Origin of the sequence: uncultured Ruegeria sp., assembly GCF_947497005.1 — a bacterium.
Lineage (GTDB): Bacteria > Pseudomonadota > Alphaproteobacteria > Rhodobacterales > Rhodobacteraceae > Ruegeria.
This window is the reverse complement of sequence record NZ_CANMFF010000001.1, coordinates 1-227,475: the sequence shown is the minus strand read 5'-3', so window position 1 is coordinate 227,475 and position 227,475 is coordinate 1. Positions and strand designations below refer to the sequence as shown.

Sequence of the window (227,475 nt, the reverse complement as noted above, 5' to 3'; positions counted from 1 at the left end):
AAGAATTGGCGGGTCTTCTGGAAACGCTGTGTCCTATGTTCTTGTTGGTGGATCAAAAAGGGTGCATCGGGCAAGCTGGCTCGACCCTGCAAAAACTGCGCCCGGAGCTGCCATTGGTGGGGCAGGGGTTTCTGGATGTGTTTGAGCTGATCCGTCCCAGAACGGTTACGACCGTTCCTGCATTGATGTCGATGGCCGGGGCTAAACTGCATCTGAAATTTCGTGACGAACCGCGCACAACCCTCAAGGGGTTGGTCGCCCCATTGCAGCAATCGGGAGGCGCAGTCATCAACCTGTCTTTCGGGATTTCCATACTGGACGCGGTGCGGGATTACGCGCTGACAAGCGCCGATTTCTCGGGCACCGATCTGGCCATCGAGCTTTTGTATCTGGTTGAAGCCAAGTCCGCCGCGATGGAGGCGTCGCGCTCACTTAACCTTAGACTTCAGGGGGCTATGCTTGCTGCTGAAGAGCAGGCTTATACCGACACGCTGACCGGGTTGAAGAACCGAAGAGCTATGGATCATGTGTTGGGGCACCTGATCTTGACCAATTCCGCATTTGCCCTGATGCATCTGGATCTGGATTTCTTCAAATCAGTGAATGACAGGCTGGGACACGCTGCCGGTGACTATGTCCTGCAACAAGCGGCGCGCATCATGCTGGAGGAAACACGCAGCGCCGATACAGTTGCCCGAGTCGGAGGAGATGAATTTGTTATTATTTTTAAGGGTTTGACACAAGAAGGAACGCTGGCATCCATTGCAGACCGTCTGATCGCGCGCTTGAATGAACCGATGATGTTCCAGACCCAGCCATGTAGTATTTCAGCCAGTATTGGCACTGCGTTATCAACTCAACTTCAGGTGCTCAAGGCTGCCGATATTCTGCACGCGGCGGATTTGGCTCTGTATCAGGCAAAGCGGGATGGCCGGTCCTGCCATCGCCTGTATTCGACGCTGACCAACGTGCAATCCTGAGCTTGTGAATCCAATGGGTCAGGCGGATTCGAAGGCCTCTGTCACCTTTTTTGCAATCTGGCACCGGATCGGCACGAGTTCTCCGACAACAGGCATCACGACACCGGCGAAATTGGCCCGGTCCAGTTCCTCGGGCACATCCTCCAGAACATGTCCTCCGTTACAGGCAAAGAACGGCAGACACAGAGCCTGATCCGAAGCGCCTAGCGCGGCCTCGGCAATCGCAGGTTGTTCTTCGACAAAGCCAACGCGGACGGATCGGAATGCCACCTGTTTTCCAAGCTGTACTGCGAATTCCTTCGTCACAACCGATGGGTTCCGACTGCGACCCGACCCGTGCGCGGCGATCACAAGGTCGGTCGATTGTGCGGCCCATTTCTGTTCTGACAATTTTTCCTGAAGCGCGCGCGCTGTCAGGGTTGGCAACTCGGGATCAATGCCCAACGGATCCAAAATCCGTATAGCGTGGTCACCAATGCGCTTTGGCAAGGCACTGGTGACGAACCACCCTTTTGCCATGAAAAGAGGATAGATAACCGAGTTTTCGGGTACATTGTTCAGCATTGCTTCTAACGCGCCCGGCGCAGCCAAAGTTGCCGAATGCACCGATACCGTCCCGGTCAGCGCGTCGACCTTTGCGGCGAATGCGGCAAGTGCAGCTTCGGCCGGTTCAGGGTCGGACGGTTGGCCATGGGCGACGATGACGGCATGTGACATTCGGATCTCCTGCTGCGGTCTGCGATAGGTGTTTCGGCACGACCTGAAGTCAACACCACAGTTAGCCCAGAAGGGTCAACCACATCCAGACCGTCAGGATTGACGTTGCCGTTCCAATCAGAACAGCCGAAGCTGCGACCCGCTTGGCGCGACCATACATGTTGGCGAAGATATAGGCGTTGAAGCCGGGGGCCATGGCGGCGTTCAAAACACCCGAGCGGAAAAGATCCTGTGTCAGGCCGGTGGATTTGCCGAATATCCACACAAGGCTGGGGTGCAGCATCAATGAGATACAACAGACAAAAGCGATGGTGCGCAGATCGCCTTCGGGCTTGTACTTGACCAATACTCCACCAAGGGCAAACAGCGCACCGGGTAAAGCTGCGCGCGTGATCAACCCAAGGGCTTCATCGACCACCGCCGGGATAGCAAGACCGGAAAGGTTTACCAGGAACCCCAGCGCTATGCCAAGGATCAGGGCGTTCTGGAACATCGCGGACAAAACAGAGCGCGCCATCCGCACTCCTCCATGACCGCGATTGCGTACGACCTCCATCACCGTGATCCCGACGCCGTAACAAAATGGAGAATGGAAGGCGATGATCGCGTAGTTGCCCGTCAGGTTCTCGGGGCCATATGCGCGTTCAGTTATCGGCAGACCCAAAAGGACAGAGTTTGAGAACAGGCAGCAGAACCCGATAGCGACACAGTCTTCCCAATCGCGCCCGAAAATGATGCGCGCACCGAACAGACCGGCAGTGAAACACAACGCGGCGGCGGAATAGAAACTGGCCAGCAGCCGGGGGTCGAAACTGGCGCTGAGGTCCAGATGCGCGATGGCCAGAAACAACAGGCAGGGGATCGCAAACCCTTGAGTGAACTTCATCAACCCATCGACATGCGCTTCTTTGAAATATCCTGTCCGGGTCGCAGTGTATCCGGCACCAATCACAAGAAAGACCGGAAGAATGACGTCGATCAGGCTTTGCAGCATGCGGCCCCCGTGTGGCAGGCAAGCTGCGTTATCTGAGGGGCGCGGGGCAGGAGCCTACTGCGCCTGATTTATCACCATCCCGTCAAAAGCGGGGGTGATATGGTCCGGAGTTTCTGCATCGACGGTCGCGTAGTCGAGATCGATATGCATGTTGGTCAAAACTGCGCGTTTCGGTTGCAGTTTTTCGATCCACCCGAGCGTCTTTTCCAGATGGGCATGCGTGGGATGAGGTGAGCGACGCAGGGCGTCGATGATAAGACAGTCCAACTCTTCCATCTCGGGCCATGCATCATCGTAGATCTCGGCGACATCCGGCAAATAAGCGAGTTGCCCCATGCGAAACCCAAGGGAATCGATCGAACCGTGGTTTACTTTGAACGGGCGAAACGGAATTGGGCCGCCGGGGCCGTCGATTTCAAATGGGCCGTCGATAGACTTGAGTTCGAGGATCGGCGGATAGGGAGAGCCTTCGGGTTGAATGAATGCATATCCAAACCGTCCCAACAGGGCGTTTTGAGTGTCGCCGTCAGCCCAAACAGGAACACGGGTTTTCATGTTGAACACGATCATGCGCAGGTCGTCGATTCCGTGCATGTGATCCGCATGGGAGTGGGTATAGACCACTGCGTCCAACCGCCCGGTACTTGTGTCCAGCAGCTGGCTGCGCATGTCCGGTGTTGTATCGATCAGGACCGAGGTCGTCCCATCCGGGCCGTCGCGTTCGACAAGCATCGAACACCGGCGTCGGATGTTTTTAGGGTTCGACGGATCGCAATCACCCCAGTGACCACCCAGCCGGGGCACGCCGCCCGAGGAACCGCATCCCAAAATTGTAAATCGCAGCCCGGTCATGCAGCGGCCTTGTACAAGGCAGCTTTGGTGAAAAGTCGATCAAAGTTTGCCTGCGTCTGCGCGGCAAAATCCATGTAGTCCATACCAAACACCTCAGCTCCCTTGCCGGCTGTGTGTGCGGTATAGGCTGGTTCGTTGCGTTTGCCGCGATAGGGCGGCGGAGCCAGATAGGGCGCGTCGGTTTCCACCAGAATGCGATCCACGGGGGCAATTGTGAATATGTCACGCAGCTCCTGGCTTTTTGGGAAGGCTGCGATGCCGGACATGGATAAATAGAACCCCAGCTCCAGCGCGGCTTTGGCCAATTCCGCGGAGGATGAGAAACAGTGCATCACGCAGGTATAGGGTGCGTTGCGATACTCTTCCGTCAGAATACGGGCCATATCGTCATCCGCTGCACGGGCATGAATGATCAGAGGCAGCCCAGTACGTTGAGCCGCTTCGATATGGACGCGCAAGGACTGTTTCTGAACCTCTGCACTGTCAGCGGTATAGTGGTAGTCTAGGCCGGTTTCGCCGATGCCAACAAATTTCGGATGCTGTGCCAAAGCGACCAGATCATTGACCGAGATCATTGGCTCGTCCGCAACGCTCATCGGATGCGTGCCGGCGGCATAGAAAATCGGCGCATGGGCCTCGGCAATCGCTCGCACACTGGGTTCATTGCGAAGCTTGGTGCAAATCGTCACCATCCGGGTCACGCCAGCCTCCGCGGCGCGCGTGATGATGTCGTTCAACTGGCCATCAAAATCCGGGAAGTCCAGATGGCAATGGCTGTCAGTAATTTGGGGAGTGTCGCTCATCTGTTCTGACCGGCGGTTTCCTGTATCTTGAATACCGTATCTAGGACCAGAGCGGCAGGGTCAAGGTTCACCGCCTGACCATGCCGCGCGCGGGCAGTGATCGTCGCGGAGACTTCGGCCCAGCGGCGGGCTTGATCCGGAGAAGCTGACAGGCGCGCCAGCGTTTCACTTTCGTTTGGGGCCGCTTCGGGGACGGGGGGGGTGCCGGTCGCCCCGGTCAGGGCCAGTCGGGACAAAGCGACATCAATCAGCGTCAACAACAGCTCGAACCGCTCGGCGGCACCGCGCTGGGCGGCGGCCTCGGCAAGCGCCAGTGCGCGCTGCCGGTCCATACGGGGCAGGGTGCCCAGAATGCCAATCAATTCGGCATAGATTTCAAAACCACCAAGATTGATCAGACGCACTGCATCACCCACCGAGCCAGCGGCCAATGCGGCGAGATACTCGTTCTGGTCAGGTATGTTTGTGCTGGTTTGTGACAGCGCGGCCTGCATGTCGTCTGCGCCCAGCGGTCCAAGGCGCAAGGACCGGCAGCGAGAGCGAATCGTGGGCAGCAAGCGCGAGGATTGGTGCGACACCAACAGCAAGGTGGTACGCGCAGGCGGTTCTTCCAACATTTTCAGCAGTGCATTGGCGGCACTGACATTCATTTCGTCTGCCGAATCCACAATCACGACACGACGTCCACCATCGGCAGAAGACAGTCCAAAGAACTTCCCGAGCTTGCGGATATCGTCCACGACAATCTCACCGCGCAGCCGCCCCTGATCATTCAGCGACCGGGTTATTGCCGCCAGACCCGGTTCCGCCCCCGCTTGAATGCGATGCGCGACGGGGTGGTCGGGATCAATGTCGAGCGTTGCAGGCGGAGGTGGCGCGCCAAACAGCCCTTCGTTATCTGCCAGAGGGGTCGCGAGCAGAAACTGCGCGATCCGCCAAGCCAGTGTTGCTTTGCCGACGCCGCGCGGCCCGGTCAGCAACCACCCGTGATGCAGCCTGTCGGAATTGTAGGCAGTCAGAAAAGCATCTTCAGCCGCGTCCTGACCAAAAAGCCGCGCTGTCTCACGCGGGTGCGGCGCACCCGGCACCTGATCCGGAGAAGGGGTATCGTCGCTCATCTTCTACCGCAAAGCTGCCTGGACGACTTCTGTCACATTCCGCGCAACGCTGTCCATGTCCCTGTTGCCATCCACAATACGAAACCGGCCCGAGAATTCATCGGCCAGCGCCAGAAAGCCTGCGCGCATTTTCGTTTGCAATTCCGGACCGAAATCTTCGAACCTTTCTTCCGTGCCCTGCCGGCCCTTGGCGCGCGAGAGGCCCGTTTCTGGGTCCATGTCGATCAGCAGCGTCATGTCCGGTTCGCGTCCGATCATCAGGCTGTGCAATTGATCCACCAGACTTCGCAGGTCACCGCGTGACAGGCCCTGATACATGCGTGTGCTGTCTGCAAAACGGTCACAGATCACAACTTTGCCTGCGGCGAGCGCGGGCTCTATCGTACGTTCCAGATGGTCGCGGCGGGCGGCGGTGAACAGCAGAATCTCGGTTTCGGCGGACCAACGTTCCGGGTCACCTTCCAAAACGAGGCTGCGAATTTCCTCGGCACCCGGAGAGCCGCCGGGTTCACGCGTCAACACGACCTCATGACCCTGCGCGCGCAGACGATCAGCCAGTATCCGCGCTTGGGTCGACTTGCCTGATCCGTCAATGCCTTCGAAGGTCAGAAATAACCCCGCTTTCGTCACATCGACTCCAGCGGGTTGTTGATTACGTCTTTCAGAACAATTCCGCCTACGGTCAGCATACGCACAACAAACCCGCCAAGCGCCACGTCTTCTGCCGCCACCAGCGAGCGTCGGATTTCCGGCAACCCTTCAGGTTTGATCACCAGTTCCGCCAGTTGTTGGCCTTTCTTCACAGGCGCGTTGATGGGGCCATCATAGACAACCTCGGCCTCGACATTTTGTGTGCCCAGAACAGGGAACAGCAAATTCAGATCGCCTTGGGGGACAAGCCCCACGGTCTTCTTCTCACCCATCCATAGCTTGGCTTCGGCTATCGGCGTTTCCGCATTGGCAATTGTCCTCTCGACAAAATTTCGAAACGACCAGTTAACCACGGCCTCAGCCTCCTCTGCCCGCTGGCCGGTGCTGTCGAGACCCGACAGCACAAAGATCACACGCCTGTCACCCTGTTTGGCCGACCCGACGAGACCATAACCAGCCTCTTGCGTGTGGCCGGTTTTCAAGCCATCCGCGCCGATATCGAGCCGCAGCAACGGGTTGCGGTTTCGGGCGTTTGATGGTGCACGGCCATCGAACTCGAAAACTTCTTCGGCGAAAAGAGGATAGTATTCAGGGAAGTCCGAAATCAGGCGATCGGCAAGAACGGCCAGATCATGAACCGACATCATATGCCCGGCGGCAGGCCAGCCGTTTGAATTCGCGAAATTCGAGTTGTTCATGCCCATCTGCTTGGAGCGCTGGGTCATGTAACGGGCAAACCCCGCCTCGGTCCCGTCCGGGCTGAGTGCTTCGGCAATGACCACACAGGCGTCATTGCCCGACAAAACGATAATGCCGCGCAGCAGATCCTCGACGCGAACGCGATCTTGCGTGTTCAGGAACATGGTAGAGCCGCCATAGCTCATTGCGTGTTCTGATACAGGCAGAGTCTCGTCCAACGTCAAACGTCCGTCCCGCAGTGCTTCAAACGCGACATAGAGCGTCATGAGCTTCGACATCGACGCGGGCGGCAAGGGCTGATCCGCGTCTTTCGATAGCAGCACGGTGCCGGTGGTTTGATCAATCACATAAGCCGCTCGGGCCGATGTATCAAAAGCCTGGGCAGGTATCGCCAGAACGGCAAGCCCAAGCGCCAGAACAGATATTCGCAATGAGGATAGCATGTTACGCCTCCCTGAATTAGTCGGTTACCGTGAACGCGTCTTTGAAGCCAAGGTCTTTTACGTCCTTCTGAATGGCTTTGCGTTCGGCCCGGGTTGCGGCGGGGCCAACCAGCACCCGCCAGACGGTATTATTTGCAGTTTTCAGTTCGCGAACAACCGCAGACATACCATTTCGGCGCACCTTCTGGGCGGCAGAATTCGCGTTTGCCTCGATACTGAAAGTTCCGATCTGAACAAACGGTTTGCTTAGAGGTGTCGCCGCTGTTGTGGCAACCGCTGCAGCAGCAGGAGTAGCCTCAGTTGCATCAATAGCAGCAGCGGCGCCTTCGATGGGATCCAGCGGAGTTTCGGTAATCGCAGCGGGGTCTTTCTTTTGCCACCATTTCCGCTTGGCGGGTTTTTCAGCGGGCGCTTCGACCGGTGCATCCGATAATCCCGGAGATTCCACTGCCGCGGCAGCTTCCGCAGCTGTTTCGGCACTGTCAGCGGCGGCATCTGCCGCTGCTACCGCCGCTCCTGTCGCCGCAGCAGCGGGTGCTTTCTTCTGCCACCATTTCCGTTTGGTCGGTTTTTCCTCGGATGCCGCGGCCTGATCATTCGCTGGCGCTGTGGTCTCGGCGGGCTCGCTGGAGGCCTCAACGCTTTCAGCCGTATCGTCGTCAGAGTCCGCGGCACCCACGGCAACCACAGCCGCGCCAGCCGCGATGGCTGGTTCTTTTTTCTGCCACCATTTCCGTTTGGCGGGCTTTTCAGGATCAGTTGCAGCTTGAGCGTCGGAAGCTCCATCAGCGGATGCGGTTGTGGTTTCTTCTGTCGCGTCTTCAGCCTCTGACGTGTCCCCTGAAGGCTGTTCTTCCGGCTTTTCACGGCGCAGGGCGACGACACTGACCTTTGTTGGGGCACCCGCGAGCAACCCAAGCTCTTTTGCGGCAGCGGACGAGACCTGTAGTGCGGGCCCAGGCAAATCGCGTTCGCGCCGGAACAGGGCGCCTGTCACGGATTTGTTGTTGGCGGTGTTTCTGATCACAACACGCTCAGGCTGGGACACATCCGGATGTGCAACCCAAACCCCTCCAAGGGAGGGCCGTCCATCCCAAAGCCCAGCTTCGGTTACTTTAAATACATCGGGGGCTTCGACATCGCGCTGTGAACCGCTGGATATCTCCGGCAGAAGTTCTGTTTTCCCTGAATTGTCTTCAGGTTTCTCAGCCGATTCAGGTGTCAAAAAGGCCTCTTCGCACCCGGCCAGTATTGTCAAAGTCAACGCCAGATACGCCAGCCGTTTTGGCCCCGGGCGTGTCTCGATCGCTCGCTTCATCTGCTTATCCCTTGCCTGAAGGGGTTTCGTTCTCCGAACCCCGCTGCCGGTCTGCTGGTTCTGTATGCCAGCATATTGCGGTCTTTCCTGCGGATCATAACGTGGCTGGAGTGTCATGGAAAGACCGCTGCACGGGCTTCGGCAAGATTTCCCGATTTCGACTTGCCTCTGCTCAAACTTCGCCTTAGACCCTGCTTTCGACGGGGAGGTGGCAGAGTGGTCGAATGCGGCGGTCTTGAAAACCGTTGAACGTGAGAGCGTTCCCAGGGTTCGAATCCCTGTCTCCCCGCCACTCATACCTGTCTCACTTCAGTTGTATTTTCTGATCCGGAATTGTGCCGCAATTCCCGCGAGTTGACGCATGCGCTTTCAATCAGAGACGGAGCAGACTGTACATTCAGAAGACAATTCAGGCGCCAGTCTCAGTGTCGCATTTTAGCGGGGTCGCTTTGGGCCAGATTTTCCTGATACCCCTCAATTTACAAGGATTTTTCGCAAACCGGGACTGATTTCCGTCATTTCCCCTATCAGAACTGTATGTTTTTTAGAGGTTTTTGCTGCAAATTCCCTAAATCGTGGAGCAGGGAATTTTCTCGTCGGAACAGGGAATTGTGCCGACGGATCAGGTAGGGCGAACCCTGTATCAGGGACGCAGGATCCGGAGGCGTCAGAAGTCGAACTGGCGCTCCTGTTCGGACCAATCAAGTGGGTGGGTCATGCTGACCAGACGTTTGAGTGTGAGTTCGGGCGGCTGGGTGCCGTCGAGAATCGCGGCTTGAATCTTCGGGGAGAGAAAGGCGAGCTGGGCGCGGGTTCGGATAAAGGCGCCGGGGACGCTTTCGCGGCGTGCAATTTCCATCAGTTGAACTCCGGCTTTCAGATCACTGGCCCAGCCATGGGCGCGGATCAGCATTGACCGGAGATGGGGATCGGGTTGGGGTCCCATGTCCCTGGCGATGACCTTGGCCTCAATGCCGCGGCGGCGCAGATCGAAGGATGCGGTGATGTGTGTGAGATCCGGGTGCAGATGGTCCGGAGCAATGCCAAGTGTGCTTGCCAAAGTTTTGGGGTTCAATTCGAGGTCGATTTGTCCTCGTGCAATTCCACCGCTGGCTAGAATATCCGCGCCGACCTGACCGCCCTGGCCTTGAAGCCGGGTCACCAGATCCGCAACTGAAGCCTGAACAGCCTTGGCTGACCCGGCCTCCGGCTGCGCCAGTACCCGGTGCGCGGCGGCGGAGTCTTTCAGATGCCCGACGATGACATCAATGACCGCGTTTTCCAGCGCAGGGCTCGGCAATCGCCAACCCGAGATATCCTTGCCGTCCGAGGTTAGTCGATTGGAGACGTAATAGCGCAACCGTCAGCCTTTGCGTGTGGTGTGGGTCGGCGTCAACCGATCACCAGTTTCGTCCTGCAGCAGACCGGTGAGCCAGGCACCGGGGTCATTGGAGTGTTGGCGCGTATCGGAGCCGCCGCGTGCCCGCGAGCGGTTGGAGGCCTGTCGCATTTTTTCCTGCACCCGGTCCCAAACGCCTTGGTCGATGATCGACGGGTGTTGTCCGTCCCAGATCTTATCCTTGTAGCGGATTTTTCCGAGAAAAACCGGGTTGCGCAGCAGGTAATAGATTTGACCCCGTGACAGCGGACAATTCCCCTTCACGCTTCAATCCGCCCGAACAAACCGTTTTGACCGCAGCCCTTTTGCCGTTGCTCGTTGTTCTACTTTGCGCAGGCAACCCAGCTCGTCATAAAGCCCAAAGAGATGCCGGACCGTTCTGGCCTCCTCTTCATTTGCCACCAGGGTTCTTGCCTTCGGATCGAGGTGGCGGTCATAGCCTAGGAGCAGGTTACTACCCATCCAAAGTCCCTTCTTCTTCGACGCTGCAATCTTGTCCCGAATACGTTCGGCGGTGACTTCCCGTTCAAACTGAGCAAAGGACAACAGCACATTCAGGGTCAATCGACCCATGGATGAGGAGGTGTTGAATGCTTGTGTGACGGACACAAAAGAACAGCTTGCCTGTTCCAGCCGTTCGACTAACTTGGAGAAGTCGTCGAGCGATCGGGTCAGCCGGTTGATCTTGTAGACCACAACCATGTCGATACGCCCTGCATCGATCTCTTCAAGAAGGCGCTGAAGGGCAGGGCGCTCTAGGGTGCCGCCCGACAAGCCACCGTCATCGTAGCGCCCGGACAGCAGGGTCCGGCCTTCGTGTCGCTGGCTGGCGACATAGGCCGCGCAGGCTTCATATTGCGCATCCAGTGAATTGAAGTCCTGGTCCAGCCCATCCTCGGACGACTTGCGCGTATAGATGGCGCATCGGATTTTACGGCGCGGGCTCATTTAGCCCCCTTGCCGGTGAGCCAAAGAAACGCGGCCCCGACCAATGCGCGCCCGTAATCTTTCGGGCGATGGCCGAGAGCGAGCGAAAGGACCGACTGTTCCAAGTAAAGCCGTCCTCTGTCACATCGACAATATGGGTCACGCCATTCCACTCGCGCAGCAGGCGCCCGCCGGGTTTTAGGGCAGGGCATGTAGGACCGGGCTTCCTCTCAGAGCCCTTTTCGAGCGTGGCTTTGACCTGCCGGGGTAGCCCGCCATGACAGCGGGACTGCATCTCAAAGGCGATAAAACGGCGCAGGAAGGGTTGGCTGAGCATGGCGGGTGCGGGTTGATCAAACAGTTGCTGCCAAAGTGTGACCAGATCCGATCGACCCATGGCGGCCAGATCGGCGACATCGCTAATCTTTGTCATGACTCGCCACCCTTATTTGCCGTCAGGAGATATGTGGAAAAACCATGTGACCCGTCGGATTCGCGCCGTTCAGTTGTGACGCCTTTGTTCCGCAACCCGCTTAGAGCTGCTCGGACCGAATGAGGCTGCCACCCTGTTGCTTTGCAGAGCTCCTCAAGGCTGGCGCCGCTGGGGCGACGCAACAAAGCTTGTACCTTATCAATTTTGGTTTGTTTGGATTTGGACAAGTATCGTCTCCTCTGATCTGGGACTGGCGGAATGCCGAACCCCGGTACCGAGGAGCGCCCGAATGGCTCGGGCGTGGGCTCAGTGATGCGTGGTTCACAGCAACAGTCCAGCTTTTTCTGGGGCAATCCCAAGAGGGGTGTGTATTGTAGGGCGTTGCTGCTGTACCCCCCATTATTCGTCAACAATCTTAATTGGTTACTTTCGATCTGAGGGTTGCAATTGCAAAACCCTGTGCATAAGTTCTAGCCAGCCCTGCAAGGGACAAGGTCCCACGGGGAGGTGAATACATCTCCGAGGCAGCATTCGGCGCCGCATTCTTTGAAGCGGATAAGACCGAGAGCATTCGAAGGGGCAACGAACCGGATCGATTGGTCCGGAGAGTTGCTGATCGTGCTCTCTCCGAATTCCCAACAAGATCCTTTCTTATCGACGATAAAGAGTGTCAAATGAAAGGAGGCGGCTATGCCTGCCAAGAAAACACACAACGACGTCTAGGCGTCCAAAACGCCGATCTGGATGGCGGACAAAGTCATCCAATCCCAGATCAGCCAGATCAAGCCTTACGCCAACAACAACCGCGCGCACGCGGCCAAGAACATTGACAAGCTGAAAGCGTCGGTGGCCCAGTTTGGCTTTGTCACTCCGATCCTTTTGGATGGTTCACGCCGTTTGTTTTTACGGACCACCGCGATACCAAATGCTACCTTCTGGCCCCTTGCGGGGTGTCGCCGCACCATCAGGGTACAGGTGTCGGGAAAGAATTGATGGAGACCAGCATCGAGCACCTAAAATCTATCGGAACTGAAGCCGTGTTCGTGTTGGGTGTCCCGACCTTCTATCCCCGCTACGGGTTTGTCCCAACCGACAAACATACGCCCTACCCGGACCTGTTGACCGCCCCCGAGGCATGGATGTCGCTTGAGTTGACTGAAGGCACCGTAGGGAATTTGAGCGGTAAATCGCAGGCGATCCCGCAGTTCATGGAAGCGCATTGGTGGGATACGTCGCAGCACGGCTGATCGAATAGCGTATACTCAACACAAAAAACTGAACCAGACATTCGCCTCGAATTGGAGAATGTCTGGTTTGGTCCGCAGAGCAGAAATAGTCGTTTTGCGACACAAAGTCTGGTTTCGTTCTTTAGCGGACATCCAGGAAAACTGCTCAAGACAGAGAGTATTTGGTCTCCATCGAGCCACCCCGCTGAAACATAGTCAACTTTTGTTCTTCAAAACTTTCAACTTCTCATCATCTGTCTGTGACCGGATAGCTTACCCTGAACTGGCCGCGGAGCACGCGAAAGATGAACTTGGACTTGCGACTTATAGTGAGAGGTTCATTCGAAATTCTATGATTTTTCCACTTGCTGGATCAAGTTGATCGCCAGGTGTTCAGCGTAGCTGCGCCAACACATCTTCCGCGGCCCTTAATCCTTCTAGGTGGGCTCCGCTGACCGAGCATTGTTGGCTAGGGTGCGTCGCTTCACCGGCGAAGTGCACCCACTCAGCATGAGACTGGCGTAAGACAGCGCGTTTGTCGTGGCCTCCTGGTCTGGCTCCAGCGTAAGAACCACGCACATAAGGTTCATTTCGCCAAGCGGTGGCATGGCCTTTGATGAAGGCTTTTCTGACTGTCGTGCCAAAGAAGCCAACCAATGTTTCGAGCGCGTGTTCTATGGCGCTTTCAGATCCCGCGTCCTGCAAGTGTCTGGAAAAGCTTCCAGAGCTTTCAAAGCTGGTTAGGCCGGTGCTTGAGATGTTGCAAAGAAAACCGCCTCCGCGGGCCACCCAGTTGGCGTCGGGTTCTAAGTGGTATGTCAGCCAAGTATCGGGTTGCACTGGCAAAGCTCCGGGGCGGAAAAGGAGGCCTGCGTGATTGTAATCCCCCATGGTGATAAGCTCGAGTGCCGCGCGTCGATCGGATTCTAGCGGGGGATCAAAGTGGATGATGTCTTCGGCTAGGACGCCGACGGAAACTGTAACAACTACGGTTCGAGCTTTGACCTTGCCAGTGGTCGTAGTAATCTGCACGCCTTCAGTGAGAGATTTTATTTGTGTGACTGGAGTGGCCAATTTAATTGGCAGCCCCTTTGCGGTGCATGCAATTAGGTGTCCGAAGCCTTCGCGGCAAAACCAATCGTCTCCGCCCTCCCAGGCACTGATGTCTCGCAGAGATGTATCCGGCAAATCTCTGGCAATCGACAACGCAAATGTCATCGCTGCCGTGAACGACCAATGCCCTTTGTTCTGCCAAATGTCTGCCAAGGACCGGTCTGTTTGAATTCCGGTACTTGCTTCAATTTCGGCATCGATGCGCGCCGCTTCATTGATCGCGCTATGAAGCTCGTCGACTTCGTCCCACAGAACAGCGTCATCCTCCAAGCCAAATGTCACCGCGTTGTCTGGGGCTGCATAGAGATCAAGGCCGAGTGCGAGACCTGGAGCTTTCAGAGCGTTTACATGTTCGGTGTGCATCCAATGCGCACCCATGTCGAACGGGACACCAAAGATCTCCCTATCCGTGTGTGTGCGCCCCCCGACGCGGTTGGATGCCTCGAGGCAGACAACTGATAGTCCTGCCGCCTTGAGAGCACGAGTAGCTGCAATTCCTGCTGCTCCGGCGCCAACGACAATGACGTCAAAGTCATGAGCTCTCAACGATTTCGCTCCAACAAATAAAGTGACCTGAGAGACAATTTCCGGAGTGAGCTTTCGCTTTTTCGGCTTCGTGAGACCTTACAGGGTTCTGAATTGTCCAAGAATTTTGTAATTTGTGCAGAAGCAGTCATGCGTCGGCGTTTGAGCTTAAATCGCAAACAAATTCTGGAATTGAAACGCCCTCGTATCTAGCAAGATCGAGCGGATCATCCGTGTCAAACTTGCTGCATCTCCGGTATATTTCCAACATTTCAGCAGAAAGCTTGCCGTTCTTAAAAAAATACATCGCTGCGGCATACCTTGTGGCGCCAGAACCAGGCGTTCCGATCGTCGTTGTCAGGAACTGCGTTTGAGTTTTTGCTTCCGACATTTTGAAAATACCTTTAGTCACGATTACGGCTCAGTTGACAATGCGTCATTCAACGAGGCAACTTCATCCTCTCCGGGCGTTACTTCAGAGTTATAGATGGGTAGAATTTTCCTCAAATGGTCGTGATGGGAGCGCACGCCGTACTCCAGATCAGAAAGATAGAAGCCCTCAAAAGCCTCTGAAGCCATGGCTTCGTTGGACCATATCGTCAGCTGAATATCTTCTTCCACTGTTTCTCGATCAATCCGACCGGCAAGGTACCGTGCCGCTTTTTGTTGGCGGTCTTCGTTTGGGTTTCGGTATGTTGCGCTTCGAAGGATGGACTTTTCTGTCGTAACGGGAAATTCTTGATAAAACAGGGTTGTCTCAGGCGTGAACGCTATTACCGCATTTGGAAAAATGCCGTAATAAAGCCAAGTTTTGTGCAAGTACTCAGGCAGGTGAGGCTGTGGCTTTGTGAATTTCTTGTAGTTGCGAACGGCCCACCTACGACCCTTCGTCGGAGTAAATTTTCCATCGGAGCGTGAGATGCCATCGACATATGGTTCGTCTGCGTAAGTCGAGCCATATAAGTCCTGAAGGGCAGGGTGCGCGAGAGGGACATGATATCCTTCGTTGTCGACATCTCTGATTGATTTCCAGTTTACCGGAGTCTCCTCCGTCCATATCCCGTCCGTCGGAACATGTTCGGCCATTTTGTAGGCAGAGATTTCCTGTTCAATCGGGGCAAGAAGTTCCGCTACCGATGGCTGGGGGCCGGGTTTGAATCGGACAAAGACAAAACCTTGCCAGATTTCCATTTCGATTTCTTTCAGGCCAAACTCGTGCTTGTCGAGATCGGGGAAGGACTCGGGGCGGGCGGCGCCACGCAACGTTCCATCAAGATTGTAAACCCAGCCGTGAAATGGGCAGACCAGAGCGTTTGCACATTTTCCTTGCTCTTTAGAAACCAGCCGAGAGCCGCGGTGACGACAAACGTTTAGAAATGCGCGAATGTCCGAGTTACTGTCCTGCAAGATCAAGGCACGTTCACCGCACATGTCGAAACAAAAAAAGCTACCGGGTTCCGGAAGATCCGAAACATGGCAGGCGATTTGCCAATGAGTTTTGAAGAGTTCGCTCTTCTCGAGCTCAAGAAGAGCGGCGCTGTGGTAGCACCACCCGGGCAGCCCGCGCCGGTCCCAATTGGCGGGAATTTCGGTATTTCTGGCTTCGTCGCGCATCTGTGCAATCCGCTTAATTTTGACTTGGTCAGTCAATGTTTCAACTGGGTAGGCGAGTTCAAGCATACAATCTTGAATGCTCAACTTGGTTAGCCACCCTTCAAGTAACTGTAGGTTTCGCTCAGTTTGGGTTGAGCGTCAACATTTTCTGACTGAATGATCATTCAGAAAAAGATTCGAAATAATTCTCGAAGACGATTTAGCATAGTGATTTTCACTGTATTTGCATAAGTTTTGTTCAAATTTAACAGTTTGCGGGGATTTGATCAAAATCTTTCCGGCTGAGCTTGACAGCGAAGAATTCATCAGACTACCGTTCTGAATGACCAGTCAGATAAAAATATGACGGCTGGAGGGGGATGGGGTGCATAATGATCGCGCCCGCGACGCAGGGCGCGATCATTCGAAATAGTGTCTAGCAGACAAGGCAAGCGAAATTGCTGCAGCCACCACTCAGGGAGAGGAAGCGAAATCATGAGCTCAATCAGGAAAGTTGCCGGGATTACAGTTTTAGCAGTAACGGCTACTGCAATGTCGGGATCGGCATTCGCGCAAGAGCGTGTGTTGAAGGTTACGAATTGGGGAGAGTACATCGCTGAAGACACTATTGAGAATTTCGAAAAAGAATACGGCATCAAAGTTATTTATGATCCGTATGACTCTGCCGAAGCAATTGATGCCAAGCTGCTGGCAGGAAACAGCGGATATGACGTGGTTAGTCATGCCGGCAGTGATACGGCTCGGCTGATTAAGGCGGGAATCGTCGCTCCACTTGATATGTCGAAGCTCGATAACATTAAGCACATTGATCCGGCCATTTTGGAACAGCTGGCCAGCGAGTGGGATCCAGGCAACCAGCACTTCATTCCGTATATGTGGGGAACGCACGGGGTCACATACAACGAAGAATTGGTGAAAGAGACGTATCCTGACGCCCCCATCGGATCGATGGATATGGTGTTCGACCCTGTGCACATGAAAGAGCTGTCCAAGTGTGGCGTTTCGTTCTTGGATTCTCCGGGCGACATCATTCCAATGGCTTTGGCGCATATGGGTTTGGATGCAAACTCCACAAACAAGGAAGACTATGAGAAAGTTGGGGAGATGCTGGCGGAAATTAGGCCGTACATCAAAACCTTCGATAACTATGCATATCAGCGGATGCCTCAGAAAGAGTTCTGTGTCTCAACCACTTGGGGCCCGGATGGCCTTCTTGCGATGTCCGGTGCAGCTGAAGCCGATACTGGTGTCGTGCTAGACTTCTTTTTGCCCGAAGGTGATCGCACAGCACAGCTATGGATTGATGGCTGGCTGATCCCGCAAGACGCTGCCAACAAGGAAGACGCACATCTTTTCCTCAATTACATGATGCGACCTGAGGTTGGAGCCAATGATAGTAACTTCACTTGGTATGCGACTGCCAACCTGACAGCCAAACCAATGGTTGATGAAGCCGTCACGTCTAGCCCGGCCGCTTTCCCGACATCAGATCAGGTTGCCAAGATGTATACGACTGCGGTTCTTCCTCCCAAGGTCGAGCGTTTGCAGACGCGCACCTGGACTGACTTCAAGGCCGGTAACTGATCCACTCACACTGGCAAGTGCAGTAGCGGTTCCCATCGGATCGCTACTGCACCCTCCAATCCATACTGGCAGACTGCGAGGCCCAAATTGACTGTTTCCACAACTGTCAGTGCAGCACCTTGGCTCGAGCAAAAAGAGCAGCAACCCTTGGTCCAAATCAGAGGTGTAACCAAGAAATACGGTGAAGTGACTGCGGTCGATAACGTCGATCTTGATATCTACAAAGGAGAGTTATTCTGCCTTCTGGGTGGATCAGGATGCGGAAAGTCGACACTGCTCAGAATGCTTGCAGGGTTTGAGGATTTGAACGCAGGCACAATTACGATCGACGGTGTCGATATGGCCGATGTGCCCGCCTACGAACGTCCAACCAACATGATGTTCCAAAGCTATGCGTTGTTCCCGCATATGACCGTCGAAAAAAATGTGGCCTTCGGGTTGGAGCAAGACCATATCCCCAAGTTCGACTTAGCGGACAGGGTTCACGACATCCTTAAGCTCGTTGAGCTGGAAGATTTCAAAAAGAGAAAACCCAAGCAATTATCTGGCGGACAACGTCAGCGCGTTGCTTTGGCACGGGCCTTAGTCAAACGTCCCAAGTTGCTGCTCTTGGATGAACCTTTGGCTGCGCTTGACAAGAAACTGCGTAAGCAAACGCAGTTTGAACTCGCAAACATTCAGGACAAGGTCGGTGTCACGTTTATCGTTGTGACCCACGATCAGGAAGAAGCAATGACCTTGTCCTCGAGAATGGCTGTCATGGACGCGGGTCGTTTCAAGCAGATTGGCACGCCAACAGAGATCTATGAGTTCCCTGAATCCCGCTTTGTCGCTGACTTCATTGGGTCAGCAAATATTTTTGAGGGCAGGGTAACCGAGGACGGGGCGGACCATGTTCGGGTTGAGACCGAGTTCTGCGAGGTTTTTATCGATCACGGTCATTCGGTAAAGGTTGGCAGCAAAATTTGGGTCGCGTTGAGGCCAGAAAAAATTCGTCTTGAGAAATCGGATGAGGCCGCTGAAGGCTCTAATCAGACATCGGCAGTCATCGACGACGTTGGGTATTTGGGAGAGACATCAATCTACAAGGTAAGGCTTCCCAACGGCGAAGTCTTCGACGTCACTCGACCTAATCAGTCTCGCCCGACGCAGGCTACACAGCGAATAACTTGGGAAGACAAAGTGAATATTAGCTGGGATCCGTCTAGCGCCATGTTGCTCCACTCATGACGGATTTCACGGAGGATATGTCCGAACCGCTTCCGGTTGAACGACAGCCAATACTCCGTTTGGCAATGCGGCGTATACAAAGCAGGTGGCGTCAGATCGTTACCGTCTTGCCGTTCTTCTGGCTGCTCGTTTTCTTTCTAGCGCCGTTCTTTATCGTTACCAAAATAAGCTTGGCCGAGCTAGCGATTGCAAGCCCTCCATTCACCAGTTTGATTGAGTGGACGGGCGACGGGATCGTGACGATCCGTCTAGTATTCGACAATTTTATCTACATCTGGGAAGACAGCCTGTACTTTGATACTTACGTCAATTCTATCAAAATTTCAGCGACTTCCACGTTGTTTTGCCTCTTGTTTGGTTACCCAATTGCCTATGCAATCGTGCGATCAGGGCCGGTCGCGAAGCCGCTATTGTTGTTTGCTATAATTCTTCCGTTTTGGACGTCTTTCTTATTGCGGGTCTATTCATGGATGGGCCTGCTTGCGGATCAAGGCACGATCAACAATCTTCTGATAGCGCTGGGTATAATCGACGAGCCGATCCGCATGCTGTACACGGAATTCGCCGTTTATATCGGGATCGTCTATACTTATATGCCGTTCATGATCCTGCCGCTCTACGCGAATATGGAGAAGTTGGACAACAGTCTGAACGAAGCGGCAGCCGATCTTGGGTCCCGGCCAACGAACACGTTTTTCAAAATTACTTTGCCGCTGACGATGCCCGGTATTGTCGCTGGTTCGTTGTTAGTCTTCATCCCTGCGACCGGGGAGTACGTTATCCCCGACCTGTTGGGGGGCGGGAACGTGCAGATGATTGGCCGGGTTCTCTACAATGAGTTCTCTAGAAACAGTGATTGGCCGGTCGCTGCGGCGGTGGCGATTGTTCTGCTTATCATTCTGGTACTGCCCATCATGGTGTTCCAGCACTACCAGGGCAAAGCATCGGAGGAGCAATAAATGTACGCTAAACGCTCCCGCTTTTTGACCATCATGCTGACCTTGGGATTGGCATTCTTTTACATCCCGATGATCCTTTTGGTCATTTACTCGTTCAACTACTCCAAACTCGTACCTGTTTGGGGAGGATGGTCCCTGCGTTGGTACAAGGAGCTCTTCCAATCTGCCGAAGTCTGGAGTGCTGTTGCACTCAGTCTTCAGATTGCTGTTGTGAACGCTACTTTTGCGACAGCGCTCGGAACCTTGGCAGGACTGGCTATGGTGCGCTTTGGGCGGTTCAAAGGGCGGACGTTGTTTGGTGGTATGTTGGTCGCCCCTTTGGTGATGCCCGAGGTGATAACCGGATTGTCCTTGTTGGTTTTCTTTATTTCCCTGAACCAGTTGATCGGATGGCCGGCGGAACGTGGTTTTGCGACGATTACGATCGCGCATATAACCTTTTCAATGGCTTACGTGGCGGTGACAATTCAGGCACGTTTGACCGGCGTGGGGCAAACTTTGGAAGAAGCGGCTGCCGATCTTGGAGCAAAACCTTTCAAAGTTCTGACTGCCATCACGATCCCACAGCTGACACCAGCCCTTATTTCCGGCTGGCTATTGGCGTTTACTCTGTCTCTCGATGACCTGGTCATAGCAAGTTTTGTTACTGGACCAGGTGCAAATACCTTGCCAATTTTGATCTTTTCGCGCATTCGACTAGGCCTCAGGCCGGATATTAATGCGCTGGCGACCATCATGATCCTTGTGATTGCCATTTGTGTCGCTATCGCAGCTATAGTTATGTTCCGGCAACAGAGAGCGGATTTGCTGGACAGGCAAATGGCCGAACGAGAGGAGAGTTAAAATGGAGACGCATGAGCTTCAGAAAAAACGACGCACCGAACCTCCTGAAGTTCGTCGCTTGCAGTTGATTATGGCGGCCATCGACTCGATCTCGAAACGCGGGTTTTCTGACACGACGCTTAAACATGTGACCGAAACTGCCAATCTGTCTCACGGCGTTGTGAACTATCACTTCGACAGCAAGGAAGCACTGTATGACGCTGCGCTGGGTTTCCTTGCACAAGAACATTATGAGAATTGGCTAAAGTCTTACGACGATGCGGAACCTACAGCCGCACATAGGCTGGCTGCCATCATTCGAGCGGATTTTGACAAAAGCATCTGCACCCACAAGCGCTTGGCTGTCTGGTTTGCTTTCTGGGGTCAAGCAAAGTATCGCCCTAATTATTTGAAAATACACAATAAATACGACAATGAAAGATACGATCGAATTCTGCAACTGTGTGGTGAATTGATTGCCGATGGTGGTTATGACGATCTTGATCCAGAGAAAACAGCCCGTGCTGTAGAGGCGATGTCTGATGGGGCCTGGCTTAGCTTGATGTTGTATCCCAATGTGGCTGATCGTCGGAAATTCAGGGATGTTTGCATGCTTTCGCTGTCGCGGTTTTTCCCAAAACACTTTCCTGTCTGAGCTAAAAGCCTCGAACAGTAGTACTTCAACACTTTACCTTTTGCATGACGGGGTCATAAAGCGGCCTTAACGAGGCGGTAGCGTCGTATTTCTCGTCGGCAATTTCGACCTGCCATTGCCCCGTTGCGACTACGTCTGCAGTCAACGGTTCGCCAATCTCTGCAAAACCAATACCGACAGCAGCGCCGAGAGTGTGCCCATATCCACCAACTTGAATATATCCGACTTCCTTGCCGTTTAGATAAATCATCTCGTTGCCGTACATGAGAGGCTCTGGGTCTTTGAGCAGGAACTGCAACATTCGGTTCTTGGGCGTGCCTTTTGCTTTGATTGCGGTTAGTGCTTCCCTGCCGATGAAGCCACCGGGTTTGTCCAGTTTGATGGCAAACCCAAGCTCGGCCTCAATTGGGTTGTCTGTGTTGTCCACATCAATTCCGAAGTCACGGTAAGCCTTCTCGAGGCGCAGGGAGTTAAGGGTTTGCATCCCGGCATTGCGAACGCCCAAATCACGACCTTCATCCATAATCAGATCGTAAGACTGTACTGCCTGAGTGGCAGGCACGTGAAGTTCCCAGCCTAGTTCGCCGATAAAGGTCACGCGATAGGCCATAGCTACGGCGTACCCGATGTCGATTTCTCGAGCAGTCATGAAGGGAAAACCTTCGTCGGACAAATCAGCACCAGATATTCTGCTCAAAAGTTCGCGTGACTTTGGACCGTGAATGTTGATTTGGCAGCGCCCTGCGGTGATGTCTGTGATAACAACGTTCTCATCGCCCAGAATGTGCAGTCGCATGCGCATTTCGGTGTGACCCGCCGAGTTTTCACCCACGATGACCCAGTATTTCTGATCGGATAGTCGGGTAACTGTAAGGTCAGCCTCAAACCCACCTCGTTCGTTTGCCCAGGCTGTGTAGACAACGCGACCGGGTTCAACATCGACTTCATTGCAAGAAAGGCGAGAGAGAAGGGCGCAGGCATCCGGGCCTTCGACGCTGAAACACGCCATTGATGTCATGTCCATTACGACGACATCCTCGCGTGCTGCCCTGTGTTCTTCAGCGTGCCATTCAAACCAATTCTGGCGATACCAACTGTATTTCTCGACCTTGGCCTGTTCGGGTGTTGGTGCGAACCAATCAGGTTGTTCCCAACCATTTCCTTCGCCAAAAAAGGCTCCGGCCTGTTTGAGACGGTCATAGAGCACTGAACGCTTAACGTTCCTGGCCGTCTTGTAGTTCTCATTGTGGTAGTGCTGACCAAAGAGCTTTCCCAACAATTCAGGTGTTCTGTCGCGTCGAAAAGCCGGTGTCGCCATTTCACGGGAGAAGCGATTGACGTTGATGCCCGTGACATCGATTGGCGGCAAGCCATCCACCATCCAATGGGCCAAAACCATGCCTGTGCCTGCGCCGTTCAGGATGCCAAGTGAGTTCATCCCACATGCAACCCAGAGATTGCGCAGTTCAGGCGTCGGGCCAACAAGCGGAGCAAGATCAGGTGTAAAGCTTTCCGGTCCGCAGAATAGTTTTTTCACTCCGTAGTTCATGGTGTCAGGTACGCGCGAATAGGCCTTCTCCAGGTCGGGTCCAACACGTTCCCAGTCTGGCTCGATCTCTCCAAATTGCCATTCATCCGGGATGCCATCGAGCTTCCAAGCCGCAGCGCCGGGTTCAAAGAGCCCCAACATCATCCCACCGACTTCTTCGCGGTAATACGTGTACGTAGAAGGGTCTTCCAGAACAGGCAGATCGCGGGGTAGGCCCGGGATACTCTCCGTTATCAGATAGTAGTGTTCAGCCGCCTGGAGGGGTAGATTTACACCGTGTTTTGCACCCAGTTGGCGAGACCACATGCCACCACAGATCACAACATTTTCCGCTGCTATGGTGTGACCACTTGCGGTGCGGACCCCTGTCGCGGTGCCGTTACTGGCCAAAATCTCTTCAACCCGCATGCCTTCGTAGAAACGTGCGCCTCTGTTTTTGGCTCCCTTGGTCAGAGACATTGTCACGTCCACAGGGTTAGCCCGACCGTCCTCGGGAATTAGGAATGCTCCAACGACGTCTGATAGGTCCCCAATAGGGAACATATCCTGCGCTTCTTTTACCGAGACTTCATGGTTATTTATCCCAAAACGCCGCATGAAGGCTGCGACACGGCGCATCTCATGCAGGCGTTCTTCGTTGGTTGCAATTTGCAGATATCCAACGTCGCGGAAACCTGTGGATATACCGGTTTCCTTCTCTAGGTTCGCATAAAGGTCCCGCCCATGCGTGTAGATGGCGCACTCAGCTTCCGACTTGAGAAGGCCGGCTACAATCAGACCTGCGGCGTGCCAAGTGGTTCCTGATGTCAGTTGCCCCTGTTCCAAAACCACAACATCGGTATGGCCGAGCTTAGTAAGGTGGTAGGCCGTGTTCGCGCCGATAGATCCCCCGCCAATGATCACGGTTTGGACATGCGTCGGAAGGATGTCGTCCATGGCAAGAAATTCCTATCTTAGCGTTCTTTTCTCCGAATATCACTCAATACGATTAATGTCTATTGACTGAATAGTCATTCAATTAAAATCATATCACTGACCTGCGATTTCGCAATAAAGCTTGTCTGAGCAGGGGGAAAAGGCTTCACTACAATGATTGACTGACAATCAGCTGCGGGGAAATTCTATGTCAGACGAAATCCTATATGATCGACAGGTGATCAACTTTCTGGAGGAGCTTTGGGGGGAGGGGTTTCTTTCACCGGGAGGCCCTGAAGAAGTCGTTCGAGTTGTTGAGAGGATTGATCTGAGGGATAAGCATATTCTCGATATTGGCTGTGGTTCTGGGGCTATCGCGGTGTTGCTGGCACAGGTACTCGGCGCTGCCAATGTGACCGGCATTGATGTAGAGGCCCCAGTATGCGCAGCTGCGAGAGACCGAGTTAGGCGGGCAGGTCTGGAAGGAAAGATCGAAATCATAGAGGTCACCCCAGGCCCAATGCCATTCGAAGATGGTACTTTTGACGTTGTGTTTTCCAAAGACTCGATCATTCATATCCCCGACAAAGTAGCGATGGCCACGGAAGCGTATCGCGTGCTTAAACCGTGTGGTTATTTCGCGGCTTCTGACTGGTTGACCAATCACGACGGGGAAATGTCACCTGAGATGGCGCACTACGTAAAGATGGAAGCCTTGGAGTTTCAAATGGCGTCGCCCTCTAAGTACCGCGCTGCTATGGAGATGGCTGGCTTTGAGGATGTAGAGTTTGTCAACCGCAACCCTTGGTATGCTCAGGTATCCGCTGCGGAACTTGACGAATTGACCGGACCAAACCGAGCCGACTGGGAAGCCCGGCATGGTGCGGAGTTTATCGAACATCAGATCGAGATTTGGGATGCTATGCAGCCCGTGTTGAAAACCGGAGAGCATTGCCCACATCACATACGTGGTCGGAAACCAGCCTGATCGGACAGGCTTCTTGTCTTAGCGCGTTGACTGTTATGTGTCGTAGCCCTTGCTGACCTGCGCCATACCAGCCTCCATGATGTCGAACATTTCGTCTATCTGCGACGGAGTTATGATCAGGGGCGGCGAGAACACTGCCATGTTTCCAAAGGGGCGCAATAGCAATCCCATCTCCTCGCACGCATCATCCAGTTTCTGCCCAAACTTCACATGCGCTTCGTAACTCTCGACGTTCAGTCCGGGGCGGCATTCTATGCACCCGAGAAACCCATCACCGCGCACATCCCCAACTATCTGAAACTTTTCCTTAATTTGATGTAGGCGGTCCTGGAAATGCGGTGTGACGCGTTGAACGTGTCCTAGAATATCCTCGCGCTCCATGATCTCGATGTTTTTGATTGCAGCCGCGCAACTCACCGGGTGCCCTGAATAGGTATAACCGTTATAGAAAACATCGTCGCCCGGTGCTTCGGAAATGCGTTTCGTTACTGAGTCCGAGATCACGCAGGCGCCTAGTGGCAGGTAACCTGAGGTTAAACCTTTTGCGCATGTAATAATGTCAGGGACGATGCCAAAGACGTCTTCTGAGGCGAACCAATGTCCTAATCTGCCAAAGCCAGTTACGACTTCATCCGAAATGTACAGAATGTCGTTTGCCCGGCAAATTTCGAGCGTGCGCTTGTGGTAGCCCGGAGGCGGAACGATAACACCGCCGGAACACAGGATCGGTTCGGCGATAAAGGCGGCAATACGGTCGGCGCCTACGTCAGCAATCAGGTTCTCAAGGTCGGCGACTTTAGCGTCGCACCAGGCATCAACACTCATCCCTTCTGGCCGGTGGTAAGGGTTCACGTCAGGAAGGAAGCGCACCAGATCCTGAGCTTTTTCAAAGCTTGTTTCGAAACGTTCTTTTCCAGTGACAGTAGCGGCGAGAAAAGTGGAGCCGTGGTAGCCTTTTTCCCGTCCAATCACGATTCTCTTTTCCGGTCGGCCGAGCCGTTTATTCATGAAAAGCGCGGTCCGCAACGCGGTATCAACGGCCGTAGACCCACCGGTAGTGAAGTGCACTGTGTTCAGATCGCCCGGTGTGCGTTCTGCGATCATTCGCGCCAAAACGGCCGCGGGTTCAGTCGTAAACGACCACGGCGACGCGTAAGGCATCTTCATAACCTGTTGGGAAATGGTATCGGCCATCTCTTGTCGCCCGTATCCGATCTGCGTGCACCACATACCGCCGGGGCCATCGATGTACCGCTTCCCGGCGGCATCCCAAAGGTAGATACCATCCGCTGTATTTACCCGCATGTACTCGTCGGACCCAAAGCCGTCAGTTCCGGCCCAAGGATGTAGGTGATGGTCGCGATCCCAAGCGACAAGGTCGCCGTCGTTTGGTGTATTGCCTAGGTTGTTCACGTCTGCTTCTCCTTTAAGTGCGAGCCGGTGGCGTAGCTCGTGCGCGGGGCGGTGTGAAAAAGGCTTTGGTGACAGGAGTGAGGCGCGCCATCCTGGTGCGCCATTTGCCTTCTTGCAGAGTGTAAATCTCGGCCTTTAAGCCGGATGACCGGCTAGCATCCGGCATACGGACATGTGCCAACGCGATGTTGCGCTTGGCGGTTGGCGACCAGATTCCGGACGTTATGTGCCCAACTTCTTTCTTGCGTCGATTGTAGATCAATGACCCTTGTGAGGGTTTGAAACCTTCGACATCGAAACGCATGAGGAGGCTTCTTGGACTCTCTCGCTTGGACAGCAGCTCTCGCCGGCCATTGAAATGACCTTTGTTGAAATCGACTAGCCGACCCAGACCAAGTTCGAAGGGTGTTTGGCCTCGGTGCAACCGTTCGGTCCCATGAACTGGTTGAAAATCCACACCTGCGGTCAGAAACCCCGCTTCGATGCGGGCCAAATTTACAGCTTCGTATCCAATAGCGCGTAGTCCCTGATGTTCGCCGCCTTTCCAAATTCTGTCCCAAAGCGCTTCTGCCTTGTCCCAGTCGCACCAGAGCTCGTAACCTAAATCATAGGTAAAACCCGTCCGCGAGATCATGAGATTGTGGTCAATTTGAGCGAGATCGAACGGCTTTAGCTTACTGACATCAAACCCAGCGGCCTCCAGAATTGCATAAGAGGTCGGCCCTTGCAGCGAAAGTCCAGCAACACTGTGAGTTTCGTCGACGACTGAAACGTCAAAACCCCATGCAGCATCGAGTAGCCATGTCAGCATTTGTTCCTGACAGCAAAGACGCCAATTGTTGTCGCCAAGGTGGAAAACAGTCCCGTCATCGATGACCATACCCTCTTCATCGCACCAGACCACGTACCCCACGCGACCAACGCTGATTTTTCGGACGTCCCGTGTCACGAGGCGATTGAGCATCGCTGTCGTGTCCGGCCCGATCAATCGGTATTTGTGCATTGGTGAGATGTCGAACAAGGATGCCTGATTTCGCAGCGCGAAGTACTCGAACTCGACACTGTCCAGCACACCTGGGGCGGCAAAGCCGGCCCAATCGTACCAATTTTGTGCGCGATTTTGCTCTTCGAGTTTTTTGTGAAACGCCCCGGGTATCAAACCTAGTTTTGGATCGGTAAAGATGCTCATGGCTGAGCCTCCAGTGCTGCCAGCGCCGCATTGCGACCAGCGAGGCCCATGACATCACCACCGGGATGCGTTGCTGCACCGCATTGGAACAGCCCTTTCGGCCCCATGGAGTATCTGGACATCCCGTTCGCAGGCCGAAGTGTCAGGAGCTGGTCCAAAGACATTTCCGCATGGTGCCAGTGCCCCCCCGGCGCTCCGGTTGCGCTTTCGATTTGATCCGGTGTTATGACCTGCTTACCTGCAATTTGATCACCCAAGCCGGGCAGGGCGCGGCTAAGAGTTTCAACTGTAATTTCCGCAAGCTGTTCCTTGGCCGTCTCAGTCCAGCCGCCTTCAAGGTCAGATGGTGCATATTGCACTATGGTTGACAACCAGCTTGCCCCATCCGCTGTCTGCATTTTGAAGGCTTCAATCACAGGTGCTTTCGACATTTGACGATACTTAGCTGGGTTAAACGCGGCTTCGACGTACCCCACAGAAGGGGCATAGATCAGACGTTCGTCTGCTAATTCGTCGGGCAGGCCGGGCAGGGGGGAGCTATCCTTTAGCCGTAGGTTGACCTTAGCCGCTGTTCCACGAGCCCGGATATTTCGAAATTGCCGAGTCGTTTCGATGTCAAAAATAGAGTGTCCGGTCATTAGGCTTGTTAGTTTCGGAGCGAGATTGCTGAGCACAATAGGTGTCGAAATGGTTCGTCCATCGTTAGTTGCCACTCCGGAGACTGTGTCGTCGTCCAACAGAATGCGAAATACCTCAGTTTCCGGCATCAGCACGCACCCCGCCTTTTGTGCGGCTTCAACCATCAAATCGGTCAGCGCGGACATCCCACCTGCTGGTTGTGTGATGTTACCTCCGTGGCCCAGCCGATAAATCAGATTGAACACGGTGCCCGGAGATCGCGGACCGGTGGCTGACCCCCAGATTGCATCAGCAGCAAGCATTCCAGCCACCGATCCTTCCGGCAAGTCATCAAGTACAATGTCGTGGACATTGGACAAAACGACCTGCAAGAAACGCCGCATTTCGGGTTTTCCAAGCTTTTTCAATCCGATGCCCAGTTTTGCCAGGCGCAAAAACTCATTCAGCCCACCCCGCGAAAGGATGGCTTTTTGACCGCCGGGTGGTGGGGCCTCGGCGAGTTGGCGCAAAAGGCCCCCATATGTAATCAACTGCTGTGTCAGATCGGTCCAGGCGTCGGATTCCGGGTGTTTTGCCCCTTCGCTCCAAAAGACGCCTTCGTTCTTGAAGACGATATGCCGCCCATCCTCAGACAAAGAAACCGTGGAGACGGGTTTGCCGGACAGGACAGGGTGTTGAGGATCTATGCCGATGTCACTCAAGACCCGCGGGCTCAGGTTATATAGCGAATGGGCCAGAGTCGGGCCGCCATCCACGGAATAAGACGCCATGCCGCCGAACCTGTTGGATTTCTCAATGATACAGACATTCTTGCCGCGTCTACCAAGGAGTGTTCCGGCAATCAGGCCGTTTACACCCCCGCCAATGATAATCGCATCAAATTGGCTCATGCGGCATACCCTTTCATTCGGCCATGCCGTGTTTCTCTCCTAAGAATAGCGCGGGCAGCGTTCGCACCGGGGGCGCCCATAACCCCTCCGCCCGGATGGGCGGACGAACCGCACAAATAAAGCCCCTTGATGGGTAAATCGTACTGCGACCAACCCGGGACGGGCCGATTGAAGAAAAGCTGATCAAAAGTCAGTTCGCCTTGGAAAATGTTGCCCTCTGTCAGACCGACCTCGCGTTCGATTTCCAATGGTGAACGAACTTCCATATGAACAACACGCTCGCGAATGTCGGGACACGCCACAGACATCTGGTCGAGTACAGTTTCTGCTATCGCGTTGCGCTGCTTTTCGTCCCAATTCTCGGCAGATCTAACGCCGTCGACTTCTATATCATAAGGAGCATATTGGACGAAAACCGTCATCATGTGGGCACCTGTCGGCGCCATAGTCGGATCAATCTGGCTAGGGATGAGCATGTCGATATAAGGCTTTTCCGACCAGCGCCCGACTTTCCAATCATCATAGGCCTTTTCAAGTTCAAGGAGGCTCTGCGATACATGCAAATCACCCCTGAGGAAGCTGGTGTGCTCGGGTGCTGCAGGGAAATTTGGAAAGCGGTCAAGCGCAATATTGAGCTTTGCCGAAGACCCACGAATTTTGAAGTTCCGCACCGCCTTGGTGAATTCATCCGGTAACTCGGCCGCGTCAATATGGTGCAGAACAGTGCGTTTGATATCCATATTGGAGGCAACGACAGGGGCATAATAAACCTTGCCGTCCTCAAGAGCTACGCCTTCAACGCGTCCATCTTTGCTGAGGATTTTCTCAACCCCTGAACCTGTGTGAATCGTACCTCCGTGCTCTTTGAATGAGGCCGCAATCGCATTCGAAATCGCGCCCATCCCGCCGCGCGCGAAACCCCAGGCACCGATGCCGCCATCAATGTCACCCATGTAGTGATGAAGAAGTACGTAGGCCGTTCCGGGCGAGTACACTCCGAGGCCGGTGCCGATAATGCCTGAGCCTGCCAAATGGGCCTTAATCAAATCGTTTTCGAAATGCTCATCCAGAAAGTCACCAATGGACATTGTCCAGAATTTCAGCGTTTCACCAAGCTCCCGACTACCCAGGCCATTTGCTTTTTTTACGAGGTAAGCCAGTTCGCCGAGATCGCGCGGGTGGAGAGAGGCGGGGTCCGGTGCGTCCCGAAGTAGAAAGGGACGGATGAAACGGCATTGCCTCATGATGGATCGCGAGTAACCGCGATAGGCGTCGGCATCTTTTGCGGAATGACGCGCCATTTCACGCTTTAGTGCGTTGTGATCGGAATAGTAGGCGAAGTAATCCCCATCGCGAGTAAAGCTCGCGCCACCCTCATACGGTATAACTTGTAGCCCGTATTTTGGTAGCTCAAGGTCCCTGGCAATCTCACGCCGCAGAAGGGAACAAACGTATGAGCAATTCGAATACGTCCAACCCTCGTGCAGTGACCGGCTGACTGCCGCGCCACCAATCCAGTCGTTCTTTTCGACCACCAAAACACGCATGCCAGCGCGCGCCAAATAGGCTGCTGCGGTCAATCCGTTGTGACCAGCACCGGCCACAATCACGTCGTATCTGTTCTCAACCTTCAAATTATTCCACCCCTTTCTATTCCATTTACAGATCAGGTGTGTGTTCGTAAAGTTTATTTGAGCGCTCAAATAAATTTTAGACTATTGACGCATCTTTTTTGCGCGCTGTACATGGCTGCATTCGTAGGAGGAGCGGCAATTGGTCGAAGCTGAGCGGAAACGTCCTCGCAAAGAGCGGAAGGAGAACGCAGATCGTCGTCGCCGGCAGCTGCTGGACGCGGCTTGCCGCTCTATATTGATGCACGGGTTGGCAAAAACGACGCTTGCAACGGTGGCGTCTGAGGCTGAGCTTTCTCAGGGTGTTGCGGCGTTTTATTTCAAATCAAAGCTAGGTCTTCTGACCGAAACTTTGCGTGACCTGTACCAGCGTTACGAAAAGCACTGGACAGCTTCTTTAGAGCGAGCAGGGGACAAGCCCGCCGAAAAGATAAGGGCTTTAATAAAAGCTGACTTCCACCCTGATGCGTGTGGTCCGGATGTCTTACCCCTTTGGTATGCATTCTGGGGCGAGCTTCGATTTCAATTGCAGTATGATGAAGTTGCCGAGCATTTCGAGACACGTCGAAGAGAGACCTTAAGATTTATCTGGAATGAAATGCTCTCGGCTGACGACGTTGCTTCAGCAGACCAAATGGCTGAATGGATGGAGACATTAACGGATGGCTATTGGCAACGACTGCATCTCGCTCCGCAAGGCCTGAGCCGAAAGCAGGCGGAACAGGCTGCCTGGGGATGCCTTGTTCGCTTGGTTCCAGAATTACTTGGAGATACGGCTTAGTCAATTTCGACTGAAAGGCCCAACAATATGACGCGAGTGCGGATATCGCAGCAGCCTCGGCCATCCTGGGGCGCGATCTTAAAAGAGGCGCGTTACCTTGCGCGGCTTGCTCTCCCGATAGTCATTTCTCTTGCTGCTGCTGCTTTGATTGGTGTCGTTGACACAGTGATGGTGGCCCCATTGGGTACACTTCCTCTGGCGGCGGTCTCAATCACGGCCTCGGTGCTGATCATTTTCTATTCAGCGCTCTACGGCTTTGTGTCCGCAATTGGTGTGCGTATGGCAGAAGCTTTTGGGAAAACAAGTGACCAAGGGCTGGCAGCAGCAAAAAGCGCCGGGATTTTTGTTTCCTTGGTCGTGGGGTCAGTTGGCGCTGTTGCAATGAACTGCCTTAAGCCTGCTCTTTCTTGGATTGGGCAGCCGCCTGAAGTGGTCAGTCTAATAGGCGGGTACTGGATCGCTATGAGCCTTCTTTTGGTGCCCTTTACGATTTTCTATACTCTGAAGGCTCTTTTTGACGCCATGAACCGTCCCTGGATTGGGGTTGGTCTTGCGTTTCTTGCGGTCGGTTTCAACATCCCTTCGAACTATGTTTTGATCCACGGAGTTGGTGGCTGGCCGGGTCTGGGTATTGTTGGCGCCGGGATTGCAAGTCTGTTGTCTCAGATAGTGCCGTTGCTTGCGGCACTTTTGATTTTGCGAGAGTGGAGAAGAAAGAGAGGCCTTCTGAGAGCCGCGAGTTTCGATTGGCCCGAGGTCAAAGCGCAGCTCAAAGAAGGATTCATTATTTCCGTTGGCTATCTGGGGGAGGGGGCCGCTTACGCAGTCGCCGGCCTTATGCTTGGTTGGTTCGGTGCCGCCGCGCTTGCCGCGCATCAAATCGTTTCGGCAGTCAGCGACGTCATTTACATGGTGCCGTTAGGCGTTTCGATTGCGATTTCTATACGCGTAGCTCAGGCAATTGGTGCTGATGAAAAAGAAAGGCTCAAGCCGATTGTGTTGGCTTCGTTGTTTGTTGTTGTTGGTTGGATGACCGTGGTCGTCACTGGAATTTTGTTTGGACGTGCCCCTTTGGCAAACAGCCTTTCAGATGACCCAAAGGTCATTTCTCTCGCGATATCGATGTTCCTTGTGATTGCTGCAATGCAGATTGCAGATGGCGTGCAGGGGACAATGCTGGGCGCTTTTCGGGGCATGATGGACAATCACGTTCCTGTTGCCATTACCCTGATTGCCTATTGGGTTTTTGCATTGCCGCTTGGATATGCGCTGGGCTTTTGGCTTGGGTTCGGCCCCAATGGAGTTTGGATTGGGTACGGCTCAGGTCTCTCTTTGGCCGCTATCGCGTTGACCTATCGCTTCTTCTCCAAAAACCGCTAGTCGGTGTTGCTTGCGAGCTCACTAAAGACCCAACTTGTCTAAGAGTTTAAGGCGTAGGATTTCTACTTCGACAAGAGTTTCTTTTGCGAACGAGAAGGGCAGTGGTCTGAGGGGGGTGACAGGAAATTCCAGATCGTCTGCTTTGGCTCCAGCCGCCCATTTAGCGAGGACGCGCCCCATTGCCGTGGCGATGGCAACGCCGCGCCCATTGTATCCCAAACCTGTCATTATCCCCGGTGTGAGTTCATGCAGGTGTGGATAGTGATCTCTTGTCAGTGCGACAAAGCCGCCCCATTCGTATTCCCACTGAACTTCAGACAATTGGGGGAAAAGTTCGACAGAGATGCGTTTCAAGCGTTCGATTTGTTTGAGGGTGGAGTTGTCGTTGTAGGTACCGCGACCTCCCATTAGAAAGCGACCCTCCGCGTCTTGCCTGAAGTACAGCAGGAGGCGTCGTGCATCTGACAAAGCGTTGCCTTCTGGCAGAATTGTCTGGCGGACATTGTCAGACAGGGGCGACGTAGCAACCTGAACTGAGCGAACGGGCAAAACTGACTGAGCCAACCGCGGATGCAGGTCTCCAGAATAGGCGTTCGTGCAGATCAGCACTTTTTCTGAGATGACAGCTCCTTTGGGAGTTTCAACCCGAAAGCGGCCGGCCTCTGAAGTAATCTGGTTGGCGGGCGTTTCGCCGAAGATTTGCACGCCATTGCGGCGACCTGCTTCGGCTAGCCCAAGCGCATAATTCAATGGGTGCAAAACACCGCCGCGACGATCCAGAACGCCACCGAGGTAAGATGCGGTCCCTGTCAGGCGCTGCATTTCGCTTTGATCAAGCCGCATCATGCCGCCGCCGTGGTTGTCCCAATCTTCGGCTAGTTTGTGTAGTTCACTGAGTGTTTTTTGAGTATGCGCTGCGCGCAGCCAGCCTGGACGATTTGCGTCGCACTCAATCCCGTGCCGAACGATTAAGTCGAACACAAGATCGGTGGCGTCACCGGCCATTCGGATCATTCTGTTTCCCCAGATGTCACCAAATTTGGTTTTGATGCCCGTCGGCCCGTCCTTTAGGCCTACATTGATTTGACCGCCATTGCGTCCAGAAGCTCCCCAGCCCGGATGTTGGGCATCGATCACAACAACATTGACGCCTTGCTCGGCCAGATGAAGTGCTGCCGAGAGTCCGGTGAACCCGGCGCCAATCACGATCACGTCAGAGTTCTGTTCGCCAACGAGTTGCGGGCATTCTGATGAATACCCTGCGGTTGCTGACCACAGGCTGTTTGCGATGGTTGGGTTTTCGTTTCGGATCATCTAGTGGCCTCGCGCTTGCCTTGCAGGGAGAACTACGTAGGTTTGGCTCGTGATACTTGCCGGATAGTATGTGAAGAATGCCAAGACTTTTGAACCAATTCGAATTGAAACCAACCGTCGAGCTCGACGTGTTCGAGCAGGCGTGGAACGCGTTTGTCGAACATTTGATCAAGACAAACCTGGCCGCGGAAGGGACGCCTTTGTGCAGACGCATCCCCGCAAGTGGTTACGATACCGACGAGCTTCGCAACCATACGCTTATGGCTGTTATCGAGTTCAGGGATCAATTGCAGGCTGATGCGGCTTGGGCCGCGATTGAAGACTGCATTGAGCCTTTGGGAGCTTTGCATCGCAGGGTTATTTCTTTGGTGCACGATCCGGTTTTCACTTTTTGGTCGGAACTCTAGATCTACGATTGCGAACGTCCGGGGTGTTTTCAAATCATTCTTCCTTTACCATTGAATGATTGTTCAATCAATGGCATCTATCGCTTAAATGTCAACTGTCCACACGCTGAGTGAGAACGGCTGTTAGGGGCAGGCAAGACCGATGAAGTGCTTTAGCAGATGGGATGCATTTGGGTGAGACAATCGCCAATCGAAAAAACGAACTCTGAGGGACAGCGGCGCACGGAGTCCAAGGAGGTGAGGAGACAACAACTCATCGACGCAACAATTGACTCGATTGCCGAAAACGGAATTGGTGGAACGACTATGTCCACCGTCACCGAGATAGCCGGCTTGTCGCTGGGTATCGTCAACTTCCATTTCAAAAGCAAACAGAACTTGCTGGAAGAAACGCTGTTGTTTCTAGCAAAAGAACATCACGATCAGTGGTTGGAAGCCTTTGAAAATGCAGGGTTGTCAGCACCAGATAAGCTGTTGGCTATCGTCGACGCGCACTTCCACCCGCAGATTTGCACTCCAAAGAAACTAGCCGTTTGGTTTGCGTTTTTCGGAGAGGCAGGACGGCGTGAAGTATATCGCAGCCTGATCAATGATATCGATCAGGAGCGGTACGACATTGCACTGCGACTGTGTTCCGAGATTGCTGAGGGCGGTGGATATAAGGACATACCGCCAAGGCAAGTCGCCAATATTCTGGAAGCTCTTTACGACGGAATCTGGTTGGAACTATTGACCTATCCCGAGAACTTTCAACGTTCCGTTGCCCGGGATCACATCGCCACCTTCCTTTCCAAGGTCTACCCGGATCACTTTCAAATGCCCGCGTTCAACAACGGTGATTGAAACAGAGTGGCTCTCAGACCGGAAATTCCAGACAAGATAAGCCAGCGCATGGCGCAGCCAACCAAGGATCAAAAATGGACAGGGACCCTCGCTACGACATCTTTTTCGAACCGGTTGAAATCGGGCCAGTTACTGCGCCAAACCGGTTTTTTCAGGTGCCGCACTGTACAGGTATGGGGTGGCAATATCCGCGTACTCTTGCCGCTATGCGAAAAGTGAAGGCGCAAGGGGGGTGGGGCGTCATTTGCACGGAATACAACTCAATCCACCCGTCTTCTGACGACCTACCGCATCCTTATGCTTCGCTTTGGGATGACAGTGATGTTCGGGCGCACACACTTATGACCGATGCCGTACACGAATACGGTAGCCTGGCAGGTGCTGAGCTTTGGTACGGAGGCGCCAACTCGAACAACTTGTTTTCCCGGCTACCGAGCATGGACGTCGACAGCCGTCCCAATACGAAAGGGCACCCTTTTCAGACCCGCGCAATGGACAAGCAGGACATCCGGGATCTACGCCGCTGGCATCGAAAGGCCGCGTTGAGGGCGCGAGACGCTGGATTTGACGTTGTCTATGTTTACGCAACGCACGGATACCTGATCTCAAACTTTCTACATCCGCGCGTGAACACACGCGGTGATGAATATGGTGGCAGTTTGGAAAACAGGGTGCGCCTCACCCGCGAGTTGATTCAGGAAACCAAAGACGCGGTTGGGGACCGGTGCGCTGTGGCTGTTCGGTTCTCGGCAGATGAAGAGATCGGCGAGGATGGCCAACCAATCTATGGTGAGCGACGAGAGATGTTTGAGATGCTCTCCGATCTTCCGGATTTGTGGGATATCAACATCGCAGACTACTCGGTCGAGATGGGTGTCTCCCGTTTTACCAAAGAAGCTGCTCTTGAACCCTATATGCATTGGGTCAAGTCCGTGACGGATAAGCCCGTCGTGACCGTTGGTCGCTTCACGTCACCTGATACCATGGTCTCGCAAGTCAGGCGGGGGATTACGGATTTCATTGGGGCTGCACGCCCCTCGATTGCTGATCCTTACCTTCCAAAGAAGATCGAAGAAGGACGCTTGTCCGCGATCCGCGAATGTATTGGATGCAACGTTTGTTACGCCAGCGACTCGATCGGGGTGCCTATTCGATGCACCCAGAACCCAACAATGGGAGAGGAGTGGCGCAAAGGCTGGCATCCAGAAATCATTCGCAAGAAGTCCTCAGATGCGCGTGTTCTGATCGTCGGGGCCGGGGCTGCCGGATTGGAAGCAGCACGGGCACTTGGTGTGCGAGGGTACAATGTCCTGTTGGCAGAAGCTTCTCGTGAGTTGGGTGGCAGGATCTCGCGCGAAGCGGCCCTGCCTGGCATGAGCGAGTACATTCGCGTCAAAGACTATCGCGAGCAGCAATTGATTCAGATGCCCAACGTTGAAATCTACCGTGAAAGTCCGCTGACAATTGACGATATCTTGGCCGTTGAGGCTGATCACGTAGCGATTGCGACCGGCGCGACTTGGCGAAAGGAGTATTTTGACGAAGAGCGTTTTGTCCCGGTCGCAGAAGGAGCCGCCCTAAGTCGCGTTTTTACCCCTGATGACATCATGGATGGAAAGCTTCCCATTGGACCAACGCTCGTTTTTGATGAGGATGGCTACTACATGGCCAGCGTTATTGCTGAGAAGATACGAGCGCAGGGACATGCCGTCACGATGGTCACACCCTCTGACAGTGTTTCTAATTGGGCAGGAAAAACGTCCGAACGTTGGCGCATCCGAACGCATTTGCTTCGCCTAGGTGTCGAGGTCCTGCCGTCAAAGTCGCTTGTACAGTTTGATGGCGAAATCGCGGAGTTAGAGTGTACCTATGGCGGGCCAAGTGTGACCGTACCCGTTGCCAACATTGTTATGGTTACTGCTCGCAAACCAAATGATAGCCTTTACAGGGGGTTGCTCGGCCGGGTCAGTCCTGAGGATTTGCAGTTCAGCCTTTGTCGCATTGGAGATTGTGATGCGCCGGCGATTATAGCAGCAGCGGTTTATGCAGGTCATCGATACGCCCAGGAATTGGGCGAAGCCGTGGATGAGGACATTCCACTTAAACATGATCGAGTAGACGTCGGGCAGCAGCCCATTTGACCGAATTGCGCGATCTCGGTTGTAAGCAATCAAAGAAACGCTGGAGGAATCTTCCATGCCGGAAGGCTTAGTTATCCGTCCCCTCGAATTGAAAGATCACCAAGAGTGGCGCCGCTTATGGACGGCATATTTGGACTTCTACGAGACCTCTGTTTCAGAAGAAGTCTATGAGGTTTCGTTCAACAGGTTGTTGTCAACGGATGCAGGTGAATACAATTGTCTCATCGCTGAGTCAGAAGGGAAACCGGTCGGATTGGCGCACTACCTTTACCATAGGTTCATGTGGTCGGTGGAGGATACGTGTTATCTTATGGATCTTTTCGCTGATCCGCAGGTTAGGGGAAAAGGTGTTGGACGAGCTCTGATCGAATCTGTTTTTCAGATCGCTAAGCAGCACGGTGTTCCAACCACCTACTGGACAACTCAAGAATTTAACTATCCCGGTCGAGTTCTGTACGACAAAGTCGCTAAAAGAACGCCATTTATAGTTTATGAAAAAGATGAATAACTGGTAGTGACTTGCCAGAAAAACTCATCTTAGCGCGGGTCTTGTCAGAAGAACTTGTCTTGAGGCGGGCAGGGCGGTTGCATAGTTTTTTTGCCCATGACTAATCCTGCCTCTTTCAAGTATTGCAAGACCAGCCCCGAGATTATCCGCCTTGCAGTGATGCTGTACATCCGTTTCCCGCTCTCGCTTCGGAATGTCGAAGATCTGCTGCACGAGCGTGGCGTCGAAGTGAGCCATGAAACAGTGCGGTATTGGTGGAACCGTTTCGGCCCGATGTTCGCGTCAGAAATTCGCAGAAAACGGGTCCAGCAATTGCGGACGTATTCAAAATCGATGTGGCATGTCGACGAAGTGTTTGTGAAGATCAATGGTAAGCGGCACTATCTGTGGCGCGCCGTCGATCATGAAGGCGAGGTGCTCGAAGCCGTTGTTTCGAAGCGTCACAACAAGAAAGCGGCAACATACACGTGGTTCAGGTCGATTACCCACAGGATTGGCTCATTGAACAGCAGGATTTCAAACAGGCTGAGTGGCGAACAGATCCTGAACGCTCGGGCGCTGGGGATCAGCCGGTGATATTGGCGCACATGAGTATAACATCGCCTGCTAAATAACCGGGTTGCGGGCAGAAAACCTTGCTGCAGATTTGCAGACTTTCGTGCCGGGCCGTCAGGTCGATGACAACACGCACGTCCTACTTCGTTTCGAAAGTGGAGCGCGCGTGATCACCCGAAATGGCGCTGGCGCAGGTGGCGCAGCCAATTGGTTAAGCAGAGTTTCGCCAGAATACCCGGCGGGCCACTTGGAAGGGGTTGCGAGTATTTACCGAGAAGCTGCCGAAGCAATTCTGACCTTCCGAAAAGGCAAGCTGCATGACGCGTCCGTTGCATTTCCGGCGGTTCACGATGGGCTTGCGGGTGTCAGAATCGTGGCCGCATGTGTGCAAAGCTCCGCAAGGGGTTCGGCTGGGGTCAAGCTTGAAGCTGGGGACCGCTAAATTCAGCTACTATTTCAAGAATGTCGCGGAACACCGGATCACGGTGCAAGAGTATCTCTGGCACGTTGTCGGTCAGTTGCAACGCGGTCTTTTCCGAATCCAGAAACAAATGTTCTAAACAAAAGCTCCTCAGAACACCGATGAACCGTCGCGAAAGCGCCGAAAACAACGCCAGGTTTCGCGTCTCTTCCTATCGGGCCGAACAAATAACCTGTCTGTTCAAAGAAAAAAAATGTCAGGCGGGGTGCCCAATTTCGCGTTGAAAAAATCCTTTCTGCCATTCCGCCAAAAGAACGAAGCAATTGGCGCATCAAACACAATCGGACGTTGTGGAATCCTGTCTCTGTTCAAGCCACTGTCTGTAACAACTTAATCCAAATGTCACGCGGCAGCCGAGGTATTTTTGAGCTGAAAACCTTGGCCGGTTTCGCCAATAGGTGCGATCGTCACATCGCGATTAGACACCCTCACTGTTCATCGATACCGGCTCAAACCTGTCTTGTGGCTGTTCCAGATCATTGACGGAATCACCGGGTAAATATATTGTGAAGACAGACTCCCAAAAGATCTTTGTTCCAGTACCACGACGTTTCAGAGTTGCGATTTAATCGTAAACGGAAGGCTGCTATGAATACGTTTCAGGACGTTCAAGCAGCAGTGCACGATATTGCTGCGCGTTTGAATGTAACACCAGAGCTTGCTCGCGCTGCGCTGATTAACCCCCTTTTGGCGCTTGAGGAACTCGGGTTCGATCTGGATCTTGCAGGTCGGCTTGAGTTAGAGGACAGAGCTCGATTTTCGAAGAAACAAATCGCTGAACGCCAAAGTTTGCGAAAAAAGATTTTCGCGGCGGCAAAGCGTGAATTCGACCCCGGCCAAGAACACGATCTTGCTGAGGTTCTCTTCGACGAATTGAAACTGGACGAGGGTATTTCAAAACGTCCTGACCTGTCACCCTTGCTGGTGCCGGTGCGCGTAGTACATTCTTCAGCTCCCAAAAAGAAAATTGCGAGGGTTAAGGCATCCAAGGTTGCCGGCCAGTTTCCTGTGAAAGCCAAGGGCAAATCCGTCGCGAAGCGGGACCCAAGCCTGATCGGTACTGTGAAGATTTCCGACCCACTGGAAGTTCTGGGCTCGGCCCACAAGATCATCTCTCCTTTGCTTGCCTACAGGCAACTTGATGCTACGGCACCGCGCTTCGCGCCCGCGTCGCTTTATCATGCCGTGCGATCCGGAAAACGTAGGCTTGCCAATATCACGCCCCGCGCCGTTGTCACCGGCACTGCTTGAAGACACCCGGGCGCGATTTCTATCGCGCCGATAGACCGAGGACGTCAGGATGGCAAATACAAGAGGATATGAAGTTGTCGTCGAAGCCTCTGAAGAGGTCCTGCGAAAAGTTATTCGAGGGGCTTGGAAGTCCGCGGAATGCGACGAAGACCCCGGCGATGAAGAAGACCCCGGCGATGAAGGCCGTATTCCCGAATTCATGGATGTTCCTGCAGGCGAAAGTTTTGGTGGCTTCGTTGTAGCGGACGGATCGGTTCAGATCCCCGAAGACCAGTTGGACGCAAGCTTGCGTCCGGACATCACCGGAGCGGAAATACAGCTTGGCGTTCTGATCCAGATCGAGATTGAAAACCCACCGGTTCCATCTGCACAGATGCTGACAATGACAGCCGACCTTGGTGCGGCGGCGCCTATCGGTCTGATTCCGGGGCGCCAGGATGTTGGCTGGTTATTGGATGGTCTGCCGCGCAGCCAGGTTTCCGCCACGCTGACCAGCGGCGACCCGATTGCCGCCAACATCGAGTTGTATGCAACTGAATTCGTGGACAAGGCTTATGAAAACGGCGGTCCCGGCGGTCCGATTGACCCGGTCTTTCCCTCCATACCCCATGTCATCGATGAGACCGAACTGCCATTTGCCTTCGGAGCGTTGACCACTGATGTCCACGCCGAAATCTTCAATGACGACACGGATGTGGCGCATGACATTGTAACGACCGTGTCCGGCGGTAACATAACGATTTCGCTGCCGATCTATCTGCGGATGTTCAACATTATTGTTGGCCCGACGGTCCAATTGTTCTTCGACCCGCAGGATCCGATGGGTATCGAAACGCGGATCAACATTACTGCCCCTTTCAGTCGGGTTGGCTCGGAATTCCGCACAGATTTGAATGCAGCGACCGTTACCGTGGACGCAATCGATCCGGCTGGTCCGGAATATGGACCAGAGGGTGACAATTACATCGACAACCGCGATCAGCTTGCGGCGATCCCACTGGTCGCGATTGACCTCGATGCACAGATTACCGACGAGTTGATGTCGCGTGGACAGGAACTGGCCAGTGGCATAGGCGAGATTGCAATCGCTGCCCCGACAGTAGCCGAAATTGAGGAGTTCATCGGCGACTTCTTTCACCAGGACCTGGAAGCGCGTGACTTCGTCTACATCTGGGGGCCGGAGGCGACAGACGAAGAGTTTCAAGTCGATAGCATCACCGTCGGCGTGACAAATGAGTTTCTGGCTATCGCCTTGAATGACGATGGCAGTGGAGACGTAGGCGGCCTTGCCAATTTCATCCCGGCCGACCGGGATTTTGCAATTGCCATCAGCGCGGCCCAGGTCGAAGCGTCGATTGAAACGGCCCGCGAAGAAGCCGAATTGTCGGATGATGATCTTCCGAAGACCTTTACGCCTGACGGTCGCGAAGTTCGACTGACTGATCTGGACGTCAGCCTCAGGGCAGGGGCGATCCGAATATCCGGCGAAGTGACGGTTGTAGACGCGATCCTTGGCAGCATTGATGTGGATGCCGACTTTTTCAACGATGTCGGTTTACGTTGGCAGCCGAACGGCTCGCTGGGCCCAATCGGCGGGCAGCAAATGGATCACTTTGAAATCGACAGCGATGTTGATCCCGAAGAGTCTGTGTTGCTTTGGGTGCTGACTGCAATCGCTGCGATACTGTCGTTCGGCGCTTTCGGAATTCTGGGCGCGCTGGTCGTTGTAATCGTGGCACTTGTCGTTCGCGGCATAGCCGAGAGCATGGGCAGCGAAATCCTTTCAGATGAAATTACGAATACGGTTACAGGTATCACCGGCTGGCCCGAAAACCTTGCCCGGATCGGACGGGTCGAAGCGGTTTTCTCGGACCCGATCATCATTGATACAGACGGTCTTGAAATTGCCGGAGATTTCACGGTCATAAGCAGTTGTGAAGACACCGATGTCGTTCCGGCGGACTCGGGTGGCGCGCGGTCAGGCGCAGCCGCTTCATCCATGTCGCTGTCGGCTGTGAACGAACATCCTGACGCCGGTTACGAATGGCTGCCGGGTGACGGAACTCCGGCTGCGGTCTTGCCTTCGATCCAACATGTCTATGCAGCCAGCGGTGTTTACACCGCCAAACACGCGCTGATGATCAACCAGCCGGGTGGCGCGCGCAGCCGCAGTTTCTCGCTTGTAACGGTTGAAAACGTACCACCAACCGTGGACGCCGGACCGGATCTTACGGTGCAAGAGGGCGAAGAGGTTACGCTGGTCGCGCGGTTCAGAGATGTCGAATACCCCGACACGCACGAATCCATGTGGTACTTCGGCGATCACCACGCGCCGAAACCGGGTGTGATTTCCGAAGCGAATACACCTCCCGAGGCGATAGGTACCTCTACCGTGACCCACGCTTGGTGTGACAATGGCGAATACACCGTCACAGTGCGAATTCGCGACGTCAATGGTGGCGAGGCGGTCGATACCTTGCATGTCACCGTCACCAATGTCCCGCCCGAAGTCGAAGCAGGCCCGGATCTTTTTGCCTATGTCTGCACACCGATCACGCTTGTCGCTGATTTCCGGGATCCCGGCTGGTGCGATACACATACAGCCAAGTGGGATTTCGGCGATTGCAGCGAACCACGCACTGCCCTGATCGAAGAAACAAACGAACCGCCTGCGGCCGAAGGTACGGCGACCGCCTCGCATATCTATGACAAATGTGGTGACTTCCGGGCCATCTGCTCAGTCATGGATGACGACGGTGACTTTGGTCAGGACGACCTGACCGTCCGTGTCGTACATTTGTTGAACCCGGGCTTCGAAGACGGTTTCCGTTCGCTGCCAGCGGGTAATGTTGGCCGTTTCTGGACACCTTATGCCTGGTTAACCGATTTGGCTGCTTTCCACGCTGGTAAGGGTAACCCCATTCCGCAATTGGCCCCGATTCCCGCCGATGCCTTTGACTGCGAAGGTTGCATCGTCCGAACCGGTGACAGGTCTCAAAGGGTCACTGCGCAACGTGGCCTTCGCGTTGGTGTCTGGCAATCGCTGGGCACAAACCCGGGATGGGATTACGAGTTCTCATGTTGGTTCACAACAGAGGCCCGCAGTGCAGGCGGCTATGCGCTTGGGTTGGACCCGCGCGGTGGTGATGATCCGCGGGCGCCTTGGGTCGAATGGTGGACAGGCGATCTGGATGGTGCCTGGCGACAATTGCGCGGCCGTGTAACGGCTGAAGCCGAGGCCGTAACGGTATTTCTTGAGTTTAGCGGCGATGATCCACGTAGCGATGTGCTTGGATACATCGATGATTGTGCGTTCATTGCCATCCAACCGCATTGCCCGGACGAGCCGAAACCTGATCCGGAAATCCCCCCACGCGAACGCTGCATCGACTTCCGAGGTCAGAAAGGGCCTTCGCGCCATCCGGTTTTGAACGTCGGCGGTGTCCGGTTCTTGCCAGCCAAGGGCAGTGTTCTGCAGATCATTGGCGGTTTTCAGCCGCAAGGCACACCCAAACTGATGCTTCCCATTGCCGGTGTTTTTGCTCATCTGCCAGTCGCCGCTGATTGGGTGCGCCTCAAGGTGAGCTTTGGTGGCGGAAAGCCTATAACGATTTTTGCACTAGATGCGGCTGGCACGGTCCTGACCTCTCAGACGGGAACCCAGCAGCAGGGCGTACAGATCATAGAGATTCAGGCGAACGGTATAGTGACCCTTGTCATGCGGGCGCAGGAAGCAGCATTGATCGAACTTTGCTTCCGGCCGGAACAGCCCCGTAGCACGCCTTCGGCTGAACCTGTACCCGGACCCGGCATTGTCGTGAATCCGCGTTTCGACCGCGCTGTCGCACCGGCTATGTTCACTGCGGGGATGACCGAGGAGGATGGAACCGTGACCGGAACCAACAGCCCTCATCCGTTTGGCCTGTCCGAGACTGCGTGGGGCAAGCTGGACACGCAGCTTCAATCCAAACTGGTGAAAGCCGTACGAGACAGCCATGATCAGGATGCAGTGCAAGTCATCTTGCGTCTGGTGTCAGACACGGGTCGCGATGCGCCTGCTTTCCGGCGTGCCGAAACGAAGGCTCGCGAAGATTACTTCCGTCGACGCACGCAGTCTCTGGTCGAAACGCTTGAAAATCTGGGCGGCACCGGGGTCACTGAACTCTGGCTTATTGACAGCATCGCCGTTGAGCTTTCGCCCGGAGCCATTGCGACAATCGCCAATGACGCCTCTGTCGTGATGATCAGCCATTCCACTATGCGTCAGGCCATTCCTGAAAACCCCATAAAACCATGATCTAAAGGAGCACAAAATGTCCGAATTAAGCCGGGATCACGTTGATCGCTTCGAGAGAGCGGAACGTCGTGAAATCGAGGAGCTTCGCGCTGAGTTTGGCAGTGAGTCCATCTCAAAAATGGATAGCATTATTCTGCGCGACCTTTTGGCCAACAGAAAGGAAACGCGCCTGAACGCTTTGCTTGGCCATACCGAAACCGCCCAGCTTCCCCGGCATCGTGTGCTGGTCTTGCTGCGCAATGGCAGGACATCACCTGATCGAGCACCACGTCCGTTCGACCGGCGTCAGCGCCGTCGTTTGATCATGCAACATCGCCGCAATGGCGAAGACGTGGTGGGAAAGATCGCCAAGAGCTTTGGAGAGCGTGAAATCGAGGTCGAGAAGACGTTTTGGCTGAACCACAGCCTGGTGGTCTGGGCCGATGACCAGCGCCTGACAGATATTGCAGGGCGCGCCGATGTTCTGAAGATAGCTCATTGCAAGGATCAAATCCTGATTGATCTGGATAACAGCCGTCCGCTTATCAATGCCGATGCCGTTGAAGCCAGCGGGATCACCGGTGCCGAAGTGGACGTCGCGGTTCTGGACACAGGCGTGGACCAGACACACCCAGAGCTTGCTGCAAATTTCGGCACACAACAGGATTTTACCGGCGAAGGGTTGGGCGATCTGAACGGGCACGGGACGCATTGCGCGGGCGTTGTCGCGAGCAACGGTGCGACATTCCGAGGCGTCGCCACGGGGGCGGTTATTCACGACTACAAGCTTTTGAATCAATTCGGCAGTGGGAACGCCCCCAACTGCGTGTCGGCAATCCAGCAGGCTGTCGCGGATGGGATGGATGTACTTTCAAACTCCTGGGGCTTCACCCATCGAAACGGAAATTGGGTCGATCCAGACGGAACATGCGTTTTATGTGTCGCTGCTGACGCGGCTTCGACTGCCGGAGTGACCTTTGTGGTGGCCGCTGGCAACGAGGGCAATGACAATTGCGGCACCTATGACACACGCATTCGCTGTCCAGGCATAGCACGGTCCGTGATCACGGTCGGCGCAAGCGACGACAGTGACAACATGGCTGGTTTTTCCAGTCCCGGACCAACGCCGGATGGGCGCGACAAGCCCGATGTGACCGCTCCTGGTGTGGATATCGTTGCGTCACGTTCGGCCACCGGCAATGACATGAACGGAAACGCAACCGTGATCGATCCGCTGCATCTTGAAGCCAGCGGCACCTCTATGGCCTGTCCCCATGTCGCCGGGGTCGCGGCACTGATGCTGCAGCAGAACCCGACGCTGCTGCCTGCTGACATCAAGGCAGTACTGATGGCCACTGCCATCGATATTGGCGCGCCGATCACGCAACAAGGGGCCGGACGTGTGGATGCGCGCGCGTCAGTCGGCTCGGTCTGATTTAGGTAATTTGGAACGGAGGATACGAACGTGGCAGACTATAAACAGCGGATGCAACCGGAAGAAGGTGCCAAGGCGGTCGAAAAACTGGCCGAAGATGCTCTTGCGGGTTTCAAGGCGGATGCCAAAAAGGAATATGCCGAACTGGTCAAACAGTATGACGGGGCCAGAGCGACGGTCGGTGTTTTCGGTATGGGGTCAGTCGAAGTCTCGGTCATGAGCGGCGAAGTTCACATCAACCCGAACCAAAAGAGCAAAGGGAAGGACCGTGGCGTCGGCGCGATCTCTCCGGAAGCTCTTGTTGCAATCTCGGAAGGAAAGATGACCGTAATTGATGCCTTCCACCGAGGTGAAATTGTTGTCCGCGCAGGATCCGAAGCGTTGCACGAGGGCTACGACAGCTTCATCAGGAACTCCGAAGCGGCCCTCAAATCGAAGCGCTTGCACAAGACACTGGCGCAGTTCCGCAAAATTGCGGATGTCTGACTGGTTGAAAGACGAACAGATCCGGGCCACGATACCCCAAGTCGAAGCGTCCATGTTGGATGCTGTCGCTTCGGACCGGCCAGGGTTCGAGGACATAGTCCGCTGGCTTATTGGTGCTGGCGGGAAACGGCTGCGGCCTATTCTGCTGTTGCTTACAGCGCGCGGCCTCGCCGACGAAGAAGGCCGCAAACAGGCAATTCAGGCGGCAGCCGCGGTCGAAATGATCCATGTTGCCTCGCTCTATCATGACGACGTAATGGACCGGGCCGAGCTTCGGCGCGGCACTGAAAGCGTGAACTGCCGCTGGTCTTCGCCTATCGCCAGCTTTGCCGGAACATTCATTCTGGCCCGCGCAGTAACAATGCTGGATTCAATCAGCCCCAAAGCCGCTGAACTGGCGGGCGAACACTGCGCTGCGCTTTGTCTTGGTCAGCTGCGCGAAGCAGAAAATGCCTATAACGCCGACTGGCTCATCGAAGAGCATCTGGAAATGCTGGAAGGCAAGACGGCCGAATTGTTTATTCTCGCCGCATCGCTGGGAGCAATGCTGGGGGACGTAAGTGATCGCGACCGTGACGCATTGATCGCATATTCGAAGAATCTCGGCCTTGCGTTTCAACTGCGCGACGATGTTCTGGACTACATTGCAAGCAGCGCAGAGCTGGGTAAAGGGTCTGCGTCCGATCTGCGCGAAGGGGCCTATACAATGCCTGTGCTCATCTGTCTGGGCCAGAACGGGAAGGCAGCGGACGAATTGCGCGCGAGTTTGACATTGGCCAATATGCAAGACGCCGATATCGCGCGCGCCGTGGACATCGTTCGAACCTCGGGCGCGGTCGAAGCGACCGCGAAGTTGGCACGGGACAAATCCGCAGCAGCCGTAACGGTCATCGCCGGACTTGGCGATCATGTGCTGCGCGACTCGCTTACAAATCTTGCCCGCCTCTCGGTTGAAAGGATGGCCTGACATGGATGGTACGGGCCCCCTTGCCGGTGATCTGCCGCTTGCGACACCGACGGAAGCATCGACTGAAAAGTGGGACGCCATCATTGTCGGCGCGGGCCCTGGCGGCAGCGCTGCGGCCATCGAGCTTGCGCGGCGTGGTCGAAGGGTCATTCTAATCGACCGCGAAGATTTCCCCCGAGACAAAAGCTGTGGAGACGGTATCACCCGTTCAGGCATCACTCAGCTGAAACGTCTCGGCGTTCTGCCCGCGCTTGCCGACCAGCAGGTGGTCGAAGGCGTGCGTGTCCATATGCGCGACAAGGGCCATCGTGACTTTCGATATGAGGGCAAGGACGACTATGGCCTGGTTGTACCCCGTCTGGTGCTGGATGACTGTCTTCTGTGTCAGGCACGGGCAGATGGTGCGGCTTTCCTGCCGAAATGCCGAGCCGAGGACCTGATTCCGGACGAAAATGAGATAGTGACGGGCGTCAGAGCCCGCATGCAGGATGGCACGACCGTTACTTTGAGCGGGTATACGGTCATTGCTGCTGACGGGGCTGCGTCGCGATTGGCAAAAGCCGCAGGATTGCGGGAAATGCCCGAGCAAGGCTATGGTACGGCGCTTCGCGGCTATGTCGAAGGTTGTGGCGATACCCCGCCACTTCTCGAAATCATGCTGCCGCTGACCGATGTCACAGACCGGTATTTGTTGCCGTCCTATGGTTGGGCTTTTCCAACGGGAAAGGGCACTGCGAATGTCGGCGTCGGCCTGTTCTGCCGGGCGTTTGATACCAATGTCAGGGCCCTTTTTGATCAGTTTCTGGAAATGCTCCGCAAAGATTATCCTGAATATTCGGGTATTCAGTTGACTGACACCACCTTGGGGGCGCCCCTGAGGTTCGATTTTGCACCTGAACGCGCCGCTAACCCGGGTTTGTTGCTGGTTGGCGATGCCGCAGGTCTTATTAGCCCGTTTACCGGCGAAGGGATCAGCTTTGCGCTGGAATCTGGTGCCCTTGCAGCGGAAACCACGGATCGGTGTCTCCGCACCGGAGCAAGTCCCAAGGTGGCGGCGGACGATTATGCGCTTTTGCTGGGTGATCGCTTTGCCGGTTATTTCACGCTCGGGAACCGCGCAAGTCGCCGCTACGAGTTCATCTGGCGCGTGTTGGATGACACGTTTGAAAGCGAAAAACCTGTTCATAACATGCTGCGCCGTGCCGTTTTGGTCCCTGAAGGCACGGGCGGAGATGTGGAAAGCGTCATGCTTGACGATGTCTCGCCACTTGTGCGCGTGCCGGAAATGCCGCTGGGTGACGATCTGCGCGATGTGGGCGCGCGTCTCAACCACATTGTTCGAACCGATTGGCCGTTTTTGACGCGCATGTCCTTCGCAGGCAAACGAGCTGACATGGTCGCCTTTCGCCCTTCTCTGCTGCTTTTATTGACGTCCTATCTGGGTGACGTTGATGCAGGAAAACGTCGCGCGGCGGCGACAGCACTGGAACTTGCGTACTTGGGATTTCTTGCCCAGAGCGGCATCCGTGGTATCGAGGCGACCGGAGTAAAAGCCGATGCCAAAGCCAACTGGGGCGACAAGCTGGGGATACTCACAGGCGACTACCTGTTGGCCAAAGCACACGAAGTCGGCGCACGGGATTGTCCGGATCTTGTACCATCGATCCTAGGTGCGATGGCTTCGGCTTGTGAAGGTCGCGTGTCCGAGCTTCAGGCCGCATGGCAACCTGATCTGGCAGTCGAAATCCGTATCGCGCAAATGCGGCAATGTATGGCGTCTTTCTTCCGATTGCCTTGCGAGCTTGGTGCGATCCATTCCGGCAGAAACGATCTTCTGCCCGCCCTTCGCGACTATGGTGAAAACCTTGGTCTGGTTTATCTTTTGACCGAAGAGGAACTTGCTCTGGATCGATCCCCTGGCAGCACGCCTTTTGCATCGGACCTCTCGAGCGGCCTCTTCAGCGTGCCCCTTCTCAAGGCGGCACAAGGGCACAATGGCGGTGCAGCAGCCAGCGCGTTCATCAGCCATAGAGATCCCGCAAGGTTTTTGGCAGAGATTTCCGAGGCCACACATCTTATCAAAAGGCAGGAGTTGCCTGAAAAATACCGCGAACAGGCAAAAACGGCGCTTGGCGTTCTGCCGCGTGGCGGTGTGGCAAAATCACTTTCCGCCCTCGCAGATTATGCGATCAGTCGGTACGTCCCAAAACGGCACACGCTTTAAACGCGACCTCGGAGCGCAGAGGCATCGGGCGTTCTGTTCGAATGTGCATAATCCGCGCACCCTTAAACTCTGATCCTTCCTCGTCGGTCATGTCGTTTGGAGGACGAGATACCCGCAAATTGCGTACACTTCAGAGGAACGGTTCAGATTAACCTCTGATGCCGCAGGGGTTCGATTTACGACGATTTCCAGCCGTGGTTCATTTCGGTTCGATAATGCCGACATAGGGCTTCATAGATGACGGCTTCTTCTGCAACCGTTCCCCAGTGCAGGATTCGGTTGACGGACATATGGGCGAGGCTTCCCAACACATCGGCCAAACAGCTTCCCAGCCTGCCATCTTGTTCTTCTCGTTGAAGGCATCTGAGGTCCGGATGAAGTTTAGCCGCACGTATATTCCAGAGAGCGGGGCGCGATTGGCTGTCCTTGCCGACACCAAGGTCCTTCAGCACAACGCATGCACTCTTCCATTCCTTTGCTGTGGCGCGACGCGCTGTCCGACGCGACGCCGGGCCTCCTCCGTAGTGTTGCGCACATCGCTCAGAGATCGCCAGCCGAACGCCAGTCGGGAGTTCCAAGTCTTCGAACAAGGCATCGATACTTGCGGCTGATGCCATCCAACGTCTGGATCGACTGATTTCCGGATTGTTAAGTACCTGCAGCGCAGCAATTGAATCGGCCCAGAATATCCTCTCGCAAGCGCGGAGCCCCAACTCACCTCCGTACCGCGCCGTCTCAGGCAAATAGTCATCAACCAGGAACCTGTCGACCAATACCCCAGCCGTTTTGCGCAAATGGACAAGCGCCCGGTTTCTCAGAACCTGATCATGATCGTTTCTAAACTTGAGGCGGAGGCGCAGTTCGAGTTCCGGGTTTGCATATCTCACATAGAACCAGTTTTCGATGAGGTCGCTCTGCTGCCATAGTTCCAGTCTTTTCGATTGTAGCCTCAGGAACTGTTCCAGCTTCATCGCATCCCCGAATAGCCGCAGGTATAACCACGAGTTGGCGTCTTCCGCTCTTACCCCCAGCGGTTGCCACGCTGCGGGGTTTGCGTCGTGTTCCACATAGGGCGTAGTGACTGTCTTTGCAGGTGCGTAAACGAGCTCTGCGGCCAGGCGCCCTTGCGAAGAGTCGATCCACCAATCCTCAGGTGTCGGCAGGTACTCGCAGACCGAGAGCGGCCCTTTTTTAAGCGTCTTGAGCAGGTTCGCCGTCGAAAATGAGTTATCCAGATCCCACGGCGTGGCCATGTCGCTGGCCTCATCTGTAGGGGCAATGTACCTCGGTAAATCCAAGTGTCGGCGGGTGGTTTCCAGCCAGTTTTCCACTGTATTCGAATTGATCACGTCTGTTGGGACACACAGCCGCCAACGTTCAGGCGCAAGGACCACATTTCCCGCCGAGACTCTGGGCAGCCGAGTTCGGTTGCTCTGCGATTGCCATGACCAAATCACGGTTGGTTGCCGCATGTGCATGGCAATGTCGATGAGCAGAAGATAGACCGCCGGAGCACCCGGAGGGCTTTGATGGGCGGCGTGCAATTGCGGAACGACCTCGACGCCACGGCTGCCCCAGTAAAGTCGGAACCGATTGCCATCGTGACGGATCCACAGATCGTGAAGTGGAATTTTCTTCTCGGCAGGCAACCCGCTATCGCCAAGGATTTCAATTACATACTGGGAAAGCTCGGCGCGTCGCAGGATGTTCGATGACCGGGGATCGGTGGCGCACAGGATATCTGCATCAACGATTGTCGAATCTTCTTCGCGCTTGGGGCTGTGCAACATCAATTCGTCAGTGATGGACTGATTTGTTCTTGAGAAACGGCCGAATATCGCTTTGGGCCCACCCGAAAAAATACCTTCTGGATATGCCATCCAGATGGGCTTGTGTCCGGATTTGCATCCGACCCTGCTCATAAGAACGCCATCTTGGATGAGGAAAGATTCTTGACCTGCGTTGTGGTCATGCAGGGTCTCGATTTCTTTTGCAGAAAGCTGCCATCTGCGCGCCTCCCAATCTGTTTCTATTGGGAATTCCTTGAGGTTCGGCTCGGGGGAATTGTATGTTGATCCCGTACCAGTGACGAAATCCATTCGTAGCGGCATTCCGAGATATGCAAGCCCGCTTTCGGCATCTACGGCTTGGGCGACCAAAACGGCACGGTCACCGTACCGGTCGAGAAACCGCCGCTCGAACTCCAGAAATCGGGTTGGCCTTGGTGATCGAAAACCGACCTTTTCCAACATACGCCATGCATTGGTCAGTGCTTGCACTGCGTGCCTTGGTATTTCCAGCGGAGCGTCGCAATGGGCATCGACGTGAAGGAAATCGCCCCTCCAACCCGGCGCAAACGTCTCCGCTTTCGAAACGAGGTGCTTCAACGCGTTTAGCGAAGGTCTGTGGCGCGCAGCTTCGAGAGCGGTCCTGAGCTCTTTCATTGATTGCCTTTGCGCGGCAGGGACATTCGTTTGCATCCGATCCAGCGTTCTGTCGGTTGCGTTCTGTCCCAGAAGGATTGGGTCTCTTTCTGGTATCAGAACCTCGGCTCGACGGAGATCGGAGATCGTCGTGGCTGTTTTGATGGGAAGGTCCTGAAGGGCTGCTTCCAGATCGGAAATCGAAACGGACATGACGTCAAAGATGAATCTGGCCAAGCCGGGTTCGGCAGCTGCGATAAGTTGTTCATGGTTCCAGGGGCCATCGAGATCACCGGTGGTCATCCAGTGTAGAACGTCCTGTTCCCACCAGATCGAAGGGTTGCACCGCAGCTTCGTGTTTCGCGTCTCGGTAACTCTGGCAGCAGCGTGAGTTAAAAACCCGCAGTCCAGATCTATGTCCAGGCTGTGATCCGGCAACGTGACGACGTTGTTGTTCGAAACCGTTAATGGTGCGCCCACGCCTACAAATGCGCCGAAGGGCGTGGGGCGAAAACACATTCTGTAAATGAACCGAAACAGAGTGCCGATGACCTCTGGTGCAAGGCGTTTTTCTCTATCCAGGTCACGCAAGACTGCAGAGAAAAACTCAGGTCGTGCGATGAACAACGACAAGGCGAAAGCACGATCACGAAGTAATTCTGTCGCCTGCTTTTCCAGATCTCCTGCATAGGAATTGCTGCTTACCCCACTGAGATCGTGTTGCGGAGAACGCAAGCACACACGAATTCCGAGAAAGGGGCGAGAGCTGTGCTGTTTCGGTTGAGGCTGAAAGTGTTTGCGGTCTTCAATGTCCAACCCCAAAAACGTCAGGTACCTGAGAAAACCAGGGTCCCGCAAAGCAAGCAGTGCAAGCAAGACGCCGCTTGACCCCGTCAGCAGGTCCGTTGACCGAAACGTCTTCCAGCCCGATCCGATCGAAGGAAGCCCTTTGGGGCTCAGCTCACGTCCCACGAGATCCAGAAGCCGTTCGGCATGCCGTTCGATAAGCGGGTCGATGTTGACTTCGGGATAGAGCGACCGAATGGCGAGGGCCATCACCACTATTCCAGCATCGCCATGGCACAGTCCGCCGTCATTGATGCCGGTTTCGCTGAGAGGTCTCGCAATGCATGAATTCAGGACACGCGATGTGATATCCCGTGTTTCGTCTTCCATCCCAATCAACGGCGCCGCCGCGAGCGTTGTGTATAAGATGCCAAGGTCGCCGTAACACCACGCAAGACGTGACGGTACTTCCCATGCGTGACTGAGCGCTGACATGCAGGGAAAGCAGGACGACAAGCCACTGTCTGAAAACTCTCCTTGGTGGGAAAGAAGGAATTGGACCCCATCTTTGAGATCATTGATTCGTCGCGAAGAGAACTGATGCCGCCGACACAAACGGGTCAGAGCCAGAACAGCACCCGGAGACCCATGAGCCAATCCCATGTTGACGAGGTAGTGCGATGTCTTCTCGGGGCCGACCTCGTCTTCCGGAGAGGAATAGGGCTCTGTCCACGCGATGCCTCGACCCGATCGCGCCGAATGTCTCCAAAGTTCGTCTGCCAGACGCAAACAAAGCGACGTTCCTCCGATGCGGGTCGTCCGGGATCGTGGTTCGCACAGGAAAACAGATATGCCCGCCAGCCCGGAGACGTGATCGAAATGACCCATCCACGGAGCTTCGAGAAGGCGTTGCGCAACCGAACGCTGCGCGCGATCAACCGCCAGCAAAGCTTCGGGATCGTTGGGCTTCCAGTCCAATACATGGCAGGCAAGTAATCCTAGACCGGCGCGGCCATCGAGCAACGAAACAGGGGTTCCTCTCAGGTCTCGGTCGCGCGCCCAGATTTTCGCGAGGCGACGAGACGCTGCAGATCGCACCCGATCTTCATTCAGAAATTTGCTTGCCGCCAGCAATGCCAGCGCCTCTCCGGCGACGGCACTACCCAGTCCGATTGCATCCGTTTCGATCGGAGCTGCTACGAGCGTATCTGCAATAGACCTGATGGCCGCATCAATCCTCGCTGATGATATAGACATTGGCTACGATAGCTTTTTCCCCGGTTAACGGGATTACTCGATCAGCAGGCGTTAGGGTGACAACCTTTGCTGCTGGCACGGATACTGCACCAGTTCTTGCAGCAGTTTTTGGCCCAACTGAACGTGCGGCGCGTCGGCGCGCCAACGTTGCCGGCATCTACGAAACCAAAGGCAGGCCCGGTTGAGGTGGGATCAAAGCCAGAGGACTGATCACCTACTTCCCCCAATGCTTCGATAGATGTCAAAAGCGCGTCCACGCGATGCTCGACGGTCTCCAGCCTGTCTTCCGGGCCAGGGGCCATAACGCGCATCAACTGGTCGAGACGTTGCTCGATCGCGGAAAGCCTATCATCGACAGACCCGCATTCCGGTTCCGTCTTTTCGGTGTCAGATTGATCGTATTCTTTACGATTGTCGTTATCGTCTGCGCTCATTTCTCCCTCCAAAATCCGAGGTGGTCGAATTGTCGACTTGGGACCGCCTATGGAAAAACCATTCGTTCAAATCTCAACTCCGATGGAATCGAAGTGTTTTCGTAATGAGAAATTCAACTATAGACGAAATTGAGCATTTTGTCATGAAGCTGCCAGAGCAGAACACTGTTGCCCCAGTGGCCTTGTCGGGGGCAGCTCAGCCGGGGAGAGGCGCGTCCTGGCGCACTCGATCTGGCCGCCTGTTTTGTGCTTCATCCGTTATCCGCTTCCTCCAGCCCTTCGATCTGCAAGTCAAACCCGGCCTGGATATGAGCGGTAAAGGTTTCAAGCGCTTCTGTTACGTCGCCGGTTGCAATCGCGTCGACAAGTGTCAGGTGATTGCCAAGGGATTTGGTGATATCTACATTCTCGATGGCGGAGAACAGGTGGAAGGCCATCGCCTTGCCCCAGATCATGTCGAACATGTCCAGTAGGAATTTGTTTCCGGCTTCGACCATGAAGGCGCGATGAATACGTCGGTTGGCAATGAAATAGTCACGGGTCGAGGGGTTGGTCAGGTTCTCTTCACGGCGAATCAATTCCCGCAGACCGTCCAGAACCACCGGGCTTGCATGGGCCGCGAGAATCCGGGCAGCCTGACCTTCGATGGCGGCGCGCGCCTGATACAGTTGCCGGACTTCGGATTGGTCCATGCGCGCCAGTCGGAACCCGCCGCTTGCGGCAACTTCCAGAACTCCTTCAGTTTCCAGCCGCATCAGGGCCTCGCGCACCGGGGTTCGGCTGATATTCAGCTCTGCAGCCAGCTTTTCCTGAACCAATCGGTCTTCGGCAGAAATTTCGCGGCTCATTATGGCCTCGACCAGTTGATCGTAAACCTCGTCCGCCAGCCGTCTGCGCTGAGTTTTTATCTGTTTCAGAGCCACTCGGAGCCTCTCTTTCCGTGTTTTGTGAATTCTGTATTCAAAAAAGCAACTGGTGCCAAGGCGAATGGGCTTGCTATTGGCCGTGTACTGTATACAGTATACAGGTGTAGTTGAACAGGGAGCTCTTCATGTGTGGAATCGCTGGAAGGATTCTAACCGCGCCCGGACAGGTCGGTGCGGATCTGGTAGACCTGATGCAGGCGCAGGAACACCGTGGCGCAGATAGCACCGGGTTTGCGGTTTATGGGCCGCCAAGAGACACCGGATACGTTTTGCGGGGGATGGGCTTTGACAAGTCGCGGCAGGACGCTGACCTGGACGCGTTTGAGGCGGTGCTGAAAGATCATGGCTCTGGCTTTCTGTCCGACCCGAAGATCGTAACAGATGAGAACCGGCATTACTGCTTCCGGGCGGAAATCTCGGATCCCGCTGACTTGCAGGCCTGGGTGCGGGATGCAGATGAACTGACGGACCGGTTCGAAGTGCAGTCCTGTGGCCGTAGCCTTGAGATCATCAAGGATATCGGCGGCGCCGAGGCGGTGGCAGAAAAACATGCCGTGCGCGACATGATCGGTTCCCATGGTCTGGGCCACGCACGTCTGGCGACGGAAAGCTCGGTTCTGCCCAACGCGTCACACCCGTTCTGGGCGCGGCCCTTTTCGGATGTGGCGATCGTACATAACGGCCAGATCACCGACTATTTCACGTGGCGCGATAGGCTGAGCCGGATGGGCTATCGCTTTCTGACCGAGAACGACAGCGAGTTGATTGCTGTCTGGGTCAGCGACCAGATGAAGGCGGGTCTGACGATGGAGCAGGCGCTGAAAAAATCGATTACGTCCATCGACGGGGTGTTCACCTACATGATCGCAACACCGGATGGGATCGGCTTTGCCAAGGATCGGTTCGCGATGAAGCCGCTTGTGGTGGTCAACCGCAATGGCGATCTGGCCGCCGCGACCGAGGAACAAGCAGTCCGTCGGGTGATGACCGAGGAATGCGACGTGATCAACTACGACGGCCCTTCGCTGACCGGCATCTGGGGTGTCGGCAACCGGAGCCTGGCGGCATGAGTGAGGTGGCAAGACAGATGGATGAAATCGTCATCGAAGTTGGCAAACGTCACATTCGAGAGGTGAACCGGGATATCATGGCCGCATGTATCTTGGGGCAGCCGATCCGGGTTGTCGATACGCTGTCGCGGCACAATCTAGGCGTGGGTCTGCCGGATAATGTGGACATCACTTTTGAAGGCTCAGTTGGATATTACTGCGGAGGCTTGAACACCGGCGCCAACATCATCATCGAACGCAATTGCGGCTGGGCCGTGGGCGAGGGGATGGCCAAGGGCCACATCACCGTCGGCGGTTACGCTGGAATGTCCTGCGGGGCGGCGATGATTGGTGGCACGATCCACGTCAAAGGCGATGCGGGGCCGCGCGTTGGAGTTGCCATGAAGGGCGGCAATATCGTGGTCGAGGGCAAGATCGGCTATCAATCCGGTTTCATGGCGCACGCGGGGCGGATCATTGCGCTGGGCGGGGCAGGAGAATCCTGCGCCGACGCGCTGTGGGAAGGCGAGGTCTGGGTCGCAGGCGAAATCGACAGTATCGGCGTGGATGTCAACGTGATCGAGCCCACCGCCGAAGAGGTGGCCGAAGTTGATGCGATCCTTGATCCTTTGGGGCTGGTCGACAGCTCCCGTAATTGGCGCAAAATGGTGTCCGGCCAGCGCCTTTGGTATTTTGAAAGCAGGGACGCAAGCGCATGGCTCATGATCTGAGTAAACCCTATGATTACCCCTTCGAAGTCGCGTCAGAGGAAGAAATAAGGTTCCGCGATGCGGGTGCGGTCGAAGGTCGGCCGGCCGGTGTGCCTTCGTCCTATGATGAAGGTGGGTCAACCCGCTGGACGCCCGAGGCGATTTCGGAAGTACACGCGTTGGCGCAGCTTGGGCGTTATCAGGTGCGCGGCTACAACACGTTCAACAAGCAAATGCCAACCTTTGACGATCTGACATTTGTCCCGGCGACAATGACCCGCCTGCCATTGGAAGGGTATCGAGAGAGCTGCGACACCACGACCGTATTGGGTGGTGGGCGCGGATTGGTGGAACGTCCGCTGGAACTGAAAATCCCGATCTATATCGCTTCCATGTCTTTCGGTGCACTGTCGGCCTCGGCCAAAGCGTCGCTGGGCTATGGGGCCTCGAAAGTGGGCACCATGACCTGCACGGGCGAAGGCGGGATGCTGGAAGAAGAGCGCGAAGCCTCCCAACGCCTGCTGTATCAGATGTCGCCCGCCCGCTATGGGGTGGATCTGGATCACCTACGCCGTGCCGATGCCTTGGAAATCGTTGTGGGGCAGGGGGCCAAGCCGGGAACCGGAGGCCTTCTGCTGGGTATGAAGGTCAGCCCGCGCGTCAGCGAGATGCGCACTTTGCCCGAAGGGGTAGATCAGCGATCCACCATCCGGCATCCGGATTTTCTTGGGGCGGACGATTTGTCAGTCAAAATCGAGGAATTGCGGATCGCCACGAACTATCAGGTGCCGATCTTCATCAAGATGGGGGCCACGCGGCCCCGGTTCGACGTAGCCGTTGCCGCAAAAGCAGGTGCAGATGTGGTTGTGGTTGATGGGGCCGAAGGCGGCACCGGAGCCTCGCCTGAGCTGCTGCTGAACCACACCGGCATTCCAACTATGAGCGCCATTCGCGCCGCGCGCGAAGCATTGGATGAATGCGGGATGAGCGGTAAAGTCTCGCTTGTCGCAGCGGGCGGTATCCGATCAGGTGTGGACGCGGCCAAATGCCTGGCGCTTGGGGCGGATGCAGTCATGATCGGGAACGCGGCGATGGTCGCGCTGGGCTGCAACACCCCGAGGTATATGGACGACTATCAGGCCTTGGGTACATCGCCGGGGGCTTGCCATCACTGCCATACGGGTCGCTGTCCGGTCGGTATCGCAACGCAGGACCCTGACCTTGAGGCACGCATGAACCCCCACGCAGGTGCAGAGCGTGTGGCCCGGTATCTGACCGCGATGACGATGGAGATCACGGCGCTTGCCAAGGCCTGTGGCAAATCCTCGGTCCACAATCTGGAGACCGAAGATCTGCGCGCGCTCAGCTTTCAGGCGTCGGCCTTTACCGGCGTCAAGATGGCGGGTATCGACAGGGCCTTTGACTGGTGAGGATCGCGCTTCTTGAGCTGACCCTCCATCCGTTGCCATTGCTGGAGGGTCTGCCGCGCACGGCACAGCAGATCCGCGCGTGGCTTGAGCCGCATTTGCCCGAGGCCCGGTTTTCCTCGGTGGATGTGGTCGATGGTGTGCCTTTGCCACGGCTCGAGGATTTCGACGGGGTTGTCGTCGGAGGGTCCGAATTCGGGGTCTATGATGACACGGATTGGATGCAGCCTCTTCGCGGTTTTCTGGAAAGGTGCCGGGAGCATTCCAAGCCCGTCTTCGGTATCTGCTTTGGGCATCAGATTATGGCGGACGTCTATGGGGGCAAAGCAGAGACGGCCAAGGTCGGTAATGTCGTTGGCGCGCGAGGCTTTGACTATGGCGGAGCCAGCGTTGACGCCTATGTCTGGCATCAGGATCAGGTCACACGTATTCCGCCCCTGGCGCAGGTGACGGGGTCGGCGGATCACTGCCCAGTAGGGGCGCTGGACTATGACTTCCCGGCCCGTTCGGTACAATTCCATCCTGAATACCGGGCAAGCCATCTGCGTGAGTTGTTTGTGCGCGGGCGAGACGTGTTTCTTGCAGCGCAAGAGGCGGATGATGGGTTGGCCTCGCTTGAAATGGCGCATGTGCACAAGGATCTGGCCGCCTCGCAAGCGGTTGAATTGTTTCGCAGCACCTACGGTCAGGCGTGAGAACTCAAAACCCGCTTGATCCTGATCAATTCCGGCCCTGGGCATCTATGTATACTGTATACATACTGTGGTGGAGGAGGCCGCGAGATGTCAGGATATAAAGATTTCGTTCAGAAAATAGCGCGGATTGTCAGTACACCCCGAGATGAGAGCCTGAGTGACCGCGAGCTTTCGGACCTTGGGCTATCCCGCGCGGATCTGGCCATGCTACGATCCGGCGCACCGCAGGCACGGGAGCGCATACTAGCTATGGCCGGGCAATTCGGCCTGACTGAAGCGGACTTGAACGCGCACTCGGAACTGGGGTTGGAACTGGCAGAAAAATGCGGGCATTGTTTGCAGGCGGAAACCTGCCGCGACGCCATTCGAGCGGGTGCGGTTCTTCCGCAGAGCAAGTGCCCTAATGCCGGGATATACCGCGCCCTGTCAGACAGCTAGCGCCCGCTTGGGCTTTCCTTCGGACTCAATTTTCTGCGGCCTGCAATCTTAAAGCGATCCGCGGTGCCAAAATCTTTAAGCCCAACACCGGCCGCAAATTCTGCAAACACCGGTGCGTGTTTGAACAAATGGCCCGAGCACCCTCCGGCGAAAAGCACGTTTTCATGCTCGGGGTGCCAGTCGACAATGAAATGCGTGTCGGGGGTCAGGATGATCTGGTTGAATTTGGAATCTACAACTCGTTGCCCTTCCAGGCCGGGAAGGCGGTGGCGGATATAGCTGCGCGTGCGGCCCAGCGTTTCCTGACGGATAAGCCGTTCATCATTGTCCAGATCGATCTTGTCGGGGATAACCACCGCTGCCTTGACCCCGGATCCCTCGGAAGATGGCAGGCCAAATGATCCCTGCCCGTGATCAATCCAACAGGGCATCCGGCTCATATCGAATTCTTCTGATCCATCGGGTGTCGAGGTGTAGAGGACATTGACGCCGACGATGGTGGAGATCGGCTTGATCGTTCGGGGAAACATGTCCGCCATCCACGGGCCTGTTGATACGATTATCAGATCAGCCTCGAGCGGTTTGCCGTCAAGCATCGGACGTTCTGATCCATCTGTGGTGACGCGACCGCGCTGGACTTTGCCTCCTGCTTTTCGGAACAGGTCCAGCCCGGTCAGAACACAGCGGTGTGCCATCAGCATTCCGGCTTCGGGTTCGAACAGCGCGTATTCGATGTCGGCGACCTTGAACTGAGGGAACCGTGATTCGATGTCCTGTTGACTGAATTTGTAATAAGGCACGCCAACCCGGTCGAAAGTTTGTGCGGTCGCGTCTTCCCAGTCGCAATGTCCCTTGGTCGCCAGAATCAGCGCGCCGCATTCATACATCAGGTTCTGTCCGCTCTCTGCCTGTAGCTCCAGCCAGCGCAGACGGCTTTCGCGCGCCCAGCGCGTATAGAACTCGTCCCGCCCAGATATGGCGCGGATTACCCGGTTGTAATCCGTTGAAGATGCACGGGAATGTCCCGGCTCCCACCTGTCGATCAGCGTCACGGTCTCGCCGCGCCGTTGCAGTGTAAGCGCCGTCATGACGCCAACGATGCCACCTCCGACAACGATAACCGAGCTTTTGGGCATGGCGCAGATTTTCCTTGTTTCCTGACTGGCTTTGTGAATACTGTATACAGAATACAGCAATTATAAAACTAAAAACAGGGAGCGCGCGCAAATGAGTTCGGGGTTTGATCTGCCCGAGGGCACACATACCGTCATACTTGGTGTCGGGGACCTCAACGGTATCATGCGCGGCAAGCGCATTCCGGCCAGCCATTGGGATCACGTCTGCAAAAGCGGCAATGCACTGTCGATCGCGCTGATGGCGATCGATATGACCTGCGACGTCTGGGATACGCCATATGTAAATTTCGACAACGGTTATCCTGACATGCACGTCTTCCCGATGACCAAGCCAGTTTCTGTCCCGTGGGAGCCGGGAGTGGCCGTCTGTTTTGGTCGCGCCGAGGGCATGGACCACAATCCGGTACCCATCGATCCGCGTCAGGCATTGGTGCGGCAGGTGGAACGAGCCCGCGAGATGGGGATCGAGGTCAATGTTGGCACCGAGCTGGAATTTTATCTTCTGGACCCTGAAACCGGCCAGCCGCGCGACAGTGGTATTCAGGTTTATGGTCTGGGCCGCGCTGCCCGGATGGAACATATCGTTGGGCCGATCCGCCAGCAGATCAACGAATGCGGCATCCCGATCGAACAGTCGAACCCGGAATATGCAGCAGGTCAAATCGAGGTCAACATTCGATATGGCGAAGCTCTGGCAGCGGCGGATCGTGTTGTTCTGTTTAAATCACTGATCCGCCAGTTAGGTATTGCGCATGGATATCTGGCGACATTCATGCCCAAGCCGTTCTTTGATCAGTCTGGCAACGGGTTCCATACGCATTACTCGTTGTGGAAAGATGGCAAGAACGTCTTTGCTGACAATGGCAAGATCAATGACATTGGCAAATCCTTCATCGCCGGCCTGCAGCAGCGCATGTGCGAGACGGCGATTTGCGGCAGCGGCACGGTCAACGGATATCGCCGTCGGCAGCCCTATACATTCTGTCCGATCAACGCGAGCTGGGGGTATGATAACCGCACTGTCGGCATCCGGGTTATCGAAGGCTCTGACACTGCCGTGCGAGTCGAGAAACGCGATGCAGGGGCGGACGCCAATCCGTATCTGTTGCTTGCGGCCGAGATTGCCGCCGGGCTTGACGGTATCGAACAGGGGTTGAGCCCCTCTGCCCCGACAACTGGAAACGGATATGAGGAAGGCGTGGGCGATCCCATTCCGACCGATTTACCAACCGCTATCGGATTGGCGCGAGGGTCGGACTGGCTGCGTGATGTTCTGGGCGAAATGCTGTGGGAGCTGGTCCTGCAACAAGCCGAGCGCGAGTTGGATTTCTTCAATCAACAAGTCACTCAGGTCGAACTGGACCGCTATCTGAGGACATTCTGATGCATTTGGGCAAGGTCGCCGGAACCGTTACGGCAACAGCCAAGGATGCCAGGCTGGTCGGAACGAAGCTGCTTGTGACGGATCTGGTCGACAGCAAAGGCAGCCTGATCGATCCCGCGCGGGTTGCGGTAGATACCTGCGGCGCCGGGGTTGGGGACATGGTGTTGGTTGTCAGCGGGTCTGCGGCCCGGATGGCGGTGGGATTGTCCACGGTGCCCGTAGACCTAGCCATCATTGCGGTGATCGACCGCGTCTCGACAACCTGAAACACAACACGCGAAACAACTTTTTCGGAGGAACAGAAAATGGCGAAACCACTGGCGGGGCAGATGGCCCTGGGCATGATCGAAACGCGCGGCCTGGTCGGCGCAATTGAGGCGGCGGATGCGATGGTCAAGGCGGCCAGTGTTGCAATCGTCGGCCAAACAAAAGCGGGCGGTGGGCTGGTGACAACACTTGTTCGCGGAGAGGTCGGCGCGGTCAAGGCAGCCACCGACGCAGGCGCAACAGCGGCCAACAAAGTGGGTGAGGTGGTTTCGGTCCACGTGATCGCACGGCCGCATGACGAGCTTGAGGCAATTATCGACGGGCTAGGTGCCGGGTCGTCGGCCTGATCCATCCCTTTGAGGAGATACCATGTCAGCCGGTTTCGAGGATTTCACGCGCGCGGTAACACGCGGCGCGACACGGGATGCACCCATCACCCAAAAGTTTGACCGCATTGCGGTGTTAGGTGGCGGCCCGGATGCCCGTCTTCTGGCAGCGTTATGTCTGGCGGAGGGGGCCGAGGTAACCCTGTTCTCGGCCTATGGGTCGGAATTAACGCTGCTGGCCCAATCCTCGGGAATCGGCCTTCGGGGCGAAGGGCCGGTCGGCACGTATCAGGTGGATCGCGATGGGCCTTCTATTCGAACCACGGCGGAACTGGACGCGGCTGTGCAAGACGCGCAGGCGATCTTTCTGACGGGGCCGATTCACAAACAGCGTACGTATGCCATGGTGCTGGCCGATCACCTGAGCGATGGTCAGGTGCTTGTTCTGGCACCCGGGCGGTCACTCGGCGCGGTCGAAGCCGCCTGGATGCTTCGTATTGGTGGCTGCACGGCTGATGTTACTCTGGTCGAAGCGCAGGGTCTGCCGTACTGGTATCAGGCCGAGGGCGCTGGGCTGGCTTTGACACAAGCCGCACCGATGCCCGCAGCGACACTTCCGCGTGGTCGGACGAACGTTCTTGAGGCGCTGCAACCCTATCTTTCAAACATTCAGCCGGTGGATTCAGTTCTGACCTCAGGATTTGCCGATCTTTCGGCAGCGGTCGAGATTCCAGCGTTGATCCTTGGCGGCGCAGGGTTGGGTTCCGGTGGACCGGACGTGCCGATGGGCGGCGTACCGCTGGAGGGCAATTGGACATTCGCCGCACTCATAGGGCCGGATCAACGTGAGGTGATCCACGGGTTGGCTTACGAAAGGCGGAAGGTAGCTGCGGCCTTTGGCGTTCGGACTTTGCCTGAGACCGAGGACTGGATTGCGACCTTTGCCGGAGCCGAACGGGGATCAGGCGCACGTCCGGTTCCGGACAGGAAGGCAGCACGCCACTTGATGCGCGACGGTGTGTTGGGCTCACTGGTGCCGCTTGTCTCAGCCGCGAAACTCGCAGGTCTGGCTGCACCTCTGACCGAGAGCCTGATCACCATGACAGACCGTATTCTGGGTGCCGACGTGGCGGCCGCCGGGCGCAGATTGGAGACCATCGGAATATCCGTAGGCGATGTCGATCAGGCGCGCCGTATCTTTGACACCATTGCCACCGGAGCCTCGTGATGGACGCTGATTTGAAATCCATCGCCGCCGCACGGCGCGCCGCTGAAACGGCTTTCGAAGCCTATCGCGCCTTTCTCGGCACCGACCCGGCACAAGTGGATGTCATCGTCGATGCCATGGCCCGCGCTATCGAACCCGAGGCGGAGCGATTGGGGCAGTTGGCAGTTGAGGAAACCGGGTATGGCAATGTACCGGACAAACGGGTCAAGAATCTGTTCAATGCGCTGTCTGTTGCGGACTACTTGCGGGATGTGACCACACTGGGCCTGCTGTGGCGGGACGATGCCACCAAGATCGCTGCCTTTGGTGAACCTATGGGTGTGGTCGCGGCCCTTATTCCAGTGACCAATCCGACATCGACGATCATCTATAAAGTACTGTCTGCAGTGAAGGCCGGTAACGCTATTGTCTGCGCTCCGCATCCGCGTGGGGTCAGTTGCGGGATCGAAACCGTCCGTGTCATGGCGCGCGTGGCGGAGCAGATGGGCGCGCCCAAAGGGCTGATCCAATGCTTGGATGCCGTGACCATTCAGGGCACGGCCGAATTGATGAAGCACCGCCGAACTTCGGTTGTCATGGCGACAGGCGGGCCTGCGATGGTCAAGGCAGCTTATTCCAGCGGCAAGCCGACGCTCGCAGTAGGGGCGGGGAACGTGCCTTGTTACGTGCATAAATCCAAAGCCCGCGATCTGGCCGAAGTCGCCGAGATGATTGTGACCTCAAAGAGCTTCGATTACGGCACTGCGTGTGTCAGTGAACAGGCAGTGGTTGTGGATCCTGAAATTGCACGCGATTTACGCCATGAACTGAAACTCAAAGGCGCCTATTTCTGTACCCCGGCCGAAGCCGACCGGTTGGCAAAAGTAATCTTCAAAGGCGCGCAGGCGATGGACCCCGACAGGGTCGGTCAAAGCCCACAGGCTCTGGCTGACGCCGCCGGATTCTCGATCCCGCCACGCACCCGCTGTCTGGTGTCGGAAGAAACAGAGATAGGTTGGCAACGTCCGCTTTCCGCTGAAAAACTGAACCCGGTACTGGCCTTCTACGAAGCAAAGTCCACGGATCACGGAATCGAACTGGCGCAGTCAATTGCGAAATTCGAAGGCTGGGGGCATTCCTCGGTCATCCATTCCGATGACCCCGAGGTGGTGGCGCGTTTCGCGACTGTGCCCACAGGCCGTGTGTTGGTGAACACGCCGGGGATCATGGGCGGCATGGGCTATTCCACCGATCTGGAGCCATCCTTCATGTTGGGCACGGGTACGTGGTCGGGGTCGATCACCTCGGACAACGTCACCGCCCTGCATCTCATCAACATCAAGCGGGTCGCTTATGAAAGCAGACCCTGGCGCGACATTTACGAGGAGTATGGCGCATGAGCGAAATCACGATTCGGGCGCTGATGCAGATCGACAATCTGCAACCCAAATTCGCCGCCTATAACGGCGCGACAGTTCAGGGGTCGGTGCCTTTGTCCGGTGATACGGTTTTGATCGGAGAATTTGCGCCGGGCAACGGAGTGTTTTCGCTGATCGACCGGGCGCTCAAGGCGTCCTCGGTCGAAGCGACAACGCAGATGGTGGAACGCGAGTTTGGCTTCTTCATCCTCCGCTCGCCTTCAAACGCCGAAGTGTCCGCCGCACGGGATGCAATGCTGGCCGAACTTGGGGCCTCGATGTCGGACCGGTTGAAGCCTGCGATCAGTTCTACCCAGATCATCACCAGTGTCGAACCTTATCAGGCGCAGCTTTTGAACAAATGGCGCAAGGGTGCGTTGATCGTGCCGGGGCAGACGCTGGGGATCGTGGAGTGTGCGCCTGCCGCCTATATCTCGATCGCCGCGAATGAGGCCGAGAAAGCCGCAGAAATAGACATCGTCGAAGTGCGTGCAGTTGGGCGGTTCGGCCGTTTGTTCATCTCGGGGTCTGAAAACTCGGTCAAAACCGCCGTCGAAGCCGCCACACGTGCCGTCGAGGCCGTGGATGGGCAGACCGGGTGATGGCCACCCCGCGCGTCATAGGCTCAGATGCGGTCGAGGACGCCCGCCGCCGCGGCAGGATCGTGTTTGAGGTTTTACCGGGTGACATCGTAACGGCCCTCGCGCGCGAAACTGCAGAGCGTGTTGGTATTGCGTTGGTGGACGGGCCGCTGGAACGACCGCAGCCGTCGCGTACGGATGGTGCAGTTTCAATGCGCCGGGTTCTATATCGCCGCTCACCCAAATGGGTCGCACCTTCGCGCGCGCCGCGCAAAGCCCGCAGGCTAGGCAAGCTGGCTTTGATAGGGGCAGGGGGCGTTGGCGGCAATATTGCGCATCTGGCTGCAATGGCAGACTTAGCTGATGAAATCGCACTGATCGACATCACTCCGGGTCTGGCGGCATCAACGGCGCTGGATCTCAATCATACGTCCGGGATCACAGGCGCGCGCGCGCGATGTGTCGGGGGTGAGGCGATGGATCTTGTGGCCGGGGCCGAAGTGGTTGTCGTGACCGCCGGTCGTGCCCGCCGTCCGGGAAAGACCCGTGCTGATCTGATCGACGTGAATGCCCGTGTCATCCGGCAGGCCGCCGAAGCGATCCGTTCAGGCGCACCAAATGCCATCGTGATCGTCGTGACCAATCCGCTGGACGAAATGACGGTCGAGATGTTGCGCGCAACGGAGCTCCCTCGCGAGCAGGTTCTGGGCATGGCGGGTACGCTCGACAGCAGTCGGTTTCGCAACGCGTTGGCGATGGCCGCAGGTGTTACGCCCGCTGATGTCGAGGCATTTACACTTGGCAGCCACGGCGACGAAATGGCGCCGATCCCTAGCCGAGCCAAGATCAAGGGGCGTCCACTGGATGTGTTCCTGTCACCCGAACAGATCGACGCCTGTGTTCAGGATGCGATCACCGGGGGCGGTCAGGTGGTTGCGCTCAAGAAATCGGGCTCGGCGACAATCGCCCCAGCTCATGCTTCGATCGAATTGATCGACCATATCCGCGGTGCGCGAACAGGGCCGGTTCCAGTGTCAGTTATGTTGCAGGGCGAATACGGCATTGACGGTGTGGTGTTGGGTGTACCAGCTCATCTGGGCGCAGGCGGGTTGGTCGAAGTTGAGGAACTGCGGCTGACCGTAACGGAACAGGCCGCGCTGCAAAACGCAGCAGAAGCGATCCGGACGAGGCTGGGCCTGTGACAATACGCATCTGGAAGTCTGGCGGGCGGTTTGAAGAGGTTGCATCCTATTCTCGCGCCAAGCGCATCGGGCCGTTTGTCTGGGTCGCGGGGACAACAGCGATTGAGCCCACAGGCCGTATCCACGCGCCCGGGGATGTTGGTGCGCAGACCCTCTATATCCTGTCGCGCATCGATGAAGCGCTGAAAGAGGTTGGCGCCGAGTTGCGCCATGTGGGCCGAGTGCGCGCCTACCTGACCGATCTGTCCCAAGCGGGCGCGTTCGCGCATGCCCATGGGGAGGTTTTCAAGGGGATCGACCCGGTTCTGACAACCGTACAGGCAGGGCTGACCCAGCCCGGGCTGATGGTGGAAATCGATGTGGATGCGGTGATCCACGACGAAAACGGCGAAATCAGCGGATTCTGAACATGAGTTTTCAAGAAAGGATTTGATCGAACTATCTTCTTGTGTACTGTATACAGAATACAAGAAGGGCATAATGAGACACAGGGAGCTAATGTGATGATCAAGACAGCGCTACTCAGCGGGACGTGTATCGCGCTCATGGCCTCGGCGGCCGGAGCTGAAATCAAGGTTGGATTTATCGGGTCGCTTTCCTCGGATACAGGGTTGTCGACTTTGCGTGGGGCCGAAATCGCGGTTGAAGAACTCAACGCAAATGGTGGTGTGATGGGGGAGCAGATCACGCTTGTTTCAGCCGACACCGGACAAGATCCGACCGAGGGCATCAGGGCCTATGAATACCTCGCGGAAACAGAAGAGGTTGATTTCATCATCTCGGGCTCGATTGACGATGTATCGCTGGGATGGCTGCCCCGAATGCAGGAATACCGCATTCCGACCCTGGACACATGGACATCCTATATCGGGATCATCGACATGGTGGTCGAAGACCCCGATAGCATGGCGCCCTACTTCATGAACATCGCCTCGGACGAGGCACTGGCCACGCTGTACATCAACTTTGGCGCGGATGTTCTGAAGGAAAAGATGGGTTGGGATTCTGTTGTTATCCTTGCCGAAGATACTGCCTTTGGCGAGGCGATAACCGGTCTGGTGACCGAGGCGCTGGCTCCGGTTGCCGGTATCGAGGTCAAGGAAATCATCACATATGACGTTGCCACCGTCGATTTTGCTCCGATCTTCAGCCGTGCGCAGGACACTGGGGCCGATTTCATCTATCAGGTTTCGTCTGTGAATTCGCAGGTTGTGTCGTCGCAATATGTGAAGCTTCAGGTGCCGATGGCGATGACGGGTGTGAACGTAGCCGCACTGGGTATGGAGTATTGGGAAGATACGGGTGGCGCCGGTGGCGGTATCTCGACATTGTCGCCAGTTCCTTCGGTTGGGTTCCGGCTTGATCCGGCCAGTCAGGAATTTGTCGATACCTATCAGGCAAAGTATGACAGCCGTCCGCTGCTGCCTCATTTCAACGGGTTCAATGCCTATCATGGGCTGAAGCAGGCCATGGCCGCAGCCGAAGAGGCCGGTGGTTTTGACAATGTCGAAGGCTGGGCCGAAGCGATGAAGAAACAGGATCTTGTTCTTGAGCTGGATGGTCAGTTGTGGCTGCGCTACGCCTTCTGGGGTGATGACGAGGTCGAACCTGTGACTGGCCGGACCTATCCGCACAATATCCGTTTTGATCTGTCCGAGCCGTTTGACGATGCTGCACCATCAATGGTTGTGGTTCAGTGGTATGAGGACGGCACCGCCGCTGTTGTCTACCCCGAGAAATACGCGACGGGTGAATTCACATTGCCAAGCTGGGTCAAGCAGTAATCTGTCCGTTCGCTTAGCTTGAAACGGGTGCGCGAGGGCGCGCGCCCGCAGCCAGGGATCCTTATATGTTGCAAATACTGATCCAGGGGCTTTTGCTCAGTGGTCTCTACGCGCTTATCGCAATGGGCTTCACGCTGATCTTCAGCATCGGGCGTGTCCTGAATCTGGCCTACGGTGCCTATCTGATGGTCGGCGGGTACATGTATTTCTGGGTGTCCCAGACGCTGGGAATGCCCAAGCTGATGGGTGTTGCCGTGGCCGCACTACTGGGCGTTCTGATGGGCGTTCTGAAATACCGCCTGATCGTTAAGACGCTCAAAGGGGATCACGTAGCAGTCGAAATTTCGACGTTGATCCTTGCGGTGGTTATACAGGCGGGGATCGTTTTGGTTTTTGGGGACAGCAGCAAGATCCTGCTGCCGATTGTACCGGGCGTGATCAACGTAGCGGGGGCATCCGTCACCTATAACATTCTGATCGCAACGCTGATCAGTTGGGCCATTCTGTTGGGGCTGTATGCCTTTGTGCGTCTGACGCATACTGGGCGGGCGATGCAGGCGGTGTCGATGGATGCCAAAGGGGCGGCGATTTCGGGGATCGACCCGGACCGGATAAACCTGATCACATGGGGTATCTCGGGCGCATTGGGTGCGCTGGGCGGTGTTTTTTTTGCCAGCTACACGCAGTTATCGCCATCCATGTGGGTCGCGCCTTTGATTATCTCGGTGGCTGTCGTCATTGTGGGAGGCATCGGATCGATCATCGGTACACTGGTGGTCGCCCATATCGTCGGATTTCTCGAAGTCATCGTGGTGGCAACTCTGGCGCCGGAACTGCGCGGCGTCTTTACCATGCTGCTGATCATCGGAGTGCTGGTGACCCGGCCGCAGGGCCTGTTTGGCCGCGAGGAGTTATAATATGGGCCTGCGCTGGTTTCACTATGTTCTCTGGGGCGGCCTGATCTCCGGTATGTTTCTGCTGCCTCAGGTCGTATCAAACGGCACGCTGCGCACGATGATCTTTGCCAATTACCTGGCCATCTTCGCCATTAGCTGGGACGTGCTGTCGGGCCGGACGGGGTACGTGAGTTTCGGTCATCCCTTCCTGATCGGTATCGGGGCCTATACAACCGCGATCCTGACCAAACGGTTCGACGTGCCGGTCGAAATCTCGATCCCTGTGGCTGTAGTGGTCACCATGATCGCCGGTCTTCTGGTGTTGTTGCCAGCCCTGCGCATTCGCGGCAGTTATTTTGCGTTGGTCACGCTGGCGTTCATGGAGCTGCTCTATCAGCTGGTGCAGGTGATCCGCCCGGATCTCACCGGCGGTACACGTGGTATGTCAGGGATACAAACTCTCACACGTGGCGCGGCCAACGGATATTATTTGTCCACGGCCCTGATGCTAAGCGTTGCAGTCAGCATGTGGCTGCTGATGAAAACCCGGATTGGAACCGCCTTGGCCGCCATTGGAATGAATGAGGAAAGCGTTCGTGGTTCAGGTCTCAGTACTACGCGGCTCAAGGCGTTTGCGTTCCTGACCAGCGCTCTTATCGCTGGGCTGGGTGGGGCGTTTTATGTCCATTATCTGGGCTCACTTGCGCCCCGCGCACTGTTCGATATCAATTTCCTGTTCACCATTATCGTTGCGGCTCTGCTGGGTGGAACGTCGACCATTATCGGTCCGATGATCGGCGCCTTCTTTATGACGTTCCTTCTGGAATACCTGCGCCCGGTACTGCCTGGGGCCGAGAGGTATTTCGTCTACGGTGCCATCGCGCTGCTTCTCTATATGTATCAGCCAAAGGGACTGGTTGAACTTGCGCAACGCGGTTTTCAGCGGCTGCGGAAGGGGGGGTTGGCATGACCGCAGCGCTGCAAGTTTCTGGTCTGGTCAAGCGATTTGGTGGTTTGGTGGCGACGAATGATTTGTCTTTTTCCTTGCAAGAAGGAGAGTCGCTGGGCCTGATCGGACCGAATGGCGCGGGCAAGACAACGGTCTTCAGTCAGATCATGGGTGAACTGCGGCAGAACAGCGGTACAATCGAGTTGTTCGGGCAAGAGATCTCAGGCCTCTCGACACCTCAGCGCATTCGGGCCGGGGTCAGCAGAACCTATCAGATCCCGCGTCCGTTCGGCGACATGAGTGTTGCCGAAAACATCCGGGTGGGCCTTATGCCGGATGATATCTGGCGTATGATCGTTTCGCGCCCGGATACAGACCGGGAAAAAGAGCTTGCGCTGAGCGTCGGGTTTTCAGAAACGGATCTGGGTCGCTCACCTGCTGAACTGGCCATGGGCGATTTGCGTAAATTAGAGATGGCGCGCACAATGGCCACGGCTCCGCGTGTCATGTTGCTGGATGAGGTGTTTGCAGGTTTGACTGTTGGCGAAATCGCGCAGATTTCAGACCTCATTCAATCCATGCGCAAGGACGGGATGACCTTTCTGATTGTCAGTCATGATTTACCAGCGCTGGAACCGCTGATTGACCGCGCCATTGCCATCGAGCGGGGCACCATGATTGCCGAAGGCTCGTTCAGTGACGTGATGAATGACACGGCCGTTCAGGCCTCGTATCTTGGGGGTGTCTGATGTCCTATCTGGAAATCGAGAACCTGTCCGCGTTTTATGGCAAAGCACAGGCCTTGACCGACATTTCGATCACGGTACAGCCCGGCGAGATTGTCGCTGTGGTGGGTCCGAACGGCGCAGGCAAATCCACCCTGCTGGACAGCATCATGGGCCTTGTGAAAACCGAGGGCGATATCCGATTGCGAGGGCACAGCCTTGCCGGTCGAACGCCTTCGGAGATCGTGCGCCATGGGGTTGGCTATGCGCCCGAGCGGTTCAACCTGTTTCCCTATATGTCGGTGCGCGACAACCTGATGGTGGGCGCGTTCACCGCTCGTGACGACATCGAAAACAACCTTGAGATGGTGCACAAGCTGTTCCCGCGTCTGGAAGAACGGGAAGGGCAAGAGACGTCGACCCAATCCGGCGGGGAGAGACAAATGGTGTCCTTTGGGCGGGCCCTGATGACCAGTCCAGAATTGCTGCTTGTTGATGAGCCGACAATCGGCCTTGCCCCGAAAATCTGCCATGAGATTGCCGAAGTCGTCCGTCAGCTGAACAAGGAATACGGCCTGACCGTTGTGATTACCGAACAGAACGCCAATTTCGCGCTGTCGCTTGCCAGCCGCATCTATGTTTTGGAATCCGGGCGCATGCAGACGTCGGGCACTGCCGACGAGTTGCGGAATGACACGCGCCTGTTGGAAGCCTATTTCGGCGGTCATTAAGGCAGAGCGACGGACAATCAGGACTGGTGCCGCAGAATAAGTTCAACGGCCAGTTTTCCTCGAATTCAGGTGAGAGCGGCGAGTACCTCGTTACTCACCTCAATGCCGTCGGCTTCGGCTGCTGCGCGTTTTGCCAGCCGGCCGTCCCCCGGAACACGGGCCTCGCCATTGTCGGAAATCTCGGCGCAGATGCGCGCGATGTATTCGTTGAAGGCCGTGTTGCCGAACCGGGTCGGATCAATTGCAATCAGTGTCGCGCCGCCTTTGATGTTCAGCGCACCGAATGACTCGCGTTCTTCATTGTTCACGGAAAGGGTTCCGCCCGCCAGCGCGGCCCCCAACACCTCAACCATGAAGGCTATTGCGGCCCCTTTATGCTCTCCGAATGGCAATAAGCTGCGAGTTTCAAGGATGGCATTTGGGTCTGTGCTGGGCGCGCCTTGAGGGTCAAGGCCAGCAGGGCGGGGCAGGTCGTGCCCTTCGGCCGCGGCCATACGGATATCCATGAGGGCCACCATCGAAGAGGCCTGATCCCAGACCACGGGTGCGTCGCCTTCACGTGGGCAGGCAAAGGACATCGGGTTGGTGCCAAATACCGGGCGAACCCCTCCTTGCGGCACTACCATCGACAATGAGTTGATCACGGCGAAAGCAACCAGACCGGCTTCGGCCAGCGGTTCGGTGTCAAAACGCAACGCACCCAAATGGTGACAGTTTGCGCAAGTGAAAGCGGCAATGCCGTTTTCCTGTGCCAGCGCGATCAACGCCTCGCGGGCTTCTGCTGCTGCGACCTGATAATACCCGTTATCAGCATCACAACGTAGAACGCCCGGAGCAGATTTTTCTATCTTGGGCTTGGCGTGACCGTTCGCATAGCCCGAAGAAAAGCTTTGGACATAGACCGGCAACATGCGCAGTCCATGGCTGCGTGGGCCGTCCCGTTCAGACCGGGTGACAATATCCGCGAGAACATCGCTTCCGCGTGAGTCCACCCCGGCAGACACAAGAACAGATTTGGCCAGCTCCCGAACCTCGGCAAGAGAAAGCGTTTTGGTCGATTGTTCGGTCATCTGTTCAAATCCAATCTTTGTCTCTTCGCGGTCAGGCGCGCGCACGTGTGCTTGCGGATCAACGGCACATGTATCGATGACCTCGGCGTCGCGCATTTCATTGTGGACCATCACCTGCATCTTCGTGCCGGGTTCAGTCGTGTCTTGTGGTACCAGTGCCATCGCAATGTCGTGGTTGCAATAATAAGAGAACCCGCCCGACGTAACGCGGCCAATCAATTTGCCATGTGCGTAAACACCTTCGTCAAACATTACCGAGGTTTCGCCAAAGGGCAGATTCAACGTGACCAACCGCTGGTGCGTGCCTTCCCCTTTCTGCTTCAGAAGTGCCGTTTTACCGATGAAGTCGCGCCCCTCGGTCACCACAAACCGTTAGAGGCTGGCCTCACACGGTGTCATGTCCTTGCAAATCTCGTGATTGATTGCGCGACAGGATTTCTCAAGGCGCATGGAGTCCAGTGCCTCAAGCCCGAACGGTTTCACTCCGGCCTTCAACATCAGATCGACAAGATGGCGGTTGTACCCGACCGTATGGTGCAGTTCTCATCCCAGCTCACCCGTGTAGGACACGCGAAGCAGATGAACACCCTTGGCATAGCCCACTTCCCCCATTTGCGCAGAAAGCCAGGGGAAGGTTCCATTCGACAGGTCATTGTCAGTCAACGGTTGCAGCATCTCGCGCGCCTTGCGCCCCGCCAGCGCAATCACGCCCAGCTGTTCCGATTTATCGTCGAGGAGGACCGAGTTATCTTTGGGCAGCAGGCGTTGCAATTGATCCCAATTATAGGCGCGCCAGTTCGGGGTCGAGATCAGATAGAAATCATTCTCGGCATAGCGGACAATCGTGTATTCCGCATCCATGCCTCCGTTGGCATTCAACAATAGCGACAGGGTTATTCTGCCGACTTTGGGCAGTCTGTTCGCAATCAATCCATCCAGCCATTCAGCGGCACCCGGTCCACGCACGGTGAATTTAGTCATTGGCGACATCTCGATGAACCCGACCTTTTCACGGGTGGTGCGCACCTCTTCGCGCACCCGTTCCTTGTGGTTGGTGCGACGGAAAGAATGTTCGGGTACAGCTTCCTCGGGTGAATTGGCGAACCAGCGCGGGAACTCATATCCGTTGAAGCTGGCCCAGACGGCACCGTGCGCTGTCAGCAAATCGTAGGACCCCATTGTTTTCATCGGGCGCGCGTCAGGAAAATCTTCACCGGGGATGTGCGCCTTCATGTGAGTACCCCAGGTTTCGCGTACCTTGTCTATGGTCCACCGTTTGGACGCGTAGTCAGAGAACCGACGCGGGTCGAGTTCCGACATATCCATGCCTGGATCGCCATCGACGATCCATCGGGCCAGACGTTCACCGACGGTACCGCCCCACAAAATGCCTCCAGGCATGCCTTCGGCCAGCCACAGGTTGTCATGCCCCGGTGCAGGTCCGGCCAGAGGCAACTCGTCCGGTGTCATCTGGAACGGACCGCGCGTATTGGCTTTGATCCCTACCTCACCAAGTGTCGGCACCCGCTCGATGGCGCGTTCCCACTGCGCCTCTACGGCGTCGAAATCCTCGGGCAGCAGATCTGCGCCAAAATCTGGCGGTACGCGATCTTCGGCGAACAGCTTGAGGTCTTTGGTGAACTCATAGGGGCTGAACTGAATGACGCCCACATCTTCGCGTAGATACGCGCCGTAATCCTCATCCCTCAGGATCGGGAACTCGGGCAAGCCTTGCGCGCGACGTTCCTTGAGCAGCGGAACGGTTTCCGTTGTCCAGTATTGGTGAACGATTGGAATGCAGGGAAGATCCAAACCAACACGGCGCGCGTTCTCGCGGGCATAGTTACCGGTCGCAAAGACCAGATGCTCGCATGTAACCTCGCCTTGAACGGTTGACACTTTCCAATGACCGTTTTCAAGCTTTTCATATGCTTGCGCTTCGATGTTCTGAAAAACCTTGGCACCAGCGTCCCGCGCCAGTTTGGCTATTGCCATGGTGATGTCGGCAGGATTCACATAGCCGTCCTCGGTATGCAGGATGCCACCGTGAATATGCTCTGATTGGTTCAGAAGCGGGTGAACTTCGGCGATTTCCTCTGGCGTCAACAGTTTGCAGGCCCACCAGCAGCCTCGGCAATCGAGATATAGGACTGGAACTCATCCCAACGTTCCTGCGTATTGGCAACGCGCAGCTGGCCCACTTTGCGCAGCCCAACCGACGCGCCCATCCTCTTTTCGACTTCGGAATAGATACGGATGGTTTCCATCGTCATCTTTGACACGTTGTGGGACCGCACAAAGGTTATCAGCAAACCGGCTGCATGCCAGGTGGAACCAGAGGTCAGCGTGGTCCGCTCCAGCATGACTGCATCGGCGCACCCGTGCTGGGTCAATCCATAGAGGATCGAAGCCCCGACGCACCCGCCGCCAACGATAACAACTTTGGCATGTGACTTCATTCGACGAATTCCTTCTTGCGGCTGATTTCATTGCTAGACGGGCCGTCAGTACGAAATCAGCAAATCGAGAACTGCTTGAACTCTTTCCGGGAAATCAGCGTCAGGCAATTGGAAAAATTTTCTGGACCAGCTTAGTTCAGTTAAACCTTGATCGTGTGTTCCTATGTTTCAAAGCGTTCTTTGAAGTTCCTCACAAAATTGGGTGCCATCTCTTGTTTCGTCCTGTTACGTTAGCGCAAACTGTGTTGAGAAGAACTGACATTGGCTCAAAGCGCCTTGTTGCGCCAACGGTCTGTACTGCATACGAGGGGGGAAACACGTGTATCTCGGACTGGATTTGGGGACGTCAGGTCTTCGGGGAATTGTGGTCAGCGAAAAGGGCGACGTCATTGCCGAAGCTGAGGCAGGTGTGGACACATCTACTCCGCATCCCGGCTGGTCAGAGCAAGATCCGTCCGATTGGATAGAGGCCTGTCAAAAAGTCGTTGCCCAATTGCGCGAGTTGAACGGAGCCGCATTCTCGGCGGTGCGCGGAATTGGGCTGAGCGGGCATATGCACGGCGCTACGTTGCTGGATCGGGATGGCAAAGTGCTGCGGCCCTGTATCCTTTGGAACGACATGAGATCCGCAAAGGAAGCTGCGGAACTGGATGGGCTACCTTCAATGCGGTCGATCACCGGGAATATTGTTTTTCCGGGATTCACTGCACCCAAGCTGGAATGGGTGCGCGGGCATGAACCGGACGTGTTTGCAAAGACATGCAAAGTGTTGCTTCCGAAAGACTATCTGCGCTTCTGGCTCACGGGATCATATGTCGGGGACCTGTCCGACAGTGCAGGTACGGCATGGTTGGATGTTGGAAAACGTGAATGGTCGGACACCGCGCTGGACCTGAGCCACATGCGCCGGGACCAGATGCCCGAACTGGTTGAGGGCAGCGCGGCTGGAGGTGAACTGCGACCAAAGATCTTGCAGCAATGGGGCCTGACAGGGCCCATAATAGTTGCGGGAGGGGCAGGGGATAACGCAGCGGCAGCTTGCGGCATCGGAAGCATTAGCGAGGGGAACGGGTTTCTATCATTGGGGACGTCGGGGGTGCTGCTGGTCGCGAAGGAAAGTTATGCGCCCGCGCCGGAAACCGCTGTTCATTGTTTCTGTCACGCGGTGCCGGATCGCTGGATTCAAATGGGTGTGATCCTGTCGGCCACCAACAGCCTCAACTGGCTGTCCCGTAATCTTGGCCAACCAGTCAGCGCACTGGCATCGGCCCTGCCGGATAAGGTGAATGGGCCATCACAGATCACCTTCCTGCCGTACCTGTCCGGGGAACGGACGCCTCATAACGACAGCGCCATACGCGGAGCGTTTCTGGGACTGGATATAGCATCCGAACCCGCGAATTTGACGCAATCCGTGATGGAGGGGGTTTCCTTTGCCATGCGCGATTGTCTTGAAGCGCTCAAGAGCACGGGCACCAAACCCGAAAGTCTGTTGGTTGTCGGTGGCGGCGCGAGGTCGCGCTTTTGGCTGGAAACGCTGGCGACGGTTCTGAACACGCCGCTTGCTCTGCCCAAAGGGAGCGAGTTCGGCGCGGCCATAGGTGCTGCACGTCTTGCCGCCTGCGCGGTACAAGGCGCCAACCCTAAGGATATAATGCTGTCCCCTGAGGTCGCCGAGCGTGTCGAACCACGCGCCGAGTTGTCTAACGCCTATGAGGCCGAATTTCAGCGGTATCGACAGTACTACGACGCTCTGGCCCCCATTGCTGCCCGATGACGGCTGATTACAAATCTATGGTTATCGACCAGGTCTTACTTCAAGACGGCGATATGTCCGTTTCGGTATTGAGCTATGGCGCAATCACGCAGGGTTGGTGGCTTGGCGATACACCTTTGATATTGGGCTATGAAAATCCGCAGGAATATCTGTCGGACCCGTTTTATCTTGGTGCGATTGTGGGGCGCGTGGCCAACCGTATCGGTGGGGCGCAGTTTTCATTGCAGGGGGGCGATCATCATCTGACGGCAAATGAGGGGCCGACCACACTGCACAGCGGTCTGGATGGGCTGTCACACCAACACTGGAGTATCGTGAAATCCGCGCCAAATCAGGCTGTTCTGTCCTTTACCTCACCAGACGGCGAAGGTGGATTTCCCGGAGAGGTCAAGTTTGAGCTGCGTGTCGAACTGGCATATCCGCGCCTGACTTACACGATCACGGCGCGACCGGATCGCCCTACACCGATCAGCATTGCCCAGCACAATTATTACACTCTGGGCTGCCCGCAGGGTATTCTGAGCTGCCGTCTTAAGCTGAAGTCGCACCGGGTGTTGGAGTTGGACGAGCTATCGGTTCCATCCGGAGTGGTGACCGGTGTTGGACGAGGGGTGCCAGATTTCTCGTTGTCACGCACCATGGATGAGGACAGGCATGAACTGGACCATTATTTTGTGTTTGAGGAGGACGTGAACCTAGCCCATCCTGTTGCTGAGGTCGAAACTCCTTTGGGGTTGAGGATGAATGTCTACTCGGACCAACCCGGCGCACAGGTCTATTCTGCGGCTCATCTGTCGGGTCCATTCATGCCGGGTGCGGGGTTTTGCATTGAACCCTCAGGTTATCCGAACGCCGTTAATATCCCTTCGTTCCCGTCCGTAATCCACACGCAGGGCAACCCGTATCAACAAACACTGATATTGGAAATTTCTGAGGATCGATCATGAGGATTCAAGTCGCGACGAGTGCTGTAGGCATCTGCTTGACGCTTTCAGTTGCTCAGGCACAAGACCTTGGTCCGCAACCCGAATTTGTCGAACCGGACCTATCCAGTGTGGAATTGGGACAGCTGCTGTTTTACGATCCGATCCTGTCAGGGAACAAGAACATCAGCTGCGCCACTTGTCATCATCCGAAACTGGGAACGTCAGACGGGCTCTCGCTGGGTGTCGGCGAAGGTGGAGCAGGGCTGGGGGGCAAGCGCAAGCTCGCCCAAGACAACACGCCCGAGCAGCGTATTCCCCGGAACTCTCCCGCGATGTGGAACCTTGGGGCGCTGGAATTTACGACCTTCTTCCATGACGGCCGCCTCGAGGCAGATCCGTCGCAGCCCAATGGCATCAGAACCCCTTTGGGAACGCATATGAGGCCGGGGTTTAAATCGGCTTTGGCGGCACAGGCGATGTTCCCGGTGCTGTCGCCAGACGAAATGGCGGGGCATTATTCCGAAAATGAAGTGAGCAAAGCCGTACGCCTCGGCTTGCTGACACAAGAGGGTGGCGCCTGGGATCTGATCGCAGCGCGCGTGGCCGTGATACCGGAATATGAAAAGCGTTTTGAAGAGATTGCGCCCGGAGAGGACATTACATTTACCGCAATCGCCAATGTCATTGCGGATTTCATTGCGTTCGAGTGGCGAGCTGACAACAGCCTTTTTGATCGTGCGATGCGGGGTGAAGAAAGGATGCCCGAACAAGCGCAACTGGGGATGGAGCTGTTTTACGGAGACGCAGCGTGCAGCACCTGCCATTCCGGGTGGTTCCAGACGGATCACAGCTTCCATTCCATCGCCATGCCTCAGATCGGCCCCGGAAAAGCAGCCCGGTTCGAGAACCATGTTCGGGATGATGGGCGGCTGCGCGTTACGGGTGATGCCAAAGATGCCTTCGCGTTTCGCACGCCGTCGCTGCGCAATGTGACCCTGACAGCGCCATATGGCCACAGCGGAGCCTACACGCGGCTTGAAGATGTCGTGCGCCATCACCTGGACCCTGTTGCCGCTATGCGCAGTTACTCAATCGAAAAGGCAGACTTGCCCGAGTTTTCCGGGGCAGAGGACCAAAAGGCCATGCTGGATCCCCAGCATGTCGAGGCTATCGCAGCGTCAAACGATCTTGCACTGATCAGACTGAACGATGAAGAGGTTGATGCCATCCTGAGTTTCCTGAATACCCTGGAAGACCCGGCAGTGCGGCTGGGTGTGCCTGAAGCGGTTCCCAGCGGACTGCCCGTGGACCGTTGATCACCGGCGGAAACGGATCACCCGGTTGGGGCTAAAGGTCTGCCATGCACCGGTTTCGCCATCTGGCCAGATTACCCTCACTTCTGCGGTTTCGGCATCTCCCAAGCCGAAGTGGTGGAACCCGATAATTCCGCTCGCATGCCCACCGCCGATAGTGATTTCGCGGGTTTGTACGCCTTTGGCCGTTTTGACTTCGATAAAACTGCCAACTGCTGTGTGATTGGGGAGACTCTGACCGAGATCCACCATGATCCAATTGCCAGCTTGTGGTTCGTTCTGAAAAACCTCTAGGTCCGAGCCACGATTGACCACCACCAAATCCAGCCATCCATCCCCGTTGAAATCAGCCAAAGCGCCACCACGGGATTTCTCCATCGAAGCGACACCAGCTTCTGAAGCTGTTTCAGCAAATTGACCGCCCTCGGTCTGCATCAACAGGTTGTTGGGATCGGTTTGTGCCGCATCGGGCATTTGCTCAACATTGCCTTTGGCGACAAATATGTCGTCCAACCCATCGTTATTGACGTCGCCGAACTGGGCGTGCCAGCCGGTTGACGGGCGACCATCCTCACCAACATGCGGTCGGTGCGCTGTTGTGCCCCGTTCATAGGTTGCATCTCGCCATGTCGGCCCGTCCGATGCGGGATCGAATATCTGGAATTTCTGGTCACCCATCGAGGTCAGGTAAACTTCCGGAAATCCGTCGCGGGTCAAATCCCGCGAGGCAATCCCCATGCCCCAGATCGAATAGGGCAGCCATCCGTCTTCTTGCCCGTACAGGCGCGGGGTGTCTTCCATGGCCCACAATTGCTCTTGCCCGCCACGCACATAGTAATGGCGATCATTGCTGACACGCAAATCTGCACGGCCCATGCGCGCCCAGTCGGAAAACAGGATGGACAACGAACAATGACCGGGCTCCAAGTGGATAGGATCGCCATATGTTGTCCCTTCCGGTCGATACAGCAACGTCGGTCCGCAAGCTTCAAAAGGTCCATCCGGATTGCTGCGATCGACATAGGTCCCAAAGGCTAGCGTCGGCAGGGATTGCCCATTTTCCCAAGTCGCGGAAAAGCCAGTGGTCCAATGGTCCTGGGATTGGAATTTCAGCGTTTCGAACGGCTCGAACGCGCAGTCCGGCTTGCCGCGCAGCAAGAGATCTTTGCCCACCCGCAAAACCGCCAGGTCCAGAAATCCATCGCCATCAATGTCCAAGGGGTATGCACCAGTCACACCGGTTAGCGACATCTGGCTTGGCGTGTTTGAATGAAAACTGACCGTCGCTTCGGATGTATTGATAAACAGTTGCGCGGGGTTTGATCCACCCGCAACAAACAGTTCAGGTTGATCGTCGCCATTACAGTCGAAAACGGCGGCACCTCCACCCACGAAATGTTCCCAGCCACCGTCATAGACATGGCTTGGGACATCGACGCTTTGAAAACGTGGGGGCAGAGTGTCTGCTGCAGCGGTCGAAGCTGCGGCAAACAGGATCGCAATCTTAATTTGCATGGGCCGCCAATTCCCTGACTTTAAGGACCGAGACTTGTTCAATCCCATAGGCCGCCGCGCCCTTGGCCCACATTGAATCACCCCAATGGTTCACTTTGATTTCGGGCAACGACGCGTCAACGCTGACAACACCATTTTGGATACGGGCCATCACCGCGTCTGAGTGCAGGTAGTCAAAGCTGCCCCTGGCGCCGGACAGGATAATGCACTCGGGGTCGAAAAGATTGATCAGGTTCGAAATCCCCATACCGAACATCTGGCCAGCGCGGGACAAAACGGAAAGGGACCTGGCGTCTCCGGCCTTTGCCGACGCGTGAATATCGGCAAGAGTGTGGGGATCGGTGGCCTGGCTGGCAATAGTCGCTTCGCGGATCAGAGCGTATTCGCCCACATAGGCCTCAAGGCATCCACGTTGGCCGCACTGACACAAAGCACCATCCAGCTGAACCTTGAGATGCCCGAATTCTGCGCCGCATCCGCGCTCGCCGCGATAAAGCTTGCCATCCAGCACGATGCCCAGACCGATACCGTGTTCGATCGTTACAACTAGAAAGTTCTTCAGCCCCTTGCCCAGCCCGAAAAGCTGTTCTGCCTTTGCCACCAGATTGGCATCGTTTTCGATAAAGGCCGGGCAGGGAAGCACATCGGACAACAGTGGGCTCAGATCCACATTTCGTTCTGTCAGCGAAGATGACCAATGTACAAAATTCTGTTCGGCATCGATAAGACCAGCGATGCCGATACAGACACCTGATACATCTGCAAGGGATCGGTTCGTCGAATCGCAAGCCTGTTCAAGCACTGTGCGGATCTTCTTGGCAAACGCGTCTGGGGCCATGCGGGCCTTATCCAGTGAATGCGTGTACGACGTAATCTCGGTTCCTTCGAAATCCACGAGAATGACTGAAATCTGCTGCCGGGCTACCTTCATACCGGCTATCATATGTGAAGCGCCATGTAGTTTCAGCAGCACACGCGGTCTGCCGCGACGGGCCGACTTCGAAGGTGTTTCGCCGTCTATCTCCTGAATCAGGCCAGCGGAGAGCAGGTCGGCAGTAGCGGATGTGATCGTTGCCGGGCTGGTCTCCAAGGCGCTGGCGATGTCGATTCGCGAAATGGTTCCTGTGGCCCGGATTTGTTCCAATACGCGCAGGCGAGTGATGTTTCTTTGGTCCGTGGCATTTGAAGAAGCTTTGCTTTTCAGCATCTTGCCCTCGCGAATCTGATCCCTGCTTCAACCTAGGCGGTTTTTTCTGTTACCGATAGCATAAATATTTTACCGACTGAAATAAATATGCTACTCAGAATTATCGGGGCCACGAATCATGAATCGATGGCTCAATGAAACCGGGAGGAAATCATGAAACGAATTCTCAGCGCTTCTGCTGTTGCAGTCCTAATGGGGACGGTTGCATTTGCAGAACCAACAGTCGGTGTTAGCTGGTCGAATTTCCAGGAAGAGCGTTGGAAAACTGACGAAGCGGCAATCAAGGCCGCGCTGGAGGCGGGCGGTGCAGAGTACATTTCTTCGGATGCGCAATCATCGTCGTCCAAGCAATTGTCGGATATCGAAAGCCTGATCGCCCAGGGCGTTGATGCGCTTATCATTCTGGCGCAAGATTCTCAGGCCATCGGCCCGGCTGTTCAGGCCGCAGCGGACGAAGGTATTCCGGTCATAGCGTATGACCGTCTGATCGAGGATGACCGTGCCTTCTACCTGACCTTTGATAATGTCGAAGTTGGCCGGATGCAGGCCCGCGCGGTGTTCGACGCCATGCCCAAGGGCAACTATGTAATGATCAAGGGCTCGCCCACCGATCCGAACGCGGATTTTCTGCGCGGTGGTCAGCAAGAGATCATTCAGGCGGCTGTAGACAGCGGCGATGTCGTCATCGTGGGTGAAGCCTATACAGACGGTTGGTTGCCCGCGAACGCGCAGCGCAACATGGAACAGATACTGACCGCCAATGAAAACGCCGTTGACGCGGTTGTGGCCTCGAATGACGGTACCGCAGGTGGTGTTGTTGCTGCGCTGACCGCGCAGGGCATGGAAGGGATTCCGGTCTCGGGCCAGGATGGCGACCATGCCGCACTGAACCGGGTAGCCAAAGGCACGCAAACCGTTTCTGTGTGGAAAGACGCACGTGAGCTGGGCAAAGCTGCCGGTGAAATCGCGGTCGCGCTGAGCAGCGGTACCGCTGCTGCCGATGTCGAGGGCGCGATCAGCTGGACCTCGCCTGGTGGAACAGAGATGAATTCGGTCTTCCTGGCACCGGTACCGATCACCAAGGACAACCTGTCTGTTGTGGTTGATGCTGGCTGGATCCCACTGGCAGATCTGTGTCAGGGCGTCGAAAACGGCCCTGCACCCTGTAACTAACCGACACTCCGAACCATCACGTCTCTGGCCCGGAAGGCCGGGCCAGAGACCATAGCTGAACATGAAAGATCGGATATGACCGAAACTTCGTCTCAGCCGGTACCCAAAAAAACAAAGGCCAACCTGTTCCAGCAACTGGAACTGGATATGCGGCTATTGGGCATGATCGGCGCCTTCATCATCCTGTGTATTGGCTTCAACATCTTTACGGATGGCCGTTTTCTGACGCCCAGAAATCTGTTCAACCTGTCGATACAAACCGTCTCTGTCGCCATTATGGCCTGTGGCATGGTGTTCATCATTGTAATGCGCCACATCGACCTGTCGGTCGGAGCTTTGCTGGCGACAACATCAGCCGTCATGGCGATGACACAGACCGAGCTGTTGCCGAACGTGCTGGGAATGGGTTTGAACAACCCGGCGACCTGGGCAATCACATTGGTTGTCGGTTTGGTCGTTGGGACGTTGATCGGTGCGTTCCACGGTTGGATGGTGGGTTACCTCACCATACCGGCCTTCATCGTGACGCTGGGCGGATTTTTGGTCTGGCGTAACGTTGCCTGGTACATGACGGATGGCCAGACAATTGGCCCCCTGGACAGCACGTTCCTGATGTTTGGCGGCACAAACGGCACGTTGGGCACAATGGCCAGCCTTCTGTTTGGCCTTGCTGCAACTGCGGTTGCAATCTGGGCATTGTGGAGCGGTCGCCGTTCCAAAGCGGCCCATGGGTTTCCTGTGAAACCTTTTTGGGCCGAGACAACGCTGGCCGCGATCATTGGCATTGCCATCATGGGCTATGTCTTCATCGTCAACAGCTATGCGATCCCGACCCGCCGTCTTGAACGGATGTTCGAAGCACGTGGTGAGACCATGCCCGAGGGGCTGGTTGTCGGTTATGGTATCCCGATCTCGGTCCTGATCCTGATCCTTGTTGCGGTAACGCTGACTGTCGTGGCCCGCAAGACCCGATTTGGCCGCTATATCTTTGCAACCGGTGGCAACCCGGACGCGGCTGAATTGTCAGGCATCAACACCCGCATGATGACCGTCAAAATTTTTGCCCTGATGGGGTTCTTGTGCGCACTGTCAGCCGTTGTGGCCTCGGCCCGTCTGGCCAACCATTCGAATGATATTGGCACGCTGGATGAACTGCGCGTGATTGCTGCTGCTGTAATCGGCGGGACAGCGCTGTCCGGCGGCATCGGCACAATCTACGGCGCGATCCTTGGCGCGCTGATCATGCAGGCGTTGCAATCGGGCATGGCCATGGTCGGCGTGGATGCGCCGTTCCAGAATATCGTCGTCGGCACCGTTCTGGTTTTGGCTGTCTATATCGACATCGTCTATCGCAAACGTCTGGGGGCGAAATGATGCAAGCACAAGAAACACAAAACCAAGCGTCCGGCCGCGGGTCGGGCCAGCCGCCCTTGGTGGAAATGCGGGATATCTCGATTTCCTTCGGGGGTATCAAGGCGGTGGACCACGTGTCGGTTGATCTGTACCCGGGCGAGGTCGTGGGCCTTCTGGGCCACAACGGGGCCGGAAAATCCACCCTGATCAAGGTGCTTTCGGGCGCCTATCAAATGGACCATGGAGAGATCCTGATCGAGGGCAACAAGGTTGAGATCCACAATCCCCGCGATGCGCGCGCCAACAATATCGAGACAATCTATCAGACACTGGCGTTGGCGGACAATCTGGATGCAAGCTCGAACCTGTTTCTGGGCCGGGAAATGGTCACACCTTTCGGTCTGGTCAACGATGCCGCGATGGAGGCTGAGTGCCGCAAGATTATGGCACAGCTGAATCCGAACTTTCAGAAGTTCAACGATCCGGTTTCAGCCCTTTCAGGTGGTCAGCGGCAATCGGTGGCCATCGCACGTGCAGTATATTTCAATGCACGTATCCTGATCATGGACGAACCGACCGCCGCGCTTGGCCCGCACGAAACACAGATGGTGGCGGACCTGATTCAAAAGCTCAAGGCGCAAGGGATCGGGATTTTTCTGATCGACCACGACGTGCATGCTGTGATGGAACTGTGCGATCGGGCTTCGGTCATGAAGAACGGGCAGCTGGTCGGAACGGTTGATATCGCCGATGTCACCGATGATGACCTGTTGTCGATGATCATTCTGGGTAAGAAACCCGGCGAAAAAGCAGAATAAGGTGAATGAGATGACGAGCGGATTCTTTCAGGGAATTGAGAAAGTCCAATTCGGTGGCGAAGACAGCACGAACCCGCTCGCGTTTCGCCATTACGACCCTGATGAAATGGTCTTGGGCAAGCGTATGGAGGATCACCTGCGTTTTGCCGCAGCATGGTGGCATTCTTTTGCCTGGGAAGGTGGAGATCCGTTTGGAGGCCCCACATTTGAACGCCCCTGGCACCCGCAGGATGATATGGGCCGCGCCAAGATGAAGGCCGATATCGCGTTTGAAATGTTTCAAATTCTCGGCCAGCCTTACTTCTGCTGGCATGATGCCGATATCCGCCCTGAACAGGGTAACTTCGCGGACAATCTGCGCACGTTGAACGAGATCACCGACTATATCGGTGAAAAGATGCAGGCCGCTGGCACCAAGCTGTTGTGGGGCACGGCCAACATGTTCAGCCATCGCCGCTGGATGGGCGGTGCCAGCACCAACCCTGACCCGGATGTCTTTGCCTTTGCCGCCGCCACTGTGAAGTCTTGCATGGACGCCACCCACAAGCTTGGCGGTGAAAACTATGTACTTTGGGGCGGGCGCGAAGGATATGAGACGCTGCTCAATACCGATATGGGGACCGAGCTGGATCATATGGGCCGGTTCCTGAATATGGTGGTCGAGTACAAGCACAAGATCGGATTCAAAGGCGCGATCCTTGTCGAACCCAAACCTCAGGAGCCGTCAAAGCACCAGTATGATTTCGATGCCGCCACCTGCATCGGTTTCTTGCGTAAATATGGGCTGGAGGATGAGGTTAAGCTGAACCTCGAACAGGGGCACGCGATTCTGGCAGGGCATAGTTTCGAACACGAGATTGCAGTGGCCACGTCTGAAGGGATGCTCGGATCGATCGACATGAACCGCAACGACTATCAATCGGGATGGGATACGGACCAGTTTCCGAACAACACGCCCGAAGTCGCGCTGGCCTATTACCACATTCTGAAAGCGGGCGGGTTTACGACGGGTGGCACCAATTTCGACGCAAAACTTCGCAGGCAGTCAATCTACGCCGAGGACCTGATCGCCGCGCATTTAGGTGGGATGGATATCTGCGCTCGGGGCCTGAAAGCCGCCGCGGCGATGCTCGAGGATGGCGGTTTGGAAAAGGCTCTGGCTGACAGGTACGCGGGCTGGAATGCGCCCGAGGCACAGGCGATGCTGACGTCAGGTCTTGATGAGATTGCGGCACAAGTGCTGGCGGAGGACCTCAATCCACAGCCACGTTCGGGGCGTCAGGAAATCCTGGAGAACTACGTGAACCGCTTTGTCTGATCCCTGTTGGTTCCGTCAGCTTTGAAAAATACGGTGTACAAAGCCTTGGAAACGCGTGAGTTTGCTTAAGCGCTGGTCGGGGCTTGCCCTTGCCGAACACAAAGGCATCAGAGGCCCGTCCGGGTCGAACAGGTGGGGCGACCAGAGTTTTGGCGGATCAATCGGCAAGCAAAGCGGTGTTTCTGAGCGGCAGTCTGATGCTGCACGTGACGCGCATGTCGCTGACCACCAGCATCGGCCTGATGGCTATCTTTGCCGTCGACTTTGTCGATATGATCTTCATCTCGATGCTGGGTAACGACGCGCTGGCAGCAGCAGTAGGCTATGCCGGGACGTTGCTGTTTTTCACCAACGCGATCAATATCGGATTGTCGATTGCCGCCGGAGCGCTGGTTGCGCGCGAACTCGGGGCCGGACGGGCAGAACAAGCAAGGCATTATGCGTCCAGTGTGGCCGTTTTGGGAATGATCGTCGGGCTGATTACTTCGATATTGGTGTTGTTGAATCTCAGCTATCTGTTGTCAGTACTCGGCGCGGAAGGTGAGGTTTTGCGGCTGGCTACGCGTTATGTGTCGATCATCCTTCCAACGATGTGCGTGATGTCGATTGCGATGGTGGCGATGGCAGTTCTGCGCGGCCATGGGGATGCGCGACGGTCGATGATGGCCACGATTTACGGCGGCTTGGTAAATGCTGTTCTGGACCCGATTTTGATCTTTGCCGTCGGGTTGGGGCTGGATGGGGCCGCGATTGCCTCGGTTATGGCCCGGCTGTGCATGTTGGCGGCGGCGCTGTGGCCTGCGTTGCGGGTGCATAAAGGGTTTGCGCGCCCCTCTCTGAAGCAGGTAGCCCGGGATATGGGGCCCGTGCGGGCAATCGCAATTCCTGCCGTCCTGACGAACGTGGCCACTCCGATCGGCAATGCCATTGTGGTGCGGGAAATCGCGCAATATGGAACCGACGCGGTTGCAGGCATGGCCGTGATCGGGCGACTTTTGCCGGTGGCGTTTTCGGTCATATTCGCGTTGTCAGGCGCAATAGGACCAATCATCGGTCAGAATTATGGGGCCGAGAAATTCGACCGTGTGCGTGCAGCATTTCTGGCCGGGATCAAGTTTACGGCTATCTATGTCCTTTGCATGTCGGCCATTCTGTTTTTGCTGCGCGCGCCGATTGCGGATTTGTTTGCAGCACAAGGCGAAACACGGATTCTGATTTATTTGTTCTGCGGCCCGCTGGCTTTGGCTTCGTTCTTCAATGGCGTGATCTTCGTGACAAATGCCAGCTTCAACAATCTGGGCCATCCGGTTTACTCCACATGGATAAACTGGGGTCGCCACACCATTGGGACCTGGGTTTTCGCGACGATTGGTTCACAGGTCGCCGGAGCATCTGGCGTTCTGTTGGGCCAGGCCTTCGGTGGTGTCATCTTTGCTGTAATCGGATGGGTTCTGGTTGCGCGAGTTGTGGCGCGGTTAGAGCGCGCACGAGCGCTTGAGCCATTTGCCGATGAGGGCAGGCTTCATTCACTGTTCGGCCGTCGCGGTTGGTGATCGGGCAGGGTCAATTCCCTTGATTGCGCGCCTCTAGACGTTCCAGATTGACCACGGTCGACAGCATCAGGCGATCATGGCTCCAATCCTGTGTCTGTTGAATCGAAGCAGACCCCAGCGCCAGAAGGGTGGCAAAGGTCAGGGCCATCCCAAGGAACAGCGAGGGCAGGGTGGGCACCGTCGGCTGACCATCGGTCAGAGCGAGCACTCGCTGGCGCAGCACGCGCTTGGCCTTGCCGCCTGTCACAAACGCAACATTCAGAACGCGTGGATTGTTGGCCGAGATCGTACGAGCGCAATAATCCAACAAGCACGCCGTGTATTCACGCGCATCAATCCGTTTGCGGGCAACGACAGACTGATCGCAGGCCAGTTCACGCAACCGGCCAAACTGATACTTGAGCATCAGATAGGCAGGGTTCCAGAACAACAGTGGACGCAGCAGTTCAAAGCCCAGCTCCCACTCCACGTCGTCCGCCCGAACATGCTGAAACTCGTGCGCCAATGCAAAACGCAGCTCACGCGGAGTATCAAGCAGATGGCTTGGAAGAACGACATGGCGACGGCGCAGCCCGCGCACCGCAAACGGTATTGTTATGCGGTCGGAAAGGCGGATATCCACTTTAGCCGATTGACGCCACAGAAAGCTGGATTTGACTGTCTGACGGATCATCACTGCATCCCGTAAGGCACGAGTGGCGAACACTATTGCGACTAAAGCAAGCAGCGCCGCAAATGCGGTAATCACCGGCTGCTGTCCAGACAATGCAAGATCGACCCATCTTGCTCGGGTATTCAACAGGGCCTCGAATTGTGTGGCGGGCATAGCGATGTCGCCGCGCAGATAGGCGGCAACAGCGATGTCACCAAGCGCCACTGCGCTTCCTGGCCATGCATACGCGGCCAGAGACGTTACGCCGAATGCAAGAAATGGGCTTATGAGAACACAAATGCTTAGCGCCTTGAGTGCCCGCAACTGCGCGACATAGCTGTGGCGCAGGCTCGTGTGGGTCAGTGCGGCCCGCGCCGCCAGCCAGATGACGGCCGATAAGGCCAGCACGATGTTCAGTTCAATGAATGCGTCGAGAACCGGTCTAACCGCTGTCATTTTGCAGTCTCCTCTCTACCAGTGCTCGAATTTCCTCTAGGTCGGTTTCGCTCAGCCCCGCATCATCGACAAGTCGCGCCACCAGTGTGGCGGGAGTGTCGTCGAATAGAGTGCGGGACAGGTTTTGCAGCGAACGGGCCTGATACCTGTCCTTTTCCAGAAGCGGCGTATAGATCAGGGTTTTTCCTGACTTGTGACTTTCCACAAAGCCTTTTTCATCCAGAATACGCAGGATCGTGGCACCGGATGTGTAGGCCAGATTGCGTTCTGAAGGCAGCCTGTCCAGGACGTCGCGCACCGAGCCTTGCCCAAGGGCCCAGAGCTCGTTCATGAACTCCAGTTCAACCTCGGTCAGCAGATTTGTCGTCTTTTTCTTTCGCATCGATCTCGGTGTCGCCATGTTTAGTATGCCTGACAGACAAGCATCCTTTCGCAATTTGTCAAAGTCTAAACTTTCCAGAACACAAAAACACCCCAGCCGATAGACAGGAAAAGAGGTGTCCAGACCGGCTGTCCGACAAGCCCCAGCCAGGCGAGGAAGATATAGGCGGACCCCAGAAGGGTGATGAACAGCCGGTCGCCCAATGTGGTCGTCAGCCCCAGCACACCGCGCCGTTCTATACCATCTCGATACTTGAAGCCCTCAAGAACGCCGATCAGAGCGATGGCCGAAAAGATTCCGACGAACACGGCCAGTGTCGCCGGGGTCCAGGCCATCCAGAAATCGGGCCACAGTGGGGCAGTCCAGGAAAAGCCTTTTTCCTCTGGCTGGCCGACGCTGCCCCATCCGGCCTGCTGGGCAAAAGTGGTGGAAGGCAGGAAAAAGAGGGTGAGAAGAAGTTTACGCATATCGAACCTCACACACGTCCCATCGCGAAACCACGCGCGATGTAGTTGCGGACAAACCAGATGACGATGGCGCCGGGGATGATGGTCAGGGTGCCGGCGGCGGCAAGCAGGCCCAATTCGTACCCCGCGCTGGATGCGGTGCGGGTCATCACGGCGGCGATGGGTTTGGCCTCGACCGCAGTCAGGGTCTTGGCCAGTAGCATTTCCACCCACGAGAACATAAAGCAGAAGAAGGCCGCGACGCCGACACCTGCTTTGATGTTGGGCAGGAAAATCGTCACGAAGAAGCGCGGGAAGGAATAGCCGTCGACATAGGCTGTTTCATCCAACTCCTTCGGAATACCGCGCATAAAGCCCTCCAGAATCCAAACCGCCAGCGGCACGTTGAACAGTGTGTGGGCCAGCGCCACTGCCAGATACGTGTCGAACAGACCGATGGAAGAGTAGAGCTGAAAGAATGGCAGCGCAAATACCGCAGCCGGAGCCATCCGGTTGGTCAGCAGCCAGAAAAACAGCTGTTTGTCACCTAGGAACCTGTAGCGAGAGAAAGCATAGGCAGCAGGCAGTGCGACACAAACCGAAAGCACCGTGTTCAGAGTCACATAAGCGATCGAGTTGATGTAGCCCCAGTACCAGGTCGGATCAGTGAAGATTGTGATGTAATTTTCCAGCGTAAATGTCTGGGGGAACAGGGAAAAGCCCGACAGAATCTCGTTCGTGGTCTTGAAGGACATCGCCACCAGCCAATAGATCGGCAGCATCAGGAACGCGATGTACAGGATCGGGATGAGGGAACGCTTTTTCATTCTGCGTCATCCTTTGTCATCAGAGTGTAGAAGAGCCACGACACAAGCAATGTGATGGCGAAATAGATCAGACTCATCGCCGCCGCCGGGCCAAGGTCGAACTGTCCCAACGCGATCTTCACCAGGTCGATCGACAGTAGGGTGGTCGAGTTGCCGGGGCCACCGCCGGTCAGTACGAAAGGCTCGGTATAGATGTTGAAACTGTCCATGAACCGCAAAAGAATTGCGATGGTCAGAACTGTCTTCATCTTGGGCAGTTGGATGTAGCGGAACACCGACCAAGGGCTGGCACCGTCGATCTTGGCCGCCTGATAATAAGCGTCAGGGATCGAGACGAGGCCCGCATAGCACAGCAGCACCACCAGTGACGTCCAGTGCCAGACATCCATGACAACGACGGTAATCCAGGCCGACAAGGGCTGTTGCGTCATGTCATAATTGATGCCCAGAACGTCATTCAGGAAGTATCCCAGCAGACCGATTTTCGGCAGCGTAAAGATGTTCCACATCGAGCCGACAACGTTCCAGGGGATCAGCATCGGCAGAGCCATCAGCACCAGACAGACCGGCACCCAGAAGCCTTTGCGCGGCATGGACAGGGCGACGATGATGCCAAGGGGCACCTCGATCAGCAGGATCAGGAAGGTGAACAGGAATTGCCGTCCCAGTGCGGCCTGAAAACGATCAGAGCGCAGGATTTGCTCGAACCAGCCCAGCCCTTCCCAGAAGAACTGGTTGTTGCCAAAGGTTTCCTGCACCGAGTAATTCACCACCGTCATCATCGGCACCAGTGCGTTGAACGCGACCAGTGCCAGAACGGGAAGGACAAAGAACCACGCCTTTTGGTTTTCGGTTCTCATTGGGTCCGCTCCTCGGTTACGATCCAGCCATCGCGATAGACGCGGGAGTGTTCGGGTTTAAACTTCAGGAACACGTGCGAGCCCGGGTTGGGCGCGTTATGTTCAACCACGGCCTTCAACGGAGTATTGCCGACCATCGCGCTGACCACAAAGTGGCGACCAATGTCCGAAACTTTGGTCACTTGCGCAGGAATGCCGGTTTCGCCAAAGCCCACATATTCGGGGCGGATGCCTAGGTCGGTGCGGCCTCCGTCGCCGTGCGTGGGACCTTCCAGCATGACCTCGTGCCCTTCAAATATGGCGCGGTCACCTTTTGCTTCACATGGCAGCACGTTCATGCCCGGCGAACCAATGAAGTGGCCGACAAACGTGTGCTGCGGACGCTCGAACAGTTCGACCGGCGTGCCGATCTGAACCACTTCGCCGTCTTGCATCACCACCACCTCGTCAGCGAAGGTCAGCGCCTCGGTCTGGTCGTGGGTCACGTAGATCATCGTGGCCTGCACGCGCTGATGCAGTTCTTTCAGCTTCGACCGCAGTTTCCATTTCAGATGGGGGTCGATCACGGTCAGCGGTTCATCGAACATCACTGCGTTCACATCGTCGCGCACCAACCCACGACCCATCGAGATTTTCTGCTTGTTATCCGGGCTCAGGCCCGATGCCTTGGTGCCCAGCATATCCGTGACATCCAGCATCTCAGCGATTTCATCGACACGGCGCTTGATTGTCGCGGCATCAACGCCTCGGTTCTTCAGAGGAAAGGCCAGGTTCTCGCCCACGGTCATCGTGTCGTAGATCACCGGGAACTGGAACACCTGCGCAATGTTGCGCTGATCGGGGGGCAGGGCGGTCACGTCCTGATCATCGAACAGGATACGCCCCTCGGATGGTGTCAGCAGGCCGGAGATGATGTTGAGAAGTGTGGACTTGCCGCAGCCTGACGGCCCCAGCAGTGCATATGCCCCACCATCACGCCATGTTACGTCGATTTCCTTCAGCGCATAGTCTTCCGGGCCCTTTGGCGCGGGCATATAGCTATGTCGAAGGTTTGAAAGCTTGATCTGTGCCATGTCAGGCCACCCTCTTGCCGTCTTGGCTGAAGTACCGGCAATGGGCCGGGTTCAGGTAGAAACTGTGATCCTCACCGACTTGATAGGGGTGAACACCGGCAGCCAGCGATACCCAGGCGTCATCCCCATGCTGAAAATGCGCGCTTGAATCCGAGCCTGAAAGCTCGGTTACGATCACCCGGCCGGTTAGTTCCACGTCCGCGTCAGACGTGCGGAATGGCGTTACGCGGTGAGGGCGCACTGCGACCATATACTCGCCGTCTGTTATGTCGACGACCGGCCAGCCACCACCGCCTTCCAACTGCGCCTGAGCACCTGACACGGTGATATGAGCCACGTTGATCGGCGGGTCCGAGAACACACGCGCAGCGGCGATGTTGTCGGGGTTGCGATAGATGTCTGCGGTCGGACCGAATTGGGTAACCCGGCCATCTTCCATCAAGGCGGTGTAACCGCCCAGCAAAAGGGCCTCTTCGGGTTCTGAAGTGGCATAAACAACAACAGCCCCGCGACCAGCGAACAGGTCGGGCAATTGCTCGCGCAGTTCTTCGCGCAGCTTATAGTCGAGATTCGCCAGCGGCTCGTCGAGGAACACCGCCCGGCTCTCTTTCGCGATGGCACGCGCCAGCGCAGTACGTTGTTGTTGTCCACCCGACAGCTCGTGCGGGCGGCGGTGCAGCATGGGGCGCAGTTGCAGCAGGTCAGCTGCCTCTTCAACCCGTCCCTCGACTTCGGAATTAGCCATTCCAGCCACGCGCAAGGGCGAGGCAATGTTGTCGAAAACTGTCATGTGCGGGTAATTCACGAAGAACTGGTGCACGAGGCTGATCTGTCGCTTTTGCGTATTCAGCCGTGTGACGTCCTGACCATCCATCAGGACCTTGCCCGAGGCAATCGGGTCCAGCCCGGCCATCATCTTGATAAGAGAGGTCTTGCCTGACCCGGTTGCCCCCAGCAGCACATTGAAATGGCCGATTTGCAAAGTCAGGGACGTGGGTTTGATATGGATGACGTTGCCGACCCGTTTGGTCGCGTCTTGAAGTTCGATCATGTCCGTGGGTTCCGATCCCGCAGCGCATCGCGCTGTCTTGGCCTTGGTGTGGGGATGCCGCAAACGGCACCCCCGGTTTCAATGGCTTACTGAGACTGCCAGCGCTGAACCAGTTCGTCATAGTTGACGGTCTGGCCCTGCGGCTTTTCGTTCTCAAGCTTGGCCTTGGGCGAACCGGCTTTTTCCAGCCAGAAGGACGCGTCTTGCGGCTCGTTCAGGCGCGGGCCGCAGCCACCATAGACGTTGGCAGCCTCATCCGCGGCTTGCATACGGCCCATAGTGATGTCCATCTCTTCTGCCAGACGATCCATCGCCTCTTGCGGGGTGAAGGCGCCCGAGTTCACGTCACCGATCTGCTGCCACCAGATCTGGGCCAGCTTCGGATAGTCCGGCACGTTGATACCGGTTGGCGACCATGCCACACGGTCGGGCGAGCGGTAGAACTCGACCAGACCACCCAACTTGGATGCGCGTTCGGTGAACGACTCGTGATTGACCGAGCTGTCGCGGATGAAGGTCAGACCCACATGGGACTTTTTCACATCAACAGTCTTGGATGTCACGAACTGGGCATAAAGCCAGGCTGCCTGGGCACGATCCGAGGGGGTCGATTTGAGGAACGTCCAGGAGCCCACGTCTTGGTAGCCGACCTTCTGGCCTTCTTCCCAGTAAGGGCCATGCGGGCTGGGTGCCATCCGCCACAGCGGCGTGCCTTCGTCATCCACTGTATTGTTGCCTTCGGACTTCGGCTTCACCATGTCGGCGGTAAAGGCGGTGTACCAGAAGATCTGTTGGGCCACATTGCCTTGGCTGAGCGCGGGCAGCGACTGGTAGAAGTCATAAGACGCCGCACCCGGAGGCGCATAGGCCCGCAGCCATTCATCCCACTTGCGGATCGCATAGACCGCGGCAGGACCGTTGGCAGCACCACCGCGCGACACCGAAGCGCCGACCGGGTTACAGGTTCCTGCTTCCATGCGGATGCCCCATTCGTCGACGGGGATACCATTGGGTTCGCCCACATCGCCGGCACCAGCCATCGACAGCCATGCATCCGTCATACGCCAACCCAGGTCAGGCGCGCGCTTGCCGTAATCCATGTGCCCATAGATCGCGACGCCGTCGACTTCTTTCACGTCGTTGGTGAAGAACTCGGCGATGTCTTCATAGGCCGACCAGTTGACCGGAACGCCCAGATCATAGCCGTACTTCTCTTTGAACGCGGCTTTGTTGGCCTCATCATCGAACCAGTCTTTGCGGAACCAGTAGAGGTTTGCAAATTGCTGATCGGGCAGCTGATACAGCTTGCCGTCCGGACCGGTGGTGAACTGAATGCCCATGAAGTCATCCAGATCCAGCGTCGGCGAGGTTGTACCCGCCCAGTCGCCGCCCATCATATCGGTCAGCGGATAGGCCAGTTGCAGACGCGAGTGCGTACCGATCAGGTCACTGTCGTTGACATACCCGTCATACAGGTTCCGACCTGTCTGAAGCTGGGTCTGAACAGCCTGAACCACTTCGCCTTCGCCGAGGATCTGGTGATTGACCTTGATACCGGTGATTTCCTCGAACGCCTTGGTCAGGACCTCGGATTCGTAAGAGTGGGTTGGAATGCCTTCGGACAGGACGTTGATTTCCATGCCAGCAAAAGGCTGTGCAGCCTCGATGAACCACTGCATTTCACCCATCTGTTCGTCTTTCGACAAGGTCGATGGCTGGAACTCGTCGTCGATCCAACGTTGTGCTGCGGCTTCGTCGGCCCAAGCAGGACCGTGCCCCGCAATGACGGCAGCCGCCGCCACTGCGGAAAGTAGATGTCTCCGCATCTGTCTCCTCCCAAAAATTATGGTTCTCCGGCAGAAACCGGATGCCGGACAGCATCAGCGATTTTTTGCGCGCCTGTCAAACTAAAAATTTAGTAATTGACGTTCGGACATTTCGAGAGAGGTGAAATCGAACTCGTTTGCCAATTTGTGAATCCGTTGTAAGCTGGGATTGTTATTACAAAAATTACCGCTGAACCGTGCGGCGAGAATTGCGAAAGACGACTTGGAACAGTGAGGATATGCAATGTCCCGAAGTCTGTTGAAGTACACGCGTGTTCTGGAAATTGTCGGGGACACGATCAAGGTTCGGGTGCCGATAGAGGACAGGGGCGAACCAGCCGTCCGGTTCAACGACCTGGCGGTAATCGAGACGGTGGATGGCCGAAAAACACTGGCACAGGCGATCTTCATCGACCGGGATGTCGTCACGCTGCAGGTGTTTTCCGGTACCAAGGGAATCTCGACCGAGGCAACAGCCACGTTTCTTGGCCACCCGATGCAGACACCTTATTCGGCCAACATTCTGGGGCGGGTTTTTGATGGCGCGGGTGTACCGATTGATGGCGGGCCAGACCTGTCTTCCGAGCCGCGAATCGACATTGGCGGACCGACCGTAAACCCGGCTGAACGCGCGGTGCCAAACAAGATGATCCGCACCGATGTGCCGATGATCGACGTTTTCAACACGCTGGTCGAAAGCCAGAAAATTCCGATTTTCTCAGTCTCTGGCGAGCCGTTCAACGCGTTCCTCAGCCGAATCGGCATTCAGGCCGACGCGGATATCGTGGTCTTCGGTGGACTGGGCCTGATCTTTGACGACTACCACACCTTCCGCACGTCCTTTGAGGATGCGGGTGTGTTCTCGCGCACTGTGATGTTCGTGAATCAGGCGATGGACCCTTTGGTCGAGCGTCTTCTGGTGCCTGACATGGCGCTGGCCGTGGCCGAAAAGTTCGCGGTGGAAGAGGGCAAACGCGTGCTGGTGCTGCTGACCGACATGACCGCCTATGCCGACGCAATGAAAGAGGTCGGAATCAGTCAGGAGCGGGTGCCATCGCAACGTGGCTATATGGGGGACCTCTATTCCCAACTGGCACGCCGATATGAGAAAGCCTGTGACTACGCCAAAGGAGGGTCGGTCACGGTTCTGACCGTCACGACGATGCCCGGCAATGACGTGACCCACCCGGTACCTGACAACACCGGCTATATCACCGAAGGGCAGATCTATCTGCACTCGGGTGTGATTGATCCTTTTGGCAGCTTGTCGCGCCTGAAGCAGAATGTGATCGGCAAGACCACCCGCGAAGATCACGGTCAGATCATGAACACGATGATCCGCTTCTACTCTGAGAGCCGCGACGCCGCGCAGAAACAAGCGATGGCGTTTGATCTGTCAGACTATGACCATCAGTTGCTGAAATTTGGCGCCCTGTTCAGCGCGCGGTTCATGGACATCAACGTCTCGATCCCTCTGGAAGACGCGCTGGATTTGGGCTGGAGAACGCTGGCCGAGTGTTTCGCGCCTGAACAATTGCTGATGAAGCAAACCCTGATCGACAAGTATTTCCCCAAGGATGCCAATGGCGCGGTTGCAGCTGAATAAATCGTCGCTGGCCCGCCAGCAGACACAGCTGAAAAGCTATGAGCGGTTCCTGCCGTCGCTGGATCTGAAGCGTCAGCAGTTGATGGCGGAACGGGTGAAGGCGCGCGCGGATGTCAAACGTCTTCAGGATGAGGTGCAGGCCCTTGCGCAACAGGTGGGTGAAAAGCTTCCGATGCTTGCCCAGCAGGGCATTGATCTGGATGGTTTGGTCAAGCTCAAGGATTACAAGGTCAAAGAGGTCAACGTGGTGGGCGTCAAGATGCCTGATCTTGACCGGATCGAAGTTGTCGTCCGACCATATTCCGTATTAGCCAAACCTCATTGGGTTGATGCTGCCGCACAGTTGCTGCACGACATGATCGAAACGCGGCTGCGGGTCAAAATCGCCGAAGAGCGTGTGCGCATTTTCGACAAGGCGGTGGCCTCGATTACGCAACGGGTCAACCTGTTTGAAAAAGTTCTGATCCCGCGCGCCAAAGCCAATATCAAAAAGATCCGCATCTATCTGAGTGACGAACAGATGCAGGCAGTCGTGCGGTCAAAAATCTCCAAACGCAAACACGCACAGGAGGCTTTGGCATGAGTGTGGCGCGTTTGAAAAAGATGTCTCTGGTAGGTCCGGTAACACATAAGGCGGACACGCTCGAGGCGCTGCAGTACCTCGGATGCATGCACGTTCTTCCGCTGGTGCCGCCACCGAATGAACCGGAAAAGATCAGCGAGCGCAGAGCAAGAGAGGCGTATAAGGCGTTGCGTTTCCTTGCAGAAGTTCAAGATCCGCGCCGCCAGATTCAGCGAGATCCCGATTTTGAAATGGACCGTTTCGTGCATGATGTGACTGACCTCATGCAGCGCACTCGGGATACGATGGATCGGCGGGACTTTCTGGCGCATCGTATTGCTCAGGTGCGGCCGTGGGGCGATCTGGACTTCCCGCCAACGGATGTTTTGGCAGGCAACAGGTTGTGGTTCTATCAACTGCCGTTGAAGCATCGTGAGGCATTGGCCGAGGTCAAACTGCCCTGGGCGATATTGGAAGAAGACCACCGGTTCCTCTACGTCGTTCTGATCTCACTTGACGAACCTGACGACGACATCTTGCCGATCCCGCGCACGCATGTTGGCTCTCTGCCCATACATGAGCTTGAGGCGCAGCTTGAGGAATCCGAAATCGCTCTTGAGGCGCTCGAGGCTGAGCGTGTGGCGCGAACCCGCTACCTGACCCAGATGCGTCAGAACCTGTCCGTCGCCGAAAGCGCTGCCGAACTGGCCCATGCTACGCAAAAAGTACGCGACGAAGAGGCGATGTTTGCTTTGCAGGGGTGGGTTCCTGAAGATCAGGTAGACGCAGTTTTGGATATGACGCGCACCAAAGGGTCTGCGGTTCTGATTGAGGAGCCGGGGCCGGGCGACACACCTCCGACCTTGCTGGAACAGCCTGAAAACCGCAGTGCCGCTGTTGATCTGGCGCTATTCTATCAGGTGCCCGGGTATCAGGATTGGGATCCGAGTGTCATCGTGTCTGTATCCTTCGCGATTTTCTTTGCCATGATCGTTGCTGATGCCGGGTATGGCGCAGTCATTCTGCTTGGGCTGCTGGCCTTCTGGAAAAAGATGGATAGCACAGCCGGTCAAAGGTCCTGGCGAAGGTTTGGCTTGATCATCTCGGGAGCTACGATCGTGTACGGAATCATGGTGGGCAGCTACTTCGGTGCCTCTCCGATTTCTGGCTCGATTTGGGCCAAGCTCAAGGCGCTGGATTTGAACAATTTTAACGCAATGATGATGGTCTCGATTGTCGTTGGTGTCTTGCATCTGGTTCTGGCCAATGCACTGGCGGCCCGTGCCGCGTGGGGGCAACGCAAGGCTATTGCCAATCTGGGGTGGATTGCTGCTCTGATTGGCGGGTTTGTCCTTTGGCTCAGTTACATGAATGGCAAATCGCCAGTTTCGGGTTCGGCGATCTTGATCGTCGGCGTTGTGGCGATTGTTTTGTTTTCCAGCGAGCGGATTATCCAGAAGCCGACAGACTGGATCTGGCGTCTGTTCGAGGGATTTCAAAGTCTCACCGGGGCGATGGGCGCGTTTGGCGATGTGCTAAGTTATATGCGCCTGTTCGCGCTGGGCCTTGCTTCGGCCTCTCTGGCGATCACATTCAACGATTTGGCCGTTTCCGTCATGCATGCGCTCAAAGGGCCGGGCATTCTGTTTGGGTTGCTGATCCTGATCATCGGTCACGTTTTAAATTTTGCCCTCGCCATGATGAGTGGCGTCGTCCACGGCTTACGTCTCAATTACATCGAATTCTTTAAATGGGGTCTACCGGATGAAGGCATCGTCTTTCGTCCGTTTGCTCGCAAGGAGGTTCAGGAATGAATGAGCTTGTTCTCACACTGGGTTGGCTGGGTATTTACGCGCCGATGGCGTTGGGCGCTGCGGCAAGTGCCATTGGCTGTTCGATTGCAGGGATGGCCAGTATCGGAGCCATGACGGAAACTGAAGGCGGCTATGGCCGTTTCGTTGGCGTTTCGGCCTTTCCGTCCACGATGGTGATTTACGGCATCGTCATCATGTTCACCCTGAACCGCGACGTGACACCCGAAAATGCGGGCGGCCTGTTCGGGATCGGCATCCTGTCGGGCATCGCGCTTATGTATTGCGGCATCTGGCAGGGCCGGGCTTGTGCCGCTGCGATCAACGCCACCAAGGAAAAGCCCGAGATCTTTGGCCTCGCACTTGCACCGGCTGCGATCATCGAAGGGTTCGGGGTTTTTGCATTTGTGTTCGCTTTGGTCATAAGTGCGGGGATCAGCTGATGGCACAGAACGGAACGATTTCGCATGGGGTTGACGCCCTGATCGACAAGCTGCGCAATGATGGGGTTGCCGCAGGTCAGGCCGAAGCCGAGAAGCTGCGCGACGATGCCAAGGCCGAGGCTGCGCGTATCCTGGCGGATGCAAAACGCGAAGCCGATGAGTTCAAAAAGAAAGCGCGCACGGAATCCGACAACTACCGGTCTGCGGGTGAAGAAGCGTTGAACACCGCGATGCGGGACGCTGTGCTGACCATGAAGGCGGGTTTGACAGATCGCTTCAAGGCAGATGTTGAACGTCTTGTGACCAAAGAGATGTCTGATCCTGAGCTTCTAAAACAAATGATCCTTGAAGTCGTCGGTCGGGCCGGGGAAGGCGCGAACCTTGATGGCGTGGTTCAGGTCATTTTACCTGCCAAGGTCGCAACGCAGGAAGACATCAAACAGAACGCTGATGACATTCAATCGGGCCAGCTGACGAAATACGTTCTTGGACTGACGGCAAAGATGTTGCGCGAGAATGTTGAATTGCACGTGGCAGACAACACTCAGGAAGGTATTCGCGTTCGGGCGGAAGAGCAGGGAGTCGTTCTGGACCTGTCCGACAAGGCTGTCGCTTCGCTGTTGATGGAACATTTGCAACCCCGGTTCCGTGCTGTGCTGGAAGGGGTCATCCGCTGAGATGTCAGGGCAGGACGCCTATATCGCGTTGATGTGCAGCCTTCCGGGGTCAGAGCGGTTGTTTGTCGCCAAACAGCCGCCGTTGTCGCGCATCCGGTTGGACCGACGATTGACGGCTTTGACACCAGAAGATGCCAAAGCCCTGCACGTGTTAGAGCACGCGCTGAGCTGGAGTGCCTATGATATGGATGTTACCGACGCTCAGGCGATCCAGCGATGCAGGCAATCGCTGCACGACATCCCGCAGCCTAGCTTGCGCAAGCTCTTCATTGAACGCATGGAAATGCGCTCGGCGGTCGCTGCACTGCGCCTGAGAAATCGCGGAGAACCCGTGCCTTCAGGATCGTTCGGCGTAGGACGATGGAGCCGCCATATTCCGGCAAACTGGGGTGATCCCACCTTTCGGCTGGAAAGGCCGATGCCGTGGCTGAAAGAGGCGCACCAACTGCTTGACGATGAAGATCCGCTTGGTCTGGAACGTCTGCTTTTGTCGGTCAGCCATACGCAACTCAAACGTCACGCCGCCCGTCATTTGTTCGATTTCGAGGCGATCGCGATCTACGTCCTGATCTGGAACATTTTCGACCGCTGGGGGCAAAGCAGTGCCGCGGAAGCGGCCAAGAGATTTGAAAAACTGGCGCAACAGGCCATGGCAGACGTTGCCGATATCGATTTTGAGGGAGCAAGTGCATGACGGCCCCAACCTCAGCTAAACAAACATCGACCGCTCGTGTTGTCTCGGTTCAGGAAGGGCTTGTGCAAATACAGGCCAACCCGGATGCAACCGGTCACCCCGGCCAATTGGTCAAAAACGAAGTGGTGTTTATCCTGCCATCGCGGTCCGGCCCTGGTGGGCGTCAGGAACGCCTGAAAGCCGAGGTGCTGCGTGTGCGTGGCGATACCGCAGACGTACAGGTCTATGAGAGCACCGACGGGGTGGCCGTCGGTGATCGGGTTGAACAATCGGGTCAGTTGCTGTCGGTTGAGCTGGGGCCGGGGCTGCTGGGGCAGGTGTTTGATGGGTTGCAATCGCCGTTGCCCAAAGTGGCCGCCGAATTCGGCACCTTCCTGCCGCGAGGAGCAGATGTTGCGCCCTTGGATGAACAAGCGAAATGGTCCTTTTCGCCCTCGGTTAAGGTTGGCGACGCAGTAACTGCAGGTGATAGTATCGGGACGGTGCCCGAGGGTCATTTCAACCACAAGATTATGCTGCCATTTAACTGGTCCGGCGACTACAAGGTGGTTTGGGTACAAAAAGGGGCTGCAACGATCCATGACATTGTGGCTCGTCTTGAAGACGAAACCGGTAGTGAGCATACTCTGACGCTTTCGCAAAAATGGCCGGTTCGGCGGCCGTTGCCGGAAAACGTATTGAAACGAGCGCTGTCCGAGCGCTTGTACCCGACGGAACCGGTTTTGACGTCGCAACGACTGATCGACACGTTTTTTCCGGTTGCACGCGGCGGCACCGCCTGCATTCCCGGACCGTTCGGGGCAGGCAAGACCGTGCTGCAGAACCTGATCGCGCGGAATGCGAAAGTGGATATCGTGATCGTTGTGGCCTGCGGCGAGCGCGCGGGTGAGGTGGTTGAAACCATCTCGGAATTTCCGAAAATGACCGATCCGACCACAGGCGGTAGCCTGATGGATCGGACGATTATCATCTGCAACACGTCATCCATGCCCGTTGCGGCGCGCGAGGCGTCGATCTTCACAGGCATCACTTTGGGTGAATACTATCGCCAGATGGGCTATGACGTCTTGTTGATTGCCGACAGCACCAGTCGGTGGGCGCAAGCCATGCGTGAAACCTCTGGCAAGCTTGAGGAAATTCCGGGCGAGGAAGGGTTCCCGGCTTATCTGGAAAGCTCGATCAAGGGTTTGTACGAGCGTGCCGGGGCGTTAAAAACGAATGACGGCGACCTTGGCAGCCTGACGCTGATCGGGACAGTTTCACCCGCGGGCGGCAACTTTGACGAGCCGGTGACCCAATCTACTCTGTCGACGGTCAAATGTTTTCTCGGATTGTCATCCGAGCGTGCGTATAAGCGTTTTTACCCCGCAGTCGACCCGATGCTCAGTTGGTCTCGTTACTCTGACCAATTGTCGGATTGGTACGACAAAAACGCTGAGCCGGGGTGGACGGCCAAGGTGCGTGATCTGCTTGGCCTGATCGAAAAGGGCGAACAGGTTGATCAGATGATGCAGGTCACCGGGGAAGAAGGTGTCACGATTGACGATTTTGTAACCCAACAAAAAGCCCTGTTTGTTGACATGGTTTATTTGCAGCAGGACGCATTCGACAAGGTCGACGCCACTGTGCCTCTTGAACGGCAAAGGATGACGTTCAAGCTTGTATACGAAGTGACAAAATCCACAGCAGCTTTCGCGGACAAGGCCGAAGCCCGGAAGGTGTTCACCCAGTTAACCGGGCTGATGAAAAACTTTCACTATGCCGCGGAAAACACACCAGAATACAAAGCCACTTGGCAGAAAATCGAAAACATGTGTCGCGAAAAACTTGGGATATGAGGCGGATACCACCGCTTTCATCACTTATCTGGAAACGGGAAAACCTTGCGGAACCTTTGAAGCACTGGCTTGTCGCGCAGGACGTTCCATGCCCTTATAGACTACATCGAGAATTCGGAGCTGGTTGTGAAGAAAAACACCCTTAACACCCATCGTGAACTTGAGTTGCTTGACGCTTTGCGGCGTTTGGGTGGAACGGCGCGAAACTCTGATCTGGCGAATATGATCGGCGTGTCCGAAGAAACGGTACGGCGTACGATCAAGGCTTTGTCGAAGGCGGGTACAGTCGAACGCGTTCATGGCGGTGCGTACCTTGCCGGAGCGCAAGGTGACCCGGGTTTCTTTCGCCGAATCTCGCAGCATTCTGACGAAAAGCGTCTCATAGCGGCGCGTACGGCGAAAATGGTCCGGGATCAGATGACCGTTTTTCTGGATGTCGGCTCAACCACCGCCTTTGTTGCCGAAGAACTACGCCAAACCGAACATCTGACTGTTGTCAGCAATTCCATCGGGATTGTGCAGACATTGGCGGGGATCAGCGGAAACCGCGTGCATCTACTGGGTGGAGAACTGCAATCCGATGAACGGGGTACTTTCGGTCATGTCGCCCAGAAGCAACTGCAACGATATGCATTTGACCTTGTGATCCTCAGCACGGATGCGATCTCGGACACAAAGGGGTTTTTGTATCACAGCCCGGCCGAAGCGGATCTCGCGTCGGCTGTAGCCGGGCAAGCGGATCGTGTCGTCGTGGCTGCCGCACATTTCAAATTCGGTGACATGGCCCCTTATGTCGGCCCGGATCCGCGTTCTGTACATACTTTGGTGACGGATGCCGCGCCAAAAGAGGCTATGGCCAAGGCGTTCGAGCGCTGGGGCATCGACATCAAGATTGCCAAGTCGAGTGAATCTCAGGCAGCATGACATCGATCAGATACCGGAAGAGGCCGAGCAACAGATCAGAGGTTTAAGTGGAATTGGCAAGAAAGTGGTAGCCCGTAGGGGAATCGAACCCCTCTTTCCAGGTTGAAAACCTGGCGTCCTAACCGATAGACGAACGGGCCACATGGAACTGGCGCAAGCAAAAATGGTAGCCCGTAGGGGAATCGAACCCCTCTTTCCAGGTTGAAAACCTGGCGTCCTAACCGATAGACGAACGGGCCACGCTGGCTTGTGGAGGGCCTTTTACGGTTTCACCGTGACCCCCGCAAGCCGAAAAACGCAGGGATGTGAAAGTTTTTTGCCCCATCCAAGTGTTACGTCAACGGGCCTCTGCCGCGTCCTCCAGCCTGAGCTGTACGGATTGACGCCCGCCCCAGGTGTTCACCTCAAGACGGCCTGCGAAATGGAAGCGTGCACCACCGTGATTTGACAGCTTCTCGCCCATCGGCCCGTCAAAGGCGCCAAAGGCAATTGCGTCCAGTCCTCCGCCCATTCCGTCGGCCAGTGACAGCTTCAGATGCGTTTCCCCGACACGCTTGGCAAACCGTATCTGCAGATCCGGCAGTGCGTATCGTGGGGCCGGGGCTCCGGCACCAAAAGGACCGGCCTGTTCGATCTGCTCGATCAACTCCACCGTTGCCGCACCCGGCATAAGGGCACCGTCCAGCTTCATGTCAGCGGGGCCGCCCTGACCGGCCCCTTGTTTGGCCAGCAATTCACTGAGACGGTCCATGGCCGGTTCCAGCTTGTCTCGCATGACAGTAAGGCCGGCCGCCATTTTGTGGCCTCCACCCTTGACCAGCAGTCCTTCGGTCGCGAGCCGTTGGATCGAAGCCCCCAAATCCACACCCGAGACCGAGCGCCCCGAGCCTTTGCCCTCATCCCCGTCAAAACCGATCACGATTGCGGGGCGATTGGCAGTTTCCTTCAGTCGAGAGGCCACAATTCCCACCACACCGGGGTGCCAGCCTTCACCTGCTGCCCAAACCAACGGAGCGTCGAGACCGCGCTCTTCCGCCTGTTCCATCGCAGCGACACGTACTGCATTTTCGATGTCGCGGCGTTCTGTATTCAATGCGTCCAGACGTTCGGACAAGGCTTGTGCTTCATGCAGGGAATCGGTGCTCAGCAGTCGTGCACCCAGATCGGCCTGACCGATCCGACCGCCTGCATTCACGCGGGGACCAAGCAGGAAGCCAAGGTGGTAGCTGTTCGGCGCTGTATCCATACGCGAGACGTCGGATAGGGCAACAAGGCCGGGGCGCTGTCGCTGCGTCATCACTTTCAGGCCTTGTCGAACCAGTGCGCGGTTGGCGTCGATCAGAGGCGCAACGTCAGCCACGGTTGCCAGGGCCACCAGGTCCAGCAGCGACATCAGGTCGGGCCCCTTCGCACCCGCCTCGCGCAATTGGCGCCCAGCTTCGACCAGCATCAGAAACACGACGCCTGCGGCGCAGAAATAGCCCAGATCACCGCTTTCATCTTGCCGGTTCGGGTTCACGACTGCAACGCAGTCGGGCAGGGTCTCGCCGCCGAGGTGGTGATCCAGCACAATCACATCTGCGCCCTTGGCGGCCGCAATCGGTTCATGGCTGAGCGTGCCGCAATCGACGCAAATGATCAGGTCGTGGCTAGCTGCCAGGTCCTGCATTGCCGGGACATTGGGGCCATAACCCTCATCAATCCGATCCGGCACATAAAGTGTCGCTTGCACCCCCATTTGCCGAAGCCAAACCAGCAGCAGCGCGGCAGAACTGCCGCCGTCAACATCATAATCCGCGAACACCGCTATCTTTTGGCGATGGCTTACGGCGCTCAGAAAGCGTGCCGCCGCCGTTTCCATGTCTTTCATGGCGCGTGGATCGGGCAATAGCTCTTTTAGCTTAGGGTCCAGGAAGCTACACGCCTCCGTGACCGGCACGCCGCGTCGGGCCAAGACCTGACACACTGCACGAGGCAGGTCTGTTTGTTGCGCCATCATCTCGGCGGCCCGTTCGATCTCGGCGCCGGGGCCCACCCAACGACGTCCTGTTAACGATTGCTCAACCCCAAGAAAATTCATCTCTCGCCTCTTATGCGCCAAGGCCGGACCCTTGCGGATCCGGCCTCTTCATCTTTTCAGAGATACTCTCGCCGAAGGCAACGGCGCAAGCCGTTATGCCTCGTCGTGTGGCCATGTGGGCGTGCGATAGGACATGCGGCGCACCGATCCGGTTTTCGACCGCATCAGCAAGGTTGTAGTTTCCACCCAGCCCGGCTCTCGCTTGATGCGCGGCAGCAGCGATCCGCCAGTTACACCCGTCGCGGCAAAAATGACATCTGCCGTCACCATCTCGTCGCGCCCATACACACGGTTCAGATCAGTGATTCCGGCCTTGGCGGCACGACCCCGTTCGTCATCATTGCGGAACAACAGGCGGCCAAAAATCTGTCCACCCATACATTTCAGCGCAGCAGCGGCCAGCACTCCTTCGGGCGCGCCACCCTGGCCCATATACATATCGATGCCGGTCACTTCGCTTTCAGCGCAATGCATGACACCGGCAACATCACCATCGGTGATCAGTCGGATCGAGGCTCCGGTTTCGCGCACTTCCGCGATCATCGCCTCGTGACGGGGGCGTTCCAGAATGCAGACGGTGATGTCGGCCGGTTTGCAGCCTTTGGCCTTGGCCAGAGCCTCAACGCGTTCACGGGGGGACATGTCCAGATTGACTACGCCCTCAGGCAGGCCCGGACCAACAGCAAGCTTGTCCATGTAAACGTCTGGTGCATGCAACATCGAGCCGCGAGGACCCATTGCAATTACGGTCAAAGCGTTAGGCATATCCTTGGCGGTCAGCGTGGTGCCTTCCAGCGGGTCCAGCGCGATGTCCACCCCGGGGCCGCTACCGGTGCCGACCTCTTCACCGATGAACAGCATTGGCGCTTCGTCGCGTTCGCCTTCACCGATCACCACGACACCCGCAATGTCCAGCAAGTTCAGCTGTTCGCGCATCGCGTTCACCGCAGCCTGATCGGCCGCTTTTTCGTCACCACGACCCACCAATGAGGCCGAGGCCAGCGCAGCCTGTTCCGCCACCCTTGCCAGCCCCAGAGACAGCAGGCGGTCGTTAAAATCGGTTTTGGCAGCACTCATTGTTCAGTATCCTCTGGTCAGTAAAGCCGTTTCTACCGGCATAGCTTGCGTTTCATGCAGGCCGCAAGGTCAAACCTCTTCAATTCGCAATGCAACAGGGGCGCCTGCAACCACATCTGTTTCGCGGAAACCGTCCAGTGCGACGTCCAGTGCGGCACGGGTGGTTTTGTGCGTGACGATCAGTACAGGCGCTGTGCTTTCAGCGTGGGCATACTGGCGCATTCGGTCGATCGAGACACCTGCATCGCCCAGAATGGCCGCAACCTTTGCCAGTGCGCCGGGTTTGTCCAGCAGCCCTAGTCGCAGGTAATAAGGCGCTGGCAAGCCAGTGACCGCGGGAGCTGCGGTCTCGAGCGATGTGGCAGGTCGGCCAAAAGTCGGGATTTGCAGCCCGCGCGCCAGATCGCAGACGTCGCCCATCACGGCGCTGGCTGTCGGCCCTTCGCCTGCGCCGGGGCCACGCAGAACAACCTGCTCGACCGCGTCACCTTCAATCACCACCATATTGGTGCCGCCTTCCAACTGACCCAAGGGCGAGTCACTGGGCACAAGACAGGGCTGCATACGCTGTTCCAGACCGCGCGCGGTGCGCTGCGCTACGCCCAGAAGCTTGATGCGGAAGCCCATATCTTCTGCTTGATCGATATCGTCGAGGCTGATCTGCTGAATACCTTCGATTTCGATACCGTCGAAATTAGGCTTGGTGCCAAAAGCAATCGAGGCCAGCAAAGCCAGTTTATGCGCGGCGTCGATGCCACCCACATCCAGATTGGGGTCGGCCTCAAGATACCCAAGCTCGGCGCATTCATCGAACAGGGCGTTATAACCCTGACGTTGCGATTGCATTCGGGTGAGAATATAATTGCAGGTGCCGTTCATCACGCCCATGACGCGGGTGATTTCGTTGCCAGCCAACCCTTCGGTCAGGGATTTGATCACCGGGATACCGCCAGCAACTGCGGCCTCAAACCGGATGACACGACCTGCGGCTTCGGCCTGTTCTGCCAGTTCCTGCCCGTGGATGGCCAGCAAAGCCTTGTTGGCGGTGACGACGTCCTTGCCGCTGACCAGCGCAGCTTCGACTGAGGCTTTGGCGGGGCCGTTTTCGCCGCCCATCAGCTCGACATAGACGTCGATGTCGTCGCGTTTCGCCAACGCAACCGGGTCGGTTTCCCAGGCATAATCCGCCAGGTTCACGCCGCGGTCCTTGTTCGGATCCCGCGCGGATACGGCCACGATCTCAATCGATCTGCCCGTGCGTGCCTTCAGCATCTCAGCATGACGTCGGACAATCTTGACGACACCCACGCCGACAGTTCCCAAGCCCGCAATTCCCAGCCGCAGCGCCTGTGTCATTTCGTGGGTTCCTTTCCGCTCGAAATTTACCTGAATTCGGACGCTTGTCCGATCAGCGCTGCATTAGCGGGTTCAGGCCGAGGGTGCAATCCGTCACCGAGGGATTGTGGACTTGAAATTTCACGCTTTAGTTTGTTTGCGCATTTTGCAGCGCTTGCGCTTTTTTTGCCAACGCCTCACTGCGCTGCGTCAGATCTTCTTCCACCACGGCGGCCTGGCTGATTGGGTCTATTGAGGGCCCCAACGTTTCCTGCAGCGGGACAAGGCGCGGGTAGGCTGCCGATCTTACCGAAGCTGGTTCACTTCCTTCAAGTTCGGGAATGTCTGCGCATCCGGCAAACAGAAGAAAAAGAGGCAGAACAGGCAGCAGTTTCATGTTGTACGCTTTTTGATGTCACTCGTCCCATCGTGATGCACCTTTTACCGGTGTCGATCAAGCGGGGTTCTATATGAACGTTTGTTCAGATACGGTGGGTAAATGGCACGAACTCAAGGCTCTCATTCCGACATAACAGGACCTCGCATCCGTAAGGCGGCACTGAACCTGTTTGCCCGCCACGGGTATGCGGCTGTCTCGATGCGACAGATCGCAAAAGAGGTCGGCGTTCAAGCAGGGGCGTTATACAACTACACGCCTGACAAGCAGAGCTTGCTTTACCGATTGATGCGCGAACATATGCAGGACCTGCTTTCAGCGCTTGATGCGTTGGAGCGTTGCGATGACGCGCAAGAGGCATTGCGTAGGTTTGTAGGTTTTCACATCCGTTTCCATTTGCAACGACCTGATGAGGTCTTCATCGCCTATATGGAATTGCGCAACCTTTCACCTGAAAACTTCGCCGAAATCGAAGACCTTCGGCGTCAATACGAAAATGCGCTGGAAAGCATCCTCGACACAGGGCAGCAGGCCGGGCAATTTGCGATTTCGGACACCAAGATCGCGACGCTTGGAGTAATTGCCATGCTTAATGGTGTGATGACCTGGTACCGGTCCGGTGGTCGACTGTCGTTGGACGAGGTCGAGCAGATATATTGGAACATGGTGCATAAGGCAGTGACAGCCTGACAGGATCAGGCCGTCACAGTATCAGTGTGCAGGACGAATGAAGTTCCCGTTGCGCAGGTCCCGATAGGCTTGTTCCAGTTCGGCCTGCGTATTCATAACTATCGGACCGTGCCACGCGACGGGTTCATCGATCGGAGCCCCCGAGATCAGCAGAAACTGCACGCCGTGCGCGCCAGCCTGAACGGTGATTTCGTCCCCCGTGCCAAAACGGACAAGGGTGCGGTCGCCCGACATATCCCGGATATTCATCTCTTGCCCGGCGACCTCTTTTTCCAGCAGCACTCCTGTCGGCTGTGATGCGTCTGCAAAGGCCGCCTGACCTTGAAACACATAGGCAAAGGCGCGGCGGTAGGTGTCGATGCGAAACGTTTTTTTGACACCTGCGGGGACAGTGATATCCAGATATTGCGGGTCTGCCGCAATGCCGTCCACAGGGCCGGATTTACCCCAGAACTCGCCGACAATTACCCGAACTGTCGTGCCATCGTCGTCAGTGATCTCGGGGATATCCTTGCTTTGAACATCCTGATAGCGCGGGGCGGTCATTTTCTGGTCCGAGGGCAGGTTGCCCCACAACTGGAACCCGTGCATCTGACCCGAGGCGTTTCCGTTCGGCATTTCCTGATGCAGGATACCTGATCCGGCGGTCATCCATTGCACATCCCCAACCCCCAAGGTGCCCGTGTTGCCCAGCGAATCCGAATGTTCGACCGATCCGGCCAGAACATAGGTAATCGTCTCGATCCCGCGATGCGGATGCCAGGGAAAACCGGCCTGATAGTCCTGAGGCCGTTCGTTCCGAAAATCGTCGAACAGCAGAAAGGGATCAAGCTCGGACGGGTCCTGAAATCCGAACGCGCGGTGGAGTTTGACGCCAGCCCCTTCCATTGTGGGGACAGCTTTGCGTGTTTCCAGTGTGGGTCTTAGGGACATTACGGCCTCCGGTTCATTCGATCAGCATGTAACCCCTGCATATTTGCAGTCAATTAGCATGATCCCACCGTCCCTGTGCGAAAATGCAGGGAAGTTTAGCCCCTGTTGTTTCTGGTACGGAGCGGTTACATCGAAATGAAACAGACAGGAGGCAACCATGCAGGACGAGGTTCTGGCAACGATACGGGCATCATCCCCCAGACGATGGGCTGGGGTAGGGATGCTGGCGGCGGTCGGGGCTTTGGTCACCTATGTTGCTCTGGTATCGCCACCGGAGCCGGTGTGGCAAGTGTTTTTGTTTGCCGTTGGCGGGGCTTCTCTTTGGCTGGCTCTTAGCGTCTGGCGGGCAACCGAGGATTATATAGAGCTTACGCCAACGGAATTGCGCACTGGGTCAGGTCAGGTCATCGCTGAAACCGCCGACATAGAAGTCGTGGATCGTGGAGTGTTCGCGTTTAAACCGTCAAACGGTTTTTTAGTTCGTACGCGGCACAAAGCGGCGAACCGGTGGGCCCCGGGGCTGTGGTGGCGGGTCGGTTACCGGATCGGCGTGGGCGGCATGACGTCTGCCGCCGAAGCCAAGTTCATGTCCGAGGTTCTATCCAGTATTATCGCAGACGAACGGGGTCATTGCTAAATTACAGGAGATTCTGTTGGTAAAGCGCGGGCGGGTGAAAATGAAGTTCTCAAATGTGATTCCTGTCGCAAAATCCCAACCAGGTCTGAACGTCGGGATGTACTCGTTGGATGTTTCGACCAGAATGAGGGTGTCTGTATTGGGCATCGGCGGCAGGCGATCTTTGATTTCCTGAATATTGTTATTGTTCCATTCATTGTCAAAGCCGCGCACGGTTGACCAACGCACTTCGTGGACATCGTTGTCTTCATCGTATTCGATCAGCGAGACCCGCATTCTCACGTCAGACCGATTGTTGATCATTTTACCCGCCAAGTCGTGCAGCGAGTTGAAGTACACATCAGTGACCTCGTTTGTTTCACGCGAGACTAGGTCACTGATTGTGTAGGCCGCCTTAAGATTGGACGCACTTTGACGAAACCCCTCAAAGGCGGTGAACGTAAACGTGATCGACCACAGCATCAGCGGAAAAATCATGAGGGCCTCAACCGTCAGAATTCCACTTTCGTCGGTCTTAAAAGCATTGATGCGGTTTTTCAAATTTCTGAGTACAGTCATGATCTTAAATCGGCTCCTGTACGAATGCTGTCGTTGCGGTCACTGCATAGTGGCCGGACCCGTCAGGGACGACTTTTGCAATGGCCGACGTTTCGAGAACCGGATCAATGCGCAAGCAGGCACGCAAGATCATCAGCTCATTGGATTGCCCGCTTTTGAAGTCAAGCACGGGCTTTGGATCTTCAGAACTGTCGGTGCAGGGGATCTGGTCCGAGAGTGTAATACCCTGAAATGCGTCCTGTTTGACCATTTGCAGCCGTAAGTTGCCATCACAGTCCTGAATGCCGGAAACATCGCAGATACGGGTTTTGATCTCGTCATGATCCCAGTTGGTACCTGTGCCCAGTCGAATATCCCGTACGATCAGGTCTACGCCACGTTCCAGTGCAGCGTGCTGCATCGTGATGATCGATAGTTCACCACCGGCCACAAGAAGCGCCAGGAACCACGGAACGAGCATGACAAACTCAATCGTCGCGTTCCCGGCCTCGGATCGTTTGAAAGGCCGGAGCTTGGCCAGCGTCTTACGGATCATTGGGTCAGCCTCAGTTTGCGGATCGACGACGCAATGGACTCGAATGCTTTTTCCAGATCCAGACCGTCTACGTCATATACGTGGCTTGGCGAGCTCGCGCAGTTTTTGATGGTGTTCAGGCCGCTGGTCGGGGCTTCGAAGGCGATACCGTAGATGATGACGCCCTTGTCTCTGGCTGCGCCACAGATATTGGCCGTGCGCGAGTTTTTGGTAGACGAACCCACAGAATCCCGCAGGTTATAGTACCATGTATTCTCGTGGTTGCTCTGCCAGTAGAAGTTGTTTTTGGCGTTCCACCACAGTGATGCCAGATTGAAAAGGTCGGGATAGGTCAGGCGAACAGCGGTTCCGATCTCTTCGTTTGCCGGGTTTTCATTATCTGGGTTGCCGAAGGGGTGATCGGACGTGACATAGCTTCCACCGTTGTTTTCGGTGTGCTGCATCCAAACCCAGCGGTCAGGGTTGCGGCTATAGCGAACGCTGTATTCACCCTTTTCTCCGTTACCCCGGTCGTATTCGGGGTTAAACCAGACCTCTGTTTGGCCACTGCGAACCGACGGATCCAGCATGTATTGAGTGGTGTTTTGCCCGTCGGTCATGACGATAACGATTTTCAGCACGTCTGAATCAAAGGCTTCCGGACGTACAGCGAATTTCGCAGGAACCTTACCTTCTGCCGCCAAATCGTTGATAACAGGTTGGAAATTGGGGTCCAAAACGCCGACGCCCCATTTCATACCTAAGTCAATGGACGTGTTACCACTGGCGGTAAGTGCGTCAATGCGTTGATGCAGGTAGTTAACGTCGTCAGTTACGGCTGTGATTTCACTGCCAGCGCGTACCGGGCACACGAAATAGGCAGGGCTCTGTTCACCATCGGTGCGCACACCATTTACAGTTGCGCTATTATATCTCCACGGATCAAAATGCCCGGTACGTTGATAGAAACCTTGCGGGTCAAGCGTCACATTTCCAAATTGCCCGGAAGTGAAGTTTACGCAATGCGAATAATTATGCTCTGACGTGACATTCGTGAATTTGCCCAGGATGTCCTCACCTGCGTTGACCTGAGTCGCGTAGGGGATAATCGACATCGAGATCTTTGTTTCCCCTGTTTTCTCGAGCATCAGTGTGACGAATTCCTTGGCGGCGTCCCTGAGTACTTCGATTTTCGACTTTCCGGACGTCGCAGAAGATCTTGTCATCGAGCCTGACATATCCAGAACAAGCGAGATTTCGACCGAGCCAATAGATTCTTCAGCAGCGCTGCCGGCAACAAGACCCAATTCAGTGACTTTGCCGAATCTCAGATAGCGCGTCGGAACAACTGCATCTGCCGTTGCGGCCACTTTCCTGGAGCCGAACCCCTCAACCACGGTTACGGTCTTTTCAAGATGACCTAGTCCGGCCTTTTCCATATAGGCTTCGACCACTTCCAACGGCGGCAGCTTCTGGTCGAGGTCTGCAGCTGCAAGCACCGCGCGGTCGAGTGTCGACTGCAGGCTTGCGCGGTCGCGTTCATACTTCATGACATCCATAGCCATGCCAGTGATTGCAAGCATCAGGACCAACATGAACAGCACGAAAATAGTAAATGTGCCGTCTTCTTTTTTGGCAAACCGCCGCAACCAGGAAATCTTGCGCTTCGGCTTCGAACCGTCGTAATGAAGCGAGAATTTTATCATTTTGATGACTCCGCTTCGCACATTGAATTCGTGCGACAAAGAAAAGTAATTTGGGTTAAATTTAGTTTTCAAACGTGGCGTGAATTAGGCGAAAAGGGCTTGGTTTTGGCCTTTTTGCGCACTTAAGGGGCATAATTTGCGCCTTTTCCCCTGGTCTGTCGATGAAATGAGGACAATCTCTTAAGTGTTTGACCGGGTTGAGCGACTCATCGGCAGGCGATCATGCTGCTGTGAAGAGGATGATGAAAAAAAGTGCATTGTTTGATTGCAGCTGGCCTTGAGTGGTGCGACAAAACGTCATGACGTTTCGTCATTTAGCGGTACGGAGGATTTTATGACTGGCATCCAAGAACCAAGCTTTCGCGAAAGTGTTGACCTAATGTTCAACAGGGCAGCGGCCCTGATGGAACTGCCGCCGGGGCTGGAGCAGAAAATCCGGGTTTGCAACGCAACCTACACGGTGCGATTTGGCGTGCGGCTACGTGGCGAGATCCATACCTTCACCGGATACAGGTCTGTGCATTCCGAACATATGGAGCCGGTCAAGGGGGGTATTCGTTATGCCACTGCGGTGAACCAGGACGAGGTCGAAGCTCTGGCCGCGCTGATGACTTACAAGTGCGCCCTTGTCGAAACGCCATTTGGCGGGTCGAAAGGCGGGCTTTGCATTGACCCGCGGAAATACGAAGAGCACGAGCTGGAACAAATCACACGACGCTTTGCATATGAGCTTGCCAAACGGGATCTGATCAACCCGTCGCAAAACGTTCCGGCGCCCGACATGGGTACGGGTGAACGCGAAATGGCCTGGATGGCTGACCAATATGCACGAATGAACACCACCGATATCAACGCACGCGCCTGTGTGACGGGTAAACCGCTGAACGCTGGCGGCATCGCAGGGCGGGTCGAGGCAACCGGGCGCGGTATCCAATATGCTCTGCGCGAGTTTTTCCGTCATCCTGAAGATATCCAGAAGGCGGGTTTGTCAGGCAAACTGGACGGCAAACGCGTGGTTGTGCAGGGGCTTGGCAATGTGGGCTATCACGCCGCGAAATTCCTGAGCGAGGAAGATGGCTCGCGCATTGTGGGGATCATCGAATGGGATGGGGCGCTGTATAATCCTGACGGCATTGATGTCGAAGCTGTACGCCAGTGGATCGTCAAGCATGGCGGCGTGAAGGATTATCCCGACGCGACGCACTCGGCAGAAGGCTCAAGTGTGTTGGAGGCCGAATGTGATATCCTGATCCCGGCTGCCTTGGAGGGTGTCATCAACCTGTCCAATGCTGATCGGATCAAGGCGCCGCTGATCATTGAGGCGGCGAATGGCCCGGTCACCGCCGGCGCGGATGAGGTTCTGCGCAAGAAGGGGACCGTTATCATCCCCGACATGTACGCCAATGCAGGCGGTGTGACGGTTTCGTATTTCGAATGGGTCAAGAACCTCAGCCACATTCGTTTCGGTCGGATGCAGCGCCGCCAGGAAGAGGCACGGCATGAATTGATCGTCAGCGAGTTGCAGCGGCTAGACCGGTATCTGGGTGACGCATGGTCGATGTCGCCGGACTTCAAGGCAAAATATCTCAAGGGTGCGGATGAGCTTGAGCTGGTGCGCTCGGGTCTCGACGACACAATGCGCATTGCCTATCAGTCGATGCAAGAGGTGTGGCACAGCCGTGATGATGTCGAAGACCTTCGCACGGCGGCGTATATCGTGGCCATTGACCGCGTAGCCGCAAGCTATCGCGCCAAAGGTCTCTGAAGCGCGCAGGCGGGGCGATCTGTTGGCCCCGCCTGAATTTTCTGCCGCTTGAATGTTTATGGCGGCCGATTAGTTTGGCGGGTAATACAAAACCAAAGTAACGAATCCCGGAGAACTCTATGTTGCGTATCGCCTTTGTCGCGGCTTTTCTGGCCACTCCTTTGGCCGCTCAGGAAACCAAGGAAGAAAGCTGCAAGTATCAGGCTGATGTCGTGGCTGCTGTTCAAAAAGCGCGGCTGGATCGCGTGAAGGAACGCGATGTTGTACAAGCCGTGGCAGACAGCGGCCCAACATGGCCCGAGAACTATAACGCTGCGGTCCCGCTGATCACGCCATGGGTCTACGAGCAAAAGATGCGCGATGTGCGTAAAAAGGATTTGGGTGCGGCATGGCTGGAGCTGTGTCTGCAGCAATAATCCACAGCTGTCGCATTTCCTTGTGGATAAGCGCGTCATCCCCTTGGCGCGCGTATTCATTTCTGGCAGGTTTGACCAATGTCTTTGCCCCCCGGATTTTTGGATGAATTGCGCACCAGGCTGAGCTTGTCTCAGGTCGTCGGGCGTAAGGTCATGTGGGATCAGCGCAAGTCCAATCAGGGCAAGGGTGACATGTGGGCGCCATGCCCCTTCCATCATGAGAAGACAGCCTCGTTCCATGTCGATGACCAAAAGGGGTTTTACTACTGCTTCGGCTGTCAGGCCAAGGGCGATGCAATCAGCTTCGTGAAAGACACCGAGAACGTTTCGTTCCTGGAAGCAGTCGAAATTCTGGCCCGTGAAGCCGGGATGCCGATCCCAGCACGTGATCCGAAGGCACAGGAAAAACAGGATCGCCGCACGCAACTGGCCGACGTAATGGAGCAAGCGGCGCAGTTCTTTCGCTTGCAGCTAAAGACCGGGGCAGGGGCGCTGGCGCGAGATTATCTGACCCGCCGGGGGCTGGACTCGCAAGCGCTGGACCGATGGGAGATCGGTTTTGCCCCCGACGGTTGGCAAGGCTTATGGGATCACCTGCGCGGAAAGAGCGTCGAAGAGGATTTAATCCTTGGGGCCGGGTTAGCCAAGCCCTCGAACAAGGGTAAAAAGCCGTATGACACGTTCCGCAACCGGATCATGTACCCGATCCGCGATACGCGCGGGCGATGCATTGCGTTTGGTGGCCGGGCGATGGATCCGAACGACAATGCGAAATACCTGAACTCGCCCGAGACGGAACTTTTCGACAAAGGGCGCAGTCTTTACAATCAAGGCCCAGCACGTCAGGCGGCCGGCAAGGGGCAGCCGCTGATCGTCGCCGAAGGGTATATGGATGTGATTGCGCTGGCTGAAGCAGGCTTTGGCGCATCGGTCGCGCCTCTGGGAACGGCAATCACCGAGCACCAGTTGCAAATGCTCTGGCGGATCTCGGATGAGCCGATCATCGCACTGGATGGAGATACAGCAGGATTGCGCGCCGCGATGCGTGCTGTCGATTTGGCGTTACCGTTGTTGGAAGCAGGCAAGTCACTGCGATTTGCGCTGATGCCCGAAGGAAAAGACCCCGACGATCTTTTGCGCGCCGAAGGGCCGGGTGCTGTTCAAGCCGTGCTGGAAGGCGCCCTTCCGATGGTCAAGCTGTTATGGCAGCGCGAGACCGAGGGCCGGGTTTTTGACAGCCCTGAACGTAAAGCTGCATTGGACAAGTCCTTGCGGGACAAGATCAAGCTGATCCGCGATCCGTCAATCCGGTCTCACTATGGGCAAGAGATAAAGGATCTGCGTTGGCAACTGTTCCGTCCTCAGCGCCAACAACAAAGCAGGACATGGCAACCGCGTGGCAAGTGGAAATCCCAGCCTCAGCCCGCGACGCCGGGCGCGCGCAGTTCGTTTCTGGCCTCATCCGAAAACGCGGACATCCAACTGCGCGAAGCCGCTATTCTGGCGATATCAATTCTGAATCCCAAGGTTGTTGTTCAGTTCGAACATCAACTGGAAGAAATGGATTGCCACGATCCCTATCACGCAGCATTGCGCGAAGCGATTTTGCGTCACGCGATTGATGACCCGGAAAACCTGAAAGAACACATTATCGCAGCAATGGGTCCCGACGCCCTTGAAAACCTGTTGACCCTTCGCCATGTGGCAGTCATCCCCTGTGTGTTCAAACCGGGCGACGTTGAAAAGGCCGAAATGACACTGGCCGAGGAACTCGCGAAAATCAAAGCGCTCCGGGGGTTGGATGCCGAGATTGCCGAAGCTGCAGAGGAACTGTCCGATCTGGCTGATGAGGCGTTGACGTATCGGCTGGCGCAAGCCGCCGAAGAGCGCAACCGTACAAGCCGCAGCCAGAACGAAGACCGGGCCGTATTCGATGTGGCCGACAACGGCGCGCGAATCAATCGTGACGAGAAAGACGCGTTTGCGGCAATCATGTCAGGTATCAAATTCGAGCGGAAACGTCGATAAGTGGTGTTTTCGTAAGGCACTGGAAAAGAAAAACGGGTAAACGGGTGGTCGAATCACTTCAACGCGCTAATGATTCGGTTCAAACGAATCACCCATCCCTGCAGGAGCATTGAATGGCCGCCAAGGATACGAACGAAGACCGCAAATCCGACGAGCAGGAACAGGAAATCTCGCTGGACATGAGCCAGGCCAACGTCAAGAAGATGATCGCCGAGGCCCGCGAGAAAGGTTATATCACCTACGACCAGCTCAATCAGGTGCTGCCGCCTGATCAAGTCAGCTCGGAACAGATCGAAGACGTTATGTCGATGCTGTCCGAGATGGGCATCAACATCATCGAAGATGAAGAGGCTGAGGAAGAAGAGAGCAAAGGCTCGACCGAACTGGTTGCCGCGGAAAGCAACCGTGAGGTTGCGCTGGCGGGTGCCGGTGCAGAAAAGCTGGATCGTACAGATGACCCCGTCCGCATGTATCTGCGCGAGATGGGCAGCGTCGAACTGCTGAGCCGCGAAGGCGAGATTGCCATCGCCAAGCGGATCGAAGCCGGTCGCAACACGATGATTGCGGGTCTGTGCGAAAGTCCGCTGACCTTCCAGGCGATCACCATCTGGCACGACGAATTGCTGTCCGAAGATATTCTGTTGCGGGATGTCATCGATCTGGAAACCACCTTTGGCAACCAGTTGGATGAAGACGGTGATGTCGAAGAACCTGTTGTGGACGCATCCGCTGTTCAGGCCGCGAAACCTGCCAAGGATACCGGCCCCGAGCTGGATGCCGACGGCAACCCGCTGAGCAATGACGACGATGATGACGAAGACGATCAGGCCAACATGTCCCTTGCTGCTATGGAAGCAGCGCTGAAGGATCAGGTTCTGACCACGTTGGAACGTATTTCGACCGACTTCTCGATGCTGTCAGAAATGCAGGACAGCCGTATATCGGCAACCTTGAACGAAGACGGAACCTTCAGCGAAAAAGACGAGGCAACTTATCAGAAGCTACGGTCCGAGATTGTTGAGCTGGTGAATGGTCTTCATTTGCATAACAACCGTATCGAAGCGTTGATCGACCAGCTTTATGGCATCAACCGCCGCGTTATGTCGCTGGACAGCTCAATGGTGAAGCTGGCGGATCAGGCGCGCATCAACCGCCGTGAGTTCATCGACGCCTATCGTGGCCGCGAACTGGACCCGAACTGGCTGGCCGAGATGGCTGAAAAGCCGGGCCGGGGCTGGCAGATGTTCATCGAACGCTCAACCGCCAAAGTTGAGGAACTGCGCAACGATATGGCTCAGGTTGGCCAGTATGTTGGCTTGGATATCTCTGAATTCCGCCGTATCGTTCAGCAGGTACAAAAGGGCGAGAAAGAGGCGCGGCAGGCCAAGAAAGAAATGGTCGAGGCCAACCTGCGTCTGGTTATTTCGATTGCCAAAAAGTACACGAACCGTGGCTTGCAATTCCTTGATCTTATTCAAGAAGGTAACATCGGCCTGATGAAGGCGGTCGACAAGTTTGAATACCGCCGCGGCTACAAGTTCTCGACCTATGCGACCTGGTGGATTCGTCAGGCGATCACGCGCTCCATCGCGGATCAGGCGCGGACAATCCGTATTCCGGTGCACATGATCGAGACGATCAACAAGCTGGTCCGGACCGGTCGCCAGATGCTGCATGAAATCGGTCGCGAGCCGACGCCGGAAGAACTGGCCGAAAAGCTGCAGATGCCACTGGAAAAGGTTCGCAAGGTGATGAAGATCGCCAAGGAACCGATTTCTCTGGAAACCCCGATTGGCGACGAGGAAGACAGCCAACTGGGCGATTTCATCGAGGACAAGAATGCGGTGCTGCCTTTGGACAGCGCCATTCAGGAAAACCTCAAGGAAACCACGACCCGGGTTCTGGCGTCGCTCACGCCGCGTGAAGAACGTGTTCTGCGGATGCGATTTGGTATCGGCATGAATACCGACCACACTCTGGAAGAGGTCGGTCAACAGTTCAGCGTGACCCGCGAACGTATTCGCCAGATCGAAGCGAAAGCGCTGCGGAAGTTGAAGCATCCCAGTCGGTCACGGAAACTTCGCTCCTTCCTGGATCAATAAGAACAAAGGCGTCTCATCCGAGGCGTCTTTTTTTGTTCCGGCGTCTTCACGTTGGCATGTTCTCTCATCACATTGGCGAGAACGAACAAGGGCCGGGCCGTGTGTCTTTCTATATCTGCCTTGTCCACTCATGGGACGGGCCGGGGTGAGGTTTTTCAGGCTGATGACCCCCGGTCTACTGTCCGAATGGGATGAGTCACGCGGGTCTTGAAGGCGCTGGGTGGCTGACCTGTCCATCGTTTGAAAGCGGTCGAAAAGGCGGCTTGATCTGCGTACCCCAGCGAGAATGAGATTTCAGACAGGGTCATGCCATTTGTGATGAAGGTCTGCGCCAGATCGCACCTTAGATCGTCAACAATATCACGAAAGCTGGTGCCTTCATCTTTCAAACGTCGGCTGAACGTTCTGAGGCTCATCCCCAGATTGGCTGCAACATCTTCGGCTTGCAGGATCGTGCCGGGAAGGGACCGGGTGATCAATCCTTCGGCACGGGCACGGGTCAATTGTTTGGGTGACGGCGTCTCGGCCAGCAGGCGTTCACCGTATTCCAGCAAATGTTCACGCAACTTCGGATCATAGGTCGGCACCGGTAGCTCCAATGCAGACAGAGGCAAAATGATTTCAATTCCTTCGGCCCCAAAGAGCACTGGAAATCCGGCGAGCTTTTCGAAAGTCCGGGCGTGATCTCCGACCTTGTGCTGAAAGCGCATCTCAATCGGGTTAAGGTTCACCTGCGTCAGGTTTCTCATTCTGGCCAGCGCAGCGAACAACAGGAATTCGGTGCGTCTGTGATAGCGGGCAAAGCTGGCGTCCTTCCAATCAACCTCAAGCGCTGCAAAATTTCCAGCGACACGAATATTGAGAGAGATGGCCGGGTCGATGATCCCGTGAAAGCGCGAGAGGTTTTCCATCACTTGCTTCAGATCGCGTGAGTATTTGCTGATATACCCAGTCACGGTCGAAGCCGATGTAACCCCGAGCCCTGCGCGTGCTGCAAATGTAATGTCGCCAATCGCATCGCAGGCGTGTCGGATGAACAGAGCCTCTTTATGCGCGCTGTAGACTGCGGCGGGGGGTGCTATGTCTTGCGGTCGCAGCCCAGTCTGTTTCAATATCCGTTGAGATACCTCGGTGACGCCAGTGTGGCGATCCAGTGCCCGGGTCAAAATATGCAGTCGGCCGATATCTACATCCATCGCGGAACAACACCCTAAGTTCTCAGATATTTTTGCAAGCTATCACAGAATTCACGTTTCATGACCGGTGGTCGTGGCTAGAGGGATTTTGCAATGGCGTTTTCTGAGTTGGCAAGCTCTCGAAAGGTTTTGACTGGAACGAACATGCACCGTTGCGTGGCACATCCCAAATCAGCAGTGTTGCCGGGTCCGTACCTTTATGGGGATGAGGTCAGAGCCTCGGAGAAATCACCAGTCTCCGCTTGGAGCTCCCCGGCACACATTTTTCCTTTCACACGTGTCGCATTGTTCTGCGACGCCGGATTTGTCACCCTGCTTCAAAAGAGTTTCGCCTGTGTCGGGATAATGCGGGATAATGTTGTGAATACAGATGCCTATGTTGGAAACCTGATCGTGTTCGATGGTGAATGCGTACTGTGTTCCGGCTTTTTTCGATTCATGCTCAAACGCGACCTGCGCCAATCTTTTCAGTTTGCGACGGCGCAATCTCCGCTAGGGCAGAAACTGTTTTGCGATCTGGGTCTGCCGACGCAGGGCTTTCAGACAAATCTGGTGATCGTGGAAGGCGCGGTCTATCAGCACCTGGACGCGTTTGCTGCCGCGATGCGTCAACTGCCTGGTTTGTGGCCGCTGCTATCGGTGTGTCGATTTCTGCCCAGTTTCGTCAAAAATCCGGTTTATCATCTGATTGCGCGAAACAGATATTCAGTGTTTGGCAGATTCGCGACCTGTTTGATGCCTGGACCCGATGTGAAGGCTCGCTTTGCGCGGTACGGGTATTGATGATATCTGACCCGTTTTTGCAAACGCTGAGCGAGCTGGAGGATCTGCCACCTTCGATCCGCGCGTTGCACAGCACCGAAGGCCATTATGTGGGCCGATGCGACATCGAGCGTGGGACGGGCGTATTGGTGGCTTTGGTAACGCGTCTGGCGGGGTTTCCGTTTGGAGGAACGGATGTTGCAGTGTCAGTTCAAATACGCGCAGAGGACCAAGTCTGGCATTGGGAACGAGACTTTGCTGGCCACAAGACCCGTTCACTCTTGGTCTACGATGAGAAAAGGAAATGCGTTCGGGAAACGTTCGGAGCGATTTCGATCTGGCTGCAACCCAACTGGCAGAACAGCGCACTGTACATCAAAATCCTCCGCCTAACGATTTTTGGGATTCCAGTGCCATTCTTTGCGCGGCCACGTTCAAAAACAATTGAATGGCAGGATGCGCAGGGCCGATTCAGGTTTGACGTGTCGGCAGAAGCGCCGGGATTAGGCTTATTGATCCGATATCAGGGCTGGCTCACGCCGGATCACGCTATGCGCGGCGCAGGCTGAATTGATCGTGAGGTGCCTGTCCATCGGGCGAAGTTCGCCTAACTTATTTGGAACACACAATCAGGGAAGAATTAACGATGAAACAGTTATACACCTTTGCCGCGCTGGCAACCGTGGCCTTCAGTATTCCCATGACCGCAGATGCTGCTCGGAACGGGTATCGAACGGAACCCATCAATGCGACCGAATTCGAAGTCATCCCGCGAGGCGATCAGCGTGCCGAAGGTTATTGGTGCGCAGCGGCGGATTACGCGCGGCGCACATTGGGCGCAGGCTGGAAGGACCAGATATATGTCGTGCGGGGTTATGGGCCGAGTGTTACGACCGGGCGCAAAACAGCGGTTCAGTTTTCGACCAAGCAACCTGAGAATGTAGGCGCGCAACCCAGCAGTTTTGTGTCTTTCGGTTTTAAGCCCGGTTACAGTATGTCTGTACAAGGCGCGAATGCCAGGTGTAACTATCGACCGTTCTTCAACGACTGATAGCCTGACAGGATTGCCAGAATGCAGACTGAGTTCGTAATGCGCACCCAAGGGCCGGGGCTATACGAATTCACGTCCGATGTTCGGCAATGGCTTGCACAGGTGGCGAAGGATGGGGTTTTGACCCTGTTCGTTCGCCACACGTCCTGTTCATTGCTGATTCAGGAAAACGCGGACCCCGAGGTTCAAACCGATCTTCGGGCTTTTTTCGAACGGCTAGTTCCACCGTCAGACAATCCTGCAATGTCGTATCTGCGGCACACCTATGAAGGCCCGGACGATATGCCAGCACATATCAAGGCCGCGCTTATGCCGGTTTCACTTTCGATCCCTGTGTCTCAGGGGCGACCTGCGCTTGGTACATGGCAAGGGATTTACCTGTTTGAACACCGTACTGCGCCCCACCGAAGACAGGTTGCAGCGCACCTGACCTGACCCTTTATTTAGCGGTTCAATTTTCCGACTACCCAAACCCTAGCGGCTGCCCTATAGTTGTGGATAAGTAAGCCGCAGCGCTTACAAAAAGTGGCCGAACATGGTACGAGGAGACGGCGGATGCGCTGCCCGTTTTGCGGAAATATCGACACTCAGGTGAAAGATTCACGCCCGGCAGAGGACCATGTGGCAATCCGCCGACGCCGGTTCTGCCCGGCCTGTGGCGGGCGTTTCACGACCTATGAGCGTGTGCAACTGCGTGATCTGGTTGTAATAAAGACCAATGGCAAACGCGAAGACTTTGATCGCGACAAACTGGAACGCTCCATCCGTATCTCCATGCAGAAGCGGCCGGTTGATCCTGAACGGATCGATCAGATGATTTCGGGTATCGTGCGGCGACTGGAAAGCATGGGCGACACGGATATCCCGTCCAACAAGATCGGTGAGATCGTTATGGAAGCTCTGGCGCGGATTGATACCGTCGCTTATGTTCGCTTTGCGAGTGTGTACAAGAATTTCCAGGCGGCCGATGACTTCGAGGAGTTCGTCCACGAACTGCGCCCGCCGCAGCCATCGACTGACGAGTGAGCGAAACAGATAAGCGATTTATGGCGCTGGCCCTGTCTTTGGGGCGGCGCGGCCAGGGGACGTGCTGGCCGAACCCCGCCGTGGGCTGTGTCATTGTGCGTGATGACCGGATCATCGGGCGCGGATGGACTCAGCCCGGCGGGCGCCCGCATGCCGAGACCGAGGCGTTGGCGCAGGCTGGACAGCCCGCGCGTGGCGCGACTGCCTATGTAACGCTGGAACCCTGTGCGCATCACGGCAAGACACCGCCCTGCGCCGAAGCCTTGATCGCGTCAGGCGTGTCCCGTGTTGTGGCCGCCGTGGAAGACAGCGACCCGCGTGTGGCGGGGCAGGGTTTTACCATGCTGCGCGAGGCAGGGATTGAGGTTGTAACGGGCGTTCTTGCGGAACAGGCAGAACGGGATTTGGCGGGTTTCTTCCTCAAAACAGAACAGGGCCGACCTTTCGTGACGCTGAAGATGGCCAGCAGTTTTGACGGGCGTATCGCGACCTCGACAGGGCACAGCCAATGGATCACCGGAGCACAGGCGCGTCGTGTGGTCCATGCGGTGCGCGCTCGTCACGACGCGGTGATGATCGGGGCAGGGACCGCACGAGCCGATGATCCCTCGCTGACCGTTCGGGATCTTGGCATTGAACATCAGCCCGTTCGCGTTGTGGTGTCGCGCCATATGGACATATCCCTGATGGGGCAGTTGGCCCGTACAGCATCAAAGATTCCTGTCTGGCTCTGCCATGCGCATCACCCGGATGCCGAGCGTGCGAAAGCCTGGGAAGGGCTGGGCGCCAAGCTGATCCCCTGCGCGTTGAAGGACCACCATATCGATGCGTTGGATCTGCTTCAGCAACTGGGTCAGGTCGGTCTGACCAGCGTGTTCTGCGAAGGTGGGGCTGCGCTTGCGGCCTCGTTGCTGGCCGAGGATTTGGTGGACGAACTGATCGGGTTCACTGCCGGTTTGACCATCGGAGCCGAAGGACTGGCCGCGGTCGGGACACTTGGTCTGGAAACGCTGGAGGCCGCACCGAGGTTCGATTTGATCGAAACGCAGGCGGTCGGCGGGGATGTTTTGCACCGTTGGCGCAGAGCGTCGGAATAACGTCAACGCCAAAGATGAGCGTGCGTCGCGAACGCGCCCTGCAGCTTTGCCAGGAAACGATTGAACGGACCGGACGGTGCCGAATACCCCAGCGCCAAGCGTTCAACAGCCACTTCGACAGGGCAGGGTTGTCTGGTGATCGGATCGAAATAGCGCGGATAGTCAATCAAGGTGGCGTGCACCAAGCCCATCAACGACGGCCGTGCACCTCGCCTGACGGGAACGGTATCGAGATCGGTGGTCAGGCCCCATCCCGCATAGAAGGGCGCGCCCAGAGTCGTGACCTTCACCCCGCGCAACAATGCCTCGAACCCCAACAGCGATGTCATCGTCCACACCTCGTGCACCTGCGGCAGCAGAGAGGCGGGGTCAATATAGGTCACAACAAGGTCCGCAAGTGCCTCTGCGTCTATCTGGCCATCCCGTAGCCCGGCTTCGACATCTGGGTGCGGTTTGTAGATCAGGATCGCATTGGGGTTGGCCTCGCGCGCGGTTTGCAGCAGCGCCAGATTGCTGCGCACTGTGTTGGTGCCCAACAGGATCGAGGCATCATCCTCAACCTGCCCGGGCACAAGAATGCGATGTCCTTCGGGCAGAGGCGGCGAGGGCTGGCCCGTGTTGTATTTACTTAAGCCATCGGCCAGCAACCTCTCAACAAGGCGTTCAGCGCGTAATTCCTGATCCAGACGCAGAGTTTCACGCTGGCTGATCAGATTTTCCAACTGGCTAGGCTTTGTGGGGTCGTAATAGATGCCGATTTCGTCGGTCACCAAGGACAAGGGCGGTACAAGTGCTGCTCCCAACCCGCGCGACCGCAGAAACCCGTCCTCTACCCGAACAGCCCCTTCACTGTCGTGTGCCTGATTGGCCCAGACCATATGAGGGCAATCCGGTGTGCCGGGTTGCGTGGGTGTAAATCGCAGTTTGCCATACTGCCCGAAAATCTGCTGCAAATGCCTGCGTTTCCACAAGCGCATACCCGAGGCAGTCCACCCTTTCCTGTCCTGTCGCCACGCGCGGGTCTGCGCCTCCAACGTGTCCAGAACCGTTTCCAGCTCGCATAACTGATCACGATAAGGGTCGTACCAAGTCGGATATAGCAGCATCGCAGCCGCAAACAGTTGCGCGCGGGTCAGATTGCGCTGGCGGCGCAGGACTGGGAATTCATCCTGCGTCAGGCCCCAACCGGTGTAGAAGGGCTGACCAAATACGCGCGGCTTGTGACCGGCCAGGATCGCCTCGAACCCCAATTGCGAGGACATTGTGTAGACTGCGATGGCCCCGTCAAGCAGGGGCCAGGGACTGATCGGGTCATTAAACCGTAGAATCCGGTCTGACAGGTCCTGATCGGTGAAATGCCCCTGACGATGACCAGCCTGCGTTTCTGGATGTGTCTTGATCAGAATGCGCGCGCCGGGGTTTTCCTCTTGCGCAATCACCAGCATTTCAAGAAACCGGGCACGATCCGCGCCGCTTGCAGTGACCGCTGCATCGCCAACCGTTTGATCGATCACCAGAACATAGCCGGGGTCGGGGGGCGTAAGATCCAGATCGAATGCTGAATACTTGCTGAGATGCAGTTCCTTGACCCGCTCCATCGCAGCGCGCGCGCGGTTCAGCAGCGCGGTGTTGTCCAATGGATCAGTGGTCAACAACTTCTCAAGATCTGACGGTTGGGTTGCATCGAAGTGCGGGCCTGTGCGGTCCAGCAACAGGCCTAACGGAGGCTCACCATCGCGACCCGGGTGCAGAGATCTGAGAAAGGAATCTTCGACCCGCAGAACCGGAGTGCCGTGTTTTTCAGCGACCCGCAGGCCCCGATGTGCCGTAGGGCTGTTGCCCCAAACACCTACGCAGTCGCCTTCTTTGGGTAGACCCAGATGAACGTCATATCCGGTGAGCGACAGGATTCTTCTGAGCCGTTTTTGCGTCAGAAAACCACCATTATAGACAAACAGCCGGGTGCGGTTGGCCCCGGCTGAGCTGTCCGGTTCGGGGATCATCCATCAATTACCGGTTAGCGTGGCAACGTTTGCAATGGGCGTCAGGCCACCTGCGATAAGCGAGATCGACTTGCTCCACTGTGCATAGGGCGCTTCGGTCACGTAGATCGTGTCATCGTCCCGGATCACGAAATCCCGCGCTATGAACAGGCCGTTGGGTGCTGTCAGGTTCAGCAGGTAGATCATACGCTGGTCGCCCTTCAGGTCTGCGCGTCCTGTGATACTGCGGGCAACGTCCTGGCGTTCTTTACGCAGGATAAAAATACCGGTCGGATCAGAGGACAGCGTCAGCAAACCACCGACCTGGGCCAGTGCTTCCAGCGCGGAAAGATCCTGGCTTTCAAAGGCAACGCGCGACTGTCCGCCTGTGGCACCCAGTGCGATATATGATCTGGAGTCTTCTTCTACCAGAATGCGGTCGCCGCCGCGCAATGCAACGTCTAGTTTGGGATTTCGGAACAGATCTTCGTACCAAACGGTGCCTCTCTGCCCGCCTCGGATTAAAGTCACCAGCGCAATATCAGAAGCGACAGAGACCCCGCCCGCCTGAGACAACATGCCAAGCAGCGAGCGTGTCGGTCGCTCGATCGGGTAGATGCCCGGGGTCGCGACGGTTCCTGTCAAGGAGACGGTGGATCCGTCACCCGCAACGCGCCGCACCTCGATCTGTGGATCAGGTGTCTGCTCCTGCAGCTTGCTTGTAATCAATACGCGAAGCTGCTCCGGCGTGTTCCCTGCAGCTCGAATTCGTCCTGCATAAGGGACAAAAATGAACCCGTCGCTATCGACCTGGACCTCATCCAGCGCAGTCGCCGCGCCGGTTTCGCCAGACAGCAACCCGTCGTCGACGTTTTCCCATATGGTCAGTCCCAGCACATCACCGGGACGGACGGTATCAGCCGTCAGTGTCTGGGCACTGCTGAACGAGGATGAAAAGCCGAACTGAGGAACTGCGGACGTAGCGCGTGTCACGCGGTCATCGACCTCGACCACAAACGCATTGCCGCCGTTCTGGACCGCACCGGCCAGAATTTCTGTCTTGTTCGGCCCGGATTTCGGAAGTTGGCAGGCTGCCAGCAAGCCGATTGCGGCCACAAGGGAAACCCCCCGCATCCATCGCTTAGGAGAGAATTGCACTGCCGGATATCCTCAGTCTTTTGTATCAGTCTTTTATAGTTGCGGGCAGATTACCCTGTAAGTCGCTCAACTTCCAGTCACAGAGCACCCGAACTACCGGACGATTTTCAACTGTGGCGTCTGCGCCTCGTTCTTGTGCAGAATAGATTGATAGGGATCGCTGTTGTTCAGCATCATGTCTACGGCGCGGCGCAACAATTGTCTGCGTCCGCGACGGGAATAAAATCCACCGGGCAACTGACTGGTTTCCAGTAGAAACCGCCGATAACAACGATAGGATTCAGTGTCCGGAGCATTGGGATCAGCGAAGAATGCCGCAATTGGTTGCTGCGAGACGAAATCGGCCTTGTCATATACAGAGCGTCCGAAGATGCGTAGTGGAATACCCCGCCACAAAACCTGCTGCCCGGCCGTGGAGTTCACGGTGACGGCTGAATTTGCTTCATCCAGCACTCTCGCCAGTTTGCCGCCAGGGACATAGTGAACCCGGTTCTGGACGCCATGTTTCTTGGCAATCTCAATGGCGCGCTGATGCAAGGGTTCGCGATGGTTCTCCAACGGGTGCTCTTTCACGACCAGCCTGTGGTGTGCTGGTGCGCCTCTCGCAAAACCTGAGATAACGTGTTCAAGAAAGTCACACATTCCTGTGTAATCGGAATGAGCCTGTACGGAGCTGTCATGCCCGAGTTGCAGCAAAACGAGATGATATGGGAATCCGCCCCATCGGACACGTGTCGTCGCGACGCTACGTTGCAGTCGATGAACGGGCATCAACATCAAGCGTCTGAAGTACAATCTGAATTCCTGCGAAACCGGCAGTTCTCGATGTGGCCGGAAATTGCGGTACCGTTTGTTCAGAAACATCACGAACCAATGATAGAGGGCACCATAGAAGATATGTTGCCGCATATCCCCCCAATGTGACGGTGGCGGCGGCGTTTTGCAGTCTGACTGTTCCAAAGCCTGCCGCATCTGGTCGACATCCAGCGACATGAGGCGCGAGTTGCCATTCGATCCGTCCCGCTCATATGTCACCCACCAGGGGCGCAGATAGCCTTCTTCGAAGACGTGGATTGTCACTCCAATAGACTTCGCGATCTCAACTGCACGGGCATGGATCGGCCTAGTGTCGCCATAAAGAACGATATCCGTCACGCCCTTGTCGGCGATCAATCTTTTCAACATTTCAGGCCAATCGTCTGGCTGGTCCAGAAATGGAATGTATCTGGCTTTGTCAAACCAGAATGCCTGATCGCCAGCATTGAACCCGACGCGCCAGACCTGAGCCCCGGTGGCGCGCAACATGCGTCCCAGGGCTGAAAAAAAGGGTCCATGAGGTCCCTGAAGAAACAGGAAGACCCGATCATGAGAGCCTGAGGGCGCGTGCGGCATCTGGACTGCTCTTTTGGCTTTGTTACCGAAACTATGCCCGTTTGGGCCGTGTACGGCAAGGTGGGGCTTGCCCGCACGGCCCGTTGGGCTTACCTCGACAGGGAGGGTCAGGCACAGATTAGGAACTGAGGGTTAACAGAATGTTCACAGGGATCGTCACCGACATGGGCACTGTCACCGAGCTGGAGCAGCAGGGAGATCTGCGAGCCCGGATCACGACAGCTTATGACACGGCCAGCATCGATATCGGAGCCTCGATTGCCAGTGATGGCGTGTGCCTGACAGTGATCGCTCTGGGCGACGATTGGTATGATGTACAGATCAGTGCCGAGACGGTTTCGAAGACCAACCTTGATACATGGACAGTCGGCAAGCGTGTCAATCTGGAGCGAGCGCTGAAAGTTGGTGATGAACTGGGCGGTCACATTGTTTCGGGTCACGTGGATGGCGTGGCCGAAGTGGTCGCAGTTGAGGATGAAGGCGACAGTACCCGTGTTACCTTGCGTGCGCCAAAGGATCTGGCGCGGTTCATTGCCCCCAAAGGGTCGGTTGCACTGAACGGCACATCGCTTACAGTCAATGACGTGAACGATTGCGATTTTGGCATCAATTTCATCCCTCACACCAAAGAAGTCACAACCTGGGGCGATGTGGGCGTGGGTGATCGGGTCAATCTTGAGATCGATACGCTGGCGCGGTACGTGGCGCGTCTGGCCGAGATGTCCTGATACGTCGCGTCGGAAAGCACCTGCGCCGTTTGTGGACTGGTCTTTGCGCCCTCAGTGGTCTATTCCGCCGTGCAAACATGCCATGTGAAAGGCTGCCCCATGAGCTTTGAAACCCCCGGACCGGTCGAGGCCCAGCTACGCGACGCGATCAGCCCGATCGAAGACATCATCGAAGAGGCGCGTGCGGGCCGGATGTATATTCTGGTCGACCACGAAGATCGCGAGAACGAAGGCGATCTGGTGATCGCAGCCGAGTTTGCCGATGCCGGGGCAATCAACTTCATGGCCACCTATGGGCGCGGTCTGATCTGTTTGCCAATGACGGCAGAACGGGTCGATGCGCTGGAATTGCCGATGATGGCCGTCAACAACTCGTCCCGGCATGAGACGGCCTTCACTGTCTCGATTGAGGCGCGTGAAGGTGTCAGCACCGGAATTTCTGCCGCTGACCGTGCGCTGACCGTCGCGACTGCAATCAATGAGCAAAACACGATGGCGCATATCGCCACCCCGGGCCACGTCTTCCCTTTGCGGGCCAAGCGAGGCGGGGTGTTGGTGCGCGCAGGTCATACCGAGGCCGCGGTAGATATCTCGCGCCTTGCGGGACTGAACCCGTCGGGCGTGATCTGCGAGATCATGAAAGCGGACGGAGCCATGGCGCGCCTGCCGGACCTTGTGGAGTTCGCCAAAGAGCACAACATGAAAATCGGCACGATCAGTGATCTGATCAGCTACCGGTCGCGCAACGACAACCTGGTGGTCGAAACCTCGCGTGAAACAGTGACCTCGGAATATGGCGGTGAGTGGGAAATGCGGATTTTCACCGACCAGACCCACGGCATCGAACATGTGGTCATGGTCAAGGGCGACATCACCACGCCAGAGCCCGTTCTGACACGTACCCATGCCCTGCACGAAGCGCCGGATATTCTGGGTCTTGGGCCGAAATCCTCGCGCGAGCTGCCGCGAGCCATGGAAAAGATTGCCGAGGGAGGCCGCGGTGTGGTCTGCCTGTTCCGCCAACCGCGCAACTCGCTTTACGCGGCTGAGGACGAAGGCCCACGCACCATCAAGCAAACCGGTCTGGGTGCGCAGATTCTGTCCAAGATGGGCATTCAGGAACTGGTGTTACTGACCGACTCGCCGGAAACCGTATATCTGGGGCTCGACGCGTTTGGCCTTTCCATCGTCGGCACCCGTTCGATCCTGAAGGAAGACTGATCATGGCTGAACAAGACAAACACGGAATTCTGCCGACACCCAGCTTCGACAAACCGGTGAAGCTGCTGATCGTGGCGGCCCCGTTCTATCGCGCGATTGCCGACAACCTGATCGCCGGCGCCAAGGCCGAGATCGAAGCGGTTGGTGGTACCTGTGACGTCGTCGAGGTCCCCGGCGCGCTGGAAATTCCTACCGCCATCGCAATGGCCGACCGTCAGTGCAATTTCGACGGCTATGTCGCGCTGGGCTGCGTCATTCGTGGCGAGACCACGCACTACGAAACCGTCTGCAACGATTCCAGCCGCGCCATCCAACTGATGGGCCTGCAGGGGCTGTGCATAGGCAATGGTATCCTGACCGTGGAAAATGACGATCAGGCCGAAGTTCGCGCCAACCCGGAAAAGATGAATAAAGGCGGTGGGGCGGCCGCTGCGGCCTTGCATCTGATCGCGCTCAGCCGTAAGTGGGGCTCTTCCAAAAAGGGCGTTGGCTTCAAGCCGCCGTCCGAGTCCATCCTAGTGGCGGGCGACAGCAACGGACCCACAACAGCATGACCCAGACAGACGCGCCGAAACCGGCCAACCAGAAACGCCTGATGAAATCCGCCGCCCGGCTTTATGCCGTGCAGGCGCTGTTCCAGATGGAGCAGTCCGGGCAGACGACCGTGCAGGTTGTGAACGAGTTTCTGGATCACCGTTTTGGCGCTGTCTATGAGGGTGACGAAATGCTGGACGGCAATATCTCGGTCTTCCGGTCGCTCGTTGACGATGCGGTGAACTATCAGGCCCCGATTGACCAGATGACCGACCGTGCGCTGGTGGCCAAATGGCCAATTTCGCGCATCGATCCCACCCTGCGTGCATTGTTCCGGGCCGCCGGTGCCGAACTGACACAAAGCGACACACCGCCCAAGGTTGTCATCACTGAGTTTGTCGATGTCGCGCGGGCGTTTTTCCCAGAGGGTAAAGAGCCGAAATTCGTCAATGCCGTGCTTGACCACATGGCGCGCGAGGCACAGCCCGAAGCGTTCTGAACACAGCAGAGCAGCGATGAAATAAGGCGCGGTGGTTGTGTGACCAATCCGCGCCTAAACTTCTAAAATAACTACTCAAAAACACCGACGATTTTCACCACTCACAGGTTTTATCCACGGTTCAATCAGCTTAGCGCCTCTGACGGATGGGGCTAGCTATCGTTTCCGATAGGGTGTTGGTGAGATCAAGCCCAACTGCATCGCCCGCACCAAGGCGGATTCACGGGTAGGAGCCTGCAGTTTCTGCCGAGCACTTTGCAGATGGGCACGGATTGTGACCTCGGACAGGTTCAGTGTGTCCGCGATCCTCTCGTTGCGAAAACCTTCCGCCAGTAATGTCAGTACTTCGGTTTCCCTTGGCGTCAGTTCTAGCTCTCGGTCGACCAGAGAGGCGATGTCATAAACTCGCCCATGATCGTCGGGGGTCTCAGCCCCAAGATTTGTAGCCAGAATTGTTGCGAGGATACGCATGCTGCGATCCTGCCCGGTCATCACTTCATGCATCTCGGGACGGTCCGAAGCCAGAACGACAAGTTTGGCCTCGTTGTCGGGGCAAGGGACGATAAGCGAGAAAAGGTGAATATAGCCTGCTTCATTTAGCCCGTAATTCAGCCTCACGGTCAGCTCGGAATGACCATCTTCAGCGCGCAGGCTGGCGGCTTGCACATACAGACTTTCGGTGCCGTTATAGACCTGAGCCAGCATCGGATCAGCCTCAGCGTACCCTCCGCGCTCATATTGCTCCAACCAAGGCTTTGTCATCGAACTGCGCACCCAGTGGATCTGCCCGGTCTTAGGGGTGAAACACAGCATGTTCAGGGCGTTGATGCCCAGTTCAGCCAATCGGTTCAGTGTGAATTCCCAACGATCGCCGTCAATCTGAAATGTGGAAAAGTCGTCAACAAGGTCCAGAACGAATTGGTCCAGTTCGTTCATTGCGTCTCCGTTAAATTGCCGCACCCGGTGTGGTTTACTGCACCCAAGCATGCGCTATCCTGTTCACGATAGGCAAGGAGAGATGCGATGCCGAAACTGATCCGCCTGTATATCACTCAAGTTGTCTGGGGTTTTGTCATCTCGGCCGTGTTTGTCGGAGTGCTGCTGGCCCTGAATGTCGCAAACCTGCGCCACCTGATCACTGGCTCCGAGGTGGGTTTGGTCGCGCTGGTGATGATCTGGTTCATGAACGGTATAGTCTTCGCCGGCGTACAGTTCGCTTACAAGATCATGAGCATGGCCGAAAAGCCGCAGGGGCCGCGCGGGGGTACTCCGGTCGTTCACAGCTTTGAACCGGCAACTGTGAAACAGGAAGCCCGCACAGGGCGCTGAGATTTCAAGGAAAGTGCGGCGGGACCACCAGTCAACCGTGCGGTTTGATTCCCGAGGACCTGTATGTACAGGTGGGCGCCAGGTAATCAGGCCAGGACCTGAACAGAGCCAGCCCCCTCGGAATTGCTTAAGGCCACCAGAATGCTACCGGTCACAAGAAGGGCAGAACCCGCCACGCGCTTAAGTAGGGCGTCTGACGGGTTCGCACAAGGGGTCAGGCATCAACAGTTTCGTGCAGTGCCGTGCGCATCTTACCAAAGTGTTCGTCCCAACCCTTGTCCAGTGCCAGAATCAGGCCAAAGGCATCCGCGCCCTGTGGCAGACCTTCATGCAGCAGATCCAGACGCGTTCCGCCGGCCACGGGCTCCAACGTCCACTTTACGGTGCTCACGGCGTCGCCCATGGGTTTCACGGTGAACGTGTATTCCAGATACTTGTGGGGTTTGACAGCGCGAACTTCGCCCCAGATCAACAAGTCACCGCTGGTTGTGCCAAACATCTCAAGTTTCTGACCTTCTGCCAGTGTTCTTTCAGGTTTGTGAAACCATTCTGCCAGGCGATCGGGGTCTGTGAGATAAGCCCAAACGGTTTCCGGTTTTGCCCGAAGGAATATAGATTTCTTCAATACTGCATCAGTCATTTTGTTTCCTTTCAATAGCTTCCTTGAGAGAGTTGAGGCGATCGTCCCAGAACTGGTCGAAATAGCTGAGCCAGTCCAGCACAGGGGCCATACCCAAAGGTTCAAGTCGATTAATGCGTTCCCGACCGCGCACTTCGACCGAGATCAACCCGCCATCCGACAACACCGTCAGGTGTTTCTTGACCGCAGCCCGGGTCATGTCGAACCGGTCGGTCAGTTGCCCGATCGTCATCTCCTGACCAGCCAACAGTTGCACGATGTCCCGGCGAGTGGGATCAGCCAGCGCACGAAACGCGTTTTGAGTTTGGTTTTCCATAAGCAACCTCAGATGAGATACCATTTGGTGTTATATTAATGCGATACCAAAAGGTACCATGTCAAGGCGCAAAGGCGCTTTACTTTTGTTCACTAATTGTTCACATTTTCAGACATGACTTTGGATCTTCAGCCCGGACAGAAACTGGCGCGTGGTGTTGCGCGGCATCTTACAGCGCATGGCTTTGTTTCCGTTGAAGAATTCGTGCCAATACGCGGTCTGCGTGTCGATGTGATGGGTTTGGGCCCCAAGGGTGAGCTTTGGGTGATTGAGTGCAAGTCCAGTCGCGCTGATTATCAGTCGGATGCGAAATGGCAGGGCTATCTGGACTGGTGCGACCGATTCTTCTGGGCCGTCGACACAGAGTTTCCGACCGATCTGTTGCCGGATGAAACGGGCCTGATCATCGCCGACGCCTATGATGCGGAAATTGTGCGTATGGCACCCGAAGACAAACTGGCCCCGGCGCGGCGCAAGAAGATGATCCAGAAATTTGCAACAGATGCCGCGCGCCGTTTGCACGCGCTGCGAGATCCGCGCTTGTAAGAAGATCAGCCTTTGACGGCGAGGGCGGCCTGTATTGCTGCGCGAATTTCGTCGGCAATTTCTTCGGCTTCTTCCGGTTCAAAATCCATCGGAATTTCGATGCCGTCAGCCTCGATGAACAATCGGATCATACCCTGATCGGTCGGTCCGATTTGCAGATTCGCCTGAATGTCGCGTTCGGTATTGATGCCCATCTGTGCCTCCGAGACTGAGCGTTCCTGCTAGCGCGCACGGGGTTGAGAATCAAGTCACCTTTGAGGTCAGATAAGATATGGAAGATGTGGTTCTCAGATCGTTTCGAGCCGAAGATGCCGCTTGGCTGGTCGAACAGCACGGTATGCTTTATGTACGCGACGAGGGGTTTGATGATAGCTTTGCCCCCTTGGTGGCCTGCATCCTCGACGATTTCATTGCCAATAATGATCCCTATCGGGATAGGGGTTGGATTGCTGAACATGCCGGACAACGGCTGGGCAGCATTTTCTGTGTCGGTATTGATGAGAGCACGGCTAAACTGCGTCTGTTTCTGCTCGTCCCCGAGGCACGCGGACTTGGGCTGGGAAAACGGCTGTTGGAAGCCTGCACAGGGTTTGCACGCACGGCCGGTTACCACGAAATGGTTCTGTGGACGCATGAAAGCCATACCGCCGCCTGTGCGCTCTATAAGGCTTTTGGATGGGAATTGATCGACAGCAAACCAGTGCATTCCTTCGGTGTCGATCTTGTCGAACAAAGCTGGAAATTTCGGCTTTAATTCTCTTGCATTCCACGGGCGCGTTCGGTACATCGCCCCTCACGAGTGCCGCCTTAGCTCAGTTGGTTAGAGCGCTGGATTGTGGATCCAGAGGTCCCCTGTTCAAGCCAGGGAGGCGGTACCATCTCTCCTGAAAAGACCGACGCCTTTACACATTGATGTAAGGGTCAGACCTTTGTTTCGATTTTGAATGCTGAGGTTTCAAGCGCGCCGAAAGTCAACGCGCCAGGTTCAATCTGAACCGCATCTTTGTTTGTCTGGCGACGGGAAGGTGCCGATTCAGGCGCTTGTTGATCAGGCCAAAACCAGAGACGATCGCTAGCGTCAGCAGGATGAAATAAAACGCCAGGATCGGATAGGGAACAAACGGATTGAATGTCTTGTCCGCAAAGTAACTGGCGTAATACAGGGCATCTCCGCGTTGCTGCCAGGCCGGGAAGGCCGAAAAGAACACCAGCGTGGTGGCATGGAACAAAAAGATTGCTTCGTTCGTATAGGCGGGCCAGGCAAGTCGCAGCATGGTGGGCCAGACGATCCGTCGGAAACGCGCCCAACCGGACATGCCATAGGCATCTGCGGCCTCAATATCTCCCTTGGGAATGGACCGAAGCGCGCCATAGAATATCTCGCCGGAATATGCGGCGGTATTCAGAAACAGCACGATCAACGCCCCCAGCCAGGCCGAGGTGAACGCGTCGAACATCGGGTAGGATTTCTTCAGCGAAAGAAAGAAGAAATAGGCAAAGAAAAACTGAATGAACAAGGGCGAGCCGCGGAACAGAAAGATGAACCATTCAGAAGGCTTGCGAAACCACTTGTTGCTGGATGCCTTTCCAACAGCCAACGCAGTGGCCAAAAGAAATCCGGTCGCCAACGCCATGATCCCGAAGTAGATGTTCCAGATCATTCCGGAACCGATCAGGGTGAACTGTTCGCACAAGGTAAAGTCGTTCTTGGGCAGAAGGCGTTCCCCTATGCCAACCGAGCGCAGGCCGTAGTCTTGAATGGTCTGAATACAGCTCATGCCGTGGTCTCCTTGCGCAGAAGTTCTCCGCCGGATGTGGCCTGTCCGTGGGACAATCGGCGCATCAGCCTTTCAAGCCCGAGTTCCGAGATACGGGTCATGCCGAGGTAGAAGATCAGCAGGAACAGGAAGTACCACATGCGCCAGTCGCCATGGGGGTATTGGGTGAACTTCGAAGTTTTGGTGCCGCCTAGTTCGCGGGCCCAATACACGATGTCTTCGACGCCAAGCAGGAACAGAAGCGGTGTCGCCTTGATTAGCACCATCCACAGGTTGGAAAGACCGGGCAGGGCATAGACCCACATCTGAGGCACCAGGATTTTCCAAAAGGTCTGGCGGCGATTCATGCCATAGGCTTCGGCGGTTTCAAGTTGCGCATGCGGTACGGCGCGCATGCCGCCGAACAGGACATTGGCAGCAAAGGCGCCAAAAACGATAGAGAATGTGATGACCGCAAGGAAAAAGCCATAGGTTTCATGCACCCACTCCGGTGCGGTCCCCAATGGCAGCTTGGCGGCCTGGCAGACAAGGAAGTCATTGCCCTGGCGGATTGGATCAGTCCAATCCCGGCATAGAACCTTGTGGCGAATCCACTCGAACCCCTGATCCAATGCAATGACGAAGAAGAGAAAGAAGGCGATGTCGGGCACGCCGCGCACAATGGCGATATAGGCCTTACCCAGCCAACTGAGTGGGGGGAAATGCGACCGTGCGGCCATGGCGCCGGCAAATCCGAAGCTAAGCGCTACAGGGGCGGTCACAGCCAGCAAGGCCAGAACCTTGATGAAAGACAGGTAGAACGACCAGTGGACGCCATTGGTCAGGTAGCACGAAAACCAGCGAAACGTGCCCAGCGTGTCAGGATCAGCGCAGTAGGAGAACATGTGGCGTCTTTCGAACGTCTGTTCCGGCTAAGCCGGGATCGGCCCGGCACTGAAGCGCCGGACCGGGGTACATCAGGTATTAGTTGGTGACGACCGAACCGTCAGAACCATATGTTGCGGTGCCTTCGCCGAACCACTTGATCAGCATTTCGTTCAGCGAGCCGTCAGCTTTCATCGAAGTGATGCCTTCGTCGAACTTGCCGCGCAGCTCCCCATCGCTTTCACGCAGACCCATGCCGACGCCACCACCCAGTGGAACCGGGTCACCGATGAATACCAGCTCACCACCCGATTCCTCGACCAGCGGTACCAGATAGTCGCGATCGGCCAGAACGGCATCGGCTTCACCGTTTCGGACGGCTGCGATGGTTTCTTCCGGGGTCGCGAATTCCACCAAGGTTGCGCCGGATTCGGCGACGTGGCCTGCCTGAATCGTGGCAGTTTGTGCTGCAACGACTCCACCTTTTACGTCTGCCGCGTCAGAGGTCGCGACATAGGCCGAAGCGGTCGGCGGGTAGTAGTCTTGGGTAAAGTCGATGACTTCATCGCGTTCGTCGGTGATCGACATGCCCGCAATGATGGTGTCGTAGTTGCCCGAGACCAGGTTCGGAATAATCGAATCCCAGTCGTTCTTGACCCACTCACACTCCAGATTTGCGCGCTTGCACAGCTCGTCGCCGACTTCACGCTCGAAACCATCGATCTCGCCGGCATCATTGATGAAGTTATACGGAGGATAGGCGCCTTCGGTGCCCATACGGACCGTGTCGGCCATGGCGATACCGGCAGTCAGCGCCAGCGCTGCAGTGGACAGAATCAGGTTTTTCATTGGTTACTCCCCAGTTTGGTTCTGTTTTTGTAGTTAAGCCGCCTGAGTGGCGGAGAGAAAGCCCCGAAGCCGTTCGGATTCGGGTGACGTAAAGATATCTTCGGGCGTGCCTTCTTCCTCAATCAGGCCCTGGTGCAGGAACACCACGTGGCTTGAGATGTCGGCCGCCATTTTCATGTCATGAGTCACGATGATCATGGTGCGCCCTTCGGCCGCCAAGTCCTTGATGACCCGAATGACTTCCTGTTCCAGCTCGGGGTCCAGGGCCGATGTAGGCTCGTCGAACAACAGGGCCTCGGGCTCCATACACAGACCTCGGGCAATGGCCGCGCGTTGTTGCTGACCGCCGGACAGTTGCGCCGGGTAGACATCGCATTTGTCGCCGATGCCAACCTTGTCCAGATACTTGCGGGCGCTGTCCTCGACCTCGGCCTTGTCGCGGCCCAGAACGGTCACAGGGGCTTCCATCACATTTTGCAGGATGGTCAAATGCGCCCAAAGATTGAATTGCTGAAACACCATCGACAGGTTGGTACGGATGCGCAGAACCTGCTTGGGATCTGCAGGGCGGCGGCCATGATTTTGCCCGGACCACTTGACCGGTTCGCCTTTGAACAGAATTTCGCCTTGCTGGCTGTCTTCCAACAGGTTGCAACAGCGCAGAAGAGTTGATTTGCCAGACCCGGACGACCCAATCAGGGAAACCACGTCGCCCCGATGGGCCGTTATATCTACCCCCTTCAACACCTCCAGATTACCGAAGCTTTTGTGAAGGTTTTTGATTTCGATGACGGGAGCGGTGTCTGTCACGGGCAGTCCAGTGGTTTGTGGTGTTGGTGCGGTACTAGGACCGAAAAATTAGCTCAATGCAATGCGCAAATCACAGAATCAAGCTGAGAAACAACCAAATTGGTTAAATTCAGTCGACAAATTGGGCAGTCGTTGACCTGTAAATCTTATGGTTCAGGCGGAGAGGGAACGGCCAGATAGGCAGCGACCGGAATTTCAACCAGCCCCCGAATATGCAGCAAGCGTTTATCATCATCGCCAAGTTGGTCAATGGCGGCACGAATGGCGCCTGCGATGGCATTCGGGTTTTGGCCAGTTGCAGTGATGTAGGGCAGGGTCGGGGTGGGGTCTGTCCGGACCAGCTCGTGCAGCCTGTCCCCAAGATCGGTATGCTGGCGGAGCATCAGCCAGGTCAACAAATCCAGAGCGGCAAAATCTGCTTTTCCGTCTACAACCGCCATAGCGGAAAGCGCGTGTCCGCCCGTTTCCAACAGCGCGGCAGGGCGCAGGTTTGACTGAGACATGTGTGTGACCGGGGCCGCCCAGCCGGATTGAGACAGGGCCTCGTTATACGCAAAGATGCCTTCACAAAGACCGCCAATATTGCGAGTGTCGTCGCGGCGCACCACAAAGACCGAGCAATAATGTCCGGGAGAGCAGTCAGGCAAGCCATAGTCCGGCGTGCCCACCAATTGCACCTGACCATGCAATCGTGTCCGGAATGGCATGCCACAGGTCTGAGCAAGAACCAGATTGGGATCCTGCCAGACCTCCCACACATCTCCGTCGCGAGTAAGGCGTTCTGGCCCATACCCAAGATGGGCGCGAATCAAGCTCCAAAACCGATCATTGGCGGCTTGCACCGCAGGCATGTCATACATGCCTAGCATTGCAATCAAGATTTTGCGGCCCTTTGACGTGCCAAAGCGGAATCTACGTCACTGACGCCCAGAAGACTGACAACCAGCCGCAGCAGCGAATCTTCCTCGCCCGTGCGATGCCCATCGGCCAGAGCCACGGACCACAACGCCTGAACGACCGCCAATCGGTCTTCATAGGCAACCGCCTCTTTGATGGCACGAGTGAAGCGGACAGTGTCCGGGGCTTCTGCCTCAAGATCTTCAGCGCGGGCGCGCAGGGCGGCGCTTTCGAATGGGGATAGACCGTAGCGTTCTGCCGAGATTCGGTCGATCCTCGCCATCTCCGTGTCAGAATAGTCATTATCGGAACGTGCCAGACGCACCAGCAGGGCCGTCAGGGCCAGGCGGGCATCATCTTCAACAAGCGGGACGGGCTGAGGCTGTGTAAGCCTGGAAAGAAAATCACTGAACATGCGCTAGATATAGCGAGAGGTTAACTCACATCCAAGCGGCTTTGAACGCGTTCACGTGCAGCCTGGCTGTCATTAAAGCTCAGCCCCATGGCAACGCGGGCCTCTTCGACAATTTTCATCTCGCCTTCGTCAGACGTTCCATCGGCCAGAACGACTTCCCACAGAGCATCCAGTGCAGCCAGACGTTCTTTCAGGTCCGTCGTTTCGCGGATCAGTTTACCGAAGGTATCGGTTTCCGGCGCAGCTGCGTGCAACTTTTCGCAGGTGGCACGAACCTTGGCCGCCTCGATCGCATTATGCTGATAAAGGCGGGCCAGGATTTTGTCGATCAGGCTGATTTCTTCCAGTTTGTAATCCCGGTCGGCCTGCGCCACGCGCACCATAAGTGCGCCCAAGGCAAGCTCGGCATCCGGGTCCGGTAGATGTTCATGCTGAGGCGGTCTGAACGCCTGAAAGAACTTTTTCAACATGGCTGCAGGTTATTCCATATTTTGTGGTGCGCCAAGCGTAGACTACCCGTCATAGCCCCGAATGATCACAAGATCGCCCATCGATACTGGGTCACGCAGGGCCTTGGCATTTTGATAGGCCTCGCTTTCATAACAGGCAAGCGCATCCTCATAGCGCGGAAATTCAATCACAACTGTCCTTGCGCGCGCTGCACCATCTTTCACAACACGTTCACCACCGCGCGTCAGAAATCGTGCGCCGTAAGCCGCAAAAGGTTCTGCATTTGCGGCAATGTAGTGTTTGTATGTTTCCATGTCGTTCACATCGACATGGGCAACCCAATAACCTTTCGCCATATCCGCCTCCTGTTGTGGTTCAAGGGCAAGGTGATGAGAAATGGCAACAATTGCAATCCCACAACCTCAGGAAGATCAGCTGCGATAATGAATGGCAGAGTGTGCCAAGTCTGTCAGCCACGTGATCATCTGGCGATAGGGAACCGGGCCATAACTGACACGAGCGACTCCCAACTGGGCCAGACGCGGTGTGTCCGGCGCGCCGGGCAGGGCGATGATATTGACGGGCAGGTTTGTTGCGTTGCACAGACGGCCGATCATCGCCTCGTCCTTTAGCCCCGGGGCAAAGAACCCGCTGGCCCCGGCCGCCTCATAGGCCGATGCACGTGCAATGGCGTCGTTCAGCATGGCATCATCATGTGTCACTGCCGGTGCCTTCAGGAAAATATCGGTTCGTGCGTTGACATAAGCTGGAATACCCGCGCTTTCGCAGGCCGCACGCATGGCTTCGACTCGCCTGGCCTGAATCGCCGTTTCGTACAACCCGTCACCACCAATGATCTGGTCTTCGAAGTTGAAACCTACGACGCCGCAATCGAGCGCGCGTTTAACGTTTTCAGCGACACTTTGCGGGTCTTCCGCATATGCGCCTTCAAAATCCAGTGTTACCGGAAGATCAACCGCAGCAACGATGCGGCGCGTGTTGTCCAAAGCGGCTTCAAGCGGGATGTTCTGCCCGTCGCCAAATCCCTGTGCCATGGCAACGGGGGCACTGCCAGTGGCAATGGCCTGTGCGCCCGCTTCCCGCACGGCGCCTGCGCTGCCTGCATCCCAGATATTGAACAGAATGACAGGATCACCCTTCTTGTGAAGGCTGGTAAAGGTCTTCGCGTTTTGGGATTGGTCGCTCATCGGGGCTCTCCTGTCGTGGTGTGATCAACAGTTAACCCCATGAGGACAGTCCGAGTAGAGATTTTTTGTATTGAAACGTCACTTTGAAGTGACAGAAACGGCAATCGCTCAGGCCATGATGTGCTGGTCTGAGCGATGTTGTTTGAGTCAGTCGGGCTTAGGCCCGTCAGGCCTCGTTTGCCGCGCCGGACACAAATTTTGCGCTGAACGCGGATTCGCCTAGTCGTTGCAGCAGGCTCAGTTGTGTTTCCAGCCAGGCCTTGTGGCCTTCTTCTTCCAGCAGAATGCGTTCGAACAGGGTTCGTGATCCGACATCTCCGACCTCTGCAGCCTGCAATGCGGCTTTGGTATAGAAATCGACGGCTTCGGTTTCGTCCTTCAGATCCGAGGCAAACATCTCTTCCAATGTGCCCGCTGCAGCCGGGCTTTTCTGAAATGCAAGGTCAGGTGCGCCACCAAGGAACAGGATACGCTCAATAAACGCATCAGAGTGTCCCAGTTCCTCCTGCATCTCGCCGCGCATCTTCTCGGCCAGAATATCCAGCCCCCAATCATCCAGCATATGTGCGTGTAATTGATACTGGTGTGTCGCTGTCAGCTCCATATGCAGTGCTTGCTGGAGGTTGGTGATCGTTGTTGCGTTGCTCATCGGAAATCTCCTGAAACTCTGAACTGCATCTAACGTGCAAAGCAGAAATTCTGCTTCGCCATACAGTTAAGAGATCAGCCCACACAAAACAACGTGAGGGTGACAGTCCGACACAGCACGGGATCATACCAGACGCGATGTGTCTTTCGCGGCGCGCACAAAATCGCGGAACAGGGGATGTGGGTCGAACGGCTTGGACTTCAGTTCCGGATGGTACTGAACGCCGATGAACCACGGATGGTCCGACCATTCGACAATCTCTGGCAAGCGGCCGTCCGGCGACATGCCCGAGAAGTTCAGGCCGGCCTTTTCCAGTTTGTCGCGATATTTGATGTCCACCTCATAACGGTGGCGATGGCGTTCTTCGATAGAAGTGCCGCCATAGACGTCGGCCACTTTCGACCCTTCCGCCAGCACGGCATCATATGCACCCAGACGCATGGTGCCACCTTTGTCGTCGCCTACTTTGCGCTCGACCTTGTGGTTTCCCTGCACCCATTCTTTGAGGTGGTAGACCACTGGTTCAAAACGCTTTTTACCGGCTTCGTGGTCGAATTCTTCCGAGCCTGCTTCTGCGATTCCCGCCACATTCCGAGCGGCTTCGATCACGGCCATCTGCATACCTAAACAGATACCCAGATAAGGAACCTTGTGCTCTCGCGCATACTGAGCGGCCTTAATCTTGCCTTCGGTGCCGCGCTCACCGAACCCGCCGGGTACGAGGATAGCGTGATAACCTTCCAGATGCGGGGCGGCGTCTTCGGTGTCGAACACCTCGGCATCGACCCACTCGATCTTGACCCTCACGCGGTTGGCCATGCCGCCATGAGTCAAAGCCTCGGCAATCGACTTATAGGCGTCTTCCAGCTGGGTGTATTTGCCGACGATGGCCACCTTCACCTGACCTTCGGCGTTGTGGATGCGGTCGCTGACGTCCTCCCACTTGGCCAGATCGGGTTTGGGGGCGGGGCTGATCTGAAACGCATCCAGAACCGCCTGATCCAGACCTTCTTTATGGTATGCCAGCGGGGCATCATAAATGGTGGACAGATCCTGTGCCGCGATCACGCTGTCGGGGCGCACGTTGCAGAACAGGGCCAGCTTTTCACGTTCTTTCTTCGGGATCGGGCCTTCCGAGCGGCAGACCAGAATGTCGGGGGCCAGACCGATCGAGCGCAGCTCTTTCACCGAGTGCTGGGTCGGTTTGGTTTTCAACTCTCCGCTGGCCTTAATGTAAGGCAGCAGGGTCAGGTGCATGAACAGGCACTGACCGCGCGGCTTGTCCTGGCTGAACTGACGGATGGCTTCGAAAAAGGGCAGGCCTTCGATATCGCCCACCGTGCCGCCGATTTCGCAGAGCATGAAATCGACCTCATCCTCGCCAATGGCGATGAAATCCTTGATCTCGTTGGTGACGTGCGGGATCACCTGAATGGTTTTGCCCAGATAATCGCCACGGCGTTCTTTCTCCAGCACGTTGGAGTAAATCCGGCCCGAGCTGACCGAGTCGGTCTTGCGCGCTGCGACACCGGTGAAACGCTCATAGTGGCCCAGATCCAGATCGGTCTCGGCCCCGTCATCGGTGACAAACACTTCGCCATGTTCAAACGGCGACATGGTGCCCGGATCGACGTTCAGATAGGGGTCCAGTTTACGCAGTCGTACCGAATATCCCCGAGCCTGCAAAAGCGACCCCAAAGCTGCCGAAGCCAGTCCTTTGCCCAAGGACGAAACCACACCACCAGTGATGAAAATAAAACGCGCCATAGTTTTTCGGCTGCTCCCGTGAGACGTCAATATCAGCTGCCCGGCGGCTTGAAAAAACCGCAGCACCACGGGACTTCACACATAAAGGATTCGCGCGTGCAGCGCAAGAGAACCGCAAGATGCTGTTGCAGTTCCCTATCAAGTTTCTAGGTTTTGTGGCTTAGTCGCCAGCCTGTGGGATCAGCGGGGCATTGTCGCCCTGTGCAGGCGGCAGAAGATCATCAGCCGCCGGAACCGCCGGTGTGCTTTCTTCGGTCGAGGCCGGAGCCGGAACGCCCAAACGGTCGATCACCGAGCTGCCCGAAGATTTCTGTGCCGCCAGAATGGTCAGCGTGATCGAGGTCACGATAAAGCAGGCCGCCAGGATCCAGGTCACTTTCCCCAAAGCGGTCGCAGCTGCACGGCCTGTCATGGCACCACCGCCGCCGCCACCCATGCCTAGGCCACCGCCTTCGGACCGCTGCATCAGAACAACGGCAATCAGGCCCAGAGCCAAAAGAAGATGGATGATGAGAACGACGTTTTCCATGGTGTTCCTGTACAGCGTGGCGTGTATCGCGTGGTACTTATGCAAGTTTGCCAGCGGGGGCAAGTCAGGAGTTCGCATCACGACGCGTGATGTATCATATCACGGTAAAGGGACTGGACAGAACGCCGATCCGTGACGCAGGCTGCGGCCCATGCCACATGACGATCACGACCACCCGCACGCCCTGTTGCCACCTGAACCCGCACTGCGCGTCAAAGCGCTCGAAACGATTCTGACCCGCAAAGGTTTGATCGATCCGGCGGCACTGGATGAGATTATCGACACCTATCAGAACAAGATCGGTCCGCAAAACGGTGCGCGCGTCGTCGCCAAGGCCTGGAGCGACCCTGCTTTCAAGGCCGCGTTGCTGGAAGACGCCACGCCGGTTGTTGCCGATCTGGGCTACTATGGCCGTCAGGGCGAACACATGGTTGTGGTCGAGAATACTCCGCAACAACACAACATGGTCGTCTGCACATTGTGCAGCTGTTACCCGTGGCCACTGCTAGGTATTCCGCCCGGATGGTACAAATCCGACGCTTACCGCGCCCGAGCTGTGCGGGAGCCGCGCAAGGTGCTGGCCGAGTTTGACGTAACCTTGCCCGAAAGCTCTTCGGTGCGGGTCTGGGATTCGACCGCCGAGATTCGTTACCTTGTCCTGCCAATGCGCCCCGAAGGCACAGACGGGATGAGTGAAGATGAACTCGCTGCGCTGGTGACACGCGACAGCATGATCGGCACAGGCCTGCCTAAGATGCCGTCATGACCCGCGTTCATGACATGGGAGGCCGTTTTGGCGACGGTCCGATAAGTCCCGAGGCAGAGGATGCGCCCGTCTTTGCCGAGGACTGGCACGCGCGGGCGCTGGCCGTGACACTTGCCTCCGGATTTCTGGGGCAGTGGAACATCGACGTATCCCGCCACTCACGCGAAAAGTTGTCGCCGAAGGACTACACGCGTTTTTCGTATTATGAGAAATGGATTTCCGGTCTGGCTGATCTGTTGGTCGATAAAGGTGTTCTCACTCTGGATGATTTGCGGGACGGCGGAGATGACGGGCTGCACCCGCTGGCAGAGAAAAAGCTTAAAGCGGAAGCCGTGCCCGCCGCATTAGCCAAAGGTGGGCCTGCAGACAGACCCTCGAACGTTGTGGCGTGGTATTCTGCCGGGCAAGAGGTTGTCACGACCAGACTCGCGGCAAATCGCCTAGTGGATGGCGGCCATACACGCCTGCCGATTTATGCGTCCGGAGCTAAGGGCCGAATCCTGCGCCTGCACGGAATGCATGTCCTGCCCGATTCCAATGCTCATGGCTTGGGCGAAGCACCTGAACCGATCTATGCGGTAGCAATCCGGGCATCGGAACTTTGGGCCAGCCCTGAAAACCCCGATGACGAAGTGGTGCTGGATCTGTGGCAAAGTTACCTGGAGCCAGCATGAGCGATTGTATTTTCCACGACGCGCCAGAGCCCGTCTTTGCCGAACCCTGGCACGCTCAGGTGTTCGCAGTAACCGTGGCGTTGAATGAGGCTGGACGGTTCCATTGGCCCGATTGGGCGGCGCGTTTCTCGGATACACTGAAGCGCCACGGGTTATCTCGAGCGCTGGATGGCGGCGAAGACTATTTCCACGCGTGGTTGGAAACGCTCGAGGGTTTGCTCGCCGAGCAGGGCGCCGCGCCACCGCAAGATGTGAAAAAGCTGCACCGGGCTTGGGAAGAGGCCTACCTTAAGACACCCCACGGGCAACCTGTGCATCTGTGTTGAGGTCTGAAAGGGGGCTCTGCCCCCGCCGCCCTTGCAGGACGACTCCCCCGGGGTATTTTCTGCCAGATGAAGCAGGGGATCCATTCTTCATCTGGCCAAAAGTACCTCCGCCGGAGGCATCGCGCATTTGCGCGATTTCAATCTGCGGCGAAATATCGGTTTCCCTGCCGTTTGTGCCCCGCTATATGAGCCGGGTTTGATAACTCAGCGCAAAAGGACCGGATATGGCCAATGTGGTTGTTGTCGGCGCCCAGTGGGGTGACGAAGGAAAAGGCAAGATCGTCGACTGGCTCAGCGAACGGGCGGACGTGATCGCGCGTTTTCAGGGCGGGCACAACGCAGGCCACACGCTGGTCATTGACGGAGAAGTCTACAAATTGAACGCTTTGCCTTCGGGCGTCGTGCGCGGTGGAAAGCTGAGCGTCATCGGAAACGGGGTCGTACTGGACCCCTGGCATTTGGTCGGAGAAATCGCATCGATACGCGAGCAGGGTGTCGAAATCACCCCCGAGACGTTGATGATCGCTGAAAACACACCGCTGATTCTGCCCATTCATGGTGAGCTGGACCGCGCCCGAGAAGAAGCTGCGAGCAAAGGGACCAAAATCGGAACCACTGGTCGCGGCATTGGGCCCGCTTACGAAGACAAAGTTGGCCGCCGGTCCGTTCGGGTTGCTGATCTGGCTGACGCAGCGACGCTTGAGGCGCGTGTTGATCGCGCATTGCAGCACCATGATCCGCTGCGCAAGGGACTGGGGATTGAACCTGTCGATCGGGATGGGCTGATCGCTCAGCTGAAAGAGATCGCACAGCAAATCCTACCGTTCGCGGCGCCCGTCTGGAAAGTGCTGAACGAAAAACGCAAGGCTGGCAAACGTATCCTGTTTGAGGGTGCGCAAGGTGCATTGTTGGACATCGACTTCGGAACCTATCCGTTTGTGACATCGTCGAACGTGATTGCCGGGCAGGCGGCGACTGGTGTGGGTATTGGTCCGGGATCAGTGGATTTCGTTCTGGGCATCGTCAAAGCCTACACCACTCGTGTGGGTGAGGGGCCGTTTCCAACCGAACTGGACGACGATGATGGTCTGCGCCTTGGAACCCGTGGGCATGAGTTTGGCACCGTAACGGGCCGCAAGCGCCGCTGCGGCTGGTTTGACGCGTGCCTGGTGCGTCAGACCTGCGCGACCAGTGGCGTAAATGGCATCTCGCTGACCAAACTCGATGTATTGGACGGCTTTGAAACGCTGAAGATTTGCACCAGCTATGAGCTGGACGGCGAACGTCTGGATTATCTGCCCACAGCCGCTGATCAGCAGGCGCGCTGCAAGCCCGTCTACGAAGAAATGCCGGGCTGGAGCGAATCCACTGAAGGTGCGCGCAGCTGGGCTGAACTTCCAGCCAACGCGATCAAGTACGTACGTCGTGTTGAAGAGCTGATCAAATGCCCGGTGGCGCTTTTGTCCACCAGCCCGGAGCGGGACGACACCATTCTGGTGACCGACCCATTCGCAGACTGATGAGTGACGAGCAGAAAACAGGTCTGAGTTACAAGGCGCGCCGGCGCTGGTCGTTGGTGATCCTAGTCGTTGGCCTGCCACTCTATATTGTGGCCGTGGTGACGGTCTTAAACTGGCTGGAGCGCCCACCGATCTGGGTAGAGCTTCTGGTCTATATTGTTTTGGGCATTCTTTGGGCTGTGCCGTTCAAGTTCGTTTTTCGCGGCGTTGGCAAGGAAGACCCGGATCAGTCCTGAGCCTCGTTTGACGCGTGTACATGGTTTGACCAACTGAGCACTGCGCGTGCAAACGCGCGGTACGCGTCTGTGATTTCTTTGGCCGTGCTGAACGGGGTCGGCCACGGAGTGGTCAGGCTCGCCTCGACCTGACCCGGGACAAGAACCAGTTCTGCGTTGTGCTTGGCAGCCAGACGTCGCAATTTTTGATTGGTCGCCAAGCAAAGCATGTGAACTTCTCTGAACCCTCGGTTTTGAGCCACCGTAATGAGGCGTGAGAGCAAAGCATCGCCAATGCCCTGATCCTGCCCGACCTTTTCGACAGTAAAGGCCGCTTCGGCGATGTGGTGTTTTTGATCGGGTATCAGACGCAATTCTCCTACACTACGCAGGCAAGAATCCGGGAAAGCACCCAAAATGAATGCTGCGTCAGCAAACATGTTGGAGATGTAGTTGTGCAGTCCCCGAGGCTGAACAGATAGGCCAAAGCGTGAGAACAACACTTCGTTGTTCAAATTGTTGAAATCGTTAATTATCAATTCCTTATCATATTTTCGAAGTCGACGAATTATGACGTCTTGCGTAGCGCTGCCTTTGTCTGAAAGAGACATCCTGACGAGTTTTCTTTCGCATGATCATACCAGGTTTCTGCGACGCAGCGTTACCTATTGAGCGATTTTTTTCAAAACGATATCCAGCATCGTGCTATTGGGGGAGAAAAAAGAGAAAGGGCCGGGTGTTACCCGGCCCGGACTTTCAATTGGGATGGCAGTTAGCCGACTGCGCGTTCATCATCAGGACGAAAGCCGATCAGATTGGAGGCTGCGAAACGGCCGCCACCGGCTTTTTCGATTTTCCCATCGCGCAACAACTGTCCAAACGAACGCAGGCTTTCTTCGCGATTGAATTCGTCCTGCTTTAAGGAACGGACCTTGTTCATCAGTTGCGGGCGAGAGAATTGCTCCTGACCTTCGACAAAGGACAGATAGGCTGCGGCCGCCTCCAGAAGATCCTGCAGCGACTGCGCGCCCTGATCCTGCGCAAACTGGGCAAAACCGCCTTCTTCCGTTCCGGCTTCTTCGATCTGAGCTGTAACACGACGTGGCATGATCGGGCCCGTGTTCGCGTTTTGATCATCAACACGTTGCTCGGCAACCAGTTTCAGAGGTGCCGGAGCGTCGGCTTCCGGGCGCATGCTGGTCACGTTCACTTCGGGGCGACGCGGGCTGACGACCGATTCCAGGTCGCCGCGATACTCGTCCAGAGGCGAAGCGTCCGAGGTAGCCAGACCATCACGGTCGGCCTCGGTCGCGGCAACTGCGGTGCGCAGGTGTGAATATGTTTCACGCGCATCGTTGCTGGAGGGGTCTTCCATGTGCTCGCCGGTTTTAGCCATCAGGCGCGAAATATCCTGATCGGGATCGGCATCATCGGTCAGTTTTTGGCTCGAGCGGCCGGCCAGATCCGTTTCGATTTCAGAAATCTCGGCCAGCAGGTTCACTTCGTCCGCTGCGGTCAAAACACCCTGTGGCTGATCGTCGTTGGTTTCTTCTGACTTTGCGTCTTCGGATTCAATCGCCACATCTTCAACGTTAAGGATGTTGGGAACATCATCTTCGTCGATTTCCTCTTCGGTATCTTCTTCAAGATCCGAGAACAGGGGCTCGGTAGGAAGTTGCGGTGAATCTTCGATATCTGCGACCGGCAGGTGCTCGGGGGTCAGGGGCACCCGCTGCTCGGAAGTTTCTTCGATAATCGGATCTGCAGTTTCGATATTTTGCGCCTCTGGGGCTTCGGTTGCCAGCAATTCGCCGACCTGCAATTCTTCAGCGTCAATTGCAGGTTCTTCTTTGACTTCTGCCGTCTCTGATTTTGCTGGTTCGGAAAAGTCTTTCGAATTGAGCGCGCCGGCCTCGAAGGCGGCTGCCACGGCGTCCATCGGAGGGGGCGTATCGGCCAGCAGCGAAGATTCCTCGTCTTCGGAATAGGCAGTTGCGGGCACGTCGGAATGGGACACAACGGCCCGGATGCGCTGCAGTTTTGCCGCAATGCTATCGGCAGCCAGAGGAGTGATGTCCGCGACGGGTTCCGCGTCAACGAACTCAGTTTGTGTCGGGCCCGGCTGGGTTTGTTCGTGAGTGGGAGTGTTCATGACATTCACAGGAGCCGTGTTCGGGGCCGGTGCATCAGAAGCGACAGAGGGCGGGGCTTCGGTGCCTTGCGTGGCACGCAGCAACAGGCCGGATTCATTTTGGCTGGCTTCGACACGCTGCGACGCATCACGCCGGGCGATACGCGTCAGCATCTCGGCATCTGGCTGGGGTGGTTCCGAGCCGAAATAACGGTCATCTGCAGCAAGATCGCGGAAATATTCGGCAATGGCTTTCATCGTTTCAAAGGAATCGTCAAATCCTTCCAAAGTGCAGGAGAAGGTTCCATAGGAAACGGTCAATACCTTGTTATTCTGTACCATCAGACGCATGTCCTTTACAAACTACGAGAGCCAACTTACCCGGAATCGGGAGCACACATCGGCTCTGAACTTTATGCATGAACCTATCATTTTGTGGTCTTAATGTGTCCAAATCCGGGAAAAATGGCCAATCTTAAGAAAAATGATCCAATTGTGCGCTCTGCTGATCCAATCGGGCTGTTTGGGGGCGGATTTGTTGGTTCTGAGGACCTGAATTTGGTGCTGAACCGCGTCACTTCGGTCGTCGCAGCGGACGGTGGTGCGTCCGTTCTGACAGAATCAGGTCGTATTCCGGACGCGGTCATTGGAGACTTCGATTCGCTAGACAAAGCGTCGAAAGCAAGAATTCCGACAGACCGACTTTTTGCCATTCGCGAACAGGACAGCACCGATTTCGACAAGGCCCTGCGCAATGTGCAGGCTCCGCTGGTTTTGGGCGCGGGGTTTCTGGGCGGGCGGCTGGATCATCAGCTTGCAGTTTTGAACATTCTGGTGAGACGTCAGGAACAGGCCTGCATTCTGTTGGGCGAGCATGAAGTGGTCTTTCATGCTCCTCCCCAGATCCGACTGCCGGTTGCGCCCGGAGATGTCGTTTCGCTGTTTCCGATGCGCCGCGTAACGGGTCGTAGCACCGGGCTGGAATGGCCAATCGATGGTCTGCGGTTTCAACCGGACATGCAGGTGGGCACATCCAATCGGGCGCTGTCGAATGTTGAATTGCAAATGGATGGGCCCGGCTTATTGGTGATGGTTCCGCGCGCCACGCTGGATCCGCTTATGCGGGTGTTTCTGTCGGGGCAGACCGAGCGTTGGCCCGTTCGCGAAGAATGACGTACAAGCCTGAGCCGATGGTGATCATGATGCCGATTGCCGCCAACCCGTCCGGCAGGTCGCTGAAAATGATCCAACCAATCAGGGTTGCGACGGGGATTTCCAGATATTGCATCGGGGCCAGTGTGGCCGAAGGTGCATAGCGTAGTGACCATGTCATCAGTAGGTGTGCGAGCGTTCCTAGAATCCCAATCGCGATCAACAGCCAGTACAAGTCGGGGGCGGGCAATGTTGCCGATACTTCCCAGATGCCAAGCGGTGTTCCGATCATTAGGACAGGAGCCAGTATCACAGTCGCAAAGACCCCTGATATTGCCTGCAGGGAAACCGGATCCGTTTCCTTGGCGATTTGCCGCGTGACCAGCATGAACAAGGCAAAGACCACGGCGACGATCAAAGGCAGTAATGCAGGTGCGCCGACCTCGGCAAAGCTGGGTTGGATCACCAACAGGGTGCCGGTAAATCCTACGATACAGGCTACAAGTCGGCGGGTGCCGACTTCTTCGCCCAGTACGTATTTGCCCAGCAGCAGCATGATGAACGGCATGACAAAGGCGATGGCGATGGCATCGGCCAAAGGCAGGAACTGCAATGCACTGAACATGGCCGTAATGCCGACAATATGCAGCAGTGTGCGGATGATTGTCAGGCGCAGGATACGCCCGCGCATCCGCCACGGCCGTCCTGTCACCGCCACCAACGGGACAAGAATCAACGCTTGTACCGCGAAGCGGACTGTAACCAGCAAACCTAGTGGCGTCGTCTCGCCCAACAGCTTTGCCATCGCATCGCCCAACGGGGCGAGCACGCAAAAACCAAGCATCAAAAAGATGCCTAAAACGGGGTGATCCTGAGTCATGAGCGCGACGCTAGCGGTTTGGCGACACAGTGGAAAGGTCCGAATTCAGCCGTCGGGCAGGGGTTGAACCTTGGTGTAATCTGGCCCGATGCAAGTGGGCAGACCGTCATCAAGATGCAGCCAGCTCAGCTTTTCCTCATGAGATACGTGCAACGTGGGCTGCAGCGCCTCAGGGGTCTCCAATGTGGCAACGTAAAGGTGCAGCACATCCGACATCTTGGCGGAACGGAACGAGATCGGTGTGCCGCAATGCGGGCAGAAACTACGCTCAACTCCGGGAGAGGAATTGAAGTGTTTCGGCTCTTCTCCGACCCAGCGCCACTGACCGTCACGAACCGCGAAATAGGTGGTCATCGGCGCGGCGCATTGGCGGCGACAGCTGTCGCAATGACAGGAAACGCAGGACAGGGCAGGAGGGTCAATTTCGTACTTGATGCTGTCGCACAGGCAATGTCCACGCATATCAACCCTCTCCTGTTACGATCTCAGCAGTTTGGCACGTTCACGGCCAGCCCGCCAAGTGAGGTTTCCTTGTACCTTTCATGCATGTCATGGCCGGTCTGACGCATGGTTTCGATCACCGCGTCCAGCGGCACGAAATGCTCACCATCCCCGCGCAGGGCCAGCGATGCAGCAGACACTGCTTTGATGGCACCCAGCCCGTTACGTTCGATGCAGGGCACCTGAACCAGACCGGCGACGGGATCGCAGGTCATACCCAGATGATGCTCCAATGCGATTTCGGCGGCATTTTCAACCTGCTCGGGTGTGCCGCCCATAACAGCGCAGAGACCGGCTGCAGCCATGGCAGACGCGCTGCCGACTTCTGCCTGACATCCCGCTTCGGCACCCGAGATTGAGGCGTTGTACTTGACCAGCCCGCCAATCGCGGCGGCAGTCAGCAGGAAGTCCTCGATATGGCTCTCGGAAGCCCCCGGAACGTGGTCCAAATAATAGCGCAGCACAGCAGGCAGGACACCCGCCGCCCCGTTGGTGGGTGCCGTGACGACTTGCCCGCCGGCGGCGTTCTCTTCGTTGACCGCCATCGCATAGACGCTCATCCAGTCGTTGATCGTATGCGGTGCGGTCAGGTTCATGCCGCGCTCGGCGATCAGCGCGTCATAGATACCCTTAGCCCGGCGGCGCACCTTCAGCCCGCCCGGCAGGATGCCATCTGTGGTCAACCCGCGCTCGATACAGTCATTCATCACCTGCCACAGCCGGGCCGAGCCTTTGGCAAAACTATCGACGCAACCGCGCGCGACTTCATTGGCACGCTTCATCTCGGCAATGCTCTTGCCACTGGTTTTGGCCATCTCCAGCATTTCCACGGCAGATTTGAACGGGAATGGCACTGGTCCGCCTTCGTCCGTCGCTTTGCCTTCGGTCAGCTCTTCCTCGGTCAGGACAAAACCGCCACCGATGGAATAGAACACCTGGCGCAGGATCACGTCCCCTTGCGCGTCGGTCGCCATCAGGATCATCCCATTGGCATGTCCAAGCAGGTTGTTGTCGTAGTCGAAAATGAGATCTGTTTTGGGATCGAACTGAAGCGTCGGCAGGCCATCTGGGGTCACCGTATGCGTGCTGGCGATGTCGGCCAGTGCGGCCTCGGCCTTATCGTTGTCGTAGCTGTCTGGAACAAAGCCGGCCAACCCCAGGATAGTCGCCCGGTCTGTCGCGTGGCCGACGCCGGTAAAGGCGAGCGAGCCGTGCAGCGATCCTTTCAGACCCGCAAACTCAAAAGGTGACGCGCGCATCATATCCAGAAAACGTGCTGCAGCCACCATGGGACCCATAGTGTGCGATGACGACGGGCCGATGCCCACTTTGAACATATCGAAGACAGATAGGAACATATCAGGTAGCTGAGCCTTCCGGAGGATTAGCATGAGTAGGAGATGTGAACGGTGTGACCCCCAGCCCCTCAGCTGCAATGGCCGAACGGGTAGCGGGGCACATTTCAAGCTGCATCAGAATGGTCTGAAGGTTCGGTGTGTCGGCCAGTTGATACCAGCTGCGGTCGGTTTTAGCTGGATACAAAGCCATCCAGCGCATCATGCAGGCGACATAATAGGTCAGAACCGACTGCGAATCCGCCCTGAACCAGACGGGCGCGCGTTTTGCCAGAGCGTCCAGTAATTGCAGGTGTTGCCGTAAACGGGGCCGGATGCCTGCACGCAGCATGTCGGCTTGTGACGGATCGATGTATTTCTCGGCGTAAAACAGAATACGCAGATCGGCGTGCAACGTATTGGACGCAAAGAACAGCCATTTCAGAAACTCGGCGCGGTCCGGGTCATCTGCTGGCGGGGCCATTTGCCCATGGCTCTCTGACAGCCACAGAAGGATGGCCGCAGTTTCAAAGATCGGTCCTTGCGGCGTTTCCAGAACGGGGATCAGCCCATTTGGATTCAGTGCCCGATACGCTGCGCTGTCCTGTTCGTTCCGGCGGCGATCCACAAGCACGGCTTCATAGGGCACACCCATTTCTTCCAGCACCAGCCGGATCACCAGCGAGGCGTTGTCAGGAGCATAGTATAGGCGATACGGGGTCATCATGCGGGTAATCTATATGACAAAGATGTGGGTGTAAGACATGATTGCGACGTTTCCGATAGGAAACGCGCAGTCTTGAAACAACTTTACGCTTGCCGGACCGTAAATTGTGGTCGCAGTTGCACAGCGCATTCCCTATAACTTCGGCAGACTAAACTGGGAAAGCTGCCATGTCCGGAGATCTGTCGCCCATCGACACTGCAAAATACGTGGCTGCTTGCCGCGCCGCCGAGATGGTCGAAGACGGAATGCGCGTGGGCCTTGGGACAGGATCCACAGCCTCCTGGCTGGTGCGCCGTCTGGGCGAACGGGTGCGGGATGAAGGCTTGCGGATCAAGGGCGTTCCTACGTCCACCCGCACCGCGCAGCTTGCACGCGAGGTCGGGATCGAGGTCATTTCACTGGATCAGGCCGGGTGGTTGGACATGACCATTGATGGTGCCGATGAGTTTGACGCGGACTTGAACCTGATCAAAGGTGGCGGCGGCGCGCATCTGCAGGAAAAAATCGTGGCCACGGCCAGCGACCAGATGATCGTCATCGCTGATGCAGGGAAAGAGGTTGAAACACTGGGTGCTTTTCCCTTGCCGGTCGAGGTTGTTCCCTTTGGCTGGCAAACCACGCGCACCCTGATTGAAGAAGCACTTGATACGATGGATGTACTTGGAACTTCGTCGGCGCTGCGCATGAACGGTGAGGCCCCATTTGTGACCGACGAAGGCAACCACATCCTCGATCTGCACCTGCAGCGGATCGGTAACCCACGTCAGGTTGCTTTGATCCTCAATCAGGTACCGGGCGTGGTTGAAAATGGTCTGTTTATCGATATCTGCGACAAAGTGGTCCTGGGCCATGGTGACGGGCGGGTCGAACTGCGGGATATCAATGCGGGCACCATCGAGCTGGATCAGCTGTTGGATGAATCCCGGGAGAACCTGTTTTCCGATCAAACGGACTGAGTTTGATGCGATCCAATCGGACAAGCGTCAGTGAAAGATCGAAAATTCCGCGTGCGGGGGTTGGCACCAGAGTTTTCACGCCCAGATATCCAAAGAATTTTTACAAGTTGAACGAAGGAAACCGGCATGAGCTTTGACTATGATCTTTTCGTCATCGGAGGAGGCTCGGGCGGGGTCCGCGCAGCGCGTGTGGCGGCGGGTGAAACAGGTGCCAAGGTCGCCTTGGCCGAAGAAGACCGTTATGGTGGCACTTGTGTGATCCGGGGTTGTGTGCCCAAGAAACTGATGGTCTTTGCCAGCGAATATTCGGACATGGTCGGGGACGCGCAGGCTTATGGCTGGGACGTTCAGCCCGGTGCGTTCAATTGGAATACCTTCCATGACAAGCTGGTGGCTGAGCTTGATCGGTTGGAAGGTATCTATCGTAACATCCTGAAAAACAACGGTGTTGAAAGCTTTGATCAGCGGGCGCGCCTGGTGGATGCCCATACGGTCGAGCTGACCGACGGCACCCGCAAAACAGCCAAACACATCCTGATCGCTACCGGCGGTCGCCCGGTTGTGCCGGATTTCCCGGGTTCGGAGCTGGCGATCACTTCGAACGAGATATTCCATCTGGACAAGCTCCCCAAGAGCATTTTGATCGTTGGTGGAGGGTACATCGCCAGCGAATTCGCCGGGATTATGAACGGACTGGGTGTCAAGACCACGCAATTCTATCGCGGTGCGCAAATTCTGCGTGGCTTTGACGAAGAAGCGCGCGGGCTGATCTGCGAAGAGATGCGCCAGAACGGTATCGACGTTCGTCTGGGCACCAACGTGCTGGAAATGACCAAAGACGGCGACCAGATCCGCGTCAAGGCAACCGACGGCACCGAGGATCGTTTCGACGTGGTTATGTACGCAACCGGTCGCGCGCCGAATGCCGATAACCTCGGGCTGGAGGAACTGGGCGTTGAACGCGGTCGCAAAGGCGAGATCGTCGTGGACGAATACAGCCAGACCGCTGTTCCCTCGATCTATGCCATCGGCGATGTGACGGATCGGGTGAACCTGACGCCTGTTGCCATCCGCGAGGGCATGGCTTTCGTGGAAACCGTTTTCAAAGGCAACCCAACACCAGTGGATCACGACCTGATCCCGACCGCGATCTTCACGCAGCCCGAAATGGGCACGGTTGGTCTTAGCGAAGAGGAGGCCTCGGCTCGGGAACCAATCGAGGTTTATGCCACGTCGTTCAAACCGATGCAGAAATCTTTTGCGGGCGGCACACAACGGGTTTTGATGAAATTGATCGTTTCTCAGGCCACGCGCAAGGTTCTGGGATGCCATATTGTCGCCCCCGGTGCCGGAGAGATGATCCAGCTGGCCGGAATTGCCGTAAAAATGGGCGCGACGAAGGAAGATTTTGATCGCACGGTTGCAGTTCACCCAGTGATGGCCGAAGAACTGGTGACAATGCGGCAACCTGTACGCACGGCTTGATTTGCAAGCGCGCGTACACACGTTACAAGGGAACCCGTGATCACACGGTCCAATACAAGGGAAAAGATACATATGGCGGGCAACAGCGGCGGCCCCTGGGGGGGCGGAGGCTCTTCGGGTGGCGGAGGAAATCGGGGTAACAACGGGGACGGGCGCAAGCCCCCCGAAAGCGATGGCCCGCAGATCCCCGAGATCGATGAGCTGATGAAAAAAGGCCAAGAGCAGCTGCGCGTCCTCATGGGCGGTCGCGGTGGCGGTGGCCGTGGCGGTAGCGGCGGTCAAGGCGGCGGTGGCCCGGCCTTTACCAAAGGCACGGTCGCGATTGGCTTGATGGCAGCTGCTGTCGTGTGGGGGTTAGCCAGCTTCTACACCGTCAAACCCGAAGAACAATCGGTTGAACTGTTTCTGGGTGAGTTCTCGGCCGTCGGAAACCCGGGCCTGAACTTTGCTCCGTGGCCGTTTGTCACCGCAGAGGTTATTCCTGTGACCCGCGAACAGAACGAAGACATGGGCGGTGCCCGTGGCAGCGACGATGGCCTGATGTTGACCGGCGACGAAAATGTGGTCGATATCGACTATCAAGTTGTTTGGAACATCAATGATCCCGCCAAATTCCTTTTCAATCTGCGTGACCCGCGCCAGACGATTCAGGCAGTGTCGGAGTCGGCCATGCGTGAGATTATTGCGCAAAGCGAACTGGCGCCGATTCTGAACCGGGATCGCGGCATTATCGCCGACCGCCTGCAGGAACTGATTCAGGCGACGATGGACAGCTATGATTCTGGCGTGAACATCGTCCGTGTGAACTTTGACAAGGCCGACCCGCCACAGGACGTGATTGCGGCGTTTCGCGATGTTCAGGCGGCCGCGCAAGAGCGTGACCGTCTGCAGAACGTCGCTGACGCCTATGCCAACCGTGTACTCGCCGAAGCGCGAGGTGAAGCCGCACAGATTCTGGAAGAGGCTGAAGGGTATCGTGCCCAACAGATCAACAGCGCTCAGGGTGAGGCCAGCCGTTTTAGCGCGGTTCTGGAAGAGTATTCCAAGGCACCGGACGTGACCCGCAAGCGTTTGTATCTGGAACGGATGGAACAGATTTTGGGTGACGTCGATAAGATCATTCTAGACCCGAGCTCGAGTGGGCAAGGGCAGGGCGTTGTGCCCTATCTGCCGCTCAACGAGCTGCGCCGAAGCCCTGCAGGGGAGAGCAACTGATGCGTAAAACGACATTTATACTGCCGATCGTTTTCATCGCGATAGTCGGCGTGCTGTCCTCGATCTTCATCGTGGACGAGCGCGAGCGTGCTCTGGTTCTGCAATTTGGCCGCGTTGTCGCGGTGAAGGAAGAGCCGGGTCTGGCGTTCAAAATTCCGCTGATTCAGGAAGTGGTGCGCTATGACGACCGCATCTTGTCCATCGACGTGCAGCCGCTGGAGGTCACGCCGCTGGATGATCGTCGCCTCGTGGTCGACGCTTTTGCACGTTACCGAATTTCCGATCTGAACCAGTTCCGTCAAGCGGTTGGTGTTGGCGGTATCCCGGTTGCCGAGGATCGACTGGACCGCATCTTGCGCGCCGAAACCCGTGAAGTTCTGGGTTCGGTATCCTCGCGCGATATCCTGAGTTCCGACCGTGCCGCATTGATGCTGCGTATCCGCAACAGTGCCATTGCCGAAGCGCTGGCGTTGGGTGTTACTGTGATCGACGTTCGTTTGAAGGCGACAGATCTGCCGCAGGCCAACCTTGAGGCGACTTTCGATCGGATGAAGGCCGAGCGGGAACGTGAAGCGACCGACGAACGCGCGCGTGGTAACGAGGCCGCGCAGCGTGTACGTGCGCAGGCCGACCGAACTGTGGTTGAGCTAGTGTCGGACGCGCGTCGTGAAGCTGAAATCACCCGCGGTGAGGCCGACGCCGAACGCAACGCGATCTTTGCTGATGCCTACGGTGCCGATCCGGAGTTCTTTGAGTTTTACCGCTCACTGACGGCCTATGAGAATGCGCTGCAAGGCGGCAACAGCTCGCTGGTGTTGAGCCCGGATTCAGAGTTCTTCAATTACCTTGGTTCTCCGACAGGGCGGACTGTGCCAGCGGCTTCGGCGTCCGAATAATGGGTATGATCCTTCTGGCCTTTGGGCTGGTATTGATTGTCGAGGGGCTGGCCTATGCGCTGGCCCCTTCGCTTATCGAACGGATGCTTGAAGCCTTGCGAGACCTGCCGGAGCAAGCCCGGCGTCTGGCCGGATTGCTGTGTGTGATCAGCGGGCTGATCCTGCTTTGGGGCGCGTATCAGCTGGGCTTTTGACCCAAGGCCTTCACTTGCCGGTGATTTCGCTGCGATGCCGAGTTGCTCGCCGGGTCAAACTGACTACATTGGTTGGTAAGAAAGGCCGTATTCAGGCGGTCTTGGCAAGAATTTCGACAAGGAGAGCTCAAGTGCAGGCGAAAGCGCGCAGTGTATCCGTCCGGTGGGGCGAAGGGAGTGTTTGGATGCGGCTGATGTGGCTGGCTTTTGCCGGTACGCTGATTGTGCTGGCGCAATCGGCCGTGGCGCAGGCCCGGGGCGAAAGCCTGGCGCCGCTGGCCGAAAAAATCAGCCCTGCAGTGGTGAACATCACGACCAGTACCCTGATCGAAGGCCAAACAGGTCCGCAGGGCATTGTACCCGAAGGCTCTCCGTTCGAAGACTTTTTTCGCGAGTTTCAGGACCGAGACGGCGACGATGATGACAATGCACCACGGCGCAGTAACGCACTGGGATCAGGATTTGTGATCTCGGAAGACGGCTTTATCGTGACCAACAATCATGTGATTGCCGAAGCGGATGAAATTCTTGTGGAATTTTTCCCGGGCGATGGCCAACCCAAGAAAGAACTGGTCGCCAAGGTTATCGGAACCGACGAGAAAACTGATATCGCACTGCTCAAGGTCGAAGCATCGGGTCCGTTGAAATACGTGCAGTTTGGCGACAGCGATGTTGCGCGTGTGGGGGACTGGGTCATTGCCATGGGCAATCCGCTGGGTCAGGGATTTTCAGTGTCTGCCGGGATTGTATCAGCACGCAATCGAGCGCTGAGCGGATCCTATGACGATTACATCCAGACAGATGCGGCGATCAACCGGGGCAACTCGGGGGGACCCTTGTTCAACATGGACGGCGAAGTGATCGGTGTGAACACCGCGATCCTGTCGCCCAATGGCGGCTCAATCGGCATTGGTTTTTCGATGGCATCGAATGTGGTCGTTAAAGTTGTCGATCAACTGCGTGAATATGGCGAAACACGCCGCGGTTGGCTGGGTGTTCGCATTCAGGACGTAACCGAGGACATGGCCGAGGCCATGGGGCTGGAAAAGCCCGGTGGCGCGCTGATCAGCGATGTTCCGGAAGGTCCTGCCAAAGAAGCCGGGTTGAAGGCTGGGGACGTGATTCTCAGCTTCAACGGCGTCGATGTTGAAGATACCCGTGGTCTGGTACGTCAGGTTGGTGAAACGGAAGTCGGAAAATCCGTCAGAGTTATCGTGCATCGTGATGGCGGAACGCAGACCGTACTTGTCACATTGGGTCGGCGCGAAGATGCTGAGCGCGCTGAAACTGATGAAGAAGAAACGCCAGAAGCTCCGGTTGATGAAAACGCAGACATTCTTGGCCTGACGATTTCGCCACTTACAGAGACTTTGAGAGGGGATCTAGGGTTGGATGCCGACGCCGAAGGTCTGGTGATTGCAGACGTCGACGAATCCTCTGAGGCTTACGCCAAGGGGTTGCGAGCGGGTGATTTGATCACCGAAGCGGGCCAGCAAAAGGTGGAGACAATCGGCGATCTCGAAGCCCGGATGGAAGAGTCGCGCGAAGCCGGCCGCAAATCCTTGTTGCTGTTGGTGCGCAGGGGCGGCGATCCACGCTTTGTGGCGCTGAGCCTCGAGGAATAACTGAAATGGCCGGGGAAAGCTCCCGGCCAATTTCTTGACTCTGAGCAAAACACAGGGCCAATGTAACTCAAAAAAAATGAGCCATACGCAATAACTGCGTATGGCTCAGATACAGGGAGAGGTCAGTGGACAGATATCGGGGATGATTCTCTGACCTCCTACGGTAACAATCTCACCTTAGGTCAGCGCCGAGACATCGGTATGTGAACCAGATCACACCCGATCAGATAAGATCAGAATCTGCTAGTTCGCGCAGAGCTTCGAAATCCTGAATTAGCAATCCGCCGCGGGAAGCTTCGACCATGTTATCACGTTTCCAGGTTGAAATTGTCTTGGAAACCGCCTCACGTGTGGCTCCGACAAACTCGGCCAGTTCGCTTTGCGACAAGGTGATACGTTTGGTCGGATCGTCCTGCAATCCGGACAGATGTAACAGCTTTCGGGCCAGGCGGATGGGCATGGGCAAAAAGACCTGTTCGTTCAATTGCGATCCCATCCAGCGCATTCTCAACCCGGCCAGACGGATCATATCTACCGCAAGATCAGGCTGTTGCCTGATTTGGTTCATGACATCGTTGCGGCGCACGCGCAGCACGCGGGATGGTTCCGCTGCTAAGATGGTCGCTGTACGCGGACCGTTATCGAACAACGCGATTTCGCCGAAAACTTCGCCGGGGCGCATCAGAGTCAGGGTCAGTTTTCGACCGCTCATGGCCAAAAATGACACTTCAAGCGTGCCTTCAAGGATGGCATAGAGCGCGTCGCCCTCATCATCTTGTTCGAATAGTACTTCGTCCTGAGCCAGAGAAATTTCGGTCGCCTGAGCCGAAAGCATATCTCTAAGCCCGTCGGAGGCTTCGGAAAGGAAGCCGCTGTTAGGGAAGGCGGTCATGTGTGCACCGATCTTGGGCAAGGTGTGAGTGTGGGTGGTGGCACAGCTTCCCATAGCTCGACGCGCAAGCCAAGAATTTTGTTTGTTTTGGCGGGCCTGGCCGTCGTCAGAACAGCTATTATTGCTCCGGATCCTCCATATACCGCTGCAGGATGCTGAATTGCAGCATCAGGAAGGCCATCAACGCAATGGGAAAACCAAAGGTCTCGATTTTGACCCACAGGTCCGTCGACATGGTGCGCCAGACGAACTCATTTGCAGCGGCCAGAACGGCGAAGCAAGCGCAAAGGCGGCGTGTCAGGATCATCCAGCCTTCATGCTTCATCGGCAGCATCTCATCCAGCACGTAGGCCAGATAGGATTTCTTTTGCAGCAAACCGATGCCGAGAATCACGGCGAACAGACCGTAGACAAGTGTGGTCTTCATCTTGAAGAACCGCTCGTCATTGAACCATGCGGTCAGGCCACCGAAAAAGATAACCATGAAGGCTGTAAAGATCTGCATCCGGCTGAGTTTGCCGGTCAGGTACCACAGGATGCCCATCGCCCCAAGCATCAGAGGGACGAAGACAATCGTCGCGACGATAAACCCGGAATACTCGGTGCTGCCAATCTGAAAGCTGTCATCGCGCAGGCGCAGATAGATAAAGAAGAAGGCCAGCGGGGGCCCAAGTTCCAGAACCTGCTTCAGAAACGGGTTGATATCTTTTTTGCCTGTCATCGGTACTTCCTGCTGCTTATCCGCCCATTTCAACTATTACGGCGCCGAGTGCAATCAATGCCATCAAGGCAACGCGCCTGGGACCAACGGTTTCCTTTAGCACAAGCCAGCCGATCAGCGCTGCAAAGACGGTTGAGGTTTCGCGCAGAACAGCGGCTTCACCGACCTTATCCAGCCGTGTGGCCAGCATGATCGACCCAAAAGACAAGGGAGCGATGATTCCGCCGGCAAGACCCCGCAGCACTAGCGGGCCAAGCGTGGGTCTGTCCGCCATCGCGCGCCACCGTAGGAATGCATAAATTGGCATGGCTGCGCCATCAATCATGAAGAACCACGCCAGAAAGGTGAACGGGTCGGCTGTGGAGCGTATGCCATAGGCGTCATACGTAGTGTAGAGGGCCACAAACAGGCCTGTGATGATCGCCAGTGTCAGCGCGATGCCCAATGTGTCCCGGTTGGTTTCGAGGAACCTGAAATTATAGGCGGCCAGCCCGAATATCCCGGCCAGAAGGGTGGCAACGCCCAGCCATTGAACGACCGAGAATGTTTCGCCAAAAAGAAGATAGGCACCGATGACAGTAAACAGCGGACCAGTGCCCCGCACTACCGGGTAGACGACAGTATAGGAGCCTTTGGTGTAGGCCATGGCTTGCAGGGTTTTATAGGCGATGTGGATCAACCAGACGAAGGCGAAGATCGGCCACATATGTGGTTCGGGCCAGGGCACCACGAAGAAGGCGAAAGGGGCGGCCATCAGGCAATAACAGGCGTCAATGGCGCCTCGCGAAAGCCATGGGTCGTGTCGACCTTTCTGCAGCGCTCCGAACACGGCGTGCAGGAACGCGGCCATCAACGCCAAGGCCAGCGCCAGTTGATGTCCAGCTTCGGTGCCTTCAAGAGAAATAAGCCAGTCGCTCAAATACGCGGACCTTTTGCGGGGCGGAGAGGGTGGGGGGCCGTCTGCCCCCCACACCCCCCGAAGGTATTTTGGGCAAGGTGAAGCGGCGGATCAGCCTTTTTCGAGGCCGGTCAGGGCGGCGGCGAATTCTTCGGGGTCGAAAGGGGCGAGGTCATCGATCTGTTCGCCGACGCCAATTGCATGGATGGGCAGGCCAAACTTGTCTGCCAAGGCCACCAGAACACCTCCTTTGGCTGTGCCGTCCAGCTTGGTCATGACGAGGCCCGAAACATCTGCCAGTTTCCGGAACGTCTCCACCTGGCTCAGCGCGTTTTGACCGGTTGTGGCGTCGAGGACCAGCAAGGTGTTGTGCGGAGCGGTGTCATCAACCTTGCGGATAACACGGACGATCTTGGCCAGTTCTTCCATCAGGTCGGCACGGTTTTGCAGCCGACCGGCAGTATCGATCATCAGCAGATCGGCGCCCTCTGCTTGCGCGCGGGTTAGAGCATCGAAAGCCAGACTGGCCGGATCCGAGCCTTCCGGTGCTGTCAGAACCGGAACTCCGGCGCGATCGCCCCAAACCTGCAATTGTTCAACAGCGGCGGCGCGGAAGGTGTCACCGGCAGCGATGACTACCTTTTTGCCAGCTGCTTTGAACTGGCTGGCCAGCTTGCCGATGGTTGTAGTCTTACCCGAACCGTTAACGCCGACGACCAGCACCACCTGCGGCCGTTTGGGGTAGATCGGCAAAGGTTTGGCAACGGGCTCCATCACACGGGCCACCTCTTGCGCCAGCAGTTGTTTGATCTCTGAGGTCGACAGTTTGCGGCCAAAACGCCCCTCGGCCATGTTGGAAGTGACGCGTAGGGCCGTATCGACGCCCATGTCAGAGGCGATCAGCAGCTCTTCGAGCTGTTCCAGCATGTCGTCATCCAGCGTGCGGCGCATTTCAGTTGCGGTGCCGCGGTTGAACAGGCGGTTAAGGATACCTTTGGATTCAGGGATTTCCGGCGGTGGGGCGACCGGCGTGGGGTCGGCCGGGATCGGCGCGGGCGGTTCAACCGGTTGCGGCGCCGGGGCAGGGTCCGGGATTTCGGGGACGGGTTGCGGCTCGGGCTGTGGTTCTGGGATCACCGGGTCCGGAGACGCCGTTTCCTCGCCGCCATCTTCGACGATGGCTTCCAGCCCCTCTTCGAGACGAGATGAGGATTTGAACAGCTTGTCCTTTAGCTTTGAGAAAAACGCCATTTTTGGTCTCCGCAGGTGTTCCCCTCACCTAATGCGGATTTGCGGCAGTTGCAAAGGGTCACGCAAACGCGACGACAAAGCCAAGCTGTGCCCCCCAGTAGAGAGGCCAGACCAGATAGGGTGTCGCCTTGAGGGCAGGATGGTTTGGCGGCAATAGGAATTTTTCGGTCGCTAGAATCAAGTCAGAGGCGATGAAGGCAATGGCGGCAGGAAATGCCCAACGTAAGGAGCCCGCATCCGGCAGAGCCAGAACAGTGACCCCCATCCCAAGTATGATGGGGATATAGGCCAGAACCGGCCCTTTCAGATCTCCGGCGCGGGGCGCAAGCAATGTGGCCATGATGATACCCAGAACGACCAAAGACCATACAATCGCGGGCGCATTCCAGATTTGGTCAACGGAACTGGCTGGATGAGACAGGAACAGAGCAATATAGGCCAGGTGCCCGGCGGCAAAAGCGGCGATGCCAATCATGAATGTGGCATCTGTTTCGCGCGACAACAGAGCGTCACCTGACGCACATAAAACAAGTGCGAGAACCAGCAACCAAGGTCCGCCTAGCAGGAAGGCAATAACTGCCAGTATGGCAACGGAAGCGGTTTTCAGTGCAGTGCGCAAAGAACCGGCGGGTCGAGCGGTGAGAGGAAGATAACTCATAGCGCAGCAAAGGGCGATCCAGAATAGTGCGGTTGTCATGTCATCTCCGTGCGTTTTCAGAATTATCACATCCGGGGTGTAGCGTGAAATCAACCGCTTACGTTGAGTTAAGCATCTTGTGATGACCTTGGTTCAAAGGGTGAATGGCGTGTCCGGAATGCTTCTGACAAAATGGGGGCATGCTCAGGTATTGGATGATTCTCGCAAGCTTTTGTGCGCATTCCGTTGCGGCCCAGTCTCCTTTGTCTGGCTCGGAATTCGACAAGTACACGCAGGGGAAAACACTGTTCTACGGGCTTGAAGGGCAAGTTTATGGTGTTGAGCGGTACCTTCCGAACCGTCGCGTGATCTGGTCTTTTCTTGACGGGAATTGCAAGGAAGGGATCTGGTATCAGCGGGACGATCAGATTTGCTTTGTCTATGAAGACAGGTTGGATCCGCAATGCTGGGTCTTTACACAATCCGGTGGCGGTCTGATCGCGCAGTTTGAAGGCAATTCCCAAGCGACCGAGTTGTACGAGGCGGAAGACCTTGGGGAAGACATGGTGTGCTACGGACCCGATGTTGGCGTTTGATTACCCGGCTCGCAGCTCGTCATAGCTGATCATCACATGGTTTCGGTAAGCTGCCCTGTCTGCCAGCCTTTCGTAATATCGGCGCAGATTAGGCAGCGATGTGCGGGAAATCTCGATGTTGTAGTAGCGATAGAGGATGTGCCCCAGCTGGATATCGGCCAAGGTCAGGCAGGAGCCACATAGGAATGTGTGTTCAGATAGCTGTGCATCGGCAATTGCCAACTTGCTTTCCAAAGCCGTGACGGCATTTTTGACTGCTTGCTGGTCGCGTTCTGCCTGAGATGTCCGCACAACCTGCCAGAACACCGGCACTGTGAACGCCATCGCGATATTGATCTTGGCCCATTCTGCCCATTTGTCCACTTCGGCTTGCTGGATCGGATTGCGAGGCCAAAATTCATCCTCACCGTATGTTTTGGCCAGGTACCGCAGGATCGCGGCTGTCTCCCATAGCGGGGGCAACGTGTCATCCTGTATCACAGGGATCGTGCCGTTTGGGTTCAGTTTGCGAAAGGCATCAGTGTTCAACCCTCCGAACCTGTGCCCCACATCATGACGCTGAAAATCCAGCGCCAGCTCACCGACGCACCACATCAGGGCCTGAACATTCGATGACGTTTTGCGGCCCCAGATGGTCAGCATGGCTTAGAACAGCGATCCCTGATCCGGGGCGTCCGGTTTGGGCTTTTTGGGCGATGTTTTTGCGGCTGCTCCGGTGCTGAGAATGCCATCGGCGAATTCGATTTCCAGTGCAGATTGTTTTGCAGCCTGAACTTTGGTCGTGATCACATCCCCGTCCGCACGGACGACGGCGTATCCGCGTTTCAGTGTGGCTTTGTAGCTGAGAGTTTCACGCAAGCGGTCAGTCGCCTCCAGCTGTTGCTGCAGGCGATCCAGCCTCGTGGTCTGCGCCGTGTTCATCCGGTCGCCAAGCCGGGTGAGGTTTTGCCGCTGCTGGTCGATCTCTCGTTGGATAGGACGCAGGGATAGGCGTGAGGACAGGTTGCGGAGTGATTCCTGCCGTGTTGTTACCAGGCCGCGCAGAGTTGAGGGGCGCAGATGCGCAGACAGTTCCACCACTTGCAGGCGGCGGTTTTGCACTCCACGTGTCAAGGCTGGTGTTAAGCGATCTGCAATTAAATCAAGCCGTTGACGCGGAGTGTTCAACAGGCTGTCCGGACGTGGCAGGGCGCGGGACAGATCGCGCAGCCTTTGCATTCGGCGTTGTACGGCGTCAGATGCAGCGCGCGACAGGCGGGCACGTTGCTCTCCGGTCCAAGCGAGCAGTTCCATCCGGACCGGGACCGCCAGTTCGGCGGCCGCGGTGGGTGTTGGCGCGCGCTGGTCCGAGACGAAATCAATCAGGGTGGTATCGGTTTCGTGCCCAACAGCCGAGATCAGCGGTATGTCCGATGCGGAAGTAGCGCGCGCGACAATCTCTTCGTTAAAACCCCAGAGATCTTCGATGGACCCGCCGCCACGAGCCACGATGATCAGATCAGGCCGCGGCAATGCACCGCCGGGTGTCAACTGGTTGAAACCATTGATGGCGTGGGCAACTTCCGGCGCGCAGTTTGCCCCTTGCACGGCTACAGGCCAGATCAGTACTTTGCGCGGAAATCGGTCCCGCAGACGGTGCAGAATATCGCGGATCACCGCTCCGGAAGGGGACGTGACCACGCCAATGACTTGCGGCAAGTATGGCAATGGCTTCTTACGCTCGGGCGCAAACAGGCCTTCGGATTCCAGTTGCTTCTTGCGCTTTTCCAGCAACGCCATCAGCGCGCCCTGGCCAGCGACAGAGACTTCATCGACATTCAGGTTGTATTTCGATTGCGCGCCAAAAGCGGTAAGGCGACCGGTAACGACAACCTCCAACCCTTCCTCGGGCACAACAGACAAGCCGGAAACTTGTCCTTTCCACGTCGTGCAGGCCAGCACATTCCGGTCATCTTTGATGTCGTAATACAGGTGGCCAGACCGTGCTTTGAACACGCGCCCGACTTCACCACGCACACGGATTCGTCCGAATGAGCCTTCAAGCGTCTGCTTAACCTCGCCCGAGATCTCGGAAACCGTGTATTCAGGGGTATTTTGACCCGGAATCGGGTCATCAAGCAGGTCGGACATTTCAGCGCCTTGTTTCAAATGCTCACCCAGCTTAGAACGCCGCGCAGGCAAGGCCAAGCAGATCGGAGCGCATTCATGAACATCCTCATTCTCGGCAGCGGCGGGCGCGAACACAGCCTGGCCTGGGCGGTACTGCAAAATCCCAAGTGCGACCGCCTGATCGTGGCGCCGGGGAATGCAGGGATCGCTCAGATCGCCGACTGTGCCGCGTTGGATATCGAAAACGGCGGGGCGGTCGTCAGCTTTGCAGAAGAAAACGCGATTGACTTCGTGATCGTCGGACCCGAGGCACCTTTGGCCGCCGGCGTGGCCGATCGTCTGCGCGAGGCCGGGGTGCTGGTTTTTGGGCCATCTGCGGCAGCAGCCCGGCTGGAAGCGTCGAAAAGTTTTACCAAGGAAATCTGCGATGCGGCGAATGCCCCCACCGCAGCCTATGCCCGGTTCACCGAGGCCGAGCCCGCCAAGGCCTATATCCGGGAACAGGGAGCGCCAATTGTGGTCAAGGCTGATGGTCTGGCCGCCGGTAAGGGCGTGATCGTAGCGATGGATGGAGAGACCGCACTGGACGCGATTGACGATATGTTCGGCGGTGCTTTTGGCGGCGCGGGGACCGAGGTTGTCATCGAAGAGTTCATGGATGGCGAGGAAGCGTCTTTGTTCGTTCTGTGCGATGGAGAGGACATCTTGTCCATCGGAACTGCGCAAGATCACAAGCGCGTCGGAGAAGGGGATACAGGCCTGAATACCGGTGGGATGGGTGCGTATTCCCCCGCACCGATCCTGAGTGAAGAGGTTGAAGCCCGTGCGATGGAAGAAATCGTGCGCCCTACGATCGCCGAGATGAAGCGCAGGGACACTCCGTTTCAGGGTGTTCTCTATGCGGGGCTGATGATCAAGGACGGGCAGCCAAGGCTGGTTGAATACAACGTCCGCTTTGGTGACCCGGAATGCCAGGTGTTGATGATGCGTTTGGGTGCGCAGGCGATGGATCTGATGCACGCTGCTGCCGAAGGCAGATTGGGTGATATGCGTGTGAATTGGGCAGATGACCATGCCATCACCGTCGTGATGGCAGCCAATGGCTATCCTGGTTCATATGAGAAAGACACCGCAATCAAAGGGTTGGACGCGCTGCCTGAAGACAGCCGAAACATGGTATTCCACGCGGGAACTAAGGCTGTGGAAGGGCAGGTTGTGGCCTCGGGCGGGCGTGTCCTGAACGTAACCGTGCGCGGAGAAACCCTGCAGAATGCACGGGATCAGGCTTACGCGATGGTCGATGCTATTGACTGGCCGGACGGGTTTTATCGTCGGGATATCGGGTGGCGGGCGCTTTGATCTTTGGGTTGGTAGGGGGCCTTGCCCCCTCGGCCTCGCGGCCTCACCCCCAAGGTATTTTTAGCCAGATGAAGATGGGATCAGCACTTCAGCGCTGATGCGAGATTGTCGCGACGTTTGAGCGGGCCAAGGTCGGTCATGTGCCAGCTATCCTGATAGGAAACACTAATGATCCGTGCCCAGTCGGCGCTGGCGAGGATTAGTTCAGGGGGGCCTTCGCAATCACGTAACCCGCCGGAGATAAAATCCTCACCGATCTTGTGGTTGGTCAAACCGGGCAGTACCGCGATCTCGGTCAGATCACCGTCTTTGAAGCGCCAGATACGCAAGGTTTTGGCCAGGTGAGGGCGGTCGATATAGGCGATTTCTATGTGGCCGTCGCCATCCAGATCGGCAGCTCCGACTGGGGCCAGCCAGCGGAATCGGGTGCCAATATATGGAGTGGCGGCGACAAGGCCTCCACCGTTGTAGATTGCGAGCCTTGCACCTTTGTCGCGATGGCTTTCGACGACCATTGCCTCGTATTTGCCGTTTGCGTCGACATCGACAAGGCGGGGTTTCAGATCTTCAAAGACTCGCTCTTCGGGCAGTTGAATCGTATACTTAGCCCATCCGGGTGCGTATTGAAGCTCAAGAGCGCCGTATTCGATTTGGTCGCCAAGGACCCAGTGTGGGTAGCGGGCGGTAGGTTGAGAGTATTTCGCCGAAATCAGTGGCTCGTATTCCCAAGGTTGTTGAGATTTAGCCGTAATGGGGCAAATGCTGACCGCGATTGCCACCATTGCGACCCGCCCAACTGGCATCAGATTTGTTTTTCCGGCATCTGAACGACCAGACCCTCCAACGCGTCCGTTACCTTGATCTGGCAGGTCAGACGCGAGCGGGCCGGGTCGGGCTCGAAGGCGAAGTCCAGCATGTCTTCTTCCATGTCATCCTTGGCCGGAATCTTCTCGACCCAATCGGGATGAACGTAAACATGGCAGGTCGAGCAGGCGCAGGCGCCGCCGCAATCGGCCTCGATGCCGGGAATGTTGTTGTCACGGGCCCCTTCCATGACGGTTAGTCCGTTGGCGACTTCGACAGTGTGTTCGGTACCGCCGTGCTCGACATAGGTGATCTTTGCCATTGCGTGCGTCTTCCTTTTACGATGTTCGAATTCTTCCTTAGTGAAGGCATTTGGGTCTTTCCAGCCTCATTTGCGACTCCGTGCGCCATGTCTGGACTTTCCTGTTACATGTTCTATTTTTGTTCTCATGATTATTGCTCCTGTTCGCCCTGCGGTTTCAAACCGGGACTGGCCACGACCGCCGTCTTGCCTGCCGTCCAGCCTGCTGAACGCACCGCCCGAGGGCGCGCGATTGGCTGTGGCCGGGCTGGTCATTCTGCGACAGAGGCCGGGGACGGCCAAGGGGGTGATTTTTCTGACGCTTGAAGATGAGACCGGGATCGTGAACGTGGTGGTCTGGCGCAAGATCTACGAGCAATTTCGCCGTGCAGTGATTTCCGGGCGGTTGCTGAAGGTGACAGGTCGGATGCAGCGGGCGCATTCGGTGACCCATGTGATTGCGGAAGAGATCGAAGATATCTCGGGCATGCTGGATGTGCTGGTGCGGGGGCAGGGGTAGATCTGCTTTTCGGGCAACGCAAACCCGCTGCAATAGCGGATGATCGAAGATATCGAATCAATGGCTGGGTGAGTTCACGGAATGCCCACAACCGGTCGATTCGATATCTTGTCGAGTTTATTGGTCGATCACCGGACACCGCGACCGCCGATGACTTGCGCGCCTACCGGCTTTATATGGTGAACACGAAGGTTGCGCCATCGACTTACAACATGTGGCTTATTGGGCTGCGTTTCCATTTCGACCCGCGAGGCAAGCGACCGGAGACGAAGAAATGCCTGCACTTCCGTACAGAACCAAGAAACATCCAGTGACGTTCAACGCCGAAGAGGTGAGCGCACCCGCACATTATACAAATGTCGCGACCAAACTGATCCGAGATGCCGACAGCCCCTATAAATGCTGGCGCAGCTTCAGGGCCGATGGTCAGAGTGGCGGGCACGGCCATTGCTGCTCTTTCATCGCTGCAAGCAACGATTGCCGGTCGAGTACCCCCGCGTGGTCTTTACTCGTCTGGCCAAGATCGCTCGGACTACGCTTTGAAACAAGCGGGCCATCCGTGGCCTGTTATTCAAGGCATCCGCCAAAACAGTGACGATCATCGCTGCCGGTCCCAAACACCACGCCAACGGCGTGCAGTCGAAGGCTCCAGTTAAGGAAACTCAGAGAAGCTCAAACAATGATCCATGGCGGACGCCTTTGCTTTCCCATAGCGCGACACGCGTATCCCGAGATGTCCATCGTGTCAGATTTGTCAACGCAGGCCACACCGACAAGATCAACCTAATCGCCTGGACCGCATCGAAAAATCCTGGACATGACATTGCAGACACTTGCCTGCCGCTATGCCACCGCGAAATCCATGCCAAGGAGCATCAATTTGTTCCACTTGATCCATGTGCGGATCAGAGGCGCTTTTCCGCCACTTTGACGCCGGTTGGTCGACTCTCCGATGACGGGCGGGTACTGGCAAGCATCTTGGCGCGTCGGCCTTCGTCAGAGCTCAGGCTTGATTGCGCACTACTCAACTTCTTCTCAGAGTCAGTCCGGATGCCCGACGTAACACAACATGGATCGCTCGTAAAAACCGAATGGCGGGATGAGAGCCGGATCTCCGATCATCTTGTTGAACTTTCGGAGGTCACGCGCTCACAGGGATATGTACACACCGCCAGAATGATCGAAGAGGCATTGAGTGCATACTCTTTCGAGCGCAGACACCTTGGGATTGCAAAAACATACTTCTCAGAACTGCAGCAGTTGAAAGACAACGAGATGACGCAGTTGGGGACAGAAACGAATCGAAATCAGAACTCGGTTCCGAACTTTCGTTCGGCGCGGTCGGAAAAAACGGATGGGTTGCCTTTCGGCACGGCAGAACGATCCGCCGGAGCGGCTAAGAAAGCAGGAACACGGCAAGGGCAAGCGGCATTTGTCCTGACAGCGCGGATGCGCGTTGATAGCAGGAAATCTGCGGCGCTGCGCAATGGGCACTGGAAAGGCAAGCCGATGCGGTTCCCAGCGGAGCCAGAATTCCAGTTTCGCTAACAGACCTTGTTTTAGTCAAAGAGCCAGCGGCAGATGATCATTGTGGCCTCAGGGCGGCTTTTGAATTGCAATCACCGCTTGAACAACACACCCTGCGCTTGTTTGTCCCTGTGATCTCCCCGTAACTCTGCATGCAACGCACGACCGGCCTGAACGCCGGGGCGAGCGCTAACCGATTCCAACCAGCGGGCAAAGTGGGGTTTGTCTTCCAGCACCTGCTGTTGACCTTCCCAAAGGCTCGCCCAGCCCCAGATCGACATATCCGCGATGGAATAGAAATCGCCTGCGACGTATTCGTTTTCGGCCAGCCTGCGATCCAGCACGCCGTATAGGCGCCCGACCTCAGCCCGGTAGCGGTCTTTGGGGTAGCGCAGGTCTTGCGGCGGGTCCAGTTGCGGGGCGTATTTCAGGAAGTGGTGCGCCTGACCTGCCATCGGCCCAACGCCGCCCATCTGCCACATCAGCCATTCCTCGACCGAGATGCGGTCCCGTTCAGTTTCGCCGTAGAACTGCCCTGTTTTGCGCGCCAGATACATCAGGATCGCGCCGCTTTCGAACACCGAGATCGGCGCATCGTCCGGGCCGTCAGGATCAATAATGGCAGGCATCCGGTTGTTGGGCGCGATGTTCAAAAACTCCGGATCGAACTGGTCGCCCTTGCCGATGTTGATCAGATGGGTGGTGTAGGGCAGTTCCATTTCTTCCAAAGCGATGGATACTTTCCAGCCATTCGGCGTGGGCCAGAAATACAGATCGATTAGGTTGGTCATGTCTCCTCCGTATCTTCGGGATCATGCGACTTTCTGCCGGATCGGCAAGAGGCGGTTACGAAAGCGTGACAGAACCAAGCACGGACTTGACCTGCAGCGGCCCGAGGCGTATGGCAGCGCAGAGCTACGTGGCGATTTGTTACCGGATTGCGGGCCACGCTAAACAACACCGCTAAAAGGTCAGGATGAAAGACCCCTTTCGCTTGGCCGCGTCTGGGGTTTTTTGTTTGCCTCCACCGGAGGCTGAAAGGAATGAGATGAGCGAGAACTGGAACAAACGCACCCAAGCCGTCCACGGCGGTATCCGTCGCAGTCAGTACAACGAGGTCAGCGAGGCAATTTTCCTGACGCAGGGCTTCGTTTACGACAACGCAGAACAGGCCGAAGCCCGGTTTCTGGAATGCGGCCCGGATGAGTTCATCTATGCCCGCTACGGCAACCCGACCGTGTCCATGTTCGAACAGCGTATTGCCGCGCTGGAAGGGGGCGAGGACGCTTTTGCCACAGCATCGGGCATGGCTGCCGTCAACGGTGCGCTGACCTCGATGCTGAAGGCAGGCGACCATATCGTGTCGGCCAAGGCGTTGTTCGGGTCCTGTCTTTACATTGTAGAGAACATCCTGACCCGTTTTGGTGTGGATGTGACCTTTGTGGACGGCACCGATCTGGAGCAATGGAAGGCCGCGCTTCGTCCGGAGACCAAGGCAGTATTCTTCGAATCGATGTCAAACCCGACGCTGGAAGTGATCGATATCGCGTCGGTGGCGGAACTGGCCCATGCTGTTGGTGCCATTGTCGTGGTGGACAACGTGTTCTCGACCCCGGTCTTCTCGCGCGCGATCGAACAGGGCGCGGACGTTGTTGTCTATTCGGCAACCAAGCACATTGACGGACAGGGCCGTGCGCTGGGCGGCGTCATCATAGGCACCAAGGATTTCATCCGAGGAACCGTCGAGCCGTATCTGAAGCACACCGGTGGCGCGCTAAGCCCGTTCAACGCCTGGATCATGCTCAAAGGTCTGGAAACCATGGCGCTGCGCGTCAACGCTCAGGCCGAAAGCGCGCAAAAGATCGCAGAGGCGCTGGAAGGGCACCCGGCGTTGGAACGTACCCTCTACCCTGGTTTGAAGACCCACGCGCAAAACGCCCTTGTTCAATCTCAGCTTGGCGGGAAAGGCGGGACTGTTCTGTCTCTGGATATCAAGGGCGGCAAGGATGCGGCTTTTGCCTTCCTGAATGCGATGACCATTCCCGTGATCTCCAACAATCTGGGCGATGCCAAGTCGATTGCGACGCATCCCGCGACCACGACGCACCAGCGTCTGAGCGACGCGCAAAAAGACGAGTTGGGGATTACTCCGGGCCTGATCCGTTTCTCCGTCGGTCTGGAAGATGCCGGGGATCTGTTGTCCGACATTCAGCAGGCATTAGAGGTCTCGCAGAAGTAATCTCGTGCGCCCCGAACGTCTTGTGGTCGTTCGGGGACTTTGGCCGTTCGCGAGGTACTTGCTCGGCCTTTGCATGTGGCGTTCTTCGGCTGGCTCTCGGGTCTGCCGTCTGGCTTTTCCGCCTATTTAGGGCGCAATTCGTTGCAGAATGACGGTTTTACGCCGGTTTTTTCGATCCGGACTGCTATTGCCCGCGTATCGGGTTAGACTGGTAAAAGACCTGCAGTCGTATATATTCCGACGACCAATCGAGGAACCGCAGCTGATGAACGTTCACCCGCGCGACATTGACGATACCCCGGATCAGGAAAAAGCCGCCGAGGCCCTGAAAGTTCTGCGGCAATGGGCGCAATCGGCGACTGCGTCTGAAATCAGTCAATTGGATCCGGCCATTTCGCGTCTTGTCCCGGGCCCGTCTTTGGTGAATTATCCTTCGCTTTCGCGAGAATACACCGATGATTTTATCGTCGATGCGGAGTACCGCGCGTCTTTGCCGGATTTGCAAAACGGTCCGTCCAGTTTGATCCGTGGGGCAAAGCAGCAGATTCAGCATGTTGGTATTTCGAATTTCCGCCTGCCAATCCGGTTCCATCGGAAGGATGGGGACGATCTGTCGCTTGAGACGTCGATCACCGGCACAGTCAGCCTTGAGGCCGAGAAAAAGGGCATCAATATGTCCCGGATCATGCGGTCGTTTTACAAGCATGCCGAACGTACGTTCAGTTTCGAGGTCATGGAGGCGGCGCTTAACGACTACATGACCGATCTGGACAGCTTTGACGCCCGCATCCAGATGCGGTTTTCCTACCCGGACAAGATCAAAAGCCTGCGGTCGGGGCTGGAAGGTTATCAGTATTACGACATCGCTCTGGAACTTGTTGAACAAGGCGGCGTGCGCCAGAAGATCATGCATCTGGACTACGTCTATTCCTCGACCTGCCCGTGCTCGCTGGAACTGAGTGAACATGCCCGATCCATGCGGGGGCAATTGGCGACACCGCATTCACAACGATCCGTCGCCCGGATTTCTGTAGTTGTGGATTGTGATGCAGACTGTCTTTGGTTTGAAGACCTGATTGCGCTATGCCGACGTGCAGTCCCGACCGAAACGCAGGTCATGGTCAAACGCGAAGACGAACAGGCGTTTGCAGAGTTGAATGCCGCCAATCCGATCTTTGTTGAAGATGCGGCGCGTTTGTTCTGCGCTGAATTGCTGGCAGATCATCATGTCGGTGATTTCCGTGTTGTCGCCAGCCATCAGGAAAGCCTGCACAGCCATGATGCAGTGTCGATTCTAACCGAAGGCCCAACCTTCGCGGCATCCAGTCTGGACCCTCGGTTGTTTACCACCTTGTTTCACGTTGGGTGAAAGAACCCTCTGGTAAGCGCCTGTAATTTAACCAGAGATTTCATGCATCAGCGTTCTTTCGCCGCAATGCAGCATTTCCGCTGCAACTGCGCAGTTTATTGATGTATCGTTAAGCGGAATGCAGCTGCCGCACGCCTGTATTCCAAAAGGTGTGCCGCCCCGAAAGGAAGCCGAGACGTGAGACGCCTTGGACTGCAAGACCTCGAACACCGTCCGAGCAATCGGAACGGGCAGGATAGTTCACCATCAATGTTCGGGCTGCTTCGTTTTTACAGGAGAAACATGTAATGAATCCGATTACCCAACCGCTGGAGTTTCAAGCTGCAGCGTTTCGCATGGCCGGCTACGCTGTGGTCAACCAGATGAAGATCATGCAGATCATGACCCGGTCGGCGCTCGAGCTGCCGATGGTTCCTGTCCATGCGCTGCATCTGGCAGCATCAACTCCGGCGCCTGTCGTTGAAAAGCAGGCTCAGAAACGTGCGGCACAGCCCAAACCAGCCGCGCCGCGGGCCAAACGCGCCGTTGCCCCGGTTTCGGCCAGGAAAAAGTCACCACAAAAAGCTGCGCCAGCAAAGCCAGTAGCCAAATCGGTCGAGTTTACCGCGCAGCCCAGGGCAGTTTCAGCGACACCTGTGAAAGCCAATCCAGCAGCTGTTGCCGAGGCCAAACCCGCCGTTAAGCCGGTAGAACCTGCGACCAAAACCACAAAACCGGTTGCGCGTAAGTCTACCCCGGTGAAAACGGCGTCTACCAAACTATCTCCCGCTAAAGTAGCAACATCCACATCGACACCGACCAAAGCTGCTCCTGCTAAGGCCGTTGCGGGTAATACCAAGGCACCTGCAGTAGCCGAAAAAACGGTAGCTGAACGCGCGAAGCCTACTTCGCGCCGACAGGCTGCCACGGCAAAACCTGCGCCAACTGCAATACCGGCAAAGCCAGCACCGGCCGTCGAACAGCCAAAACCTCAGGCGCGCAAATCTCGCACGCCGTCCAAACCACCCGCGATGCCGGGGGCAGATACCAAAACCGACACGTAAACCGGGATCATCTGCTTGACACGGTCGGGCTGGCGCGCCAACGCTGCGCGTCATGATGGATCTTCGCCCGGTCGGATATGTGATTGGCTTGCTGGTCGCCATTCTTGGGGCGACCATGCTGTTTCCTATGCTCGCAGACCTTGTCGAGGGGCGTGGCGAATGGCATGTGTTCCTGGAAAGCGCAATCATCACGATGCTGACAGGGTCAGTTCTGGCGATGAGCTGTTCCAACGGCGTGGGCGAGGGGCTGACCATTCGGCAGACCTTTTTGCTGACAACTGGCGTCTGGGTCGCGCTGCCCGTTTTCGGGGCAATTCCGTTTCTGTTCGGTGAAACCGAACTGCGCTTTGTCGATGCCTATTTCGAGGCGATGTCAGGGCTTACAACAACAGGCTCGACCGTAATATCCGGGTTAGACACGCTGCCGCGAGGGCTTTTGCTGTGGCGTGGTATCCTGCAATGGCTGGGGGGTATCGGTATCATTGTGGTCGCGATGGTGTTCCTGCCGGAACTGCGGGTCGGCGGCATGCAGATCTTCCGCTCGGAGGGTTTTGAAACCATGGGGAAAATCCTGCCGCGCGCGCAAGAGATCGCAGGACAGATTTCCTTGATCTACGTCTTTCTGACCCTTGTCTGCTTGCTGGTCTATGCCGGATTCGGAATGAACTTTTTTGACGCCATGGTCCACTCGATGACAACAATCGCGACTGGCGGGTTTGCCAATTACGACGCCTCTTTCGCGACCTTTTCCGGCCCGGTGGAATACGCGGCTGCAGTGTTCATGATCCTGGCCGCGCTTCCTTTCGTGCGGTACGTCCAGCTTGCCAATGGCCACACTTCGTCGTTATGGGAGGACAGTCAGATCCGGGGCTTTCTTGCCACCGTTCTGGTGCTGGTTGTAATGATGACCGTCTTTCTGACGTTGGTCTTCCCACATCATTGGGAGCAGGCCTTTCGGGAATCCTTGTTCAACATAACCTCGATCATCTCGGGCACAGGATATGCCAGTGTCGATTACATGGGATGGGGCAGTTTTCCGGTCATGCTGTTTTTCCTGATCGGCCTGATCGGTGGCTGCGCGGGGTCGACGGCCTGCTCGATCAAGATTTTCCGGTACCAGTTGCTGTTTGCATCTATCAAAACCCAGATCAAACGGATCAGGTCTCCGCATGGTGTTTTCATGCCGCTTTACGACGGGCGGCCAGTGGGGCGGGATGTTCTGACATCAGTGATGAGCTTTTTCATGTTCTTCGTTCTGTCGATGGGCGTGTTATCCTGGGCATTGGCCCTAACGGGTCTGGATTTCATCACATCCGTGTCCGGGGCTGCAACAGCACTGGCCAATGTCGGCCCGGGCCTGGGGGATCAAATCGGACCGGCGGGTAATTTCGCGGGTCTCAGCGACACGGCCAAATGGCTGCTGACAATCGGAATGTTGATTGGGCGGCTCGAGCTGTTGGCCGTATACGCAATCTTCACAGTTCAATTCTGGAGAGGCTGATGAAAAGACCCCTTGGCGCGCAAATCTCGCATATGCTCAAGGATCGTGGTGTGGATGTGATTTTCGGCATTCCCGGCGTCCACAATCAGGAAATGTATCGTGGCATCGAAGAGGCGGGAATTACCCATGTTCTGGCGCGGCATGAGCAGGGCGCTGGATTCATGGCCGACGGGTTTGCGCGCGCGACAGGTCAGCCGGGGGTAGCCTATGTGATCACCGGTCCTGGTTTGTGCAACATCATGACTCCGGTGGGTCAGGCCTACAGCGACTCGGTTCCGATGCTGGTGCTGTCATCCTGTCTTGATGAAACGCAGGCCCTACGCGGTCAGTTGCACCAGATGAAAGGTCAGCGCGCAGCGGCCGGAACGGTTGCAGATTGGTCGGCGCAAGCCAATTCCGCCAAGGCCGCGTATGGGCTGGTAGAGCGTGCATTCGAAGAGTTCGAGTTGTCGCGCCCTCGGCCCAAACACATTCAAGTGCCAATCGCGCAGTTGGAGGCCGAGGCTGAGCCCGCTCTGTTCCCTAACCAGCCCGCGTTGCGGACCAAGGCGTTGCCGCCTGACGTGTCATCGGTCGTGTCCATGTTGAACCTTGCGCGCAGGCCGCTGTTCATTCTGGGTGGCGGCTGCAAATCCAACGATTGGCGGCAGATTTTGACTCAGCTTGGGGCTGCCTGTTTTACGACCTACGCCGGGCGCGGGCTGCCGGGGGCGAACTATCCGCTGGACTTCGGGTCCATGTTGCCGCGTCCCGGCAGTACCGAGGTCATAGCCTCGGCCGATCTGGTGATCGCGGTCGGTGCCGAGCTGGGTGAAGTCGATTTGTGGCGGCGGGAATTGGGACATCAGGCGACGTTGATACGCGTCGATCTCGATCCCGAGGTCCTGTCCGATCACCACCGCGCTGCAATCAAGGTGCAAGTTGACAGCCAGAGCTTTGCTCGCGCCTTGTGGCAGGCGACTGAGGACATGAAACCAGCAACCGGATGGTCGCCCGAGGAGGTGGCCGAAGCACGCGCGCGCTGGCGGGCCGAGGTGGATGCAGAACGGCCCGGAATTGTGCCGATTGCTGACGCTTTGCGCGAAGCCATGCCCGCCGACACCATGATCTATTCGGACATGACCCAGATCGCCTATGTCGCGAAAGAGGTGTGGGACATGGCCTTTCCTCATCACTGGCATCATCCGACAGGATTTGGCACCCTAGGGTATGGGTTGCCAGCCGGAATCGGCGGCGCCGTAGCACGGCACGGTAAGCCTACGGCAGTTATCGCCGGAGATTATGGGTTCCAATATACGATGCAGGAACTTGGGGTGGCGGTTGAACTGGGATTGTCTTTGCCGATCATTCTTTGGGACAACGGCAAGCTGAAAGAAATCGAAGACAGTATGGTGCGCAGCCAGATCGCTCCGAATGCAGTCATGGCACATAACCCGGACTTCTGTAAGCTGGCCGAAGCTTTTGGCGCGCTTTCCTCATCACCCTCGAATGTGACAGAGATGCAGAGCGCCGTTCGGGCCGCTTTCGATGCGCCAGTACCGACTTTGATCCACGTCACGCCGGACATTCTGTAAGGAAAAAGCGCCGCAAAATTTTGCGGCGCTTTCTTCTGTGATCTGTTCTTGGCTCAATCCCAGCAGTGAACCAGAACCGTCATGCCGGTCGCGCGCCGGTTCAGTTCGTTTGGTGAGATCTGCGTGGTTTCCTCACTCGACTGACCAGAGACACCGGCTTCTGCCAGAATTTCGGTCAACCGATCGACAGTTGCCGCCAGACTGACCGACGCGGGCAGGGTGCGTCCTTCGGACGGTGCGGGCAACAACATCCCGACCACATTGCCGCTGTCATTGAATACTGGGCCACCGGCATCACCGGGTTGCGCGTTCAGGGCCAAACGTTTGATGCCCGGTTCGCCGTTCAGGCCGCGGACATCAGCGATCTGCCCAAAAGTCAGCGAAGGGCCGCCCAACGCACCTTGATAAGAGAATCCAGACACGGCCACTTCCGACTGGATGCGCGGTTTGGCAGCACTGAATGCAGCAACGCCCATGGGGGCGAGTGTTTGCGCGGGCCGCAGGACCGAGACGCCAAGATCCTGATCCGTCAGGGCCAGTTGAACTTCCTGATCGCCCTCTAGAGTGATCCGGGTGCAGTTGTCCGCGGCCTCGGACACCGTCAGAACCGTTCCGCTCTCATCTGCGAAGAACCCGGAGCGCGACAACCGGGGTTTACGGACCTGAAGGCCTGACACCAGATCAATGCGCTGTTCTGCATCAGCACCGGTGGCAGCATCCAAAACCGCATCCGTCGCGCTGAAGCTGGATGTCATCGCCGCCAGAACACGCAGTCGGCGTGCCTCATCCCCTTCAGGCCAGACCAGAGTGAACCCCTTGATCTTGCCGTCCGTCAAACGCGCCTGAGTAAAGGACACAACGCCGTTACCGCGCCCTTCAAGGGTGAACCGGTCTCTGCCCAACTCACGAGGGCCGTTCAGCGGAACGATCTCAAGTGACTGCATGACCTCAAAAAGAGCGCGCAGCGTGTTTTTATCGCCATCCTGGCTGATCAGAAGTACCTTGGCATTCAAGTCCGAGGTGCTGTTGAAATGCGCGAATGGGGCCTCATACCGGTCAAGGTTTACAGCGCCCAAAGGCATGTCGAGCACTATCCCGGCCTTGTCGTCAGAATACTGCGCCATGCCGACAGAGATCAGCGGCGCGTTATACTCATCAATCAAAGCCTTGCGCTGCAATGTGGTCAGAACGCCCGTGGCCTCGTATCCGTTGAAACGCTGCCAATCGCTCATCGAGCGGCGGGTTCCTTGCCCGAAAGCACCATCAATGGTGGAGTTGTAAAAACCTTCGGCGCGCAATGCCGTTTGCAGGTCCTTGCGTTCCTGTGCGGTCAGCAGGCGTTCGGATTGAAGCGCCTGCGCACGGGATTCACCCGAATTCTGGGGCGTAACGGTCGCCACCGTGTCTTCGGGTTGTGCCTGGGGTTCAATGGGGGCCGCAACGGTGCCTCGGTTCAGGACATTTGCTCCAACGGGCCAGAACTGTTGTCCCATCGCATTGGAAAAGGCGATATAGCTGTCGCGTGGAATCTGCCCTTCGGCCCGGTAAACGCGCAGCACCTGTTCTGCGTCGGTGCGCGCATAGGGACCGATCACGATTGCATACCAGCCGCTGTTAAGCCGGAATCCGTTCACGTCCGGTAGGACGCTGGAATAGGATTGCGCCCGTTCCTGCGCTTCGCGCAGCGAGGGCTGAGCCTCGACCTGAACCCAGACGCCGGGGTCTTGCTGCGCGGTTGCAGCACGCAGGCCGACCAGAAGAAACAATAGGATTGTTGAAAATACGCGTGTCATTGTCTGCCCGTGTTATGCAGTGTTCGTGCTTTGGCGCAGGGTACGCGATTTTGCACACCAAATACCATGCTGCGAATACGGGGAATTTGTGGTGTGGCCGCGCAGTTACAGCCGTAGGGCAAAGCCCCGTTGACGCCCCTTGGCCCCTTGCATAGGAAGGGCAAAACCGACCGGAACCGGGCGCAAGAGTGTCCAGAGGGAATGTCATGACCGATCCGACCAGCGCACTGCGCTCTTTTCAGGAGATCATCCTGCGGCTTCAGACCTATTGGGCGTCAAAAGGCTGCGCGATTCTGCAACCCTATGACATGGAAGTCGGGGCAGGGACGTTCCATCCCGCAACAACTCTGCGCGCGCTGGGATCAAAAGCCTGGGCTGCGGCTTACGTTCAGCCGTCGCGTCGTCCCACGGATGGCCGTTATGGTGAGAACCCGAACCGGTTGCAGCATTATTACCAGTATCAGGTGCTGATCAAACCCAGTCCGCCGGATCTTCAGGAGCTGTATCTGGGCAGCCTCGAAGCGATCGGTGTCGACATGGACCTGCATGATATCCGGTTTGTCGAAGATGACTGGGAAAGCCCGACACTGGGGGCATGGGGCCTGGGATGGGAGGTCTGGTGCGACGGAATGGAAGTCAGCCAGTTCACCTATTTCCAACAGGTTGGGGGCCATGACTGTACCCCGGTTTCAGGCGAGCTGACGTATGGTCTTGAGCGTCTGGCGATGTACGTGCTTGGTATTGACCACGTCATGGATATGCCGTTCAACGATCCGCAGTCACCCAGCCCTTTGACATATGGCGATATCTTCAAGCAAACCGAAGAGGAATACGCCCGCTGGAATTTTGACGTTGCGAACACCGAGGTGCTGCTGCGCCATTTCGAAGAGGCCGAAGCGGAGTGCACCAGCATTCTGGCGCAGGCGCATGAGGATCCAAAGACCGGAAAGCGTATCATTATGGCTCATCCGGCCTATGACCAGTGCATCAAGGCCAGCCATATCTTCAACCTGCTGGATGCACGGGGCGTGATTTCAGTCACCGAGCGGCAGGCCTATATTGGTCGCGTGCGTGCACTGGCCAAGCAATGTGCGGATGCGTTTGTGCAGACCGAGGCCGCCGGGCTTACATCCTGATGGGGCAATCAGGCCAGTCCCGGCAACAGTGCTTTCAGGCCGTCTGCGATCATGCTGACTGCGATGGCCGCAAGGATCATACCCATGAATCGGCTCATGATCACGCGGGCGTTGTCGGACAGGCGTTCAGCCAGCCAGGCGGCGTTCCAGAACGTGACCAGAAGAAGTCCGACCACGGCAAGAAATACTCCCGCATAAACAAAAGCTTCGATTGGCGTCTTGACCTGGTGCGCATACAGGATCAGCGTAGTGATCGTGCCGGGGCCTACCAGAATGGGAAAGGCCAACGGGTAAAAGGCCACTGTGTCGGGTTCGGGGTAAGCTTCTTTTTCCCCCTTCGTTCCGTGGTGAGAGGTGCTTTCGTTTCCGTTCAGCATGTTCAGGCCGATCATCATGACAACAAGGCCACCAGCGACGCGCAAGTGATTAACGCTGATGCCAAAAAGACCAAGGGCCTGACTGCCGACCAAAGCAAAGGCACCGCCAAGGATCAGGCAATAGATCACCGTCTTCACCGCAACCTTGCGCTGATCTGCGGAGGGCAGGTCCTGAGTGACACTCAGAAAAACCGGCAGATTGGTAACCGGGTTCATGATCGCAAACAATGCGCCGAAAAATCCGACGGCAAGAGTGGATTCCATCGTGTTGACCTCGTTTCTGCCTGTGCGTGCATGAAACCTGTCCTATTTTACAAGAACTTGAAAGGGGCGGCCTAAAAGATGACGGGAAAACTTCTGGCAATTGTACTGTTGCTGTCGGCCGTGGTGGCCGGGGTCGGAATGTATTATTTGCAGATCTACGGCTTTTATTATGAGGTCGAGCCGCAGTCCGGCCAGGATGTGGCCCTTATGACAGAAGAGGGCGGTGTGCCTGCCCCGATTGCCTATTCGGGATTTCAGGCGATTGACGCGGACAGCTCTCCGATCCGCTATCGCGGCTGTTTTGAAACTGATCTGAAGCCGGATCAGATGACCGGGTTTGTCCCGGTCGAAAACCCCGAGCCACTGATCGCGCCGGGCTGGTTCGACTGCTACGATGCCGTTACGCTGGCCGACGCGCTGAAATCCGGCCAGGCAAAGGCGTTTCTGGGTGCTAAGAATATCCACTTCGGCGTGGATCGAATTGTGGCGATTACAACGGATGGCAAGGGATATGTCTGGCATGCGTTGAACAATTGCGGTGAAAAGGCCTATGACGGAACTGTCGTGGGCGAAGAATGCCCAACGCGGCCGGATAACTAAAGGAGCATCAAGTGGGCCATGTCATTGAAATCCCGGATTTCCTGACGGCCACGCTGGGCTTTGCGGTCTATCTGATCGGAGCCGAGATCAACGCCCGGGTCGCGGCCCTTCGCAACTTCAATATCCCCGAGCCGGTGACGGGCGGATTGCTGGCTTCGCTGCTTGTTTTGCTGCTGTATCTGTTATTCGACGTTGAACTATCTTTTGGTCTGGCGGCCCGAGATTTTCTGCTGGTTCTGTTCTTCGCCGGTATAGGTTTGAATGCCCGGCTTTCCGACCTCATCGCGGGGGGCAAGCCATTATTTTTGCTCTTGATTTTGACACTGGTGACGATTGTCTTTCAAAACGTGATCGGTGCGGCCGGGGCGGCGATGTTTGGTTATCCGGCACAAGCTGGTGTGCTGTTCGGATCGGCGTCGCTAATTGGCGGGCATGGTACGGCCATTGCCTGGGCTCCGGATGTGGCGGAAGCAACCGGACTTGACGGCGCGACAGAACTGGGTGTGGCCGTCGCCACATTGGGGCTGGTTCTTGCCGCGCTTGTTGGTGGACCAATTGCGCGCCTTTTGGTGGAAGGGCGCGGCCTGACCCCCAGTCGTCCGGAAGAAGAACACAGCGTCGGATTGCCGGACGAAGATGATGGGCATATGGCCCGCATCGATCATCTGACCATCATGCGCGTTTTGCTTTATCTGAACCTGGCCATCATCTCGGGATACATTCTGAGTGAGGCCATATCAGCGGCGGGGTTGAAACTGCCACTGTTCGTACCCTGCCTGATTATGGGCATTGTGATCGCAAATCTGCGTGACGCGGTTTTTCCCGGAGCTCCGAAAGTCTCGCGCACACCGTCGCTGGCTCTGATCTCGGAATTTGCACTGGGCGCGTTTTTAGCGATGTCACTCATGAGCCTGCAGCTCTGGACCATAGCTGAGCTGGGGTTGGCGATCGCCGTGATCATGACCGCACAGACCCTCTTTGCGGTGCTGTTTGTTCTGTGGGTACTGTTTCCGGTCATGGGGTCGAACTACCGCGCTGCTGTGCTGGCTGCCGGATTTGGCGGCTTTGCCTTGGGGGCGACACCCACCGCGATTGCAAATATGACAGCCGTGACCAAGCGATATGGCCCTTCGCCTATTGCCTTTATCGTGCTGCCCCTTGTATCCGCCTTCTTTGTGGATATCGCCAATGCCATCGTCATTCAGACGATCGTCAATTTCTAAGGACCGACAATGCCCGACCTGCTGATCGAACTGTTTTCCGAAGAGATCCCTGCACGGATGCAAGCCCGTGCCGGTGAGGATCTGAAAAAGCGGATTACCGATGGTCTGGTCGAGGCCGGTTTGACCTATGCAAGCGCTGCCGCCCTGACCACGCCCCGCCGTCTGACGCTGGCGATCGAGGGTCTGCTGGCTGAAAGCCCCACGGTCCGAGAAGAGCGTAAAGGGCCAAAGGTTGGTGCGCCGGATAAGGCGATTGAAGGATTCCTGCGGGGCGCAAGTCTGACCCGCGATCAATTGGAGCAGCGTGAGACACCCAAAGGCGCGGTTTATTTCGCCACCATTGAAAAAGCGGGCCGCCCCGCTGCCGAAATCATAGCTGAAGTGCTGGACGCCACCATTCGCAATTTCCCATGGCCGAAATCCATGCGCTGGGGCAGTGGAATCATGCGTTGGGTGCGTCCGCTGCATTCAATCCTCTGCATCCTGACGGATGAAACCGGCGCACAAGTGGTGCCAATGGAAGTCGGCGGCATCTCCTCTGGCGACACGACCGCTGGCCACCGTTTCATGGCCCCCAACAGGTTTTCGGTTACATCGTTCGAGGATTATGCAGCCAAGCTGAAACGCGCTTTCGTGGTGCTGTCGCCCGATGAACGTTCCGAGCATATCTGGAACGACGCTGAGAACATGGCCTTTGCAGCCGGTTTGGAAGTGGTCGACGACAAGGGCCTGTTGGCCGAGGTCGCCGGTCTGGTTGAATGGCCTGTTGTTCTGATGGGCCAGATTGACGAAGAATTCCTCAGCTTGCCGCCTGAGGTTCTCCAGACCTCGATGAAGGAGCATCAGAAGTTTTTCTCGGTCCGTAATCCCAAAACGGGCCGGATTGAACGGTTCATCACGGTTGCCAACCGTGAAACCGCCGATAACGGCGCGACCATTCTGGCAGGCAATCAAAAGGTTTTGTCAGCGCGTCTGGCGGATGCAAAGTTCTTCTGGGAGAACGATCTGCGTATCGTCAAATCCGATGGGTTTGAACCGTGGGTCAATAAGCTGGATGCGGTCACTTTCCACGCGCAACTGGGTTCGCAGGGGGAAAGGGTAAACCGTATTGCAGCGCTGGCGCACGAGCTGGCACCGGCAGTTTCAGCCGATCCGGCATTGGCAATGTTGGCTGCGCAGGGCTGTAAGGCGGATCTGTCGTCAGAGATGGTGTATGAATTCCCGGAACTTCAGGGGCTTATGGGGCGCTATTATGCCAATGCGGCTGATCTGCCTGCTGAGGTAGGCCAAGCCAGTGAACAGCATTATTCGCCTCTGGGTCCGTCCGATGACGTGCCAACCGCGCCGGTTTCGGTAGCCGTGGCGCTGGCTGACAAGCTGGACACGCTAACCGGGTTCTGGGCGATCGACGAAAAGCCAACCGGTTCAAAGGACCCGTATGCGCTGCGACGCGCCGCGCTTGGTGTCATCCGATTGATCCTGACCAATGATCTTCGGTTGCCTCTTAACCAAACATTCGCGACAGCGCTGGGTTCACTGTTGAAACTGCCGGAATGGCAAGCTGCTGTGTTGGAGGCCAAGACAAAGGAGGCGCAGGCTACGGGTGAGGTTGCCGAAGCTGCTGCGAAACGCGTGCATGATCTGGCTCATCAGGTTGAAGCGGCCAATGCGATCATCTCTTCGGCCCCAGCTCACCTGCTTTCGTTCTTCCATGACCGCCTCAAGGTGTTCCTGCGTGATGAAGGTATCCGCCACGACATCATCGACGCGTGCATCGCAATGGAGGGCAATGACGATCTCAACCTGCTGGTCAAACGCGCCCGTGCTCTGAACACGGTGATTGCGACCGAAAACGGCGAGAACCTCGTGCAGGGCTTTAAACGTGCCAACAACATTCTGACTCAGGCCGAAGACAAGGACGGCGTTGAGTACTCTTATGGTGCAGATGTGAAATTTGCCGAGACGGACAGCGAAAAGGCATTGTTCTCGGCATTGGATGCTGCGCAGGCTCAGATCAATCCGGCTTTGAAATCAGAAAACTTCCCGGCAGCCGTGGCCGCGATGGCCGAGCTGCGCGGACCGGTGGATGCGTTTTTCGAGGATGTACAGGTCAACACCGACAACGACATTCTCCGCCGCAATCGCCTGAACCTTCTCAGCCAGATTCGGCAGGTCTGTTCCAGCGTGGCCGATCTTTCCCGGATCGAAGGATAAAACACCGGGCACGCGGCTTTGCGTGTCCACAACGCCCTTGCACGAAGGGCGCAAGCGCTTATGCTGCACTCAAATCAAAAGGTGCTGCAGTGCAGAATAATCCGCATACCACGCTCATTACATCCGACGCGCCTGTCACGGCTCATACGCATGGTGGGCGAGCCAAATGCCTGCAACGTCTGGTCCGCCTGGACTTGCCGGTGCCTCGGACTGTCGCATTGTCGTTTGACGCGGTCCATCAGATTGCGGAAGGCGAAGTTCCAAACCTTGCGGCGATCCTTGAGCAATTCGATCCCGCGTCCTTGCTCTGTGTTCGGCCCAGTTCCGAAGATCCCGATTGGGGTGGGCCCGGCGCAGTTCTGAACATCGGTATGAATGATGCACGTTATGTGGACCTGTCCGATACCATGGGGGCGGAGGCTGCTGCGGCGCTGTATCTAAGGTTCGTTCAAAGTCATGCGATCCACGTGGCACGTCTGGACGCAGATGTGTTCGACGACATTGATATGGATGGCAGCGAAGGGCTGCGCCATTCCCTGCGCGCTTATGAAGATGAAACCGATGAGGCCTTCCCGCAGGACCGGGGTGAGCAGCTGATCGGCGTTTTGCGCTCAATGGCCCGTGCATGGGATGGGACATCTGCACGCCTGTTGCGGCAGGCCAAGGGCGCCCCGGCTGATGCCGGTCTTGGGCTTGTCATTCAGGAGATGATCCCGGGTGTCGGGCAGGGGGAGTGCGGGTCCGGTGTACTGCAACTGGTCGATTCCGCGACTGGAATACCTCAGATCACAGGCCGTTACCTGAGCCAAAGTCAGGGCCGGGACGCGCTGGGCGAAGATGTGGCTGCCCTGTTTCTGGAAAAAGACCCGCGCGGCCCGTCGCTTGAAGAGGTGGCGCCAGATGCATTCGCCGAGGTCAAATCTCAGGCCGCGCTGATGCGCGAAAAACTGCGCGAAGAGATGCAGGTCGAGTTCGTTATTCAGAACGGGAAAGTGCATATTCTGGATGGTGTCCGGGTCCAGCGAACATCGCGCGCGGCGATGCGGATTGCCGTTCGTCTGGCCGAAGACGGGATCATTCCACCGCAAGAAGCAGTGATGAGGGTGGACCCTCACGCGTTGAACGAACTTCTGCACCGGCAGGTCCATCCAGAAGCACGCCGCGATGTTCTGACAACCGCAATCGGCGCAAGCCCGGGCGCGTCTACCGGCAAGATCGTGTTTACGTCAGCTGAGGCTCAGGCCAGTGCCGCGCGGGGCGAAGCCTGTGTCCTTGTCCGCCGCGAAACCTCACCCGAGGACGTGCGCGGGATGCATGCGGCTGTTGCCGTTCTGACTGAAAAAGGTGGAATGACCAGCCATGCGGCCGTGATCGGTCGTGGGCTTGGTTTGCCGTGTATCGTCGGCGCTTCTGAGATGCGTTTTCAGACGAAAAAGAAGATGTTGTCCGCACCGGATGGGCGCGTTTTCAAAACGGGTGACGTTCTGACGATCGATGGCAGCTCGGGGCAGGTTCTGGCTGGCCAGCCCGCTATGCTTGAGGCAGCTCTTGATGATTGCTTCCAGACGCTGATGGGCTGGGCCGACGCCGAGCGTGATATTGACATCCGTGCCAATGCCGACACCCCCGCTGATGCACAGACGGCCCGCAACTTCGAAGCGCAGGGGATCGGTTTGTGCCGGACCGAGCATATGTTCTTTGATCCCGGTCGTCTAATCGTGATGCGGGAAATGATTTTCGCGCAAACGTCTTCGGGCAGGGCAGCCGTGCTTGAGCGGCTGCTGCCGATGCAGCGCGAAGACTTTGTTCAGCTGTTCAGGATCATGGAAGGGAAACCTGTCTGCATCCGCCTGTTTGATCCGCCGTTGCACGAGTTCCTACCGACCACGCGCAGCGGTCAGCGTGAACTGGCCGAGGCGCTGGATTTGCCGGTTTCCGACGTTGAACGTAGGGTTGATGCAATGAGCGAATACAACCCGATGCTGGGTTTGCGTGGTGTTCGTCTGGGCGTCACGGTGCCCGAGATCTATGACATGCAAGCGCGCGCGATCTTTGAAGCCACGCTTGATGCCAGAGAAAATGGCGCCCCGGTTGTGCCCGAAGTGATGATCCCGCTGGTGTCTGCGAAACGAGAAGTTGAACTGGTCAAATCTCGCATCGATACCGTGGCTGCTGCGGTTGCGTCTGAACGGGGGCAGGAATTTGAATATCGGTTGGGCGTCATGGTCGAGACCCCGCGCGCTTGTTTGCGCGCAGAAGAGATTGCACCGCAGACCGCATTCATGAGTTTCGGGACAAATGACCTGACGCAAATGACTTATGGTCTGTCCCGTGACGATGCAGGCCGTTTCATGTCCGCATATGTGCGCCAGGGTGTCTTTGGAGAAGATCCGTTCCATGTTCTTGACCCGGACGGGGTGGGGGAACTGCTGAAGCTTGGAGCTGAGCGTGGTCGTGCCGCGAAACCCGATGTGACCCTGTCGGTTTGTGGTGAACACGGCGGAAACCCCGAATCAATCGCCATTTGTCGAGATCTGGGTTTTGACTATGTGTCATGCTCTCCGTTCCGGGTTCCGGTCGCTCGGCTGGCTGCCGCTCAACTGGCAATTTCGTCCAGACTTGGGGGTTGACAGAGCCGAAAAACCCAAGGATTAGTGGGTTATCAGGTCACTCGTAAGCGAAAAAATCATTCGCTACGGGCGGTTTTCCACTTGCATTTTCCGAGATACTGGACCTTTGCGTAGAACTGGGGTATCAGCCTCGTCGCGCCCGCCGGGGGAGGGTATGGCGCGTGAAGTGCCTGTGCGAGGTTATCTGATGCTACGTTATATTCTGGCTGTTGCCACATTGGCGGCAGCCGTGCTGCCGAGTGCGTCCTTTGCTGAGAGGGAAGCAACTGATACTGCAAAACAAGAACTTGTCGCCCGCAACGAATTGCCGGCGCAAAGCTTTCGTGACTACTTCAAATTGTTCCAGCCCCGAAAGGTGGCTAAACCTGTCGAAGTGTCTTATTCCAAGGACTGGCTTGACCAGCAACCCACTGCAACCGGTGACGAAAACTGGAAGTGCCTGGCCGAAGCGCTGTACTTTGAAGCGCGCGGTGAAAGTGTTCGCGGCCAATTCGCCGTGGCCGAGGTCATCCTGAACCGGGTCAAGAGCGGCCGTTTTCCGAATTCTCTGTGTGGCGTGATCCGTCAAGGCACTGGCAAGAAATATCAGTGCCAGTTTACGTACACATGCGATGGCCAAAAGGAAGTCATCCATGAGAAAAGGGCCTATGAGCGCGTGTCCAAGGTCGCTCGGGCGGCCATTGATGGTGTTGCCAAAGAGCTGACTGAAGGGGCGACGCACTACCACACGACAGCGGTTCGTCCGTCGTGGTCACGTGTCTATAAACAGACTGCGCGGATCGGTGTGCACATTTTTTACCGCCACAACTATCGGACGGCGAGCAACTGATTGACGCACCTGCGCTGGAAGCTTGATGGCGCAGAGCGAATTGCAGTTTATATTGCGGGCCAGGAGGCCCGCAATGAATTTCAACAGGCGACAAATTCTGCAAACTGCTGCGGCTGTTTCGCTGCTGACGTTTCCTGCCCGAGCAAGTGTTCCGTTGCTCGAGGCGCGCGTGTCCAAGCAACTTGTCGCGCCTCAGGGGTTTCCGGAAACAACAGTCTGGAGCTATGGCGGTTCGATCCCCGGAACAGAGTTGCGGGTCAAGCAGGGCGAACGCGTTCAACGCAGGCTGTTGAACGAGCTTCCGCAACCAACTTCGATCCATTGGCACGGTATCCGAATAGACAACGTCATGGATGGGGTGCCCGGTTTGACCCAGGACGCGGTTGAGGCGGGCCAAACCTTCGATTACGACTTTGTTGTTCCGGACGCGGGCACCTATTGGTATCACGCGCACAACCGGTCAATGGAGCAGGTCGCACGCGGTCTCTACGGGCCGTTGATCGTTGAAGAGGCAGCAGCGCCAGATGTCGATCAGGACCTGGTACTGATGCTGGATGACTGGCGACTCGACCCTGAAACCGCTCAGATTACGGATGATTTCGACAATGGCCATGATCTGAGCCATGCAGGCCGCCTTGGGAACATCGTCACCGTAAACGGGGTGTTTGATCCGGTGTTTTCCGTTCGGCGTAACGAACGTTTGCGGCTTCGCCTGATTAACTCTTCCAATGCCCGGATTTACGATTTGGATTTGGATGGTCTTTCGGGGTGGATTGTTGCTTTGGACGGTATGCCGTTGGAGAACCCTCTGGAGCTGTCGGGAACCTTGCCGCTGGCGCCTGCACAGCGTGCCGATCTTCTTGTTGATGTCACAGGTGAAAAAGGTACGGCAAGCTTGGTCAGTGTCGAACGGGATGGTGCATTTGGCCTCGTTCGTTTCGAGATTGGCGGCACCGCCGCGAACACGTCCAGAGTGGACGCTGTAGCATTGCCGTCTAACCCTTTGCCAGAAATTGGGAAGTACCAATCAGTGCCGTTGCACCGAATGGTATTGCAGGGCGGGGCCATGCGGTGGTTGGAGAGTGCCAAGCTTGGAGGGGCTGAACTGACAGGGCGGGAATTGGCGCAGCTGGGTCGGTTCTGGGCGTTGAACGGTTATGCCGAACGTCCCTCTGACCCGTTTCTGGATGCCGAAAAAGGAAGCCTTCACCGGATTGAGTTTGTGAACGAATCCGCCTTCCCGCATGCGATGCACTTGCACGGGCACCATTTCCGCTTGATCCTGAGTGACGGCTCACTTGGCCCCTGGCGAGATACCGTTTTGGTCGAGCGCGGTGAAACCCGACAGATCGCGTTGGTTGCTGATAATCCGGGCGACTGGTTGCTGCATTGCCATATGTTGGGACATGCCGCAGCCGGCATGATGAGCTGGTTTCGGGTTTCCTAACGCCGCAATCGGCGGTTGGAATGGCGTTTGTTAAGATGCTATAGGCCCACGGACTGCCTATAATGGGCAAATATCCCAATGAGCCCAAAAAGGCCTGACCCATGAGTTCTGAAATCCGCCTGGCATTTGCGCACCCGTCCGAACGGTCCGAGGCGACGTCCCCCCGAGGGCCGCTGGATCGCATTTCGCTTCGCGATCATACTGTCGAAGTTGAAATAGGTGCGTTCCAGGCTGAGCGGGGAACGACACAGCGGATTTGTTTCAATATCGTGGTTGAAGTCCGGCCTTTGACTGATCCGATTGACGACGATGTGGATCGCATCCTGTCTTATGACCGGGTGACAGAATCCATCGCCTATGAACTGGCGGCTGAACGTCTGAACCTTCTTGAGACGTTGGCAGCGCGTGTGGCTGAACGTATTTTGCTTGAACCTCAGGCCGTAAGGGTTTTTGTTCGCATTGAAAAACTGGATCGCGGCCCGGGCGCCTTGGGCGTTGAGATCGTGCGTGGAAAAGACTCCGTCCATCATGACGTAATTGAAGAAGAGCGCCCGCACCCCCGATTGGTATTCCTGTCGAACGAAGCCATTGCTTCGGATAATCTGACCGGGTGGATCGACCAGTTGGAAAACCGCCAGCGCCCACTGATCCTGTGTGTCGGTGCGTCGGAACTGACCGCGCCGCAAACTGGCCACGCGATGACGCAGCGCCGGATTAATCTGCTGGCAATCGAACAGAACGCGTGGGTTCTGGCGGCGCGGGATCATCGCTGTGTGGTGGTCTCAACCCGAACCGAGCTGGACTGGGCGATGAAGAATGGTCAGATCTGCGTCTGGGCCCCGTCCAAGATTGTTTTGGATGCTGTTGATGGCCCATCGGCAGCACCGTCAGACGCCGTCGCATTGGCCGCATGGTTTGCGGCAACCTTTGAAGCGAGCGAAATAATGGTGATCGGCGGCGCTTTGCCGAAAGAGCCCAAGACGCCCTTGCGCGCTGTTGCAGTGGATCAGGCTAATCTGTGAGCACCTATTACAGACCGCTGGTTCAGCATGGCCCAACGCGCCCTGCCGGCGCGTTTCCGTTGGCGGGGCAATCCCTGTGGTTCACCCATGTCGAAGTGTTTCGGCATAACGCTGCGCCAGAAGTCGCGGTCGCTTCGGACGTTCCCAAAGCGATGTTGGACCGTTTGACCAGCACACGACCTGCGGTTTCTGGTCTGGATATGAACACCCCCCATATCATGGGCATTCTCAATGCGACGCCGGACAGTTTCTCTGACGGTGGGGTTCACAATTCTGTCGCAGCCGCTCGCGCTTCTGCGGCTGATATGGTGTCCCACGGGGCCACCATTCTGGATATCGGCGGAGAGTCGACGCGTCCGGGCGCTAAGTTCGTGCCAGAGAACGAAGAAATCGCTCGTACTTGCCCCTTGATTGATGCAATTCGGGAAGAAACCGGTGTTCTGATCTCTATCGACACCCGCAAAGCCAGCGTGGCCAAAGCCGCGTGCAAGGCCGGGGCGGGGTTGGTGAATGATGTCTCGGGCTTCACATTCGATCCCGAACTCGCGCCGTTTTGTGCCGCCCAGCGCGCGCCGGTTTGTGTTATGCACATGCAGGGCGATCCGGCAACGATGCAGGACAATCCCCAATACGGCAATGTTCTACTGGATGTTTACGACTTTCTCGAAACCCAGATTGCACTGCTGGAAGGTTTGGGCCTCAGCCGCGATCTGATCGTCGTGGATCCGGGGATCGGGTTCGGCAAGACTGAAGATCACAACCTGACATTGCTGCGCAATCTAAGCTTGTTTCACGGGTTGGGCTGCCCGATCCTGCTGGGCGTATCTCGTAAGGGGTTCATCGGATCAATCGGACAGGAATCTGACAAGACCGCCCGCGCGCCGGGATCAATTGCGGTGGCACTGGCAGGATTGTCTCAGGGCGTGCAGATCATTCGCGCTCATGACGTTGCCGAGACCTCTCAGGCCTTGCGCCTATGGGCTGCTGTCCGGTAATCCGGTCTCACGACAAATCACGGAGTGACACTTATGCGCAAGCTGTTCGGAACCGACGGAGTGCGGGGCACCGCCAATACGCATCCGATGACGGCGGAAATGGCCTTGCGCATCGGGGCTGCCGTCGGGCGGTATTTCCGACGTGACGCAACAGGCGTGCATCGGGTGGTGATCGGTAAGGACACACGCCTGTCTGGATATATGCTGGAAAACGCACTAACGGCGGGTTTGACATCGACGGGAATGAACGTACTGCTTCTGGGGCCTGTTCCTACCCCAGCAGTTGGTCTCATGACGCGGTCCATGCGCGCGGATTTGGGCGTCATGATCTCGGCCAGTCATAACCCTGCGGAAGACAATGGCATCAAGTTTTTCGGACCCGATGGCTATAAACTGTCCGATCAGGCCGAGATTGAGATCGAAAGGCTGATCGACGAAGGTGTTCGGCCTGCGCAGGCACAGAATATCGGTCGGGCGCGCCGGGTCGATGATGCGCGGTTTCGTTATGGCGAGCGGGTTAAATCGTCGTTGCCGCGTGACGTGAGTTTGGATGGTCTGAAAGTGGTCGTCGATTGTGCGAATGGCGCAGCCCACCGCACTGCGCCTGAGGTTTTGTGGGAATTGGGCGCCGATGTTGTTCCGGTGGGAATTGCGCCCAACGGGAAGAACATCAACCTCAATTGCGGATCAACAAAACCGCAACTGGCTGCTGAAACCGTCGTTGCGCATGGCGCGGATGTCGGCATTTGTCTGGATGGCGACGCGGACCGGGTGGTTGTGATCGACGAGTCAGGTCAGGTCGCTGATGGTGATCAGCTTATGGCGCTGTTGGCGACAGCATGGAAGAAATCTGGTCAGCTGAAAGGGGACGCGCTGGTAGCGACCGTTATGTCCAACCTTGGGCTAGAACGCCATCTGACAGCACAAGGACTGCGTCTGGAGCGAACGGCGGTCGGTGACCGATACGTTGTCGAGCGGATGCGTGAAGGCGGCTTCAACCTTGGCGGCGAACAATCCGGTCACATCGTCATGAGCGATTATGCAACCACTGGCGACGGGTTGATGGCGGGGCTGCATTTTCTGGCGGAAATGGTTCTGTCCGGTCGCAAGGCGTCTGATCTGTCCAAGCAGTTCGAAACCGTACCGCAGTTGTTGAAGAATGTCCGCTATTCAAGCGATCAAACTCCGTTGGAGGTTCAAAGTGTTCAGGCGGCCATCGCCGATGCCGAGGCACGGTTGAACGGGCAGGGCCGATTGTTGATCCGAAAATCCGGGACTGAGCCGCTGATCCGTGTCATGGCCGAATGCGAAGACGATGGGCTGTTGTGTCAGGTTGTTGACAGCATCGTGGCTGAAGTTGAAGCCGCTGCTGGTTAGTGCCCGAACAGCGTCTTGCGCAGGCTGAACCACTGGCTGATGGCCATGCCTGTCAGGATCAGGGCAAGGGCGATGTAAAAGCGCAGGGGCAGGGCCTCGGACAGTATCCACGCACCGAACACCATCGACCAGATCGGCACCTGGTAGTTCACCAACGTCAAAAAGACCGACCCGGCGCTGCGGGTGATGGACACGCGCAGCAGGGTTGCAAAGGCTGTAGGCAACAGACCCAAGACAATCAGGGCTAGGGTCGGGCGGGTGCCTTGCCACTTGGGCAAGCCTTCGGTCATCAGCATGATCGGCACCAACAAGGCTGCTCCCACGAGCAGGGTCAACGAAGCAAGCGCTAGCGGATCAACGGGTGGGCAGCGGCGGGTCAGTACAGACGAAGATGCGTAGCAGAAGGCCGCGGTGATGCAGGCCATCTGCGCCAATGGTTCCGTTCCCTGGCCAAGCTGCGCCAGACCGGGGCCGATCAACACCAAAGCGCCCGTGAAGCCCAGGCAAACACCCAGTAGGCGGCGGAGATTAAGTGGTTCGTCAGAAAAGAAATGCGCAAGCGGCAATACCATCAGTGGAACGGCAGCCATCGACAGCCCAGCAAATGCGGAGGGTACGAATTGTTGCCCCCAGCTGAGCAGCATGAAAGGTACTGCAGTGGACAGCACTCCGATCAGAACAATCGAAACTCCCAAGGCGGGTGTCAGAACAGGCATTTTGCGCCCGGTTATCCACATTAACATCAGAAGCGTCACGGCTCCCAAAGTGGTTCTTGAGGTAGCAACGGTGATTGGCCCATAGCCTTCAAGCGCCATGGTAACGACCATGAATGTCGCGCCCCAGATCAGGCCCAGCGTGAAGACGCCGCTCCAATCCTGTTTTGTCGGCTGTTGAACCATTGGTTTGTCCTGTCGGGCAGCGAGAGTTCGCGAAATAGACTAATCTGATCGAGTGTTTATGTGCTGCGCCACTTTTTTGTGCAAACGAAAAAGGGCGACCATGGCGGCCGCCCTTGTGCTGACAGACGTCAGGCTTAGTTCTTTTCTTTGTCGACCATTTTGCCGGCCGAAATCCACGGCATCATGCCGCGCAGTTTGGCGCCAGTTTCTTCGATCTGATGCTCGTCATTGGCACGACGCGACGCTTTGATTGTCGGCTGACCAACGGCGTTTTCCAGCATGAAGTCGCGAACGAATTTACCCTGCTGGATATCGTCCAAGACCGCTTTCATGCGCGCTTTGGTTTCGTCGTATTTCAGAATGCGCGGGCCGGTGACATACTGGCCGTACTCGGCCGTGTTCGAGATCGAGTAATCCATGTTGGCGATGCCGCCTTCGTAGATTAGGTCTACGATCAGCTTCACTTCGTGCAGGCATTCGAAATAGGCCATTTCAGGTGCATAGCCCGCTTCGACCAGAGTTTCGAATCCACAACGGATCAATTCAACCAGTCCGCCGCACAGAACAGCTTGTTCGCCGAACAGGTCGGTTTCGCACTCTTCACGGAAGTTGGTTTCGATGATGCCCGAACGACCGCCACCGATGGCCGAACAATAGGACAGGCCAATTTCCAGCGCTTTGCCGGTTGCGTCGTTGTGAACCGCGACCAGGCAGGGCACGCCGCCGCCCTTGGTGTATTCGCCACGTACGGTGTGGCCGGGGCCTTTGGGGGCCATCATGATAACGTCGACGCCTTCTTTCGGCTCGATCAGGCCGAAATGGACGTTCAGGCCGTGGGCAAACGCAATTGCCGAGCCCGGCTTGATGTTGTCATGGACGTATTTTTTGTAGGTCTCGGCCTGCAATTCGTCGGGCATGGTGAACATGATCAGGTCACACCATGCGGCGGCTTCCGCGATGCCCATGACTTCCAGACCCTCGGCTTCGGCTTTCTTGGCCGATGCGGAGCCTTCGCGCAGCGCGACGACTAGGTTTTTGGCGCCCGAGTCGCGCAGATTCAGCGCATGAGCGTGACCTTGCGAGCCATAGCCCAGGATAGCCACTTTTTTGTCTTTGATCAGGTTGATGTCGCAATCGCGATCGTAATAGACGCGCATTTCGCCGGTCCTTTCTGGTTAGATTGCGGCGGTTGTACCTGCCTGCCCATGCAATGGCGATAGGGTTAGGCTTGAGTATTCCGAAAAAAGATGAAGAATAATTCGCAATAACTGGATAGCACGAAAAAATCATGCTCGATGATGTTGATCGGCGCATTCTGCGTCATTTTCAGGCGGATCCATGCCTGACCACTGCGGAACTGGCCGATCTTTGTCGGATCAGCACGGGTGTCTGCTGGCGCAGGATAGAGAAGATGCAGGCCGCAGGGATCATCGAGGGGCAGGAGGCAGTGATAGATTGGACTGCCATGGGCTACGCAGTCGAAGTCTCGCTTCGCATCACACTGGATAAAACGCAGGCACGCGCCTTTGATGAATTCACGCAGGCGGCGCGTGACGTGGCAGAGGTGATCGAAATTCAGACCTTTCTGGGCCGTGTCGATGTGCGCCTTTCGGTCATTGCAAGGGATATGAAGCATTATCAGCAGCTTTATCGCGACCGGATTCTGACCTTGCCTCATATCGCTGATATTGAGGCCCTGATGCATATCGCGCGGGTCAAGCGGGACGAGGTTCTGCCGGTATGATTGAGCTGGATCAGATCGATCGCCGCCTTCTTCGCGCGCTACAACAGGACGCAACGCAAAGTGCCGGAGCATTGGGGCGTAGGTTCGGGTTGTCTCAACCCGCCACGTGGCGACGCATTCGTCGACTTGAAGAGGCCGGCGTTATCAAGGGCCGGCGACTGCGCCTGAATGCTGAAGCACTTGGGTTTGGTGTGACGGTCTTTCTGGGTATTAAACTCGGGCGCAAGGGCCAGATCAGCCTTGAAGACTTTGAGCGCGCGGTCAGCGCCATACCCGAAGTGCAGACCGTCGAGCATGTCTTGGGGTTGTACGATTATCGACTACGCGTCGTGGCGCGGGATTTGTCCGACTTCGAGCGTGTATTGCGACGTCGGATCATGACGCTCCCGGGCGCGGGCGACGTCGAGGCAAACGTCCTGCTGAGCGAAGAACGTCTTCCCGGACCAATCGGTTAAGTCCATCAGTATTTGGTGCGAATGCAGTATCCTGGGTGGTGTGTCATACGGGCAAAAGTGAGCGGTTTTTCAGACTTCCAGGTCGTGCGTTCCATCTGAATCATCGATGCTCCCGCGGTGGTGCCCATGAATTCTGCCAATCGCGCATCAGCGGAAATGGCGCAGAAAGCAACCTCTGCATCTGTAAACGGGGCCGTGGTCAATAGCCACTCGTGCGGCCCCTGTTCGAGCAGGTCTGCGTCCTCAACATCTGGAACAGCTTCGATGTTGATCCAGCGTTCCTCCATCTGAAATGGGCGATTATCTGCATAGTGCATGCAGATAACGTGCAGAACGCGCACATTCGGTGCCACATTGAGCTGCGACGACAGCCAACCCGGGCTAATTACCACATTCCGCTCCACCAGCGCATAGCGATAGGCTGCATTCTGATTTTCAACAACCTGCCGCGCCAACGAGAATTCGAGTTTTGCATGTTTGCTGGGCTCTTTCTTGACCCGTGTACCGCTCTTGCGCTTGCGCTCGACGAATCCCTGCTCGGCGAGTTCTCTCAGGGCGCGGTTTACTGTGGCCCGAGCGCAATTGAATTCTTCCGCCAGTTGAGTCTCAGTTGGCAAAAGCGATCCTTGTGGCCAGATGCGGCTTTCAATACGTCGTTTTACTTCGTCCCGAACGGACTGGAAGCTGATCCGCTTTTGTATCGTCACGGGTGAATATATCCCTTCAAGTATAAAGTGTGCGCATCTGTTCAGAAGCAAGCATAAGTGTAAAGGGGAAGTGACACTACTTGGCGTCATTTCTTGTGTTTTCAGAAGGGTAGGCGGAAAAAAGTTACTGTTTCACCTGCTTTACCAAAGGTCAATTTTTGTCGCAAAAAGGCTTTACCAACACAGACAAAGGGGACAAGACTTCGAAAACGCTTTGGAAAGGATGCGTCATGCCAGGCTTGTTGGAAACCGTTGACCCGAACGGGCTCGAAGAATTCTCGGTCGTGTTTACCGATCGCTCGCTGAATCATATGTCGCAGAAGTTTCAGCAGGTGATGCGCGACATCTCGGACTTGTTGAAGGATGTGTACAAGGCGGACGGCGTGGCCGTCATTCCCGGAGGCGGAACTTATGCCATGGAGGCGGTTGCCCGACAGTTTGCGCGCGGCGCGGATGTGCTTGTGGTGCGAAACGGTTGGTTCTCGTATCGCTGGAGCCAGATCATTGAAAGCGGGGCTCTGACAAACTCGGTCACTGTTATGAAAGCGCGTGAGACAGGCAATACCAGCCCGTCGCCCTTCGCACCTGCACCGATTGAAGAAGTCGTCGCGGCAATTCGTGAACAAAAACCCGGTGTTGTCTTTGCTCCACATGTTGAAACCGCGGCGGGGGTCATTCTGCCCGATGATTATGTGACCGCTCTGGCAAGCGCAGCGCACGAGGTGGGCGCGTTGATGGTGTTGGACTGCATCGCGTCAGGTTGCGCTTGGGTGGATATGAAAGCCACCGGTGTCGATGTTCTGATTTCTGCCCCGCAGAAAGGATGGAGCGCGTCGCCCTGTGCCGGTCTGGTCATGATGTCCGAACGGGGAGAGGCGCGTCTGGAGCAGACCAGTTCCGACAGTTTTGCCATTGATTTGAAGAAGTGGCGACAGATCATGCAGGCTTACGAGAACGGCGGGCATGCCTATCACGCCACTATGCCTACTGATGCGTTACTGGCTTTCCGCGATACGATGGCAGAGACACAGGACTACGGGTTTGAAAAACTGCGAGCGGCGCAATGGGCGTTGGGCGATGGTGTGCGGACCATGCTGAAGGACAAGGGCATTGTTTCCGTAGCAGCCGACGGTTTCGGTGCGCCCGGAGTTGTGGTTAGCTACACATCGGATCCCGAAATTCAAAACGGCAAGAAATTTGCCGCACTGGGCATGCAGATTGCAGCAGGTGTCCCGTTGCAATGTGACGAACCCGAAGGGTTCAGCACCTTCCGCTTGGGTCTGTTCGGGCTAGACAAGCTTTATGACGTAGACGCCACCATAGCGCGCTTGAAGCGCGTGTTGGATCAGGTTCTGTAAACAGGTCGGGCCTTAGCGAACGCCAAGGCCCATCTGCATCAATGTCTTGCGAACGGGCGGCAGGGAATAAAGTGCGCTCAGCCCCATTGCCCGTACATCCCGCAGCGGACGCGCCTCGATCATCGAGGCGCGGTTCAGCAGGTCGATGCCTTTGACGCGCATCTCGACCTCGGTGTGGCGGGCTTTGTGATAGGCGTCCAGCATCTGGGCATCTCCCAAACCTTCGGGCCGGGCCTGCGCCAGATCCAGCAGACAGCGCAGATCACCCAGAGACATGTTGAGCCCTTGCGCTCCGATTGGGGGCACGACATGTGCGGCCTCAGCCATAAGGGCGATGCGTTCACCGGCCAACCGCTCCGCCGACTGGCTGATAATCGGCCAGATCGTTCTGCGCGAGGCCAGCGTCAATGACCCGAACAAGCCACAAGAACGTTCCGTCATCGCAGCTTGGAATGCCTCGGGTTCAAGGTTCAGAAGTTCAACAGCTTTCGGCCCGCGTTCCATCCAGACAACGGCGGACGACGGCTGACCGTTCCAATCAGGCATAGGCACCAATGTGAACGGTCCCCCCGATCTGTGAACCTCGGTCGAGACATTCTCATGCGGAACCGGATGTGTGACCGCGAAAGCCAACGCTTTCTGCCCGTACCGGGTTGTATGCACATCGATACCGGCGGCCTCGCGCATCGGTGAATTGCGGCCATCAGCGGCGAGCACCAAATTGCACCTGACACGACTGCCATCGCTCAGGCCTACGCGGGCTTCGGCGGTTCGGGTGAACAGGCTGTTGGTTCCGGTGCCGGGGCGGAAATCGACATTGGGCAATTCCGCCAGCCGCGCCACCATTTCCCGACGCAGCAGCCAGTTTGGAAGGTTCCAGCCAAAGGGCTGTTCGGATAAGTCGGCTGCATTGAAGTCGCGGACAACCCGGGGTTCGGGAACGTCCCCTCCGGCGTCAACGATGCGCATGACTTGCAACGGCGCCGCATGCGCATCCAACCGGGCCCATAGACCGCACTGTTGTAGCAGGCCGCGGGCAGGTTGCAGGAAAGCAGTGGTGCGCAGGTCAGAGCCGTCTACATCTCGTTCGGTGATCGGAGGCGTCGGGTCTACGCAGATGACTTTGAAACCTGCAGTTCCAAATGCGGCGGCTGCGGTCAGACCGGCGATGCCACCGCCGGAAATCAGGATGTCACAGCTGTCAGTCATGGCGCCTCTCATCGTTCTGTGCAGAACCTAGTTCGGTTCTTCCCCAAGCGCCAAGTGACATCCTGTCCCGTATTTCAGCCCCGTGAAATCAAGACGAGAATCAGGAACATGAGCGGCACCATCATCAGGGCAGGGATATAGAGACCCGGCAGTCCGAACAACATGATGGAACAGCCCCACATGCTGAAAATCGCACCGGCGGTATAGTACAGGTCTTCTGGCTTGGCGTTGGCCACGTCACGGGCCAGCCACCCGAATACCGGAATTGCAAAGAAAAGGCGCTGCCAAACCGGCAGGCGAAGCGGCATGTCGATCGCGCTCATCGGGGTCTCCATCTGTTCGTCGCTGCAGCGCATATAGGGACGCGGATGCAGGTGCAGAATGATCAGATCGTCGCAGTGTGACAGGCTATCGCAGGCGGGCCAGAAAGGCGGTCAGATCGTCCGTGTGATGGTGAATATGATCGGCCTCATGCAGGTCAGGGGCAACGTGAACGGTGCGCATCCCCATCTCGTGCGGTGCTGCGAGGTTACGGGGGTCATCTTCGAACATCGCTGCCTTTTCGGCCTGAATACCGTCCTGAGCGAAGATCGCTTCGAAGGCCGCTTTTTCCGGTTTGGGTCGATACCCCGCATGTTCAACGCCATAGATCGCATCGAACAGACCTGAAAGCCCACGTGCATGTAAAACCCGCTCGGCGTAGGGCGCGCTGCCATTGGTATAGACAATGCAGCGACCAGGCAGGGCGCGAATGTGATCGGCCAGCTCAGCGTCCGGGTCCATATGGGTCATATCCACCTGATGCACGGCGTACAGATACGGATCGGGATCCAGATCGTGTTCGGCCATCAATCCGGCCAGTGTGGTGCCGTATTCACGCCAGTAATGCGAGCGCAGCCTGTCGGCCTCGGCCCGATCCACACCTATGGTTTGCACCACATAGTCCGTCATCAGAACTTCGATCTGATCGAACAGGCGCATATGCGGCGGGTACAGGGTGTTATCCAGATCGAACACCCACTGCGTAACATGACTAAAGGACGGTTTGACCATGGTTTGGGTTTAGGGCGGGTTCCGGTCGTTTTCAATGCCATACTTGATCGCCGCCCCCCGACGCGGCTAGACATGTCCGAACGAGGAGACAAACGATCCCATGAGCCAGACCCGATCCCCTACCAAAGACGCCTATAGCCTTATTCTCGAAGCCATCGATGTGGGTGTCTACAAGCCCGGCGATCGTTTGGTGGAAAGCGAATTGGCCGAACGTTTCGGGGTGTCTCGCACCCCGATCCGCGAAGCGCTGCAACGGCTGGAAACCCAATCCTTGCTTGAACGGGACGGGCGGTCGTTGATCGTGGCATCCCTGGACCACAACCAGATGGCCGAGCTTTATATCGTGCGCCGTGAATTGGAAGGGCTTGCCGCGCGGCTGGCCGCCAAACATGCCACCGAAGAAGAGATCAAGGTTCTGCAAGACATGGTTGTCGAAGATGACAAGCTGATTGACGACCCTTCGGCCTTGTCGCGGGCGAACAGACGCTTTCATGAGCAAATTCATCTGGCTTCACACAATCGCTATCTGGTTCAGCAACTCGATCTGGTGCACCGAACGATGGCTTTGATGGCGACCACTTCGCTGGCTGTACAGGGGCGGGGGGAAATAGCCCAAAGTGAGCACAAAGGGATTGTTGAGGCTATTGCCGCCCGCGATGAAGAGGCGGCGGGGCACGCGCTCAAGGAACATATTTCAATCGCCTTCATGACGCGTCTGAAGCAGGATGCCAGCCGTCGCGAGAAGTAATCGTCAGGCCAGCGGAACGTCTTCGCTGGCCTGTCCATGTTGGGTTTTGTCCCAAAAGAACGGATTGGTTACAAGTTCCCACAGCGCCTTGTAGCCGGCAACCACACCCAGCGGGAAGTAAAGAAACATTGTCGGGACACACGGCAGCAGAAATCTGCGTTCACGTGCGGAAACTGCGATAATTCCAACCCCGATACTCAGAATCTCAGTGGCCAGAAACATCCAAATCAGTGCGGACGTGATTTGGCGCGGCAGAATGTGTTCCATCGGATTGGCCAAGCCTAGGGTCGACAACCAGAAGACCCACAAAACAGGTGCTAGTAAGAATTGTCCGAGCGTGCCCAGAAAGAACGCCTGCAGGCCAAAGAACTTTGCAGCTCCCAGGTCATTATACAGTTCTTGCGGCTTACGCATGTGCACCAGATAAGTAACCATGAAGCCTTTGAGCCAGCGTGAGCGTTGTTTTATCCAAGGCCATGCCCGGAAATTTGCCTCTTCGAATGTGGTGCTATCCACCATCTCGGTCCGGTAACCGGCTCGACAAAGCCGTACACCCAAATCGGCATCTTCGGTGACGTTATGGGCGTCCCAGCCACCCAGTTCCACCAGCTTGTCGCGGCGGAAGAAGAAGGTTGTGCCCCCGAGCGGCACAACCAGCCCCATGCGTGCGATACCCGGCAGAATTACGCGAAACCAGCTGTTGTATTCGATGGTAAAACAGCGCGAACGCCAGTTTGTGCGAGGATTATAGTAGTCCAACCCCCCTTGTAGACACACCACCTCGGGCGAGGCCTGAGTGAAATGCGCCACAACACGCTCGATCTGATCCGGCTGTGGCGCGTCTTCTGCATCCCAAACGCCAACGATGTCGCCACGGCAGAAATCCAGCGCGTAATTCATGGCACGCGGCTTGGTTGTCAGCCCGTTCAACTCGGGCACCTCAACAATACGAATCCAGCTTGGCAGGGTCACTCGCGCAAGGGCGTTGCGCGTTACATCATCGGTTTCCTCGAGTACGAGAATGACGTCCAAAAGAGCCTTCGGATAGGTCAGACGTTGCAGTCTCTGCACCAGAGGATTTACGATTTCCCGCTCTTTGTACAACGGCACCATTATGGACACACAAGGTTGTCGCAAAGCGACTGCAGCTTCGGTTGGGTTGGGTTGCTTTCTTCTATTATGGTGGAGATAGGCCAGAGTACCAGAAATCCGAAAAACAGCGAAGAGAACCAAAGTCACCACCGTTACACCCAACAACACCAATAATCCTACTGAGGGAAAAAGGGCAAAAAGCGTTAAGACGCCTAGCGTCTTCACCGCTGGAACGATACGAGATCCGGCAGTCCAGTTGCGGCAGCTTTGCGCTGGATCCACGCGGGCCTCCGCAGCCTCTGCAAGATGTCGTGAAAACTGCTTTGCGATGACCCGGTCAATCTGGTGACTTGCGGCAAGAACCGGGAGGACCGCATAGTCGCAATCCTGCATCTCGGCTGTAACGGTTGCAAAACGATCTGGTCGTGAAGTCGCCACAAGTAGCAGAGGGCCGATTCGCATCCATGGAATGACATTGTGTTCAAGCCAGAATTCAACTGGCTTCAAGTCACACAATCCGGGCATTGGCGGGATCTGTTCAAGATCCGCGATCTGCCAGCCAGACTGCGTTGACAAGGCTTCCAACACGTCTTGGCGGGTGGCGTGGCCTTCGCCAACCAGAATTTCGCCCAGCGGCGCCTTCTGCCTGGCCTGCAAGCTCAACGCTTGGTCCAATTGCGACCGGGTGATGGCCCCGATCTCCAGAAGGCAGTTGCCTAAAGGTTTCCGAAACCCGGGCGCCGGGATCGGGGCTGCAGTGGTAAAGTTCTGAAGATTAAGCTCAACCATTTAAAAACCCTGGCACAGTTACCTGCGCTCAGGGTTGGTCAATCAAGGTTAACGCACCGTTAACACTGGACAGTTCAGGCGTTATGCCCGTTCTTTTTTCTTTTCCATGGCATCGGCGAAACGCTCGAACAGATAAAAACTGTCCTGCGGTCCGGGCGATGCCTCAGGGTGATATTGCACCGAATAGACAGGTCGGTCCGTCATGCGGATTCCGCAGTTCGAGCCATCAAACAGCGACCGGTGGGTTTCCACAATGCCCTCGGGCAGAGATTGTGCATCCACTGCAAAGCCGTGGTTCATCGAGGTGATTTCGACCTTGCCGGTGTCCAGATCCTTGACCGGGTGGTTCGCACCGTGGTGGCCGTGGTTCATCTTGACTGTCTGGCCGCCCAAAGCCAGCGCCAGCATCTGGTGACCAAGGCAGATGCCAAAGACGGGCAGATCGGTCGTGTCCAGAATTTCCTTGATCATCGGGACGGCATACTCGCCGGTTGCGGCTGGGTCGCCGGGGCCGTTTGACAAGAACACGCCGTCGGGTTGATGGGCCAGCACATCGGCAGCGGTCGCGGTCGCTGGCAGAACGGTAACATCGCATCCGGCTGATGCGAGGCAGCGCAAAATGTTGCGTTTGGCACCGTAATCCACAGCAACGACCTTGTGTGCCGGGGATTCCTGACGCGTGTATCCGTCGGGCCAGGCCCACCGCATTTCATCCCAGCGATAGCTTTGAGCACAAGTGACGTCCTTGGCCAGGTCCATGCCTTCCAACCCGGCAAAGCCGCGTGCGGTCGCCACTAGCGCTTCGATGTCAAAATTGCCCTCAGGATCATGGGCAAGTGCCACATGCGGCGCACCTTGCTGGCGGATGGCACGGGTCAGGCGACGGGTGTCGACACCACCAATGGCGATGCGGCCACGGCGGGCAAGCCAACCTTTGAGTTCCTCGGCCGAGCGCCAGTTCGAAGGCTCGGTCGGATCCCATTTGACGACCATGCCAGCAGCGACCGGATCGCCAGTTTCGTCATCTTCAGGGTTCACGCCAACGTTGCCGATATGGGGGAAGGTAAAAGTTACGATCTGCCCGGCATAAGACGGGTCGGTCATAATTTCCTGATATCCGGTCATCGCAGTGTTGAAGCACAGCTCGGCGACTGTTTGTCCGGTCGCACCGAAGCCGATGCCGTAAAACAGCGTTCCGTCGGCCAATGCCAGACATGCGGTGGGCTTGGACGGGGCGTTCTGGGCCATGGCGCGACTCTCCTGCAGGGTAAACCGGCGCATACCTAAGGGGGTTGGGCGCTTGGGTCAAGTCTGTTCAATTTTTCGGCTATTGTTGTTTTTCAAAGGGTTACATGCATTCGCCTCTGGTTGTATCATGCTTTTTGTTTAGATATGTTCGGGGTTCCGTTGTCATGGGGATGGACAAACCATATGGACATGCGATCACGGGTGAACGCCGCCCTGAAGCAAGCAATGAAAGACAAAGCGGCCGAGCGTCTGTCGACGTTGCGGTTGATCAACGCGGCCATCAAGGACCGCGATATCGCGGCGCGCGCTTTGGAGAATGAAGAAGTCAAGGGATGCGGAGACGCTGAAGTTCTTGAGATTCTTGGTAAAATGACCAAGCAACGCAAGGAAAGCGCGCGAGCCTATGAAGAGGGCGGTCGCCTGGATCTAGCCGAGCGTGAGATGCAGGAAGTTACCGTCATCGAAGAGTTTCTGCCTAAGCAGCTGGATGATGACGAAGTGTCCAAGGCGATTCAAGCTGCAATTTCCGCGACCGGTGCTGGTTCCATTCGTGATATGGGCAGGGTGATGGGAGAGCTTAAAACCCGTTATACCGGGCAGATGGATTTCGGCAAGGTTGGCCCAATGGTCAAAGACCATCTGTGCGCTGCTTCAAATGGAAGCTGCTGAGTAAATCAGCTTAATTAAGGATCACTGCGCGACGGGTTCGCGCAGTCTTTGAACCAACTCGTCATAGAGCATGATCCGCTCGTCCTCTGACAGAAACGCCCCGATCTCGACCTCGCGCCCATCGCCAACAAGAGTGACGTAGTGCGGAACGGGGCCGTCTTTTTCGTGCATTTCTGGCCGTGCCCAATGGCGATTGCAGGACCATTCCTGTTGTTCTTTACCCGGGGTGTGATGCACTAGATGCGCTTGGGTTTCAGACAGAGTAAAAACCTCGAACACACTACGGGCGCGATAATTCATCTGAATCGCCAGCCAAAGCCCAAGAACCGTGATCAGCAAGAAGGGCAATAGCCCCCACAGGACGACAGATCCAAGCATGGCCAACAGCGGGATCAGGCCAAACATAAACACAGACAGGATGGTGATCATGGCCCCACGCGGCGGCAAGGAGTTATGCGGCCAGAGCCGCAGCTCTTGTTCGGTTTCTGACGTCTGATTCCACGTATAGGGCATACCGGAAACATAACGCAGCGCTGTTCTAAGTCGACGGGTTTTGATCAGACGACGTGGCCGACACGCGCCCAGGACAGCGCGTCATCCAAACGGTCGTCGCCCCAGAACACCTCTTGCCTCACGACGAAACTTGGGGCACCGAAGACACCCAATTTTACTGCGGCATTAGTTTCGGCCTCAAGCGCTTTGGTGATGTCTGAGCTACGAGCCCGAGCCAGTGTCAGCCGTGGATCCTGCTGGCACCGCAATAGCGCTTCGGACAATGCACTTTCGTGCCCGGCTTCAACGCCCTCTTCGAACCAGATGCGGTACAAAATCTGTGTGAAGGACTTACCCCATCCGTCCATCATTCCAAGAACTGCGATCTGATTGGCCAATGCCAGATCTGAAATCGGATAGGGGGCCGGAAGGCTGGCGTGGATGTGATACTTGGCACAGCGACGTTCGATATCGCGCCACATGTAGGCAGATTTTTCCGGCTTTCCGGCGAAGGGAATATTTTGTTGAGCTGACATGACCGTGCGCACATTGAAGGGCCGCCAGTTTACTGTGGCGTCATGTTCGGCGCACCAATCGTCCAAACGAGTCACGGTAAGGAAGCTGTAGGTGCTGCCGATTGAATACCAAAAGTCGATTTCCGGCATAGCCGACCCTCCGACTGATCTGCCGGGGTATCATAGCGGATTTTGACGCAATTGGCGAACCAGGAGCTCTGGCAACGAGAAACCCCGCCATTTGGGCGGGGTTTCTTTAGATCAGGACGGGATCAGTGCGCGTGGCCCTTATCCCAGTCTTCCTGCTTGGGCAGCTGCTCGAACGTGTGCTCGGGCGGCGGAGTGGGCAGGGTCCATTCCAGCGTATCCGCGTATTCGTTCCACGGGTTGTTCCGAGTCTCACGTGCGCCGCGCAACAGGGCGTAGATCACGATGCCGAAAAACAGCAGGAACGAAGCGAAAGAGATGAACGCACCAATCGACGAGACAAAGTTCCACTGCGCGAACGCCTCGGGATAGTCGATGTAGCGGCGCGGCATGCCCTGACGGCCGAGGAAGTGTTGCGGGAAGAAGGTCAGGTTGGCGCCAATGAAGAACAGCCAGAAGTGAACCTTACCCCAGAACTCGGAGTACTGACGACCGGTCATTTTGCTGAAGTAGAAGTAGATACCAGCAAAGATCGCAAACACTGCACCCAAGCTCATCACATAGTGGAAGTGCGCAACCACGTAGTAGGTGTCGTGATAGGCGCGGTCTACACCAGCCTGCGACAGAACAACACCTGTCACACCACCAACGGTGAACAGGAACAGGAAGCCGAAGGCAAACAGCATCGGAGTTTTGAACTCGATCGAACCACCCCACATGGTCGCGATCCACGAGAAGACCTTAACCCCTGTCGGCACCGCGATGACCATTGTGGCCAGCATGAAGTAGGCCTGCTGACGCAGCGACAAGCCAACGGTGTACATGTGGTGCGCCCATACGACAAAGCCCAGAACACCAATCGCGATGATCGCCCAGACCATCGGCAGGTACCCGAAGATCGGCTTGCGCGCGAAGGTGGCAATCACGTGGCTGATGATGCCGAAGCCAGGCAGGATCACGATGTACACTTCCGGGTGGCCAAAGAACCACAGGATGTGCTGATACAGGATCGGATCTCCGCCACCGGCCGGATCAAAGAAGGTGAAACCAAAGTTGCGGTCCATCAGCAGCATGGTGATCGCACCCGCCAGAACCGGCAGTGACAGCAGAATCAGCCACGAGGTGACGAAGATCGACCAGCTGAACAGCGGCACTTTGAACAGGGTCATGCCCGGCGCACGCATGTTCAGGAAGGTGGTGATCATGTTGATCGCACCGAGGATCGAGGAGGCGCCCGATACGTGCACGGCGAAGATCGCAAGGTCCATGGACATGCCGCCCTCGGTCGTCGACAGCGGCGGATACAGAACCCAGCCTACGCCTGAGCCGAGTTGATCGTTACCACCGGGGCTCAGCAACGACGCGACGCCCAGAGAAGTACCGGCAACATAAAGCCAGAAGGACAGATTGTTCATTCGCGGGAACGCCATATCCGGCGCACCAATCTGCAACGGCATGAAATAGTTGCCAAATCCGCCGAAAAGCGCCGGGATGACCACGAAGAACATCATCAGAACACCGTGATAGGTGATCATCACGTTCCACAGGTGTCCGTTCGGGGTGCATGGATCGGCCATGAACCCTTCGAGGCACATGTACTGCACACCGGGGTGCATCAGTTCGAGCCGCATATAGACGGTCATCAGAACCGAGATCAGACCGGCAAGCGCCGAAACGACTAGGTACAGAATCCCGATGTCCTTGTGGTTGGTCGACATGAACCAGCGCTGGAAAAAGCTGCGCTCGTCTTCATGATCGTGACCATGAATGGCTGCGTCTGCCATTAGGTGCCTCCTGTTGCAACTACACCGCGCTGTCGGACCTCTCCAACGCGCGGGATTCCTGCTGGTTTTAGATTGCGAGGGGGCGACCTTCAATGGCCGAGTTTGATCTGGATCAAGATTAATTGTCGCGGGCAAGGGGCCGCCGCGCGATTTTCGGGTCATGAGCACCGGATATCTGGTGGTCGAGAACTGGATTTCAAGCCCAGCTTCTTGGAGCAGCGAGCGATCTGGCAGAGTTCCGCCTTGACCAGTGTCGGCGCGGGTCTCAGTACTAGGTCAACGCCCGCAATCCGGAGACCTGAGATGGCAGATTACGATCCCGACAACATCTTCGCCAAAATTTTGCGCGAAGAAATTCCTTCTACCCGAGTGTTTGAAGATGAAGAGACGTTGGCTTTCATGGACATCATGCCACGCGCGGACGGGCATCTGTTGGTAATCCCCAAAACGCCGTGTCGCAATGTTCTGGATGCGACGCCCGAGCAATTGGCGGCAGTGATGAGAACCGTGCAGAAAATGGCCCATGCTGTTAAGACCGCGTTCAACGCGGACGGTGTGACAATTCAGCAATTCAACGAAGCAGCGGGAGGGCAGGAAGTCTTTCACCTGCATTTTCACGTGTTGCCCCGGCACGAGGGGGAATCAATGCGGCCTCCGGGCAGTATGGGCGATTTCGATCTGATCGCTCAGCATGCTGAGAAAATCAAAAGCGTGTTGTAAGCGGAGGTTTCGCCTGAAGGCCCGCGGCACGACGGGCACATGGCATCACAGGGATGGGAAAAGAGAATTGCCGTTCCGATTTGGGGTCGGAACGGCAGACTCGTAACCAAACACTTCTCGGATTTCGAGGGCGAGCCCTGGATCACCGGTTAACATACCACTCACTCTTGATTGGCAGTTTCATACTACTCGTTAACGGTGCCTTTGTATCTACCCGAGTTAAGAATTGCTTAAAGACTTCCCTAAATCCGACGTATTCAAGGTTAATTGCAGTACGCATAGGAAACAGAGCCAGCCAGTCGCGCGGATTGTTGTTTGCCCTCTTGGAACGCAGCGATTCGCTGCGTAGCGAGCATCAGATAGAATCAGGAAGCAAAGGGACCAAAGATATCGACGAACGTCTTCTCCAGCGCGGCATCAAGGTCCGACGTGGTCACAGGAAGTCCTAGATCGACCAGTGAGGTCACACCAAACTCACTGATCCCGCATGGGACGATACCCGAAAAATGCTCCAGATCCGGTTCGACGTTCACCGATATACCATGAAAACTGACCCATTTGCGCAGGCGTAGGCCAATGGCGGCGATCTTGTCTTCCGCAGGTTTGCCAGTCACCGTCAACGGTTTGTCGTCACGCCGAACCCACACCCCCACACGCCCGTCACGAATCTCACCTTGCACGTTGAATTCTGCCAGCGCTGAGATCACCCACGCCTCTAACTGCTTCACGAACTGGCGCACATCGCGCCCGCGCTTGTTCAGATCCAGCATGACATAGGCCACACGTTGACCAGGTCCGTGATACGTGTATTCGCCCCCTCGCTTGCTTTCGTATACCGGAAAGCGATCCGGATCGGTCAGATCTTCGATCTTGGCTGAGGTGCCCGCAGTATAAAGAGGGGGGTGTTCCAGTAACCAGACACATTCTTCAGCGTCGCCGCTTGCAATCGACGTGACGCGCGCCTCCATAAAGGCGACGGCATCGTCATAGCTGGTCAGACCATCGGTGATTTTCCATTCCATGCTGGCCTCATATCCGTCCAGATCGGTCAGGGAAAGGGGTCAGGCGGCCTCTGACAGACAGCGTTGCAACACCTGCGCATAGGTTTCCGTTCCCTGAGCGCCGGTTAGCAGGTATTTTCCGCCAAAGACCATGGACGGCACGCCTGAAATACCCTTGCTGGTCCAAAACTGCTGCTTTTCCCGTACCGGTGCTGCATGCTGACCGCTTTCAAGCGCTTGCCGCGCTAAGTTCTCGTCCAGCCCAGCGGATCGAACCGCCGCCAACAGCACGTCAACATCGGACACATCGTGCTGCTGTGTGAAATACGCGTCAAACAGCGCCAATTTCAATGGATGCTGCCGCCCTTGCTCTTCAGCCCAATCCAGCAATTGATGCGCCGAGAACGTATTTACCATCCTGCTGTCGTCATTGAAATTGAAGGTATACCCCAACTCGGCACCAATCGACGTGAGCCTGTCCCGCGCCTGCTGACTTTGTTCCGAGGTTGAGCCGTACTTCTCCATAATATGTTCGCGCAGGTTCTGACCTGCGGGCGGCATGCTCGGGTTCAATTCGAACGGATGCCAGCGAAGTCGGGCAAGAACATCTTGTTGCTGCAGTGCTTCATCAAGTTGACGAAACCCAACGATACACCAAGGGCACACGACGTCCGAGACGATATCAATCTGAACAATTGGTCGGGTGTCGGTCGAGGTCATCTGCGGCTCCTGTCAGATCGATACGGCGTTGTTCAACGGGATAGATAAGGCTGCGGCGAAGGATTTTAAACCGGAGTGTTTTTGCCTCTTCACATCGCGCGCGCCAACGTCTATACGCCGCTCTACCAAGTCACTGGCAGTGCGGTCGTGGCGGAATTGGTAGACGCGCAGCGTTGAGGTCGCTGTGGGGTAACACCCGTGGAAGTTCGAGTCTTCTCGACCGCACCAGTATTTCACCCATAAAAATAAAGAACTTCGTGAAAATAGGGCCTTAGCCTTGAAAAACGTCACATTGATCGTCACATTAAGCAATGTGACGATTGAGGAATTGGCGGATGAAGAAGGTTGCTGACACTATTCAGTTACGTGGGCGGTATCATGTGAAAATCGCGATACCCGAGTCGATTAGGGGGCATTGGGCTGGAAAAGATGTTTATCAAAAATCCACCAGATCGACGGACCCGGTTGCTGCCGCAAAGGAAGCACGGCGAATTCGTGCAATCATGGATGCGCAGCTTGAACAGGCCAAGGCCGAAGAGGGTTGGCGGGCATTGGCCCGACATTTGCCGTCCGACCAAAAGGCGCTGTTGGATAATGCAGGCGGATTGTCTGGGCTTTTGAAAGAATACGAGCGAGACAAGAAAGCACTGGCCTTTATTGAAGCTGGGAAGCCCGCTGACGCGGGCGAGTTCGATATTGAGGATGGGCCGGATGGTTCACCTAGAAAAGTCGTGATTGACCATTTTGCCGATCCAGAAGAATTGCAGATGCAGCAAGCAGAGCACAGCGCCGCGTCAGCGGCTATACGTGCCCAGACTAACGCGCGGGGACGGGCGCTGCGCCAGATTGGGCAGGACGTTGATTTGGTTGGCGATGAATTTAGCTTGCGTGATGTGATCGTAAAGTGGGCACCCACTGTCGATCCGCAGACGGCAGATGCTGCGCGCTACTATGTTCGCCGTTTTATAGAATTGAACGGCGAAATCGCAGTCACTGAACTAACTAAAGCTCATTTGCGTGATTATGCAGAAGCAATCAAGGGACTGCCCGTGATCACGTCTGGCAAGGTATCTGATGGGCGGTTCGTCCGCGACTTGCCTTTCCTTGAGGCCGTGGCATGGGCCAAGAAAAATAATAAGAGTACCCTGTCTGACCAGACGCGGGATAAGTACGTGTCGATGATGAAGGCACTGTTGGCGTTCTCTGCTGGGCAGGGCTACCGTTCGGAGAACCCTTGGCGAGACTATTCGATTCCAAAAGATAAGCGGAAACATAGCGCGAGTAAGAAGGAAAGTCGGCGTCCCTTTACTCCCGCAGAGTTGCAAACGATTTTGGACGCAGTTTGGGTTTCAGACAATCCGCAGTATGGTCCGACCACGATTGACAGGTGGGCACCAACAATCTCGACCTACCATGGAACGCGCGTGCAGGAAGTGTGCCAGCTTCGTCTTTGTGATTTTCAGGACCTAGATGGTATCTGGTCGATGCAGATTACGGATGAAGGCACTTGGATGCGTGCCAAAAGTATGGCGACAGTTCGTTGGGTGCCGGTGCATCCGAGGCTTGTTGAATTGGGCTTGAAGCAAGTGATCGAAAGCCGCGCAGCCGTCGAGCCAAGCGAGGCATGGGCGTTTCCAGAGTGGGGGCGATATACTAAAAAGCTCGAAGAAATGACTCCCGACAAGCGTGGTAGAGTCAGTGGAAACTACGGCAAAAGGTTTGGTCATCTGAGGCGAGAGCAGTTGAAAATTGTCGGGCGAAAAGTGTCTCACCATTCATTTCGGCACCGATTGCAGGACGCGTCAGACAATGTGGGCATTCCGGACTCGCATCGCCGATACCTTACGGGACGCGCAAACAAGGATGCTGTCGAGAGTGGATACGGCGACGGTGCAGCTATGCCGTACCTTTATGAAAGTCTGAAATTGGTTGATCCACTTGCGCCCTAAGTTCTGCAACTCAGGGCGGCGGAGCGGTGGGTTTTAGTCCTGACCTACAGAGAGATCAGTTCAGATAGTTTCGTTGCGACATCGCTCATCGGCTCTTCTGCAGTGCTCAACCCCGTCCGAGAACCAAGTAAGGGGCTTACATCGCGAAGGTCTTCATATGTTGTGTTGTGAACAATCGGGACGAGCAGATCGCGCGCGAGGAGAACTGAAAGCTCTTTGTCGGCGATACCTTCCCCGCGAATGCGCTTCAAAAACGCGGGGGTCACCAACACGATACCGACGCGGGATTTTGCGAGTCCTTTGTCAATCTCGCGAAGTAGTGGTGAACCGAGTAGGACGTCCTTCTCACTAAACCATACCGACACACCTTGAGATTCAAGTAAGTCGTGCAGTTCCTTGGCTGCTCCGCTCCGGTCGTCCCAAGCGTGACATAGAAAGACGTCTCTGGGGTCCGGCAGGGGGGTGCGAGTTTCGACGCTTTGGCGGATCGGATTTAGTGCTCGAACCTCAGAGGGTGTGTACGATACAGGCGAGCCTGCCGGGGACCATCTCGGTCTGCTGCTGACGGTACTGCCTGCGCTGCCCCTTTTGCCGCCGCTGCTCGCTGAAGAGATGTAGGAAGGGGATGAGTATGATGATCCATACCCCCAGCTACTACCGTAACTACGACTTCCGCCCCCGCATGCGGGGCAGGCTGCTCGACCACTTGCTGTACGGTGGCCGCGTCTTGGTGCTGTACATCTTGCCATGGGTCAGACTGTATGTTGTGCGACGACTGCGCTCAAGCGCTATTTAGCGTGGTGTGCACGAGTTATGGTATGGCTTTGTCGTGTATTTCTAGCCAAATTTAGCTGGAATGCGGCCCCCGGCCAATTGGGTCTGTAATTAGCCCGCGTTTGGGTGATCTTGCGTAAGCCTCATCGACGCTATTGAGTGGGGGACGCGGGTACTAACTCGGAGCATTCACAGCTTGTTTGTTTCAGTGACTTTTGAATCTGTACGCTTCCGAAATATGTAGCTGTCACTATAGCCGCGACCCACACCGCATAAAACAACAACCAGTTTCGGAATTTACCACCAAACGCGCGCCAACGACCTTTGGACGTCACATAGTCTTCTATTTCTTCGGCGGTGAAGGGGCCAATAGTCACGAACACTAGTGATGCAACGATGAAAATAATGCCTTGTCCTATGAGCAAGTATTTTACTCTCTCTGGCTCATCACCAATGAGAGACACAACGCTGAACAATAGTGCGTTTATGAACAAGAACGAAAGTCCGAAAAGAAATGCGTCATAGATGAATATGCTTAGCCGTAGCACACGTGGTATCAATGGAACGAACAATAGAGTTCCCATGAGCATGACAAACAAGAAAACCTGAGTTTCGACGCTGAAGACAGCTTCGATGCCCCGGCTCAGTTCTTTCCCATCATCTTGCCACCAATACAAAAATAGAGCAGATGCTGCATTTAGACAGCCAATAGCAAAACCCTTTCCTACAGGATCACTCCGCTTCTTTAAGAAGGCCTTGTGTCGCTCAAGTCTGGTTGATTGCTGCGGTGCATCTACATGGCTTGTTGGAGTCATGTTTCCTCGTCGTTCAGTTACTTGATGTTCGCTTGCGCTATATGCTGACCGACTTACAAGACACAATCCAAGATTGTTTAGTGTTGTAGGAAATCTCCCGTAGGTCCGCTCACGCGGGCCTTTTCTTTTGCCGTAATCCGAATCAATGACCCGTTTTTGCCGATTTCTTGACTCGACACCCGCGATATGAGAGAAAAAGTCAACCCCAGAGACTTAACTTTCCAAAAATGAAGGTAAGAAATGCCGATCACGGTATCACAGAAAGACTATGCGAGCGCGGTTGGATGCTGTGCGGATACTGTATGCCGCCGCCTGCGTTCCGTTCCCTATACGGGCGGGGCACGGAGTCGACGCTATTACGTAGCCGCAGTGCTGCCGACGTTGACCGCGCGTGAGCGCGAGAACGGCGCTATCCAGCGTCTGTTCGATGCCGCTACATCGGACCGGACCTTGTTCGTTGGCGACGAGGTTATCCCGGTGTGTCGGTCCTTTGAGGACTGGCTTGATACTGAACAGAAAGAGCGGCTGACTGAATACCGGGTCGATTTTACCGCCGCGCTGTTTGAGGCGACGTCAAGCAGTGAGATGTGGCAGTTTATCGACGCGCTCCACCTTAAGCTCTGCATTCACCCCGGCATCTGTCGATTTGTCGTTACCGGTGACGATACCGAACTCCCCACCATCGATGGGTCCTTCGCCTTCGCGTTCGCCCTATGCAACGCACGTCATTCTGAAAATCTAACCAATAAACAGGAGGCCGCATAACTTGAGCGACCACGAAAATTTCCGCAACCTCGTAGCGTCCGGTGGAGACCTGACCCGCGCGAGGTGGGAGGCCGTGTCTGACAAGATCATTTCAGACGCATCCCGCATGTTTGATGTCGAGCTGACCCGCGAAGGCGTCATGTCGATGCCGAGCGCGCGAATTTTCACCCTGAGCGACGAACCTTTGTCCGAACTCTACGTCGAGGAAATTAAGCAGCTTGAAGGCGTGAAGGAGCAGGTCCGGCAACACGAGCAGCGCGTAGCTCTGGAACAGGGCGACGATGAGGTCCACGCTGAATTGGCCCGGTTGTCACCACATCAGCGTATCGCACGGGCAAGGCAGCTTGGGATGACGGACCAGCCGCAGAGAGCACCGACCAGTGCCGCAGATGAAGCAACGTTGCTGCGTCGCCTCATGACGCTTTCACCCGCACAACGCATCACGAAGGCACGCGCATGGGGGTTGATCGAGTGAAGGAGCTTGAAAACGCACTCCGCGCTGCTGGCGGGGCGATTGAAGACCGTTTTGTTAAGGTCGGCACCAACTACTACTGCCACCTGACGGGCAATACGATCAGCCTGAGCGAATACTACCAGCTCAAGCGGCAGTTGAACCCGCCGCTATCACACGACGAACAGCTCCGCCAACGCCAACGAAACAAGGCGCGTGCGGTTGCTGACGCTGCAGATGTACGTGCAGGTGCGCGATGAGTTTTTTCGACATGGACGGGGCCGGAAACGGGCATCCCCATGCTGATAAAGCTGCCCGCGAACGTATGCGCCTACGTTCAGAGCGTTGGCGCAAAGCCATTGTGAGACGGTCTGAGTGGCCGTCAGAGCGCTTTCAGGAAGAGGATGAACGCCTTGCGAAAGAGATCGAAGCATTTGAACCAAAAGCAGCGTAGCGCGGCATGCCAACGCGCTCATGACAGGTACCTGCGGCGCTGCCAACTCTGGCACGCACATCGGTTGCTGTGTCGGGATGACGAACACTTCCGCCACAGGCTCCATGAAATTGAGGCGCTGGTGAGTACCCAACTAGCAGCAGAGGGCCACACCTAGCCACCGCACCCAATTAAGAGAGACGCCACATTGAGAACCTATCTAGAAAGAACCAAGCAGCGCCGAGAGTGCGCGCGCCTTATTCGGGCGTTGACCAGTAACTTGGATATAGAACACGGTCGCGGTGCTTTCCGTATGCCGATCAGGGTGGCAGCCCGAATTGCAGAAATCGTCGGGCGGGATTTCAGCGATATTATGCAGGACGCTGGTTTCTATCGCGACACCACTGAGGACCCCCGGCGGAATCCGGGTGTCTGGAAGACGGGTGGCAGGACCTCCCACGGCGGAGAACCGATTCGAGATTGGGCCCCGGCTGATCGATTCTGGGCAATGCTGGGTGCAGTCATGGGTCATTTCGCACCGATCTGAGTAATTGAAACATTTCGTGATCGCGCTTTAGGAAACATAGAAAGTCACATTCGCAAAAATGCGGACGGAAACAATTACGGTAATTCGTGCCGTGTTTCTATTGCCGCATTCTAAAAATGGGCAAAATATATCGACTTCAAGTTGATGAAACTTCACTTCAAGTCAAAGATTTTCGAAGGCGATGATCTCACGACGTGGACAATACGAGTCGGCTTAAAAACACTATCAAAATCAAAGATATTGGAAAAAATCACATTGGTTTGAAGCGCGATTTAAAGGCGGTTGACGGGTCTCGTTATCGCTTACTAAGTCGGGGTATCTCGCAACCATGGCGAGAGGTTAATTAGGAAAGGTATCGGAATGAATGGAAATGGCGGCGCAGTTTGCGTGATCGGGCAGAAGATCAAGGAAGCGTCTGAATTGGACTTAGAAATTAATGAAAATGTGGAGGAATTGAAGTCGTTAATTAATGCAATGAACTCTCTAATTGGAGGGGGTGAATAATGGATGTCGAAAACGACCCCATCGTTGAAGCCGCCGAAACGGCCCTTTGTGCGATGCATTGGGATGGTCAAGACCCGCAGCCCATTGGCGGTCTGATTATGGTGCTGTCCGATGCATTGAACCACGCAGGCTACGCTTATCGGGATGTGGCGATCATGTTGGAGAAAATCGCCGCGTTTCTGAAGGACTTTGAGGCAGGGCGTGTGTGACGAACTGGATTGGACCGCGTTAGCGCCCTTCCCAAAACAACAAGTAGGAGCGAGCAGAATGAAGGACATGGTGTCCGATAAAGAAGGTGTGCTTGAACACCCGGAAGACTATTTGAATGATGCCGAAATCATGCCTCCACCCTCCATGGGGTACGGGGACTCGGATGATTACGTCGCGTTTTTGGATCGATCCGCGAAGTTGATGACTGGTGAATTCTGGGCACCCAAAGACAAGCGCAACACGCAGGACGGTCAGTGGAAGGCCGTCGAGATGTCGTGGAGGAACTGGATCACCGGGCATGAAGGCGACGCAAACAACCCGGCGTGGGGTTTCTCGCGCCACCCGGTTGGTAAGCACAAAGAAGGTAAGAGCGTCGTTCTCGGCACCGGCATCGACGGCGCACGCAAGGCCAAGGCGATGCAGACGATGTACGCAATGGGCCTCGATATCGACTCCGGAGCGTCTATCGATCAGGTCGTCGGCGCTTTGAAGAGGCACGGCCTTTTCGCGCTGATTTACACGTCATTCAACAATGGCAAGCAGGGCTTGACCCTCAAGCGCGATGAAGTTCTGCGTAAGCTCAAGATCACGACCGATCCTGACATCCATCAGGTGCGGCAGTATCTGCGCGAGCACGACAAGAACCGGTACGAAGAATCCTTCATCGCCGATATCGAGATCGCGAAGCAGAAGCATCAGGAAAAGGACGGCGTGAAGATCATTCTAAATACGCCGCCTCTGGAAAAGTTCCGCCTGATCTTCCCGCTGGCAGAGCCGGTCAATATCATCGATCTGGCGCAGACGCATCAGGAAGCACTGGACGTCTGGGAAAACAAGGTAACGGGGCTGGCCGTCGAGTTGCTTGGCGTCCACTTCGATACGTCTTGTACCGATCCGTCGCGCCTGTTCTACACCGCGCGTCATTCGGAGGGCAGCGAGTATTGGGAAGCCATTATTCATCGCGGTTCACCACTGCGCTTTGAAGACGTGCCGGAGTACAAGAAGAGCCTCTATACGTCCAAGCGCGAGAAGCTGAACGCGTTCGAGCAGGCAGGCGGTGGTGACATGGACGGGGATCGCCCGCCCACGGCAACGACGCCGTCCGGTAAGTCGCTCAATGACTGGCACTTTGGGCAAGGCGGGGCAAAGGACCGGTTCCTGATTGCGAACCTGTTGGAAGACTTGCGCCCGGACAAGATCAGGGTCGCAGGTGGCGAGGCTGAAGGACACGTCCACATTGAGTGCCCGTTCGAGCACGAGCATTCGTCCGAGGGCGGCACTGCGACGATGGCGATCAACTGCATCGACGCCCAGAACGAATACTGGACGGTCTTCTGCCGTCACGATGCCTGTCAGGGTCGTCACAAGCTTCAGTTCCTTGAAGAAATGCTGCGGCAGGGGTGGTTTGAAGAGCCGCTGTTGTTCGACGAGGGCAGCCCGTATCTGCTGCCCCCTGAGGATGACACCGCTGACGCGGGCCAGGACTGTGACAGCGAATTTGAACCTGTCTCGCACTGGCTACCCAGTAGCTACCGAATTCGGAATGATACTGTCTGTTTGGAGGGGGAAGACGGCGATACGCCTTTGTGCCAGTGCTTTGAGGTTGTTGGCCGCGCGTCGACCATTTCCGGTGATGCTGGTGCAGGTCGCATCATCCATTTCCAGAACGAAAATGGCGTTGACGTGGAAATCACGTTGCACATGGCCGACTTGATCCGCGAAGGGGGCGGAGGTGTTCTTGAGGCGTTGGCCGACGCGGGTATGACCTTGTACGCAGGCGGAAAAAAGAGTCGCGACGCCATCCTTAATCTGTTCCGCCAGATCACTCCGCAGCGACATATCCCCACCGTACCGCGTCCGGGCTGGGTCCGTGACCGTGGCGGCGTGATCGACGGTTACCTGTGCCCGACGGGCGAGTACATCCCCGCGTCAGCGGGCACGCCTTACCGTTTGAATAGCGCTGCGACTGTGAAGGATCGCGGAGTGATGGGAACGCTGGAAGGGTGGAAGGATGCCGCTGACGCGGCATTCGAAGACATCGGCGATGCGCCTCCGAACTTCTTTTGGGTCTTAGGGCTTGCGGGTGCCTTTGCGGGGCCTCTTCTTGCGCTTGCCGATATAGATGGCTGCGGCTTCAACCTTTCGGGGGATTCCAGCCGGGGCAAGTCTCTGGCACTCATGATGGGAACATCCGCATGGACCACGCCTCGCGACAAGCAGGGCGTCTTCTTCAGCCTGTCAGGAACCGCTAACGCGGTGGAATTGCTCGCTGCTATCGGGTCGGAGTCGTTCCTTGCACTTGATGAAATCGGTCGCATGCAGCGCCCGGAAGATCTTGCCCCGTTGCTGTTCGGCCTTTCGTCTGGTTCAGGGAAGTCGCGGATGGGTGGACGCAATGTGAGCGCAGGTCTTGCCGAAGAGGCTGAGTTCAAGGTGTTCGCCATGATGTCGAATGAGCGGAGCCTGCGTACTGTCATCACGGGTGCAAAGGCAGACTATAAGACTGGCATTTCTGCACGGTTTCCTGATTTGGATGTGACGGCGGGTGCGCGCGTCAGCGCGGAGGTCATTCAGCGTATGGAAGCGGTAGCCGCGAACTTTGGTCACGCTGGGCCTGAGTTTGTCCGTTGGCTGATTGAGAACGACTGGCACAAGCGGCGGAACGTTCTGCGCGCGATGATCGACAAGGCTGCAAAGTCGCTTGCGGGTGAAAATGCAAATCCCGCTCAAGCCCGCGCCGCAAAGGTGTTCGCGTTGGTGCGCGTAGCCGGAAAGCTTGCATGCAGGGCAGGTCTGTTGCCGGATGCGGAAAAGATCACGACGGCTGTTCAGACGGCGTGGGACACGTTCAAGGTCTCAGACGAGGGTAGGGCAACTGAAGGCGAAACTTCGCTTCTGGACGGTTTCAAGTCTTGGCTGGTCCGAAACATGGGTAGCAAGGTAATCCCCGCGTCGGAGTGGGAAGACGGAAACCACGCCGGGGTTGTGGGGTGGTACACCGATGACATCCTTATTCTCGACTGGCACGCCATCGAGAATGTGACTGTGCTGGGGCTGAGCGGCACCCGCACGGGATTGGTAACGGCACTGAAGGAAAGCGGTGCGTTGATCCTGAGCGGGAAGAACCGCAATCATACGAAGCTACCTGTTGAGGTGGGTGGCGGCGAAGCCAAGAACATTCGCGTTGACCGGGTGGCACTTGGTTTTCCCGCACAGGCAAAGAGTGCTTTCGAACGCGCAGAGGCTGAGCGTTAACCCCATTCGGGCGGATAGGGCGGATTTAGTTTTCGGCAAATCCGCCCAGCGAAAGCTCTTATTTTTATGGAAGGGCGGACGGGACGGACGGGACGGATAGATTATTGAATGGATTCTATAATTATCCATCTAACTACCACCCGCCGTTAGATTGCTGCGAAAAGTGTTTGTGGCGCTTTTCGTGTCAGTCCGGTCCGTCCTGTCCGCCCACCCCTTATTTTTATGGCGAATCCTTGGGCGGAAAACGCCAGATTCAAATCCACCCTGTCCGCCTCTTAATTTTCAAGATTCGCAGGCTGCGTTGTAGCGGCACAAGTGTTTGATAGTCCTCTCTGGGGGTTCTTCCTTCATGTGGCTCGTTTACTAGCAGATTGCTTCAGGTTCCCGTCGACGAGATGCAGCTTATTCGTATTGGCAAACTCAGGGTTTTCAGCAGCTATCGTTTGCAGACTTTTCCACTTGTTCCCAAGTTTACCCACGTCGATTACAAGGTAGTGTCCGTACCCGGATCTTTCGGCTTTGTTGTAAGCTTCAAGCTGATTGGTGAAGCCTTTGACGGTGCTTGAATTTGTTGAAAGCTTTACTTCGACTAAGACACTGTCAGCGCCATCTGAGAACTTGAAGTCTACAGGACCCACCCCAGCGTCAGCTTCGGCAGTCAAACCAACATCTGCAGCATCACAGTAAGAACTTGCGATGGCGTAGAACAGAAGCTGAGCAAACGATTCTTTTCTAGGCTTATCTTCGTGATAGAAGACCCGATAAAGTCGATTGTCCTCAACCAATGCAGTAAATTTTTCGATGATAGATAGAACTACTTTGTTCAGCCTCTCTAATCGTGGCAGGGAGTTATCTACTACAAGATGAAGCTTGTTGATGGCCGTCGTAGATGCGGCGATATCGCGCCATGCCAAAAGACCTTCGGGGTCTTGATAGACATTGTAGTTGGATTGTTCGAGAAGTTTGAGCATATCAAGAAAGGTCTGAAAGGCAGCGCTACTTTCCATAGCCCTGTCTTTGATGTGTTCCTTGTCCTTCTTCGTTTTCGTGGCAAACACCTCTCCAATGTGCTCGTTCACTCTGTCCCTTAGGTTCTCGTTTCCTTCTACCACTTTGGGGATGTTCTTGGGGTCATCAAGGATTGGTAGGTTTTTCAGGATATCGTCTGCAAGCAGAATTACAGGTTCGGGCTGGTTGGAAAACGGGTTTTGCGGCAACATTGCCTTGTGCCCCCGCAAGGTGAACTCTTGTAGTGGGATAGGCGTTTCTTTGGAAATTTCCGAAATGACCCGCTCATTGAATTTCAATATGCATTCAATCGCAATTGCAGCGATCATGTCACTTATGAGGTCGGCTCCAATCCCTTCTTCAAACAGAGACAGGGCAGAGAACATTTCAGGGTCTTTTACTCCGAGTTCAATAACTTGTTTGGCCCACCTAAGAGACTGCGCTGCCTTGATCGGCCCGAAGGCATGCCCTTTCGTTGAGGTTTTACTGTACCCGAGACATGTCCCGCTCATTCCCTTTGCTTCAGAAAACTGAAACTTCTTAAGCGCAGCTTTCCACGCTTTATCGCCTTCAGTCCGGGAATGTGTGATTAAGCTATAGATGCCAGTAAAATGCTCTTCATACTTTGTGAAGGCACAGTCAGAAAATTCTTTGTGCTGGCTATGCGGCAGCAAGAAGGGGTCGATAAACAGTCTAGCGTCTACATCTAGTGTAGGATCAAAAACACCAAGGCTTCGGAGCGTGTTAGAACTCAGACCGAATACTTTGCTGAAGCTATGCCCTAAACTCATGATATTCCAATCTATATATTGTGCTGCTTACAAGCATCGGCACAAGCGACTAAACTTCAAGCTAAAAGTAGAGCGGTCTCCTAGTGACCTGCCCCCCGAAACTTCCCTCGCTCTGATGTAGAGTTTGCTCAACTTTTCGAAGGAGCAAACGAATGCGAAAG

General features: G+C 56.3%; 219 protein-coding genes, 5 tRNA genes, 3 pseudogenes and 1 riboswitch (1 of these 228 only partly in view). Of the genes and pseudogenes, 123 read left to right on the top strand and 104 right to left on the bottom strand.

What is annotated here, in order from left to right:
• Positions 1–980, top strand: the 3' portion of a protein-coding gene (locus Q0816_RS01130) for a diguanylate cyclase (RefSeq protein WP_298846553.1). The gene continues 13 nt to the left of window position 1, outside the view; the window shows 980 of its 993 coding nt (coding positions 14–993); its start codon lies beyond the left edge, outside the window; its stop codon occupies positions 978–980.
• Between the two features lie 18 nt (positions 981–998).
• On the opposite strand, the gene Q0816_RS01125 is transcribed toward Q0816_RS01130, so the two are convergent.
• The 9 genes and pseudogenes from Q0816_RS01125 to Q0816_RS01085 all read right to left on the bottom strand — a co-directional run.
• Positions 999–1,697, bottom strand: coding sequence for a CbiX/SirB N-terminal domain-containing protein (locus tag Q0816_RS01125; protein WP_298846550.1), 699 nt, complete (start codon positions 1,695–1,697; stop codon positions 999–1,001).
• Positions 1,698–1,758: 61 nt separating this feature from the next.
• Positions 1,759–2,691: an AEC family transporter gene (locus Q0816_RS01120; RefSeq protein ID WP_298846548.1), complete on the bottom strand. Its 933-nt coding sequence runs from the start codon at positions 2,689–2,691 to the stop codon at positions 1,759–1,761.
• Between the two features lie 54 nt (positions 2,692–2,745).
• A complete protein-coding gene (locus tag Q0816_RS01115; RefSeq protein ID WP_298846545.1) occupies positions 2,746–3,543 on the bottom strand; it encodes an MBL fold metallo-hydrolase in 798 nt (265 codons plus the stop codon).
• Positions 3,540–4,346, bottom strand: a complete 807-nt coding sequence (locus tag Q0816_RS01110; RefSeq protein ID WP_298846542.1) for a TatD family hydrolase — start codon at positions 4,344–4,346, stop codon at positions 3,540–3,542. Before Q0816_RS01110 ends, Q0816_RS01115 begins: the two co-directional genes overlap by 4 nt.
• Positions 4,343–5,464: a DNA polymerase III subunit delta' gene (locus Q0816_RS01105; protein WP_298846541.1), complete on the bottom strand. Its 1,122-nt coding sequence runs from the start codon at positions 5,462–5,464 to the stop codon at positions 4,343–4,345. Before Q0816_RS01105 ends, Q0816_RS01110 begins: the two co-directional genes overlap by 4 nt.
• Positions 5,465–5,467: 3 nt before the next feature.
• Positions 5,468–6,094, bottom strand: coding sequence for a dTMP kinase (tmk, locus tag Q0816_RS01100; protein WP_298846538.1), 627 nt, complete (start codon positions 6,092–6,094; stop codon positions 5,468–5,470).
• Positions 6,091–7,257: a D-alanyl-D-alanine carboxypeptidase family protein gene (locus Q0816_RS01095; protein ID WP_298846535.1), complete on the bottom strand. Its 1,167-nt coding sequence runs from the start codon at positions 7,255–7,257 to the stop codon at positions 6,091–6,093. The genes tmk and Q0816_RS01095 overlap by 4 nt, the downstream gene beginning before the upstream one ends.
• Positions 7,258–7,273: 16 nt before the next feature.
• Entirely contained in the window at positions 7,274–7,705 is a 432-nt protein-coding gene (locus Q0816_RS01090) for an SPOR domain-containing protein (RefSeq protein WP_298847254.1), read from the bottom strand.
• 396 nt (positions 7,706–8,101) lie between these two features.
• Positions 8,102–8,575, bottom strand: a pseudogene (locus Q0816_RS01085) (SPOR domain-containing protein); the annotation flags it as partial.
• A gap of 202 nt (positions 8,576–8,777) precedes the next feature.
• On the opposite strand from Q0816_RS01085, the gene Q0816_RS01080 reads away from it, so the two are divergent.
• A tRNA-Ser gene (locus Q0816_RS01080) sits at positions 8,778–8,867 on the top strand.
• Between the two features lie 375 nt (positions 8,868–9,242).
• Here Q0816_RS01080 and Q0816_RS01075 read toward each other — a convergent pair.
• Genes Q0816_RS01075 through Q0816_RS25980 form a run of 5 tightly spaced genes read right to left on the bottom strand, consistent with a single transcriptional unit; the run spans position 9,243 to position 11,561 of the window.
• A complete protein-coding gene (locus Q0816_RS01075) occupies positions 9,243–9,935 on the bottom strand; it encodes a hypothetical protein (protein ID WP_298846532.1) in 693 nt (230 codons plus the stop codon).
• A 3-nt stretch (positions 9,936–9,938) separates the two neighbouring features.
• Entirely contained in the window at positions 9,939–10,238 is a 300-nt protein-coding gene (locus Q0816_RS01070) for a recombinase family protein (RefSeq protein WP_298846529.1), read from the bottom strand.
• 3 nt (positions 10,239–10,241) lie between these two features.
• Complete coding sequence (locus tag Q0816_RS01065) at positions 10,242–10,922, bottom strand: recombinase family protein (RefSeq protein WP_298846526.1); 681 nt, start codon at positions 10,920–10,922, stop codon at positions 10,242–10,244.
• On the bottom strand, positions 10,906–11,334 hold the full coding sequence (locus tag Q0816_RS01060) for a DUF2924 domain-containing protein (protein WP_298846524.1): 429 nt from the start codon (positions 11,332–11,334) through the stop codon (positions 10,906–10,908). The genes Q0816_RS01065 and Q0816_RS01060 overlap by 17 nt, the downstream gene beginning before the upstream one ends.
• The gene (locus Q0816_RS25980; protein ID WP_367180446.1) at positions 11,331–11,561 is read right to left on the bottom strand and encodes a DUF3489 domain-containing protein; all 231 of its coding nucleotides are present in this window, start codon (positions 11,559–11,561) and stop codon (positions 11,331–11,333) included. The genes Q0816_RS01060 and Q0816_RS25980 overlap by 4 nt, the downstream gene beginning before the upstream one ends.
• A 517-nt stretch (positions 11,562–12,078) precedes the next feature.
• Here Q0816_RS25980 and Q0816_RS01055 point away from each other — a divergent pair.
• Together Q0816_RS01055 and Q0816_RS01050 are read left to right on the top strand one after the other, a co-directional pair.
• On the top strand, positions 12,079–12,327 hold the full coding sequence (locus Q0816_RS01055) for a ParB N-terminal domain-containing protein (RefSeq protein WP_298846522.1): 249 nt from the start codon (positions 12,079–12,081) through the stop codon (positions 12,325–12,327).
• Positions 12,285–12,581 (top strand): GNAT family N-acetyltransferase, encoded by a 297-nt coding sequence (locus Q0816_RS01050; protein ID WP_298846520.1) that lies wholly within the window; start codon positions 12,285–12,287, stop codon positions 12,579–12,581. The genes Q0816_RS01055 and Q0816_RS01050 overlap by 43 nt, the downstream gene beginning before the upstream one ends.
• A 372-nt stretch (positions 12,582–12,953) precedes the next feature.
• On the opposite strand, the gene Q0816_RS01045 is transcribed toward Q0816_RS01050, so the two are convergent.
• The 3 genes from Q0816_RS01045 to Q0816_RS01035 all read right to left on the bottom strand — a co-directional run bounded on the left by Q0816_RS01045 (position 12,954) and on the right by Q0816_RS01035 (position 15,896).
• Positions 12,954–14,219, bottom strand: coding sequence for an NAD(P)/FAD-dependent oxidoreductase (locus Q0816_RS01045; RefSeq protein WP_298846518.1), 1,266 nt, complete (start codon positions 14,217–14,219; stop codon positions 12,954–12,956).
• Between the two features lie 127 nt (positions 14,220–14,346).
• Complete coding sequence (locus tag Q0816_RS01040) at positions 14,347–14,610, bottom strand: hypothetical protein (RefSeq protein ID WP_298846517.1); 264 nt, start codon at positions 14,608–14,610, stop codon at positions 14,347–14,349.
• Between the two features lie 2 nt (positions 14,611–14,612).
• Complete coding sequence (locus tag Q0816_RS01035) at positions 14,613–15,896, bottom strand: aromatic ring-hydroxylating dioxygenase subunit alpha (protein WP_298846516.1); 1,284 nt, start codon at positions 15,894–15,896, stop codon at positions 14,613–14,615.
• Between the two features lie 390 nt (positions 15,897–16,286).
• On the opposite strand from Q0816_RS01035, the gene Q0816_RS01030 reads away from it, so the two are divergent.
• From Q0816_RS01030 to Q0816_RS01010, 5 genes are all read left to right on the top strand, one after another.
• Positions 16,287–17,396: an extracellular solute-binding protein gene (locus Q0816_RS01030; protein ID WP_298846513.1), complete on the top strand. Its 1,110-nt coding sequence runs from the start codon at positions 16,287–16,289 to the stop codon at positions 17,394–17,396.
• A 147-nt stretch (positions 17,397–17,543) separates the two neighbouring features.
• Positions 17,544–18,626: an ABC transporter ATP-binding protein gene (locus Q0816_RS01025; protein WP_298846511.1), complete on the top strand. Its 1,083-nt coding sequence runs from the start codon at positions 17,544–17,546 to the stop codon at positions 18,624–18,626.
• A gap of 65 nt (positions 18,627–18,691) precedes the next feature.
• A complete protein-coding gene (locus tag Q0816_RS01020; protein ID WP_298847251.1) occupies positions 18,692–19,585 on the top strand; it encodes an ABC transporter permease subunit in 894 nt (297 codons plus the stop codon).
• The gene (locus tag Q0816_RS01015) at positions 19,586–20,428 is read left to right on the top strand and encodes an ABC transporter permease subunit (RefSeq protein ID WP_298846510.1); all 843 of its coding nucleotides are present in this window, start codon (positions 19,586–19,588) and stop codon (positions 20,426–20,428) included.
• Position 20,429: 1 nt separating this feature from the next.
• Positions 20,430–21,062, top strand: coding sequence for a TetR/AcrR family transcriptional regulator (locus Q0816_RS01010; protein ID WP_298846508.1), 633 nt, complete (start codon positions 20,430–20,432; stop codon positions 21,060–21,062).
• 25 nt (positions 21,063–21,087) lie between these two features.
• Here the strand turns inward: Q0816_RS01010 and Q0816_RS01005 are convergent, their stop codons facing one another.
• Entirely contained in the window at positions 21,088–23,547 is a 2,460-nt protein-coding gene (locus Q0816_RS01005) for an FAD-dependent oxidoreductase (RefSeq protein ID WP_298846507.1), read from the bottom strand.
• 187 nt (positions 23,548–23,734) lie between these two features.
• On the opposite strand from Q0816_RS01005, the gene Q0816_RS01000 reads away from it, so the two are divergent.
• The gene (locus tag Q0816_RS01000) at positions 23,735–24,514 is read left to right on the top strand and encodes a methyltransferase domain-containing protein (protein WP_298846505.1); all 780 of its coding nucleotides are present in this window, start codon (positions 23,735–23,737) and stop codon (positions 24,512–24,514) included.
• Positions 24,515–24,547: 33 nt separating this feature from the next.
• On the opposite strand, the gene Q0816_RS00995 is transcribed toward Q0816_RS01000, so the two are convergent.
• From Q0816_RS00995 to Q0816_RS00980, 4 genes are read right to left on the bottom strand one after another with little or no spacing between them, the layout of a single operon-like run.
• Positions 24,548–25,927, bottom strand: a complete 1,380-nt coding sequence (locus tag Q0816_RS00995) for an aminotransferase (protein WP_298846503.1) — start codon at positions 25,925–25,927, stop codon at positions 24,548–24,550.
• Positions 25,928–25,940: 13 nt separating this feature from the next.
• Positions 25,941–27,116 carry a glycine cleavage T C-terminal barrel domain-containing protein gene (locus Q0816_RS00990; protein WP_298846501.1) on the bottom strand — a complete coding sequence of 392 codons (1,176 nt, stop codon included), beginning with the start codon at positions 27,114–27,116 and terminating at the stop codon, positions 25,941–25,943.
• A complete protein-coding gene (locus tag Q0816_RS00985; RefSeq protein ID WP_298846498.1) occupies positions 27,113–28,645 on the bottom strand; it encodes an NAD(P)/FAD-dependent oxidoreductase in 1,533 nt (510 codons plus the stop codon). Before Q0816_RS00985 ends, Q0816_RS00990 begins: the two co-directional genes overlap by 4 nt.
• Entirely contained in the window at positions 28,642–30,279 is a 1,638-nt protein-coding gene (locus tag Q0816_RS00980) for an NAD(P)/FAD-dependent oxidoreductase (RefSeq protein WP_298846496.1), read from the bottom strand. Before Q0816_RS00980 ends, Q0816_RS00985 begins: the two co-directional genes overlap by 4 nt.
• Positions 30,280–30,418: 139 nt before the next feature.
• Between Q0816_RS00980 and Q0816_RS00975 the strand changes: the two genes are divergently transcribed.
• Positions 30,419–31,057 (top strand): TetR family transcriptional regulator C-terminal domain-containing protein, encoded by a 639-nt coding sequence (locus tag Q0816_RS00975; protein ID WP_298846493.1) that lies wholly within the window; start codon positions 30,419–30,421, stop codon positions 31,055–31,057.
• Between the two features lie 36 nt (positions 31,058–31,093).
• Positions 31,094–32,437: an MATE family efflux transporter gene (locus Q0816_RS00970; RefSeq protein ID WP_298847246.1), complete on the top strand. Its 1,344-nt coding sequence runs from the start codon at positions 31,094–31,096 to the stop codon at positions 32,435–32,437.
• Positions 32,438–32,458: 21 nt separating this feature from the next.
• Here the strand turns inward: Q0816_RS00970 and Q0816_RS00965 are convergent, their stop codons facing one another.
• Positions 32,459–33,751, bottom strand: a complete 1,293-nt coding sequence (locus Q0816_RS00965; protein ID WP_298846490.1) for an FAD-binding oxidoreductase — start codon at positions 33,749–33,751, stop codon at positions 32,459–32,461.
• Between the two features lie 77 nt (positions 33,752–33,828).
• On the opposite strand from Q0816_RS00965, the gene Q0816_RS00960 reads away from it, so the two are divergent.
• The 11 genes and pseudogenes from Q0816_RS00960 (at position 33,829) to Q0816_RS00910 (ending at position 49,325) form a co-directional block, all read left to right on the top strand.
• Entirely contained in the window at positions 33,829–34,158 is a 330-nt protein-coding gene (locus tag Q0816_RS00960) for a hypothetical protein (RefSeq protein WP_298846487.1), read from the top strand.
• A 237-nt stretch (positions 34,159–34,395) separates the two neighbouring features.
• A complete protein-coding gene (locus tag Q0816_RS00955) occupies positions 34,396–35,001 on the top strand; it encodes a TetR family transcriptional regulator C-terminal domain-containing protein (RefSeq protein WP_298846484.1) in 606 nt (201 codons plus the stop codon).
• 74 nt (positions 35,002–35,075) lie between these two features.
• Positions 35,076–37,142, top strand: a complete 2,067-nt coding sequence (locus tag Q0816_RS00950; RefSeq protein WP_298846481.1) for an FAD-dependent oxidoreductase — start codon at positions 35,076–35,078, stop codon at positions 37,140–37,142.
• Between the two features lie 55 nt (positions 37,143–37,197).
• On the top strand, positions 37,198–37,650 hold the full coding sequence (locus tag Q0816_RS00945) for a GNAT family N-acetyltransferase (protein WP_298846480.1): 453 nt from the start codon (positions 37,198–37,200) through the stop codon (positions 37,648–37,650).
• 96 nt (positions 37,651–37,746) lie between these two features.
• Positions 37,747–38,109, top strand: a pseudogene (locus Q0816_RS00940) (IS6 family transposase); the annotation flags it as partial.
• Between the two features lie 1,108 nt (positions 38,110–39,217).
• Positions 39,218–39,937: a hypothetical protein gene (locus tag Q0816_RS00935; RefSeq protein ID WP_298846477.1), complete on the top strand. Its 720-nt coding sequence runs from the start codon at positions 39,218–39,220 to the stop codon at positions 39,935–39,937.
• A 49-nt stretch (positions 39,938–39,986) separates the two neighbouring features.
• Positions 39,987–44,234 carry a PKD domain-containing protein gene (locus tag Q0816_RS00930; RefSeq protein ID WP_298846474.1) on the top strand — a complete coding sequence of 1,416 codons (4,248 nt, stop codon included), beginning with the start codon at positions 39,987–39,989 and terminating at the stop codon, positions 44,232–44,234.
• A gap of 16 nt (positions 44,235–44,250) precedes the next feature.
• Positions 44,251–45,648 carry a S8 family serine peptidase gene (locus Q0816_RS00925; protein ID WP_298846470.1) on the top strand — a complete coding sequence of 466 codons (1,398 nt, stop codon included), beginning with the start codon at positions 44,251–44,253 and terminating at the stop codon, positions 45,646–45,648.
• A 30-nt stretch (positions 45,649–45,678) separates the two neighbouring features.
• Positions 45,679–46,134, top strand: a complete 456-nt coding sequence (locus tag Q0816_RS00920; RefSeq protein ID WP_298846467.1) for a hypothetical protein — start codon at positions 45,679–45,681, stop codon at positions 46,132–46,134.
• Positions 46,127–47,101: a polyprenyl synthetase family protein gene (locus Q0816_RS00915; RefSeq protein WP_298846464.1), complete on the top strand. Its 975-nt coding sequence runs from the start codon at positions 46,127–46,129 to the stop codon at positions 47,099–47,101. Before Q0816_RS00920 ends, Q0816_RS00915 begins: the two co-directional genes overlap by 8 nt.
• 1 nt (position 47,102) lies before the next feature.
• Entirely contained in the window at positions 47,103–49,325 is a 2,223-nt protein-coding gene (locus tag Q0816_RS00910) for a geranylgeranyl reductase family protein (protein ID WP_298846462.1), read from the top strand.
• Between the two features lie 176 nt (positions 49,326–49,501).
• Here Q0816_RS00910 and Q0816_RS00905 read toward each other — a convergent pair whose 3' ends face one another.
• The 3 genes from Q0816_RS00905 to Q0816_RS00895 all read right to left on the bottom strand — a co-directional run bounded on the left by Q0816_RS00905 (position 49,502) and on the right by Q0816_RS00895 (position 55,148).
• Positions 49,502–53,791: a thiopeptide-type bacteriocin biosynthesis protein gene (locus Q0816_RS00905; RefSeq protein ID WP_298846459.1), complete on the bottom strand. Its 4,290-nt coding sequence runs from the start codon at positions 53,789–53,791 to the stop codon at positions 49,502–49,504.
• 41 nt (positions 53,792–53,832) lie between these two features.
• Positions 53,833–54,225: a hypothetical protein gene (locus Q0816_RS00900; RefSeq protein WP_298846456.1), complete on the bottom strand. Its 393-nt coding sequence runs from the start codon at positions 54,223–54,225 to the stop codon at positions 53,833–53,835.
• Positions 54,226–54,476: 251 nt separating this feature from the next.
• Positions 54,477–55,148, bottom strand: a complete 672-nt coding sequence (locus tag Q0816_RS00895) for a GntR family transcriptional regulator (RefSeq protein WP_298846454.1) — start codon at positions 55,146–55,148, stop codon at positions 54,477–54,479.
• Between the two features lie 128 nt (positions 55,149–55,276).
• Here Q0816_RS00895 and Q0816_RS00890 point away from each other — a divergent pair, with 128 nt between their 5' ends.
• From Q0816_RS00890 to Q0816_RS00870, 5 genes are all read left to right on the top strand, one after another.
• Entirely contained in the window at positions 55,277–56,221 is a 945-nt protein-coding gene (locus Q0816_RS00890) for a hypothetical protein (protein ID WP_298846449.1), read from the top strand.
• Positions 56,218–56,931 carry a hypothetical protein gene (locus Q0816_RS00885; protein WP_298846446.1) on the top strand — a complete coding sequence of 238 codons (714 nt, stop codon included), beginning with the start codon at positions 56,218–56,220 and terminating at the stop codon, positions 56,929–56,931. Before Q0816_RS00890 ends, Q0816_RS00885 begins: the two co-directional genes overlap by 4 nt.
• Positions 56,916–58,340 carry an FMN-binding glutamate synthase family protein gene (locus Q0816_RS00880; RefSeq protein WP_298846444.1) on the top strand — a complete coding sequence of 475 codons (1,425 nt, stop codon included), beginning with the start codon at positions 56,916–56,918 and terminating at the stop codon, positions 58,338–58,340. Before Q0816_RS00885 ends, Q0816_RS00880 begins: the two co-directional genes overlap by 16 nt.
• The gene (locus Q0816_RS00875; RefSeq protein ID WP_298846441.1) at positions 58,337–59,032 is read left to right on the top strand and encodes a type 1 glutamine amidotransferase; all 696 of its coding nucleotides are present in this window, start codon (positions 58,337–58,339) and stop codon (positions 59,030–59,032) included. The genes Q0816_RS00880 and Q0816_RS00875 overlap by 4 nt, the downstream gene beginning before the upstream one ends.
• A gap of 87 nt (positions 59,033–59,119) precedes the next feature.
• Positions 59,120–59,470, top strand: coding sequence for a DUF1127 domain-containing protein (locus Q0816_RS00870; RefSeq protein WP_298846439.1), 351 nt, complete (start codon positions 59,120–59,122; stop codon positions 59,468–59,470).
• Here the strand turns inward: Q0816_RS00870 and Q0816_RS00865 are convergent.
• Positions 59,467–60,606 carry an FAD-dependent oxidoreductase gene (locus Q0816_RS00865; RefSeq protein ID WP_298846436.1) on the bottom strand — a complete coding sequence of 380 codons (1,140 nt, stop codon included), beginning with the start codon at positions 60,604–60,606 and terminating at the stop codon, positions 59,467–59,469. The genes Q0816_RS00870 and Q0816_RS00865 overlap by 4 nt on opposite strands.
• Positions 60,607–60,697: 91 nt before the next feature.
• On the opposite strand from Q0816_RS00865, the gene Q0816_RS00860 reads away from it, so the two are divergent.
• The 13 genes from Q0816_RS00860 to Q0816_RS00800 all read left to right on the top strand — a co-directional run bounded on the left by Q0816_RS00860 (position 60,698) and on the right by Q0816_RS00800 (position 72,076).
• Positions 60,698–61,990: a glutamine synthetase family protein gene (locus Q0816_RS00860; RefSeq protein ID WP_298846433.1), complete on the top strand. Its 1,293-nt coding sequence runs from the start codon at positions 60,698–60,700 to the stop codon at positions 61,988–61,990.
• A complete protein-coding gene (locus tag Q0816_RS00855) occupies positions 61,990–62,256 on the top strand; it encodes a EutN/CcmL family microcompartment protein (RefSeq protein WP_298846431.1) in 267 nt (88 codons plus the stop codon). Before Q0816_RS00860 ends, Q0816_RS00855 begins: the two co-directional genes overlap by 1 nt.
• A gap of 39 nt (positions 62,257–62,295) precedes the next feature.
• A complete protein-coding gene (locus Q0816_RS00850) occupies positions 62,296–62,604 on the top strand; it encodes a BMC domain-containing protein (RefSeq protein ID WP_298846428.1) in 309 nt (102 codons plus the stop codon).
• Positions 62,605–62,626: 22 nt separating this feature from the next.
• A complete protein-coding gene (locus tag Q0816_RS00845; RefSeq protein ID WP_298846425.1) occupies positions 62,627–63,811 on the top strand; it encodes a hypothetical protein in 1,185 nt (394 codons plus the stop codon).
• Positions 63,811–65,190 carry an aldehyde dehydrogenase family protein gene (locus tag Q0816_RS00840; protein WP_298846422.1) on the top strand — a complete coding sequence of 460 codons (1,380 nt, stop codon included), beginning with the start codon at positions 63,811–63,813 and terminating at the stop codon, positions 65,188–65,190. Before Q0816_RS00845 ends, Q0816_RS00840 begins: the two co-directional genes overlap by 1 nt.
• Positions 65,187–65,810 (top strand): BMC domain-containing protein, encoded by a 624-nt coding sequence (locus Q0816_RS00835; RefSeq protein ID WP_298846420.1) that lies wholly within the window; start codon positions 65,187–65,189, stop codon positions 65,808–65,810. The genes Q0816_RS00840 and Q0816_RS00835 overlap by 4 nt, the downstream gene beginning before the upstream one ends.
• On the top strand, positions 65,810–66,991 hold the full coding sequence (locus tag Q0816_RS00830) for a malate dehydrogenase (protein ID WP_298846417.1): 1,182 nt from the start codon (positions 65,810–65,812) through the stop codon (positions 66,989–66,991). The genes Q0816_RS00835 and Q0816_RS00830 overlap by 1 nt, the downstream gene beginning before the upstream one ends.
• Positions 66,988–67,398, top strand: a complete 411-nt coding sequence (locus tag Q0816_RS00825) for a Rid family hydrolase (protein WP_298846414.1) — start codon at positions 66,988–66,990, stop codon at positions 67,396–67,398. Before Q0816_RS00830 ends, Q0816_RS00825 begins: the two co-directional genes overlap by 4 nt.
• 96 nt (positions 67,399–67,494) lie before the next feature.
• Entirely contained in the window at positions 67,495–68,775 is a 1,281-nt protein-coding gene (locus tag Q0816_RS00820) for an ABC transporter substrate-binding protein (protein ID WP_298846409.1), read from the top strand.
• Positions 68,776–68,840: 65 nt separating this feature from the next.
• Positions 68,841–69,692, top strand: coding sequence for a branched-chain amino acid ABC transporter permease (locus tag Q0816_RS00815; RefSeq protein WP_298846406.1), 852 nt, complete (start codon positions 68,841–68,843; stop codon positions 69,690–69,692).
• Between the two features lies 1 nt (position 69,693).
• Positions 69,694–70,641, top strand: a complete 948-nt coding sequence (locus Q0816_RS00810) for a branched-chain amino acid ABC transporter permease (RefSeq protein ID WP_298846405.1) — start codon at positions 69,694–69,696, stop codon at positions 70,639–70,641.
• Positions 70,638–71,369: an ABC transporter ATP-binding protein gene (locus Q0816_RS00805; protein WP_298846402.1), complete on the top strand. Its 732-nt coding sequence runs from the start codon at positions 70,638–70,640 to the stop codon at positions 71,367–71,369. Before Q0816_RS00810 ends, Q0816_RS00805 begins: the two co-directional genes overlap by 4 nt.
• Positions 71,369–72,076: an ABC transporter ATP-binding protein gene (locus tag Q0816_RS00800; RefSeq protein WP_298846399.1), complete on the top strand. Its 708-nt coding sequence runs from the start codon at positions 71,369–71,371 to the stop codon at positions 72,074–72,076. Before Q0816_RS00805 ends, Q0816_RS00800 begins: the two co-directional genes overlap by 1 nt.
• A 65-nt stretch (positions 72,077–72,141) precedes the next feature.
• Here Q0816_RS00800 and Q0816_RS00795 read toward each other — a convergent pair whose 3' ends face one another.
• The 3 genes and pseudogenes from Q0816_RS00795 to Q0816_RS00785 all read right to left on the bottom strand — a co-directional run bounded on the left by Q0816_RS00795 (position 72,142) and on the right by Q0816_RS00785 (position 75,605).
• Complete coding sequence (locus tag Q0816_RS00795) at positions 72,142–73,509, bottom strand: Ldh family oxidoreductase (RefSeq protein WP_298846396.1); 1,368 nt, start codon at positions 73,507–73,509, stop codon at positions 72,142–72,144.
• Between the two features lie 9 nt (positions 73,510–73,518).
• Positions 73,519–75,252: pseudogene (locus Q0816_RS00790) on the bottom strand (FAD-dependent oxidoreductase).
• The gene (locus Q0816_RS00785) at positions 75,249–75,605 is read right to left on the bottom strand and encodes an FAD-dependent oxidoreductase (RefSeq protein ID WP_298846393.1); all 357 of its coding nucleotides are present in this window, start codon (positions 75,603–75,605) and stop codon (positions 75,249–75,251) included. Before Q0816_RS00785 ends, Q0816_RS00790 begins: the two are co-directional and overlap by 4 nt.
• Positions 75,606–75,924: 319 nt before the next feature.
• Here Q0816_RS00785 and xylB point away from each other — a divergent pair, with 319 nt between their 5' ends.
• From xylB to Q0816_RS00770, 3 genes are read left to right on the top strand one after another with little or no spacing between them, the layout of a single operon-like run.
• On the top strand, positions 75,925–77,382 hold the full coding sequence (gene xylB, locus Q0816_RS00780; protein ID WP_298846390.1) for a xylulokinase: 1,458 nt from the start codon (positions 75,925–75,927) through the stop codon (positions 77,380–77,382).
• The gene (locus Q0816_RS00775) at positions 77,379–78,329 is read left to right on the top strand and encodes an aldose epimerase family protein (RefSeq protein ID WP_367180445.1); all 951 of its coding nucleotides are present in this window, start codon (positions 77,379–77,381) and stop codon (positions 78,327–78,329) included. The genes xylB and Q0816_RS00775 overlap by 4 nt, the downstream gene beginning before the upstream one ends.
• Positions 78,326–79,624 carry a cytochrome c peroxidase gene (locus tag Q0816_RS00770; RefSeq protein WP_298846384.1) on the top strand — a complete coding sequence of 433 codons (1,299 nt, stop codon included), beginning with the start codon at positions 78,326–78,328 and terminating at the stop codon, positions 79,622–79,624. The genes Q0816_RS00775 and Q0816_RS00770 overlap by 4 nt, the downstream gene beginning before the upstream one ends.
• On the opposite strand, the gene Q0816_RS00765 is transcribed toward Q0816_RS00770, so the two are convergent.
• Complete coding sequence (locus tag Q0816_RS00765; protein WP_298846381.1) at positions 79,625–81,136, bottom strand: CRTAC1 family protein; 1,512 nt, start codon at positions 81,134–81,136, stop codon at positions 79,625–79,627.
• A complete protein-coding gene (locus Q0816_RS00760) occupies positions 81,126–82,343 on the bottom strand; it encodes an ROK family transcriptional regulator (protein ID WP_298846376.1) in 1,218 nt (405 codons plus the stop codon). Before Q0816_RS00760 ends, Q0816_RS00765 begins: the two co-directional genes overlap by 11 nt.
• 153 nt (positions 82,344–82,496) lie before the next feature.
• Between Q0816_RS00760 and xylF the strand changes: the two genes are divergently transcribed.
• The 5 genes from xylF (at position 82,497) to Q0816_RS00735 (ending at position 88,558) form a co-directional block, all read left to right on the top strand.
• Entirely contained in the window at positions 82,497–83,516 is a 1,020-nt protein-coding gene (gene xylF, locus Q0816_RS00755) for a D-xylose ABC transporter substrate-binding protein (protein WP_298846374.1), read from the top strand.
• 75 nt (positions 83,517–83,591) lie between these two features.
• Positions 83,592–84,890, top strand: coding sequence for a sugar ABC transporter permease (locus Q0816_RS00750; protein ID WP_298846372.1), 1,299 nt, complete (start codon positions 83,592–83,594; stop codon positions 84,888–84,890).
• Positions 84,890–85,687 carry an ATP-binding cassette domain-containing protein gene (locus tag Q0816_RS00745; protein ID WP_298847242.1) on the top strand — a complete coding sequence of 266 codons (798 nt, stop codon included), beginning with the start codon at positions 84,890–84,892 and terminating at the stop codon, positions 85,685–85,687. Before Q0816_RS00750 ends, Q0816_RS00745 begins: the two co-directional genes overlap by 1 nt.
• Positions 85,688–85,697: 10 nt before the next feature.
• A complete protein-coding gene (gene xylA / locus Q0816_RS00740; RefSeq protein ID WP_298846369.1) occupies positions 85,698–87,005 on the top strand; it encodes a xylose isomerase in 1,308 nt (435 codons plus the stop codon).
• A gap of 89 nt (positions 87,006–87,094) precedes the next feature.
• Positions 87,095–88,558: an MATE family efflux transporter gene (locus Q0816_RS00735; RefSeq protein ID WP_298846368.1), complete on the top strand. Its 1,464-nt coding sequence runs from the start codon at positions 87,095–87,097 to the stop codon at positions 88,556–88,558.
• A 10-nt stretch (positions 88,559–88,568) separates the two neighbouring features.
• Here Q0816_RS00735 and Q0816_RS00730 read toward each other — a convergent pair whose 3' ends face one another.
• From Q0816_RS00730 to Q0816_RS00695, 8 genes are all read right to left on the bottom strand, one after another.
• Positions 88,569–89,666, bottom strand: coding sequence for a M56 family metallopeptidase (locus Q0816_RS00730; RefSeq protein ID WP_298846367.1), 1,098 nt, complete (start codon positions 89,664–89,666; stop codon positions 88,569–88,571).
• Positions 89,653–90,048 (bottom strand): BlaI/MecI/CopY family transcriptional regulator, encoded by a 396-nt coding sequence (locus Q0816_RS00725; protein ID WP_209595788.1) that lies wholly within the window; start codon positions 90,046–90,048, stop codon positions 89,653–89,655. The genes Q0816_RS00730 and Q0816_RS00725 overlap by 14 nt, the downstream gene beginning before the upstream one ends.
• A gap of 65 nt (positions 90,049–90,113) precedes the next feature.
• Positions 90,114–90,515 carry a DUF2160 domain-containing protein gene (locus Q0816_RS00720; protein WP_298846364.1) on the bottom strand — a complete coding sequence of 134 codons (402 nt, stop codon included), beginning with the start codon at positions 90,513–90,515 and terminating at the stop codon, positions 90,114–90,116.
• Between the two features lie 8 nt (positions 90,516–90,523).
• Entirely contained in the window at positions 90,524–91,321 is a 798-nt protein-coding gene (locus Q0816_RS00715; protein ID WP_117869441.1) for a carbohydrate ABC transporter permease, read from the bottom strand.
• A complete protein-coding gene (locus Q0816_RS00710) occupies positions 91,318–92,181 on the bottom strand; it encodes a carbohydrate ABC transporter permease (protein ID WP_298846356.1) in 864 nt (287 codons plus the stop codon). The genes Q0816_RS00715 and Q0816_RS00710 overlap by 4 nt, the downstream gene beginning before the upstream one ends.
• Positions 92,178–93,254: an ABC transporter ATP-binding protein gene (locus Q0816_RS00705; RefSeq protein ID WP_298846355.1), complete on the bottom strand. Its 1,077-nt coding sequence runs from the start codon at positions 93,252–93,254 to the stop codon at positions 92,178–92,180. Before Q0816_RS00705 ends, Q0816_RS00710 begins: the two co-directional genes overlap by 4 nt.
• A 1-nt stretch (position 93,255) precedes the next feature.
• A complete protein-coding gene (locus Q0816_RS00700; RefSeq protein WP_298846354.1) occupies positions 93,256–94,305 on the bottom strand; it encodes an ABC transporter ATP-binding protein in 1,050 nt (349 codons plus the stop codon).
• Between the two features lie 86 nt (positions 94,306–94,391).
• The gene (locus tag Q0816_RS00695) at positions 94,392–96,131 is read right to left on the bottom strand and encodes an ABC transporter substrate-binding protein (RefSeq protein WP_298846352.1); all 1,740 of its coding nucleotides are present in this window, start codon (positions 96,129–96,131) and stop codon (positions 94,392–94,394) included.
• Between the two features lie 244 nt (positions 96,132–96,375).
• On the opposite strand from Q0816_RS00695, the gene Q0816_RS00690 reads away from it, so the two are divergent.
• The 8 genes from Q0816_RS00690 (at position 96,376) to Q0816_RS00655 (ending at position 104,686) form a co-directional block, all read left to right on the top strand.
• A complete protein-coding gene (locus Q0816_RS00690; protein WP_298846350.1) occupies positions 96,376–97,737 on the top strand; it encodes a V-type ATP synthase subunit B in 1,362 nt (453 codons plus the stop codon).
• Complete coding sequence (locus tag Q0816_RS00685; protein WP_298846348.1) at positions 97,724–98,320, top strand: V-type ATP synthase subunit D; 597 nt, start codon at positions 97,724–97,726, stop codon at positions 98,318–98,320. Before Q0816_RS00690 ends, Q0816_RS00685 begins: the two co-directional genes overlap by 14 nt.
• On the top strand, positions 98,317–100,113 hold the full coding sequence (locus Q0816_RS00680; protein WP_298846346.1) for a hypothetical protein: 1,797 nt from the start codon (positions 98,317–98,319) through the stop codon (positions 100,111–100,113). The genes Q0816_RS00685 and Q0816_RS00680 overlap by 4 nt, the downstream gene beginning before the upstream one ends.
• Positions 100,110–100,553: an ATP synthase subunit C gene (locus Q0816_RS00675; protein ID WP_152457528.1), complete on the top strand. Its 444-nt coding sequence runs from the start codon at positions 100,110–100,112 to the stop codon at positions 100,551–100,553. The genes Q0816_RS00680 and Q0816_RS00675 overlap by 4 nt, the downstream gene beginning before the upstream one ends.
• Entirely contained in the window at positions 100,553–101,230 is a 678-nt protein-coding gene (locus tag Q0816_RS00670; protein WP_298846337.1) for a hypothetical protein, read from the top strand. Before Q0816_RS00675 ends, Q0816_RS00670 begins: the two co-directional genes overlap by 1 nt.
• 1 nt (position 101,231) lies before the next feature.
• Positions 101,232–101,924 (top strand): hypothetical protein, encoded by a 693-nt coding sequence (locus tag Q0816_RS00665; RefSeq protein WP_298846335.1) that lies wholly within the window; start codon positions 101,232–101,234, stop codon positions 101,922–101,924.
• Positions 101,921–103,762, top strand: coding sequence for a V-type ATP synthase subunit A (locus Q0816_RS00660; protein WP_298846333.1), 1,842 nt, complete (start codon positions 101,921–101,923; stop codon positions 103,760–103,762). The genes Q0816_RS00665 and Q0816_RS00660 overlap by 4 nt, the downstream gene beginning before the upstream one ends.
• Before the next feature lie 126 nt (positions 103,763–103,888).
• A complete protein-coding gene (locus Q0816_RS00655) occupies positions 103,889–104,686 on the top strand; it encodes a DeoR/GlpR family DNA-binding transcription regulator (protein ID WP_298846331.1) in 798 nt (265 codons plus the stop codon).
• Between the two features lie 65 nt (positions 104,687–104,751).
• On the opposite strand, the gene Q0816_RS00650 is transcribed toward Q0816_RS00655, so the two are convergent.
• The 6 genes from Q0816_RS00650 to Q0816_RS00625 all read right to left on the bottom strand — a co-directional run bounded on the left by Q0816_RS00650 (position 104,752) and on the right by Q0816_RS00625 (position 109,575).
• Positions 104,752–104,826 (bottom strand) — tRNA-Glu (locus Q0816_RS00650).
• 24 nt (positions 104,827–104,850) lie between these two features.
• Positions 104,851–104,925, bottom strand: a tRNA-Glu gene (locus Q0816_RS00645).
• A gap of 98 nt (positions 104,926–105,023) precedes the next feature.
• Positions 105,024–106,766 carry a single-stranded-DNA-specific exonuclease RecJ gene (recJ, locus tag Q0816_RS00640; RefSeq protein ID WP_298846329.1) on the bottom strand — a complete coding sequence of 581 codons (1,743 nt, stop codon included), beginning with the start codon at positions 106,764–106,766 and terminating at the stop codon, positions 105,024–105,026.
• Between the two features lie 93 nt (positions 106,767–106,859).
• Positions 106,860–107,843, bottom strand: a complete 984-nt coding sequence (gene glpX, locus Q0816_RS00635) for a class II fructose-bisphosphatase (RefSeq protein WP_298846327.1) — start codon at positions 107,841–107,843, stop codon at positions 106,860–106,862.
• 69 nt (positions 107,844–107,912) lie between these two features.
• Positions 107,913–109,199 carry a homoserine dehydrogenase gene (locus tag Q0816_RS00630; RefSeq protein WP_298846325.1) on the bottom strand — a complete coding sequence of 429 codons (1,287 nt, stop codon included), beginning with the start codon at positions 109,197–109,199 and terminating at the stop codon, positions 107,913–107,915.
• A 127-nt stretch (positions 109,200–109,326) separates the two neighbouring features.
• A complete protein-coding gene (locus tag Q0816_RS00625; RefSeq protein WP_298846323.1) occupies positions 109,327–109,575 on the bottom strand; it encodes a hypothetical protein in 249 nt (82 codons plus the stop codon).
• 102 nt (positions 109,576–109,677) lie between these two features.
• Between Q0816_RS00625 and Q0816_RS00620 the strand changes: the two genes are divergently transcribed.
• Entirely contained in the window at positions 109,678–110,265 is a 588-nt protein-coding gene (locus tag Q0816_RS00620; RefSeq protein ID WP_298846321.1) for a TetR/AcrR family transcriptional regulator, read from the top strand.
• A gap of 21 nt (positions 110,266–110,286) precedes the next feature.
• Here the strand turns inward: Q0816_RS00620 and Q0816_RS00615 are convergent, their stop codons facing one another.
• Positions 110,287–111,198, bottom strand: a complete 912-nt coding sequence (locus tag Q0816_RS00615; RefSeq protein WP_298846319.1) for a pirin family protein — start codon at positions 111,196–111,198, stop codon at positions 110,287–110,289.
• A 157-nt stretch (positions 111,199–111,355) separates the two neighbouring features.
• Between Q0816_RS00615 and Q0816_RS00610 the strand changes: the two genes are divergently transcribed.
• Complete coding sequence (locus Q0816_RS00610) at positions 111,356–111,835, top strand: hypothetical protein (RefSeq protein WP_298846318.1); 480 nt, start codon at positions 111,356–111,358, stop codon at positions 111,833–111,835.
• On the opposite strand, the gene Q0816_RS00605 is transcribed toward Q0816_RS00610, so the two are convergent.
• Genes Q0816_RS00605 through Q0816_RS00595 form a run of 3 tightly spaced genes read right to left on the bottom strand, consistent with a single transcriptional unit; the run spans position 111,797 to position 114,613 of the window.
• Complete coding sequence (locus Q0816_RS00605; protein WP_298846316.1) at positions 111,797–112,393, bottom strand: hypothetical protein; 597 nt, start codon at positions 112,391–112,393, stop codon at positions 111,797–111,799. The two genes, Q0816_RS00610 and Q0816_RS00605, sit on opposite strands and share 39 nt — an antisense overlap.
• Before the next feature lie 4 nt (positions 112,394–112,397).
• A complete protein-coding gene (locus Q0816_RS00600) occupies positions 112,398–112,928 on the bottom strand; it encodes a TadE/TadG family type IV pilus assembly protein (RefSeq protein ID WP_298846314.1) in 531 nt (176 codons plus the stop codon).
• Entirely contained in the window at positions 112,925–114,613 is a 1,689-nt protein-coding gene (locus Q0816_RS00595) for a TadE/TadG family type IV pilus assembly protein (RefSeq protein WP_298846312.1), read from the bottom strand. The genes Q0816_RS00600 and Q0816_RS00595 overlap by 4 nt, the downstream gene beginning before the upstream one ends.
• Before the next feature lie 334 nt (positions 114,614–114,947).
• Here Q0816_RS00595 and Q0816_RS00590 point away from each other — a divergent pair, with 334 nt between their 5' ends.
• The 4 genes from Q0816_RS00590 (at position 114,948) to rpoD (ending at position 120,924) form a co-directional block, all read left to right on the top strand.
• Positions 114,948–116,378, top strand: a complete 1,431-nt coding sequence (locus tag Q0816_RS00590; RefSeq protein ID WP_298846309.1) for a Glu/Leu/Phe/Val dehydrogenase — start codon at positions 114,948–114,950, stop codon at positions 116,376–116,378.
• Positions 116,379–116,497: 119 nt separating this feature from the next.
• Complete coding sequence (locus Q0816_RS00585; protein ID WP_298846307.1) at positions 116,498–116,794, top strand: hypothetical protein; 297 nt, start codon at positions 116,498–116,500, stop codon at positions 116,792–116,794.
• A gap of 78 nt (positions 116,795–116,872) precedes the next feature.
• On the top strand, positions 116,873–118,822 hold the full coding sequence (gene dnaG / locus Q0816_RS00580) for a DNA primase (protein ID WP_298846304.1): 1,950 nt from the start codon (positions 116,873–116,875) through the stop codon (positions 118,820–118,822).
• 113 nt (positions 118,823–118,935) lie between these two features.
• The gene (rpoD, locus tag Q0816_RS00575) at positions 118,936–120,924 is read left to right on the top strand and encodes an RNA polymerase sigma factor RpoD (protein ID WP_298846301.1); all 1,989 of its coding nucleotides are present in this window, start codon (positions 118,936–118,938) and stop codon (positions 120,922–120,924) included.
• A 155-nt stretch (positions 120,925–121,079) separates the two neighbouring features.
• Here rpoD and Q0816_RS00570 read toward each other — a convergent pair whose 3' ends face one another.
• Positions 121,080–122,120 (bottom strand): AraC family transcriptional regulator, encoded by a 1,041-nt coding sequence (locus Q0816_RS00570; RefSeq protein ID WP_298846298.1) that lies wholly within the window; start codon positions 122,118–122,120, stop codon positions 121,080–121,082.
• Positions 122,121–122,480: 360 nt separating this feature from the next.
• Between Q0816_RS00570 and Q0816_RS00565 the strand changes: the two genes are divergently transcribed.
• From Q0816_RS00565 to ribD, 6 genes are all read left to right on the top strand, one after another.
• Entirely contained in the window at positions 122,481–122,903 is a 423-nt protein-coding gene (locus Q0816_RS00565; RefSeq protein WP_367180443.1) for a thiol-disulfide oxidoreductase DCC family protein, read from the top strand.
• Positions 122,903–123,451: a DUF4166 domain-containing protein gene (locus Q0816_RS00560; protein ID WP_298847230.1), complete on the top strand. Its 549-nt coding sequence runs from the start codon at positions 122,903–122,905 to the stop codon at positions 123,449–123,451. Before Q0816_RS00565 ends, Q0816_RS00560 begins: the two co-directional genes overlap by 1 nt.
• 77 nt (positions 123,452–123,528) lie before the next feature.
• Positions 123,529–123,933: a hypothetical protein gene (locus Q0816_RS00555; RefSeq protein WP_298846294.1), complete on the top strand. Its 405-nt coding sequence runs from the start codon at positions 123,529–123,531 to the stop codon at positions 123,931–123,933.
• Positions 123,934–123,954: 21 nt separating this feature from the next.
• A complete protein-coding gene (locus Q0816_RS00550) occupies positions 123,955–124,368 on the top strand; it encodes a secondary thiamine-phosphate synthase enzyme YjbQ (protein WP_298846291.1) in 414 nt (137 codons plus the stop codon).
• Positions 124,369–124,488: 120 nt separating this feature from the next.
• Positions 124,489–124,959, top strand: coding sequence for a transcriptional regulator NrdR (nrdR, locus tag Q0816_RS00545; protein ID WP_117869416.1), 471 nt, complete (start codon positions 124,489–124,491; stop codon positions 124,957–124,959).
• The gene (gene ribD, locus Q0816_RS00540; protein ID WP_298846274.1) at positions 124,956–126,056 is read left to right on the top strand and encodes a bifunctional diaminohydroxyphosphoribosylaminopyrimidine deaminase/5-amino-6-(5-phosphoribosylamino)uracil reductase RibD; all 1,101 of its coding nucleotides are present in this window, start codon (positions 124,956–124,958) and stop codon (positions 126,054–126,056) included. The genes nrdR and ribD overlap by 4 nt, the downstream gene beginning before the upstream one ends.
• A gap of 2 nt (positions 126,057–126,058) precedes the next feature.
• On the opposite strand, the gene Q0816_RS00535 is transcribed toward ribD, so the two are convergent.
• The 3 genes from Q0816_RS00535 to Q0816_RS00525 all read right to left on the bottom strand — a co-directional run bounded on the left by Q0816_RS00535 (position 126,059) and on the right by Q0816_RS00525 (position 130,588).
• The gene (locus tag Q0816_RS00535) at positions 126,059–128,059 is read right to left on the bottom strand and encodes a capsular polysaccharide biosynthesis protein (protein ID WP_298846271.1); all 2,001 of its coding nucleotides are present in this window, start codon (positions 128,057–128,059) and stop codon (positions 126,059–126,061) included.
• Positions 128,060–128,062: 3 nt separating this feature from the next.
• Complete coding sequence (locus Q0816_RS00530) at positions 128,063–129,196, bottom strand: polysaccharide biosynthesis/export family protein (RefSeq protein ID WP_298846268.1); 1,134 nt, start codon at positions 129,194–129,196, stop codon at positions 128,063–128,065.
• A gap of 93 nt (positions 129,197–129,289) precedes the next feature.
• Positions 129,290–130,588: a capsular biosynthesis protein gene (locus tag Q0816_RS00525; RefSeq protein ID WP_298846265.1), complete on the bottom strand. Its 1,299-nt coding sequence runs from the start codon at positions 130,586–130,588 to the stop codon at positions 129,290–129,292.
• Positions 130,589–130,728: 140 nt separating this feature from the next.
• Here Q0816_RS00525 and Q0816_RS00520 point away from each other — a divergent pair, with 140 nt between their 5' ends.
• The 4 genes from Q0816_RS00520 to nusB all read left to right on the top strand — a co-directional run bounded on the left by Q0816_RS00520 (position 130,729) and on the right by nusB (position 133,570).
• Positions 130,729–131,316, top strand: a complete 588-nt coding sequence (locus tag Q0816_RS00520; protein ID WP_298846261.1) for a riboflavin synthase — start codon at positions 130,729–130,731, stop codon at positions 131,314–131,316.
• A 99-nt stretch (positions 131,317–131,415) separates the two neighbouring features.
• The gene (ribB, locus tag Q0816_RS00515; protein WP_298846258.1) at positions 131,416–132,537 is read left to right on the top strand and encodes a 3,4-dihydroxy-2-butanone-4-phosphate synthase; all 1,122 of its coding nucleotides are present in this window, start codon (positions 131,416–131,418) and stop codon (positions 132,535–132,537) included.
• Between the two features lie 2 nt (positions 132,538–132,539).
• Entirely contained in the window at positions 132,540–133,091 is a 552-nt protein-coding gene (locus tag Q0816_RS00510) for a 6,7-dimethyl-8-ribityllumazine synthase (protein ID WP_298846255.1), read from the top strand.
• Positions 133,088–133,570, top strand: coding sequence for a transcription antitermination factor NusB (nusB, locus tag Q0816_RS00505; RefSeq protein ID WP_298846254.1), 483 nt, complete (start codon positions 133,088–133,090; stop codon positions 133,568–133,570). Before Q0816_RS00510 ends, nusB begins: the two co-directional genes overlap by 4 nt.
• Before the next feature lie 156 nt (positions 133,571–133,726).
• Here the strand turns inward: nusB and Q0816_RS00500 are convergent, their stop codons facing one another.
• Complete coding sequence (locus Q0816_RS00500) at positions 133,727–134,506, bottom strand: LuxR C-terminal-related transcriptional regulator (RefSeq protein ID WP_298846251.1); 780 nt, start codon at positions 134,504–134,506, stop codon at positions 133,727–133,729.
• Between the two features lie 87 nt (positions 134,507–134,593).
• On the opposite strand from Q0816_RS00500, the gene Q0816_RS00495 reads away from it, so the two are divergent.
• Positions 134,594–134,899, top strand: coding sequence for a hypothetical protein (locus tag Q0816_RS00495; protein ID WP_298846248.1), 306 nt, complete (start codon positions 134,594–134,596; stop codon positions 134,897–134,899).
• Positions 134,900–135,113: 214 nt separating this feature from the next.
• Here the strand turns inward: Q0816_RS00495 and Q0816_RS00490 are convergent, their stop codons facing one another.
• Both Q0816_RS00490 and Q0816_RS00485 read right to left on the bottom strand, forming a co-directional pair.
• Positions 135,114–135,539, bottom strand: a complete 426-nt coding sequence (locus tag Q0816_RS00490; RefSeq protein ID WP_298846246.1) for an SRPBCC domain-containing protein — start codon at positions 135,537–135,539, stop codon at positions 135,114–135,116.
• On the bottom strand, positions 135,532–135,855 hold the full coding sequence (locus Q0816_RS00485; RefSeq protein ID WP_298846243.1) for a helix-turn-helix transcriptional regulator: 324 nt from the start codon (positions 135,853–135,855) through the stop codon (positions 135,532–135,534). The genes Q0816_RS00490 and Q0816_RS00485 overlap by 8 nt, the downstream gene beginning before the upstream one ends.
• 114 nt (positions 135,856–135,969) lie before the next feature.
• Between Q0816_RS00485 and Q0816_RS00480 the strand changes: the two genes are divergently transcribed.
• On the top strand, positions 135,970–136,401 hold the full coding sequence (locus Q0816_RS00480) for an MmcB family DNA repair protein (RefSeq protein ID WP_298846240.1): 432 nt from the start codon (positions 135,970–135,972) through the stop codon (positions 136,399–136,401).
• Between the two features lie 5 nt (positions 136,402–136,406).
• On the opposite strand, the gene Q0816_RS00475 is transcribed toward Q0816_RS00480, so the two are convergent.
• The gene (locus Q0816_RS00475; protein ID WP_298846237.1) at positions 136,407–136,595 is read right to left on the bottom strand and encodes a DUF6324 family protein; all 189 of its coding nucleotides are present in this window, start codon (positions 136,593–136,595) and stop codon (positions 136,407–136,409) included.
• A 77-nt stretch (positions 136,596–136,672) separates the two neighbouring features.
• Here Q0816_RS00475 and Q0816_RS00470 point away from each other — a divergent pair, with 77 nt between their 5' ends.
• Both Q0816_RS00470 and Q0816_RS00465 read left to right on the top strand, forming a co-directional pair.
• Positions 136,673–137,155, top strand: a complete 483-nt coding sequence (locus tag Q0816_RS00470) for a GNAT family N-acetyltransferase (RefSeq protein ID WP_298846234.1) — start codon at positions 136,673–136,675, stop codon at positions 137,153–137,155.
• 47 nt (positions 137,156–137,202) lie between these two features.
• A tRNA-His gene (locus Q0816_RS00465) sits at positions 137,203–137,279 on the top strand.
• Between the two features lie 93 nt (positions 137,280–137,372).
• Here the strand turns inward: Q0816_RS00465 and Q0816_RS00460 are convergent.
• The 12 genes from Q0816_RS00460 to secG form a co-directional block, all read right to left on the bottom strand.
• Positions 137,373–138,179 (bottom strand): ABC transporter permease subunit, encoded by an 807-nt coding sequence (locus Q0816_RS00460; RefSeq protein ID WP_298846231.1) that lies wholly within the window; start codon positions 138,177–138,179, stop codon positions 137,373–137,375.
• The gene (locus Q0816_RS00455) at positions 138,176–139,063 is read right to left on the bottom strand and encodes an ABC transporter permease (protein WP_298846227.1); all 888 of its coding nucleotides are present in this window, start codon (positions 139,061–139,063) and stop codon (positions 138,176–138,178) included. The genes Q0816_RS00460 and Q0816_RS00455 overlap by 4 nt, the downstream gene beginning before the upstream one ends.
• A gap of 79 nt (positions 139,064–139,142) precedes the next feature.
• On the bottom strand, positions 139,143–139,892 hold the full coding sequence (locus tag Q0816_RS00450) for a transporter substrate-binding domain-containing protein (protein WP_298846224.1): 750 nt from the start codon (positions 139,890–139,892) through the stop codon (positions 139,143–139,145).
• Between the two features lie 33 nt (positions 139,893–139,925).
• The gene (locus Q0816_RS00445; RefSeq protein ID WP_298846221.1) at positions 139,926–140,702 is read right to left on the bottom strand and encodes an ABC transporter ATP-binding protein; all 777 of its coding nucleotides are present in this window, start codon (positions 140,700–140,702) and stop codon (positions 139,926–139,928) included.
• A 146-nt stretch (positions 140,703–140,848) separates the two neighbouring features.
• Complete coding sequence (locus tag Q0816_RS00440) at positions 140,849–141,571, bottom strand: phosphate/phosphite/phosphonate ABC transporter substrate-binding protein (RefSeq protein ID WP_367180455.1); 723 nt, start codon at positions 141,569–141,571, stop codon at positions 140,849–140,851.
• 5 nt (positions 141,572–141,576) lie between these two features.
• Positions 141,577–142,014 carry a TerB family tellurite resistance protein gene (locus Q0816_RS00435; RefSeq protein ID WP_298846217.1) on the bottom strand — a complete coding sequence of 146 codons (438 nt, stop codon included), beginning with the start codon at positions 142,012–142,014 and terminating at the stop codon, positions 141,577–141,579.
• 20 nt (positions 142,015–142,034) lie between these two features.
• Positions 142,035–142,484: a TerB family tellurite resistance protein gene (locus Q0816_RS00430; protein WP_298846215.1), complete on the bottom strand. Its 450-nt coding sequence runs from the start codon at positions 142,482–142,484 to the stop codon at positions 142,035–142,037.
• A 42-nt stretch (positions 142,485–142,526) separates the two neighbouring features.
• Entirely contained in the window at positions 142,527–142,820 is a 294-nt protein-coding gene (locus tag Q0816_RS00425; protein WP_298846212.1) for a DUF1330 domain-containing protein, read from the bottom strand.
• 75 nt (positions 142,821–142,895) lie between these two features.
• A complete protein-coding gene (locus tag Q0816_RS00420; RefSeq protein WP_298846209.1) occupies positions 142,896–143,672 on the bottom strand; it encodes an isocitrate lyase/phosphoenolpyruvate mutase family protein in 777 nt (258 codons plus the stop codon).
• Positions 143,673–143,838: 166 nt separating this feature from the next.
• Positions 143,839–144,321 (bottom strand): bacterioferritin, encoded by a 483-nt coding sequence (locus Q0816_RS00415; RefSeq protein WP_298846206.1) that lies wholly within the window; start codon positions 144,319–144,321, stop codon positions 143,839–143,841.
• A 123-nt stretch (positions 144,322–144,444) separates the two neighbouring features.
• A complete protein-coding gene (locus tag Q0816_RS00410; RefSeq protein WP_298846204.1) occupies positions 144,445–146,088 on the bottom strand; it encodes a CTP synthase in 1,644 nt (547 codons plus the stop codon).
• 160 nt (positions 146,089–146,248) lie between these two features.
• Positions 146,249–146,617, bottom strand: coding sequence for a preprotein translocase subunit SecG (gene secG / locus Q0816_RS00405; protein ID WP_298846202.1), 369 nt, complete (start codon positions 146,615–146,617; stop codon positions 146,249–146,251).
• Positions 146,618–146,768: 151 nt separating this feature from the next.
• On the opposite strand from secG, the gene nthA reads away from it, so the two are divergent.
• The 5 genes from nthA (at position 146,769) to Q0816_RS00380 (ending at position 150,139) form a co-directional block, all read left to right on the top strand.
• On the top strand, positions 146,769–147,383 hold the full coding sequence (nthA, locus tag Q0816_RS00400) for a nitrile hydratase subunit alpha (RefSeq protein WP_298846200.1): 615 nt from the start codon (positions 146,769–146,771) through the stop codon (positions 147,381–147,383).
• Positions 147,380–148,057: a nitrile hydratase subunit beta gene (gene nthB / locus Q0816_RS00395; protein ID WP_298846197.1), complete on the top strand. Its 678-nt coding sequence runs from the start codon at positions 147,380–147,382 to the stop codon at positions 148,055–148,057. The genes nthA and nthB overlap by 4 nt, the downstream gene beginning before the upstream one ends.
• Positions 148,054–148,383 carry a nitrile hydratase accessory protein gene (locus tag Q0816_RS00390; protein ID WP_298846195.1) on the top strand — a complete coding sequence of 110 codons (330 nt, stop codon included), beginning with the start codon at positions 148,054–148,056 and terminating at the stop codon, positions 148,381–148,383. Before nthB ends, Q0816_RS00390 begins: the two co-directional genes overlap by 4 nt.
• 224 nt (positions 148,384–148,607) lie before the next feature.
• Complete coding sequence (locus tag Q0816_RS00385; protein ID WP_298846192.1) at positions 148,608–149,903, top strand: adenylosuccinate synthase; 1,296 nt, start codon at positions 148,608–148,610, stop codon at positions 149,901–149,903.
• A complete protein-coding gene (locus Q0816_RS00380; RefSeq protein WP_298846189.1) occupies positions 149,903–150,139 on the top strand; it encodes a DUF2842 domain-containing protein in 237 nt (78 codons plus the stop codon). The genes Q0816_RS00385 and Q0816_RS00380 overlap by 1 nt, the downstream gene beginning before the upstream one ends.
• Here Q0816_RS00380 and Q0816_RS00375 read toward each other — a convergent pair.
• On the bottom strand, positions 150,130–150,558 hold the full coding sequence (locus tag Q0816_RS00375; RefSeq protein WP_367180454.1) for a GNAT family N-acetyltransferase: 429 nt from the start codon (positions 150,556–150,558) through the stop codon (positions 150,130–150,132). The genes Q0816_RS00380 and Q0816_RS00375 overlap by 10 nt on opposite strands.
• A 332-nt stretch (positions 150,559–150,890) precedes the next feature.
• Entirely contained in the window at positions 150,891–152,591 is a 1,701-nt protein-coding gene (locus Q0816_RS00370) for a hypothetical protein (protein WP_298846181.1), read from the bottom strand.
• A gap of 123 nt (positions 152,592–152,714) precedes the next feature.
• Between Q0816_RS00370 and Q0816_RS00365 the strand changes: the two genes are divergently transcribed.
• Positions 152,715–153,422 carry a thiamine diphosphokinase gene (locus tag Q0816_RS00365; protein ID WP_298846178.1) on the top strand — a complete coding sequence of 236 codons (708 nt, stop codon included), beginning with the start codon at positions 152,715–152,717 and terminating at the stop codon, positions 153,420–153,422.
• On the opposite strand, the gene Q0816_RS00360 is transcribed toward Q0816_RS00365, so the two are convergent.
• Genes Q0816_RS00360 through Q0816_RS00345 form a run of 4 tightly spaced genes read right to left on the bottom strand, consistent with a single transcriptional unit; the run spans position 153,367 to position 156,843 of the window.
• Positions 153,367–154,281, bottom strand: a complete 915-nt coding sequence (locus Q0816_RS00360; protein ID WP_298846175.1) for a DMT family transporter — start codon at positions 154,279–154,281, stop codon at positions 153,367–153,369. The two genes, Q0816_RS00365 and Q0816_RS00360, sit on opposite strands and share 56 nt — an antisense overlap.
• Positions 154,282–154,326: 45 nt before the next feature.
• The gene (locus Q0816_RS00355; protein WP_298846173.1) at positions 154,327–154,743 is read right to left on the bottom strand and encodes a GFA family protein; all 417 of its coding nucleotides are present in this window, start codon (positions 154,741–154,743) and stop codon (positions 154,327–154,329) included.
• Between the two features lie 23 nt (positions 154,744–154,766).
• Entirely contained in the window at positions 154,767–156,140 is a 1,374-nt protein-coding gene (locus tag Q0816_RS00350) for an L-serine ammonia-lyase (protein ID WP_298846171.1), read from the bottom strand.
• Position 156,141: 1 nt separating this feature from the next.
• Positions 156,142–156,843, bottom strand: coding sequence for a glutathione S-transferase family protein (locus Q0816_RS00345; protein ID WP_298846166.1), 702 nt, complete (start codon positions 156,841–156,843; stop codon positions 156,142–156,144).
• 167 nt (positions 156,844–157,010) lie between these two features.
• Here Q0816_RS00345 and rpiA point away from each other — a divergent pair, with 167 nt between their 5' ends.
• From rpiA to Q0816_RS00315, 6 genes are all read left to right on the top strand, one after another.
• Entirely contained in the window at positions 157,011–157,799 is a 789-nt protein-coding gene (gene rpiA, locus Q0816_RS00340; protein WP_298846163.1) for a ribose-5-phosphate isomerase RpiA, read from the top strand.
• 126 nt (positions 157,800–157,925) lie between these two features.
• A complete protein-coding gene (gene gor / locus Q0816_RS00335) occupies positions 157,926–159,284 on the top strand; it encodes a glutathione-disulfide reductase (protein WP_298846160.1) in 1,359 nt (452 codons plus the stop codon).
• A 72-nt stretch (positions 159,285–159,356) separates the two neighbouring features.
• Positions 159,357–160,499: an FtsH protease activity modulator HflK gene (gene hflK, locus Q0816_RS00330; RefSeq protein ID WP_298846157.1), complete on the top strand. Its 1,143-nt coding sequence runs from the start codon at positions 159,357–159,359 to the stop codon at positions 160,497–160,499.
• The gene (gene hflC / locus Q0816_RS00325; RefSeq protein WP_298846155.1) at positions 160,499–161,395 is read left to right on the top strand and encodes a protease modulator HflC; all 897 of its coding nucleotides are present in this window, start codon (positions 160,499–160,501) and stop codon (positions 161,393–161,395) included. Before hflK ends, hflC begins: the two co-directional genes overlap by 1 nt.
• On the top strand, positions 161,395–161,589 hold the full coding sequence (locus tag Q0816_RS00320; protein ID WP_298846152.1) for a DUF2065 domain-containing protein: 195 nt from the start codon (positions 161,395–161,397) through the stop codon (positions 161,587–161,589). The genes hflC and Q0816_RS00320 overlap by 1 nt, the downstream gene beginning before the upstream one ends.
• A 131-nt stretch (positions 161,590–161,720) precedes the next feature.
• Entirely contained in the window at positions 161,721–163,214 is a 1,494-nt protein-coding gene (locus Q0816_RS00315) for a Do family serine endopeptidase (protein ID WP_298846150.1), read from the top strand.
• Positions 163,215–163,437: 223 nt separating this feature from the next.
• On the opposite strand, the gene Q0816_RS00310 is transcribed toward Q0816_RS00315, so the two are convergent.
• The 5 genes from Q0816_RS00310 to Q0816_RS00290 all read right to left on the bottom strand — a co-directional run bounded on the left by Q0816_RS00310 (position 163,438) and on the right by Q0816_RS00290 (position 167,673).
• A complete protein-coding gene (locus Q0816_RS00310) occupies positions 163,438–164,106 on the bottom strand; it encodes a Crp/Fnr family transcriptional regulator (RefSeq protein ID WP_298846147.1) in 669 nt (222 codons plus the stop codon).
• Positions 164,107–164,224: 118 nt separating this feature from the next.
• Positions 164,225–164,827, bottom strand: coding sequence for an inner membrane-spanning protein YciB (locus Q0816_RS00305; RefSeq protein WP_298846143.1), 603 nt, complete (start codon positions 164,825–164,827; stop codon positions 164,225–164,227).
• A gap of 16 nt (positions 164,828–164,843) precedes the next feature.
• Entirely contained in the window at positions 164,844–165,746 is a 903-nt protein-coding gene (locus Q0816_RS00300; RefSeq protein WP_298846140.1) for an EamA family transporter, read from the bottom strand.
• 90 nt (positions 165,747–165,836) lie between these two features.
• Positions 165,837–166,976 (bottom strand): signal recognition particle-docking protein FtsY, encoded by a 1,140-nt coding sequence (gene ftsY, locus Q0816_RS00295; protein ID WP_298846135.1) that lies wholly within the window; start codon positions 166,974–166,976, stop codon positions 165,837–165,839.
• 58 nt (positions 166,977–167,034) lie between these two features.
• A complete protein-coding gene (locus Q0816_RS00290) occupies positions 167,035–167,673 on the bottom strand; it encodes a lysoplasmalogenase (RefSeq protein WP_298846132.1) in 639 nt (212 codons plus the stop codon).
• A 155-nt stretch (positions 167,674–167,828) separates the two neighbouring features.
• Between Q0816_RS00290 and Q0816_RS00285 the strand changes: the two genes are divergently transcribed.
• Positions 167,829–168,209, top strand: a complete 381-nt coding sequence (locus tag Q0816_RS00285) for a hypothetical protein (RefSeq protein WP_298846129.1) — start codon at positions 167,829–167,831, stop codon at positions 168,207–168,209.
• On the opposite strand, the gene Q0816_RS00280 is transcribed toward Q0816_RS00285, so the two are convergent.
• Together Q0816_RS00280 and xseA are read right to left on the bottom strand one after the other, a co-directional pair.
• Positions 168,210–168,851 (bottom strand): glutathione S-transferase family protein, encoded by a 642-nt coding sequence (locus Q0816_RS00280; RefSeq protein ID WP_298846126.1) that lies wholly within the window; start codon positions 168,849–168,851, stop codon positions 168,210–168,212.
• A 3-nt stretch (positions 168,852–168,854) separates the two neighbouring features.
• Positions 168,855–170,339 (bottom strand): exodeoxyribonuclease VII large subunit, encoded by a 1,485-nt coding sequence (gene xseA, locus Q0816_RS00275; RefSeq protein WP_298846123.1) that lies wholly within the window; start codon positions 170,337–170,339, stop codon positions 168,855–168,857.
• A gap of 75 nt (positions 170,340–170,414) precedes the next feature.
• Between xseA and purD the strand changes: the two genes are divergently transcribed.
• Positions 170,415–171,677 (top strand): phosphoribosylamine--glycine ligase, encoded by a 1,263-nt coding sequence (gene purD, locus Q0816_RS00270; RefSeq protein WP_298846121.1) that lies wholly within the window; start codon positions 170,415–170,417, stop codon positions 171,675–171,677.
• 80 nt (positions 171,678–171,757) lie between these two features.
• Here the strand turns inward: purD and Q0816_RS00265 are convergent, their stop codons facing one another.
• Positions 171,758–172,459, bottom strand: coding sequence for a VCBS repeat-containing protein (locus Q0816_RS00265; protein WP_298846118.1), 702 nt, complete (start codon positions 172,457–172,459; stop codon positions 171,758–171,760).
• Between the two features lie 20 nt (positions 172,460–172,479).
• The gene (locus Q0816_RS00260) at positions 172,480–172,803 is read right to left on the bottom strand and encodes a 2Fe-2S iron-sulfur cluster-binding protein (RefSeq protein WP_298846113.1); all 324 of its coding nucleotides are present in this window, start codon (positions 172,801–172,803) and stop codon (positions 172,480–172,482) included.
• A 127-nt stretch (positions 172,804–172,930) separates the two neighbouring features.
• Here Q0816_RS00260 and Q0816_RS00255 point away from each other — a divergent pair, with 127 nt between their 5' ends.
• Together Q0816_RS00255 and Q0816_RS00250 are read left to right on the top strand one after the other, a co-directional pair.
• The gene (locus tag Q0816_RS00255; RefSeq protein ID WP_298846111.1) at positions 172,931–173,302 is read left to right on the top strand and encodes an OB-fold nucleic acid binding domain-containing protein; all 372 of its coding nucleotides are present in this window, start codon (positions 172,931–172,933) and stop codon (positions 173,300–173,302) included.
• 591 nt (positions 173,303–173,893) lie between these two features.
• Positions 173,894–174,850, top strand: coding sequence for a hypothetical protein (locus Q0816_RS00250; RefSeq protein WP_298846108.1), 957 nt, complete (start codon positions 173,894–173,896; stop codon positions 174,848–174,850).
• 71 nt (positions 174,851–174,921) lie between these two features.
• On the opposite strand, the gene Q0816_RS00245 is transcribed toward Q0816_RS00250, so the two are convergent.
• Positions 174,922–175,620: a glutathione S-transferase N-terminal domain-containing protein gene (locus Q0816_RS00245; protein WP_298846105.1), complete on the bottom strand. Its 699-nt coding sequence runs from the start codon at positions 175,618–175,620 to the stop codon at positions 174,922–174,924.
• Positions 175,621–175,738: 118 nt separating this feature from the next.
• A riboswitch (SAM riboswitch) is annotated at positions 175,739–175,816 on the top strand.
• 61 nt (positions 175,817–175,877) lie between these two features.
• Here Q0816_RS00245 and metZ point away from each other — a divergent pair.
• The 5 genes from metZ (at position 175,878) to Q0816_RS00220 (ending at position 182,555) form a co-directional block, all read left to right on the top strand.
• Positions 175,878–177,068 carry an O-succinylhomoserine sulfhydrylase gene (metZ, locus tag Q0816_RS00240; protein ID WP_298846102.1) on the top strand — a complete coding sequence of 397 codons (1,191 nt, stop codon included), beginning with the start codon at positions 175,878–175,880 and terminating at the stop codon, positions 177,066–177,068.
• A 265-nt stretch (positions 177,069–177,333) separates the two neighbouring features.
• The gene (gene folE2, locus Q0816_RS00235; protein WP_298846099.1) at positions 177,334–178,437 is read left to right on the top strand and encodes a GTP cyclohydrolase FolE2; all 1,104 of its coding nucleotides are present in this window, start codon (positions 177,334–177,336) and stop codon (positions 178,435–178,437) included.
• 287 nt (positions 178,438–178,724) lie between these two features.
• Positions 178,725–179,480: a hypothetical protein gene (locus Q0816_RS00230; protein ID WP_298846096.1), complete on the top strand. Its 756-nt coding sequence runs from the start codon at positions 178,725–178,727 to the stop codon at positions 179,478–179,480.
• A 52-nt stretch (positions 179,481–179,532) separates the two neighbouring features.
• A complete protein-coding gene (locus Q0816_RS00225) occupies positions 179,533–180,981 on the top strand; it encodes a TrkH family potassium uptake protein (protein WP_298846093.1) in 1,449 nt (482 codons plus the stop codon).
• Positions 180,981–182,555, top strand: coding sequence for a thiamine pyrophosphate-binding protein (locus tag Q0816_RS00220; RefSeq protein WP_298846091.1), 1,575 nt, complete (start codon positions 180,981–180,983; stop codon positions 182,553–182,555). The genes Q0816_RS00225 and Q0816_RS00220 overlap by 1 nt, the downstream gene beginning before the upstream one ends.
• Positions 182,556–182,608: 53 nt before the next feature.
• Here the strand turns inward: Q0816_RS00220 and Q0816_RS00215 are convergent, their stop codons facing one another.
• Positions 182,609–184,348: a serine protease gene (locus Q0816_RS00215; protein ID WP_298846088.1), complete on the bottom strand. Its 1,740-nt coding sequence runs from the start codon at positions 184,346–184,348 to the stop codon at positions 182,609–182,611.
• 206 nt (positions 184,349–184,554) lie between these two features.
• Here Q0816_RS00215 and Q0816_RS00210 point away from each other — a divergent pair, with 206 nt between their 5' ends.
• Positions 184,555–185,484, top strand: coding sequence for a glycine--tRNA ligase subunit alpha (locus tag Q0816_RS00210; protein WP_298846085.1), 930 nt, complete (start codon positions 184,555–184,557; stop codon positions 185,482–185,484).
• A gap of 8 nt (positions 185,485–185,492) precedes the next feature.
• Here Q0816_RS00210 and Q0816_RS00205 read toward each other — a convergent pair whose 3' ends face one another.
• The gene (locus Q0816_RS00205; RefSeq protein ID WP_298846082.1) at positions 185,493–186,125 is read right to left on the bottom strand and encodes a MarC family protein; all 633 of its coding nucleotides are present in this window, start codon (positions 186,123–186,125) and stop codon (positions 185,493–185,495) included.
• A 78-nt stretch (positions 186,126–186,203) separates the two neighbouring features.
• Between Q0816_RS00205 and Q0816_RS00200 the strand changes: the two genes are divergently transcribed.
• The 9 genes from Q0816_RS00200 (at position 186,204) to glmM (ending at position 198,462) form a co-directional block, all read left to right on the top strand.
• Positions 186,204–186,725, top strand: coding sequence for a DUF6446 family protein (locus Q0816_RS00200; protein ID WP_298846079.1), 522 nt, complete (start codon positions 186,204–186,206; stop codon positions 186,723–186,725).
• 11 nt (positions 186,726–186,736) lie between these two features.
• Complete coding sequence (gene gltS, locus Q0816_RS00195; RefSeq protein ID WP_298846076.1) at positions 186,737–187,948, top strand: sodium/glutamate symporter; 1,212 nt, start codon at positions 186,737–186,739, stop codon at positions 187,946–187,948.
• Between the two features lie 9 nt (positions 187,949–187,957).
• On the top strand, positions 187,958–190,162 hold the full coding sequence (gene glyS / locus Q0816_RS00190) for a glycine--tRNA ligase subunit beta (protein WP_298846073.1): 2,205 nt from the start codon (positions 187,958–187,960) through the stop codon (positions 190,160–190,162).
• 89 nt (positions 190,163–190,251) lie between these two features.
• Positions 190,252–192,792 carry a putative PEP-binding protein gene (locus Q0816_RS00185; protein ID WP_298846070.1) on the top strand — a complete coding sequence of 847 codons (2,541 nt, stop codon included), beginning with the start codon at positions 190,252–190,254 and terminating at the stop codon, positions 192,790–192,792.
• Positions 192,793–192,946: 154 nt separating this feature from the next.
• Entirely contained in the window at positions 192,947–193,621 is a 675-nt protein-coding gene (locus Q0816_RS00180) for a cell wall hydrolase (RefSeq protein ID WP_298846067.1), read from the top strand.
• A gap of 73 nt (positions 193,622–193,694) precedes the next feature.
• Positions 193,695–195,068: a multicopper oxidase family protein gene (locus tag Q0816_RS00175; protein ID WP_298846064.1), complete on the top strand. Its 1,374-nt coding sequence runs from the start codon at positions 193,695–193,697 to the stop codon at positions 195,066–195,068.
• A 101-nt stretch (positions 195,069–195,169) separates the two neighbouring features.
• Complete coding sequence (locus Q0816_RS00170) at positions 195,170–196,090, top strand: dihydroneopterin aldolase (RefSeq protein WP_298846060.1); 921 nt, start codon at positions 195,170–195,172, stop codon at positions 196,088–196,090.
• Positions 196,087–197,085 carry a dihydropteroate synthase gene (folP, locus tag Q0816_RS00165; protein ID WP_298846056.1) on the top strand — a complete coding sequence of 333 codons (999 nt, stop codon included), beginning with the start codon at positions 196,087–196,089 and terminating at the stop codon, positions 197,083–197,085. The genes Q0816_RS00170 and folP overlap by 4 nt, the downstream gene beginning before the upstream one ends.
• A 33-nt stretch (positions 197,086–197,118) precedes the next feature.
• Positions 197,119–198,462: a phosphoglucosamine mutase gene (glmM, locus tag Q0816_RS00160; protein ID WP_298846052.1), complete on the top strand. Its 1,344-nt coding sequence runs from the start codon at positions 197,119–197,121 to the stop codon at positions 198,460–198,462.
• Here the strand turns inward: glmM and Q0816_RS00155 are convergent.
• Both Q0816_RS00155 and ilvC read right to left on the bottom strand, forming a co-directional pair.
• Positions 198,459–199,361 carry a DMT family transporter gene (locus tag Q0816_RS00155; RefSeq protein ID WP_298846049.1) on the bottom strand — a complete coding sequence of 301 codons (903 nt, stop codon included), beginning with the start codon at positions 199,359–199,361 and terminating at the stop codon, positions 198,459–198,461. The two genes, glmM and Q0816_RS00155, sit on opposite strands and share 4 nt — an antisense overlap.
• A 134-nt stretch (positions 199,362–199,495) precedes the next feature.
• Entirely contained in the window at positions 199,496–200,518 is a 1,023-nt protein-coding gene (gene ilvC / locus Q0816_RS00150; protein WP_298846047.1) for a ketol-acid reductoisomerase, read from the bottom strand.
• 131 nt (positions 200,519–200,649) lie between these two features.
• On the opposite strand from ilvC, the gene Q0816_RS00145 reads away from it, so the two are divergent.
• Complete coding sequence (locus Q0816_RS00145) at positions 200,650–201,105, top strand: Lrp/AsnC family transcriptional regulator (RefSeq protein WP_298846044.1); 456 nt, start codon at positions 200,650–200,652, stop codon at positions 201,103–201,105.
• Entirely contained in the window at positions 201,102–201,560 is a 459-nt protein-coding gene (locus Q0816_RS00140; RefSeq protein ID WP_298846041.1) for an Lrp/AsnC family transcriptional regulator, read from the top strand. Before Q0816_RS00145 ends, Q0816_RS00140 begins: the two co-directional genes overlap by 4 nt.
• A 5-nt stretch (positions 201,561–201,565) precedes the next feature.
• Here the strand turns inward: Q0816_RS00140 and Q0816_RS00135 are convergent, their stop codons facing one another.
• Positions 201,566–202,267 carry a GntR family transcriptional regulator gene (locus Q0816_RS00135; RefSeq protein WP_298846038.1) on the bottom strand — a complete coding sequence of 234 codons (702 nt, stop codon included), beginning with the start codon at positions 202,265–202,267 and terminating at the stop codon, positions 201,566–201,568.
• 230 nt (positions 202,268–202,497) lie between these two features.
• Here Q0816_RS00135 and Q0816_RS00130 point away from each other — a divergent pair, with 230 nt between their 5' ends.
• Complete coding sequence (locus tag Q0816_RS00130; protein WP_298846036.1) at positions 202,498–203,625, top strand: aminotransferase class V-fold PLP-dependent enzyme; 1,128 nt, start codon at positions 202,498–202,500, stop codon at positions 203,623–203,625.
• A 12-nt stretch (positions 203,626–203,637) separates the two neighbouring features.
• Here the strand turns inward: Q0816_RS00130 and Q0816_RS00125 are convergent, their stop codons facing one another.
• The 3 genes from Q0816_RS00125 to Q0816_RS00115 form a co-directional block, all read right to left on the bottom strand.
• Complete coding sequence (locus Q0816_RS00125; RefSeq protein WP_298846033.1) at positions 203,638–204,834, bottom strand: UbiH/UbiF family hydroxylase; 1,197 nt, start codon at positions 204,832–204,834, stop codon at positions 203,638–203,640.
• Between the two features lie 74 nt (positions 204,835–204,908).
• Positions 204,909–205,157 carry a hypothetical protein gene (locus tag Q0816_RS00120; RefSeq protein ID WP_298846030.1) on the bottom strand — a complete coding sequence of 83 codons (249 nt, stop codon included), beginning with the start codon at positions 205,155–205,157 and terminating at the stop codon, positions 204,909–204,911.
• Positions 205,158–205,242: 85 nt separating this feature from the next.
• Positions 205,243–205,887, bottom strand: coding sequence for a pyrimidine 5'-nucleotidase (locus tag Q0816_RS00115; protein WP_298846027.1), 645 nt, complete (start codon positions 205,885–205,887; stop codon positions 205,243–205,245).
• A gap of 100 nt (positions 205,888–205,987) precedes the next feature.
• On the opposite strand from Q0816_RS00115, the gene Q0816_RS00110 reads away from it, so the two are divergent.
• The gene (locus Q0816_RS00110; protein WP_298846024.1) at positions 205,988–206,635 is read left to right on the top strand and encodes a GntR family transcriptional regulator; all 648 of its coding nucleotides are present in this window, start codon (positions 205,988–205,990) and stop codon (positions 206,633–206,635) included.
• A 3-nt stretch (positions 206,636–206,638) separates the two neighbouring features.
• On the opposite strand, the gene Q0816_RS00105 is transcribed toward Q0816_RS00110, so the two are convergent.
• Both Q0816_RS00105 and carA read right to left on the bottom strand, forming a co-directional pair.
• A complete protein-coding gene (locus Q0816_RS00105) occupies positions 206,639–208,516 on the bottom strand; it encodes a glycosyltransferase (protein ID WP_298846021.1) in 1,878 nt (625 codons plus the stop codon).
• Positions 208,517–208,597: 81 nt separating this feature from the next.
• On the bottom strand, positions 208,598–209,764 hold the full coding sequence (gene carA, locus Q0816_RS00100; RefSeq protein ID WP_298846019.1) for a glutamine-hydrolyzing carbamoyl-phosphate synthase small subunit: 1,167 nt from the start codon (positions 209,762–209,764) through the stop codon (positions 208,598–208,600).
• Positions 209,765–209,947: 183 nt separating this feature from the next.
• Here carA and Q0816_RS00095 point away from each other — a divergent pair, with 183 nt between their 5' ends.
• Entirely contained in the window at positions 209,948–210,433 is a 486-nt protein-coding gene (locus Q0816_RS00095; RefSeq protein WP_298846016.1) for a GatB/YqeY domain-containing protein, read from the top strand.
• A 21-nt stretch (positions 210,434–210,454) separates the two neighbouring features.
• Here the strand turns inward: Q0816_RS00095 and Q0816_RS00090 are convergent, their stop codons facing one another.
• From Q0816_RS00090 to ctaD, 3 genes are all read right to left on the bottom strand, one after another.
• Complete coding sequence (locus Q0816_RS00090; protein ID WP_298846014.1) at positions 210,455–210,946, bottom strand: DUF2244 domain-containing protein; 492 nt, start codon at positions 210,944–210,946, stop codon at positions 210,455–210,457.
• 44 nt (positions 210,947–210,990) lie between these two features.
• Complete coding sequence (locus Q0816_RS00085; protein WP_298846011.1) at positions 210,991–211,590, bottom strand: 2-hydroxychromene-2-carboxylate isomerase; 600 nt, start codon at positions 211,588–211,590, stop codon at positions 210,991–210,993.
• Positions 211,591–211,712: 122 nt separating this feature from the next.
• Positions 211,713–213,371, bottom strand: a complete 1,659-nt coding sequence (gene ctaD / locus Q0816_RS00080) for a cytochrome c oxidase subunit I (RefSeq protein WP_298846008.1) — start codon at positions 213,369–213,371, stop codon at positions 211,713–211,715.
• Between the two features lie 303 nt (positions 213,372–213,674).
• Here ctaD and Q0816_RS00075 point away from each other — a divergent pair, with 303 nt between their 5' ends.
• The gene (locus Q0816_RS00075; RefSeq protein ID WP_298846006.1) at positions 213,675–214,091 is read left to right on the top strand and encodes an HIT family protein; all 417 of its coding nucleotides are present in this window, start codon (positions 213,675–213,677) and stop codon (positions 214,089–214,091) included.
• A gap of 365 nt (positions 214,092–214,456) precedes the next feature.
• Here the strand turns inward: Q0816_RS00075 and lipB are convergent, their stop codons facing one another.
• Together lipB and Q0816_RS00065 are read right to left on the bottom strand one after the other, a co-directional pair.
• Positions 214,457–215,113 carry a lipoyl(octanoyl) transferase LipB gene (gene lipB, locus Q0816_RS00070; protein ID WP_298846003.1) on the bottom strand — a complete coding sequence of 219 codons (657 nt, stop codon included), beginning with the start codon at positions 215,111–215,113 and terminating at the stop codon, positions 214,457–214,459.
• A gap of 39 nt (positions 215,114–215,152) precedes the next feature.
• Positions 215,153–215,812: a DsbA family oxidoreductase gene (locus tag Q0816_RS00065; RefSeq protein ID WP_298846000.1), complete on the bottom strand. Its 660-nt coding sequence runs from the start codon at positions 215,810–215,812 to the stop codon at positions 215,153–215,155.
• Between the two features lie 141 nt (positions 215,813–215,953).
• Here Q0816_RS00065 and Q0816_RS00060 point away from each other — a divergent pair.
• Both Q0816_RS00060 and Q0816_RS00055 read left to right on the top strand, forming a co-directional pair.
• Positions 215,954–216,040: transfer RNA gene (locus Q0816_RS00060), tRNA-Leu, on the top strand.
• 107 nt (positions 216,041–216,147) lie between these two features.
• A complete protein-coding gene (locus Q0816_RS00055; RefSeq protein ID WP_298845998.1) occupies positions 216,148–217,761 on the top strand; it encodes a hypothetical protein in 1,614 nt (537 codons plus the stop codon).
• Positions 217,762–217,805: 44 nt separating this feature from the next.
• Here the strand turns inward: Q0816_RS00055 and Q0816_RS00050 are convergent, their stop codons facing one another.
• Together Q0816_RS00050 and Q0816_RS00045 are read right to left on the bottom strand one after the other, a co-directional pair.
• A complete protein-coding gene (locus Q0816_RS00050; protein ID WP_298845995.1) occupies positions 217,806–218,510 on the bottom strand; it encodes a toll/interleukin-1 receptor domain-containing protein in 705 nt (234 codons plus the stop codon).
• A gap of 177 nt (positions 218,511–218,687) precedes the next feature.
• On the bottom strand, positions 218,688–219,350 hold the full coding sequence (locus Q0816_RS00045; RefSeq protein WP_298845992.1) for a hypothetical protein: 663 nt from the start codon (positions 219,348–219,350) through the stop codon (positions 218,688–218,690).
• A gap of 240 nt (positions 219,351–219,590) precedes the next feature.
• On the opposite strand from Q0816_RS00045, the gene Q0816_RS00040 reads away from it, so the two are divergent.
• The 7 genes from Q0816_RS00040 (at position 219,591) to Q0816_RS00010 (ending at position 225,515) form a co-directional block, all read left to right on the top strand.
• Positions 219,591–220,115 carry a hypothetical protein gene (locus tag Q0816_RS00040; protein ID WP_298845989.1) on the top strand — a complete coding sequence of 175 codons (525 nt, stop codon included), beginning with the start codon at positions 219,591–219,593 and terminating at the stop codon, positions 220,113–220,115.
• A 1-nt stretch (position 220,116) separates the two neighbouring features.
• Positions 220,117–220,590, top strand: a complete 474-nt coding sequence (locus tag Q0816_RS00035; RefSeq protein ID WP_298845986.1) for a hypothetical protein — start codon at positions 220,117–220,119, stop codon at positions 220,588–220,590.
• Positions 220,572–220,826: a hypothetical protein gene (locus Q0816_RS00030; RefSeq protein WP_298845984.1), complete on the top strand. Its 255-nt coding sequence runs from the start codon at positions 220,572–220,574 to the stop codon at positions 220,824–220,826. Before Q0816_RS00035 ends, Q0816_RS00030 begins: the two co-directional genes overlap by 19 nt.
• A complete protein-coding gene (locus tag Q0816_RS00025; RefSeq protein ID WP_298845981.1) occupies positions 220,823–221,020 on the top strand; it encodes a hypothetical protein in 198 nt (65 codons plus the stop codon). The genes Q0816_RS00030 and Q0816_RS00025 overlap by 4 nt, the downstream gene beginning before the upstream one ends.
• A 292-nt stretch (positions 221,021–221,312) precedes the next feature.
• The gene (locus Q0816_RS00020; protein ID WP_298845978.1) at positions 221,313–221,546 is read left to right on the top strand and encodes a hypothetical protein; all 234 of its coding nucleotides are present in this window, start codon (positions 221,313–221,315) and stop codon (positions 221,544–221,546) included.
• Positions 221,547–222,049: 503 nt separating this feature from the next.
• A complete protein-coding gene (locus Q0816_RS00015) occupies positions 222,050–222,259 on the top strand; it encodes a hypothetical protein (protein ID WP_298845976.1) in 210 nt (69 codons plus the stop codon).
• Between the two features lie 58 nt (positions 222,260–222,317).
• On the top strand, positions 222,318–225,515 hold the full coding sequence (locus Q0816_RS00010) for a DUF927 domain-containing protein (protein WP_298845973.1): 3,198 nt from the start codon (positions 222,318–222,320) through the stop codon (positions 225,513–225,515).
• Positions 225,516–225,862: 347 nt separating this feature from the next.
• Here the strand turns inward: Q0816_RS00010 and Q0816_RS00005 are convergent, their stop codons facing one another.
• On the bottom strand, positions 225,863–227,314 hold the full coding sequence (locus Q0816_RS00005; RefSeq protein WP_298845970.1) for a hypothetical protein: 1,452 nt from the start codon (positions 227,312–227,314) through the stop codon (positions 225,863–225,865).
• Between the last annotated feature and the right edge of the window lie 161 nt (positions 227,315–227,475).

Excerpts from the sequence above, each read along its gene's own strand:
- Q0816_RS00130 (WP_298846036.1), top strand. The coding sequence starts at position 202,498 with ATGCCAGGCTTGTTGGAAACCGTTGACCCGAACGGGCTCGAAGAATTC.
- Q0816_RS00525 (WP_298846265.1), bottom strand. The coding sequence starts at position 130,588 with ATGCCGCACGCGCCCTCAGGCTCTCATGATCGGGTCTTCCTGTTTCTT.
- Q0816_RS00210 (WP_298846085.1), top strand. The coding sequence starts at position 184,555 with ATGACCGATCCGACCAGCGCACTGCGCTCTTTTCAGGAGATCATCCTG.
- Q0816_RS00965 (WP_298846490.1), bottom strand. The coding sequence starts at position 33,751 with ATGATCCGAAACGAAAACCCAACCATCGCAAACAGCCTGTGGTCAGCA.
- Q0816_RS00110 (WP_298846024.1), top strand. The coding sequence starts at position 205,988 with ATGAGCCAGACCCGATCCCCTACCAAAGACGCCTATAGCCTTATTCTC.
- Q0816_RS00815 (WP_298846406.1), top strand. The coding sequence starts at position 68,841 with ATGTTGCAAATACTGATCCAGGGGCTTTTGCTCAGTGGTCTCTACGCG.
- Q0816_RS00475 (WP_298846237.1), bottom strand. The coding sequence starts at position 136,595 with ATGGGCATCAATACCGAACGCGACATTCAGGCGAATCTGCAAATCGGA.
- gor (WP_298846160.1), top strand. The coding sequence starts at position 157,926 with ATGAGCTTTGACTATGATCTTTTCGTCATCGGAGGAGGCTCGGGCGGG.
- Q0816_RS00495 (WP_298846248.1), top strand. The coding sequence starts at position 134,594 with ATGCCGAAACTGATCCGCCTGTATATCACTCAAGTTGTCTGGGGTTTT.
- Q0816_RS00785 (WP_298846393.1), bottom strand. The coding sequence starts at position 75,605 with ATGAAGTCACATGCCAAAGTTGTTATCGTTGGCGGCGGGTGCGTCGGG.
- Q0816_RS00050 (WP_298845995.1), bottom strand. The coding sequence starts at position 218,510 with ATGGCAAGATGTACAGCACCAAGACGCGGCCACCGTACAGCAAGTGGT.
- Q0816_RS00180 (WP_298846067.1), top strand. The coding sequence starts at position 192,947 with ATGGCGCGTGAAGTGCCTGTGCGAGGTTATCTGATGCTACGTTATATT.
- Q0816_RS00765 (WP_298846381.1), bottom strand. The coding sequence starts at position 81,136 with ATGCAAATTAAGATTGCGATCCTGTTTGCCGCAGCTTCGACCGCTGCA.
- Q0816_RS00285 (WP_298846129.1), top strand. The coding sequence starts at position 167,829 with ATGATTCTCGCAAGCTTTTGTGCGCATTCCGTTGCGGCCCAGTCTCCT.
- Q0816_RS00390 (WP_298846195.1), top strand. The coding sequence starts at position 148,054 with ATGAGCGATTGTATTTTCCACGACGCGCCAGAGCCCGTCTTTGCCGAA.
- Q0816_RS00665 (WP_298846335.1), top strand. The coding sequence starts at position 101,232 with ATGTCAGGGCAGGACGCCTATATCGCGTTGATGTGCAGCCTTCCGGGG.
- Q0816_RS00600 (WP_298846314.1), bottom strand. The coding sequence starts at position 112,928 with ATGATCCGTAAGACGCTGGCCAAGCTCCGGCCTTTCAAACGATCCGAG.
- Q0816_RS01115 (WP_298846545.1), bottom strand. The coding sequence starts at position 3,543 with ATGACCGGGCTGCGATTTACAATTTTGGGATGCGGTTCCTCGGGCGGC.
- glpX (WP_298846327.1), bottom strand. The coding sequence starts at position 107,843 with ATGAGTGCTGCCAAAACCGATTTTAACGACCGCCTGCTGTCTCTGGGG.
- Q0816_RS00605 (WP_298846316.1), bottom strand. The coding sequence starts at position 112,393 with ATGACTGTACTCAGAAATTTGAAAAACCGCATCAATGCTTTTAAGACC.
- Q0816_RS00985 (WP_298846498.1), bottom strand. The coding sequence starts at position 28,645 with ATGAGCCAATTTGATGCGATTATCATTGGCGGGGGTGTAAACGGCCTG.
- Q0816_RS01060 (WP_298846524.1), bottom strand. The coding sequence starts at position 11,334 with ATGACAAAGATTAGCGATGTCGCCGATCTGGCCGCCATGGGTCGATCG.
- Q0816_RS00385 (WP_298846192.1), top strand. The coding sequence starts at position 148,608 with ATGGCCAATGTGGTTGTTGTCGGCGCCCAGTGGGGTGACGAAGGAAAA.
- Q0816_RS00290 (WP_298846132.1), bottom strand. The coding sequence starts at position 167,673 with ATGACAACCGCACTATTCTGGATCGCCCTTTGCTGCGCTATGAGTTAT.
- Q0816_RS01110 (WP_298846542.1), bottom strand. The coding sequence starts at position 4,346 with ATGAGCGACACTCCCCAAATTACTGACAGCCATTGCCATCTGGACTTC.
- Q0816_RS00905 (WP_298846459.1), bottom strand. The coding sequence starts at position 53,791 with ATGTCTATATCATCAGCGAGGATTGATGCGGCCATCAGGTCTATTGCA.
- xylF (WP_298846374.1), top strand. The coding sequence starts at position 82,497 with ATGAAACGAATTCTCAGCGCTTCTGCTGTTGCAGTCCTAATGGGGACG.
- nthA (WP_298846200.1), top strand. The coding sequence starts at position 146,769 with ATGCCACATGACGATCACGACCACCCGCACGCCCTGTTGCCACCTGAA.
- Q0816_RS00230 (WP_298846096.1), top strand. The coding sequence starts at position 178,725 with ATGAATCCGATTACCCAACCGCTGGAGTTTCAAGCTGCAGCGTTTCGC.
- Q0816_RS00225 (WP_298846093.1), top strand. The coding sequence starts at position 179,533 with ATGATGGATCTTCGCCCGGTCGGATATGTGATTGGCTTGCTGGTCGCC.
- Q0816_RS00695 (WP_298846352.1), bottom strand. The coding sequence starts at position 96,131 with ATGCGGAGACATCTACTTTCCGCAGTGGCGGCGGCTGCCGTCATTGCG.
- Q0816_RS00380 (WP_298846189.1), top strand. The coding sequence starts at position 149,903 with ATGAGTGACGAGCAGAAAACAGGTCTGAGTTACAAGGCGCGCCGGCGC.
- Q0816_RS00890 (WP_298846449.1), top strand. The coding sequence starts at position 55,277 with ATGTGTGGAATCGCTGGAAGGATTCTAACCGCGCCCGGACAGGTCGGT.
- Q0816_RS00900 (WP_298846456.1), bottom strand. The coding sequence starts at position 54,225 with ATGAGCGCAGACGATAACGACAATCGTAAAGAATACGATCAATCTGAC.
- Q0816_RS00715 (WP_117869441.1), bottom strand. The coding sequence starts at position 91,321 with ATGAAAAAGCGTTCCCTCATCCCGATCCTGTACATCGCGTTCCTGATG.
- Q0816_RS00930 (WP_298846474.1), top strand. The coding sequence starts at position 39,987 with ATGGCAAATACAAGAGGATATGAAGTTGTCGTCGAAGCCTCTGAAGAG.
- Q0816_RS00005 (WP_298845970.1), bottom strand. The coding sequence starts at position 227,314 with ATGAGTTTAGGGCATAGCTTCAGCAAAGTATTCGGTCTGAGTTCTAAC.
- Q0816_RS00490 (WP_298846246.1), bottom strand. The coding sequence starts at position 135,539 with ATGACTGATGCAGTATTGAAGAAATCTATATTCCTTCGGGCAAAACCG.
- dnaG (WP_298846304.1), top strand. The coding sequence starts at position 116,873 with ATGTCTTTGCCCCCCGGATTTTTGGATGAATTGCGCACCAGGCTGAGC.
- hflC (WP_298846155.1), top strand. The coding sequence starts at position 160,499 with ATGCGTAAAACGACATTTATACTGCCGATCGTTTTCATCGCGATAGTC.
- Q0816_RS00805 (WP_298846402.1), top strand. The coding sequence starts at position 70,638 with ATGACCGCAGCGCTGCAAGTTTCTGGTCTGGTCAAGCGATTTGGTGGT.
- Q0816_RS00860 (WP_298846433.1), top strand. The coding sequence starts at position 60,698 with ATGAGTTCGGGGTTTGATCTGCCCGAGGGCACACATACCGTCATACTT.
- Q0816_RS00420 (WP_298846209.1), bottom strand. The coding sequence starts at position 143,672 with ATGAGCGACCAATCCCAAAACGCGAAGACCTTTACCAGCCTTCACAAG.
- Q0816_RS00840 (WP_298846422.1), top strand. The coding sequence starts at position 63,811 with ATGGACGCTGATTTGAAATCCATCGCCGCCGCACGGCGCGCCGCTGAA.
- Q0816_RS00730 (WP_298846367.1), bottom strand. The coding sequence starts at position 89,666 with ATGACAGCGGTTAGACCGGTTCTCGACGCATTCATTGAACTGAACATC.
- Q0816_RS00360 (WP_298846175.1), bottom strand. The coding sequence starts at position 154,281 with ATGACTCAGGATCACCCCGTTTTAGGCATCTTTTTGATGCTTGGTTTT.
- Q0816_RS00305 (WP_298846143.1), bottom strand. The coding sequence starts at position 164,827 with ATGACAGGCAAAAAAGATATCAACCCGTTTCTGAAGCAGGTTCTGGAA.
- Q0816_RS00365 (WP_298846178.1), top strand. The coding sequence starts at position 152,715 with ATGGCCAATCTTAAGAAAAATGATCCAATTGTGCGCTCTGCTGATCCA.
- Q0816_RS00140 (WP_298846041.1), top strand. The coding sequence starts at position 201,102 with ATGATTGAGCTGGATCAGATCGATCGCCGCCTTCTTCGCGCGCTACAA.
- Q0816_RS00675 (WP_152457528.1), top strand. The coding sequence starts at position 100,110 with ATGAATGAGCTTGTTCTCACACTGGGTTGGCTGGGTATTTACGCGCCG.
- Q0816_RS00095 (WP_298846016.1), top strand. The coding sequence starts at position 209,948 with ATGGACATGCGATCACGGGTGAACGCCGCCCTGAAGCAAGCAATGAAA.
- ftsY (WP_298846135.1), bottom strand. The coding sequence starts at position 166,976 with ATGGCGTTTTTCTCAAAGCTAAAGGACAAGCTGTTCAAATCCTCATCT.
- Q0816_RS00915 (WP_298846464.1), top strand. The coding sequence starts at position 46,127 with ATGTCTGACTGGTTGAAAGACGAACAGATCCGGGCCACGATACCCCAA.
- Q0816_RS00725 (WP_209595788.1), bottom strand. The coding sequence starts at position 90,048 with ATGCGAAAGAAAAAGACGACAAATCTGCTGACCGAGGTTGAACTGGAG.
- Q0816_RS00555 (WP_298846294.1), top strand. The coding sequence starts at position 123,529 with ATGAAACAGTTATACACCTTTGCCGCGCTGGCAACCGTGGCCTTCAGT.
- carA (WP_298846019.1), bottom strand. The coding sequence starts at position 209,764 with ATGGCCCAGAACGCCCCGTCCAAGCCCACCGCATGTCTGGCATTGGCC.
- Q0816_RS00865 (WP_298846436.1), bottom strand. The coding sequence starts at position 60,606 with ATGCCCAAAAGCTCGGTTATCGTTGTCGGAGGTGGCATCGTTGGCGTC.
- Q0816_RS00020 (WP_298845978.1), top strand. The coding sequence starts at position 221,313 with ATGCCGATCAGGGTGGCAGCCCGAATTGCAGAAATCGTCGGGCGGGAT.
- Q0816_RS00170 (WP_298846060.1), top strand. The coding sequence starts at position 195,170 with ATGAGTTCTGAAATCCGCCTGGCATTTGCGCACCCGTCCGAACGGTCC.
- Q0816_RS00560 (WP_298847230.1), top strand. The coding sequence starts at position 122,903 with ATGATATCTGACCCGTTTTTGCAAACGCTGAGCGAGCTGGAGGATCTG.
- Q0816_RS00030 (WP_298845984.1), top strand. The coding sequence starts at position 220,572 with ATGGGGGTTGATCGAGTGAAGGAGCTTGAAAACGCACTCCGCGCTGCT.
- Q0816_RS00220 (WP_298846091.1), top strand. The coding sequence starts at position 180,981 with ATGAAAAGACCCCTTGGCGCGCAAATCTCGCATATGCTCAAGGATCGT.
- Q0816_RS00845 (WP_298846425.1), top strand. The coding sequence starts at position 62,627 with ATGTCAGCCGGTTTCGAGGATTTCACGCGCGCGGTAACACGCGGCGCG.
- Q0816_RS00075 (WP_298846006.1), top strand. The coding sequence starts at position 213,675 with ATGGCAGATTACGATCCCGACAACATCTTCGCCAAAATTTTGCGCGAA.
- Q0816_RS00440 (WP_367180455.1), bottom strand. The coding sequence starts at position 141,571 with ATGCTAGGCATGTATGACATGCCTGCGGTGCAAGCCGCCAATGATCGG.
- Q0816_RS00350 (WP_298846171.1), bottom strand. The coding sequence starts at position 156,140 with ATGTTCCTATCTGTCTTCGATATGTTCAAAGTGGGCATCGGCCCGTCG.
- Q0816_RS00535 (WP_298846271.1), bottom strand. The coding sequence starts at position 128,059 with ATGATCCCCGAACCGGACAGCTCAGCCGGGGCCAACCGCACCCGGCTG.
- Q0816_RS00925 (WP_298846470.1), top strand. The coding sequence starts at position 44,251 with ATGTCCGAATTAAGCCGGGATCACGTTGATCGCTTCGAGAGAGCGGAA.
- Q0816_RS00870 (WP_298846439.1), top strand. The coding sequence starts at position 59,120 with ATGTCAGGATATAAAGATTTCGTTCAGAAAATAGCGCGGATTGTCAGT.
- Q0816_RS00415 (WP_298846206.1), bottom strand. The coding sequence starts at position 144,321 with ATGAGCAACGCAACAACGATCACCAACCTCCAGCAAGCACTGCATATG.
- Q0816_RS01105 (WP_298846541.1), bottom strand. The coding sequence starts at position 5,464 with ATGAGCGACGATACCCCTTCTCCGGATCAGGTGCCGGGTGCGCCGCAC.
- Q0816_RS01005 (WP_298846507.1), bottom strand. The coding sequence starts at position 23,547 with ATGGACGACATCCTTCCGACGCATGTCCAAACCGTGATCATTGGCGGG.
- Q0816_RS00690 (WP_298846350.1), top strand. The coding sequence starts at position 96,376 with ATGTCCCGAAGTCTGTTGAAGTACACGCGTGTTCTGGAAATTGTCGGG.
- Q0816_RS00745 (WP_298847242.1), top strand. The coding sequence starts at position 84,890 with ATGCAAGCACAAGAAACACAAAACCAAGCGTCCGGCCGCGGGTCGGGC.
- Q0816_RS01000 (WP_298846505.1), top strand. The coding sequence starts at position 23,735 with ATGTCAGACGAAATCCTATATGATCGACAGGTGATCAACTTTCTGGAG.
- Q0816_RS00455 (WP_298846227.1), bottom strand. The coding sequence starts at position 139,063 with ATGTTCTCCTACTGCGCTGATCCTGACACGCTGGGCACGTTTCGCTGG.
- nusB (WP_298846254.1), top strand. The coding sequence starts at position 133,088 with ATGACCCAGACAGACGCGCCGAAACCGGCCAACCAGAAACGCCTGATG.
- Q0816_RS00660 (WP_298846333.1), top strand. The coding sequence starts at position 101,921 with ATGACGGCCCCAACCTCAGCTAAACAAACATCGACCGCTCGTGTTGTC.
- Q0816_RS00700 (WP_298846354.1), bottom strand. The coding sequence starts at position 94,305 with ATGATCGAACTTCAAGACGCGACCAAACGGGTCGGCAACGTCATCCAT.
- Q0816_RS00810 (WP_298846405.1), top strand. The coding sequence starts at position 69,694 with ATGGGCCTGCGCTGGTTTCACTATGTTCTCTGGGGCGGCCTGATCTCC.
- Q0816_RS01055 (WP_298846522.1), top strand. The coding sequence starts at position 12,079 with ATGGCGGACAAAGTCATCCAATCCCAGATCAGCCAGATCAAGCCTTAC.
- Q0816_RS00065 (WP_298846000.1), bottom strand. The coding sequence starts at position 215,812 with ATGACCTCGACCGACACCCGACCAATTGTTCAGATTGATATCGTCTCG.
- Q0816_RS01065 (WP_298846526.1), bottom strand. The coding sequence starts at position 10,922 with ATGAGCCCGCGCCGTAAAATCCGATGCGCCATCTATACGCGCAAGTCG.
- Q0816_RS00045 (WP_298845992.1), bottom strand. The coding sequence starts at position 219,350 with ATGACTCCAACAAGCCATGTAGATGCACCGCAGCAATCAACCAGACTT.
- folE2 (WP_298846099.1), top strand. The coding sequence starts at position 177,334 with ATGAACGTTCACCCGCGCGACATTGACGATACCCCGGATCAGGAAAAA.
- Q0816_RS00200 (WP_298846079.1), top strand. The coding sequence starts at position 186,204 with ATGACGGGAAAACTTCTGGCAATTGTACTGTTGCTGTCGGCCGTGGTG.
- Q0816_RS00720 (WP_298846364.1), bottom strand. The coding sequence starts at position 90,515 with ATGCGTAAACTTCTTCTCACCCTCTTTTTCCTGCCTTCCACCACTTTT.
- Q0816_RS00280 (WP_298846126.1), bottom strand. The coding sequence starts at position 168,851 with ATGCTGACCATCTGGGGCCGCAAAACGTCATCGAATGTTCAGGCCCTG.
- Q0816_RS00680 (WP_298846346.1), top strand. The coding sequence starts at position 98,317 with ATGAGTGTGGCGCGTTTGAAAAAGATGTCTCTGGTAGGTCCGGTAACA.
- xseA (WP_298846123.1), bottom strand. The coding sequence starts at position 170,339 with ATGTCCGACCTGCTTGATGACCCGATTCCGGGTCAAAATACCCCTGAA.
- Q0816_RS01120 (WP_298846548.1), bottom strand. The coding sequence starts at position 2,691 with ATGCTGCAAAGCCTGATCGACGTCATTCTTCCGGTCTTTCTTGTGATT.
- Q0816_RS00990 (WP_298846501.1), bottom strand. The coding sequence starts at position 27,116 with ATGAGCATCTTTACCGATCCAAAACTAGGTTTGATACCCGGGGCGTTT.
- Q0816_RS00025 (WP_298845981.1), top strand. The coding sequence starts at position 220,823 with ATGAGTTTTTTCGACATGGACGGGGCCGGAAACGGGCATCCCCATGCT.
- lipB (WP_298846003.1), bottom strand. The coding sequence starts at position 215,113 with ATGGAATGGAAAATCACCGATGGTCTGACCAGCTATGACGATGCCGTC.
- Q0816_RS00460 (WP_298846231.1), bottom strand. The coding sequence starts at position 138,179 with ATGAGCTGTATTCAGACCATTCAAGACTACGGCCTGCGCTCGGTTGGC.
- Q0816_RS00880 (WP_298846444.1), top strand. The coding sequence starts at position 56,916 with ATGGCTCATGATCTGAGTAAACCCTATGATTACCCCTTCGAAGTCGCG.
- nrdR (WP_117869416.1), top strand. The coding sequence starts at position 124,489 with ATGCGCTGCCCGTTTTGCGGAAATATCGACACTCAGGTGAAAGATTCA.
- Q0816_RS00470 (WP_298846234.1), top strand. The coding sequence starts at position 136,673 with ATGGAAGATGTGGTTCTCAGATCGTTTCGAGCCGAAGATGCCGCTTGG.
- Q0816_RS01020 (WP_298847251.1), top strand. The coding sequence starts at position 18,692 with ATGCGGCGTATACAAAGCAGGTGGCGTCAGATCGTTACCGTCTTGCCG.
- Q0816_RS00570 (WP_298846298.1), bottom strand. The coding sequence starts at position 122,120 with ATGGATGTAGATATCGGCCGACTGCATATTTTGACCCGGGCACTGGAT.
- Q0816_RS00615 (WP_298846319.1), bottom strand. The coding sequence starts at position 111,198 with ATGTCCCTAAGACCCACACTGGAAACACGCAAAGCTGTCCCCACAATG.
- Q0816_RS00885 (WP_298846446.1), top strand. The coding sequence starts at position 56,218 with ATGAGTGAGGTGGCAAGACAGATGGATGAAATCGTCATCGAAGTTGGC.
- Q0816_RS00255 (WP_298846111.1), top strand. The coding sequence starts at position 172,931 with ATGATTATTGCTCCTGTTCGCCCTGCGGTTTCAAACCGGGACTGGCCA.
- Q0816_RS00145 (WP_298846044.1), top strand. The coding sequence starts at position 200,650 with ATGCTCGATGATGTTGATCGGCGCATTCTGCGTCATTTTCAGGCGGAT.
- Q0816_RS00090 (WP_298846014.1), bottom strand. The coding sequence starts at position 210,946 with ATGCCCTATACGTGGAATCAGACGTCAGAAACCGAACAAGAGCTGCGG.
- Q0816_RS00480 (WP_298846240.1), top strand. The coding sequence starts at position 135,970 with ATGACTTTGGATCTTCAGCCCGGACAGAAACTGGCGCGTGGTGTTGCG.
- Q0816_RS00425 (WP_298846212.1), bottom strand. The coding sequence starts at position 142,820 with ATGGCGAAAGGTTATTGGGTTGCCCATGTCGATGTGAACGACATGGAA.
- Q0816_RS00120 (WP_298846030.1), bottom strand. The coding sequence starts at position 205,157 with ATGAGCGCGATCGACATGCCGCTTCGCCTGCCGGTTTGGCAGCGCCTT.
- Q0816_RS00375 (WP_367180454.1), bottom strand. The coding sequence starts at position 150,558 with ATGTTTGCTGACGCAGCATTCATTTTGGGTGCTTTCCCGGATTCTTGC.
- Q0816_RS00260 (WP_298846113.1), bottom strand. The coding sequence starts at position 172,803 with ATGGCAAAGATCACCTATGTCGAGCACGGCGGTACCGAACACACTGTC.
- Q0816_RS00510 (WP_298846255.1), top strand. The coding sequence starts at position 132,540 with ATGGCTGAACAAGACAAACACGGAATTCTGCCGACACCCAGCTTCGAC.
- Q0816_RS00610 (WP_298846318.1), top strand. The coding sequence starts at position 111,356 with ATGCAGGACGAGGTTCTGGCAACGATACGGGCATCATCCCCCAGACGA.
- Q0816_RS00625 (WP_298846323.1), bottom strand. The coding sequence starts at position 109,575 with ATGAAACTGCTGCCTGTTCTGCCTCTTTTTCTTCTGTTTGCCGGATGC.
- hflK (WP_298846157.1), top strand. The coding sequence starts at position 159,357 with ATGGCGGGCAACAGCGGCGGCCCCTGGGGGGGCGGAGGCTCTTCGGGT.
- nthB (WP_298846197.1), top strand. The coding sequence starts at position 147,380 with ATGACCCGCGTTCATGACATGGGAGGCCGTTTTGGCGACGGTCCGATA.
- rpiA (WP_298846163.1), top strand. The coding sequence starts at position 157,011 with ATGTCCGGAGATCTGTCGCCCATCGACACTGCAAAATACGTGGCTGCT.
- ilvC (WP_298846047.1), bottom strand. The coding sequence starts at position 200,518 with ATGCGCGTCTATTACGATCGCGATTGCGACATCAACCTGATCAAAGAC.
- Q0816_RS00205 (WP_298846082.1), bottom strand. The coding sequence starts at position 186,125 with ATGGAATCCACTCTTGCCGTCGGATTTTTCGGCGCATTGTTTGCGATC.
- Q0816_RS00835 (WP_298846420.1), top strand. The coding sequence starts at position 65,187 with ATGAGCGAAATCACGATTCGGGCGCTGATGCAGATCGACAATCTGCAA.
- Q0816_RS00500 (WP_298846251.1), bottom strand. The coding sequence starts at position 134,506 with ATGAACGAACTGGACCAATTCGTTCTGGACCTTGTTGACGACTTTTCC.
- Q0816_RS00620 (WP_298846321.1), top strand. The coding sequence starts at position 109,678 with ATGGCACGAACTCAAGGCTCTCATTCCGACATAACAGGACCTCGCATC.
- Q0816_RS00705 (WP_298846355.1), bottom strand. The coding sequence starts at position 93,254 with ATGGCACAGATCAAGCTTTCAAACCTTCGACATAGCTATATGCCCGCG.
- Q0816_RS00590 (WP_298846309.1), top strand. The coding sequence starts at position 114,948 with ATGACTGGCATCCAAGAACCAAGCTTTCGCGAAAGTGTTGACCTAATG.
- Q0816_RS00010 (WP_298845973.1), top strand. The coding sequence starts at position 222,318 with ATGAAGGACATGGTGTCCGATAAAGAAGGTGTGCTTGAACACCCGGAA.
- purD (WP_298846121.1), top strand. The coding sequence starts at position 170,415 with ATGAACATCCTCATTCTCGGCAGCGGCGGGCGCGAACACAGCCTGGCC.
- glmM (WP_298846052.1), top strand. The coding sequence starts at position 197,119 with ATGCGCAAGCTGTTCGGAACCGACGGAGTGCGGGGCACCGCCAATACG.
- Q0816_RS00710 (WP_298846356.1), bottom strand. The coding sequence starts at position 92,181 with ATGAGAACCGAAAACCAAAAGGCGTGGTTCTTTGTCCTTCCCGTTCTG.
- Q0816_RS00245 (WP_298846105.1), bottom strand. The coding sequence starts at position 175,620 with ATGACCAACCTAATCGATCTGTATTTCTGGCCCACGCCGAATGGCTGG.
- Q0816_RS01095 (WP_298846535.1), bottom strand. The coding sequence starts at position 7,257 with ATGCTATCCTCATTGCGAATATCTGTTCTGGCGCTTGGGCTTGCCGTT.
- glyS (WP_298846073.1), top strand. The coding sequence starts at position 187,958 with ATGCCCGACCTGCTGATCGAACTGTTTTCCGAAGAGATCCCTGCACGG.
- metZ (WP_298846102.1), top strand. The coding sequence starts at position 175,878 with ATGAGCGAGAACTGGAACAAACGCACCCAAGCCGTCCACGGCGGTATC.
- Q0816_RS00370 (WP_298846181.1), bottom strand. The coding sequence starts at position 152,591 with ATGGTACAGAATAACAAGGTATTGACCGTTTCCTATGGAACCTTCTCC.
- Q0816_RS00055 (WP_298845998.1), top strand. The coding sequence starts at position 216,148 with ATGAAGAAGGTTGCTGACACTATTCAGTTACGTGGGCGGTATCATGTG.
- Q0816_RS00175 (WP_298846064.1), top strand. The coding sequence starts at position 193,695 with ATGAATTTCAACAGGCGACAAATTCTGCAAACTGCTGCGGCTGTTTCG.
- Q0816_RS00595 (WP_298846312.1), bottom strand. The coding sequence starts at position 114,613 with ATGATAAAATTCTCGCTTCATTACGACGGTTCGAAGCCGAAGCGCAAG.
- Q0816_RS00830 (WP_298846417.1), top strand. The coding sequence starts at position 65,810 with ATGGCCACCCCGCGCGTCATAGGCTCAGATGCGGTCGAGGACGCCCGC.
- Q0816_RS00820 (WP_298846409.1), top strand. The coding sequence starts at position 67,495 with ATGATCAAGACAGCGCTACTCAGCGGGACGTGTATCGCGCTCATGGCC.
- Q0816_RS01010 (WP_298846508.1), top strand. The coding sequence starts at position 20,430 with ATGGAGACGCATGAGCTTCAGAAAAAACGACGCACCGAACCTCCTGAA.
- Q0816_RS00320 (WP_298846152.1), top strand. The coding sequence starts at position 161,395 with ATGGGTATGATCCTTCTGGCCTTTGGGCTGGTATTGATTGTCGAGGGG.
- Q0816_RS00585 (WP_298846307.1), top strand. The coding sequence starts at position 116,498 with ATGTTGCGTATCGCCTTTGTCGCGGCTTTTCTGGCCACTCCTTTGGCC.
- rpoD (WP_298846301.1), top strand. The coding sequence starts at position 118,936 with ATGGCCGCCAAGGATACGAACGAAGACCGCAAATCCGACGAGCAGGAA.
- Q0816_RS00345 (WP_298846166.1), bottom strand. The coding sequence starts at position 156,843 with ATGATGACCCCGTATCGCCTATACTATGCTCCTGACAACGCCTCGCTG.
- Q0816_RS00760 (WP_298846376.1), bottom strand. The coding sequence starts at position 82,343 with ATGCTGAAAAGCAAAGCTTCTTCAAATGCCACGGACCAAAGAAACATC.
- Q0816_RS01030 (WP_298846513.1), top strand. The coding sequence starts at position 16,287 with ATGAGCTCAATCAGGAAAGTTGCCGGGATTACAGTTTTAGCAGTAACG.
- recJ (WP_298846329.1), bottom strand. The coding sequence starts at position 106,766 with ATGAATTTTCTTGGGGTTGAGCAATCGTTAACAGGACGTCGTTGGGTG.
- xylA (WP_298846369.1), top strand. The coding sequence starts at position 85,698 with ATGACGAGCGGATTCTTTCAGGGAATTGAGAAAGTCCAATTCGGTGGC.
- Q0816_RS00435 (WP_298846217.1), bottom strand. The coding sequence starts at position 142,014 with ATGTTCAGTGATTTTCTTTCCAGGCTTACACAGCCTCAGCCCGTCCCG.
- Q0816_RS01125 (WP_298846550.1), bottom strand. The coding sequence starts at position 1,697 with ATGTCACATGCCGTCATCGTCGCCCATGGCCAACCGTCCGACCCTGAA.
- Q0816_RS00960 (WP_298846487.1), top strand. The coding sequence starts at position 33,829 with ATGCCAAGACTTTTGAACCAATTCGAATTGAAACCAACCGTCGAGCTC.
- Q0816_RS00430 (WP_298846215.1), bottom strand. The coding sequence starts at position 142,484 with ATGTTGAAAAAGTTCTTTCAGGCGTTCAGACCGCCTCAGCATGAACAT.
- Q0816_RS00670 (WP_298846337.1), top strand. The coding sequence starts at position 100,553 with ATGGCACAGAACGGAACGATTTCGCATGGGGTTGACGCCCTGATCGAC.
- Q0816_RS00910 (WP_298846462.1), top strand. The coding sequence starts at position 47,103 with ATGGATGGTACGGGCCCCCTTGCCGGTGATCTGCCGCTTGCGACACCG.
- Q0816_RS00520 (WP_298846261.1), top strand. The coding sequence starts at position 130,729 with ATGTTCACAGGGATCGTCACCGACATGGGCACTGTCACCGAGCTGGAG.
- Q0816_RS01015 (WP_298846510.1), top strand. The coding sequence starts at position 19,586 with ATGTACGCTAAACGCTCCCGCTTTTTGACCATCATGCTGACCTTGGGA.
- Q0816_RS00265 (WP_298846118.1), bottom strand. The coding sequence starts at position 172,459 with ATGGTGGCAATCGCGGTCAGCATTTGCCCCATTACGGCTAAATCTCAA.
- Q0816_RS00015 (WP_298845976.1), top strand. The coding sequence starts at position 222,050 with ATGGATGTCGAAAACGACCCCATCGTTGAAGCCGCCGAAACGGCCCTT.
- ribB (WP_298846258.1), top strand. The coding sequence starts at position 131,416 with ATGAGCTTTGAAACCCCCGGACCGGTCGAGGCCCAGCTACGCGACGCG.
- Q0816_RS00355 (WP_298846173.1), bottom strand. The coding sequence starts at position 154,743 with ATGCGTGGACATTGCCTGTGCGACAGCATCAAGTACGAAATTGACCCT.
- Q0816_RS00630 (WP_298846325.1), bottom strand. The coding sequence starts at position 109,199 with ATGACACAGGCGCTGCGGCTGGGAATTGCGGGCTTGGGAACTGTCGGC.
- Q0816_RS00155 (WP_298846049.1), bottom strand. The coding sequence starts at position 199,361 with ATGGTTCAACAGCCGACAAAACAGGATTGGAGCGGCGTCTTCACGCTG.
- Q0816_RS00550 (WP_298846291.1), top strand. The coding sequence starts at position 123,955 with ATGCAGACTGAGTTCGTAATGCGCACCCAAGGGCCGGGGCTATACGAA.
- Q0816_RS00040 (WP_298845989.1), top strand. The coding sequence starts at position 219,591 with ATGCCGATCACGGTATCACAGAAAGACTATGCGAGCGCGGTTGGATGC.
- Q0816_RS00850 (WP_298846428.1), top strand. The coding sequence starts at position 62,296 with ATGGCGAAACCACTGGCGGGGCAGATGGCCCTGGGCATGATCGAAACG.
- Q0816_RS00485 (WP_298846243.1), bottom strand. The coding sequence starts at position 135,855 with ATGGAAAACCAAACTCAAAACGCGTTTCGTGCGCTGGCTGATCCCACT.
- Q0816_RS00085 (WP_298846011.1), bottom strand. The coding sequence starts at position 211,590 with ATGCCGGAAATCGACTTTTGGTATTCAATCGGCAGCACCTACAGCTTC.
- Q0816_RS00115 (WP_298846027.1), bottom strand. The coding sequence starts at position 205,887 with ATGGTCAAACCGTCCTTTAGTCATGTTACGCAGTGGGTGTTCGATCTG.
- secG (WP_298846202.1), bottom strand. The coding sequence starts at position 146,617 with ATGGAAAACGTCGTTCTCATCATCCATCTTCTTTTGGCTCTGGGCCTG.
- Q0816_RS00750 (WP_298846372.1), top strand. The coding sequence starts at position 83,592 with ATGACCGAAACTTCGTCTCAGCCGGTACCCAAAAAAACAAAGGCCAAC.
- Q0816_RS00310 (WP_298846147.1), bottom strand. The coding sequence starts at position 164,106 with ATGACCGCCTTCCCTAACAGCGGCTTCCTTTCCGAAGCCTCCGACGGG.
- Q0816_RS00945 (WP_298846480.1), top strand. The coding sequence starts at position 37,198 with ATGCCGGAAGGCTTAGTTATCCGTCCCCTCGAATTGAAAGATCACCAA.
- Q0816_RS00950 (WP_298846481.1), top strand. The coding sequence starts at position 35,076 with ATGGACAGGGACCCTCGCTACGACATCTTTTTCGAACCGGTTGAAATC.
- Q0816_RS00410 (WP_298846204.1), bottom strand. The coding sequence starts at position 146,088 with ATGGCGCGTTTTATTTTCATCACTGGTGGTGTGGTTTCGTCCTTGGGC.
- Q0816_RS00215 (WP_298846088.1), bottom strand. The coding sequence starts at position 184,348 with ATGACACGCGTATTTTCAACAATCCTATTGTTTCTTCTGGTCGGCCTG.
- Q0816_RS00125 (WP_298846033.1), bottom strand. The coding sequence starts at position 204,834 with ATGACTGACAGCTGTGACATCCTGATTTCCGGCGGTGGCATCGCCGGT.
- Q0816_RS00450 (WP_298846224.1), bottom strand. The coding sequence starts at position 139,892 with ATGAAAAACCTGATTCTGTCCACTGCAGCGCTGGCGCTGACTGCCGGT.
- Q0816_RS00775 (WP_367180445.1), top strand. The coding sequence starts at position 77,379 with ATGACGGCTGATTACAAATCTATGGTTATCGACCAGGTCTTACTTCAA.
- Q0816_RS00770 (WP_298846384.1), top strand. The coding sequence starts at position 78,326 with ATGAGGATTCAAGTCGCGACGAGTGCTGTAGGCATCTGCTTGACGCTT.
- Q0816_RS00105 (WP_298846021.1), bottom strand. The coding sequence starts at position 208,516 with ATGGTTGAGCTTAATCTTCAGAACTTTACCACTGCAGCCCCGATCCCG.
- ctaD (WP_298846008.1), bottom strand. The coding sequence starts at position 213,371 with ATGGCAGACGCAGCCATTCATGGTCACGATCATGAAGACGAGCGCAGC.
- Q0816_RS00800 (WP_298846399.1), top strand. The coding sequence starts at position 71,369 with ATGTCCTATCTGGAAATCGAGAACCTGTCCGCGTTTTATGGCAAAGCA.
- Q0816_RS00855 (WP_298846431.1), top strand. The coding sequence starts at position 61,990 with ATGCATTTGGGCAAGGTCGCCGGAACCGTTACGGCAACAGCCAAGGAT.